The sequence below is a fragment of the Mucilaginibacter sp. GW822-FHT03E02 genome (assembly GCF_058801545.1).
The window spans coordinates 346,029-576,714 of record NZ_JBXANJ010000001.1 but is presented as its reverse complement, the minus strand read 5'-3'; the positions used below and the strand labels follow the sequence as shown (position 1 = coordinate 576,714).

Annotated in this window: 179 protein-coding genes, 3 tRNA genes and 1 pseudogene (1 of these 183 running past the window's edge); 100 read left to right on the top strand and 83 right to left on the bottom strand. The window is 43.3% G+C overall.

The window, feature by feature from the left end:
• Nucleotides 1-457: 457 nt before the first annotated feature.
• From AC1RM2_RS02125 to AC1RM2_RS02070, 12 genes are all read right to left on the bottom strand, one after another.
• A complete protein-coding gene (locus AC1RM2_RS02125; RefSeq protein WP_492982914.1) occupies nucleotides 458-1,609 on the bottom strand; it encodes a type II secretion system F family protein in 1,152 nt (383 codons plus the stop codon).
• Nucleotides 1,596-2,099, bottom strand: coding sequence for a PulJ/GspJ family protein (locus tag AC1RM2_RS02120; RefSeq protein ID WP_492982912.1), 504 nt, complete (start codon nucleotides 2,097-2,099; stop codon nucleotides 1,596-1,598). The genes AC1RM2_RS02125 and AC1RM2_RS02120 overlap by 14 nt, the downstream gene beginning before the upstream one ends.
• Entirely contained in the window at nucleotides 2,086-2,463 is a 378-nt protein-coding gene (locus AC1RM2_RS02115; RefSeq protein ID WP_492982910.1) for a hypothetical protein, read from the bottom strand. Before AC1RM2_RS02115 ends, AC1RM2_RS02120 begins: the two co-directional genes overlap by 14 nt.
• Nucleotides 2,445-3,710 (bottom strand): hypothetical protein, encoded by a 1,266-nt coding sequence (locus tag AC1RM2_RS02110; RefSeq protein ID WP_492982908.1) that lies wholly within the window; start codon nucleotides 3,708-3,710, stop codon nucleotides 2,445-2,447. The genes AC1RM2_RS02115 and AC1RM2_RS02110 overlap by 19 nt, the downstream gene beginning before the upstream one ends.
• A complete protein-coding gene (locus AC1RM2_RS02105) occupies nucleotides 3,703-4,299 on the bottom strand; it encodes a toxin-antitoxin system YwqK family antitoxin (RefSeq protein WP_492982906.1) in 597 nt (198 codons plus the stop codon). Before AC1RM2_RS02105 ends, AC1RM2_RS02110 begins: the two co-directional genes overlap by 8 nt.
• Nucleotides 4,299-4,802, bottom strand: coding sequence for a hypothetical protein (locus AC1RM2_RS02100; RefSeq protein ID WP_492982904.1), 504 nt, complete (start codon nucleotides 4,800-4,802; stop codon nucleotides 4,299-4,301). The genes AC1RM2_RS02105 and AC1RM2_RS02100 overlap by 1 nt, the downstream gene beginning before the upstream one ends.
• Nucleotides 4,803-4,813: 11 nt before the next feature.
• Nucleotides 4,814-5,773, bottom strand: coding sequence for a fibronectin type III domain-containing protein (locus tag AC1RM2_RS02095; protein ID WP_492982902.1), 960 nt, complete (start codon nucleotides 5,771-5,773; stop codon nucleotides 4,814-4,816).
• 155 nt (nucleotides 5,774-5,928) lie between these two features.
• Nucleotides 5,929-6,912, bottom strand: a complete 984-nt coding sequence (locus tag AC1RM2_RS02090) for an ISAon1 family transposase (RefSeq protein WP_492982900.1) — start codon at nucleotides 6,910-6,912, stop codon at nucleotides 5,929-5,931.
• Nucleotides 6,905-7,261, bottom strand: coding sequence for an ISAon1 family transposase N-terminal region protein (locus AC1RM2_RS02085; protein ID WP_492982898.1), 357 nt, complete (start codon nucleotides 7,259-7,261; stop codon nucleotides 6,905-6,907). The genes AC1RM2_RS02090 and AC1RM2_RS02085 overlap by 8 nt, the downstream gene beginning before the upstream one ends.
• Before the next feature lie 204 nt (nucleotides 7,262-7,465).
• A tRNA-Leu gene (locus AC1RM2_RS02080) sits at nucleotides 7,466-7,550 on the bottom strand.
• Nucleotides 7,551-7,601: 51 nt separating this feature from the next.
• Nucleotides 7,602-7,674 (bottom strand) — tRNA-Gly (locus AC1RM2_RS02075).
• A gap of 112 nt (nucleotides 7,675-7,786) precedes the next feature.
• Complete coding sequence (locus AC1RM2_RS02070; RefSeq protein WP_492982896.1) at nucleotides 7,787-8,269, bottom strand: regulatory protein RecX; 483 nt, start codon at nucleotides 8,267-8,269, stop codon at nucleotides 7,787-7,789.
• 61 nt (nucleotides 8,270-8,330) lie between these two features.
• Between AC1RM2_RS02070 and AC1RM2_RS02065 the strand changes: the two genes are divergently transcribed.
• Entirely contained in the window at nucleotides 8,331-10,796 is a 2,466-nt protein-coding gene (locus AC1RM2_RS02065; protein ID WP_492982894.1) for a bifunctional UDP-N-acetylmuramoyl-tripeptide:D-alanyl-D-alanine ligase/alanine racemase, read from the top strand.
• Between the two features lie 698 nt (nucleotides 10,797-11,494).
• On the top strand, nucleotides 11,495-12,088 hold the full coding sequence (locus AC1RM2_RS02060; RefSeq protein ID WP_492982892.1) for a DUF502 domain-containing protein: 594 nt from the start codon (nucleotides 11,495-11,497) through the stop codon (nucleotides 12,086-12,088).
• 316 nt (nucleotides 12,089-12,404) lie between these two features.
• On the opposite strand, the gene AC1RM2_RS02055 is transcribed toward AC1RM2_RS02060, so the two are convergent.
• The 3 genes from AC1RM2_RS02055 to AC1RM2_RS02045 form a co-directional block, all read right to left on the bottom strand.
• Nucleotides 12,405-13,652, bottom strand: a complete 1,248-nt coding sequence (locus tag AC1RM2_RS02055; RefSeq protein WP_492982890.1) for a TCR/Tet family MFS transporter — start codon at nucleotides 13,650-13,652, stop codon at nucleotides 12,405-12,407.
• Nucleotides 13,653-13,733: 81 nt separating this feature from the next.
• Nucleotides 13,734-14,252 carry a 3'-5' exoribonuclease domain-containing protein gene (locus AC1RM2_RS02050; RefSeq protein ID WP_477357764.1) on the bottom strand — a complete coding sequence of 173 codons (519 nt, stop codon included), beginning with the start codon at nucleotides 14,250-14,252 and terminating at the stop codon, nucleotides 13,734-13,736.
• A 127-nt stretch (nucleotides 14,253-14,379) separates the two neighbouring features.
• On the bottom strand, nucleotides 14,380-15,600 hold the full coding sequence (locus tag AC1RM2_RS02045; RefSeq protein WP_492982888.1) for a TCR/Tet family MFS transporter: 1,221 nt from the start codon (nucleotides 15,598-15,600) through the stop codon (nucleotides 14,380-14,382).
• A 193-nt stretch (nucleotides 15,601-15,793) separates the two neighbouring features.
• Here AC1RM2_RS02045 and AC1RM2_RS02040 point away from each other — a divergent pair, with 193 nt between their 5' ends.
• On the top strand, nucleotides 15,794-16,978 hold the full coding sequence (locus AC1RM2_RS02040) for an acetyltransferase domain-containing protein (protein WP_492982886.1): 1,185 nt from the start codon (nucleotides 15,794-15,796) through the stop codon (nucleotides 16,976-16,978).
• Nucleotides 16,979-17,095: 117 nt separating this feature from the next.
• Nucleotides 17,096-19,045 (top strand): TlpA family protein disulfide reductase, encoded by a 1,950-nt coding sequence (locus AC1RM2_RS02035; RefSeq protein WP_492982884.1) that lies wholly within the window; start codon nucleotides 17,096-17,098, stop codon nucleotides 19,043-19,045.
• A 235-nt stretch (nucleotides 19,046-19,280) separates the two neighbouring features.
• Here the strand turns inward: AC1RM2_RS02035 and AC1RM2_RS02030 are convergent, their stop codons facing one another.
• Both AC1RM2_RS02030 and AC1RM2_RS02025 read right to left on the bottom strand, forming a co-directional pair.
• Complete coding sequence (locus AC1RM2_RS02030) at nucleotides 19,281-19,988, bottom strand: LOG family protein (RefSeq protein ID WP_090649563.1); 708 nt, start codon at nucleotides 19,986-19,988, stop codon at nucleotides 19,281-19,283.
• 162 nt (nucleotides 19,989-20,150) lie between these two features.
• Nucleotides 20,151-21,653 carry a sodium:solute symporter gene (locus tag AC1RM2_RS02025; protein ID WP_492982882.1) on the bottom strand — a complete coding sequence of 501 codons (1,503 nt, stop codon included), beginning with the start codon at nucleotides 21,651-21,653 and terminating at the stop codon, nucleotides 20,151-20,153.
• 302 nt (nucleotides 21,654-21,955) lie between these two features.
• On the opposite strand from AC1RM2_RS02025, the gene recR reads away from it, so the two are divergent.
• From recR to AC1RM2_RS02010, 3 genes are read left to right on the top strand one after another with little or no spacing between them, the layout of a single operon-like run.
• Nucleotides 21,956-22,573, top strand: a complete 618-nt coding sequence (gene recR / locus AC1RM2_RS02020; RefSeq protein WP_492982880.1) for a recombination mediator RecR — start codon at nucleotides 21,956-21,958, stop codon at nucleotides 22,571-22,573.
• Nucleotides 22,574-22,576: 3 nt separating this feature from the next.
• Nucleotides 22,577-23,410: a glycosyltransferase family 2 protein gene (locus tag AC1RM2_RS02015; protein WP_492982878.1), complete on the top strand. Its 834-nt coding sequence runs from the start codon at nucleotides 22,577-22,579 to the stop codon at nucleotides 23,408-23,410.
• A complete protein-coding gene (locus tag AC1RM2_RS02010; RefSeq protein ID WP_492982876.1) occupies nucleotides 23,397-24,212 on the top strand; it encodes an SDR family oxidoreductase in 816 nt (271 codons plus the stop codon). Before AC1RM2_RS02015 ends, AC1RM2_RS02010 begins: the two co-directional genes overlap by 14 nt.
• Before the next feature lie 152 nt (nucleotides 24,213-24,364).
• Here the strand turns inward: AC1RM2_RS02010 and AC1RM2_RS02005 are convergent, their stop codons facing one another.
• Nucleotides 24,365-25,309 carry an ion channel gene (locus tag AC1RM2_RS02005; protein WP_492982874.1) on the bottom strand — a complete coding sequence of 315 codons (945 nt, stop codon included), beginning with the start codon at nucleotides 25,307-25,309 and terminating at the stop codon, nucleotides 24,365-24,367.
• Nucleotides 25,310-25,739: 430 nt separating this feature from the next.
• Between AC1RM2_RS02005 and trpD the strand changes: the two genes are divergently transcribed.
• The 5 genes from trpD to trpA are packed head-to-tail and all read left to right on the top strand — an operon-like array spanning nucleotide 25,740 to nucleotide 29,805.
• A complete protein-coding gene (gene trpD / locus AC1RM2_RS02000) occupies nucleotides 25,740-26,729 on the top strand; it encodes an anthranilate phosphoribosyltransferase (protein WP_492982872.1) in 990 nt (329 codons plus the stop codon).
• Between the two features lie 2 nt (nucleotides 26,730-26,731).
• The gene (locus AC1RM2_RS01995) at nucleotides 26,732-27,376 is read left to right on the top strand and encodes a phosphoribosylanthranilate isomerase (RefSeq protein WP_492982869.1); all 645 of its coding nucleotides are present in this window, start codon (nucleotides 26,732-26,734) and stop codon (nucleotides 27,374-27,376) included.
• Nucleotides 27,360-28,541 carry a tryptophan synthase subunit beta gene (gene trpB, locus AC1RM2_RS01990; RefSeq protein WP_492982867.1) on the top strand — a complete coding sequence of 394 codons (1,182 nt, stop codon included), beginning with the start codon at nucleotides 27,360-27,362 and terminating at the stop codon, nucleotides 28,539-28,541. Before AC1RM2_RS01995 ends, trpB begins: the two co-directional genes overlap by 17 nt.
• 3 nt (nucleotides 28,542-28,544) lie before the next feature.
• Complete coding sequence (locus AC1RM2_RS01985) at nucleotides 28,545-28,991, top strand: hypothetical protein (protein WP_492982865.1); 447 nt, start codon at nucleotides 28,545-28,547, stop codon at nucleotides 28,989-28,991.
• A 43-nt stretch (nucleotides 28,992-29,034) separates the two neighbouring features.
• Nucleotides 29,035-29,805, top strand: a complete 771-nt coding sequence (gene trpA, locus AC1RM2_RS01980) for a tryptophan synthase subunit alpha (protein ID WP_492982863.1) — start codon at nucleotides 29,035-29,037, stop codon at nucleotides 29,803-29,805.
• Between the two features lie 244 nt (nucleotides 29,806-30,049).
• Here trpA and AC1RM2_RS01975 read toward each other — a convergent pair whose 3' ends face one another.
• From AC1RM2_RS01975 to AC1RM2_RS01950, 6 genes are all read right to left on the bottom strand, one after another.
• Nucleotides 30,050-30,670, bottom strand: a complete 621-nt coding sequence (locus tag AC1RM2_RS01975) for an L-threonylcarbamoyladenylate synthase (RefSeq protein ID WP_492982861.1) — start codon at nucleotides 30,668-30,670, stop codon at nucleotides 30,050-30,052.
• Nucleotides 30,671-30,909: 239 nt separating this feature from the next.
• On the bottom strand, nucleotides 30,910-31,638 hold the full coding sequence (locus tag AC1RM2_RS01970) for a hypothetical protein (protein WP_492982859.1): 729 nt from the start codon (nucleotides 31,636-31,638) through the stop codon (nucleotides 30,910-30,912).
• 96 nt (nucleotides 31,639-31,734) lie between these two features.
• Nucleotides 31,735-33,861, bottom strand: coding sequence for an ATP-binding response regulator (locus AC1RM2_RS01965; protein ID WP_492982857.1), 2,127 nt, complete (start codon nucleotides 33,859-33,861; stop codon nucleotides 31,735-31,737).
• Nucleotides 33,862-34,430: 569 nt separating this feature from the next.
• Entirely contained in the window at nucleotides 34,431-34,784 is a 354-nt protein-coding gene (locus tag AC1RM2_RS01960) for a hypothetical protein (RefSeq protein WP_492982855.1), read from the bottom strand.
• Nucleotides 34,785-35,436: 652 nt separating this feature from the next.
• Nucleotides 35,437-36,705: a group II intron reverse transcriptase/maturase gene (ltrA, locus tag AC1RM2_RS01955; RefSeq protein WP_492982853.1), complete on the bottom strand. Its 1,269-nt coding sequence runs from the start codon at nucleotides 36,703-36,705 to the stop codon at nucleotides 35,437-35,439.
• 170 nt (nucleotides 36,706-36,875) lie between these two features.
• Complete coding sequence (locus AC1RM2_RS01950) at nucleotides 36,876-37,127, bottom strand: hypothetical protein (RefSeq protein ID WP_492982851.1); 252 nt, start codon at nucleotides 37,125-37,127, stop codon at nucleotides 36,876-36,878.
• Nucleotides 37,128-37,500: 373 nt separating this feature from the next.
• On the opposite strand from AC1RM2_RS01950, the gene AC1RM2_RS01945 reads away from it, so the two are divergent.
• Complete coding sequence (locus AC1RM2_RS01945) at nucleotides 37,501-38,121, top strand: hypothetical protein (protein ID WP_492982849.1); 621 nt, start codon at nucleotides 37,501-37,503, stop codon at nucleotides 38,119-38,121.
• Nucleotides 38,122-38,127: 6 nt separating this feature from the next.
• Here the strand turns inward: AC1RM2_RS01945 and AC1RM2_RS01940 are convergent, their stop codons facing one another.
• Nucleotides 38,128-38,562, bottom strand: a complete 435-nt coding sequence (locus AC1RM2_RS01940) for a hypothetical protein (protein WP_492982847.1) — start codon at nucleotides 38,560-38,562, stop codon at nucleotides 38,128-38,130.
• Between the two features lie 280 nt (nucleotides 38,563-38,842).
• Between AC1RM2_RS01940 and AC1RM2_RS01935 the strand changes: the two genes are divergently transcribed.
• Both AC1RM2_RS01935 and AC1RM2_RS01930 read left to right on the top strand, forming a co-directional pair.
• Nucleotides 38,843-40,855: a glycoside hydrolase family 127 protein gene (locus AC1RM2_RS01935; RefSeq protein ID WP_492982845.1), complete on the top strand. Its 2,013-nt coding sequence runs from the start codon at nucleotides 38,843-38,845 to the stop codon at nucleotides 40,853-40,855.
• Nucleotides 40,856-41,242: 387 nt separating this feature from the next.
• Nucleotides 41,243-43,471 carry a putative Ig domain-containing protein gene (locus AC1RM2_RS01930; RefSeq protein ID WP_492982843.1) on the top strand — a complete coding sequence of 743 codons (2,229 nt, stop codon included), beginning with the start codon at nucleotides 41,243-41,245 and terminating at the stop codon, nucleotides 43,469-43,471.
• Between the two features lie 110 nt (nucleotides 43,472-43,581).
• Here AC1RM2_RS01930 and AC1RM2_RS01925 read toward each other — a convergent pair whose 3' ends face one another.
• The 12 genes from AC1RM2_RS01925 to AC1RM2_RS01870 all read right to left on the bottom strand — a co-directional run bounded on the left by AC1RM2_RS01925 (nucleotide 43,582) and on the right by AC1RM2_RS01870 (nucleotide 58,056).
• A complete protein-coding gene (locus AC1RM2_RS01925) occupies nucleotides 43,582-44,859 on the bottom strand; it encodes an MFS transporter (RefSeq protein WP_492982841.1) in 1,278 nt (425 codons plus the stop codon).
• A 10-nt stretch (nucleotides 44,860-44,869) separates the two neighbouring features.
• A complete protein-coding gene (locus AC1RM2_RS01920) occupies nucleotides 44,870-45,103 on the bottom strand; it encodes a hypothetical protein (RefSeq protein ID WP_492982839.1) in 234 nt (77 codons plus the stop codon).
• A 4-nt stretch (nucleotides 45,104-45,107) separates the two neighbouring features.
• On the bottom strand, nucleotides 45,108-45,698 hold the full coding sequence (locus tag AC1RM2_RS01915) for a TetR/AcrR family transcriptional regulator (RefSeq protein ID WP_492982837.1): 591 nt from the start codon (nucleotides 45,696-45,698) through the stop codon (nucleotides 45,108-45,110).
• A 571-nt stretch (nucleotides 45,699-46,269) separates the two neighbouring features.
• Complete coding sequence (locus tag AC1RM2_RS01910; protein ID WP_492982835.1) at nucleotides 46,270-47,175, bottom strand: hypothetical protein; 906 nt, start codon at nucleotides 47,173-47,175, stop codon at nucleotides 46,270-46,272.
• 154 nt (nucleotides 47,176-47,329) lie between these two features.
• Complete coding sequence (locus AC1RM2_RS01905) at nucleotides 47,330-48,163, bottom strand: sterol desaturase family protein (protein WP_492982833.1); 834 nt, start codon at nucleotides 48,161-48,163, stop codon at nucleotides 47,330-47,332.
• A 197-nt stretch (nucleotides 48,164-48,360) separates the two neighbouring features.
• Complete coding sequence (locus tag AC1RM2_RS01900; RefSeq protein WP_492982831.1) at nucleotides 48,361-49,371, bottom strand: fatty acid desaturase; 1,011 nt, start codon at nucleotides 49,369-49,371, stop codon at nucleotides 48,361-48,363.
• A 120-nt stretch (nucleotides 49,372-49,491) separates the two neighbouring features.
• Nucleotides 49,492-50,493, bottom strand: coding sequence for a YncE family protein (locus tag AC1RM2_RS01895; RefSeq protein ID WP_492982829.1), 1,002 nt, complete (start codon nucleotides 50,491-50,493; stop codon nucleotides 49,492-49,494).
• A gap of 119 nt (nucleotides 50,494-50,612) precedes the next feature.
• Nucleotides 50,613-53,711 carry an efflux RND transporter permease subunit gene (locus AC1RM2_RS01890; protein ID WP_492982827.1) on the bottom strand — a complete coding sequence of 1,033 codons (3,099 nt, stop codon included), beginning with the start codon at nucleotides 53,709-53,711 and terminating at the stop codon, nucleotides 50,613-50,615.
• A 178-nt stretch (nucleotides 53,712-53,889) separates the two neighbouring features.
• A complete protein-coding gene (locus tag AC1RM2_RS01885; RefSeq protein WP_492982825.1) occupies nucleotides 53,890-54,816 on the bottom strand; it encodes an efflux RND transporter periplasmic adaptor subunit in 927 nt (308 codons plus the stop codon).
• 1 nt (nucleotide 54,817) lies between these two features.
• Complete coding sequence (locus tag AC1RM2_RS01880) at nucleotides 54,818-56,053, bottom strand: TolC family protein (protein ID WP_492982823.1); 1,236 nt, start codon at nucleotides 56,051-56,053, stop codon at nucleotides 54,818-54,820.
• An 81-nt stretch (nucleotides 56,054-56,134) separates the two neighbouring features.
• Nucleotides 56,135-57,382 carry a sensor histidine kinase gene (locus tag AC1RM2_RS01875; protein ID WP_492982821.1) on the bottom strand — a complete coding sequence of 416 codons (1,248 nt, stop codon included), beginning with the start codon at nucleotides 57,380-57,382 and terminating at the stop codon, nucleotides 56,135-56,137.
• Nucleotides 57,379-58,056, bottom strand: coding sequence for a response regulator transcription factor (locus AC1RM2_RS01870; protein ID WP_090649621.1), 678 nt, complete (start codon nucleotides 58,054-58,056; stop codon nucleotides 57,379-57,381). Before AC1RM2_RS01870 ends, AC1RM2_RS01875 begins: the two co-directional genes overlap by 4 nt.
• Nucleotides 58,057-58,258: 202 nt before the next feature.
• Between AC1RM2_RS01870 and AC1RM2_RS01865 the strand changes: the two genes are divergently transcribed.
• Both AC1RM2_RS01865 and AC1RM2_RS01860 read left to right on the top strand, forming a co-directional pair.
• On the top strand, nucleotides 58,259-58,672 hold the full coding sequence (locus AC1RM2_RS01865) for an EamA family transporter (protein ID WP_477357661.1): 414 nt from the start codon (nucleotides 58,259-58,261) through the stop codon (nucleotides 58,670-58,672).
• A gap of 262 nt (nucleotides 58,673-58,934) precedes the next feature.
• Entirely contained in the window at nucleotides 58,935-61,403 is a 2,469-nt protein-coding gene (locus AC1RM2_RS01860) for a TonB-dependent receptor domain-containing protein (protein WP_492982818.1), read from the top strand.
• A 379-nt stretch (nucleotides 61,404-61,782) separates the two neighbouring features.
• Here the strand turns inward: AC1RM2_RS01860 and AC1RM2_RS01855 are convergent, their stop codons facing one another.
• A complete protein-coding gene (locus tag AC1RM2_RS01855; protein WP_492982816.1) occupies nucleotides 61,783-62,412 on the bottom strand; it encodes a DUF47 domain-containing protein in 630 nt (209 codons plus the stop codon).
• Between the two features lie 289 nt (nucleotides 62,413-62,701).
• On the opposite strand from AC1RM2_RS01855, the gene AC1RM2_RS01850 reads away from it, so the two are divergent.
• The 9 genes from AC1RM2_RS01850 (at nucleotide 62,702) to AC1RM2_RS01810 (ending at nucleotide 74,044) form a co-directional block, all read left to right on the top strand.
• Entirely contained in the window at nucleotides 62,702-62,905 is a 204-nt protein-coding gene (locus AC1RM2_RS01850; protein ID WP_147058944.1) for a hypothetical protein, read from the top strand.
• Nucleotides 62,906-63,115: 210 nt separating this feature from the next.
• Nucleotides 63,116-65,494, top strand: a complete 2,379-nt coding sequence (locus tag AC1RM2_RS01845) for a carboxypeptidase regulatory-like domain-containing protein (protein WP_492982814.1) — start codon at nucleotides 63,116-63,118, stop codon at nucleotides 65,492-65,494.
• 249 nt (nucleotides 65,495-65,743) lie between these two features.
• Nucleotides 65,744-66,259, top strand: coding sequence for a DUF2911 domain-containing protein (locus AC1RM2_RS01840; RefSeq protein WP_492982812.1), 516 nt, complete (start codon nucleotides 65,744-65,746; stop codon nucleotides 66,257-66,259).
• A 592-nt stretch (nucleotides 66,260-66,851) separates the two neighbouring features.
• Entirely contained in the window at nucleotides 66,852-67,934 is a 1,083-nt protein-coding gene (locus tag AC1RM2_RS01835) for a DUF3810 domain-containing protein (RefSeq protein WP_492982810.1), read from the top strand.
• A gap of 804 nt (nucleotides 67,935-68,738) precedes the next feature.
• Nucleotides 68,739-70,838, top strand: a complete 2,100-nt coding sequence (locus AC1RM2_RS01830; protein WP_492982808.1) for a penicillin acylase family protein — start codon at nucleotides 68,739-68,741, stop codon at nucleotides 70,836-70,838.
• A 41-nt stretch (nucleotides 70,839-70,879) separates the two neighbouring features.
• Nucleotides 70,880-71,368, top strand: coding sequence for a hypothetical protein (locus AC1RM2_RS01825; RefSeq protein WP_492982806.1), 489 nt, complete (start codon nucleotides 70,880-70,882; stop codon nucleotides 71,366-71,368).
• 407 nt (nucleotides 71,369-71,775) lie between these two features.
• The gene (locus AC1RM2_RS01820) at nucleotides 71,776-72,759 is read left to right on the top strand and encodes a sugar phosphate isomerase/epimerase family protein (protein WP_492982804.1); all 984 of its coding nucleotides are present in this window, start codon (nucleotides 71,776-71,778) and stop codon (nucleotides 72,757-72,759) included.
• Nucleotides 72,760-72,788: 29 nt separating this feature from the next.
• Nucleotides 72,789-73,238: a hypothetical protein gene (locus AC1RM2_RS01815; RefSeq protein ID WP_492982802.1), complete on the top strand. Its 450-nt coding sequence runs from the start codon at nucleotides 72,789-72,791 to the stop codon at nucleotides 73,236-73,238.
• Nucleotides 73,239-73,375: 137 nt separating this feature from the next.
• Nucleotides 73,376-74,044 (top strand): DUF4291 domain-containing protein, encoded by a 669-nt coding sequence (locus tag AC1RM2_RS01810; protein ID WP_492982800.1) that lies wholly within the window; start codon nucleotides 73,376-73,378, stop codon nucleotides 74,042-74,044.
• A 9-nt stretch (nucleotides 74,045-74,053) separates the two neighbouring features.
• Here the strand turns inward: AC1RM2_RS01810 and AC1RM2_RS01805 are convergent, their stop codons facing one another.
• Complete coding sequence (locus AC1RM2_RS01805) at nucleotides 74,054-74,749, bottom strand: hypothetical protein (RefSeq protein WP_492982798.1); 696 nt, start codon at nucleotides 74,747-74,749, stop codon at nucleotides 74,054-74,056.
• A 206-nt stretch (nucleotides 74,750-74,955) separates the two neighbouring features.
• Between AC1RM2_RS01805 and AC1RM2_RS01800 the strand changes: the two genes are divergently transcribed.
• Complete coding sequence (locus AC1RM2_RS01800; RefSeq protein WP_492982796.1) at nucleotides 74,956-75,387, top strand: DoxX family protein; 432 nt, start codon at nucleotides 74,956-74,958, stop codon at nucleotides 75,385-75,387.
• 214 nt (nucleotides 75,388-75,601) lie between these two features.
• Here the strand turns inward: AC1RM2_RS01800 and AC1RM2_RS01795 are convergent, their stop codons facing one another.
• From AC1RM2_RS01795 to AC1RM2_RS01770, 6 genes are all read right to left on the bottom strand, one after another.
• Nucleotides 75,602-75,877 (bottom strand): UBP-type zinc finger domain-containing protein, encoded by a 276-nt coding sequence (locus AC1RM2_RS01795; RefSeq protein ID WP_477386410.1) that lies wholly within the window; start codon nucleotides 75,875-75,877, stop codon nucleotides 75,602-75,604.
• A gap of 9 nt (nucleotides 75,878-75,886) precedes the next feature.
• Nucleotides 75,887-77,548, bottom strand: a complete 1,662-nt coding sequence (locus AC1RM2_RS01790) for an FAD-dependent oxidoreductase (RefSeq protein WP_492982794.1) — start codon at nucleotides 77,546-77,548, stop codon at nucleotides 75,887-75,889.
• Between the two features lie 196 nt (nucleotides 77,549-77,744).
• Nucleotides 77,745-79,145, bottom strand: coding sequence for an ATP-binding protein (locus tag AC1RM2_RS01785; RefSeq protein ID WP_492982792.1), 1,401 nt, complete (start codon nucleotides 79,143-79,145; stop codon nucleotides 77,745-77,747).
• Nucleotides 79,146-79,309: 164 nt separating this feature from the next.
• Nucleotides 79,310-80,677, bottom strand: a complete 1,368-nt coding sequence (locus AC1RM2_RS01780) for an IS4 family transposase (protein ID WP_492982790.1) — start codon at nucleotides 80,675-80,677, stop codon at nucleotides 79,310-79,312.
• Between the two features lie 86 nt (nucleotides 80,678-80,763).
• Nucleotides 80,764-81,519 (bottom strand): LytR/AlgR family response regulator transcription factor, encoded by a 756-nt coding sequence (locus tag AC1RM2_RS01775; RefSeq protein ID WP_492982788.1) that lies wholly within the window; start codon nucleotides 81,517-81,519, stop codon nucleotides 80,764-80,766.
• Entirely contained in the window at nucleotides 81,516-82,586 is a 1,071-nt protein-coding gene (locus tag AC1RM2_RS01770; RefSeq protein ID WP_492982786.1) for a sensor histidine kinase, read from the bottom strand. Before AC1RM2_RS01770 ends, AC1RM2_RS01775 begins: the two co-directional genes overlap by 4 nt.
• Before the next feature lie 345 nt (nucleotides 82,587-82,931).
• On the opposite strand from AC1RM2_RS01770, the gene AC1RM2_RS01765 reads away from it, so the two are divergent.
• The gene (locus AC1RM2_RS01765; protein WP_492982784.1) at nucleotides 82,932-85,778 is read left to right on the top strand and encodes an outer membrane beta-barrel protein; all 2,847 of its coding nucleotides are present in this window, start codon (nucleotides 82,932-82,934) and stop codon (nucleotides 85,776-85,778) included.
• 158 nt (nucleotides 85,779-85,936) lie between these two features.
• Here AC1RM2_RS01765 and AC1RM2_RS01760 read toward each other — a convergent pair whose 3' ends face one another.
• Both AC1RM2_RS01760 and AC1RM2_RS01755 read right to left on the bottom strand, forming a co-directional pair.
• On the bottom strand, nucleotides 85,937-87,187 hold the full coding sequence (locus AC1RM2_RS01760) for a hypothetical protein (protein ID WP_492982782.1): 1,251 nt from the start codon (nucleotides 87,185-87,187) through the stop codon (nucleotides 85,937-85,939).
• 26 nt (nucleotides 87,188-87,213) lie between these two features.
• Nucleotides 87,214-88,479 carry an outer membrane protein gene (locus AC1RM2_RS01755; protein ID WP_492982780.1) on the bottom strand — a complete coding sequence of 422 codons (1,266 nt, stop codon included), beginning with the start codon at nucleotides 88,477-88,479 and terminating at the stop codon, nucleotides 87,214-87,216.
• Between the two features lie 161 nt (nucleotides 88,480-88,640).
• Between AC1RM2_RS01755 and AC1RM2_RS01750 the strand changes: the two genes are divergently transcribed.
• The 8 genes from AC1RM2_RS01750 (at nucleotide 88,641) to AC1RM2_RS01715 (ending at nucleotide 96,381) form a co-directional block, all read left to right on the top strand.
• Nucleotides 88,641-89,513 carry an AraC family transcriptional regulator gene (locus AC1RM2_RS01750; RefSeq protein WP_492982778.1) on the top strand — a complete coding sequence of 291 codons (873 nt, stop codon included), beginning with the start codon at nucleotides 88,641-88,643 and terminating at the stop codon, nucleotides 89,511-89,513.
• Between the two features lie 235 nt (nucleotides 89,514-89,748).
• On the top strand, nucleotides 89,749-90,081 hold the full coding sequence (locus AC1RM2_RS01745) for an L-rhamnose mutarotase (protein ID WP_492982776.1): 333 nt from the start codon (nucleotides 89,749-89,751) through the stop codon (nucleotides 90,079-90,081).
• A 28-nt stretch (nucleotides 90,082-90,109) separates the two neighbouring features.
• Complete coding sequence (locus tag AC1RM2_RS01740) at nucleotides 90,110-91,459, top strand: alpha-L-fucosidase (protein WP_492982774.1); 1,350 nt, start codon at nucleotides 90,110-90,112, stop codon at nucleotides 91,457-91,459.
• Between the two features lie 210 nt (nucleotides 91,460-91,669).
• Entirely contained in the window at nucleotides 91,670-93,328 is a 1,659-nt protein-coding gene (locus AC1RM2_RS01735) for a UxaA family hydrolase (protein ID WP_492982772.1), read from the top strand.
• Nucleotides 93,329-93,449: 121 nt separating this feature from the next.
• Entirely contained in the window at nucleotides 93,450-94,214 is a 765-nt protein-coding gene (locus AC1RM2_RS01730) for an SDR family NAD(P)-dependent oxidoreductase (protein WP_492982770.1), read from the top strand.
• Between the two features lie 24 nt (nucleotides 94,215-94,238).
• A complete protein-coding gene (locus AC1RM2_RS01725) occupies nucleotides 94,239-95,084 on the top strand; it encodes a fumarylacetoacetate hydrolase family protein (RefSeq protein WP_492982768.1) in 846 nt (281 codons plus the stop codon).
• Nucleotides 95,077-95,907, top strand: a complete 831-nt coding sequence (locus tag AC1RM2_RS01720) for an amidohydrolase family protein (RefSeq protein ID WP_492982766.1) — start codon at nucleotides 95,077-95,079, stop codon at nucleotides 95,905-95,907. The genes AC1RM2_RS01725 and AC1RM2_RS01720 overlap by 8 nt, the downstream gene beginning before the upstream one ends.
• 321 nt (nucleotides 95,908-96,228) lie before the next feature.
• On the top strand, nucleotides 96,229-96,381 hold the full coding sequence (locus AC1RM2_RS01715) for a hypothetical protein (RefSeq protein WP_274208555.1): 153 nt from the start codon (nucleotides 96,229-96,231) through the stop codon (nucleotides 96,379-96,381).
• 151 nt (nucleotides 96,382-96,532) lie between these two features.
• On the opposite strand, the gene AC1RM2_RS01710 is transcribed toward AC1RM2_RS01715, so the two are convergent.
• Nucleotides 96,533-97,060 carry a DinB family protein gene (locus AC1RM2_RS01710; protein WP_274208554.1) on the bottom strand — a complete coding sequence of 176 codons (528 nt, stop codon included), beginning with the start codon at nucleotides 97,058-97,060 and terminating at the stop codon, nucleotides 96,533-96,535.
• Between the two features lie 157 nt (nucleotides 97,061-97,217).
• Here AC1RM2_RS01710 and AC1RM2_RS01705 point away from each other — a divergent pair, with 157 nt between their 5' ends.
• The 3 genes from AC1RM2_RS01705 (at nucleotide 97,218) to AC1RM2_RS01695 (ending at nucleotide 102,140) form a co-directional block, all read left to right on the top strand.
• Nucleotides 97,218-97,985, top strand: coding sequence for a polysaccharide deacetylase family protein (locus AC1RM2_RS01705; RefSeq protein WP_492982763.1), 768 nt, complete (start codon nucleotides 97,218-97,220; stop codon nucleotides 97,983-97,985).
• Nucleotides 97,986-98,078: 93 nt separating this feature from the next.
• On the top strand, nucleotides 98,079-100,811 hold the full coding sequence (locus AC1RM2_RS01700) for a glycoside hydrolase family 78 protein (RefSeq protein ID WP_492982761.1): 2,733 nt from the start codon (nucleotides 98,079-98,081) through the stop codon (nucleotides 100,809-100,811).
• Nucleotides 100,812-100,865: 54 nt separating this feature from the next.
• Entirely contained in the window at nucleotides 100,866-102,140 is a 1,275-nt protein-coding gene (locus AC1RM2_RS01695) for a tetratricopeptide repeat protein (protein ID WP_492982759.1), read from the top strand.
• A gap of 755 nt (nucleotides 102,141-102,895) precedes the next feature.
• Here the strand turns inward: AC1RM2_RS01695 and AC1RM2_RS01690 are convergent.
• Genes AC1RM2_RS01690 through AC1RM2_RS01680 form a run of 3 tightly spaced genes read right to left on the bottom strand, consistent with a single transcriptional unit; the run spans nucleotide 102,896 to nucleotide 104,287 of the window.
• Entirely contained in the window at nucleotides 102,896-103,276 is a 381-nt protein-coding gene (locus tag AC1RM2_RS01690; RefSeq protein ID WP_492982757.1) for a DUF3037 domain-containing protein, read from the bottom strand.
• Complete coding sequence (locus tag AC1RM2_RS01685; protein ID WP_492982755.1) at nucleotides 103,257-104,051, bottom strand: HipA family kinase; 795 nt, start codon at nucleotides 104,049-104,051, stop codon at nucleotides 103,257-103,259. The genes AC1RM2_RS01690 and AC1RM2_RS01685 overlap by 20 nt, the downstream gene beginning before the upstream one ends.
• Nucleotides 104,051-104,287, bottom strand: coding sequence for a hypothetical protein (locus tag AC1RM2_RS01680; RefSeq protein WP_439697685.1), 237 nt, complete (start codon nucleotides 104,285-104,287; stop codon nucleotides 104,051-104,053). The genes AC1RM2_RS01685 and AC1RM2_RS01680 overlap by 1 nt, the downstream gene beginning before the upstream one ends.
• A 169-nt stretch (nucleotides 104,288-104,456) precedes the next feature.
• On the opposite strand from AC1RM2_RS01680, the gene AC1RM2_RS01675 reads away from it, so the two are divergent.
• Nucleotides 104,457-106,004: a gluconokinase gene (locus AC1RM2_RS01675; protein ID WP_492982752.1), complete on the top strand. Its 1,548-nt coding sequence runs from the start codon at nucleotides 104,457-104,459 to the stop codon at nucleotides 106,002-106,004.
• A gap of 70 nt (nucleotides 106,005-106,074) precedes the next feature.
• Here AC1RM2_RS01675 and AC1RM2_RS01670 read toward each other — a convergent pair whose 3' ends face one another.
• Nucleotides 106,075-106,710 carry a phosphatase PAP2-related protein gene (locus tag AC1RM2_RS01670; RefSeq protein ID WP_492982750.1) on the bottom strand — a complete coding sequence of 212 codons (636 nt, stop codon included), beginning with the start codon at nucleotides 106,708-106,710 and terminating at the stop codon, nucleotides 106,075-106,077.
• Between the two features lie 137 nt (nucleotides 106,711-106,847).
• Between AC1RM2_RS01670 and AC1RM2_RS01665 the strand changes: the two genes are divergently transcribed.
• On the top strand, nucleotides 106,848-107,252 hold the full coding sequence (locus tag AC1RM2_RS01665; protein WP_492982748.1) for a MerC domain-containing protein: 405 nt from the start codon (nucleotides 106,848-106,850) through the stop codon (nucleotides 107,250-107,252).
• Between the two features lie 49 nt (nucleotides 107,253-107,301).
• On the opposite strand, the gene AC1RM2_RS01660 is transcribed toward AC1RM2_RS01665, so the two are convergent.
• The 4 genes from AC1RM2_RS01660 to AC1RM2_RS01645 form a co-directional block, all read right to left on the bottom strand.
• A complete protein-coding gene (locus tag AC1RM2_RS01660; RefSeq protein ID WP_090649725.1) occupies nucleotides 107,302-108,171 on the bottom strand; it encodes an HAD-IIA family hydrolase in 870 nt (289 codons plus the stop codon).
• 52 nt (nucleotides 108,172-108,223) lie between these two features.
• Nucleotides 108,224-109,261 (bottom strand): hypothetical protein, encoded by a 1,038-nt coding sequence (locus AC1RM2_RS01655; protein WP_492982746.1) that lies wholly within the window; start codon nucleotides 109,259-109,261, stop codon nucleotides 108,224-108,226.
• Between the two features lie 233 nt (nucleotides 109,262-109,494).
• On the bottom strand, nucleotides 109,495-109,884 hold the full coding sequence (locus AC1RM2_RS01650; RefSeq protein WP_492982744.1) for a GxxExxY protein: 390 nt from the start codon (nucleotides 109,882-109,884) through the stop codon (nucleotides 109,495-109,497).
• 153 nt (nucleotides 109,885-110,037) lie between these two features.
• Nucleotides 110,038-111,396, bottom strand: a complete 1,359-nt coding sequence (locus AC1RM2_RS01645) for a glutamine synthetase family protein (protein ID WP_492982742.1) — start codon at nucleotides 111,394-111,396, stop codon at nucleotides 110,038-110,040.
• A gap of 129 nt (nucleotides 111,397-111,525) precedes the next feature.
• On the opposite strand from AC1RM2_RS01645, the gene AC1RM2_RS01640 reads away from it, so the two are divergent.
• Entirely contained in the window at nucleotides 111,526-111,939 is a 414-nt protein-coding gene (locus tag AC1RM2_RS01640) for a gamma-glutamylcyclotransferase family protein (protein WP_492982740.1), read from the top strand.
• Nucleotides 111,940-112,005: 66 nt separating this feature from the next.
• Here AC1RM2_RS01640 and AC1RM2_RS01635 read toward each other — a convergent pair whose 3' ends face one another.
• A complete protein-coding gene (locus AC1RM2_RS01635; protein ID WP_492982738.1) occupies nucleotides 112,006-113,016 on the bottom strand; it encodes a glutamine synthetase beta-grasp domain-containing protein in 1,011 nt (336 codons plus the stop codon).
• 306 nt (nucleotides 113,017-113,322) lie between these two features.
• Nucleotides 113,323-114,684: a hypothetical protein gene (locus AC1RM2_RS01630; protein WP_492982736.1), complete on the bottom strand. Its 1,362-nt coding sequence runs from the start codon at nucleotides 114,682-114,684 to the stop codon at nucleotides 113,323-113,325.
• A gap of 339 nt (nucleotides 114,685-115,023) precedes the next feature.
• Here AC1RM2_RS01630 and AC1RM2_RS01625 point away from each other — a divergent pair, with 339 nt between their 5' ends.
• Nucleotides 115,024-115,194 carry a hypothetical protein gene (locus tag AC1RM2_RS01625; RefSeq protein WP_492982734.1) on the top strand — a complete coding sequence of 57 codons (171 nt, stop codon included), beginning with the start codon at nucleotides 115,024-115,026 and terminating at the stop codon, nucleotides 115,192-115,194.
• 213 nt (nucleotides 115,195-115,407) lie between these two features.
• On the opposite strand, the gene AC1RM2_RS01620 is transcribed toward AC1RM2_RS01625, so the two are convergent.
• On the bottom strand, nucleotides 115,408-116,127 hold the full coding sequence (locus AC1RM2_RS01620; RefSeq protein WP_477363632.1) for an RluA family pseudouridine synthase: 720 nt from the start codon (nucleotides 116,125-116,127) through the stop codon (nucleotides 115,408-115,410).
• 230 nt (nucleotides 116,128-116,357) lie between these two features.
• On the opposite strand from AC1RM2_RS01620, the gene AC1RM2_RS01615 reads away from it, so the two are divergent.
• The 11 genes from AC1RM2_RS01615 to AC1RM2_RS01565 all read left to right on the top strand — a co-directional run bounded on the left by AC1RM2_RS01615 (nucleotide 116,358) and on the right by AC1RM2_RS01565 (nucleotide 129,386).
• Nucleotides 116,358-116,834: a hypothetical protein gene (locus AC1RM2_RS01615; RefSeq protein ID WP_492982732.1), complete on the top strand. Its 477-nt coding sequence runs from the start codon at nucleotides 116,358-116,360 to the stop codon at nucleotides 116,832-116,834.
• A 222-nt stretch (nucleotides 116,835-117,056) separates the two neighbouring features.
• Nucleotides 117,057-118,112, top strand: coding sequence for a UDP-glucose--hexose-1-phosphate uridylyltransferase (locus AC1RM2_RS01610; RefSeq protein ID WP_492982730.1), 1,056 nt, complete (start codon nucleotides 117,057-117,059; stop codon nucleotides 118,110-118,112).
• A gap of 42 nt (nucleotides 118,113-118,154) precedes the next feature.
• Nucleotides 118,155-119,330, top strand: a complete 1,176-nt coding sequence (locus AC1RM2_RS01605; protein WP_492982728.1) for an aldose epimerase family protein — start codon at nucleotides 118,155-118,157, stop codon at nucleotides 119,328-119,330.
• Nucleotides 119,331-119,600: 270 nt separating this feature from the next.
• A complete protein-coding gene (locus AC1RM2_RS01600) occupies nucleotides 119,601-121,439 on the top strand; it encodes a T9SS type B sorting domain-containing protein (protein WP_492982726.1) in 1,839 nt (612 codons plus the stop codon).
• Between the two features lie 286 nt (nucleotides 121,440-121,725).
• Nucleotides 121,726-122,331 (top strand): GIN domain-containing protein, encoded by a 606-nt coding sequence (locus tag AC1RM2_RS01595; protein WP_492982724.1) that lies wholly within the window; start codon nucleotides 121,726-121,728, stop codon nucleotides 122,329-122,331.
• 131 nt (nucleotides 122,332-122,462) lie between these two features.
• Nucleotides 122,463-123,182, top strand: a complete 720-nt coding sequence (locus tag AC1RM2_RS01590) for a head GIN domain-containing protein (protein ID WP_492982722.1) — start codon at nucleotides 122,463-122,465, stop codon at nucleotides 123,180-123,182.
• Nucleotides 123,183-123,220: 38 nt separating this feature from the next.
• Nucleotides 123,221-124,198: a c-type cytochrome gene (locus AC1RM2_RS01585; protein WP_492982720.1), complete on the top strand. Its 978-nt coding sequence runs from the start codon at nucleotides 123,221-123,223 to the stop codon at nucleotides 124,196-124,198.
• 268 nt (nucleotides 124,199-124,466) lie between these two features.
• Nucleotides 124,467-125,822 (top strand): trigger factor, encoded by a 1,356-nt coding sequence (gene tig, locus AC1RM2_RS01580; protein ID WP_492982718.1) that lies wholly within the window; start codon nucleotides 124,467-124,469, stop codon nucleotides 125,820-125,822.
• A 340-nt stretch (nucleotides 125,823-126,162) separates the two neighbouring features.
• A complete protein-coding gene (locus AC1RM2_RS01575; protein ID WP_090649479.1) occupies nucleotides 126,163-126,891 on the top strand; it encodes an ATP-dependent Clp protease proteolytic subunit in 729 nt (242 codons plus the stop codon).
• A 150-nt stretch (nucleotides 126,892-127,041) separates the two neighbouring features.
• Complete coding sequence (gene clpX, locus AC1RM2_RS01570; protein ID WP_477363605.1) at nucleotides 127,042-128,280, top strand: ATP-dependent Clp protease ATP-binding subunit ClpX; 1,239 nt, start codon at nucleotides 127,042-127,044, stop codon at nucleotides 128,278-128,280.
• A gap of 251 nt (nucleotides 128,281-128,531) precedes the next feature.
• Complete coding sequence (locus AC1RM2_RS01565) at nucleotides 128,532-129,386, top strand: AMP nucleosidase (RefSeq protein ID WP_492982715.1); 855 nt, start codon at nucleotides 128,532-128,534, stop codon at nucleotides 129,384-129,386.
• Between the two features lie 117 nt (nucleotides 129,387-129,503).
• Here AC1RM2_RS01565 and AC1RM2_RS01560 read toward each other — a convergent pair whose 3' ends face one another.
• Complete coding sequence (locus AC1RM2_RS01560) at nucleotides 129,504-135,356, bottom strand: alpha-2-macroglobulin family protein (protein WP_492982713.1); 5,853 nt, start codon at nucleotides 135,354-135,356, stop codon at nucleotides 129,504-129,506.
• 167 nt (nucleotides 135,357-135,523) lie between these two features.
• On the opposite strand from AC1RM2_RS01560, the gene AC1RM2_RS01555 reads away from it, so the two are divergent.
• On the top strand, nucleotides 135,524-136,885 hold the full coding sequence (locus AC1RM2_RS01555) for a pyridoxal-phosphate dependent enzyme (protein ID WP_492982711.1): 1,362 nt from the start codon (nucleotides 135,524-135,526) through the stop codon (nucleotides 136,883-136,885).
• Nucleotides 136,886-136,963: 78 nt separating this feature from the next.
• Entirely contained in the window at nucleotides 136,964-137,335 is a 372-nt protein-coding gene (locus AC1RM2_RS01550) for an NTF2 fold immunity protein (RefSeq protein ID WP_492982709.1), read from the top strand.
• On the opposite strand, the gene AC1RM2_RS01545 is transcribed toward AC1RM2_RS01550, so the two are convergent.
• Together AC1RM2_RS01545 and AC1RM2_RS01540 are read right to left on the bottom strand one after the other, a co-directional pair.
• On the bottom strand, nucleotides 137,332-138,456 hold the full coding sequence (locus AC1RM2_RS01545; protein ID WP_492982707.1) for a DUF6438 domain-containing protein: 1,125 nt from the start codon (nucleotides 138,454-138,456) through the stop codon (nucleotides 137,332-137,334). The two genes, AC1RM2_RS01550 and AC1RM2_RS01545, sit on opposite strands and share 4 nt — an antisense overlap.
• Before the next feature lie 95 nt (nucleotides 138,457-138,551).
• Nucleotides 138,552-139,217, bottom strand: a complete 666-nt coding sequence (locus AC1RM2_RS01540; protein ID WP_492982705.1) for a peptidylprolyl isomerase — start codon at nucleotides 139,215-139,217, stop codon at nucleotides 138,552-138,554.
• 243 nt (nucleotides 139,218-139,460) lie between these two features.
• Between AC1RM2_RS01540 and AC1RM2_RS01535 the strand changes: the two genes are divergently transcribed.
• Both AC1RM2_RS01535 and AC1RM2_RS01530 read left to right on the top strand, forming a co-directional pair.
• Complete coding sequence (locus AC1RM2_RS01535) at nucleotides 139,461-140,330, top strand: alpha/beta hydrolase (RefSeq protein WP_492982703.1); 870 nt, start codon at nucleotides 139,461-139,463, stop codon at nucleotides 140,328-140,330.
• 289 nt (nucleotides 140,331-140,619) lie between these two features.
• Nucleotides 140,620-144,168, top strand: a complete 3,549-nt coding sequence (locus AC1RM2_RS01530) for a chemotaxis protein CheB (RefSeq protein WP_492982701.1) — start codon at nucleotides 140,620-140,622, stop codon at nucleotides 144,166-144,168.
• A gap of 22 nt (nucleotides 144,169-144,190) precedes the next feature.
• Here the strand turns inward: AC1RM2_RS01530 and AC1RM2_RS01525 are convergent, their stop codons facing one another.
• Nucleotides 144,191-144,589 (bottom strand): GNAT family N-acetyltransferase, encoded by a 399-nt coding sequence (locus tag AC1RM2_RS01525; RefSeq protein WP_492982699.1) that lies wholly within the window; start codon nucleotides 144,587-144,589, stop codon nucleotides 144,191-144,193.
• A gap of 589 nt (nucleotides 144,590-145,178) precedes the next feature.
• On the opposite strand from AC1RM2_RS01525, the gene purL reads away from it, so the two are divergent.
• The 6 genes from purL to AC1RM2_RS01495 all read left to right on the top strand — a co-directional run bounded on the left by purL (nucleotide 145,179) and on the right by AC1RM2_RS01495 (nucleotide 152,547).
• Entirely contained in the window at nucleotides 145,179-147,401 is a 2,223-nt protein-coding gene (gene purL / locus AC1RM2_RS01520) for a phosphoribosylformylglycinamidine synthase subunit PurL (protein WP_492982697.1), read from the top strand.
• Between the two features lie 3 nt (nucleotides 147,402-147,404).
• A complete protein-coding gene (gloA2, locus tag AC1RM2_RS01515; protein ID WP_492982695.1) occupies nucleotides 147,405-147,794 on the top strand; it encodes an SMU1112c/YaeR family gloxylase I-like metalloprotein in 390 nt (129 codons plus the stop codon).
• Nucleotides 147,795-148,239: 445 nt separating this feature from the next.
• Nucleotides 148,240-148,926, top strand: a complete 687-nt coding sequence (locus AC1RM2_RS01510; protein ID WP_492982693.1) for an NUDIX hydrolase — start codon at nucleotides 148,240-148,242, stop codon at nucleotides 148,924-148,926.
• A 228-nt stretch (nucleotides 148,927-149,154) separates the two neighbouring features.
• Nucleotides 149,155-150,051, top strand: a complete 897-nt coding sequence (locus AC1RM2_RS01505; RefSeq protein ID WP_492982691.1) for an NUDIX domain-containing protein — start codon at nucleotides 149,155-149,157, stop codon at nucleotides 150,049-150,051.
• 161 nt (nucleotides 150,052-150,212) lie between these two features.
• Entirely contained in the window at nucleotides 150,213-151,631 is a 1,419-nt protein-coding gene (locus AC1RM2_RS01500) for a nicotinate phosphoribosyltransferase (protein WP_492982689.1), read from the top strand.
• Nucleotides 151,632-151,638: 7 nt separating this feature from the next.
• The gene (locus AC1RM2_RS01495) at nucleotides 151,639-152,547 is read left to right on the top strand and encodes a ribose-phosphate diphosphokinase (RefSeq protein ID WP_492982687.1); all 909 of its coding nucleotides are present in this window, start codon (nucleotides 151,639-151,641) and stop codon (nucleotides 152,545-152,547) included.
• Between the two features lie 465 nt (nucleotides 152,548-153,012).
• On the opposite strand, the gene AC1RM2_RS01490 is transcribed toward AC1RM2_RS01495, so the two are convergent.
• Nucleotides 153,013-153,255 (bottom strand): hypothetical protein, encoded by a 243-nt coding sequence (locus tag AC1RM2_RS01490; RefSeq protein WP_492982685.1) that lies wholly within the window; start codon nucleotides 153,253-153,255, stop codon nucleotides 153,013-153,015.
• 171 nt (nucleotides 153,256-153,426) lie between these two features.
• On the opposite strand from AC1RM2_RS01490, the gene AC1RM2_RS01485 reads away from it, so the two are divergent.
• The 3 genes from AC1RM2_RS01485 to AC1RM2_RS01475 all read left to right on the top strand — a co-directional run bounded on the left by AC1RM2_RS01485 (nucleotide 153,427) and on the right by AC1RM2_RS01475 (nucleotide 157,473).
• Nucleotides 153,427-155,682, top strand: coding sequence for a TlpA family protein disulfide reductase (locus AC1RM2_RS01485; protein WP_492982683.1), 2,256 nt, complete (start codon nucleotides 153,427-153,429; stop codon nucleotides 155,680-155,682).
• 69 nt (nucleotides 155,683-155,751) lie between these two features.
• Nucleotides 155,752-156,411, top strand: a complete 660-nt coding sequence (locus tag AC1RM2_RS01480) for a tRNA1(Val) (adenine(37)-N6)-methyltransferase (protein WP_492982681.1) — start codon at nucleotides 155,752-155,754, stop codon at nucleotides 156,409-156,411.
• Between the two features lie 564 nt (nucleotides 156,412-156,975).
• Complete coding sequence (locus tag AC1RM2_RS01475; RefSeq protein ID WP_492982679.1) at nucleotides 156,976-157,473, top strand: metallophosphoesterase family protein; 498 nt, start codon at nucleotides 156,976-156,978, stop codon at nucleotides 157,471-157,473.
• Nucleotides 157,474-157,641: 168 nt separating this feature from the next.
• Here AC1RM2_RS01475 and rnhA read toward each other — a convergent pair whose 3' ends face one another.
• Nucleotides 157,642-158,112: a ribonuclease HI gene (rnhA, locus tag AC1RM2_RS01470; protein WP_492982677.1), complete on the bottom strand. Its 471-nt coding sequence runs from the start codon at nucleotides 158,110-158,112 to the stop codon at nucleotides 157,642-157,644.
• Between the two features lie 119 nt (nucleotides 158,113-158,231).
• A complete protein-coding gene (locus tag AC1RM2_RS01465) occupies nucleotides 158,232-160,343 on the bottom strand; it encodes a heavy metal translocating P-type ATPase (protein ID WP_492982675.1) in 2,112 nt (703 codons plus the stop codon).
• A gap of 99 nt (nucleotides 160,344-160,442) precedes the next feature.
• Between AC1RM2_RS01465 and AC1RM2_RS01460 the strand changes: the two genes are divergently transcribed.
• Nucleotides 160,443-160,516 (top strand) — tRNA-His (locus AC1RM2_RS01460).
• Here the strand turns inward: AC1RM2_RS01460 and AC1RM2_RS01455 are convergent.
• A complete protein-coding gene (locus AC1RM2_RS01455; protein ID WP_492982673.1) occupies nucleotides 160,512-162,038 on the bottom strand; it encodes a recombinase family protein in 1,527 nt (508 codons plus the stop codon). The genes AC1RM2_RS01460 and AC1RM2_RS01455 overlap by 5 nt on opposite strands.
• Nucleotides 162,035-162,196 (bottom strand): hypothetical protein, encoded by a 162-nt coding sequence (locus tag AC1RM2_RS01450; protein ID WP_492982671.1) that lies wholly within the window; start codon nucleotides 162,194-162,196, stop codon nucleotides 162,035-162,037. Before AC1RM2_RS01450 ends, AC1RM2_RS01455 begins: the two co-directional genes overlap by 4 nt.
• A gap of 148 nt (nucleotides 162,197-162,344) precedes the next feature.
• Here AC1RM2_RS01450 and AC1RM2_RS01445 point away from each other — a divergent pair, with 148 nt between their 5' ends.
• The 9 genes and pseudogenes from AC1RM2_RS01445 to AC1RM2_RS01405 all read left to right on the top strand — a co-directional run bounded on the left by AC1RM2_RS01445 (nucleotide 162,345) and on the right by AC1RM2_RS01405 (nucleotide 169,230).
• Nucleotides 162,345-163,214 (top strand): SIR2 family protein, encoded by an 870-nt coding sequence (locus AC1RM2_RS01445; protein WP_492982669.1) that lies wholly within the window; start codon nucleotides 162,345-162,347, stop codon nucleotides 163,212-163,214.
• 334 nt (nucleotides 163,215-163,548) lie between these two features.
• On the top strand, nucleotides 163,549-163,734 hold the full coding sequence (locus AC1RM2_RS01440) for a hypothetical protein (protein WP_492982667.1): 186 nt from the start codon (nucleotides 163,549-163,551) through the stop codon (nucleotides 163,732-163,734).
• A gap of 40 nt (nucleotides 163,735-163,774) precedes the next feature.
• Nucleotides 163,775-164,803 (top strand): hypothetical protein, encoded by a 1,029-nt coding sequence (locus tag AC1RM2_RS01435; RefSeq protein ID WP_492982665.1) that lies wholly within the window; start codon nucleotides 163,775-163,777, stop codon nucleotides 164,801-164,803.
• Between the two features lie 431 nt (nucleotides 164,804-165,234).
• Nucleotides 165,235-166,899, top strand: a complete 1,665-nt coding sequence (gene pafA, locus AC1RM2_RS01430) for an alkaline phosphatase PafA (RefSeq protein ID WP_492982663.1) — start codon at nucleotides 165,235-165,237, stop codon at nucleotides 166,897-166,899.
• A 1-nt stretch (nucleotide 166,900) separates the two neighbouring features.
• Nucleotides 166,901-167,335 carry a hypothetical protein gene (locus AC1RM2_RS01425; protein ID WP_492982661.1) on the top strand — a complete coding sequence of 145 codons (435 nt, stop codon included), beginning with the start codon at nucleotides 166,901-166,903 and terminating at the stop codon, nucleotides 167,333-167,335.
• Between the two features lie 5 nt (nucleotides 167,336-167,340).
• Nucleotides 167,341-167,724, top strand: a complete 384-nt coding sequence (locus AC1RM2_RS01420) for a hypothetical protein (RefSeq protein ID WP_492982659.1) — start codon at nucleotides 167,341-167,343, stop codon at nucleotides 167,722-167,724.
• 706 nt (nucleotides 167,725-168,430) lie between these two features.
• On the top strand, nucleotides 168,431-168,754 hold the full coding sequence (locus AC1RM2_RS01415) for a hypothetical protein (RefSeq protein WP_492982657.1): 324 nt from the start codon (nucleotides 168,431-168,433) through the stop codon (nucleotides 168,752-168,754).
• Nucleotides 168,755-168,948: 194 nt separating this feature from the next.
• Nucleotides 168,949-169,011 (top strand): annotated as a pseudogene (locus AC1RM2_RS01410) (hypothetical protein); the annotation flags it as partial.
• A 12-nt stretch (nucleotides 169,012-169,023) separates the two neighbouring features.
• A complete protein-coding gene (locus AC1RM2_RS01405; protein ID WP_492982655.1) occupies nucleotides 169,024-169,230 on the top strand; it encodes a hypothetical protein in 207 nt (68 codons plus the stop codon).
• A 151-nt stretch (nucleotides 169,231-169,381) separates the two neighbouring features.
• Here AC1RM2_RS01405 and AC1RM2_RS01400 read toward each other — a convergent pair whose 3' ends face one another.
• The 5 genes from AC1RM2_RS01400 to AC1RM2_RS01380 all read right to left on the bottom strand — a co-directional run bounded on the left by AC1RM2_RS01400 (nucleotide 169,382) and on the right by AC1RM2_RS01380 (nucleotide 177,113).
• Complete coding sequence (locus tag AC1RM2_RS01400) at nucleotides 169,382-173,800, bottom strand: hypothetical protein (protein ID WP_492982653.1); 4,419 nt, start codon at nucleotides 173,798-173,800, stop codon at nucleotides 169,382-169,384.
• On the bottom strand, nucleotides 173,793-174,866 hold the full coding sequence (locus AC1RM2_RS01395) for a ComEC/Rec2 family competence protein (protein ID WP_492982651.1): 1,074 nt from the start codon (nucleotides 174,864-174,866) through the stop codon (nucleotides 173,793-173,795). The genes AC1RM2_RS01400 and AC1RM2_RS01395 overlap by 8 nt, the downstream gene beginning before the upstream one ends.
• A gap of 219 nt (nucleotides 174,867-175,085) precedes the next feature.
• Nucleotides 175,086-176,111, bottom strand: coding sequence for a DUF4407 domain-containing protein (locus AC1RM2_RS01390; RefSeq protein ID WP_492982649.1), 1,026 nt, complete (start codon nucleotides 176,109-176,111; stop codon nucleotides 175,086-175,088).
• A gap of 22 nt (nucleotides 176,112-176,133) precedes the next feature.
• Complete coding sequence (locus tag AC1RM2_RS01385; RefSeq protein ID WP_492982647.1) at nucleotides 176,134-176,583, bottom strand: hypothetical protein; 450 nt, start codon at nucleotides 176,581-176,583, stop codon at nucleotides 176,134-176,136.
• Nucleotides 176,584-176,612: 29 nt separating this feature from the next.
• A complete protein-coding gene (locus AC1RM2_RS01380; RefSeq protein ID WP_492982645.1) occupies nucleotides 176,613-177,113 on the bottom strand; it encodes a hypothetical protein in 501 nt (166 codons plus the stop codon).
• Nucleotides 177,114-177,483: 370 nt separating this feature from the next.
• Here AC1RM2_RS01380 and AC1RM2_RS01375 point away from each other — a divergent pair, with 370 nt between their 5' ends.
• The 16 genes from AC1RM2_RS01375 (at nucleotide 177,484) to AC1RM2_RS01300 (ending at nucleotide 196,130) form a co-directional block, all read left to right on the top strand.
• Nucleotides 177,484-178,032, top strand: a complete 549-nt coding sequence (locus tag AC1RM2_RS01375) for a hypothetical protein (RefSeq protein ID WP_492982643.1) — start codon at nucleotides 177,484-177,486, stop codon at nucleotides 178,030-178,032.
• Nucleotides 178,033-178,155: 123 nt separating this feature from the next.
• Nucleotides 178,156-179,091: a substrate-binding periplasmic protein gene (locus AC1RM2_RS01370; RefSeq protein ID WP_492982641.1), complete on the top strand. Its 936-nt coding sequence runs from the start codon at nucleotides 178,156-178,158 to the stop codon at nucleotides 179,089-179,091.
• A gap of 6 nt (nucleotides 179,092-179,097) precedes the next feature.
• Nucleotides 179,098-179,775, top strand: a complete 678-nt coding sequence (locus AC1RM2_RS01365) for an amino acid ABC transporter permease (protein WP_492982639.1) — start codon at nucleotides 179,098-179,100, stop codon at nucleotides 179,773-179,775.
• Nucleotides 179,772-180,527: an amino acid ABC transporter ATP-binding protein gene (locus AC1RM2_RS01360; RefSeq protein ID WP_492982637.1), complete on the top strand. Its 756-nt coding sequence runs from the start codon at nucleotides 179,772-179,774 to the stop codon at nucleotides 180,525-180,527. Before AC1RM2_RS01365 ends, AC1RM2_RS01360 begins: the two co-directional genes overlap by 4 nt.
• Nucleotides 180,528-180,551: 24 nt before the next feature.
• Nucleotides 180,552-183,317 (top strand): hypothetical protein, encoded by a 2,766-nt coding sequence (locus tag AC1RM2_RS01355; protein WP_492982635.1) that lies wholly within the window; start codon nucleotides 180,552-180,554, stop codon nucleotides 183,315-183,317.
• Nucleotides 183,314-184,582, top strand: a complete 1,269-nt coding sequence (locus AC1RM2_RS01350) for a hypothetical protein (RefSeq protein WP_492982633.1) — start codon at nucleotides 183,314-183,316, stop codon at nucleotides 184,580-184,582. The genes AC1RM2_RS01355 and AC1RM2_RS01350 overlap by 4 nt, the downstream gene beginning before the upstream one ends.
• Nucleotides 184,579-186,453, top strand: a complete 1,875-nt coding sequence (locus tag AC1RM2_RS01345) for a sigma 54-interacting transcriptional regulator (protein WP_492982631.1) — start codon at nucleotides 184,579-184,581, stop codon at nucleotides 186,451-186,453. The genes AC1RM2_RS01350 and AC1RM2_RS01345 overlap by 4 nt, the downstream gene beginning before the upstream one ends.
• A complete protein-coding gene (locus tag AC1RM2_RS01340; RefSeq protein ID WP_492982629.1) occupies nucleotides 186,428-187,141 on the top strand; it encodes a class I SAM-dependent methyltransferase in 714 nt (237 codons plus the stop codon). The genes AC1RM2_RS01345 and AC1RM2_RS01340 overlap by 26 nt, the downstream gene beginning before the upstream one ends.
• Nucleotides 187,129-188,511: an aminotransferase class V-fold PLP-dependent enzyme gene (locus AC1RM2_RS01335; protein ID WP_492982627.1), complete on the top strand. Its 1,383-nt coding sequence runs from the start codon at nucleotides 187,129-187,131 to the stop codon at nucleotides 188,509-188,511. Before AC1RM2_RS01340 ends, AC1RM2_RS01335 begins: the two co-directional genes overlap by 13 nt.
• A gap of 422 nt (nucleotides 188,512-188,933) precedes the next feature.
• Nucleotides 188,934-189,890 carry a TauD/TfdA family dioxygenase gene (locus AC1RM2_RS01330; protein WP_492982625.1) on the top strand — a complete coding sequence of 319 codons (957 nt, stop codon included), beginning with the start codon at nucleotides 188,934-188,936 and terminating at the stop codon, nucleotides 189,888-189,890.
• Nucleotides 189,865-191,175 (top strand): M20/M25/M40 family metallo-hydrolase, encoded by a 1,311-nt coding sequence (locus AC1RM2_RS01325; RefSeq protein ID WP_492982623.1) that lies wholly within the window; start codon nucleotides 189,865-189,867, stop codon nucleotides 191,173-191,175. Before AC1RM2_RS01330 ends, AC1RM2_RS01325 begins: the two co-directional genes overlap by 26 nt.
• Before the next feature lie 5 nt (nucleotides 191,176-191,180).
• Nucleotides 191,181-192,326, top strand: a complete 1,146-nt coding sequence (locus AC1RM2_RS01320) for an alanyl-tRNA editing protein (RefSeq protein WP_492982621.1) — start codon at nucleotides 191,181-191,183, stop codon at nucleotides 192,324-192,326.
• Between the two features lie 1,108 nt (nucleotides 192,327-193,434).
• Nucleotides 193,435-194,232, top strand: a complete 798-nt coding sequence (locus AC1RM2_RS01315) for a hypothetical protein (protein ID WP_492982619.1) — start codon at nucleotides 193,435-193,437, stop codon at nucleotides 194,230-194,232.
• A 19-nt stretch (nucleotides 194,233-194,251) separates the two neighbouring features.
• Nucleotides 194,252-194,680, top strand: a complete 429-nt coding sequence (locus tag AC1RM2_RS01310) for a hypothetical protein (protein ID WP_492982617.1) — start codon at nucleotides 194,252-194,254, stop codon at nucleotides 194,678-194,680.
• A gap of 528 nt (nucleotides 194,681-195,208) precedes the next feature.
• Entirely contained in the window at nucleotides 195,209-195,457 is a 249-nt protein-coding gene (locus AC1RM2_RS01305; RefSeq protein WP_492982615.1) for a hypothetical protein, read from the top strand.
• A 121-nt stretch (nucleotides 195,458-195,578) separates the two neighbouring features.
• Nucleotides 195,579-196,130, top strand: coding sequence for a hypothetical protein (locus tag AC1RM2_RS01300; protein ID WP_492982613.1), 552 nt, complete (start codon nucleotides 195,579-195,581; stop codon nucleotides 196,128-196,130).
• A 445-nt stretch (nucleotides 196,131-196,575) separates the two neighbouring features.
• Here AC1RM2_RS01300 and AC1RM2_RS01295 read toward each other — a convergent pair whose 3' ends face one another.
• The 10 genes from AC1RM2_RS01295 to AC1RM2_RS01250 all read right to left on the bottom strand — a co-directional run bounded on the left by AC1RM2_RS01295 (nucleotide 196,576) and on the right by AC1RM2_RS01250 (nucleotide 214,593).
• Entirely contained in the window at nucleotides 196,576-197,274 is a 699-nt protein-coding gene (locus AC1RM2_RS01295; RefSeq protein WP_492982611.1) for a hypothetical protein, read from the bottom strand.
• Nucleotides 197,264-200,761, bottom strand: a complete 3,498-nt coding sequence (locus AC1RM2_RS01290; protein WP_492982609.1) for an RICIN domain-containing protein — start codon at nucleotides 200,759-200,761, stop codon at nucleotides 197,264-197,266. The genes AC1RM2_RS01295 and AC1RM2_RS01290 overlap by 11 nt, the downstream gene beginning before the upstream one ends.
• A gap of 735 nt (nucleotides 200,762-201,496) precedes the next feature.
• Nucleotides 201,497-201,895, bottom strand: a complete 399-nt coding sequence (locus tag AC1RM2_RS01285; RefSeq protein ID WP_492982607.1) for a response regulator — start codon at nucleotides 201,893-201,895, stop codon at nucleotides 201,497-201,499.
• A complete protein-coding gene (locus tag AC1RM2_RS01280; protein WP_492982605.1) occupies nucleotides 201,882-203,330 on the bottom strand; it encodes a sensor histidine kinase in 1,449 nt (482 codons plus the stop codon). The genes AC1RM2_RS01285 and AC1RM2_RS01280 overlap by 14 nt, the downstream gene beginning before the upstream one ends.
• Before the next feature lie 116 nt (nucleotides 203,331-203,446).
• Complete coding sequence (locus AC1RM2_RS01275; RefSeq protein ID WP_492982603.1) at nucleotides 203,447-205,504, bottom strand: hypothetical protein; 2,058 nt, start codon at nucleotides 205,502-205,504, stop codon at nucleotides 203,447-203,449.
• Nucleotides 205,505-205,533: 29 nt separating this feature from the next.
• Nucleotides 205,534-206,979 (bottom strand): hypothetical protein, encoded by a 1,446-nt coding sequence (locus AC1RM2_RS01270; RefSeq protein ID WP_492982601.1) that lies wholly within the window; start codon nucleotides 206,977-206,979, stop codon nucleotides 205,534-205,536.
• 156 nt (nucleotides 206,980-207,135) lie between these two features.
• On the bottom strand, nucleotides 207,136-208,734 hold the full coding sequence (locus tag AC1RM2_RS01265; protein ID WP_492982599.1) for a solute:sodium symporter family transporter: 1,599 nt from the start codon (nucleotides 208,732-208,734) through the stop codon (nucleotides 207,136-207,138).
• A gap of 8 nt (nucleotides 208,735-208,742) precedes the next feature.
• A complete protein-coding gene (locus AC1RM2_RS01260) occupies nucleotides 208,743-209,753 on the bottom strand; it encodes a winged helix-turn-helix domain-containing protein (RefSeq protein WP_492982597.1) in 1,011 nt (336 codons plus the stop codon).
• Nucleotides 209,754-209,829: 76 nt separating this feature from the next.
• Complete coding sequence (locus AC1RM2_RS01255; protein ID WP_492982595.1) at nucleotides 209,830-211,482, bottom strand: RagB/SusD family nutrient uptake outer membrane protein; 1,653 nt, start codon at nucleotides 211,480-211,482, stop codon at nucleotides 209,830-209,832.
• Between the two features lie 12 nt (nucleotides 211,483-211,494).
• Nucleotides 211,495-214,593: a SusC/RagA family TonB-linked outer membrane protein gene (locus AC1RM2_RS01250; RefSeq protein ID WP_492982593.1), complete on the bottom strand. Its 3,099-nt coding sequence runs from the start codon at nucleotides 214,591-214,593 to the stop codon at nucleotides 211,495-211,497.
• Nucleotides 214,594-215,020: 427 nt separating this feature from the next.
• On the opposite strand from AC1RM2_RS01250, the gene AC1RM2_RS01245 reads away from it, so the two are divergent.
• The 7 genes from AC1RM2_RS01245 to AC1RM2_RS01215 all read left to right on the top strand — a co-directional run.
• Nucleotides 215,021-215,398, top strand: a complete 378-nt coding sequence (locus AC1RM2_RS01245) for a hypothetical protein (protein ID WP_492982591.1) — start codon at nucleotides 215,021-215,023, stop codon at nucleotides 215,396-215,398.
• Between the two features lie 188 nt (nucleotides 215,399-215,586).
• Complete coding sequence (locus AC1RM2_RS01240; RefSeq protein ID WP_492982589.1) at nucleotides 215,587-217,044, top strand: TolC family protein; 1,458 nt, start codon at nucleotides 215,587-215,589, stop codon at nucleotides 217,042-217,044.
• An 18-nt stretch (nucleotides 217,045-217,062) separates the two neighbouring features.
• Complete coding sequence (locus AC1RM2_RS01235) at nucleotides 217,063-218,244, top strand: efflux RND transporter periplasmic adaptor subunit (protein WP_492982587.1); 1,182 nt, start codon at nucleotides 217,063-217,065, stop codon at nucleotides 218,242-218,244.
• 45 nt (nucleotides 218,245-218,289) lie between these two features.
• A complete protein-coding gene (locus AC1RM2_RS01230; protein WP_492982585.1) occupies nucleotides 218,290-221,544 on the top strand; it encodes an efflux RND transporter permease subunit in 3,255 nt (1,084 codons plus the stop codon).
• 2 nt (nucleotides 221,545-221,546) lie between these two features.
• Nucleotides 221,547-224,825, top strand: a complete 3,279-nt coding sequence (locus tag AC1RM2_RS01225; protein ID WP_492982583.1) for an efflux RND transporter permease subunit — start codon at nucleotides 221,547-221,549, stop codon at nucleotides 224,823-224,825.
• Between the two features lie 11 nt (nucleotides 224,826-224,836).
• Nucleotides 224,837-225,313 (top strand): MarR family winged helix-turn-helix transcriptional regulator, encoded by a 477-nt coding sequence (locus AC1RM2_RS01220; protein WP_492982581.1) that lies wholly within the window; start codon nucleotides 224,837-224,839, stop codon nucleotides 225,311-225,313.
• Nucleotides 225,314-225,874: 561 nt separating this feature from the next.
• Nucleotides 225,875-230,686, top strand: the 5' portion of a protein-coding gene (locus tag AC1RM2_RS01215; protein WP_492982579.1) for a cellulose binding domain-containing protein. Its footprint extends 2,586 nt past the window's final position; only the first 4,812 of its 7,398 coding nucleotides appear in the window; the start codon lies at nucleotides 225,875-225,877; the stop codon falls past the right edge of the window.

The window sequence follows — 230,686 nt, the reverse complement described above, 5'->3', positions numbered from 1 at the left end:
GCCCTGTTAATTCAAAATTCAAAATGTAAAAGTTGGAAGTATCGCCATGAGGGGGGCTCCTCCCCAAAATATAAGGCTCCAAAGAATATCATCAGGCACAGCAGAAAGTATAACCAACGGTGTCCTGATAAAAAGCCTTGGTAAAAAGTGCTGCATTTTTAAAGTTTTATCAGAGAAGTGTTGTACTTTGCTCAATTTTTGGTGGTTATTTGTAAATTTTTGAATGTTTATTGCCATATAAAGCCGTGGCGGCCGTTTTTTCACGTGTAGTTTAAATTGTATTTGGGCTTTATCAAGTCGTTTGGCAGATTCTTAATAGTAAGTCTTTGATAATGAATGTATTATCATTTGGTTATAAAATCCGAACACTTAAAAGACTCAATATCAACCATTTGAGCAAACTTGCCCGAACACCTGTTATCCCACCCAAAAACCGAACACCCGCTACCTCCGGTTTCTACTGAAACGTATTGCCCATCTGGAACATGGGCAGGTACATGGCAATCATGATCACCCCCACCAGGAAACCCACTACGATGATAAAAAGAGGCTCCATGATACTGCTCAGGGAGGCTGTCTGGTATTCTACCTCCTCGGCGTACTGCTCGGCTATTTTGGCAAAAAAGTAGTCCAGCTTATTTGATTCTTCGCCAATCCTCACCAGTTGTATCATTTTGGAAGGGTAGATCTTGAACTGCTGCAAACTCTGGTGCAGCGATTTACCGTTCAGGATATCATCTTCTACCTTTTGCAGGGACGATTCGATTGGGTACCAGCCCACCATCTGCCTGCTCAAAGCAATAGCCCTTAACAGCGGCACATGCGAGCCCGTAAGTAACCGCATGGAATTGCAAAACCGGCCCAGGTATATCTTTTTCACCAGGTTGCCCGCCACCGGCACCTTCAATACAAAACCGGAAGAGATTTTGCGGTAAGGTATGGTTTTGCGCACCCGGAAGAGGAAAACGACGATAGCGGTAATAAATAGAAAAGCGGGCAGAAAATAGGTTTCCATCCCCTTGGATATCGTGATCACGAGTTCGGTGATCCAGGGCAACTGCCCCCCGAAGCGTTTGAGTACATCGGCAAACATGGGCACCACCACTTTCAGCATAAAATACACCGCACCAAATGATGAGAGCAGTACCATACAAGGATAGGAGAGCGTGGAAACTATTTTGCGCCTTTGTTTTATCCTGCCCTGGTAATATTTGGCCAGGTCTTGCAGCACCATGGCCAGTTGGCCGGTTTCCTCGCCAATCTGGATACTGTATACCTCGTACAGCGAAAACTTACCCGATTTTTCCAGGGCTTTGGAAAGGGCTATACCATTATTCAATACGCTATCCTGTATGGCTGCAAACAGTTTTTTGTCGCTTTCCTTTTCCTGTTCGGCGGTTACCAGCTCCAGGCTGGTTTTTAAATTGATGCCCGCCAACAGGAGCGAGCTCAATTCCAGGTATAGGTATTCCTTTTTTTTATCGTTGAGTTCCTTGCTTCCAAAACTGATGTCTCTGTTTAAAAACGCAATAATGCCGCCCTCGCCTTCCTGCTTTGAAGGTTTGGGGGCTTTCTTCTTTTCGTATTGGCTCAGGTCAATTGCCGGCATGGGTATCTTGTTCAAAAAGGTTGGCAGAACTATACAATTTATAATAATGAAAGGTTATTTTATCGTTGTGTAACAGCAAATCAAGTTCCAGTTCGTCAACCCTGTTATTTAAAGCATCGGGGTTGGTTTCAATAGCGCGTTGCTCAAAAAGCATACTGGTGCGGGTTGTTTTAAACTTAAAGGTGTCTGTTATGCCATTGGTACGCACAATGTAATCACTATTGAGCTCGTATCGTATACCGCCGTTATTATTCTTAAAAAATAAACCGGAATCGGTTTTTTCGATCAGCTCGGCGCGCCGGAAATCGCGACTAAGCAAAAGATCAAGCTGTGCCAAATTTGCCGATTCCTCATTTTTGAATACAAACGCATGGTACGAATTGCCAACAACCGCAAATGCCACGTAAACAATAGCGATCAGTATTCCCGATACCAACAGTGCAATGGTGACTTCCATAATGGTGAAGGCCTTTAATTTATGGTTTAACATTGTCATTATTGATCATTATTTCCGAAACCTTTGCTATCTCCTGTTGGTTTTCATCGTAAGCGGTCAAATAAAACTCGCTGAGGCCTGATCCGCTCTCAAACGGTTTAACCACCGGTATAATGCGGAAGCCACCCTGGTTAAAAGCCTCTTGCGGCAATTGTCGCGATTGTTCTGCTTTAAGCAAGGCATTTCTGAGCACAGCCGTTGCCCGTATTTTTTTTGTTGATATTGCTTGTTGTGTTACATTGGCAAATATCATCATAGCCATACCAAACACAACAACAATAATCACAAGTGCCACCACCACTTCTACAATAGTAGCTGCCTTCAGCATCCCGTTTTTCTTTATTTTACCTCCAGCCATTGCAGTATTTTTTTCTCGGACGAGGCTACAGGAATAAGGTCGCTGGTCAGGTAATATGCTGATAAAGCGGGTGCATCTATTTTTAGGTTTATCAGGTAGTTTTCATACCGGCTAAATGCAGTTTGGTACATAAAACGCGTGGTAAAAACGCTCCCTTTAACCGCAGCGTTGTCTTTGGTCGAAAGAATATGTTGCGCATAAATTTGTCCGTTCACCTGAGCCCCTTTGTCCAAACTGATGGTTGCCGGTAGGGCAGAAGCTTCTTTTTCGTATGTGAATATGGCGCCATTGAGCTGGGAGTTTTGACCAATGTTAATTTGCGGCGGAAAACCAATCGTAGGCGACTTATAACGCAGCAAGCCCAGGCACGAAGGATACTCCAGCCGGCAATTTTTTTCGATACTGATAGAATCAGAAGCAAAGAGCTGGCAACTCCCGTGAAAACCGCTTTTAACAACGATAGCCTTTGCAAATACCAGTACATTATTCAATATCGCGGTACTATCTATAGTAAGCAGCGTATCTGCATACAGGATGATATTACCCGACAATTTGGTGTTTTTTATAGTATAGAAGCTGTTGCCCAGGTTAATAATATTGACGGGGCTCCGAAACGAATTTGCCAGGGTATCTACGCGCCAGTTTTTATTAACCGGGCCTTTTGGATTATTAAACTGCTGTTCTAAACGGTTCAGGCGAATGTCATTCAACGGTGGTAGTTTACGCTGGCTGTCGTGAATGTTGCCAACAACCAGTCTTTTGTCGCCTTCATAGGCTTTATTATCCACATAAGCGGCCTTTACGCCGGCTTTTGGTAGGTATGCGTCACCACGAATCGCAGTCTTTCCGCTTACTGAGACTGATCTGTCTTCGTCGATAAGGTAGATAGCGGCCCATTTAGACGAATCGATCCCAAAAGCGGTCGAAAATACTTTAATTAGCGTGTCTTGCTGCTTGAATGCTTCCACGACGCCGATGTCATAAATACCCCATGGAATATTTTTGATCCGTACAGAATCATCGCCATCATTGAACAAATTCAATGTCTTCCCTTGTAAATAGGCTGGGTCTTTTGTCCGCAGCAGGATATGTATGCCTGACGAAAGGTTGTCCTGTAGGCGGTCAAATCGCGACTTTACCAGGTATTGCCCCCTGAAAAAATAAGCTGCCAACACAAGGGCAGAGCATATTAAGGCAATTACCAGGCTGATAATAATGACAATATAAAGCGCCGAGCCTTTAAGCATGACCCTTACCCGGCTTGGGCTTCTTTTTAAAAATATTGACTTTGTCGAAAAGCGAACGCGGTTTTCCTTCCAAAGCCTTACCATTGTTATAATAAATTATCCGTGTAGAATCGCGGCTTTCGTGAAATACCACGGGGCCATCTAACTCGTTTTTGTGGTATTCCCCGCTTTCTTTCAGGCTGCCATCCGGGTTAAAAAAACTAAAACTGCCCGAACGTATTCCATTGCGCCAGTTGACAACTTGTATCAGGTTGCCATGCTCATCCCAATCCTTCCAGGGTCCGTCCTTTAATCCTTTTTTAAAGGTGCCCTGAGTCCGGTTGTTGTGGTTCAGGTATGTTTCTATGTAGGCGCCGTTTAATAAGCGGCCACTGAAGCCGCCCTGAAGGGTATGCACCTTGTTAGTCGCGTACCAATAATAAGTAAGGGTGCTTTGCACATCCGGATTTGAATTAACAGGTATAATTTCTGCCAGTATTGTCCGGTCGGTATCTGTTATCCTTACTTTGTGCAAACCATAATCAGGCATTTTTTGCCCAAAAGAGCAGTAGTACACAAAAATAAAAAGGGTTGTATAAATGAACTTCATTAAATTGCAGGTTGGATATGAATATATTTGGTTTTGCCTCCGCTCTTAACTAATACAGAATCTCGCATATTCCGAATCAGTTTGAATTGCCCTATCGTTTCTCCCTCGCTCATCATCGCTTCCTGGCCGTTTACTTTCATAAAAGCAATCAGTTTTTTAGACCCCGGATTTTTGATATATCCTGAATACCGTATAATATCCCAGTTGAAAGGCGGCGGCACATTGGGTCTCGCAATTCCGGTGTTCAGGCGGATCCTGGCCGGTGGCTTTGCGGTGTCTTTCCTGGCAGCAATCCCAAATGGATCCCGGTAATTCAGCAGGAGGCGAGCGGTATCTTTCGGCACAGCATAATCATTAAAAACCTCTTTAGGTGCAGGTGGTGGTACATAACTTTCATCATGACCGCTGCTGTATGCAATAACTATGCGGTAAATGATTAGCCCCCATACCAGCAATACTACAGCAATCAGTACATATGTTAATGCTTTGTTTTTTTTGACCATGACCTATTGGCTTAAAACAATACAAAATTTCTGAGCGCACTGGCTTTTCCTTCCTTGCCCGAAGCATTTAGCGCACTCACTTTCCAATATATTTTCTCGCCGGTAACACCAAGAGTAAAGCTATAACCGGTAGAATTGACCGTCATTGGAAAATTGTTACTATACAGCGTGGTCGAATCGCTTTTAAATACATATAATTTATATCCCGACACACCTGTAACCGAACTCCAGCTCAGCTGCACTGGTAAACTAACACTACTTCCGTTAGCCGGCGACACCAGGCCAACCTGCGCGGGCAGCGGCAATTGATAGGTTACATAATTAATAGCCGACCATTTGGATTGCTCAGTCTCATTTTCTGCCCTAACCCGCCAGCCATATACCTGATCCTTTTGAAAGGTAAAATTAACCTGGAGTCCGGGGACAACCTGGTTATAAACCAATGCATCTTCATTTGCAAAGTTATTTGTATCAATCTCCACCTGGTATTTCGTAGCGCCGTATAAGCTGTTCCATTTAAACAGGGCCGCATTTACACTTGTTATCACATTGTTAGCTGGCGACGAAAGAGTGATAGTTTGATTGGTTAGTGACGATTCTTCGAGAACAAAGTTCCTGGCTGGCGAATAATTCGTCTGCGAGCTACCATTTTCGGCCCTTACCCGCCATTGATAACTTCCCGGCTCCAGGGTCGAGGTAAATTTAGTGCCCTTAACAAGTGTATCCAGTATCAGGCTACCAACGGAGTCGAAACCAGGGGTAACCACTTGCAGGCGGTAACCCAGTGCATCCTCCACTTCGTCCCACCAGAAGTTAACCGTGTATTTAGTGCTTAGGTACTGGTCTGCAGGTGCTTCAAGCGTCACCTGCCTTTTGGCAATGGAAGGTTCTATGAACTCTTTACATGACGAGAGTAGTGCATTTAAGGCCAAAAAGACGGGGAAAATGTAAAATAAGTGTTTAAGTTTCATTCCCGACTAATTTAGGAATAAGTCTTTATTATTGAAAATAATATCTTTCATATAGACACTTTCAAATTTAAGTTTTGTGATTTGAAAGTTCACAATGATTAATTTCAATAGCAAAAATGGATCAAGCGGAATTCTTGTGGGGGGGGGATAAAAAGTTAGGCATAGATATTAGCAAGTCTGAATAAGAAGAAAGAAGTATCCCTTACACCTCTTAAAGTAGCTCTGAAAGCCTTGACTTTAGCGTTGAAAGATTCTGCAGATGCGTTGGTACTCTTGTTATCGAAGAAGTTTAAGATAGATTCATAATGCGTTTTTACAGATCTGGCAACAGTTTTAAAAGCATCAATACCTGCGTCTTCTACATCATTATACCAGATTGCCAGTCTTTTAAACGCCTGCTGCTTGTCTTTACAGATAGTGAAAATCTGCCCCAGCCGGATTGACAGGTTGTAGGCTTTGAGCAACAAGGGATACCTTGGAAACAACAAATCAGCTCTTTCTTTCTGTGATACGGTCCATTTAGATGGGTGTTTAAATAGTAGATACCTGCTTCTGGCCAGTAATTGTTTTAAAGTATCCCCGTTGCTAAATACTTCAGGCTGATAGCTTTGCTTGTTCTTTTTAGCGTCCTCTATTGCTTTGTTCTCTTGCTCTAATGCTTCCCAGCGATATTTGATCCTAGCTTCCTGTGCAGCATCATAAGCCAGCTTTTGTACATGGAACCGGTCAACAACCCGCACAGCATTATTGAAACACCTGCGGATAGCTTTGATCATGTTAGCAGCCATATCCATCGTCACTTCCTTAACTTTATTCCTTTTGCGGACAGGTATTCGCTCCAGTACAGCCATGATCTGTTCGGCCTGTGTGCCTTTGATCATCGCTACGATAGCCTTTTTACCCCCTTTGGCTGCTTTATTGGTAACAATGGTATACAGTTCTCCGTTGCTCAAGGCGGTTTCATCTATACTAAGGTAAGGGCCTATATTATCTGCAAACAGCATCCACTCCTCTGCATGCTCTTTCTGGCCCCAGCTCTGAAAATCACTCAGGTGATCTTTATATTGCTGACCGAGCTGCTTGCCGTCCACCTGATATAACTTGCCTAATAAATGGCTGCTAATAGGATGATTATCCAAATATACCTTTTAAAAAAGTGCCGAATTCTGTTGTCATTCGCGCACCTTTTCTTACTAAATCCCAGTCTCTTGTGATGATCTCTCCACTTGTTTTTACTTCCCACCTGCGTCTTTTGATACAAAGAGCTACTTTATGACCGCGGATGGGAAAGTCCTGTATAGCTGTTTCCGGTAAGAAACCTTTTGATTCAAGTTGTGCCTTTTCATACCCCGATGGAGCGAGGTTCTTTTCTTCCAGGTAAATGTTTAGCTGCCCATTTTCTGAAGAATTAACATTTATAAGCTCAAAATATGCTAAGATACCTTCTGGTAAGATTAAACGGACAAGGGTTTCGTATGCTGCTGACAAGGGTATTCGTATTTGTTATTCCTGCCGCAAAACAAATACTTTTTTTATTCGCCCACAACTTTTCGGACTGATCCGCAAAAATCGCTTCCGAATGAATCGTTAACAAAGCAAGTGTGTTCGATATTATATGCTTTTCTGAAATAAATGTTTCACCCAAAAGAAAAAGGCAGTTAGTGTCTTTCACCTAACTGCCTTTTTTTCAAGTACTCAGAGCGGGAATCGAACCCGCACTCCGTTTACGGGAACAGGATTTTAAGTCCTGCGTGTCTACCAGTTCCACCATCTGAGCAGGTGATTAACCTTCAAAAATAAAACCCTTCTTTTTGATGGAAGGGCTTTGAGCGAAAGACGAGATTCGAACTCGCGACCCCGACCTTGGCAAGGTCGTGCTCTACCAACTGAGCTACTTTCGCATTGGTATTCTCCTGCTTTGAGTAAGCTTTGTGCCTATCTCGTTTGCGGGAGTGCAAATATAGACAGAATTGGATGTTCTGCAAGGGAAAATTTCACTTTTTTTAAAATAGTTTATAAGTGGTTGACTTTCAAAACATCTGCAACCAGGTCTGCCTCGTACCCGCGCCCCATAGCGTACTGTTGCAGCTTGTAACGGCGCTTTAGTTCATTTTTCTCGCTTATGGTGCCTGCTTTTTTTTCCAATAGCCTGGTTAAGGCTGTAAAATAATCGTCGGCATCAATGGTTAACAGGGCTTTTTTTATCAGTACATCGGGCACGCGTTTTAGTTTAAGGCCTTGTTTTATTTTCACGCGACCCCATGCTTTCTGGCTAAACTTGCCTTTGGCGTAGGCTTTGGCAAAGCGCTCTTCGTTTAAAAAGTTACCTTGTATCAGTTCGCTTATTACCTGCTCAATGGCATCGGGCCATAAGCCCCATTCGTAAAGCTTATCGCGCACCTCTTGTTGAGCTCGTTCCTGGTAGGCGCAATAACTTTCGGCCTTCGCCAGGGCCACTTTTGGGTCGGTTATCTTAATTTTTTTAGGGCCATCCATTGGCAGTCAAAATTCGTCAAAAAATATGCTATAGTTAAATTAATATGCCCAAATTCGTACCATGCTTAACAACCAGTACCAGATAACCGAAGTTAAACAGATCATTAATGCGGGTGGCAACATTGTAAAAGAATACATTATCAGTGCGCTGTTTACCGATAGCCGCCGTTTAAATAACGCCGCCGAAGGCTTGTTTTTTGCCTTGAGCGGCAGGCGTAACGGCCACGAGTTTGTTGCCGGCGCTTACGCGGCTGGTGTACGTAATTTTGTGGTGGAGCATGGCCCCGAATTTAACTTACCTGAAGCCAATTTTTTAATTGTGGCCGATCCTTTGGCTGCTTTGCAGGCTTTGGCCGCCTACCATCGTGGCCGGTTTAACCTGCAGGTAATAGGCATAACAGGCAGTAACGGTAAAACTATTGTAAAGGAATGGTTATACCAGTTGCTTGCCGCCGATAAAAATATCGTACGTAATCCTAAAAGCTATAACTCGCAAATAGGGGTGCCGCTTTCGGTGTGGCAAATAAATAGCCGCAATGATCTGGGCATTTTTGAGGCCGGGATATCAACCATAAACGAAATGGAAAAGCTGGAGGCTATTATTAAACCCCACGTAGGTGTGCTTACCCACATTGGTACCGCGCATGACGAAGGTTTTGCCAGCAGGCGGGAGAAGGTTTTGGAGAAGCTTGAACTATTTAAAAACAGCCAAAAACTAATTTGTAATTACGACCTGCTGATAGATTTTAAGGCAGATATACAGGCCAAAGAAGCATTTACCTGGAGCCGTAAATTTAACCAGGCCGACTTGTACGTTTTTAGCGGGACGGTGATCTCCAAAAACTATTACCTGCGTGCTTATTACCAAAAACAGGAAATCGAATGCCTGGTGCCCTTTACCGACGAGGCATCTGTAGAAAATGCTATTGTTTGCTGGGCTACTATGCTGGCCCTTGGGTATAGTGCTGTTGAGGCTGATAAACGTATTGAACGCCTGGTGCCGGTGAGCATGCGCCTTGAATTAAAAAATGGCATAAACAATTGTTCGGTGATTGATGACTCGTATAACTCCGATCTGCAATCATTGGAAATTGCGCTTAATTTTTTAGGACAGCAAAATCAACATCAGAAAAAAACACTCATCCTGTCAGATATCTACCAGTCGGGGCTGCCGCAGGATGTGCTTTATCAGCAGGTTGCCGATTTGGTAGCCGGTAAAAAGGTGGATAAATTTATTGGTGTTGGCGAAGCTTTGGTAAGCCATCGGGATTACTTTAATGTAGAGGAACATCATTTTTTTAATGATACTGCGGCAATGCTACAACATCTGAAGCAGCTTGATTTTAAAGATGAAACCATCCTGATCAAAGGCTCGCGTAGTTTTGAATTTGAACGGATAAGCCGTGCATTGGCTCAGAAAGCGCATGAAACCATTTTAGAGATTAATCTGAATACCTTGTTGAGTAATCTTGATTTTTATAAATCTAAATTGAAACCAGGTGTAAAAGTGATGGCGATGGTAAAAGCCTTTAGCTATGGCAGCGGCACCTTTGAGGTAGCCAATATGCTGCAATACAATAAGGTAGATTACCTGGCAGTTGCCTATATTGACGAAGGCGCTGCATTAAGGCAGGCCGGCATCAATCTGCCTATCATGGTATTGAACCCAGAAGCTTCGGCATTTGATAAGCTGACGGAGTACAAACTGGAGCCGGTGATTTATAGCTTTGGTTTGCTGGACGATTTTGTGAGCTATGCAAAGGGGCGCAACATGTCAAGCTATCCTGTAAACATCAAAATAGATACAGGGATGCATAGGCTGGGTTTCGAAAATCACGAAATTGATACGCTTTGCGATATGCTGGAAGCCAACAGGTATGTGCGTGTACAATCTGTTTTTTCGCACCTGGCAGCAAGCGAGGCTGTTAAACATGATGAGTTTACCAAAACACAAATAAAACGTTTTGAAAAAGCATTTAAGGAGATTGAACGCTCATTGGGTTATTCTGTTATTAAACACCTGTGCAATACCGCTGGCATTATCCGGTGGCCATCGGCACAGTACGATATGGTGCGACTGGGGATAGGCTTATATGGCATCGATTCGGCAGTGCCTGCATCAAACAGGGCGTTGCAACCCATTGCCAGCTTAAAAACAAGCGTGGCACAGGTAAAAAAAATAAAAGCAGGAGATACCATCAGTTACAGCCGAAGCGGTAAACTGGCCAAAGACGGCAAAATTGCCACCGTACGTATTGGTTATGCCGATGGTTATTTGCGGGCATTTGGCAACGGTGTAGGTAAAATGCTGGTAAAAGGAACCCTGGTGCCGACGGTAGGTAACATCACTATGGACATGTGTATGCTGGATGTGAGCGGCCTTGACGTAAACGAGGGCGACGAGGTAGTTATATTTGACGAACAGCACCAGCGTATTGAGGAGTTAGCAGCCCAGATAGGCACCATCCCGTATGAAATATTAACTAATGTTTCGCAGCGGGTAAAAAGGGTGTATTTTTACGAGTAGTGTTTTAGATGTTAAACTATAGCTTGTATTAAGTTTCAACGATGGGTACACCAAATAGTACCCTTTTAATTAATACCGCTATCCGACGGATTAAAAACCGGAAGTATACTTTGAATTTTGCTATTCAACCCGCCAATCAGCTTGGAATTTTAGGGGCCGTGAAGATTCTACATTAAACATCTGAAAAGCATTTTAACAGAAGTTGGCTATAATAAACCGGTTTAGCAATTATTAATGGGTAACTTTCCTAAATACCTATGTTAATCGACTTTATTATGTCAAACATCAACAATCCCGATAAAAAAGATATTTATTGCCCAACCTGTAACACTATTTCACATCACAGAACTTCAAGAGGCGAAATTTTTAAGTTATTGTTTTTCTGGTTACCACTTCAAAGGTTTAGTTGTTATCACTGTATGCGGAAATTTTATGTTTGGAGTTAAAATCTCTAAAGTTTTTTATAGCAAGGCTTTGTCGATTTAAAGGCGACCAGTATGTTTAAAGTACCATTAATGCTTTTTTTAAATGGACAAGAAATTCACTTGCGGACCTGTGCAGCCTGAACTTACCGCATCTTGACTACAATAATGTATCCCGTGGGCAGAAGCACTTCGTACTGCTTGAACGCACCTGCTATTTTATTTTTTTGCCAATTTAAAAGGGTGTATTTTTACCGGTAGAAATTTTAGGGGCTTATGAACAATATTGTACGGGGTTTAATCAGGTATTTTGCAAAAGGGCTGTTGGTAGTAGTACCTATAGGCGCGGCAATTTTTTTGATGTACTGGGGCGTATCAACAATTGACAAAGCACTGAATTTGAGTGACCTGCTGGTTGATAAAGCGGGCAAGCATCTTTACATCCCGGGCCTTGGGATATTAAACGTGATTGTGGTGATCATGATAGCGGGCATTTTAGTTACCAATGTAATAACCGACCCGATAAAACGCTGGTTTAAGCGCTGGTTTAACCGTTTACCCATCTTTGCGTTCCTGTATTCATCTATAAAAGACCTTACCGAGGCTTTTGTGGGTGAGGAAAAAAAGTTTAATGAGCCGGTTTTGGTAGAGGTAAATGAGTTTGGGTTAAAAAAAATCGGGTTTCTTGTTCAAAAAGATCTTGCTGTTTTAGGACTGCCCGGCGAAGTTGCCGTATATTTCCCTTATTCATACTCGTTTGCCGGCCAGGTTATTATCATAGATGCCGGTAAAGTAAAACCCATTGATAAAAGCGCTGCCGATATGATGAAATTTGTAATATCGGGCGGCGTAAGTGGCTTAGATCATTAATATGGTGTCAATCCTGAAATGAGGGATATACCATAGCCGAAAGCCGTAAGTTTTAAGTCAAAAGATGATAAATTCAGACTTTGAACTTATATGGTAAACGCATCTAAATATTTAGCATGACCAACAACAGGTGCAAAGATTTGTATGCACTTAAATCGCGTAAAACATCTGTTTAGTGTTAACCCTGTGAGATTAATAAATTATTGACTGTCAGGTATCTATAAAGAATTCTGCCGGAAGTGTGTTAAGTTATGTTAACCCAATTTAGATGTGTTTGCCCTGTTAGAACCTACGACTAAGTACTCATGGCTTAACACTAAACTGCTTTTACTTCTTTTGGAACGGGTACCTTTTTAAAACTCTTTACGGCTAATAAAGCACTGATTAGCATTAATATTGCACCCAATATGTAAGGAGCGCCCGGGAAATACGCTGGGGTATCTTTATGGGTAAACAAGTGAAAAACCGAACTCATTAACAGCGGTCCAATGATAACGGCCACACTGGTTAGGCTGGTTAACGAGCCTTGCAGTTCGCCCTGTTCTTTTGCTGATACAGTACCGGTAATTAACCCTTGTAAGGCTGGACCCGAAATTCCGCCAAGGCAGTAAGGTACCATGTACACATATACCATCCAACCATGGCTGGCAAAGGCAATAAGCACCAGGCCGAGCGCGTAAAACAGCAAGCCTGCTACAATATTTTTTTCCTGGCCAAATTTAGGTAAGGTATACCTGATAAGGCCACCCTGTATGGCAACCAGCACAACGCCAATAAACACCCCAAGGTACCCGATACTAATCTGAGTCCATTGAAATTTTTCAATCAAGAAGAAAGCTAAAACATACTCGATGGCCTTTTGGGCTACATAAACCAGCGCGAAAGCACCAACCAGGCCGCCGAGGGCAGGGTAGCGGTTAAGGCTGCGTAATGAACTTATGGGGTTTGATTTTTTCCATTCAAATTTGCGGCGGTTTTCGGGTGCCAATGATTCGGGCAGTACAAAATAGCCGTATGCTGCATTAACCAGGGCAAAGGCAGCCGCCGCTATAAAGGGCAACCTTACGCTAATCTCGCCCAGGAAACTGCCCATAGCCAGGCCTACAATAAATCCCACACCCGATGCGGCGCCTACCAATCCAAAATTTGCCGCACGGTTTTTTCCGGTACTTATATCGGCAATGTATGCCGTTGCAGTACTGGTGCTGGCGCCAGTGATGCCCGCTATTACCCGGCCAACAAAAAGCCAGGCTATGGTAGGGGCAAAGGCCATAAAAATATAATCTATCCCAAAACCAAGTAATGAACTAAGCAGGATGGGCCGCCGGCCGTACCTATCGCTCAGGTTACCTACAACCGACGAAAAAAGGAACTGCATCGAGGCATACGTAAAAGTTAAATAACCGCTGTATTGCGCGGCAGTACTTACATCAACATGACCCAGGTTTTTAAGAAGCGTGGGCATTACCGGGATAGTAACCGCTAAACCAAGCACATCAATAAACAGCGTAACAAATATAAAGCCGAGCGCTGCCGACTGCTTCTTTTGAGGTTTTTTAGTCATTAATTTGATAAAGGTTTATTGGCCTTAAAAAGTTTTGAAGATATTAATTTTGGCTAATATATAACCTATCCTATTATTTATCTATAATTTAATCTTTAATTCGTGTTCGCGTTTTAGGGTGAGCAAGGCCTCGGCGTTTCCTTTTGCATCGTCAACCGGGTGATGGGTGTGGGCCGTTTTGCGCAGGTGTTTAAAGTTTTTAAACATATCTTTTACCATACCTTTATATAGGCTGCCCAGGTTTTGTGAGCTGAAACCAAATGGGTTTTTACCTGTAAAGTGATGGAAATACCAGCAGATGAACATCCAATCGAACCCGTTATTGTCGCTGATGAAAATAGGCTGATCTTTACAAACAGTTTTTATCCAGGTTGCAAAATTGGCCATAACCGTGGCCGGGTCATCAAATGATAAAACTTCTTCGCGCGTATGGCCCGAAACAGCCAGCGCTTCGGGAATATAATTTTCAGATATCGGTTTTAATTGTCCGTAAAAAGTTTTATCGAGGCCATCCTGTACAAGTACGGCGCCAAAAGAGATCATAGAAAAGTCGCCCGGAATTGGGCCATCACTTTCTATATCTACCATAATATAAGCCATTGTTTTTTATTATTAATGTTATTGTTTGCCTTTTAAGGCTTGTTATGCTTTAATATAACAATAATAAGGGACATGTACAATAACGGGATGAAATTTGTGGCTGTAAAATGATATCGCCAGTTTATGTTTACTTCTTTTTAAAACTCCTGATAGCCAGTAATGCGGCTAACAACATCAGTATAGCGCCCAATATAAACGGAGCTCCAGGTAAATACAGGTGGTTTTTAAAATTGGTAAAATAGTAAAACAAGGTGGTCATTATCCATGGGCCAAATATCGAGCTTAGGCTCATGAGGCTGGTTAGGCCGCCCTGCAGTTCGCCCTGTTCATTGGCAGGTACCTGGTTGCTCATTAAACCTTGTAAGGCTGGTCCGGCAATACCGCCCAGTGCATATGGTATCATAAATACAAACATCATCCAGGTATGGGTGGCAATTGCAAACAATATCAACCCGGTGCTGTACAGCAAAAGGCCCATCCATATACTGCGTTCCAAACCCAGCTTAGGTAATGTTACCCGGATCAATCCACCCTGAACCATAGCTATCATCAAGCCTATAAAACTTAGCGAATAACCAACAATATCTTCGCTCCAACTGAATTTAAGGATGGTATAAAAAGTCCATACGCTTTGAACTGATTGAGCTGCAAAATATACCAGGAATAATGAGGCTGCTAAACCGATTACTGAGGGATATTTTTTGAGTTGTAATAACGATCCCAATGGATTGGCACGTTTCCATTCAAAGGGGCGGCGATGTTCTGCAGATAATGACTCGGGCAGGATGAAAAAGCCATAAACTGCATTCAATAGTGCCAAACCTGCCGCCGCGAAAAACGGGTAGTGAACATTCCATTTTCCTAAAAGACCACCAATGCCCGGCCCGACAATAAAGCCAATACCAAAAGCCACTCCGATTAAACCAAAATTTGCGGCGCGTTTTTCGGGAGTGCTGATATCTGCAATATAAGCCGACGCGGTTGTAAAACTTGCGCCTGTTATGCCAGCTATTGTACGGCCCACAAACAGCCAGCCAATTGATGGTGCAAATGCAAGGAAAAGATAATCGATGCCGAACCCTAACAGGGATGATAATAACACCGGCCGGCGGCCATATTTATCGCTCAGGTTGCCAATTACCGGCGAAAACAGGAATTGCATTACCGAATAGGCCAGCAGCATGAGCCCGGAATATAACGATGCCTGGCTTACGGTGCCATGTATTAATTTCTCTATCAGTTTAGGCATTACGGGTATTATGATACCAAAGCCGATAACATCTATCAGCATGGTAACAAAAATAAAGCCCAATGCGGCCTGTGGCTTAAGTTTGGCAGGTTTATCCATAAACCGCAAAATAATGATAAAATGTTATCGGTGGATATTAACTTTAAAAATCATTTGAATGTCTAAAATCTTCGCCTCATTGTTTTTTATTCCGAAAATTTGAAAAAAATAGGCAATTTGCAGTGTAATATCGATAAAAGGAAACCTAAAGCCCGATAATCCAACAGATCGGCCTGAACACTTAACAATTGAAATGACAACTACAATTAAAAACAGGATAACATCGATTGATTTTCTTCGCGGCACCATCATGATCATTATGGCGCTTGACCATGTGCGCGATTATCTGTATCGGGGTTCGTTTTTATTTGATCCGCTTGATTTGGATAAAACAACCGGCATATTGTTTTTTACCCGGTGGATAACCCATTTTTGCGCACCCATTTTCATGTTGCTGGCAGGTACCTCGGCATTTTTAATGAGCCGCAAGAAAACAAAGAACGAGCTATCTGTTTTCCTGGTAAAACGTGGCCTGTGGCTGGTGTTCCTGGAGTTGGTGGTAGTCAACTTCGGCTGGAACTTTAATATCGCTTTCCCGATGTTGCTATTTATTACCATATGGGCCCTGGGGATAAGTATGATTGTGCTTGCCGCATTAATCCATCTGCCTAAAACCTTTATTCTTGTTCTTAGCCTCGTAGTTATATTCGGCCATAATTTATTGGATGGCGTGCATGTGGCCGGCAATAATATAGCCGGTTTTGGCTGGGCCTTTCTTCATGATCAGCGTCCGTTTTTTTGGGGACATGAAATACTTTTAGTAGGTTATCCTATAATTCCGTTGGTGGCTATTATGCCCTTGGGCTATTGCCTGGGGCAACTATTTGCACCCGAGTATGGCGTGGAAAAGCGCAGGAAAACTTTATTTATCATCGGCGCGGCCTCCCTGGTATTATTTGTAGTAATCAGGTATCTTAACGTATACGGCGATCCCGTTAAATGGGCCGTGCAAAAGGATGCTTTTTTTACCTTCCTGTCGTTTATCAAAGTCAATAAATACCCACCCTCGTTGCTGTATGTTTTATTAACCGTGGGTTCGGCCCTGCTATTCCTGGCCTTTACAGAAAAGCTGCAGAATGCTGTTGTCAGGGTAGTATCGGTATATGGCAGGGTACCTATGTTTTACTATATTATCCATATTTATATTATTCACATCATAGCCCTTGTTGCATCCGCCGTTACGCCGGGTCAGAACTGGAAAATCTGGGTACTTGATCAGCCTATTTGGTTTACTACATCGCTTAAAGGCTACGGGTTTTCGCTGCCGGTTGCGTACCTGGTTTGGATAGTTATTGTTGTAGGCCTTTATCCGTTGTGTAAGCGGTATGATGCCTATAAACAGGCGCATAAAGAAAAATGGTGGCTGAGTTATTTATAGCCAACACGATAGGTTTAAATTTTATAATTATAATGTATGTTATTTATAGTTAATAAATGTTAACCGCTTTCTTTTTGGTGAATAATAGTATTATTTTAGGGGTAAAATAATTTACCTATGAAATATCGCAAATTGCTGCTGTTTGTGCCTGCCGTGCTGGCCATGCAATATACTTACGCACAAAGTAAGCTTACCCTATCCGATAGCTATCCATCAGTTGCCGAAAAGCTAAAACTTACCTATAGCCCCGCAGGGACGGTGATTGATGGTAAAAAGGATATCAGCGCATCTGTTTATTTTATTGATGGTAAGGACAACCCCGTAGCAGATGTTGACCTGAAAGCCAACGGGGAGTTACTTACCGGCGATTTTACAGTGCCTGCCGGTGCAAAGGCCTTTTTTATTAAGGTTGGTAGTGGCGAGGATATAGATAACAACATGGATAAAGGGTACCTGTATCCTGTTTACAAAGATAAAAAGCCTGTAACCGGTGCTTACGAATCGGAAGCGTTTATATTAACCAGCGGGCTTGGCATCAGGTACGGTAAAATAAAAGCCGATAATGATAGAGGTATTGAATTATTTAAAAAAGAAGACGAGGTAAACCCCAAAACCGAAAAGTTGTTCGGTGTACAATATTACTCGGCATTGGCCAAAAAAACCGATGTTGAAACTAAGGCCTTGCTTGCGGCCAAAGTAAAATCACTTGAAAAAAGTGATAAGGAAAAAGATATGGTGCTGGCAGCTTATATACTTAACTGGACCAGGCATCCCGAGTCTGCCGATTCATTAGGTAAGGTTATTAAAGCAAAATTCCCGCAAGGCGAATCGGTTTATAACGAAGCGGTGATGGCCATTTACCAGCAAAATGACCTGAAAAAAAAGGATTCGCTGTACAAGGCCTTTGAGCAAAATTTCCCTTCAAAATTAAAAGAGAAAAATGGCATGCTTGATTATGCCCGCGCTGCAATTGCTACAGGTTTTATGCAAAAAGACGATATGGATAAATTTAACGCGTACGCAGGCAAAGTTCAAAACAAAACCAATCTGGCGGGCGGCTATAATAATGCAGCCTATGAATGGGCTAAAACAGGCGAAAAACTTGATGTAGCGGAAAAAATGTCGAAACAATCTTTAGACATTATGGCCGACCAGATGAAAAACCCTCAGCCTGGTTTGTACACATCGCCTAAAGCTGCCGCTAATAACGCTAAAGAATCATACAATAACTACGCAGATACATACGCATTCATTCTGCTAAAAGAAAAAAAGTATGATGAAGCGTTAAAATATGAAAAGGAAGTATACGCCACCAATACGTATAACGACCCGGAAATTAATGAGCACTATGTATTGATCTTAAACGCCTTGGGTAAATACGCCGAATCGAAATCGGTAATTGAAAGCGCTTTAAAAGATGGCAAGGGTAGCGAAATTTTAAAAGCCGAACTGAAAAAAGCGTATGTGGGCCTGAAGGGCAGCGAAACAGGTTATGATGAGTACCTTACTTCGCTTATCAACTTTGCCAAAAACAAAAAGCGCGAGGAATTAACCAAGAAAATGATCAATCAACCTGCATTACCTTTTGCTTTGAAAGATTTTGAAGGTAACACGGTTTCGTTAGAGAGCTTGAAAGGCAAGGTTGTTATTGTAGATTTTTGGGCAACCTGGTGCGGCCCTTGCAAGGCCTCGTTCCCGGGCATGCAAACTGCCGTAAATAAGTTTAAAGACGATGCCGATGTTAAATTCCTGTTTATTGATACCTGGGAAAAAGGCAGCGACTATACCGATGGTGTAAAGAAATTTATTGCCGATAAAAAATACAGCTTTTATGTATTGCTGGACGAAAAAGGCGCCGATGGTCGCCAATCAAAGGTGGTAACGCAATTTGGGGTTGATGGTATCCCTACCAAATTCGTTATCGATAAAACCGGCAATATCAGGTTTAAGGTAGTTGGTTTTGACGGGTCGACAGATGGTTTGGTTGATGAAGTAAGCGCTATGATCGACTTGGCCAAAGAGCCTGCGCCTGCGGCAAGTGCAGTGCCTAAGGAAAGTATGAAGTAATTCCTTTCCATAGCGTATCCATCAGGTAAAACCTGGAAAAAAACGTTATGACGTTCAACGGATATAGTTAAACCAATGTTCTAAACTACCGTCATTGCGAGAAACGAAGCAATCTCGAACAATGTGGGACTTAGCATGTAGGGGATTGCTTCGTTCCTCGCAATGACGGGGAGGGCAATTGAACAAAAAAATGCCGCCCTGGACCAAGGCGGCATTTTTTGCGAATAATATATCCTTAAAAATTCGGCTTCAACACATATTTATTGTAAAAACGGGTAATATGGTCAACTGCTTCTTCGGCGGTATCAACTACGCGGTAAAGCATCAGGTCATCGGGGTTGATATTATGCTGATCGGCTAACATTTTTTCTTCTATCCAGCTAAATAAGCCTTTCCAGTAATCAACACCCACAAAAATAATAGGGAAGCGCGCAATTTTACCGGTTTGGATCAACGTCATGGCCTCGAAGGACTCATCCATTGTACCAAAGCCACCGGGCAGAATGATGAAGCCTTGCGAGTATTTCATAAACATTACTTTGCGTATAAAAAAGTAATCAAACTCCATGATCTTATCCCTGTCGATATATTTATTGTGGAACTGCTCAAACGGCAGTTCGATATTTAAACCTACCGATTTGCCACCTGCTTCGTAAGCGCCTTTGTTGGCTGCCTCCATGATACCTGGTCCGCCGCCAGATATTACGCCATAACCATGCTCGGTAAGCAGGCGGGCGGCTTCTTCGGCCAATTGGTAATATTTATTATCATTATGGGTACGTGCTGATCCGAAGATGGATACACATGGGCCAATTTTGGCCAGTTTTTCAAAGCCGTCAACAAATTCGGCCATTATTTTAAATATCTGCCAGGAGTCTGTAACTTTTATTTCCTGCCAGTTTTTGTTTTCAAATGCTTGTCTTATTTTATCGTCTCCGGTCATATCCTTTTTTTTAGTAGTCCGGAAGTCCGAAAGTCGGGAAGTCCGGAAGTAGTTAGTTTTTTAGTTCTTTAGTCCGGAAGTCCGAAAGACGGAAAGTCCGGAAGTATTATTTAGTACATCGAATTTATTATTATGTTTTGTTGTTGCTTTCCTTTAACCCCGTTACAACTTTCGGACTTCCGGACTTCCCAACTTCCCGTCTTTCCGACTCGAGCTCAGCAACAAGCCGACAAAGGTAATTAATCCGTTAACAATGATGAGCTCATTGCTAAAAACATATCCGCCCAAAAGTGATTTTGATTCGGCATTTAAAAAGTAGCATATAGCAGGCGATGCCACACAAATAAAGGGAACCAGCTTATCCCTCACCTGCCTGTTACTTACAAATAAACCAAACGAATAAAGCCCCAATAACGGGCCGTACGTGTAAGATGCAACTGCAAATATAGCGCTCACCACCGCATCGTTGTTAATAGCGTTAAATATCACAATGGTTAAAAACATCAGCCCCGAAAATGCAATATGCACGGTATGGCGTGTGCCTACCTTTTTTTTGCTGTTAAGATCGGTGCTTTTGTTGAAGCCTAAAAAGTCTACACAAAAAGAGGTAGTAAGTGCCGTAAGCGCCGAATCGGTAGTGGCAAAGGTAGCCGCTGTGAGCCCCAGCATGAAAACCATGGCCGGTACAATACCCAAATGTTGCAGGGCGATGGTTGGGTACAGGTAGTCTGTTTTATCCACATGGATGCCGTATTTGCTGGCATACATCCAAAGCAAAGCGCCAACACTTAAAAAGAAAATATTGATGACAACAAATACCCCTGTAAAGCTGAACATGTTTTTCTGGGCTTCCTTGATGTTTTTAAGGCTCAGGTTTTTTTGCATTAGGTCCTGGTCAAGCCCCACCATGCCAATGGTTATAAATATGCCACCTAAAAACGCTTTGGTAAAATGGAATTTGCTGCTCAGGAAATCATTAAAGAAAAATATTTTGGCATAACTGCTGTTTTTAATGGCATCGGCAGCCTCAAAAATATTCAGGTGCAGGCTGCTGCAAATAAAGTATATCGACAGAAATACGGATAACACGAGGAAGAAAGTCTGTAAGCTATCGGTAATAATAATGGTTTTTAATCCCCCTTTAAATGTGTACGACCAGATAAGGACTAAACAAATGAGCACCGTAACGGCAAAAGGAATATGATAACTATCAAAAATAAATTTCTGTAATACGATAACCACCAAATACAACCGGAAGGATGAGCCGATAACCCTGCTGATGAGGAATATCCCGGCAGCGGTTTTATAGCTCCAGGTGCCTAAAGCGCCCTCGATATAACTGTATATTGAGGTGAGTTTTAACCGGTAATAAAGCGGTAGCAATACGGTTGCGATAATAAGAAAGCCGGCAGCGTTGCCCAGCACAAATTGAAAGTAGGAAAACTGATCGCCGGAGGGCGCGCCAACTTTGCCTGGTACCGAAATAAAGGTTACACCACTCAGGGCGGTGCCAATCATCCCGAAGGCTACCAGGTACCATTTAGAGTTGCGGTTGGCCACAAAAAATGTATCATTATCTGATGCTTTGCGGGATGTAAGCCAGGATATAACCAGCAACACTAAAAAATAACCGATAATAAATGATAATAGTACCCCTGGCGACATAGATGTTTTATTAGTCCGGAAGTCGGGAAGTCCGAAAGTCCGGAAGTAGCTCCGAAAGCCGGAAATATCCGTAAAATCCGAAAGTGAGTTGCAAAGTACAGAACAAATTAACTATTCACAAACTTTAGTCCGAAAGTCCGGAAGACGGGAAGTCAGAAAGTGGGAAAAAGGCCCAGAAGTCGGAAAGTAAATTGCATAGCGCAGAAGAAATTATCAAAATACAAACTTTAATCTTTCGAACTTCCCGACTTTCGGACTTTCCGACTCTCCCAACTTCCCGACTTATTCCTTAACTTCGCACAATGAATTTTTCGTCCAAATTACTGGAAAATGCTGTAGCCGAATTTGCCAAATTACCCGGGGTAGGTCAAAAAACCGCGCTCAGGCTGGTGCTGCATTTGCTAAACCAGGATAAACAGGATGTGGAACGATTTAGCACCACCGTGAGCAAGCTGCGTAACGAGATTATGTTTTGCTCGGTTTGCCACAACATATCCGATCATGCCGTTTGCGAGATTTGCTCGTCGCACAAGCGCGACCGCAGCCTTATTTGCGTGGTTGAGGATACCCGCGATGTAATGGCTATTGAAAATACCAACCAGTACAATGGCGTATATCATGTACTGGGTGGCTTAATATCGCCAATGGATGGGGTAGGGCCATCGGATTTGCAGGTTGATACCCTGGTTAAACGACTGAAGGAAAACGAAGCCAAAGAGATCATTTTTGCCCTTAGCGCTACCATGGAAGGCGATACCACTTTGTTTTATTTAAACAAGCGCATAAAATCTTTCAACATTACCATATCAACCATTGCCCGTGGCATAGCCTTTGGAGGTGAATTGGAGTACGTAGATGAGATCACCCTCGGGCGGTCTATCGCTACACGTGTTCCGTATGAAAATTCATTGTCAAAGTAAGGTATGAAACTATCTGTCATCGTTGTAAATTACAATACCTGTGATATGCTCAGGATAGCGCTTAATTCGGTAATAAGGGCCGCTGTGGGCATTAATTACGAGGTTTTTGTGGTGGATAACGCCTCGGTAGACAAATCTGTAGAGATGCTAAGCGGTGAGTTTCCTGATGTTAAAGTGATTGCCAACACCAGTAACCAGGGACTGGCAAAAGCTTATAACCAGGGAATTAAAGAAACTACCGGAGAGTATGTTTTAGTAGTCAGTGCGGATACAATTACAGGCAAAAAGACTTTTGAGAAGGCGCTGGAGTTTATGGATACACATTTGGATGCCGGGGGGATGGGTGTACGAATGATAACGCCTGACGGCCGTTTCCTTGCCGAATCAAAACATGGGTTTACCGAGTCTTGGGCAGTGTTTTTTAAACTGACCGGCCTGGCCAAATATTTTTCCAAATCGCGCCTTACCGATGTACAACGTAAGGATTGGGTGGAGGAGTTTCAAACGTCAGAAACTGATGTGCTGAATGGCGCTTTTATGCTGATGCGTAAAGAGGCTATTGATAAAGCCGGGCTATTTGACGAGCGTTTTCATACCTATGGATATGATATCGACCTGAGTTACCGTATCAGGCTTGCCGGGTTTAAAAACTATTACTTTCCTAAAACGTATATCATCAACTTTAACAGCCGTAATAATGTGAAATTTAGCTGGGATTATCTTAAGGAATTTTATGGTGCGATGATTATCTTCGCCGCCAAATATTTATTTAAGGTGCCCGAAATTAAAGTGGAGGGTTTGCCGCAGCTATTCCCTTCAACTTATGAAGTTAAATGATAAAGTTATAGTAATAACCGGGGCGTCATCCGGCATCGGAAAATCGTTAGCTATCGAATGTGCCAGACGTGGCGCAACTGTGGTTTTGGCAGCCCGCCAGTATGTAACCCTTTGCGTAATAACACAGGATATTGAAAGGCGCTACCAAACCAAAGCCCTGGCTGTACAATGCGATGTAACTATCGAGGACGATTGCGCCCAGTTAATTAAACAAGCCCTCATCACCTTTGGTAAAATTGATGTGCTGATAAACAATGCGGGCATCACTATGCGGGCACTGTTTAAAGATGTTGATTTAAAGGTTTTGAAATCCTTAATGGATGTAAACTTTTGGGGCACGGTATATTGTACCAAATACGCGTTGCCCGAAATTACCAAAAACAAAGGCAGCATAGTAGGTGTATCATCTATAGCGGGCTATAAGGGTTTGCCCGGACGTGCCGGATATTCTGCTTCAAAGTTTGCCATGAATGGCTTTTTGGATGCTTTACGGGTAGAAAACCTGAAGACCGGTGTCCATGTGTTAACCGCTTGTCCGGGTTTTACCGCATCAAACATCCGCAACACCGCGCTTAATAAAGAAGGGATAGAGCAGCGCGAAAGCACCCTGGAAGAGGATAAAATGATGACAGCCGACCAGGTAGCCAGGATAATTGTAGATGGCATTGAAAACCGCTCCCGCACATTGGTTTTAACCCTGCAGGGTAAACTCACGGTATTACTTAGCAAGCTACTGCCAGCGTTTTTAGATAAGATGGTTTATAACGTGTTTGCCAGGGAGAAGAATCCGCTTTTGAAGTAGTTCATTGGTTCATTCTGAGGTTCACTGGTTCACTGGTTCATTAGTTCATTGGTGCCTTTCAATCGGTTAACCATGCAACTTTTATAAGTAGCTATTCAAATATGCCCCCATAAAAGACCAATGAAGCATTGAACTAATGAACCAATAAACGATTATTGAACAATTTCATAAGTACTTATCTTACTCATATCCAAAATAGCCTGTCCATCTTCATTACGATGAAATACGGGTACAAATTTGGCTCCCCAAACTATGTCCGAATAGATGTAGGAGGTTCGGGAGTGTATGGTTTGTGAAAAGGTATCATCAAAAGTTTTGAGGATGACGGATAAACTGACCTGTTTGGCTTCCAGTTCCTCCTGGGTCATATCTTTTAACGGGCTGTTTTCATCAAGTGGATGAACCACCGTCCAGTTTACTGTCAGAATGCTCACAAATTTTCGTTCCAGTTCCAGTTGAAAAAACTTGCGGATCACCTTGCCATTCACTTCTTCGTTATAGCCAAATACAACCTCAATCTCGAGGTCTATCAATATGTTACGCCTTAAATTGGCCAGCCTGAACATTAGCCCCCAACCCTTATCGCGATAAGGAGCAACTAACACCTTATCACTATACAATATTTTAGCCGACGGCCTGGAGAAGCGCCCATATAACAAGCCTGTAGCTAAGGCAAAGGCTAATAAGCCCATCATCGATTCTAAAGCGGCCACACTGTTTGCGGCCATTCCCTTCGGACTGATGTGCCCATAACCCACGGTCGAAATAGTTTGAGCCGAAAAAAAGAAGGCATCCATAAACCTGTCAAACCCGGTGTTGCCGCTGCGGCCATCAAGTACATCAGTACCCAATGAAATGTAGATGCATGCAAATATGATGTTGGCTGTAAAGTACCCGCTAAAAACAATGAGCCAAAACTTTCGCCAGCTCATGGTAATAAGCGAGTGGTAATTGTTGGCCGTAGAAAAACGCGGCAGGCCCGTGCGTTTTACGTTGATAGAACCATCCTTGTTAATAACTGGCTGGCTTTTTACCACAGGTTGTGTGCCAAAGCCAAGGTCATCCTCGGGGTTTATTTTTTCTTTATGTATAGCCATGTTTAATTAGTGAATTATTGATTTAGTGAATTATTAATTTGGAACGCAGGTTAATATGTTGATAATCCATTAATCAATTATTAAGCAGCGGAGTGCTTATTGCAAAGTTTCATTAAATTTTCCTAAATCACTAAATCAATAATTCACTAAATCATTAATTAAATTTATCTGTTTGTTTTTATAAAAACTATTTCCATATTTGTGGCATAAATGAAAATGAACGCATTAAACAACAATTGGTGGTGGCTTAACGAGATATCGTAAGGCAATTCCGTGTTTGTTTAAAAAAATATATTCAAAGGAAGGGTTGCCATACGGTAACCCTTTTTTTATTAGCCCCCCGGCCCCCTGAAGGGGGAGTAAGAAAGTCGAGGGGAGGTAATTAACAATTAAAAAATTCCCCCTTTAGGGGGTTAGGGGGCTGGGCTACATGAAACAGATACTTAATCATCTATTCGAACACAAAACCTTTAGCCGGGAGCAATCAAAAGGGATTTTGATAAACATAGCTCAGGGTAAGTACAACAACTCGCAAATGGCCGCGTTTATGACGGCTTATTGCATGCGCAGTATTACCGTTGATGAGTTGGAAGGCTTTCGCGATGCCATGCTGGAACTTTGCCTGCCCATTGATTTGCAAACCGGCGAACTGATAGATTTGTGCGGAACCGGCGGCGATGGTAAGGATACGTTCAATATCTCTACCCTGGCATCCTTTGTGGTAGCCGGAGCGGGTTATAAGGTAGCCAAGCATGGTAACTACGGTGTATCATCGGGTTGTGGCTCGTCAAACGTAATGGAGCATTTGGGCTACCAGTTTACCAACGACGCTGACAAACTGAAACGCGGAATTAATAAAGCCAACATCTGCTTTTTACATGCACCACTGTTTCACCCGGCTATGAAAACTGTGGCACCCATCCGCAGGGAGTTGGGGGTGAAAACGTTTTTTAATATGCTTGGCCCGCTGGTTAATCCGGCGAAGCCTGAAAATCAGCTGGTTGGTGTTTTTAACCTGGAGCTGGCAAGGGTATATGCCTATCTTTACCAAAAATCGACCACTAAATATACCATAGTGAACGCTTTGGAGGGTTATGATGAGGTTTCCCTTACCTGCGATTTCAAAACCTTCTCGGCCGAGGGCGAGAAGATAAATAGCGTTGAAGCGCTGGGTTTCGAAAAGCTTGATCCATCAGAAATTGCCGGTGGTGATAGTGTAAGCGCCTCTGCTGCAATATTTAGCAGCGTACTTAATGGTGAGGGCACCAATGCGCAAAATAACGTAGTGCTATCAAACGCTGCCCTGGCTATCAGGACTATCAACCCCGAAAAAACTTTTGCCGATTGTTTTTACGAGGCCGAAGAAGCCCTGCTGAGCAAAAAAGCACTGAACAGTTTTAACCTGCTATTGCAAAACTAAACATGAAAATAAAAGTTTGCGGTTTAAAAGATCCCGAAAATATTGAAGCGGTTGCTGCCTTAAAACCGGACTACCTGGGTTTTATTTGTTACGGGCTTTCGCCCCGATATATCGGTCAATTATCTGCAGAAAGTTTCAAAAAAATACAAAAAAACATCAAAAAAACCGCAGTTTTTGTGAATGAAAGTGCAGAAATAATCGATTCTTTGATAGATGCCTATAATTTTGATGTAATTCAATTACATGGCGACGAATCGCCGGAATTTTGTAGCAGTTTTCGGGGGAGGGTTACCGTGTTTAAAGCTTTTGGGTTGGACGGAAATTTCGATTTCGGTCAACTCGATAATTACATAAACAAAGTAGACTATTTCCTGTTCGATACAAAAACTGCTGCCTATGGGGGCTCGGGTAAAACTTTTGACTGGGGGATGCTGGATAATTATAAACTGGATGTCCCCTTCTTTTTATCGGGTGGTATAAGCCTGGATAACCTGGAAGAAATTAAAAAGATTAGCCACCCACAATTTTACGGGGTGGATTTGAATAGTCGTTTTGAAACGGTGCCCGGTGTTAAAGATACCGGCAAACTAAAACAAGCATTTGATATCATCAACAAACAACCTATTATAAATGAAATACGGAGTTAACGAGCAAGGTTATTATGGCGATTTTGGCGGCGCCTATATCCCCGAAATGCTTTATCCAAATGTTGAGGAGTTAAGGCTTCAATATATCGACATTATTAATGATCCCGGTTTTAAAGCCGAATTTGACGACTTGCTGAAAAACTATGTAGGCAGGCCTTCCCCGCTATATCATGCCAAAAGATATTCAGAAAAGTATGGCGCCAACATATTTTTTAAACGCGAGGATTTAAACCACACCGGTTCGCATAAAATTAACAATGCTATCGGGCAAATCCTGCTGGCCAAGCGTTTAGGCAAAAAAAGGATCATAGCCGAAACCGGCGCCGGGCAGCACGGTGTTGCCACAGCTACCGTTTGCGCTCTTATGGGTATTGAATGCGTGGTTTACATGGGCGCAGTTGATATGGAACGCCAGGCCCCTAATGTATCGCGTATGAAGATGCTGGGTGCAACGGTAAGGCCAGCTACATCGGGCAGTAAAACCTTGAAGGATGCCACTAACGAGGCCTTGCGCGATTGGATAGGCAATCCGGTTGATACCCACTACATCATCGGATCTGTTGTTGGGCCGTATCCTTTTCCGGATATGGTTGCCCGCTTTCAGTCGGTGATATCCGAAGAAACCAAAAAACAGTTATTGGAACAAACCGGTAACGAACTGCCTCAATACGTAATGGCTTGTGTAGGTGGCGGTAGTAATGCCATGGGCATGTTTTACCATTTTTTGGACGACGAAGACGTGAAACTGGTTGCTGTTGAAGCGGCCGGTAAAGGTGTTAACAGCGGCCACTCTGCGGCTACCACATTTTTGGGCCAGGAAGGCGTACTGCACGGCAGCCGTACCATACTGATGCAAACACCGGATGGGCAGGTGGTGGAGCCATACTCCATATCGGCCGGCCTGGATTACCCTGGTATTGGTCCGCAGCATGCGCACCTGTACAAAATAAACCGCGCCCAATACACCAGCATTACCGACGATGAGGCGTTGCAGGCAGGCTTATTATGCTCGCAAATGGAAGGCATTATCCCCGCTATTGAAACAGCCCACGCACTGGCACAGCTGGAGAAAATGACATTCAAAGCCGATGATAACGTTGTTATCTGTATCTCGGGCAGGGGTGATAAGGACTTGGATACTTATATTAAGCACTTCAACTATTAAGCAGTGACTGTAATTAAATATCACGATTGGCTGATAGAGACCGATAGAGAACAAAACGAGCGGCTATATAAGCAAGTTGAAACAACAGGAACGCAAAGTTGTGGATGCGAAAATTGCAAATATTTTGATACCATAAGCCACCAGGTTTTTCCGGCCGAAATAAGGGGATTATTTGAAGCGCTGGGTGTGGATATTACCAAAAATTGCGATGTATCTGATTTTGGGACAGAAGAAACCGGCCATCTGTTTCTCGGTCGTTTTCAATTTGTTGGAAATTTACTTGAGGGGCGTGATAGCAGCGTTCCGGCTGCAGGTGGTGGCTTTACTGTAGACCTGCTACCGCTGAATAATACATTTAAAATAGGGTTTACAAAATTGATCTCCGATTCAGTTTTTAAAGATGTGCCTAACCTGGTGCAGATTGAATTTATGGCCAGGGAGCTTTACTAATAAATTAAGAGTTGAAAATAATTACTAAACAGGGTTAAGATATATGAACCGCCTAAACAAGCTTTTCGCCACCAAAAAAGATAATTTGTTATCTATATACTTTACCGCGGGTTATCCCGCCTTAAACACCACCGTTGATATTGCCGAAGCCTTGGAAAAAGCCGGCGCCGATTTCCTGGAAATTGGTTTCCCATATTCAGATCCCGTGGCCGATGGGCCCACAATTCAGCACAGCTCCGAACAGGCTTTAGAAAACGGGATGACCCTTAATCAACTGTTTGAAGAATTGGGGCAGCTGCGCAAACGCGTAAGCATTCCTATTTTATTGATGGGCTATTTTAACCCGATAGTACAATACGGTATCGAACGTTTTTGCAAAATGGCAGTTGAATTAGGTGTAGACGGCGTAATAGTGCCCGATTTGCCGATGTACGAGTACGAAGCCAAATACGCCAATTATTTTATAGACAATAACCTGAGCAATATCTTCCTGGTTACCCCGCAAACATCCGAAGACCGCATCCGTAAAATTGATGAACTGAGCAACAGCTTTATTTACCTGCTGTCGTCATCTTCTATCACAGGGGGCAACTTGCAGCTAACCAACAGCATTGAAGATTATTACAAGCGCATTAAAGCGATGGAACTTAAAAACCCAACTATCATAGGTTTCGGTATCTCGGATAATAATACCTTTAAGCAGGCATGTGCCTATGCCAATGGCGCTATTGTAGGCAGTAAGTTTGTGAAGCTGCTGGCTGAGGAGGGGTATATGGAGAAGATTCCGGGGTTTATTAAGGGGATAAGGCCGTAAGGGACAACACACTTTTTAGTCGTCATTGCGAGTGATCACCATGTAAAACCTGAAAAAATCGTTATGACGCGCAACGGATGGGTTAAACGAGTATTCTAAACTACCGTCATTGCGAGGTACGAAGCAATCCCTAACAATCTGGGACTTAGCATGTAGAGGATTGCTTCGTACCTCGCAATGACGGTGGTTTAGGGTATGTTACCGGCAACGACGTAAAATATCTTTATGTCGGGTGACAGCGCACCTACAAATACATTTCCAAATCCCCCTTACCCTCACGAATTACCTCAAACTCGCCATTGGTACAATCGACAACGGTCGAGGCTATGTTATCACCATACCCGCCATCAATCACTATATCAACAAGGTCTTCGTATTTTTCGTGGATCAGTTCCGGGTCGGTGGAGTATTCGATGATATCGTCATCGTCGCGGATAGACGTTGATAGGATGGGGTTGCCCAATACGCGCACAATTTCGCGGGCAATATCGTTGTCCGGAACACGGATACCGACCGTTTTTTTGTTGCTGCTTAATAGCTTGGGTACCTTATGGCTGGCGTTAAATATAAAGGTGAACGGGCCGGGCAGTGCTTTTTTAAGCACACGGAACGTGGCGTTATCTATCGGTTTAATATAATCAGATATGTGGCTCAAATCGTAACAGATAAAAGAAAAATTCGCCTTTTCGGGTTTAATATTCCTGATTTTGCTGATGGCTTCGATAGCTTTATGGTTAGTGATATCGCAACCAAGCCCGTAAATGGTATCTGTAGGATAAATGATCAATCCGCCTTTGCGCAGCACTTCAACAACCTGCTCTATCGCTTTAGGGTTCGGGTTTTCGGGATATATTTTAATGAGCATATTTAATAGACAAATATACGCTGAAGTAGTTTAAAAAAATGTATGGTTATATAAACAACGAACGTAAATGTGTTGCTGTTCGAAGTCTCCGACTTCGAATCACTATGCCTGTAGTCTCCAGACTACAAGAGGACTTTTTTGATATTGATATCTTTTGGGATAAAGATATTACATGGTTACTGTAGTTGCAAACTACAAACATAATCGTCCCGAGACTTCAGACAGCGGGAGTGTTTGCATCAATAATTTGAATATTGAAACGTTCGCGTGCTTTCTAAGTAAAAGTAATCGGTAATTAAACCATCTATTTCTTTTACGGTTTTAAATAACTCTCTTTTTAACGATAGCTTTTCTTTGTCAGATTTTTCAAGATCATTACCGACCTCGTCTGAAATTACCTGTTTTAAAGAGTTTAAGTATAAGGTTTTCTGCTTTGATATATCATACGTTTTGGTGAAAAAGTCTTTGTACATAGCCCGGTATATATCATATTCGGCCTCCCCTAAAATACGTGTATACTGATGGCCAAAGTAAGTGCCGCCACCTGCCAACCGATCAAAAATAAAATTTATATCCCGGTATATTCTTATCAGTTTTTGCCTTTGCACCTTGTGTTTTTTACCGGGATGCTTTAATTTTAAAAAGTAGGCATAAGTTGCGTAATAAATGTCCTGGCCTTGTTCGCTACCATACTCATCCATGTTGCGCTGTCGGAAATAAAAAATGTCCGGCGACATGAAAATCTCACTGGTATCTAATTCAGGGTTCTCTTTTAATATTTTTCTGAGTTCAGTTTTGGTCTTTTTATAATGATGCTCACTATCAATGACTACACTATCCTGATCGCCCGGTAAAATCGCCTTGTTTTGAATAACGGTTGGGTTCCCGGTAATCTTTTTTGATCTTTTTTCCTTTTGGTTGCATGCGATAGTCAATACCAATAGAAGCAGAAAGGATAAGTTTTTCATGTTACTTTGCTATCACTAAAATAGCCATTTATACTGGTAGCCGAATTTGAGGCACAGATTAATCCCCCAGCAATTTTAAATCAAACTGAGATCGCATCAATTCAAATTTACCGCCTTCGGTTTTAATACTTTTACCAATTTATTCACCAATTCCGTATCTACAACAGATTTTTCAATAATATCAACAAAACCCATCTTTAAATACATTTCCGCATCTGCCGTCGATCCGCCTATAGCAATTACAGGTAACTTATTGCTGGAGGTGGTTGATTTTTTTATAGCCGTCAACAATTCGGCAACATCTGTTTCGGGTGCTGGCACGGCTGTAAGCACAACGTTCACATCGTTTTTGCCAATTATCTCTAATGCTTGTTTTGCGTTACCTGCCTGTAAAAAATTAACATTCCACCGGGCCAGTATCATTTTTAACGACATCAAATCAAGTTCGTTGTCGTCAACTGCCAAAATGGTGATACCATTCAATAACAATGCAGGGTCAAGCGTGTCGGGTTTAACAACAGCCTCGGTATTGCTTTTTTGATACGGAATGGTAAAACTAAACGTAGTGCCTGCTCCGGGTTTGCTATCTACCGCAATATGTCCGTCCTGCAGCTTTACCAACTGTTTGCAAATAAACAACCCAAGGCCGGTACCTGCTTTTCCGTTTGACGAACTGGTTTGATAGTATTTTGAAAACAAATTGGACTGCTGCTCCGGACTAATCCCATCCCCGGTGTCCCTGACATCAACAATCAGCTTATTTTCCGGGCCAACCAATTCGGCCATTACCCTGATGCCGCCTTCTTTGGTAAATTTAATGGCGTTGCTTAGCAGGTTAACCATGATTTGTTTAAGCCGAAGGCTATCGCCAAGTAAAATCGCGTTTTTGTCGCCTTTAAAATGGTAATCTAAGGTTAACCCCTTTTTAGTTGCGCCAAACTCCATGCTTTCTACTACTGTCTTTAATGCATCATCGGGATTAAAAGGCTCCGTACTAATTTTAAATTCGCTGTTTTCCATTTTTGCGGCATCCAGCGTATCGTTAAGGGTACGCAGCAGCATATCCGAAGAGTGCTTGATAGAATCGAGCATATCGGCCTGTTTTTTAGCCAGGTTGGTTTTACCAAAAATGTAAAGGAAGCCCCTGATGGCGGTAAGCGGGTTACGTACCTCATGGCTCATATGCAAAAGCAGATCCATTTTTTGTTGGGCAATGGTAACCGATTGTTCAATCTCTTTGTGTAACAACAGTTCGGCCCGGTTAAGCTGTATGATGAATATAATGAGCAGGGTGGCAAACACCAGCACCAGGAATAAAGCAATAAGTGAGAAGTTATTTAACAACCCCGTAGTTTCCTGGTAGTTTTTAAACGACATATCCCTGAATTCGTTGGTCACGTTGTAATTTATCTCCTTCATATCGTTAATAATGCGCTCCAGTTCATTACTGATATGTGAGTTCAGGCCAATCAGCTCGCGCTGCATCGTTATTAACTTTAGGTTTTGTTGCTGCAATTGCTTCAGGCTGTTGGCGTAAGCTTTCTGATCGTTGGTTAACAGCTTTTGTGTGGATGCATTCACCTCCTTTAAATTGTTGCGATGGTTAATCTCTATCGCTGATATCGCCCTGTCGTCTTTATCGTTAATGGCATCTTTAATTCGTTTAAAAAGCCCCCTTTTTACTACCGGTGTAGTGTTTTTAACGGTATCTGTACTGGTTTTAAATGATTTATTTGCATTGCGCGAAAGTTCCTGCGCGTATTTACCAGCTTCGTTATTAAAAGCAGCATAAGCAGTAAGCAGCGAATCAAAATTGTGTTTAAGTCCGAAGAGCTGGTTAGATAGGGTTAGCTTTTTTTGATACCACGACTTTATTTTATTGCTTTGGATAACGTTAAGGTTGCTTGTATCGGCATCTGCTTTAAGCAAAGTATCCAGCTCGTTAAATGCCGAGGTTAGCTTTGTTTTATAATCGTCGCTATTTTTACTGTTAGTATTGAGTAAGGATGCCTGGAAATCGTCTTCGGCCTGGTGCAGTAATAACAGTATATGTTCGGGATGGTGATTGCCCTGGCCCATGTTGTTGGCCAGTTTAGAAATATTCTCTAATTTTTTAGTGATAGACCTGCGAACGATAAGCGCTGCTACTGAAAAAATGATGGCGAAGGCAAGGAACGCAAAAAGAATTTTTCGGGCTAAAGTTTTAGTATACGTTGTCGGCATAAAATTGCGTTTGGCACAACTACACAAAGTACAGTTGGGTGGGCAAAATTATCAAAAATTAAGCGTATTTAATTGGTGATGTTGGTAATGGCCGGGAAGCATTTAATGACGTGTTGAAAAATGATAGTCATCCCAATAGTTTCGGGATCCCATAGGTAGGTGGCCCGCATGATGTATACTTAGCGCGGGGGATGCTGAAACAAGTTACCTATGACATGTTTTCTTTTCGAGGTGCGCAAGCCTGTCACCCTGAGCCTGTCGAAGGGTCGCGCGGAGAGGCGTTTGCCCACTATGCTTCGATAGGCTACCTATGATGTGTTTGGGTTTACAAAAATATTAGGTTTTGAATGCTGGCCACGACTCACCCCGGCTACGCTGCGCTGGCCGACCCTCTCTCCGCTTCGCGCAAAGAGGGTTGAGAAGAAAAAATATTTTTTTTGCCCCTCTATGCGCGAAGCGGAGAGAGGGGTGACGGGCGTAGCCTCGTCGGGGTGAGTCGTAGCCGCCATGCGATATCCGTCAGTCCCGTCCCGGATTTCGCTGGATTTACCTGCAATCTAACCTTAACGCTACTTCCTTTTCAGCGTAGTATGCGCTTTAACCCCATTAGCCGCAATGTCCACGCCGATAGAATCGCCATAAAATTTGCCGCTGTGTGGTATTTCGATATCGCCAAGGGTAACTGTAAACGTGAATTTATCACCATTAATTTTACCATCGTCAACGGGTAGTTCGCCTTTAGGGGTTTGTACGGTGCCGGTTAGTTTATCACCATCAATTTTAAAATTGTAGGTTAAGGGATATTGGTCGCCATTTTCCATGGTTAAAATTCCACCCCAGCTTCCGCTAAAATCGGCAATGGCAGCTAAGCAGGCAAAAAAGCAGCAGCACAGCAATACAGTTGTTAAGGATTTTCTTTTCATAACGTGTTGTTTTTCTGTAGCTAAAAGTACTGTTGCTATTAAAATTTATCATAAACAATAGGTTAAGTTTAATCGTGCGGGGCAATACCATTAAGTTAAGAGTTTTTTCGCGCAAAGACAGCGGAGGCGCGAAGTGATTTGCTTTCATGAAAATTAAAGCACCGTGGTTTATCATAAAGGCGCTTTGACAATAATTTTATTGACAGATATTGTGCAGAGACATGGGCCGTGCCTACAGCACTTTGGCGATTGTTCAAATAACCCCGGGTTGAAACCCGGGGCTACGATATGTTTCGGGCCGATGGCCCTTAGCTGCTCTTTTATTGGTAGGGGGGGATATACCCTGAGTCAAGAAAATAGAGGCAAAGCCCCGGCCTATATTGTTATTGTGGCAATAATATATGATCCTTAACGGGGGGAATTGGCCAGGAACTAAGAAATACGCTAAACAGCTAAATAGAGGCGTAGCCAGGCTATATTGTGGCAATAATATATGACCCTTAACGGGGCTAATTGGTCAGAAACTATGAATACTTTAAATTACTAAAAAAGAGGCGTAGCCTCGGCCAATTTATCGAGTAGGAAGTAAGGGATTATTTCCCTTACTGTCCTCTCACACCACCGTACGTGCCGTTCGGCATACGGCGGTTCATTAAACATTAACAGTTTTCCGCGGGGTTGTTATTTCTTTCAAACTTACAAATCCTGCTTTCTTTAAAAATTCGTTATTAAATGCTCTTTTAAGAATGGGACTGTGCACTATTCTCCAGTCCCCTTTTCGGGTGTTACCCCATTGATGGGCGTCTTTCGGTTTTATCCCCAACTTTACCAGTTCGCGGACACGGGTCTTAGCCTTCTTCCATTGTGACCAGTAGCATAGCCGGATTCGGCTTCGTACCCATTTGTCCAGCTCCTCAAACACCGTCTTTGCCTCGCTTAACTTAAAGTAGTTTCCCCATCCTTGGTTTATTTGCCTGATCTGCATCATGCGGTCTTCCATCGGGTAGGGTTTACTGCTGTTCGTTATCGCCCGGATTTTGTCCTTGTAGGCTACTTTGCTTTTAGGGTGTACAATGATCCCTTTTCCCTCTTTTTTGTGATAGAACGTGAAACCCAGTAGCTTGCTAAGCCATGGGCGGGTTACGGAACTCTTTTCCATGTTAACCTTTAGCTTCAGCTCTTTTTCAATGTAAGCGCTTATGCTGGCCATTACCCGTTCTCCCGCACGTTTGCTTTTGACGTAAATGCTACAATCATCCGCATAGCGCACATAACGATGCCCCCGTTTTTCCAGTTCCTTATCCAGTTTATCAAGGATAATGTTGGAGAGCAACGGACTTAATGGCCCGCCTTGGGGTACGCCTTCCTTGCTGGGCGTTGACTTGCCGTCTTCCTGAATTTCCGCACGGAGTATCTTATGGATAAGCTTTAATACCCCCTTATCTGATATCTTCCTGCTTAATTCATTCATCAGATAGTCGTGGTTTACCCGGTCAAAGAATTTCTCCAGGTCAAGGTCTACTACATGGCTATAGCCTGCATTGATGTACTCCTTTGCCTTTTCCAGGGCTTGGTGTGCATTCTTTGCGGAGCGGAAGCCATAGCTATTTTCCGAGAAGCCTGGGTCGTACATCTTGGTTAGTTCCTGCGAAATGGCCTGCTGTATTAGTCTGTCCATATACGTAGGGATTCCCAGTTTGCGCTCGCCACCGTTAGGCTTGGGTATCTTTACCCGTCGTACTGCTTTTGGTTGGTAATCGCCCGTTTCAAGGCCTGCCCGGATTGTTGCCCATTCGGATTTAAGCTGACTGGCAAAGCTTTCTGCTTCTACGCCATCTACACCGCCCGCACCCTTGTTACCTACAACCCTTGTATAGGCCGCCTGCATGTTTGATTTGCTGATGATCTCTTCAAGTAACATTTCTTTGCATTTTTTTTTTCTGTTTCCTTGTTTCCTTACTTCTTTCAAGTCATCGCTAAACGCTCCCTGTTACCTTTCTGCTTCCAGCATATCATTAACAGGGCAGCCTCCTTGCGGAGTTTTCTGCCTTCACCGCGATGAACCCATTGCCGGTTGTACTTCCTGGACGTTTAATGTTCAGCCCTTCTCCCGCACATGCGGAATACTATGGCCTCGGCTGACTTCTGATAAACAAGCTTGGTATCGCTACCATCTTTTGCTCCTTCGGGCTGCGCTTCTCCCTCCGTCCACCATTTATCAGATCTCCCCGGGTAAGAACGCAAACTTTCTCTCCATATACCTGTCAGATATACATCCACATGTTTCGGATAGTTTAGGGCTTCGTTTTGTACAGCAAACTCGCCCACATGTGACTGCCTCATCTGCTTCCTGTTCGTCAGGCCGGAGATTTACCGTCGGCTTCCTTCAGATTCCCCCTCGCGAGGGACACCCTTGCCTTTGGTTAACGCTTCCCACTATCAAGGCGCGTTCGGGACTTTCACCCTATAGTTTGCGCCCGTGCCGGGCGCACTGTAGCCACGGGTTTCAACCCGTGGAATTAGTGCAATGAAAAACAGAGAGCCGTAGGTTCGGTACATGTAAACTGCGGAATTTGCAATTCCTATAAAGCAGGTTAAATTCATTGTTATAATATGGTTCGCCTATTATATGGGCTAAAATGAATGCTGTATTTATAGGATTTCGTCACCTGCTATTTTACGGCGTTGAAAATAAATCATTTATCTTGCGGTTATAATGGATACACTTCACAAGTTAAACACGGATAAAAGCATTAAATATCCAAGGCTTGTTTACAAATGGAGTTTTAGCTTAATAGCTGATTATATATTTTATTACTGTCATTGCATGGTAGTCTTGGTGATTTTATTTTTTCCTGTTTTGCTTATTCGGCTGATTGGCAATAGTTTTTTGATAGTATCGATCGACGCCATATTTATAGGGTTTATTTTGTGGATGATGGCAAATATGGTGTTGCTAAACAAATTGGTTAAAATAGAAAGTAAAGGAAAGAGCGCGAATAGGAAAGTAATGGAAAATACGCTTTTAAAAAATTACAATCGTATTAGGCGTGTAAGAAAGGAAACCACTATGGTAAGATACGTGAAATCATATAAATACGGCACCTTTGAAAAACTAATAACTTGTCTTTACGATAACGACGTTATATATGTTGGTACAACCAGCAGGGCGAAAACTGAATTTTTACCGGTTTGTGGGTTAGATGACTATTTAAAAAGCAGGCAAATTGCAAAACAGTTTACTTTGGAGAAACAGTATGTAACTGCCGAAAATTTTAATATTCAAACTAATGAAATAGGCGTGAAGCAGATTTCACCCACCTCACGCGAAAAATAATCAAGCCTACTCAAATTTATCTGCTATTACAAAGATCTTCATTCCCGGCTTTTCCTCGGCTTCAAACGTAAGCGTAACTTTGCCTGCTACGCCGGTGATAGTTATGGTTGCGGTTCTGTCATGACCATTGTCATCACTGAGTTTGGCTTTAATAACTGTTTTACCTTCTTTAAAAGGCGTTTTCCAATCGCAGGTTTTTGAGCTGATTGGTCCCGACATCTTGTGATCGTCGCCACCGGGAACAATGGTTACGTCTGTTTTTGTAATGGTTACAACCGTGTTTTCATCCCTGCTGTCGGTGTTGCCCTGGTCATCAACCTTACTTGTTTTTGATGATGTTAAGGTTACGGTTTGGTCGCACTGCGCAAAAACTGTTGTGGTACCGGCTACCAGCAAAAAGATGATAATAACCGCTTTTTTTAAATTGAATGCTGTTTTCATATACTGATGATTAAGTTTAAAATAAAGATAGATATTTTATATAGTATTATGCAATACAAAGTACTGTATAAAATACAAATAACTGATTTTGAATAATATAGATTTATTGTTTGGTTGAATTTCCAGTAAAGGTGATTTTAGAGAGGGCTTATATTATTAATATAACAGCGGGTAATTTCCTGCTATTAACAGTTAAAATTAATTAGTGTGAAAACAACAATTAATGTACATTTGAAATGTAGTATCTTTATATTGTTATCGCCAATTACATTAACCCGTTATGCGTAAAAACATCTGTTTATTATTAGCTGTATGCTGCGGCTTTTCGGCCTTTGCACAAAAACAGCAGGATTATCCTATTCAGCCGGTTCCGTTTACCAGTGTAAAACTGGCCGATCATTTTTGGAATTCGCGGATTGAAACCAACCGCACGGCAACAATCCCGGCATCGTTTACCCGTTGCGAAAGTACCGGCAGGGTAAAAAATTTCCAGATGGCAGCAGCCCGTTCGGGCAAATTTTGCACTACTTACCCCTTTGATGATACCGATATTTATAAAACCATCGAAGGCGCATCGTATTCGTTAGCCGTACATCCTGATAAGCAGCTTGATCATTACCTCGATTCGATGATCACCATAGTTGGCAAGGCGCAGGAACCCGATGGTTACCTGTACACCGCCCGCACTATCGACCCCATCCATCCGCAAGCATGGGCCGGCCCCGAGCGCTGGGTTAACGAGCAGAATATGAGCCATGAGCTTTACAACAGCGGCCATATGTACGAAGCCGCCGCCGCCCACTTTATGGCTACCGGCAAACGCAATTTTTTAAATATCGCCCTTAAAAACGCCGATTTACTGGTACGCACTTTTGGCCCCGGTAAACGCACGGTTGCACCCGGCCATGAAATTGTAGAAATGGGCCTGGTACGCCTGTACCGCATCAGCGGCAAAAAGGAATATCTTGACCTGGCTAAGTTTTTTATTGATGCCCGTGGCCACAAGGAATACAACAAAAAAAGCAAGAATCCATTCGAAAACGGTGTTTACTGGCAGGATGATACCCCTGTTACCAACCAGGAGGAAGCCGAAGGCCATGCTGTACGGGCAATGTACCTGTATTCGGGCATGACAGATGTTGCAGCCCTCACCGGCGATAAAGAGTATATCGCCGCTATTGATAAGATCTGGGATAACATGGTGAGCAAAAAGATTTATGTGCAGGGCAGCATAGGCGCCGTGGGCGATGGGGAACGCTTTGGCGGCAATTACGAACTGCCAAACACTACAGCATACAACGAAACCTGCGCCGCTATAGGCAACGTTTTTTGGAACCAAAGGATGTTTTTATTACACGGCGATTCTAAATATATCGACCTGCTGGAGAAAACCCTGTATAACGGCTTAATTTCGGGTGTCGGGCTCGATGGCAAATCCTTCTTTTACACCAATGCCATGCAAATCCGCGATAGCTTTACACATCCGGATATTGAGCGTGAGCGCTCGGGCTGGTTTACCTGCTCGTGCTGCCCAACCAACATCGTACGGTTAATTCCCTCTATACCCGGTTATATGTACGCCCAAAATGGCAAGGATGTGTATGTAAACCTATTTATCAGCGGATCGGCAAATTTGAAGGTTGCCGACAAGGTGCTTAAGATTACCCAGCAAAATAATTACCCCTGGGATGGCGGTTTGGTATTCAACATCGATCCGGCATCGACGATGGACATGAACCTCAGGATCCGTATTCCAGGCTGGGCACAGGACAAAGCTATCCCATCCGATTTGTACAGCTACGAGAAACCATCGGCACAAAAAATAGAAATTAAGGTAAACAGTAAAGCCGTTGATTACCAAATGGATCATGGCTACGCAGTCATCAGCAAGAAATGGAAAAAGAACGATAAGGTAGAGCTTACCCTGCCCATGGATGTGCAACGCGTAATAGCTAACGAAAAACTGGCCGACGATAATGGCAAAATCGCCATCCAGCGCGGCCCTATCATGTATTGCGCCGAGTGGAAAGATAATGCCGGCAAGCCAAGCAGTTTTATTATCTCTAAAGATGTTGTTTTTACCCCAACCTACAATGCTGATTTGCTAAATGGCGTAATGACGTTAAAGGCCGATGTAAAGAGTGTTAATGTTGATGAAGCAAACCAAAATGTGAGCACCGTTACCAGTACGCTAACCGCTATTCCGTATTATTCATGGGCCAACCGCGGCAAGGGCGAAATGACAGTTTGGTTTCCTGAACAGGTAAAGTATGTGGATTTGTTGAGTAAGTAAAAGCCGGCGAGGTTGTTGTTAAATTGATGTCCTAAACTACCGTCATTGCGAGGTACGAAGATAACCGACCGCAGGGAGCTCATTAATACCTGTAAAAACAAAACACAACATTAATAATCCCGAACTATGTGGGACTTAGCATGTAGGTGATTGCTTCGTACCTCGCAATGACGGATATTCGACATTGACAGTCAATGATTTACAAATACGTCATTATAATGACGATTTACACCTGCTCCATTTTTAATAAATGTTACACATACATTTCTATTTTCTTGAAATGTTTATACCTTTAAAAAGTATAAACAAACCAGTAAACCATTCTGAGCCAATACAAGAAGCCTTAAATTTTAAGGTCGTTTTAAATGCATCATTAACCTATTAATTATGATAAGAAAAATTTTTACTATGTTATGCCTTGCTGCGGGCTGCCTTGCTGCATCCGCTCAGGAAGTATCCATCAGCAAAGGATGGAAATTAGCCATTGGCGATTCTGTTCAATGGGCATCGCCAACGTATAACGATCAGCATTGGCAGGCTGCCAACCTTAACGACAACTGGGAACGCCAGGGCCACCCAAACTACGATGGGTTCGGCTGGTACCGTACCAAGGTTGTTATTCCCTCGTCATTAAAAGATAAATCATACCTGAAAGATAGCCTGCGCTTAAATTTAGGTACTGTTGATGATAATGACGAGGTTTACCTTAACGGTAAACTGGTAGCCAAATATGGCGGTTACGGCGGTACTATAAAGGATGGCCATTACGGCGGCCGCTCATATACCATAGCAGCAAATAACCCCGCTATTTTATGGGATAAAGAAAACGTGCTTGCAGTGCGCATATTTGATACCGGTGGCGATGGCGGTTTGGTAACCAGCGGCTACGGCAGCACATTTAACATCACCATGGCCGATGTAATGGATCATGTGGCTGTAAATACCGAGGCTGATTTTGTATACGGCGATAACAACAGCCTGAGCAAAAGTGTTAAACTACACACTACAAATGCGTACCAGTACAGCGGCACCCTTGCATTTAAAGTAACCGACCCGGAAAACGGTGCCGTGCTTTACGAAAAAACGAACCCGGCCAATTTTACCGGCGGCAAGCCGTTTACCTACTCGTTTTCGATAGCCCGCCTGGCAAAAAGGTCATATACTATCAGTTATATTTTTACCGATACCAAATCGGGCAAATCGATAGTGCAAACAGAAACTACGCCTTATATTTTAACGCCTTATCCAACGGCTAAGGTAAAAATTAACGGTGCCGATGTATTTGGAGCGCGGCCGGGCCACCCATTCCTTTACCTGATACCGGCCACCGGTAAAAGGCCATTATTGTACAAGGTTGCGGGGCTTCCCGAAGGTTTAAAGGTTGATGCCGCAACCGGGGTAATCAGCGGTTCGGTAGCTCAAAAGGGCAATTACCCGGTAACTTTTACGGTAAGCAATAGCCTTGGCGCCAAAACAAAACAATTTACCATTAGCATTGGCGATAATATTGGCTTAACCCCCGCTTTAGGCTGGAACAGCTGGAATGCCTGGGGCCTGAGTGTTAACGACGAAAAGGTACGCATATCTGCCAAAGCCATGATTGATAAACTGAGCGCACACGGCTGGGCTTACATTAATATTGATGATGGATGGGAGGCGGAAAACCGCGCTGCTGATGGCAAAATTGTAGCCAATAGTAAATTCCCCGATATGAAAGGCCTTACCGATTTTGTGCATGGTTTAGGCTTGCGCATGGGTATTTATTCGTCGCCCGGCCCGCGTACCTGCGGTGGGTTTTTAGGCAGCTGGCAGCATGAAGACCAGGATGCCCAAACCTACGCCGACTGGGGTATCGACTATTTAAAATACGATTGGTGCTCATACTCGGATATTGCACCCAAACCGGATCTTGACGGATTGAAGAAGCCTTACCAGGCAATGCAGGCCTCATTAGGTAAAGTAAACCGCGATATTATGTACAGCCTGTGCCAGTATGGCTGGGGCAATGTATGGGAGTGGGGTGCTGACGTAAACGGCAATAGCTGGCGCACAACGGGCGATATCCAGGATACCTGGCAAAGTATGGCCACCATTGGCTTTAACCAGGGCCCGGCAGCGCCGCATGCCCAGCCCGGTCATTTTAACGACCCGGATATGCTGGTTGTTGGCAAAGTAGGATGGGGTCCAAGCCTGCATAACACCAGGCTTACTTTTGATGAGCAGTACACGCACATTAGCTTATGGAGCCTGTTAGCATCGCCTTTGTTAATTGGTTGCGATATGGGGCACCTGGATGCCTTCACGTTAAGCCTGCTTACCAACGATGAAGTGCTGGCCATTGATCAGGATGCATTAGGTAAAGGCGCAAGCCAGCATATCAAAAAAGATGATTACCAGGTTTGGGTAAAGGAGTTGAAAGATGGTGGTAAAGCAATCGGACTGTTCAATACATCCGATAAATACCAAACCATCAGCCTTGATAAAACCGACCCGGCGATAGCTGGCTATACCAAATTCAGGGACGCCTGGCAGCAAAAGTATATTGTGGTTACCGGCAATGCCCTAACTGCTAAAGTTGCGCCGCATGGTGTACTGCTGGTACGGGTGGAGAAGTAAATGCAGAAATGTCATCATATAAAAAAGACTTACATGGGTTAAACCGTGTAAGTCTTTTTTTTTAAGCCTTTGTTCTGTCTTGATTCCTGACGCTAATCTCTTGATTCTTCTTACATAGCCTCGTGAATCACCGCGTCTTCGGGTATCACTATCTTATTGCTATCCGCTTTTTGCTTAATAAGGTTATTTACGCGCCACATTAAAAAGATACCTAAAACCGAGATGCCAACTATCACATAACCTACAGTATTGTAATGCTGCAGGGGGCTGCCTTTGCTTTGCTGCGTAACTATCATACCGGCAACCGCGGCGGCAACACCACCTGCTATTTGTTGCAGCGATGCGTTAATGCTCATGAACGCGCCACGGTCGGCCATTTCGGGAACTGCGCTGGTGAGTGCCGATGACGGTATCATGCGGCTCATGATGCCCATCATCATTAATATATTTAATATCATCACCAATATTAATGGTGTTACCCCCAGGTTGGTATATACCACGCACATCAGCATCATCCATATGGATGCGGTTGCAAATATTTTAAACTTATCTATCTTATCGCTTAGCTTGCCTATCAGTGGCATTATGATCAGTGAACTTACGCCCGATACCATAAACAATAAGGGTAGCTGCTGGTTGGTTAGCCCAAGGTTGTTAACGGCAAAGGCGCTGCCGAAGGGCATCATCATAAAACCACCAATTGATAACAGCGCGGTAGCGGCAAAGCCTACCCGGTAATTGGCTTTGCCCACAGTATGCAGCAGGTGTTTATATGCCGATCTATCTGTTTGTACCGATAGATGTTTTACGATAGGTTGCAGTTTGACGGCTATTAACGTGGCAATACAGATGCTCAATGCGGCTACCATCCAAAACGGTGCTTCCCAACTCCAGGCGTTGGCTAAATACAGGCCTATAGGTACGCCTAAAACCTGGCTGCCGCCAAAGCCCATTTGTATAAACCCCATAACGCGCCCGCGTTGCTGTAATGCAAACAAGTCGGTAACGATGGCCATTGATATGGAGCCGATTACGCCTCCAAACAGCCCGGTAATAATACGCGCGGCTACCAGCACCACGTATGACTGGGCCATGCCGCAAAATATGGTACCGGCAATAAAGCCGATATAGAAAAACAACAGTAACTTTTTACGGTCGAACTTATCGGCGAAGCCGGCGGTTAGTAAACCCGAAATGCCTGCACTAAAGGCATAGGCCGATACAGCGATACCAAAAGCCGAAGGTTTTAGGTTAAGCGATTTCATAAGCATATCGCCAAGCGGCGACATCACCATAAAATCGAGTATCACGGTAAACTGGGTGATAGCCAGTAAAAATATTACCAGTTTTTGGTAGCCTGTAAAGGCTAAAGGTTGTTGATTTTCCATTTTATTTTGGTCAGGTTAATTCGCAGCATTGATAGCCGCGATGATTTATCATTTCAATTATTTGCATGTGCGATAGCGTTGCTGATACTACCCGCAGCACGTGGTCGCTATCATCCATATCAATGTTCCAGCATTTTATATCGGGGTTGCCGTCAAACAAGCCATGTAAAAATTGCTTTTCGGTATCGCTGTTAATGTTAGTTTTAAATAACAGTATGTGTTTAAAATCTTCTGTAGTATCCATACGCTTATTTTTTAAGAGCTTTTATCACCAGGTCGAAGGTTTTCCAGAGTATCTCGTCTGTTAGTTTAAAGGGCATACCGCTCATGCTTTTACCTTCTTTATCAAAACGGATCAGGTTATAAAAAGGTGCAAACGCTATCGACCAGTATATTTCAAAAGGCATCGCATCAATCTCGCCCCGCTCAATAACGTTTTGCATGAAGCTACCCATTATCGCCTTAAAGTCGGCCATATAGCCCGACAGAAATTGTTCCTGGTAGCTGGAACTGCGCAGCTGATCAAAAAATAAATTGATACCTGGCTTTTCTACAGCGTAGCGGTAGCGGTTTTCCCATTGCCTGCGCAGGCCTTGCTCAAAAGTCATCCCTGGATCAAAGTCTTTTACAATTGTCTCTTCCATTAACCGTAATTCTTCCACGGCGATGTTAATGATCAGATCGTCGCGATCTTTATAGTATATGTAAAGCGTGGCTACCGAAATTTGACAGGCCCGGGCCAGCTTATTCATGCTAAATCCTTCCAGCCCATCTTTTATTATTAATTCGATGGCTTTCTGTTTTACTAACTGTACCTTGTCTGTATCTCTCAATCTCATGATGAAACAAAGATAAATAAATATTCATTCATTTATAAAAAATATTTATTTATGAGATTATGATGGCAGTTAGCTTCAGAATTTTGCGAAACTGATGATACGTACTACCTTCGAAGTGCGTAGGCCTGTCACCCTGAGTAATCTTTATTTGCGCACAAATGATCGCATTGCAAATGACACTTTTTCATAATTGATAATCAGATAGTTACAAATGTGTCAATGGCAGACTGTCGAAGGGTCGCGCGTAGAGGCCTTTACCCGCTATGGTTCGACAAGCTCACCATGACAACCCTTTTTACGACGTCATTCCCTCTTCGGAATTTTGCGGAATTTTACAACTCAGCTGACATGTTAGAAGAGCTTACACGAATATTCGATTGAACGCTGGTCACGACTCACCCCGGCTACGCTGCGCTGGCCGACCCTCTCTCCGGCTGCGCCGCGAAGAGGGTTGAGGAAAGAAAAACAACTTTTTCGCCCCTCTATGCGACGCAGTTCGGAGAGAGCAGACGCCCCGATATTTTATCGGGGTCGTCGGGGTGAGTCGATTCGCCGACATACGACGGCAAAATTACTTCTCCGGGCTGTCGTAATAGTAAATAGGCGAGAATACCCCTTCGCTGGTAGTATAGTATCCTTTGCCGTCGGGTGTAAAGCCTATGGCTTCGCCTTGTTTTTCAACGGTGTAAGGCAGCTCCCTTGGTTTCCTGGCCATGGCATCCCATATATGCTCATTGGGCTGGCGTTGCCAGTAGTAAACTTTTTCGTAGCTTTTTAAAAGTATCTGCTGGCCATCTTTAGAGACATCGCCCGCCGTAATCCATTTAAACCCTTTAAAACCGGGGAAGAACAGCTTGGTACGCCTGGTTAGGGTAAGTGTATCATTGGCTTTATAACTTAATGGCGATGTATAAACCGCTACGGTGTCGCTGCGCTTGGTTACAATGTATAAAAGCTTTTCCACCGGGTCAATCATTAAAGTTTCGGCATCTTTCGGGCCATCCGGATACTTTAAATTAACAGCTACGGGTACCGCGTGTGTTGTAGTATCTTGCGCCCATAGTGTGTTTTCCAAAAAACGGTAAATGGTAATTACCTTCCTGTTTTGGGAGTTATCGCCAATATCGCCCAGGTAAACATAACTTTTACCTTTTCGTGGACCGGGGCCAACGGCAATATCCTCGCAATCCTGAACACCTAAATGTATATTTTTGTCGCCTTTAAAATAAATGGTAGCTTTTAACTTGCCCTCGGGGCTTATCGAAAAAAAACGGCTGGTATCGCCGCTATCATTATGTACATAATATACATCGGGGTTGATAGATGAAGCCGCTATTCCGGATGTTTCGTCCATTAGTTTGCTGTTTAGCGTGCCGCTTATTGGTTTTTTATCCAGTAAACGATGCTTGGCATATGCGCCTAAAAACAGCAGCATTACAAAAGGTATCAGGATCTGTAATTTCTTTCTTCGGCTCATGTTAATGTTGCAAATAATAACGCAAATAAATCACATTAGTATGAAGTTCGCATTAATTAAATACAATTGTTAATAATGTGTGCAAAAATGTGGCCAAAAAATATGCTACAGCGTTAACATGCCGTTTAAGGTCACATCAGCACCGTTTCCAAATTTACGCCTGTTTGCGCCTTTGGGGATGATCAAACTTTTGAAACGGAAGTTTTATTACATTTAAAAATTTTCCATTCAGATTTTCATCCATATGGGTGTCAATTCCAAAAACGATATCTTCCCTATCAACATTGGCGTAGGTGCCAAACAGCCTGTCCCAGATGCTTAGTACATCGCCATAGTTACGGTCGGTGTAGGGTAGCTGGTAGTGATGGTGTACGTGGTGCAGGTTGGGGGTAATAAATACCAGGCCAATAATTTTGTTTAGCCTGGAAGGTAGCTGGAACTCGGTATGGGCAACAATATTTGAAAACGACTGAAAGGTTTGCCTTAATATTAAAACGCCAATAGCCGGGCCGCAAATAAATACCCAAAGCATTAAAAAGCAGGTGCGGATACAGGTTTCGCAAGGATGCTCCCTAATGGTGGTAGATACATCTACCTTAAGATCGCTATGATGCACCAGGTGAAATTTCCATAGGGGCTCTATCTTGTGCATGGTAACATGGTACACATATTCGCAAAAATCCATCATCATAAACATCACGATGTAATATACCCAGAGACTGGTGCGAAAAGGGATGAAATTGATAAGCCCCCAATGGTGGGCAGTGGCCCAGCCGGATATTAAAACTACAAAGGTGGTTAATACCAATTGGATAGGCAGGGCAGTAAATATGAATAGGGTATTAACCGAGGTATGTTTCCATTTGATCTTTATTCCGTCAAATGAGGCCAGCATTTCGGCAAACCATAAGCCCGTTATTACACCGGCGTATAAAAGTACTTGCGTGAGATCTTCGTGCTGAGAAAAAAAGGAGATCAGTTTGTGCATAGTCAAATTAAAATAGAGACTTAAAGATAATAACTTTGTTACAATTACCTTAATCCTATGTTAATTCTTCATTAAATATTCATTTTTCTGTCAAAAAAAATGAGCATACTTTTAGTTGTTTTTAAATTGTAAGCCATTAGCGGCCAAGGTAGTGTGTTAAAACAAGGAAGGGCATCTGATCAATGCCCTTTCTTGTTTTAGTGTTCTTTTACCATTTCCATTTCCACATCGGGCTTGGATACATCGGTGAGTGCAACCCGGCCGCGGTCCTTACGCAATATGCGGTTAAAAAGTGAAATTTCGCGATCAAACAGAAACTGGAAAAACAGTTTTGTCCATGAGGTGTGATAGTACAGGGTATCGTAGTATTCAGGGGCGGTTTTCTTGATCTCGGGCAATTTATTCCAGGGGATAGAAGGAAAATCGTGGTGCTCATTATGGAAGCCTACATTAAAGGCCACCGCGTTAAAATTACCATAGTAACTGTAAGTTTCCTGCTCAACACTGTGGGTAAGGTAATGCTCCTGTATCCAACGGGCGCCAAGCGGGTGCAAGCCTACCGAGAAGGAAAAACTAAGCAGTAAAAATGCTACCGAGTGCCAGCCCATAAAATAAGCTATAGCCGTGGTAAAAATAACCTGCAATAAAAAGTTAGTAACTATCCAACCGTCAATAGGGTGTATTTCCCTTAACCTGGATAAGCGGAAAAGCTGGAATACCGGGAAAAACAGCAGCCAGATAGCCTTGCCAAAAAAAGAATTGCTGATGAGTTTTGCTTCCCATTTGTTGGGCAAATCGGCATCCAGTTCATGAACACCCTGAAAAGAGTGGTGCTTGATATGGTACTTTTCGAAGGAGATAGCGCTTGGCAATATTTGCGGCAAATTGGCAAACATAGATGCCCAACGGTTGGCGTTACGGTTTTTAAACAGCAACTGGTGGGTACATTCGTGAATCATCACAAATAATGCATGATCGGCAAAGGCGCCCAACAGGTAGGCCGCGCCAAATACCCACCACCATGATTGGTCGCGCAAAAACCAAGCTAAAACCACCTGGAATGCTACCAAACCGATAATAGCAAATATGGTATTGGGGTTTTTACCTATCAGCTTACGCAATTGCGGAAACTGCTTTAAAATCTTTTTTGTACGGATACGATGTGGTTCAGACTCGGACGAGTAAACAAAATCAGTTCTTTTAATCATATAATGTATAAACGTTAAATATAGGAATAACGTTTTAAAAATATCATTTTGCAGTCAAAATAAAAGTTAGTTATCTAAAATTCACAAACATTTCATGATTTTTTTATATACAAAATAAGCTTACTGTAGCTTGTAAACCAGTACTTTAAATGTGCCGGGCAGGGCTTTGCGTGTGCCAGGCTCAAACTCGGCCACGCTTAAGTAAATTTTGTGGGTTTTGGTATCCAGTGCTAAAGTTTTAGCACGAACAGCCGTTTTCAGGGTTTGAATAACACTGTATTCATCTGCCGATTTTTGTTTGATAATGGTGGTTGTACCATCGCCATTGGAGCAAAAAATTAGTTTTGTTTCGGCGTCATAGGCTACTGCGTCAACACCTGCGCCAATAGGTATGGTAGCAGTTACTTTCCCGGTATTAATATCAACAACGCTCATCCCTTTATTTTCGCGGCAAACAGTAAATACGCGCTGATTGGCAGCATCCAAAGCAAGACCGGTAGGGCCGCCGCATGGTGCAAGCGGGTAATTTTTGATTACTTTAAGTGTTTTGCTGTCAATAATATTCAGGCTGTTTTTATCTTCCAGGTTGTTGTAAATTTTGCCTTTACCATCTGGCACCGCAAATTCGGGGCCGCCACCCAGGGCCACTGTACCAACCTGTTTTAAGGTTTTTGGGTCTATAACCGACGAGTTATTACTTTCACCGTTAAAGCTGAAAATTCGGTCCGAATAAGGATCGTACATAATAGCATCAGGGCCATTGGCATCTGTAAGTGGGATGGTAGCAATGGTTTTTAGCGTTTTAATATCAAATGCCACCACCGCGTTGGCCTTGCCATCGGTAATAAAGCCGCGGTTTAGTTTATTTACTATGGCAATGCCGTGTACGCCTTTCATATTATCGATAGAGCCCACTTCTTTATCGGTAGCCAGGTCGATAACGTTTACCTGGATGCCATGCGATACATATAAACGGTTGTTTACTTTATCAATGGCCAGGTAATCGTACCCGCCATCGCCGGTCAGCGAGATGGTTTTATCGGCCACATAAGTTTGGGCGTTTAGGGTAAAAGGTGCTAAACCAACTATTGCTACTACAAAAGTTAAAATTTGTTTTTTCATTTTGATAGATCTGATTTTGCAATGAAATTAGATATCGAATCTGTAGAAATATTGGTTTATATGAGCTAAAAGCAGAAGGCGCAAAGCCAAAAGCCTATATCAGATTTGTTTGTTTAGCATTATTTATCAGGTTGTGGATTACTTGAATTTACATCATGCTCACCCGCCGGTGGTACAAATCCATTACGGTACAAAATACGCAGCATAGCGGGCAGTACAATTAACAGCAAGGGTAGTGCTGCCAAAAAGCCGCCTATTACGGCAATAGCCAAAGGCTGGTGCAGTTGCGCCCCCGCGCCTATACCCAACGCCAAAGGCATTAAGGCGATAATTGCCCCCAAAGCAGTCATCAGTTTGGGGCGTAACCGGGTACTTATGGCGTAGGTTACAGCATAATCTATCGGGTTATCAAGCGCGCATTGTTTAAACTGAAGGAAGGTAAAAATGGCGTTTTCGCCAATGATGCCCACTATCATAATCAGGCCCGTATAGCTGCCCACGTTTAGCGGGGTGCCTGTTACATATAAGGCTAAAAAGCTGCCGCCTATACCTAAAACGCCTAAAACCAAAATGAGCAGCGCTATCCTGAATTGTTTAAACAAGAACAGGATTACCGCGAAAACCAATAAGCTGGCTACTATTAATATAGTAAGCAACTCTTTAAATGATTGCTGCTGCTCGGCATAAGCACCGCCATATTCAACATGGTAACCTTGCGGCAGGCTTACGTTTTGCGCAATGGCTTTTTTTATGGCTGGTATAGCCGTACCTAAATCGGTGCTATCCAAGCGGGCGGTTACAATATTTAAATTTTGCAGGTTTTCGCGGTTTATTTCGGCATCGCCGGGTTTTAGGTTTACCTGGGCCAGTTCGCTAATGGGTACCAGCCTGCCGTTTGGTAAAAATATGTTCAGGTTGTTTATCCCCGTAACGGTTAAAGCCCGGTTGCCGGGATAAACCATGCGGATAGGGGATAGCTGCTCCCGCTCAAGCAGGGTACCTATTACATTGCCCTCCAACGCTGTTTGCGTTTGCAGCTGCAAACTTGCGGCAGTTATATTATACTGCGCCAGTGTTCCGTAGTGTGGGTCGATACTTACCGAGGGGCCGGCTATAACAATGCCCGGCAATACGTCGGCAGTTCCTTTTACTTTTTCAACCTGGGCGGCTATTTGTTTTGAGAGGATGTTCAGCCTTTTTGGGTCATCGCCAAAAAGTTTAATTTCAATAGGCTCGGCACTGGTGGTCAGGTCGCCCAGCATATCGGTTATCACCTGGCCAAATTCAACTACCAGGGCAGGCTGTGTTTGGGCAATTTTATTACGCAATTCGCCGGTTACCTCTTCGGTTGTTTTGTCCCGTGTTTTTTTCAGTTGTATGAGGTAATCTCCCCGGTTGGGTTCTGTAATGAAAAAACCCATCTGGGTACCCGTTCTGCGCGAATAGGTGGCAACCTCGGGTTGTTTTATAATGATCTTTTCTATCTCGCGCAGCATCCGGTCGGTTTCTTCCAGTGAAGTACCTGGCGGCGACGAGTAATCAAGCACAATACTGCCCTCGTCCATATCGGGTAAAAAACCGGTTGCCAGGCGTGATGGAACTAATACGATAACGCCGATTAAAGCGATCATGATCATGACGGCTACATAAGGGCGAAGGATTAGGAACGCTATCCAGCGCTGTTGTTTAACCGGGTGAGGCTGTTCCTGTTTTGCTTTGGCAATGTCCTTAAATTTAGGCTTAGGTGTAAGCAACAGATATATCACCGGCAAGCCTATCCACGTTACAAAAAACGAGCATACCAGGGTAATGATCATGGTATCGGTAAGTACTTTAAAATATGCGCCCGCCACACCACTCATCAGCACAAACGGAATAAAAATAACAATGGTGCTGATAGATGACCCCAGCATGGCCGGGAACAAATAATCAATTGCCTTTTGTACCAGGTGCCGGCTCAACTCGTGCGGGTACTCTTCATGCGTGCGGTGAATTTGTTCAACCACTACAATGGCATCATCAATAATTAAACCCAACGAGGCTGCAATAGCGCCCAATGTCATGATATTAAAGGTATAGCCCACGCCATAAAGTACTAATAAGGTTAAGCCTAAGGTTACCGGTATGGTAATTAATATAGTAGCGCTCGCTTTAAACGAACGGAGGAAAATGACGGCCACAATAATGGCAAGCAGTAAACCTATCCATAAGCTGTCGCTCACGCTTTTTACCGAATCGTTTACAAAATCGGCCTGTACATAGTAGGGTTTTATGGTGACGCCACCGGGCAATATTTTTTGTAATGCCTGTACTTTATCGGCCATATCGTTTGATACCGATATCAGGTTGGCATTGGGCTGTTTAATAACGGCTATCAGCACACCATCGTGGCCATTGGCATTAATGCGGGTGTATTCAATACCCTCGTTTATATTAATGGTTGAAAAATCCTTTAGCCTGAGCACCCTTTTGCGGTTATTGCTGATCACCAGGTTTTCCAGCTGATCTTTGGTATTAATGGTGGCATCGGTAACGGTGAGGTACAGCATCTTATAATCAGACAGGTAGCCGCCCGATTTAACAAAGTTGGTGGTGGCCAGCGTGCTGCTGATGATATCGGGCGTAATGCCGAGCGAGCTCATTTTGCGCTGATCGAGCGTAAGCCAGTATTCCTTTAATTTACCGCCGATAACCCTGATCTCGGATACGCCATCAACCTGCGATAAAAATGGTTTTACGGTATAGGTGGCTATCTGCCTGAGCTCGATGGGCGATTTGGTATGGCTCTCCAGCGTATACCCGCTCACCGGTAGGATAGAAGGGTTCATCTTCTCCACCGAAATATTAACGTCGGGCGGTAAATCGTTTTTGATCTGGTCGATGCTCGATTGGATGCGCTGCTGGCTCAGGTCGATATCCGCGCTCCAGTTAAACAGGGCCGATATTTCGCAACTGCCCCGGCTGGTTGTACTGCGCACCAATTGCAGATCGGGCACTTGTTTAATGGCATTTTCGAGCGGCCTGGTAACCGTAACCATCATTTTGTTTACCGGTTGCAGGCCCTGGTCGGCAATGATCTTGATTTTGGGGAAAGTAATTTCGGGAAAAAGCGAGGTTTGCAACCTGGAATAGGCAAACAAGCCCCCCATAATAAAGATGAACAGTACCAGGCCCAAAGGCTTGCGGTGCGATATAAAAAAGTTTTTACCGGCGCTCATGAGTGTTTAGTTGGATTAGACATGGCGGTTAGACTCACCCCGGCGACGCTACGCTGGCCGACCCTCTCTCCGGCTGCGCCGCAAAGAGGGTAAGAGAAAATTACCGGTTTAAACCCCTCTATGCGCGAAGCGGAGAGAGGGGTGACGAGCGTAGCGATGTCGGGGTGAGTCGTTTTCATTATTGCACAATTTTAACTTTGGCCGTATCGGTTAACCCGTAGTTACCCGTTACCACAATTTGATCCTTTGCCGAAAATTTTGGGGTTAATATTTCAACCCTGTCGCCGGTTTCAATCCCTTTGGTTATCGGGGTTTTAACTGCAGTTGTTGGGTTAATAAGTTTCATTACCCAAAAATCCGTCTGCGTTTCGTTGGTTAATATGGCCGATTTGGGCAGTGATGAGGTATTTGATCGTAATGACCGAATGATCCTGGCCTTGGCCACTAAATTTTCGGGTATGGGGTTTGCGCTGTTTACTTTGATAACCATACCCTGTGTTTGCGACAGGGTATCGACAGATGGCATTTCAGATGCTACTTGCCCGTCCAGCTTATCGCCGCCTGGCAAAATGAGTTGTATGCCCTGGCCAATTTTAACATAACGACGCATTTCATAAGGCAGCTGCATCACAAAAGCAAAGCTTGATCGGTCGCTGATGATGGCCAGCTGTTCGCCGTCTTGTACATAATCGCCTTTTTGGTGGGCCAATTGGGTAATGTACCCGCTGCCCGGTGCTTTGATGCGGTTAACGCCCGAAAATTTAAATGTAGTATCCAATATATTGATGCTGTTGCCTATGCTTTGGGCTTCTTTGGTTTTAATGGTAAAAACGGTTGATCCTTTATCAACATAATGCCCCAGTTGGGTATTAACGCCTTCAATATATCCGTTGGCATTTGCCTTTACCACATTTTTTTGCAGGAATATAGATGTAGCGCTCACATCAAAATAATCAACCATCGAGCTATCGGTAACGGTGGTTACCGTAACAGGGGTTTGCGATGCCACGGCTGCGTCTTCGCCGTCGGCAGGTTTATCGGCGCCCTTGCATGAAAACAGCAGGAGCGGCAGGCAGGCAAATAGGTATATATGTTTAAATTTCATATTATCGGTTCCAGTAGTTTAGCTGGTTAATAAGCTGCAGATTGGTAATGTTGGTTTGTGTTTTTAAATTTTTGATGCTCAGGTAATTGTCGATGGCCAATATCAGATCGGCAATGCGTAAATCGCCGGTTTGCATAAGCTTGGTATCAACCTTTATCAGGCTTTCAGAGAATTTCATTTGCTCATCAATATCAGCCAGCAATTTTTGGTTGCCATCAATTTGTTGATTTAGCTGCGCAATTTGCTGATGGTATTGTACATCAAAAAAGGCCTTATAAGTACGGCGGGTATCCTCTTCAAGGGATAGTTTACGGTATTGCAGCTTACGCTGGCCACCATCATATATTGGCAGGCTAAAACTAAAGCCAACACTTACCCCCCAGTTTTTATAGGGCTGCGATGCAAAATCGGAGTTGTAGCCACCATCGGCCAGTAAATTGATTTTGGGCTTGTAAGTAAAATCAACCAGCGTTTTGCTGTTTACCAGTTTCAGGCTATCTAATTTATACTGGCTAAAAAATATGCTGTTGCTGATATCGGCCTTTACCATTTTATGCAGGCCGGGTTCCTGCAGTTCGGCATAACTGGTATCGGCCACGCCGGTTAAATAGTTAAGCGTGGCAAAATCGTTTTTATACAGCATGCGCGATTGCTGCAAAGCCAGTTGCTGCTGTTTTAAAGTGACCAAAAAAGTAAGATAATCGCTTTGGTGGTAAACGTTGGTGCGGGTGAGTTTTTTTAGCAGCGTTTCTTCCTGGTTTAGCAGATCAATAACTTCCAGGTTAAATTTTACTTGTTGTAAATCGCCATAAGCGGTAATGTATTGCGCAGTAATGGCCTTTTTTAAGTCCTGCTCAGATATTTTGGCACTGTTGCTTACCGATTGCGAAAGCAAGGTGATGGCCGCAAGCTGAGCTGCTATATTTTTTTTGCTATCTAAGGATTGGTTTACGCCCATTAAGGCATTTAAGGTATGCTCGTTGGTAATGGCACCCGCGTAGCCAAAACCCCCAACCACCGGCGAGTAATTACCGGCGCTGGTGGCATTTACCTGCGGCTTGTACTGCGCCCGGATGCGCAAGCTATCTAACTGGTTGTTGGCAACCTGGTTGCGTAAATCTTTTAACAGCGGACTGTTATTTTGGGCAAGTTCTAAATAATGATCAAGCGTGTACGTTTGAGCGCTTGCAGCAGTGTAGGTAATTGTAAATAATAGAAGGCCGAAAAACCACTTCATTAACTGATGGATAAGTTCAATTTAAACATAGCTAAAGTATAGCATAAATCTGTAAAAATTTAGGATGGCAAAATACCAAATTTAAAAAACGATGATGAAGATATGGTGAGGGTTTTGGTATTGATAATTAAGGTTAAAATCAAGACTTTGGCAAATTTGTTTGCTGATGGTAAGCCCAAGCCCGCTGCCGTCAGAATGGGATGACTTGTGGAAACGGGTAAATATTTTATCCTCGTCCAGCGGCTCATCGGTGCCGGTATTTCTAATGGTTAATGCTTCTGTAGTCAGGTTAATCACAATTTCGCCACCTGCATGATTATGCCGTACGGCATTAACGATCAGGTTATTCAATAAAATTTCAATAAGGTACCTGCTTCCCGAAATTTCTTTATCTTCCAATTGAGCTGTTACAGTGATTTGTTTATCCGCAAAGATATCTTCCAGCTGTATCAGCATTTCATCAATTAATTGTTTAAGGTTGATGGTTTGCTGATCTGTAAGCAAGCGGTTTTCTATTTTCACCAACAGTAATAACGATTGATTAAGCCGGCTTAACCGGGCTACTGCGCTGTATAGGTCGTTGAGCAATTTGCTTTGCCTGTCGTTAAAATTTTCGGATTGTATTAAGGTGTCTAATTTGGAGTTGATGACTGCAATGGGGGTAAGCAATTCATGCGATGCGTTCTCGGTAAATGTCTTGAGTTCTTTATAATCGTGCTTTGCCCTGATGGTCATGGCGGTGGCTGCCTGGTTTAAATCGGCAAACTCGTCAATGCGGGTTTCGGTTTGGGTAATTTCTTTGTTATCGGTAATGTTGAATAGCTTCATCTCCTTTAAAATGGCATGAAACGGCTGCCAAATGCGATTGAGTATCAGCCTGTTGGCAACAAGCAATACCAGTAATAAAAATAAAATTAATCCAAAGGTGATGGTGAAGATGATCCGGATCAAATCTTCAGTTTCTACCTTCGATTCAACGATGAGGATTTTATAGTATTTGCCATTAACAGTAACAGAACTGATAAGCCCACGGCCCGCCTCAACTTCGTCCTTGTCTTTTTTATACAGGGTATCAATAAATTCGCGTGTAACGGAATTGGGTGCTGCCTGGATAAAGCTTATTTGCTGATCTTTGGAGTCGAAAACCTGGGGGAGTTGTTTGTTGAGTTTTACATAATCAAAAACTTCATCTTCCTCTACCTTTAAAGATTTATCGGCCTGGTCAATTAATATCCAGCTGATGGCCTGGTAGTATATAATGCCGGTTATCAGCATTACAACTATGGTGGTAATAATGTTTACCCGGTTATATAAGGTAATGAGTTTCATTGCCCGGCAAATTTATAGCCCATACCATACGCCGCCTGTATATAATCGTTGGCGCCGGCTTCTACCAGCTTTTTGCGGATATTTTTTATGTGCGAGTAAATGAAATCGAAATTATCTGCTAAATCGATACCATCTCCCCAAAGGTGCTCGGCTATGGCATTTTTTGATACTACTTTACCTTTGTTGGCAATAAAATAAATAAGCAGGGCAAACTCTTTACGGGTAAATTTAAGTGGCTTATCATGCACGCTCACGGTTTTTGCCTGCAAATCGATGCTGATTTCGTTAAAAACAAGCAGGTTACTGCCGTTATACATTTTACGCCTGATAATGGCCGATACCCTTGCCTTAAGCTCCGAAAGGTGAAATGGTTTTACCAGGTAATCATCGGCGCCCAAATCCAGGCCTTGCAAGCGGTCGTCAAGAGAGTTTTTGGCCGATATGATGAGCACGCCATCTGTATGGTTATGGTCTTTTAACCGTTTAAGTATATTAATACCATTGCCACCGGGCAGGGTAATATCAAGCAAAATGCAATCGTACGTATACATTTCTATTTTAGAAATGGCCGCAGGGTAGGTAGCGGCGGTTTCGCATATATTACCAGCCTCGGTAAAGTACTCTTCAATACTCTCGCGCAGGCCTTCTTCGTCTTCAATGATTAGTAGCTTCATTAGGTTTTACGTTAGACGTTTTAAGTTGTACGTTTGGTTGTTAGTTATTATTAATCAGGTAAAGGTAGCACCTCAATTTGTATACATTTTGGATTTGACCAGATTTACTACAGCTTTGTCAAGCAAATTAGCCTATTAATTGTTTAGAAATACAAATACGTACAACGTAAAACTTTCAACGTACAACTTAAAACCCAAAACTATGTGGTGGATTTACGCTCTACTATCGGCATTGTTTGCCGCGTTAACTGCAATATTTGCCAAAATAGGCATTAAAGGAGTAGATACCGACCTGGCAACCGCCATTCGTACCGTGGTTATTCTGATACTTGCCTGGGCCATTGTGTTGTTTAAGGGTAGTAACCAGGGAATGAGTGGTTTAACTAAAACCAATTGGACATTCCTCATTTTGTCTGGCTGTGCTACCGGCCTTTCATGGATTTGCTATTTCCGCGCTTTACAGTTGGGCAAGGTATCGCAGGTAGCGCCGGTTGATAAGTTAAGCGTGGCACTGGCCATTGTATTGGCAGTGGTGTTTTTAGGCGAGCCGTTGACGTTAAAGAACGGGATAGGTGCCTTATTAATTATAGCCGGGACTCTGGTGCTGATATTTTAAAAGAGAATCAAGAGTTAAGAGTCAAGAATCAAGATTGAAGCAAGTGACGTAGCTAACATCAACCCGTGCTCAAGACAGGAGCGGAAAACTTAGTCGATATAGCAAATAGTTTTTATCTTAACTCTTGATTCTTGGTTCTTGATTCTCGCGCTTTTGTAACAAGATTGTAAATGAGTTAATGATATTGTAACAATGGCGCAACAATACAGGATTTATCCAATGTTTCTGTTCATTTTCGCGGCAAAATCATCGGTTTAGGATAATGAAGGCGCGATATATATTATTTATTTTTTTACTGTTCAGTATCAGTGTTAAAGCACAGGCACCTGCCCCAAAAGGCAAAATAAGTGGCAAAGTTACCGATGCTGCTACAAAACAGGCGGTTGACTACGCTACCATATCTGTTTATAAACAAGGCGTGGCGGCGCCGTTTAATGGCATCAGCACCGACCCGAAAGGTAATTTTACTGTCGACCAGATTCCGCCGGGCGAATACCGGATTACCGCCGACTTTTTGGGTTACCAGCGTACTACGGTTGACCATGTAGTAGTTAAGGCTGGCGCTACTACTAACCTGGGCGAGGTGTTGTTATCGCCTAATACACACCAGTTAAAAGATGTAACTATTACTGCTACAACCCCAACGGTTCAAAATAAAATTGATAAAATGGTATACAACCCCCAAAACGATCTGAGCGCACAGGGCGGGGTTGCTATAGATATCCTGAAAAAGGTACCACAAATTACCGTTGATATTGATGGTAATGTGGAGTTACAGGGTAATGCCAATATCCGGTTTTTAATAAATGGCAAACCATCCAGCATATTTGGCGCCAGCCTGGCCGATGCGCTGGCCAGCATCCCGGCCAGCCAAATCAAAAGTATTGAGGTAGTTACCAGTCCCGGTGCTAAATACGACGCCGCAGGTACAGGTGGTATCATTAATATTATTTTAAAGGATAGCCGGGTTGAGGGTATTAACGGCAGCGTTAACCTATCGGCAGGTACCCGCCGCGAAAACGGATCATTTAACCTGAACGTGCGGAAAGGTAATTTTGGGGTGAATGCTTTTTTTAGCGGCAACGCGCAGATAAACAGTAATGCCCCAAATACAAATAACCGTACATCTACAGACGGCGTTGGAAACACTACCACTCTTTTTCAGCAGGGCAGTAATAATTTTAAGCGTAATGGTTACCAATCGGGACTAAACTTTACCTGGAACATCAGCAAACACGACGATCTTACTGCATCGGTGGGCTTTAACCATTTTGGTAACCATGGCAATGGCTTAACCAACCAGGACGAAAATAAAGTGGACCCGAACGGAATAGAACTTTCTGATATTAAAACGCTGCGCACATCAAGCAGTAAGTTTAGCGGCACATCAACAGATGTGAGCCTGGCCTACAAAAAAACGTTTGACAAAGAAGGGCAGGAGCTTGATATATTGTATTCATCAAGCTTTGGTAACAATAGTTTTAGCTCGTCGCAACTGTTGCAGAATTTGCAGGCAGGAACCATACCTACCGGTATTACCAATAATAATCCGGGTAAGGATAGGGAAACCAACATCTCTGTTGATTATGCGCACCCGGTAAGCAAAAATTTCACTATTGAAACGGGTGGTAAACTTGATTTTAACCACATTAACAACAATGTAGTTACCGATACTTTGTTAAATGGCGCCAATGTGCCCAACTATAACCAAACCTATGGTTTTACCTATGATCGTAAAATTTATGCTTATTATTTATCGTTAACTACTTCGGTATTCAATAACTTTTTAGATATCAAGGCTGGGTTAAGGGATGAATATACGGTAACTACTGCGGACTTTAAGAACACCAATATCCCCAACTACAACATATTAGTACCTTCATTGGTGTTCTCACACAAAATAAGCGAATCGCAATCGGTTAAATTAAGCTATACCCGCAGGATTGAGCGCCCTGATTACGGTGACCTGAACCCATTCCTTAACATCAGCGATACCCACAACATCAGCACCGGCGATCCAACCCTGAAACCGGAACGTGGCGATAACTTTGAATTGGGTTACAATAAATCGTTTGATGGCGGCGCAAACATCAATATAGCTGCCTTTTACCGTAAAAATACAGATGACCTGCAACGCTACACTACATTTTATGATACTTTAAGAATTGATGGCAGTACCTATACCAATGTATCATTAACAAAGCGGTACAATCTTGGCTCAGAGGAGCGTGAGGGTATTAACATCTACGCGTCGGTACCTATCACCAAAGAATTTAACCTGCGTACCAACATGATATTTTCAAACCGTACAAGCAATAACCCGGGCAGCCCAAGTGTGAGCGGTTTTACTTATCGCCTAAACTTAAATGCGCAATACAGTTTTGGTCATGATTTAAGCGCCGAGTTTTTTGGCAACTATAATTCGTCGCAAAGAAGCATCCAGGGAACACAACCTAAATTTGTGTTTTACAATTTTGCCATGCGTAAAATATTCATGAACAAAAAAGCAAGCATTGGCCTTACCGCATCAAATCCGTTTGCCAAGTATGTAAGCCAAAGCTCAACCACCTACGGTACCGGCTTTAACCAAACCAATATCAGGTATGTGCCGGTACAATCATTTGGCATAAGCCTCAGCTATAAATTTGGCAAGCTTGAATTTAAGAAAGACAGAGAGAAAGATGATAACAGCGGCAAGCAAGATGATATGCCTGCTGATAAAGGGAAGTAAGCTGAAAGCCGAAGGCTTAAAGCTGAAAGCGAAAAGCTTCTTCAAAAAAAACATCCCCGGATTTGAAAAATCCGGGGATGTTTTTTTAGCCTTTAGCCTTTAGCCTTTAGCCTTTAGCCTTTAGCCTTTAGCCTTTAGCCTTTAGCCTTTAGCCTTTAGCCTTTAGCCTTTAGCCTTTAGCCTTTAGCCTTTAGCCTTTAGCCTTTAGCCTTTAGCCTTTAGCCTTTAGCCTTTAGCCTTTAGCCTTTAGCCTTTAGCCTTTAGCCTTTAGCCTTTAGCCTTTAGCCTTTAGCCTTTAGCCTTTAGCCTTTAGCCTTTAGCCTTTAGCCTTTAGCCTTTAGCCTTTAGCCTTTAGCCTTTAGCCTTTAGCCTTTAGCCTTTAGCCGTTCTTTATTAAAATACTTTCAATAATCAGAGTGGCATCTTCGCAGCTATCGGTTGCTGTTTCCATCGCCATAAATACGTCTGTGTATTTTATAAGTTGTATGGCATCGGTTTCGTTGGCAAGTAAATCGGCAAATGCTTCATTGTAAACGGTATCGGCCTGATATTCCAGCCGTTTGATATTGCTGCAAAGCTCAAAAATATGCGCCGAATTGCCCAGGTTATTCATGGCTTTAACAGCGCTTTCAAGCGCCTGGGTGGTTTGCAATATCAAGTTGGCAAGGTCAATGATAGGAGGCGTTATTTTGGGCACATCGTACAGGTTTATCCTGCGCGATGCCATAGCAATGCTATCTGCCACATCATCAATAGCCGCCGCAAGTTCGCACATATCTTTACGCTGAAAAGGAGATATAAGCGTACGCCCCGATTCGGTAAATACCTGGTGTGTAATTTCGTAACTTTTTGTTTTTAGCTTATCAATGTGTGTAAACTGAAATTTTTGCTCGTAGGTATCAGTGGAGTTCACCGCGGTATTAAGCAGGGTTGCCATTTGAGTGGCATTGTCAACCGCCCGGTTAAATAAATCATAAAAAACCTGGTTTGAGTTGGGGAATATCGACATCTATTGAAATTTTTTATGATACTTTTTAAGTAAAAATCAATTTAACAGTGTGTATACTAACTGTTTAGTATATGCTGGCTGTTTTTATTTTCGTGGCTAAATGTAACCATTAATTTGCAGCAATAGGTCACGGAATTGTTAATCCAATGTTAATTAAATGTTATCAAATTATTGGTGATGTATCTTGCCATTAAATAAATTTCACCAATAATAAACCTGCGTAACATTTGCTGCTTTTTTAAAACAATATGCGGGCAATCCATATTATATTAATATTAAGTAAACCGTTATGAAACCCGCTGATAAACATTATAAATTCATAAACAGTAAAACTGGTTATGCAATTTATTATCACTCCTTAAGCAGCGACCTCAACGCCACGGAGATCAAAAATCAACTGCAGGACATTAAAGCCCGTGTGGCCATACAAAATGGTATTTACCTGGAAACTGTATATTGGGAAGAGATAAAGGAAAATGCCGAAATACAGTAGTAGAGTCAAGAAGCAAGAATCAAGAAAAAAATTGGAACGTAGATTATTCGATTTCAATAAAACATTGGCCCACGAAGAAAATATTTAGGTTTGAGCATTTTGCGCTTATCTTGATTCTTGGCTCTTGACTCTTATTTTATTTGTTTTGTGCGGCTAATTGAGGTATATTTAATCACCAATTTAAATCACCTCTTTTTAAACACTTCCCGCATGAAAAAGATAGTACCTGCACTTTTTTGCGCCTTATGTTTTTGTGTACCCGCGTTTTCGCAGGACGCCAAAACACCGCTTTCGTTAGACGGAATAGTATCACGCCTTCAAACCTTATCAACCACAAAAGCTACCGAAAAAGTTTATCTGCACTTTGACAGAACGACATACAGTGCCGGCGACACCGCCTTTTTTAAAGCCTACCTTACACTTGGCGAGCAACATCAGCTATCAAAACTAAGCGGCGTATTGCACGCCGACCTGATGAACCCTAACGACTCTTTGGTGAAATATATAACGTTACAGGTTAACAACGGGCTGGCCTGGGGCGATTTTGCTTTGCCAAACAGCCTGCCAAACGGCCTTTATCATATAAAGGCTTATACCAAATGGATGCTGAACAGCGGCGACCCTAATGTTTTTGACCAGCCTATTATAATTAACAGCCCGGTATTGCCAACGCGCGCACTATCAACTCAGCAAATTAAAATTGCCAATAAATACGATATTCAGTTTTTTCCGGAGGGTGGAACCTTTGTAAATGATATCCCGGCTAAACTGGCTTTTAAGGCTATTGATCATAACGGCATGGGGGCCAGTGTTAAAGGCGTGGTTGTAGATAACCTGAATGCCGAAATAACCAAATTTGAAACCAGGCACCTGGGGATGGGTATTATTAACATAACCCCAGTTGAAGGCCGAACCTATAAAGCCAAACTTACTTACGCAGATGGTACCAACGCCACTGTTGATTTGCCAAAGGCCGACGAAAAGGGTATGGCACTGCTTGTAAATAATACCAACCCCGATAAGCTATTAATTGAAATTAATGCCAATCGGGCCTATTACCTGGCCAATAAGAACAAAGAAATTGGTATCACCATTTATTCGGGTGGTGGGGCTGTACGATCGGTAAAAACAACTTTAGATGGCCAGGTGCTTGATCTTAACCTGGGTAAAAAAGACTTTCAGACGGGCATTGTACGGGTAACACTATTTTCGCAAACCGGCGAGCCGATGAACGAGCGGCTTTCATTTATTCAGAACGATGATCTTATGAATTTGCAAGCGGCGGTAAATAAACAATCGTACACAACCAGGGAAAAGGTACATCTTACGCTGAGTGCCAAAAAGGACGATAAACCGGTTATGGGTTATTTTTCTGCATCGGTAGTTGATGCCACAAAAATACCGGTGGATGAAAATGCAGAAACTACTATTTTAACCAACCTGTTGCTCTCATCTGATTTGAAAGGTTCTGTTGAGCAGCCCAATTATTATTTTAACCGCGTTACTAATGATACCCGCGCCGATTTGGATGTGCTGATGCTTACCCAGGGTTACCGCCGGTTTGAGTGGAAACAATTGCTTGGCAACGATGAGACAACGGCGTCGGCATATCCTGTTGAAAGAGGACTGGATATATCAGGCACCGTTAAAGCTAACAGCGGCACGCCGGTTGCCAATGGGAATGTAACGTTGCTTGCAAAAAATGGAGGCAGCATGTTAACGCAGGTTACCGATGCCAATGGCCGGTTCGTCTTCCCCAACCTGGCCTACTCAGATAACACCCCTTTTGTAATCCAGGCGAAAACCGCTGAAGGAAAAAGTAATACACAGATAATTATGGATCAAACTAAGGAGTTGACGCCGATGGCTGATAATAACAAATTTACGGGTGGCAATGATGTTGAAAAAAGCGATGGCAAAACCGCCCTGGCATCTGTTTACATGGCCGATGCAAGCGGGAAGCTATTAAAGGAAGTAATTGTAAAAGATAAATACTTAGAGTCGCACACCAACACCATTACCGATTTTACAGATCAATCCGGATTGGGGCGTAGCCTGGAGGGGCGCCTGCCCGGAGTTTCATTAACCAACGGCGTGCCTTATTTACGCGAAAGGGTAGGGATTTCAGAAGCAGGCCCCATGCTGGTAATTATAGACGGAATGCAAGGCGGATCCATTACCGATTTAAATGTATCGGATGTGGAGAGCGTTAAAATGTTAAAAAATGTCGACGCCGCACTTTATGGCTTCCAGGGATCAAACGGCATTTTAATAATAACAACAAAAAAGAGTAAAAGCCAGGTTGTAAATAAAAAACTATCGCCCGGGCTTATTACTTACGCGCCCAAAGGTTTTTACAAAGCCCGTATGTTTTACTCGCCTGCTTACGGCGGGTCGGTTAAGCAGGCCAACAAATCAGATGATCGTGTCACCATTTATTGGAATCCCGACGTTGTTACCGATAAAGATGGGAGCGCATCATTTGATTTTTACAATGGCGATGGCAAAGGCAACTATCGCGTAATTATTGAAGGTATAGATGATAACGGCAATGTGGGCCGCAGCGTTTATACTTATAAAGTTGAGTAAATAAAAAACCCCTGCCTTGCGGCAAGGGTCAAAAAACCACAACAATTGTTTAACCTTCTGGCTATTTAAACCTTAAGGTCAATTCCTAACTGCAATGCGATTATTCTACAAGTTTAACAATACTGATTATCAATAGTTTTTAATTGTTTGCATATTTTTATAAGTGCCAAACACGTTTATTTAATTTATCAATTGCTGCCCCACAAAATTTCACCCTATATTTATGCCAAATAAATCATGAGAAATATTATGAACAAACCTTTTCAATTTAAAGCAGCATTTGTTTTTGCATTTGCCTTATTTTTAAGCAGCCTGGCCTTTGCACAGGAAAAACCAGCCAGTCCGCACGATAGTACAAGCGCTACAGTTGCAGGCTCATTAATTAAAATCAAATACGGAAGTCCGTATGTAAAAGGCCGCAAAATATTAGGCGAATTGGTACCGTTTGATAAAGTATGGCGTGCAGGTGCCGATTCGGCAACCAGTTTTACAACCAGCAAAGCAATAAAGGTTCAAGGCAAAGCTCTTCCGGCCGGCAGGTATGCCTTTTTTGTAATTCCATCTGCAAGCGGTACATGGACCATTATTTTTGATAAAAACCCTAAGCAATGGGGTGCTTACACATATAAGCAAGAAAACGACCAGCTGCGGGTAACAGTTAAAGGCAAAACCGCGCCAAAAGCCGAAAGCCTTACCTATACCATTACACCAAAAGGTTTCAACCTGAAATGGGATACCTTTGTGGTGCCCGTGGCCATTAAATAAGCATTTAATTTAGCCCGAATACAAAAAGAGCCCCTTTAAGGGGCTCTTTTTGTATTCGGGAACAAGAAGGAACTACTTAGAAGCTATTAAAAAACAACCGTCATTGCGAGTATCCACCAGCCTATGCTTGAAAAAACAGTAATGACATAATTGCAAACGGCGCTTTTGTAGAGACGCAACATTTTGCGTCTCCCGCATGCAAATCACACATGCAAATTTGAGCCTGTAAATTTTGAATGTCCTGGGGGAGACGCAAAGTATTGCGTCTCTACATTAAAAAAAAACAACCCTGATAATCAACGGCTTACAATCATGTCATTATAAGGTACGAAGCAATCCTCGATATGCTAAGTCCTACATAGTTCGGGATTGCTTCGTGCCTCGCAATGACGGTAGTTTTGGACATTGGTTTAACTATATTTCGTTGCACGTCATCCCCATTTTTTTCAGGATCATCCTGATTGATGGATACTCGCAATGACGCGTGGATATGTGCTTCCTAAGAAATATAAAAACAGTCATAATCAAATTTAGACAGCCTCTTAAAGGTAAAGCTTTGTTATATTGCCTTGGTTAACATCTATAGTATACAATGCGTACCTATCTCAGCAAAAATCCATTCCTTAAAAGAATAATAGCCATATTGTTGTTAGCTATGGCCATTTTTTTGTTGATGCTGTTTGCCGGTTACCCCGCACTGGTGGAGCGTTATTATTCGCAAGGGTTTTATAAACTTATTTGCTGGGTTTTTCATCCGGTTTTTAATTTATTCCCCTTTAGCGCAGGCGATTTGCTTTACGCCGCAATTATTTTGGCTATTGTTTTAGCTATCATCAGAATGGTAAAGCTGCTGGTAAAAAAGCAGTTCAAAAAAATTGGATTGCACTTACTGGGCTGGGTAATAAGCATCCAGGTAGTGGTTGTAGCTTTTTATTTGTTTTGGGGGATGAATTATTTCAGGCCATCGGCCGCCGTACGCCTTAATTTAAGAGATACTACATTTACTACAGCCGATTTAAAAGCCGTAACCAAATTACTGATAGATAGCGCCAACGTCTGCCGAGCCAGGGTAACCGCTGCCGACCTGGCCCAAAGCAACAGTACTATTTACCAAACGGCTGTAAACGCGGTAAAAGCGCTCTCGGCCGATTCGGCCAATTTTCGCGCTTTTCAGCCTACAATAAAGCCATCCATGATCACTTTCCTGCTGAATTATATAGGTACGTCTGGCTATTATAATCCATTTACCTCCGAAGCGCAGATTAATTATGCCATGCCCGTATTTAACAGGCCATTTGTGGCCTGCCATGAAATGTCGCACCAAATAGGTTACGGGGCCGAGGATGAGGCAGATTTTGCCGGGTTTATCATCGCCATAAAATCAAAAGATCGCCTGCTGCGTTACTCCGGCTATCACCTGGCGGTTGACGAGTTTATGCATACCCTGCGCCGCCGCGATACCGTAGCCCATAAGGAATTAAAGGCGATGATATCAAAACAGGTACACCAGGATTTTGTAACCGAACGCGCTTACTGGATGGCCTATGAAAACCAGCTTAGCTGGATAAGCAGTATTTTTTACGATAATTTCCTGAAAGCCAACAACCAACCCCGCGGCCTGGCAACATACAACCGCATGGTGTTACTGGTAATGGCCAAGTATAACGTTCATTAGTTCACTGGTTCATTAGTTCATTGGTCTTTGCAGGTGGTACTATAGCTGGTAATTTCACTTTAGTTCATTAGTTCACTGGTTCATTAGTTCATTGGTCTTTGCATGTTGTATTATAGCTGGTAATTTCACTTTAGTTCATTGGTTCACTGGTTCATTAGTTTATTGGTCTTTGCATGTGGTATTATAGCTGGTAATTATGAGGATAAACTGCATTTATCGGTGAACTGATAAGCTGGAATATGTCATGGGGTTTTGAAGGCGACTGCTTTGAAAGCTAACTATGGGTTTTAATCCGCCATCCACCAGTGAACCATGCACATCACCGCCATCCACCAATGAACTAATGAACCAGTGAACCAATGAACCAAAATAAAAAATGCGTTCCGTATCTCACCCCGGAACGCACTGCAATATCATTTCTCACGTGATATTGTATCAACTAAACCTCAGATCTCATGCAAGATGATTATCTAAGCTCTTATATATTTACCGATGTAATAACCGATAAACAAAATTTTTATTATATTGTGTCAGCAGCTTTTAAACAGCTTTATATTTAACCTTGCGCCAATAAATTGCGAATAATTTAAAGCAAACGAAGATACAATATAAATATTGCGTTTAAACGTTCAAATTTACCGCATATTATTAATAAATGTCTATCTAACGTTACTTTATTTACTTAGATGTTTTGGTAAAATATTTGTTACCATGAAATTGAATTTAATCTTTATTTTATTATTTTCTTCTTTGTTTGTATCTGCTCAAAAAATTAACCTTCGAGAAATTAAACGGGCTGAAAATTTGGCTAAAACCGTAACTATCACCCGCGATAATTACGGGGTGCCGCATATTTACGGAAAAACCGATGCCAGCGTAGTTTTTGGGTTGATGTACGCGCAGTGCGAAGATAATTTTAAAGGAATTGAACGTAATTACCTTTACCAGTTTGGCAAACAAACCGAAGTGGATGGTGAAAACAGCCTGGCTACAGATATTCAGTTACAATTAATTGCCGATAGTGCAGATGCTATCAATGATTATAAAACAAGCACCCCGGCTTTCAGGAAACTATTGGATGCTTTTGCCGATGGTATAAATTATTACCTGTACAAACATCCCGAAGTAAAACCCAAAGTATTTAAGCATTTTGAGCCCTGGTACGCGTTGATGTTTACCGATGGAAGCGTAGCTGCCACCGAAACAGGGGGCATCAAGCTGGATGAAACAAAAGAGTTTTATATAAATGGCGGCGATAAACTGGGCTATGTTCCAAATAGCCCGGCCAAAGCTTATGAATTTGTGAATGAACGCGAAACCGGGTCGAATGGGTTTGCTATCGCTCCATCACGGTCGGCTTCTGGCCATGCTTTGTTGTATATTAATCCGCATGTACCCTTTTATTTCCGCAGCGAGGTAGAGCTGGTAAGCGAAGAAGGTTTGCACGCCTACGGTGCCGTAACCTGGGGACAATTTTTTATATACCAGGGTTTTAACAAACACTGCGGCTGGATGCACACCAGCAGCTACGCCGATGTAGCCGACCTGTATGCCGAAAAAATGGTAAAAAAAGACGGTAAATGGTTTTATGAATACAATGGCGGCCTTAAACCGGTTACCGAACGTAAATTGGTTATCAATATTAAAAAAGGCGATAAGCTTGAACAAAAAACAATAACCGGCTACTATACCCATCATGGCCCGGTAGTGGGTAGCCGCGACGGCAAATGGCTGGCGCTACGGGCCAATAATCGCTCATATAACGCGCTGGTAGAATCATGGCAGATAACTAAGGCTAATAACCTGGCCGAATACAAAAAAGCCATGGACCTGGTATCCAACGCCACCAACGCCACTGTTTATGCCGATGATAAGGGCAACACCATTTTTTGGTATGGCAATTATATCCCCAAACGCGACCCCAAATATGACTGGAGTTTACCCGTTGATGGCAGCACGCCGGCTACCGAATGGCAAGGTGTCCATCGCTTGAACGAAATTGTGACCACCACAAACCCCGCTACCGGCTGGATTCAAAATTGCAATTCCACCCCTTATACTGATGCCGGTGCAAGTAGTCCGGATAAAAGTAAATACCCGGCTTATATGGCGCCCGATGGCGAAAACTACCGTGCTGTTACTGCTATTAACATATTAAAGAATGCTGAGGGCCTTACACTGGATGGCCTGATAGCAAAGGGATATGACCACTACCTGGCTGCCTTTGACGATTTGCTGCCCGCGCTATTTAAAGCTTATGATGAAGCTCCAGACTCATTAAAGTATTCAATATCAGATGCTATATTAATATTGAAGCAGTGGGATAGGCGCACAGCGGCCAATTCGGTAGCAAGCTCACTGGCTATTGAATGGGGTACAGCCATGCTAAAATTACTCCCTCCGCCTAAAACTGAGCAGGAAAGTACTTTTATAACCCGGCGAATTAAAACTCTTGCTGATGCAACCCCGGGCAAGCAGCAGCTGGAGCTTTTAAACGCGGTGATGAAAAATCTGCAAAGCCGTTTTGGCACCTGGCAGATGCAATGGGGCGATATGAACCGCTACCAGCGACCGGCCGATGGCATAACCTTTGATGATAAGTTGCCGAGTATCCCGGTGGGTTTAACCGGCTCGGGGTTTGGGCAATTGCCGTCGTTCCAGAGCCGTACGGTAAATACTTTGAAAAGGTATGGCTACTCGGGCAATAGTTTTGTAGCCGCGGTTGAATTTGGCCCGAAGATAAAGGCTAAAAGTATCATGACCGGCGGGCAATCATTTGATGCCGCATCGAAAAACTTTACCGACCAGGCGCAGGGTATTATTGATGGTAAGTTTAAAGAAGTGTTATTTTACCGCGAAGATGTGTTGAAACACGTAAGTAAAAGCTATCATCCGGGCAGTTAATTTAGTTGCAGAAAAAAGTATATTTGGATATAATAACAAAAATGAAAAAGTTCCTGTTTGTGGCTTTATTATGTTTTTGCGGCGCCAACCTGTTTGGGCAAAGCATAACAGTAAATGACCTTACCAATTTAACCAACCTGTCAAACGCCGATGCGCACAAATACCTGGTTTTAGCAAAAGGCTTTAAAAAGGCCTATACCCAGGAACTTGATGGTAATACTATTGAGCATTTAAGTAAAACAGATGCCGAAAAAAAACAAGAATCGGTAGATATTGGGGTAGCTTTGAAATTAAGCAGCGGGGCCATATTGCGTACCGTAACCTATAAAACCGCCCGCACTGAACAAATTTTCCATTTAATTTCACAGGCAAAAAGCCAGGGCCTGCCCATGAAGTTCCAGGGGGCCGATACGATAAACAACATTTACCAGTTTGATAACGATTTTTTTCACATCGTGATGTACATTAGCAGGGATAATACCGCCGGCTACGTGGAGGTTAAGCAAAAAGAATATGTTGGCTTTGACTGATAAAAGCATTTCGGTTTAAGCTATCTTGAGTTGCAAAATTTGTATATCGCATGTCGGCGAGTCGACTCACCCCGACGAGGCTCCGCCCGTCTGCCCCTCTCTCCGACTGCGTCGCATAGAGGGGCGAAAAAAGGAAAAAGAATAAAAAATGAGCTCAACCCTCTTTGCGGCGCAGCCGGAGAGAGTGTCGGCCAGCGTAGCGTAGCCGGGGTGAGTCTTAGCCGGCGTTCAACCAATGTTTGTGTAAACCCCTTCGAATCATGGGAAGACATCAACGGTAAATTGTAAAATATAAATCGAGTTTTTTTTGACTCCCGGCTTAATACTTCCGGCTTGACACTCCCGCAACTCTTCCTCTGAAATTCCATCCGGCTTTTGGTATATTGCAATACCAATTTATAAAGCTTATGGAAAATATCAGCCGCAAAAAGTTTATTGCTGCAGCCACAATGGCAACCACTGGTATGGCATTGGGTTTAAACGCCAAAGGATTAACCTTACCACAAGGTTCAAATAATAGCGACGCCGGTCAATCATCCCCCGGAAAAATTAAAGTAAGCATTTTCTCCAAGCATTTGCATTGGCTCAATTACGCGGATATGGCCTCATTAGCGGCTGATATGGGCTTTGATGGGGTAGATCTGACGGTAAGGCCCGACGGGCACGTACTGCCGGAGCATGTGGCTACTGAGCTGCCAAAAGCTGTTGCAGCGGTAGAGCAAGCGGGTTTAAAAGTTTATACCATTGTAACCAACATTAAATCGCCCGGTGAAAAATACACCCATGATATTTTAAAGGCTGCATCGGCATTAGGAATTAAGTACTACCGCATGGCCTGGTTAAATTATGATAAAAGCATCAGCATTCCCGAAAACCTGAAAGTGATAAATAAGCAATTTAAGGCGCTTGAGGCCCTTAACAGGCAATATAATATGCATGGCGCTTATCAAAACCATTCGGGCGAGTTATTTGGTGCCTCGGTTTGGGATCTTTGGCTGGGAATGGATGCAACCAGTCGTGATTTTATAGGCTGCCAGTACGACGTAAGGCATGCCACTACCGAAGGAGCCGACACCTGGCCAACATCTATCCAAACACTTATCCCGCGCATTAAAACCACCAATGTAAAAGATTTTTACTGGCACAAAAAAGATGGCAAATGGCAGGTGAAAAGTGTGCCTTTGGGCGAGGGTATGGTGGATTTTCCAAAATATTTTCGTATATTAAAGGAACAGAAAATAAACGGCCCCATGAGCCTGCACTGCGAATACGAGCTTGGCGGTGCGCAGGATGGCGCCAAACAATTAACAATAAGCAAGGACGCGTTTACAAATGCTGTAAAAAAAGACCTGGCTACCTTAAGAGGATGGCTAAAGGAATATGATCTGTGAGGATCAAGTGTCACGAATTAACAGTGAATATGGAAGAGATTTACCTCAATGGACTTGTATTAGATGCCTATAGGTTATCGGTGATAAATCATCATTTACTTGAATGGGATTTAGGTGCAGTAGAAGGGAGTGGAATACATTTGGGTGCCATGCATACCAAATATGGCCACATTCAAATTAAAATGTACCAATCTGCAAACGATGAGAGTAAAATGATATGGAATTTATCCCAAGAGCAGTTACCAGATGAGTGCGAAGCTAAGCCTGCTATTGAAGAATTACTTAAGTTTTTTTTGGATTATTTTGCAGGTATCAAGGGACAATACACTGCGCTGATATTCGAAATAAATGACGGCAGCTACCACCCTGTTGACTCAAGGGCTATCGGATATAAGTTTGCTGCTTTGTATGCAATAATAAACTGTTTTGATAAAGATTATATGAAATTTCAAGAAAGCAAAATAGCAAGAATATCATGATGGACATTCTCTTGCCAGGTAAATCACTAAAGCGAGGACGCGTTTACAACTACAGTAAAAAAAGACCTGGTCACCTTAAGAGGATAGCTAAAGGAATATGATCTGTAAAGATCAACTATGAATATACTAATACATTAATGAATACCAATTTAACAAAAAACAATCCACTACACATTACTACCGAATTATACCAGGATAGTATCCAACGCCTACCCAAAACCGGCCAGCATTTGTTAGGCCACCAAACCGAAGATCTTATTGTTGTTTACCAGGCTTATAATCATAACATTGCCGATTTTGCGGTAGAAAATCAAATCCTCGGCGGCAACCATTATAGTTATAGCCGGATGTCGTGGATAAAGCCCAACTTTTTATGGATGATGTACCGCTGCGGCTGGGCCGAAAAGGAAAACCAGGAAAGGGTACTTGCCCTGTGGATTCAAAAGACAGATTTAGAGAAAATCCTGGGTGAAGCAGCCATATCTTCATTTAATCCTCAATATTACCAAAGCCACGCACAATGGAGGGCCGACCTGGATCAAAAGGAAGTGCGCCTGCAATGGGATCCTGACCATGACCCGTATGGCAATAAACTGCAACGCCGCGCAATTCAATTGGGTTTAAAAGGGAAAATGCTGGAAGATTTTGGCAAACACCAAATCAGGAAAATTGAAGATGTAACAGATTTTGTAAAGCAGCAAAAACAGGTGCTTGGTGGTGGCGGTGTTGATGATTTGCTGGTGCCCTTTGAAAGTAGCTTTAGGGCAAGCGATCCTGCATTAAATGAGAGAGTGGGGATTGAATAAATAGAATACTCATCTGTCGAAAAATGACAATATACGCTTACCAATAGTTCGCTTGGTTTTTACCTCGGTAAGATTTTCTAATGTATAAACAGGCAGCTTTTTAAGCGCTCTGGTTTGCGCAATGATGTCCTGGATTTTGTTAATAAATGGCTCAAGTTCATCCATGCAGGTTAATATGCTTATCACTACTTTTTGTCGTTCGAATTCATATTCATATTGATATTTTTTTTCTCGGATTTCATTTAAAAGTCTTCTTGATTTGGGTAAATTGCCCATTAAGCCATATAATATTGCTAAATTGTATTTATTCCACAGCTCTTTGCTATCCGACTTCTTTACTGTTTCGATGGCGGTTCCAATATCACTGAAATCGGTTTCCAGCTTTTGGGTTTTTTTTATGGCGAAATTGCAAAAGTCAATAACAACGTTAGTGTACTGATCTTCATTTTTGGCTTCGAGAAACTCCTTTTGCCTATAATCATAAGAGAATGATAAATGCTGTTGCGGGTAAAAGTTAAGATCTACCCCAACATTCAAATAAGTGCCCTTTCCGAAGCCCGAAGGCTGAAATTCAATTACGATTGTATACCAGCCATGATCTTTCAGAAAAGTTCTTGACGTTCCTTTTTGAACAATACCGTACGTACTCAATCGTTGTTTTGCTATTTTTTTGAGTAGTTTATTATGATAGAAATTTATATCCATCGAACATTTTTATTGTGATAATACAACAGTTAGTCAATTTAATAAGTTGATTTTAAATGACCTATGATTTTACCTCGATAAAAAACAATTTGTAATTATAACAAGTTTGTTACTATATTTATATAGCGTAACCAAGCTGCATTATTCTCCCTGCACGCCACCTGGTTACCAAAACCAATTATACCTTTAAAAATAAGGAGGCTGTCATGAACGTAGTTCATAAAATTGAACATTGGGGCGATACGCATCACCCTAAATTCCTTGATCTTGTACGTATTGCGCTGGGTGTATTTTTATTGCTGAAAGGCGTAGCCTTTATGGACAATACAGCCTATCTGCGCGATTTGATCGAAAGCCAGGATGTTGTTGATCTTTCGCCCGGCGTATTGATGGTTTTGGTTTATTACGTAACCTTTGCCCATATGATTGGCGGCATCCTGATAACACTTGGGATATTTACCCGGCTGGCATCTATTTTCCAGATCCCTATTGTATTAGGCGCTGTGTTTTTAACCGGTATTTTCAAGGAACCCATAAATACATTGGAATGGCCATCTGTAACCGCATTAATCCTCCTGGTAATGTTCACCATTTTAGGCTCCGGCCCAATTTCGTTGGATAGGTACCTGGAAGGATAAGCTTGTTGATGTGCAGATATGCAGATTTCATATGTGCAAATGAAGGGACTGATGTGCAGATATGCAGATTTCAGATGTGCAAATGAAGGGCTTGATGTGCAGATATGCAGATTTCAGATGTGCAGATGAAGGAATTGATTTGCATATAAGCAAAATTTCAAATGTGCAAATCAAAATCATCTGAAATCTGCACATCTGAAATTTGCACATCTGACTAATACCCTGTCACTGCTTCATCCACATAGCACCATAGCCATCTTTCGCCGGGCTCGGCCGATATTACCACCGGGTGGCCGGTGGCTTCAAAATGTTTGGTCATATGGGTATTGGGCGAGCTATCGCAGCATAGTGTTACACCGCATGTTTGGCAGGTGCGCAGGTGCATCCATGATGAATGGGTTTTAATGCACTCTTCGCACAGGTAATCCTGCGGTTGTTTAATATCGGTAATTGCCGCCAGGTGCTGGCATATTTCGTCGTCGTTTTGCATGTTGTGTTGTTAAACTTCAGCTAAATATTTGTGAACAAAACTAATAGCCATTGAGCCTTCGCCCACGGCAGATGCTACCCTGTTCATGGCCCCGGCGCGTACATCGCCGGCGGCAAAAATGCCCGAGCAGCTGGTTTCCAGTAAAAACGGATCGCGCTTAAGTTTCCAAACTTTATTAAAGCTTTCGTAGCTGCGCAACTCGCGGCCGGTTTCTATAAAATCCTTGTTGTTTTTTATAATGTCAAGCTTAATCCAGTCGGTATAGGGTTTGGCGCCAATAAAAATGTACAAGGCAGCGGCCTTATTGGTAAAAGTTTCTTGCGTTATGCAGTTTTTTAAGGTTAATTTCTCCAGGCAGTTCCCGCCGTGTGCTTCTACAATCTCGGTATTGCCCAGCACTTCGATGTTTGGCGTTTCGCTGATTTGTGTAATCAGGTAGGCCGACATGGTTGCCACCAAATCCTCGCGCCTGATCACGATATGCACCTTGGTGGCATACTTGGAAAGGTGCATGGCCGCCTGCCCGGCAGAGTTGCCGCCGCCAATCACATAAACATCTTTGCCTGTACAAGCCGAGGCCTCGGTAGTGGCAGCGCCATAGTAAATGCCTGCGCCGGTAAAGTTTTCAACGCCTTTAACCTCCAGTTTACGGTAGTCAACGCCGGTAGTTATCACTACTGTGCGGCTTATAATTTCGGGGCCATCATCTAAAATAATGGTTTTGTAACCGTCTTTTTGTTTGATATCACTAACCGATTGCGGCGATAAAAACTCGGCGCCCAAACGCATGGCTTGCGTAATGGCGCGGCGGGTAAGGTCGGCGCCGCTTAAGCCGGCCGGGAAACCCAGGTAATTTTCAATTCTTGAGCTGGTGCCTGCCTGTCCGCCCGGAGCTTTACGCTCAATCAGCAAGGTTTTTAAACCTTCGGATGCGCCATAAACCGCGGCTGCAAGGCCGGCGGGGCCAGCGCCTATGATCACCACATCATAAACATCGGTTAATGTTTGGGTGTTTTTTTCAAGCTTGGCGGCTATGCCTTGTATCGATGGTTTTTGCAGATAGCTGCCGTCCTCAAAAAATACCATAGGCAGGCAATCGGTAGATAGGTTGTTTAAAGCCAGCAACGTTCCTGCATCCACATTTTTTTCGATATCAAGCCAGCGGTAGGGGATAAGGTTGCCGGCCAGGTAATCTTTTATCACATGCGATTGCGGCGAAAACTGGTACCCAACCAGTTTGATGCCTACAAATTCGGGAATGTAGCTGTTATGCCAGTCTTCAAGCAAATCATTTATTACCGGGTAAAGTTTTTCTTCCGGCGGATCCCATGGTTTCATGAGGTAATAATCCAGCTGCACATCGTTAATGGCTTTAATAGCCGCCTCGGTATCGCTGTATGCCGTAAGTAATACCCGTTTGGCGTCAGGAAATACTTTTTTTGCTTTTTCTAAAAATTTAACGCCTTCCATTTCGGGCATGCGCTGGTCACAAAGAAACAAGGCTACCACATCCGAACCATTTTTGAGTTCGGTAAGCGTTTCCAATGCTTCCTGGGCCGATGTTGTACTTAGTATTTTGTACTCTTTACCGTACTGAGATCGCAGGTCGCGGCTAATAGACCGTAGTACCTGCTGATCATCATCAATTGAAAATATAATAGGTCGATTCATAGGGTTTGCTACAGGTAATAATTAAAAAGAATCAAGACGTTAGATTCAAGAATCAAGAGAGAAAACAATGATAACCTAATCTAAACTTTTTTTTAATGAAGAAACGGCCGGCAGAATATTAACTCTTATGTTTTCGCTCATCTTGATTCTTATATCTTAACTTGATGTTTAATGTTTTAAATAAAAAAATGTTTTACTATCCGTCAATCAGGAAGCAAACATTAAATACTGTACAACCGGGCGTCGATTTTACTTTGATCGATCCTCGGTGTTGTTTTACAATCCGTTGTACTACTTCCAGTCCCATCCCGGTGCCTTTGCCCATCTCTTTGGTTGTAAAAAACGGATCGAAGATCTGACTTTGGATATCTTCCGGAATGCCCGGCCCATCGTCGATGATGAAAACTTCCACAAACTCGCGGTCGCGCCGGGTTTTAATGGTCAGGATGCCTTTGCCTGCCGGCGCCATGGCATCAAGCGCGTTATCAATAAGGTTTGTCCAAACCTGGTTAAGTTCGCCAATCAGTGCTTTTACTTCGGGCAAAGTTCGGTCAAAATCTTCAACAACGGTAACATTTCCTTTACGAATTTTGTACCCCAGCATAGTAAGCGTATTGGTAATACCAATATGGATATCGGCATATTGCTTATCCTGCCCGCGGTCCATGTGTGTAAAGGTTTTAACAGAACTTACCAGTTCGGCTATCCGTTTGGATGATTCCTGTATATCCTGGATCATTTTTTCGGCCACCAGCTTATTACTCATCCAGTTAAAAATTGTAGATAAAAACTGCTTCGGGATATAGCTTTTTAAGGCGTCCAGGTTCTCAACCTTGAAGTTAAAGTCAACAAAGCTTTCGGCAATTTCGTAGCTGTTTTCTATTTCGTTCTCGTCCAGCCATTCGCCAATTTCATCTTCCCGGTGCGTACGTTGCTTAAGGCTCAGGCGACCTTCATCTTTGGCCGTAAGCACTTTAAACATCTCATTGGTTACGCCATCAACCTGGTCCGAGTTCATTTTTATGGCAAACATACCTTTTATGGCTTCGGGAACCAGTTGCAGATGTTTGCTTAGGGAAGTAGAATCGCGCACTATGGCCGATGCCGGGTTATTCAACTCGTGAGCCAGGCCGGCCGATAGTTTGCCCAGCGCCATCATTTTTTCGTTTTGCTGCTGCAGGGCTGTAAAATCGCGAACGCGGTTGGTCATGATGTGCACTAACGCCTGGGTAAGCTCAAAATGATTCTTGATCATTTCATTGATCCGTTCGGTAGGGAAGCTCAATACATGCAATTCGCCAATTGCTTCGGCATAGCCTTTTGAAATGAGGCCCCGCGAAAACGGAAGGTACCCTGTTATACTTCCAGGCCCCGCGGCAACAAAATCGCGACGGCCGCGGCTTTGCAGCATATAAAAACGCATGCTGCCTTCAACAATAATATGTGGCCCCGTGGCCGGGGTACCTGGCTCGTTGAGCAGCGTACCATCTTCAATAATTTTGTATTCACTATTATCTATCAGCCATTGCAGCTGATCATCCGGGACGTGCTCTAAAGCTTCGAGCGATTTAAGCCAGGATACTGTTACCTCTTGCATAAAATAAAATTAGGGATTATTATTTAATGCGGGAGAATGAGAGAGAAAAAATTGCAATAAAAGGAGCCTCACCTAAATCCTCTCCAAAGGAGAGGACTTTTGATTAGCATGTAGGAAAGGTTCGATTATATTTAACGTGATTTTTAGAACCCTCTCCTTTGGAGCTACCCCTTACCCAAATTTTGTTGATTCAAGATTTGATAAGTTTTCACAGCGTCGATCAATCGTCGGTAACCGGTCCATATAGCTTTTAAACCGGGAGGTCCATCAGATTTTCTACCCAGATGCCCTCCCAGTTTACCTATCCATGCGGCGGCTTCTGCTAATGTCGGCGGTTGGCTTGTCACATTATTCGATTTGTGTATTAGCATGTACAGAACAACCCATTGGTCTTTAGTCAGTACAAGTTCGCAACTCACATTTGGGCTTTGTCTTGACTGATAAACCAACTGCATCATCCGCATAGCCGATATGCTGTATAAGTGTATCGCTTTTTGCAAAGAAGAGGCTTTCTTTAGCTGTAATTCTTCTACCTGTGTACCACTTTTAAGCACGTAATGAAAACGCTCTATCAGCCACCTGTAACAATACCATTTTACACATTGCAGAGCTTCTGCTACGGTGTTAACCGGTAAAGTAGTCAATAGTTTCCAATACAGCACCTCTTCCTGCCAGTCCTGCTTTGCTGAAATCTGTTTAAGTTCAATGGCTGACATCGACACGCTTTCATATTGATTACTGCTTCCCTGAGGACGAAGTATTTCTATTTGGTGATAACGGATTTCAACTTCAATTGCAGCTGTCTTTTTACCTGTTTTATCCGGGATATTCAATGTTGTTTTTGCTGCTAAGGGCTCCGCTGCAACTGCATCCCAAAGCAGGCTTTTATCATTTAGCTTACGATTATGCTTTGCCCGGATTAGTAAATCGGTATTTTCTTCATAAGCGCAAAAGAACAATTCATAGATATCTGCTTCCCTGTCTGCGATGTGTATTTTGTGTATGGTATTCCCTAAAAGCTCGTTGACTGTAGTTATTCCCTTATACCAATGATAACTCTCTTTATCTTCAAAGGGTGTATATGATCTCTTTTTAGACTTGCCCAATTCTTCTAATGGACGTACGAAATTATGCTGATAAAGTAATGATAGGGGAACTCCTGTGGTGCTGATAGCTATACTGTTGTAAGCGATAATGCCCCTTGCCTCCGTATTAGCCAGATATCCGAGACCCGATGCTGCACTATCATTATAACTAATCTGGCAAAAATCATGAGCAACCAATACTTTATCTGTTCCAGCAACCTGGCTGCTTCCATAACTTGATATAATTTGCTCAAGTGCCTGAAGGCTTACATCTTCATTCTTGTAAAACTCATAGGTAGCCTTCGTAGAATACCAGCCACCATTCTGCCCTGGAATACTGCTGCCAGGGTTACTGCTTAAATTATTAATTATAGATACAAAACGCTCATTCCGACGAATATCGCCAAGATCCAAATCTGGGAAATCCTTTATACTTACCTGATGCATAGAATTATTTTTCCAAATATCAGTTTTAACCCACTTTATTTAAAATTTGGGTAAGGGGTAGCCTTTGGAGAGGGCAGGGTGAGGTTCTACACCCACTTACTCAAAAACACCCCGAAAGCATCTTTGTACTGATCGCCAACGGTGATGTTTATTTTGCCAATTTGCAGGGCGTTGCGTGTAATGGAGTTTATTTTATCTAACGATACAATGAACGAGCGGTGCACCCGCATAAAACGTTTTGATGGCAGCTTTTCTTCCAGCGATTTTAAACTGGTGAGCGATAGCAGGGCTTTCTCGGTGCCTTGCAGGTATATTTTAACGTAATCTTTCAGGCCCTCTATGTACAGGATATCCTTAAGCGCTATGCGTACCAGTTGGTACTCTATCTTTAAAAAAAGGTAGTCGTCCTCAATGCGGTGCTCCTCGGCAATAGTTGCTTTAGTGGGGGCAGGGTTGGCCGAGCGTTGCAACAGCTCGGCATAGCTTAATGCTTTGTTGGCAGCATGCAAAAACTCTTCGTAATTAAAAGGCTTCAGCAGGTAATCCAATGCATCAACTTTATAACCTTCCAGCGCAAACTGGTTGTAAGCTGTGGTAAAAATAATGCGCGGCTTATTGGCGCCCCGGCTATCCAGCACACGGGCCAGTTCGATGCCGTTCAGGTTGGGCATCTGTATATCCAAAAAAATAAGATCAACTTTTTGGTCCTGTAATCCAACCAGCGCTTCAACCGCGCTGCTGTAGCGGCCTGTAAGTTTTAAAAAAGGTGTTTGCTCAATAAATGCGCAAACCAGGCCAAGGGCCAGGGGTTCATCATCAACGGCAATACAGTTTAATATCATGACAGGTTGAGTGTTAAGTGAACTTTATAAGTATTGGCTTCGGGGTCTTCGTTTATATCTAATGTGTATTTTTGGGCATACAGCAAATCTAAACGGCGCAGGGTATTGGTAAGGCCAATGCCTTTGTTTTCTTCCAGGTTGGGGTTGGCGTCTTTATAAATCGAATTTTCTACCCGCAATTCCAGTAGCCCGGCATTTTGTTCAACGCTAATGAGGATGTCGCTGGGCTGCGTCGCACTTATGCCATGTTTAAAAGCATTCTCCACAAAGGGTAAAAATATCATGGGGGCAACGGTCATATCATTAACCGCGGCGGGCGAATTAAACGTAACCTTCACCTTATCGGTAAGCCGCAGTTCCATCAGGCTGATGTAGTCTTTTATAAAGGCTACTTCCTGGCTTAACAATGCTGTACCGTGTTGGGTATCATATAACACATACCGCATCATCCGCGAAAGCTGGTGAATGGCTTTGCGCGATGTTTCGGCATTGATATGCGTAAGCGCGTAAATGTTATTCAGCGTATTGAAAAAGAAATGCGGGTTGATCTGCGCTTTCAGGAAGGATAACTCCGAACTGATCTTGTCCTGCTCTAAAGTTTCGCGCAGCCTGATATCAGCCTGCCACTTTTGGATGGCTGTAATGCTGGTGCTGATGCCCAGCACCAATGCCATAATAAACAAAACTGCAAAATCATAATAATGATTTTTTTCGCCGCGCTTTGGGGGGCCGTGTTTATGAAATGCCGCATCCATTAGCTGGTGCATATGCAGCCAGCGATCAAACAGTATGTTTAAAAAATAAATAGCGATTACCAGGAAAATTACTATCAGAAAATATACACCCGTGCGGTTCTTTAATAAATATTGCGGTACCAATACGGCCGAGTTTAAATAAAAAGAACCTACCAGCATAAAAAAGATGAGGTTTTGCTTTATCCAAAATTGGTAAGGCAACTCAATATTCATAGTAAGGGGCTGGTACCCGAACAGTATAAAACCCAATACCAGCCACGTTAAAACGTGAATGAGGATAGTAATAGTAACACTTTTTGATTTGAGGCTCATTGCTGGTTATAATCAGGAGTCAAGATACGAGAATCAGGACTATTAATGTTTTTTATTTTTTCGACAGAAAATCTTGACCTGAGATTTTCGATTACGGTTTAATAATCATTCAATATTACTAAACCATTTGGTTATCAGTCAACCATAATCGCCTAACAGGCACAACTTGCCGACAAATGGCTAAAATTAACCGTTGAATACTGTCAATTGGAGTTTAATGCTGCAAATACATGGTTCTATAGGGAAAAAACATGTCTTCGTCTACATTTACTATGCCCCGGTCTATTGTGTTTTTTGGGGTGATGCTGATGTTATTGCTTTGTGTTGCAAATAAGCCACAACACAATGAAACTTAAATTTACATACCTGATAATTGCAGCCTTGCTGTGTAACCTTGCAACCTTTGCACAAACGGGCAGACGGGTTAAGGGCACGGTAACAGACTCCACCGGGGTAGCCTTGCCAGGTACTACCATTAAACTGTTAACCGGCACCGATAGCACCAAAGTTATTACCGACAGTAAAGGCGCTTTTACTTTTGATGATGTAAAAGTTAATCAGTTTAGCCTGGTTTTAAACTCGATAGGTTACCAGGGGCTACGCCGGCGTTTTGTGTTGGATAATGCCAATACTCCTGTGTTTTTAAAGCCCATTATTCTTAAAAACGACACCTATATGCTTAACACCGTCACTATATCGGATGTTAACCCGGTGAAACTTAAGGAAGATACAATTGAATTTAACGCAGCGGCCTACCCTGTACGTGATAATGCGCCTGTAGAGGATGTTATCAAAAAACTACCCGGCGTTGATGTTGATAAAGATGGCAATATTACCGCCCAGGGCAAAAGCGTTACCAAAGTAAGGGTAAACGGGAAAGATTTTTTTGGCGGTGATGTAAAATCGGCCACCAAAAACCTGCCGGCAGATATTGTGCAAAACATCCAGATTATTGATGATTATGGCGATCAGGCCAATCTTACAGGCGTAAAAAGCGGCGAGCCCGAGAAAATTCTGAACATTACCATAAAGCAAAGCAAAAACTACGGCTACTTTGGCCAGGCCAGCTTAGGAGGGGGCAGGGATGCCATACCCGGTATAGCAAACAGCCAGGAAAGTAACCGGTATGTAGCATCGGCAAATTTTTTCAAATTCAACGGCGATCAGCAACTGGCTTTTTTAGGTAACCTGAATAATACCAATACCAACTTGTTTACGTTTAACGGCGGCGGCCCAAGGGGTGGTGGTCCGGGCGGCCCTCCGGGGGGCAATAGCAGCAATACCAATGGTATCACCACAGCCCGCTCGTTTGGGCTTAACTACCGCGATAGCTGGGGCAAAAAAGTTACCGCGTATGGCAGCTATAGCTTTGCCGATAACTCGGTGTATACGCTTAACAAAACCATTCAAAACAATATATCTACATTAAACCCAAGCACCAATACCAATAACAATACCCAAAACGACGAGAAGCTGAACCATCGCTTCAACTTCAATATCGAAATTAAGCCAGATACGGTTAACTACATAAAAATTACACCATCATTTGCTTACGCGCGGGTAACTACCACACAGTTAGGCAGCAGTTTGCTGGTTAATAACTCGCAAACCATATCTAACTATAATTTTGATACCTACAGTAACCAAACCGAGCCAAATTATGGTGCCAATGTGTTATTTAACCACCGTTTTGCCCGTAAAGGCCGCAACTTTAGCCTGAACGTGGGGGCCGGGTCATATAAGATCAATAAATATCAAAACCCGGTTTACACTTACCTGGATGGGGCTGCAAACGCACCGCTAAACCAATTTATTAACACCAATAGCCGTACCGATAGCGTGGGTACAAGCGTATCGTTTTTGGAGCCGGTAAGTAAAAAAGGCTATCTTGAACTAACCTACGCCTATCATTACGCCTATACCACAGCCGATAAACTAACTGATACCCTTAACCTTGATGGCGTAACCAAAGATTATTATGGCTTGCTGAGTAACAGTTATAACTCCACGTTTATTACCAACCGTTTTGGGTTAAACTATCGTTTTATCGATAAAAAGTATAACTACACGTTGGGTTTGGTAGCACAGCCAACCATACTGCGCGGGCAATCATTAACCAATGGTGCTTCGCCAACAGATAGCCACACATTTAACTTGGCGCCTAATGCCAGGTTCATTTACAACTTCTCGCGCAATCAGTCGTTGAGCTTAAATTATAACGGTGCCAGCAGTCAGCCAACTTATACCGAGCTGCAGCCTGTTACCGATTTTAGCAACGCATCGTACCCGGTACAAGGTAACCCCGATTTAAAGCCGGAGTTTAATAACAACCTGTCCATCCGGTACAACAAGTTTAATTTCGAGAGCGGTAACGTGTTTTTTAGTAATTTATCTTTCACCACTACCGATAATAAGATTGTAGCCAACACCGTCAATTATCCTAAAACGTACACGCCAAACAGCAAATTGGCCGGGAGCATTTTAACCCAGTATTTAAATGCCGATGGGTATTACTCGGCACAAGGCTTTTATGTATTTGCCAAGCCGTGGGATAAAAGAAAATATAATTTATTCTTTATAGGCAACGTTGCGTACAATAATAACATCTCTTATATAAGTAATGTCGATTCGACAAGTTATGCCATGACAACCGAGAAAAATATAGCTAAAAACCTGGTGCTATCGCAAGGTGTAAAATTCAGGCTGAGTATTACTGATGTTGTAGATGCCGAGGCCAGTACAACCTATGCGGTTAATAAATCGAATAATTCGATCACCACGGCTAATATCAACAATAATTTCAGTTCGCTTAACCTGGGCATCAACGGCAAAAATTATTTATGGAAGGATTGGACCGTGAGTTACGATTACTCCAAGATGTTTTACTATGGTTACAAAGGCGCTACCAACCCCAATATATTAAACACCTATGTTGAGCGCAGGTTTTTAAAAGGAAACGCGGGTACCATCCGCCTATCGGCAATGGATGTGTTTAACCAAAACACGGGTTACACCAGTACGCAAAGCGGCAGCTATGTAACCCAAACCAGCAGCAACAGGCTGGGCCGGTATTATTTGTTAAGCTTTACCCTTAAGCTACAGAAGTTTGCAGGCAAAAAACCAACAATGGGCCCAGGTGGTCCCGGCGGACCTGGCCCTGGTGGTCCCCCTCCTGGCGGTGGCCCGTTTTAATGAGGGATAAAGCCTGAAAAGATATTTAAAGTCTGGCCGTCCCTGAGAAAGATGGCAAGCAATGATCATACGCGAGGTTGATCTGGATTTAGTTGATGTTATTGGTTTAAGCAATAACAGAGCGTCCCGGGGGTGAGATACCGGGACGCTTTTTAATGTTAAAACTCGTAATTGATGCCTGCTTTTATGCTGTTTGCATTTATGGTATAGTCCCTGCTATTGGTAATAGCTGCAGGTGTGGAATAGGAAACGTATATATCAACCTTTTTAGCTACAGTTATGCCCAGCTTAATAGGGAAGCTTATTAATCCCGAACTAAGGGATAGATAATTGTACGTAGTTGTTTGAAGATGACTGTTGTAGATGGAGTTGCCCGTTGTTTTTACAAAAGCGTAAGATATACCCGCATCAATAAAAAATTTAAAAGCATTGGTGTTATAAATGTTGTAAATAACCTGCGGATTAACAATTACCAAAAACTCCTTCACATTGAAATCAGATTTTGGTATGTCGGGCTGGTTAAAATAAAGATCTACAGAATTTTTATACGCTGCTCCGGTAACCATTATTTCGCCACGAACAACGAGTTTACCAACACTTGGGTTTGGATATAAATTTACGCCTGCTGCCACTGCTGGGTACACAGAAGTTGTATTTTTAGCGTCGTAAAATTTTGAGCCGTTGCTGGTGCCCGCACTGGTTGTAAATAGCGTAGCATTAACTCCCACGCCCGCAAAGAACTTCCATGCCGATTTACTACCGTAGTTTTTTTTATCAACCGTAATGTTATTAAGCTTTTGCGAAATGCTTTTCAAATCGGGGAAACTATAGGTGGCGTTTTCTATCTCGCTCTTTAATTTCTCGGATGTTGGGTTGTATTTAATGGCCAGGTCATACAGTTGTGGGATATAAATATTTTCTATTCGGGTTTGTACGCCATGATCTGGCAAATAATAAATCCGGTAAACAAGTTCCTTAACCTGGCCGGTTTTGTTGTCGCCAATAAAAAACCTCGTCTTTTTGGCATCGATGTATGAATACAAGGTTACATTAGGGCCATTTTGCTCTACCCTTAAAAATACCACATCCTGCTTTCTGGTTGAATCAACTCCGGTTTGCAATTTTGAAGTGTTGGTTTCATCCATGCTGATCTCGCCTGAGTATCTTTGATAAATAGATGAATTAAGTAATTCAAAATAGCTTATATCATCTACCGTATAGGTTTTAACACCTGCCGCGTTTTTAAATTCTACGTTTTTGGGATTGCCAAACCATTCTTTCTGGTTTATTTCGCCACGTAAGGTGTCGCCTTTAAGGGTAACAACATAGCCCGGCTTATAATTGCTTTGCGCCATGGCTATGGCAGGAAGCATAAAGGCTGCCAAAATGAGTTTGTTTAGGTGTTTCATGAGATAAGGGTTAGTTAAAATATTGCTTAGTTAAAAGTATAATTTAGTCCTATTTGAACAGCACTTACCTGTATATAGTAGGCATCGGTGTTGGTAAAAGTTGCATTAGGGATATAAGCTACAGATACGTCAAACTTTTTATTGATTATCGCGCCGGCATGAAACGGGAATGAAGTCCATTTGGATAGTAATCCGTAAGGGTTGGCATTTTGTGTAATTGTACCGCTACTGTTATAAACTATTTTGCTTTTATAGCTCGATATATTTAACGATGCACCTACAGCGCCGTAAAATTTAAGATCGTCGGTATTATAAAAGTTGTACAAAATCTGGGGGATTAAGGAAAACGTATTTTGATCAAGCGAGTAGTTTTCAGATGAACCGCTGTTTACCGCACTTCCCGTATATTTATTTGAGGTATAAGCTATTTCTGCCCTGAAAACAAGCTTCCCTGTATTCGGATTGGCTAATACATTTACTCCGGCAGCAATTCTTGGGAAAAAGGAGGTCGGCTTTGCGCTTTTTCCTGTAGTCCCGGCGGTTTTTACAGATGAATCAAAATCAGCAAAAGCTTTATCAGATGATATTTTACTGATATTAGCCCCCGCCGATGCAAAAAAGAAGGTTCCTTTCTTTTTACCTGTTACAACTTCATCATCTTTAGCCGTACTATGATTGATCATTCTTGATACTTCTACCAGGTTGTTATAATTATAATCTGCTTTTTCTATCCTTGTTTTTTGGTTTTGACTACCGTTAAATTTCTCGGCTAACAGATAAAGCTGCTGCATATAACCATTTTCGTTTACGGTTTTGCCATCGTTGTTATAAACCCGGTAAACCAATTCTACAGGCTGGTTGTCTTTGGTTTCGGTCACAAAAAAATGATCTTTTTTGCTATCGGTGTATTCAAACAAGGTGATTTTAGTGCCCTTTTGAATGATTTTAAGGAACACAGTATCGGTAATGGTGCTTGCATCCCGGCCCGTGGGCAGGTTTGAGATATTTGTTGGGTCGTCGTTCAGCAATCCGGCATAACGCTGATAGGCCTCCAGGTTGGTTGCCGAGAAAAATGTAATGTCGTTTACACCAAGTTCGCGGCTGTTTTTATTATCTGAGGTTGTCTTAAAACTAATCTTTCGTGGGTTAACAGCCCATTCTTTAATGTTGATGAAGCCGCGTAAAGTATCGCCTTTAAGGGTAACAACATAACCAGGTTTGTAATTGCTTTGCGCTGCAGAAAATAAAGGCAATAATAATGCCGGAAGCAGTAGTTTGTAATAAGGTTTCATCAGGGAATAATTGGATTTAATCTGGCAGCAAGATATAAAAATATATCACTTAAAAGAAAATGTAGCTTATGGTTTTTTTGGGTGGTGTAAAAAAAACGAGACAATCAGCTATTTTTACAATTATTGGCTATATTTATCGCATCAATTGTAAAATAAGCTGAATGAAACCGCAGTTATTAAAAGTTTCTTCGGGCCCTGCGCACTCATTTAGTGTGCGGCACGATGTACTGCCCGATATTAACAACCGCTGGCATTGCCACCCCGAATTGGAACTCATTTACCTGAAGAAAGGAAGCGGTACCCAGTTTGTTGGCGATAGTATAAAGCAATTCAAATCGGGCGATATGGTATTGGTTGGCCCCAACCTGCCGCATTACTGGCGTTTTGACGATTTGTATTTTAATTCCGGTGAAAATAACGGGGTAGAGGTTTTTGTAGTACACTTTTGTGAAAATTTTTGGGGCGATCAATTTTTACAACTGCCCGAAAATAAATTGATAAAGGTACTGCTCGAGAAATCAAAACGCGGGTTGCAGGTTACCGGTGGCACAAAAGAAAAAGTGGCCGTACAAATGGCCGCGATGTTAAGTACAGACGGTGCCGAGCGCATTATTATGCTGCTGAAGGCATTAAATGCTATAGCCACCAGTGTCCCTTCAAGTTACATGGCCTCCATTGGTTTTAAATACGATCATAATGATTCGGAAAATGACAGGTTGAACGGCATTTATGAGTACTCGATGCAAAATTTCAGGAAAAAGATTTACCTGGACGAGATTGCCGAGATAGCCGGTGTAAGCTCCAACTCCTTTTGCCGGTACTTTAAATCAAAAACCCGCAAAACCTTTTCGCAGTTTATCATCGAAATAAAAGTTGGCCATGCCTGTAAATTACTGATAGAAGATAAGCTTAACATTAAACAGCTATGTTACGATAGCGGGTTTAATAACTTTTCAACCTTTCACAAACATTTTAAGCTGGTAACCGGCAAAAGCCCGCTGATGTACCAGAAAGAGTTTATTAAGAACTCGTAAGCTGCCGCTGAACAACGCAGCTTCATGAGCGCCAACAGCAGCCTAATCGCGAATAATCTCCTGCGGTTGATAATACTTTCATTAGCTATTTTTTAAGTTCTCCTTGCAGGAGAAATATGGCTGGGGCTACTTTCTTATGCCAAAAAAGCTGAATGTTTTAACCATTTTATGCCAACTATTTACCTGTAAACTTTATTTCTTTGTATAACCGATATACCACTTTTTAAATCTATTTATGGCCCACCGATATTGTTTAACGCTTGATTTGGTTGACGATGCCAAACTGATTGCCGAATACGAAAAATACCACCAGGCTATCTGGCCCGAGATTCATAAAAGTATTACCGCTTACGGCATCACCAACATGGAAATTTACCGTTTTGATGTACGCCTGTTTATGATCATGGAAACCGATGATACTTTCAGTTTCGAAAAAAAGTCGGCCGCGGATGCCGCCAATCCAAAAGTGCAGGAATGGGAAAACCTGATGTGGAAATACCAGCAGGCTGTTAAAGGCGCCCAAAAAGGCGAGAAATGGGTTTTAATGGATAAAATATTTCAGCTATAAATAACCTGTCAACTAAATTATAAACCTCATGTTCAAAAAACTTCAATTATCTATGCTGGTGATGCTGGTAGCCGTTTTATCGGCATCGGCACAACAAAAAACAATTGGCACCGAAACCGATGCCCAAAAAGAAAAACGTATGGAGTGGTGGAAAGACAGCCGCTTTGGTATGTTTATTCACTGGGGATTATACTCGGGCGCGGCCAGGCACGAGTGGGTAAAACATAATGAGAAGATTGACAACGCCGGCTATCGGAAATATTTCGACCAGTTTAACCCCGATTATTTTGACCCTCAGAAATGGGCTAAACAGGCCAAAGCCGCAGGTATGAAATACGCGGTGCTTACCACCAAGCACCATGAAGGGTTTTGTCTTTTCGATTCAAAATATACCGATTATAAAGCGCCTAACACCCAGGCCAAACGCGATTTGGTACGCGAGTATGTAAACGCTTTCCGTGGGCAGGGGCTTAAAGTAGGTTTCTATTATTCGCTGTTGGATTGGCACCACCCGGATTACACTATCGATGAAATTCACCCACAATCGCCAAAAGATAAAAGCGACGCCAGCTATGCCAAACTGAATAAAAAACGTGATATGGCCAAATACAGGCAATATATGCGTAACCAGATAACCGAGTTGTTAACCAACTATGGCAAAATTGATATCCTTTGGCTCGATTTTTCTTTCCCGCGTGGTGATGGCCATGGTAAGGGTAAAGACGAGTGGGGATCTGTTGAACTGTTAAAACTGATCAGGAAATTGCAGCCTGGTATTATTGTAGATAACCGCCTTAACCTGGAAGAATATAAAGATGGTGCCGACTTTGAAACGCCGGAACAGGTAGGTACTGCCGAACTGGCCAAATACCGTGGTAAAACCTGGGAAACCTGCCAAACATTTTCAGGTTCATGGGGATACTATCGCGATGAAAATACATGGAAAACTCACCGCCAGTTACTGGATTTGCTGATAACATCGGTAAGTAACGGTGGTAACCTTATCCTTAACGTAGGCCCAACCGCCCGCGGCGAATTTGATTACCGCGCCACAAACGCGCTGGATAGTTTAGCACACTGGATGCATGCTAACGATAAATCAATTTACAACTGTACTTACGCCCCGGATACTTATAAAATACCCGAGGGTTCAAAACTTACTTACAATAAAGCAACAAAAAAACTATACGTGCAATTGTTTGATTACCCCAAGGGTAAGCTGATACTGCCTGGTTACGCCGGGAAGATTAAATATGCGCAGTTTTTAAACGATCATTCGGAGTTGTTATACAAAACATCAGGATCTGACGATCTGGAGGTTACCATGCCGGCCAAACCGCCTTATGAGATACCGGTTATTGAGTTATCGCTTAATTAATATTGGTTCATGGATCATGGTTAATGGTTCATAGTAAGAGCGTACTTTTTAGCTGTGAAATATTACCATGAACTATCAACTATGAACAAAGAAAAAGTTCATGGTTCATGGCCGAAAGTTTAGTTTGTCAAGAATCATGGTACATTGTTTTGGGTAGCTTTTTACTATGAACTATGAACCATCAACCATGAACAAAATATAAAAAATACAATGTCGCAGAAAGAAACATTTTTAAGGATTCACCCGCATGATAATGTGCTGGTTGCACTGCAGGACCTGGAGTTGGGCACCATAATTAATTTTGAGGGTGAAAGCTTTTCGCTGGTTGATCGTGTGGCCGCCAAGCACAAATTTGCTATTAATGAATTGGCACAAGGTGCAGAAATTTATATGTACGGTGTGTTGGTAGGTAAGGCCACGGTAACAATACCTAAAGGTGGTTTACTTACTACAGCCAATGTACACCACGCATCAGAGGGCTTTCACTTAGGCGAGCGTAAGCTGAGCTGGCATCAGCCCGATACCTCAAATTTTGCGGGCAAAACATTTAACGGTTATCACCGTGCCGATGGATCGGTAGGTACAGCAAATTACTGGATAGTAGTACCGCTGGTGTTTTGCGAAAACCGGAACATTCAGGTTTTAAAGGAAGCTTTGGTTGATAAGCTTGGTTATAAAAAAGCCAAAAACTACGAGGGCGATGTGGAGCAGCTAATGGAGCTTTACCAGGCAGGTAAATCGGTTGAAGAGATTTTGAATGCCGATATTCAGCTAAGTGCTGATAAACCAAATTCAAAACGCCTTTTTAAAAATATTGATGGTATCAAATTCCTGAACCATAGTATGGGCTGTGGCGGTACCAAGGATGATTCGGATGCTTTGTGCGGATTGATTGCCGGTTACATCACCCATCCAAACGTTGCAGGGGCAACGGTACTGAGCCTTGGTTGCCAGCACGCGCAGGTTAGTATTTTACAGGCCGAGATTGCCAAACGCGATCCTTCCTTCAGTAAACCAATAGTAGTACTGGAACAGCAAAAAGTAGGTACCGAAAGCGAATTGCTTAAACAAGCCCTTAAACAAACTTTTGCCGGCCTGGTACAGGCTAACCAAACTCAACGCCGGCCTGCGCCGTTATCAAAGCTATGCATCGGTATGGAGTGTGGTGGTTCTGATGGTTTTTCGGGCATTTCGGCAAACCCCGCTTTGGGTTATGTATCAGATTTGCTGGTCACCATGGGCGGCTCGGTAATCCTGGCCGAATTCCCCGAGCTTTGCGGGGTAGAACAGGAACTGAGCGACCGCTGTGCCGACGTGGAAACCGCCAACCGCTTTATGCAGTTAATGACCACCTACAACGCCCGCGCCGAGGCCGATGGCTCGGGCTTTTACGCCAACCCATCCCCGGGTAATATCCGTGACGGTTTAATCACTGATGCCATTAAATCGGCCGGGGCAGCCAAAAAAGGTGGCACATCGCCGGTTGCCGCCGTGTTGGATTATCCCGAAAAGGTAACCAGGCCCGGATTGAACCTGTTGTGCACTCCCGGCAGCGATGTGGAAAGTACTACGGCTGAAGTAGGATCGGGCGCAAATATTGTATTGTTCACCACAGGTTTGGGTACACCTACAGGTAACCCCATTACCCCGGTGATCAAACTATCAACCAATACGGTAATGTTTGAGCGTATGCCGGATATTATCGATATTAACTGCGGTACTATTATCGAAGGCGACGAAACCATACAGCAGGCCGGTGAGCGGATCCTGAACTATGTGATACAGGTTGCCAATGGCGAAATTGAACCAAAATCGGTAAAGCTTGGCCAGGACGATTTTATACCGTGGAAAAGGGGAGTGTCGTTGTAGACGCGAAGCCCAAAGCCTCCCCGGAAGGGAGGGCTTTAAAAGAATTTAAATAATTGTTAATTTAATCAATCAAACAAAAAGTCTCCCCTACCGGGGGAGATTTAGAGGGGGCCATGGGCTTATGTTCAAACTAACCAATAAATCAGCAGTAATAACCGGCGGTGGCAGCGGGATAGGCAGGGCGATGTCGATACTTTTTGCGCAGCAGGGCGCTACTGTGCACATCATCGAATTAAATGATAAAGCGGCGGCCGATACCGTTGCCGAAATAGAGGCCGCCGGTGGCAAGGCCAAAGGCTATGCCTGCGATGTAAGCAACCAGCAACAAGTAGTGGATACTTTTACAAGTATTGGTGTTATTGATATTTTGATAAATAACGCTGGCATTGCCCACATTGGCCGCGCCGATACCACCAGCACTGCCGATTTTGAAAAAGTATTTAACGTAAATGTAAAAGGTGCTTATAATTGCCTGTACGCCGTTATACCTATGCTAAAGGCAAATGGGGGCGGGGTTATCCTCAATACAGCCTCGATAGCGGCCAGCGTTGGTATTACCGATAGGTTTGCCTATTCCATGAGCAAAGGGGCTATACACGCCATGACGCTGTCTGTTGCGCGCGATTTTCTGCACGATAACATCCGCTGTAACTGCATTTCGCCGGCGCGCATCCATACCCCTTTTGTGGATGGCTTTATCGCCAAAAACTATGCGGGTCAGGAAGCCGAGATTTTCGAAAAACTCTCCAAGAGCCAGCCGATTGGCCGGATGGGCAAATCAGAAGAAGTGGCGGCGTTGGCGCTCTATTTATGTTCAGATGAAGCCGGTTTTATCACCGGTACCGATTATCCTATCGATGGCGGCTTTATCACCCTAAATAATTAAACAAAACCATAACAACAAGATACAATGAAGCTTATTAGATTTGGCGAAACCGGCAAAGAAAAAACAGGTGTCATCCTTAACAATAAAAAATACGATACTTCGGCTTTTGGCGAAAATTATACCGAGCAGTTTTTTGAAACCGACGGCCTTGCACGTTTAGCAGCGTTTATAAAAGATACCGAACTGCCCGAAGTTGCCGATGACGTGCGTTTGGGTAGCCCCTTTGCACGCCCGTCGAAAATTATCTGCATCGGTTTAAATTACGCCGATCATGCTAAAGAAACCAATGCCCCGCTGCCTCCCGAGCCGGTAATTTTCATGAAGGCCACCACAGCAATTGTTGGCCCTAATGATAATGTAGTTGTCCCCAAAAATTCGGTAAAAACCGATTGGGAAGTTGAGCTTGCTGTAGTTATCGGCAAAAAGGCCTCGTATGTTGATGAAGCTGATGCCATGAGCTACGTTGCCGGTTACGTATTACATAATGATGTATCTGAACGCGAGTTTCAACTGGAGCGTAACGGTACCTGGGATAAGGGTAAAGGCTGCGATACCTTTGCGCCGCTTGGTCCGTTTTTGGCGACTGCCGATGAAATTGAAGATCCGCACAACCTGCACTTGTGGTTAAAAGTGAACGGCGAAATTATGCAGTACGGTACCACATCAAACTTTATATTTAACCTGCCGCACATTATTTCCTATACAAGTCAGTTCATGACCTTGTTGCCCGGCGATATTATATCAACAGGTACACCGGCGGGTGTTGGCCTGGGTATGAAACCGCCTGTTTACCTTAAACCTGGCGATGTTATTGAATTGGGTATTGATGGCCTTGGCGAACAAAAACAAAACGTGGTAGCATATGCTTAAAATAGATTCGCACCAGCATTTCTGGATCTTCGACCCCGTGAGGGATAGTTGGATTAATGACCAGATGCTGGCTATAAAACGTGATTTCTCGCCGGTTGACCTGTTACCTGTTTTACAGCAACACGGCATAGATGGTTGTGTATCTGTACAGGCCAGCCAAACCGACGATGAGACTATGTTTTTGCTGGATCATGCAACCGCAAACCCTTTTGTTAAGGGTGTAGTAGGCTGGGTAAACCTGCAAGCTGATGACCTTGAAGACCAATTGCTGCAATATAAAAGCTACGATAAGCTCAAAGGTTTCCGGCATGTTTTGCAATCAGAGCCTGATGATGAATACATGTTGCAGCCTGCATTTCAAGAAGGTATAGCCGCACTCGGAAAGTATGGCTATACCTATGACATTCTGATATTTCCCCGGCATCTGCCTTTTGCTAATCAATTGGTTGGCAATTTTCCCAATCAAAAGTTTGTGGTCGATCATTTGGCCAAGCCTCACATCAGGGATAAAAAAATAGGCGACTGGCAAAAGGATATCGAAGCGCTGGCCAAACATGAAAATGTATCCTGCAAAATTTCGGGAATGCTAACCGAAGCCGATTGGGCTAACTGGAAGGTTGAAGATTTTACCCCGTATCTTGATGTAATATTCAATGCATTTGGCCCTGCCCGTGTCATGTTCGGCTCCGATTGGCCGGTTTGCCTGCTGGCAGGCGGTTACGAGGGTACCATGCAGGTAACACAAAACTATATCGCAAAGCTATCTGCTACCGAGCAGGAACAATTTTGGGGAGGCAACGCTATTTCGTTTTATAACTTGTGATTGTCCTTTTTTGATTTGGATTTCCCGTCTTGATTTTATCGAACTTGCGAAGTTTTTAAAACTTCGCAAGTTTTCTGTCTACAAGCTCAATATCCCTCAATTTTTTGCCCTCAAATTGTAACATTCTTCTAAGCATAAACGTTAATAAAATGTTGGCACATATTTAGCTATGTATAGGCAACGATTACAGCTAAAATTATAAACCGTTAAGTTTTTATCACAGTTTTAGATGTGCGTATTAAACAATTTATTTTCAACGTTATGCCTTTTATATTTTTCCAAATCACTGCACTGCTTGCCGTAATCTGTTTCACAGCTGTTATGTTCATTTTGCGCGCTAAAGCCCGCAAAAAATCAAAATCTGTTACCAAATACAAAATTGATACCGATACAACCTATGCCCGGTATGCAATTAACGAGAATGGTTTCCTTGAAGAAATAAACGAAGGGAAATTATCAAAGTATAGAAATTAGTATCCACACAGCAAGACATGTAAAAGACGATTGTTCTAAATAAAGGACAATCGTTTTTGTTTAGTAGTAAGTAGTAAGTATCAAGATTTTTTGACTTTCGGATTAACCAATTTTCGCAGCTGTCTTACTACTTACTACTTACTACTTGATACTAAATGGTACTTGCTACTTCTCGTTGATATTCTCCGCTCAGTTCGTCGGCGCTGGGGCCGTAGCTGCCGGGTATCGGGATGTTTAGCAGGCGCAGGTACACGCCTAACTGGGCGCGATGATGTACAAGCTGGCAAAAGGCAACCCTGATTACTTCGGCCTTGTTATAGTTCTGTAATATCACATCGCCATTGCTTAATGTCCAGGGTTTCAGCAGCTCTTCTTCGTTGATGTTTTGCAGGGCTTCCTTGCCTTTGGCTACAGATTGTTCCAGCAAATCTAATAAGCCCTCGGCATTTTCGGCTGTTGGGGGATTATAAGGTTCGGTGGCAAAATTTAATCCATCGGTGTACACGGCCAGTGCAAGCCAGTTTGGCAAATCAACAATGTGCACGGTAAGGTCTGCAATGGTCATGCTTTTTGGGTGCGGCTGCCATTGAAATTTGTCGGTTGGCACAATCTCGAGCATTTTACGGGTGGTTTGGGCTTCCTGCTCCAACTCCTTTAAAAACATTGGGATAATATTCATAGCGTTTTTGTTTTTGATTTATAATTCAAAGTAACAACCCGCTTGTGACAGCCCTATGTCAGCAGCATTTAATAAAGTTTAATTTATTTTATTCGTTTGTCATCACCAAAAAAATCTCAGGTTAATCTATATTAGTACGGGTTTTAAACCTGCATTTATGAAAAAAATAACCTTATTGTTATTGCTCCTCAATTTTACCGCCTTGGCTCAATCTCATAAAAAGGCCATTATTGTGCTTACTTATGACGATGCTTTACCGTCGCAGCTGGATGTAGCCCTGCCACAACTCGATTCGTTAGGATTTAAGGGCACCTTTTTCCTGACGGGGTATATAACCCAGGCAACTATCCCGCGCTGGCGGCAGGTTGCTTTAAATGGGCACGAATTAGCTAACCACTCCCTATATCATCCTTGTTTAACCACTTCGGTAAAAGCCAATCCTGCAAATAATTCGGCCAACTATTCGGTATTCATGATCAAGCGCGAAGTTGCCGAAATGAATAACCTGCTATATGCCGTTGATGGAAAAACCGGTACGCGCACGTATGCCTACCCCTGTACCGAAATAGCTGTTGGCGGCGTAAAATATGCCGATTCGCTGAGTGCTGCAGGTATTATCAAATACGCACGTATTGGCGGTGGCGCCGATGCAATAATAACCGATTTTAAAAAGATTGACCCCATGCAGGTGCCGGCCTGGGGCATACACGGCGGTGTTACCGGCGATGAATTGATTGCTTTTGTAAAAAAGACGCAACAAAGCGGCGGCTTAGGCGTGTTTATGTTTCATGGCATAGGCGGCGATTATATAACTACACCTGCAGCCGCGCACAAACAATTATTGTTTTACCTAAAGCAACACCAGGACGAAATAGAAGTGCTTACCTTCCAGGACGCGCTTGATGCTGTTAAGCGGATAAATTAACAGGCATGTTAGGTAGTATGGTTTACCGGCAAAAGACAGATAGGGTTGCCGCTGTAGCCAGCAATCAATAACATTGGTATCCAATTGTAAACCATGAAACATATTTTACTTTTTTTATTTGCTGTTTTGCCGGCAATTTGCCTGGCGCAAAAACCTGTTGCCGAAAGCCTGACGGCCGAATATTTAACCAATCCGGTGGGCATTGATATTAGCCATCCCCGCTTGAGCTGGAAAATTAATACCACCCAACGAAATACTTTACAGCAGGCATATACTATTGTTGTTGCCACTGATGCTTCCTTTTCGCCTTCCAAAACGGTTTGGAATACGGGAAAGGTAGCGTCCGATTCATCGGTATTTGTTACTTATAACGGCGCATCGCTAAAATCGGCAACACGCTACTATTGGCGGGTAAAAGTATGGGATAACCACGGTAATACATCTGCCTGGAGCAAACCCGCTTATTTTGAAACAGGATTGTTTAACACCACCGACTGGACGGCCAGCTGGGTGCAACCCAAACAGGACAGCTCGCGCAAAATGCCTGCGGTAATGTTACGTAAACAATTTTCGGCATCTAAAAAAGTGGTATCGGCCCGGGTTTATGCTACCGCCCACGGCGTGTATGAGTTATACCTCAACGGCAGCAAAATAGGTAACCAGGTGCTTACGCCCGGCTGGACGGAGTATAAAAAACGCCTGCAATACCAGGTTTATGATGTTACTGCGATGATGCAGCCCGGCGATAACGTAATTGGCGCCATGATTGGCGACGGCTGGTTTAAAGGCACGATAGCTTACATGAACAACTGGGGTTTCTGGGGTAAAAACCTTGCCCTGTTATGCCAGCTACAAATAACTTATGCCGATGGCACCATCGAAAACGTAAACTCAGATGGCTCATGGAAAGGTACCCAAAACGGGCCGGTAACGCTTAACGGCATTTACGATGGCGAAAATTACGATGCCCGTAAAGAAATAACCGGCTGGAATAAAAAAGGGTTTGATGCTGCAGCATGGTTGCCGGTTGATGTTGCCAACAATATCACAAAAGCCACATTGGTTGGGGTACAAAGTGTGCCGGTGCACCAAATTGCCGAACTGAAGCCCATAGCGATTTTTAAAAGCCCTAAAGGAACCCAAATTATTGATTTTGGACAGGACATGACGGGCTGGATAAGAATGAAAGTGAGTGGGCAGGCCGGAAAGACCGTTACCATAAGGCATGCCGAAGTGTTGGATAAATTTGGTGAGTTTTACACAGCCAACCTGCGCAATGCCACCGCAACCATTAATTATACCCTGAAGGGCGATGGCGTGGAAATATTTGAGCCGCACTTCACTTTTATGGGTTTTAGATATATCGCTGTAGAAGGTTTTCCGGGCGAGATTAAGCCTGAAAATTTTACGGCTGTTGTTATCCACTCAGATATGGCGGTTACCGGGCAGTTTACCTGTTCAGATACCATGATTAACAAGTTGCAACACAATATTCAATGGGGGCAAAAAGGTAATTTTTTAGATATTCCTACAGACTGTCCGCAGCGCGATGAACGATTGGGCTGGACAGGCGACGCGCAGGTTTTTTCGCGCACGGCGGCATTTAACATGAACGTAGGTTCGTTTTTTGCAAAATGGATGAAGGATGTAGCAGCCGACCAGTTTCCGGATGGCGGGGTGCCATTTGTGGTGCCCGATGTTTTACAAACTAACCGTGCCACATCGGCAGGCTGGGGCGATGTGGCCGTTATTGTTCCGTGGACAATGTACCAGGTTTATGCCGATAAGCGCATTTTGCAAACCCAATATCCCAGCATGAAAGCCTATGTTGATAAGATTATCAAAAAGGCAGGGGATAGCTACATTTGGCGCGGGGGTAGTGTTTTTGGCGATTGGTTGTTTTACCGTCCGGGTATCTATGATTTTTCGGAGCCAAATGGTTATACCAACCCCGATATGATTGCTACCGCTTTTTATGCGTATTCGGCAAAACTGCTTAGCCAGGCCGCGGGCGCTATTGGTAACACTGCCGACGAGAAGAAATACAATGATGTGTTTGAAGGTGTGAAAAAGGCTTTCATCCACAATTATATGACCCCCACCGGCCGCATTTTCGCCGACTCGCAAACAGGTTACGTACTGGCATTAAAATTTAACCTGGTGCCCGATAGTTTAAAAAGCAGGGCCGCAGCTTACCTGGTTGAGGATGTACGCAGCCGGAACAACCACCTTTCAACCGGGTTTTTAGGTACGCCCTACCTATGCCAGGTATTATCACAAAATGGTTATACCAATGTGGCTTATGACCTGTTGCTACAAAAAACGTATCCATCGTGGCTATACCCTGTAAAAATGGGCGCAACCACCATTTGGGAGCGTTGGGATGGTATTAAAACCGACAGTACTTTCCAGGATAAAGGGATGAATTCCTTTAATCACTATTCGTACGGTGCCGTGGGCGATTGGATGTACCAGCATGTTACAGGCCTGCAAATTGGTAAACCGGGCTATAAAAATATAGTATTAAAACCCGAACCCGGCCGCCAGTTTACCTTTGCCAAAGCAACTTTTGAAACCATGTATGGCCAGCTGCTTTCTGAGTGGGAAGTTAAAGATGGCATCATGCGCATACACGTTAAAATTCCTGCTAATACTACAGCAGGGCTAACACTGCCGCAGGCACATGCCGAAGATGTAAAACAGGATGGTAAACCGCTAACAGGTGCCAGTGGCGATGCAAACGGCACAACAGTACAGTTAGGATCAGGCGATTACACTTTTAACTATCCGTGGGTTGTGGTAAAAGATAAGGTTGTCGCTAAATAAAGGGTGATAAATTGTTTTCTGAAGGTGTTTGATTATATTTATTGAAGAATGTATATGATCAAACACCTAAACTATAAAGGAGTAATGTTACTCTCGTTGCTGATACTTACCGGTAAGTGTTACGGCAATATCAATTCCATCGATTTTACAAAAATAAGTACAACCGAAAGCCTCACCCCGAAAATTAAATTTTTGCAGGATAACCTTGGCTTGTATGACCACTGGGTGCACGAATGGAAAGCAGCCGTAAAAAAGGAAGTTGTTGTTAAAAGTCTGTCGTCGTTGTATGACGATCTGGATAAGCAAACCGATAAAAATTTAGAAACTATATTGCTTTTGGGCGATGTAGCTCATTACTTGTATAATATGGAATTAGAGCCATATTATAAAAAGTCGCTGGATAATTATCTAAAAGCAACTGAGATAGCGCCTGGCGATTTTCGTACCTGGTGGTTTTTAGGCAATCATTATGCCATGTCGGCACAATCGGTAAAAGGAATAGCCGCCTATCAGTCGGCATTAAAAATTGATCCTCAAATTACCAATGGTTACTTTTGGTTTGATTATGCTTTTGCCACAACCGTTGCAAATATGCCGGCTACATCAAAGTACGCCATTTCGCAGTCAATCAAAATATTGGGTAAGCGCAACAACGTAAGTGAATTGATGTTCCGGAACCTGGAAAAAAATTTAAAGCAACCTCCTGCCGATACCAGCTTAACGGTTAATGATATGTGGGCATTAGCAGGCAAACAGGATAATAAAATTATTATCACCAATAGGGTTGTGAGTACACGCCTTGTAATTGATAGTACCTGGCGAATTACACCAAACGCATATCAAAATGGTGTAACAGCTATTACGTTTATGCCAACCTCAATTATAAGCAAGAAGGACAACCAGAGCATAGATTATAGTATATTACTAATAGCCAGGAAACTTAAGGATGGCCAAACGCTGACTGATTTTATAACTCCATTTTTAAAACCGGAGTATAAAACCAGCCCAATAAAGCTTACTACCAAATATAAAGACTGTATAGCCTACGAAATTACCGACCCTGAGATTTATAAATCTATCGGAGGCGGTCACATGTATATGATAGCCATAGCCAGGGACGAACCTGAGCAACCTGGAATGCTGCTGGAAACCGTAAATGCCTTCCCGGCTGGCAATGGTAAGATAGCGTATTATACGGTTGAGCAGCACTACTCCCGTATAAAAGGCAAACTTTACTACTTGCTATTACTTGATAGTTGTGGTTATATTCATGATGAATCGCTGGCAGTTTTTAAAGATTTTATTGAGAATGGTTTGTTGATAGAATAATTTTTGTTGCCCGATAAACGTCCCGGCGGGGCGGTTTTGTGGTTCTATGACGATTTGCATGGGTAACATCGATGTGGTTGCTGATCAGTTTCTAAAGATATATTTTGTTGACACTCGGGGCTTGTTCAACACGACTTAGAGGCGTAGCCTCGGCCAATCTTGTAGCCACGGGTTTTAACCCGTGGAAAAAAACGAAGAAAACGATGGAGAGCCGTAGGTTCGATCCATATTATCAACAGGTATATATCATCGTTTGAACAAATTGAAAATATCTGGATTTACACCCCAATATGTGCCGATGGCACTCTTGTTGTGCTTTGGCCAATCATCCCCGGGTTAAAACCCGGGGCTACAATATGTGCCGGGCCGATGGCCCTTAGGAAGAGTTATGTAGAAGCTAATTGAAATCGAACAACCCATACAAAGAGTCATAGCTCCGGTTTTATTCAATACACACGCAAAAAGCGGGTAAAGAATAAATTTGGTACACCGGAGGATATCGGAGGTTGCCGTAAGTGTGTTGGTAGGGTGCTCAAAAGGTATTCAAAGGTGCATCAACGGTACACCAAAAGATGTGTAAAATTTACTTAATTATATAATAATCAGTTGTTTTGTTTTTTATTATTACTTAATTCGATATTTAAAACGCTAAAAGCCTGCCTGGTTTTGCCAATTAAATTAGTGACGCTCATCCCTTTTTTGCATGTTTGTTTCAGTAGGGCTTCCCCGCTTTTTTTGACTGTATTTGGGCGATTTTAGCCCACTAACTGGTTAAATAGCCTCAACAAGGTTGCCTCTGCATCCTTGCACAGGCCCGGATGTACCTTTGACGATTGCACCACGGTGCTACGTGTGGCAGTAAGCCATCTAAAGCGCGAAGCTATATCCAGTTTGGCTATGGGGCCGGCATCGGGAGCGCCGTGGGCTATTTTTTCAAACGATTTAACGTTATCTTTAAGGCAATCTAAATCCAGGCCGGGTGCAAAAGCCGCTATCCGGGCTTCATCTATTGATACAATTGCTTTTAAAAATTGCTGTTTGGGGCAATAAAGTATCACGCCAATATTTACAAATTCCTCGCGCTCTACCCTGGGTACAACGCGTACTACGGCGTACTCAAATAGCTGATCGGGCATTTTTAGCTTCGGTTACAAATATTGCTGATGATGCAATACGGGTTAATAAAAATTGCGCGTAAACTTCCCTGCGCTCGGCCGGTGTTCCGTTTCCTGATTCATCGGTAAGCCAGTCGTCGGGGATTAAATTCACAATGTTGTAGATGCGTTCGGATGTTAAAATGGACTTAAATTCGGCATCCACCTCATCCAATTCAGATGCTTGCGGAAGCAGTACATGGTCTTTTACCTGCACAAACGGCCTTTTTGCCGATTCCTGCCAGTTTTGCCACGAGTGATGAAAATACAGCGCTGCGCCATGGTCAATAAGCCAAAGGTCCTTGTGCCACATCAGCATATTGGTGTTACGTGGGGTACGATCAACGTTGGTGAGCAGGCAATCAAGCCAAACTATTTTGGATGCCAGTTTAGCATCCAAAGTATTAACAACCGGGTCGTACGTTATAGCGCCCGACAAATAATGCAAAGCAAGATTAAGCCCTACGCTGAATTTGAGCAGGTCCTGGATCTCCTCGTCGGCCTCAGAGCGGCCGAAGGCTTCATCAAGATTAGCAAACACCAGTTCGGGTACTTTCAGGCCCAACAGGCGGGCCAATTCCCCGCCAATAAGCTCCGCGATAAGTGCCTTTACGCCCTGGCCGGCCCCGCGGAACTTAAGTACATATAAAAACTCGTCGTCGCCTTCGGCGATAGCCGGCAGTGACCCGCCTTCGCGCAGTGGTGTAACATAACGGATCACCTTAATGGTGCGGAGTTGGAGTGGGTTGTAATTCATTAATTTTCTGCGCTATCTGTTTTTATCCGACTGACGTACTCAGTATAGTCGATAGGGTTATATACCGAAACGCGAAGTCTTATGCTATCGCCAACTTTTAAACTGTCATCTATCGAAGATTCGCAAGTGGATGATATTGTTTTTCCATTAAACGGCAATTCAACTTTCAATACCTCGCCACCCTTGGTGTGGTGTAAATCTGTTATTTTTCCATCAACAACAATCGAATTTCTCATTACATAATTATAATGATTGCTTTGATTAACCTTCGTAATTATATATATCAATCCGAGTATGATAAAGAAGCCGAATGTCTTTAAAATTCCGGTCCAATTGTTCACAACAGAAGAATTATATGCCATAAATTGAAAAATCAGGACAAATTTAGGATAATTAAGCAATGCTATGTTTTATTTCCGCCATCCCAAAGATAAATCCTATTTTGGCTGGTACATGATGCAGGAATATATATTAGGTATTGACATTGGTACCGGCAGCACAAAGGCTGTAGCTGTGGCATTAACGGGCCAGGCATTGGGTGTAAGCCAGCAGCATTACGGAATTGATATTCCCGAACCCGGTTATAGCGAACAGAATCCCTTAATTATCTGGGATGCTTTTGTAAAATGCGTGCAGGAGATAGTGGTTAAAATAGGGTATGCGCCGCAGGCGTTTAGCTTTAGCAGCGCGATGCATAGTATTGTCCCCGTTGATAAAACAGGTACGCCGTTGGCACCCATGATTACCTGGGCCGATGCCCGTGCCGAAAATATAGCCCAGGATTTAAGGAACTCGCCAAAAGGGGAGGAGATATACCGCATTACAGGAACGCCAATTCATGCCATGTCGCCCTTATGCAAGCTCATTTGGCTGAAAGCAAATAACTCCGGTCTGTTTGCGCAGGCAGATATGTTTATATCGATAAAAGAGTTTATCTGGTTTAAACTGTTTAATGATTTCCAAATTGATTATTCTATCGCCTCGGCCACAGGACTTTTCGATATTTTAAAATTGCAATGGAGCAATGAAGCCTGCCAGCTTGCCGGTATAACTGCCGATAGATTATCAGAGCCAGTGAATACCACTTATTACAAGGACAATCTTGACGCTGCTACGGCAAACTTGCTGGGCATACCAGCTGATACCAAATTTATTATAGGTGCAAGCGATGGCTGCTGCGCAAACCTGGGCAGCCATACTACAGGGCCAGGGGTAGCGGCCCTCACTATTGGTACAAGCGGGGCGGTGCGTATTACCAGCCCGTTGCCGGTTTATAATTACCAGGGCATGACCTTTAACTACCTGCTTAACCAAAACACCTATGTGTGCGGCGGAGCTGTAAATAACGGTGGGATTGCGATAAACTGGCTGCTGAAAAACTTTTTACAAAAAAATAATCTAACAGGTGCCGATTATGATGCTTTATTTAATACCATTGAAACAGTACCAGCCGGCAGCGACGGCCTTTTATTTTTACCTTATCTATACGGCGAGCGTGCTCCCCTTTGGGACACCAAAACCAGCGGCGCATACTTCAATATTAAGCCAGGCCATACCCAGGCCCATTTTTTAAGGGCTGCGCTTGAAGGGGTTTGTTTCGCTTTATATGATGTGCTTAAAACGGTTGAGGATGCCTCTGTTGCTATTACCCAGGTTAATATAAGCGGTGGTTTTGTAAGTTCCGGCACCTGGACACAGGTACTGGCTGATATTACCGGCAAAAAACTGGTGGTGTTGCAACCCGAGGACGCATCTGCTGTAGGGGCTGTTTATCTTGCCATGCAGGTAGTGCATCCCGAAAGTTATGATGAACTAACTCATGTGAATAGTGAAACCATTATAAGTCCTAAACAGCAGAATCATGAATTGTATAAAAAAAACTTCGTTATTTTTAAAAAGCTTTCCCTCGATTTAAAGGATACCATGCACCTGGTTAATAACCTGGGCATCTGAAAAGGTAAACGTAAAGCATTAAAGTTGCATTAGCGTTTTCAAAAAAAATGAAGTTGAAATGATTGTCCGGTTATTTAAAACCCAGTGCTTTGGTAAAACGATGGCAGCAATAAACAATAACCGGGGCGGCCAGTACATCCATAGTATAGTGAATATGCTGAATGAGCAGCAGGAACATTAAAATGATAGTGGCGGCGAGTGCAATGCGTTTATCGTTTTTACGTTCGAGGTTTAAGTAAATTAAAAAGAGTGTTGATGTGTGGCCCGAGAAGAAAAGGTCTTTAGTGATTGATGCATGCCCATAAAAGTACCCGGTAAGCGGGTCAATCAACGGTACAAGTCCGGCCGGCGGATCGAGCTTAACCAGGGTTAGCGTTATAAAGCGGGCTATGCAAACAAAAATTATGGTCCAAAGGTAGGTTATACCTATATCTGGTTTGTAAAGTGTTCTGATTATCATGAGGATACCCATTCCCCATATTAGCGCGAAAATTGGTATCGATACGTCAAGCGCCGGCAAATTTGCCAGTATCCAATCATGCAACACTACACCATGCCGTAGTTCAATAGCTTTAAAAAAAGAAGGCATCGTATTAATTATCGCCACAATAAGCATAGTGCCAATAATGAGCCTTACCTGTTTTAAGCTTGTATTAAACGCGGTTTGCCAGTTAAGTTTTATTCTATATAGCGTAATCTGGGTCAAAATTTTATCAGGGAAATGATTTGCAAAGGTAATTATTGACGTGGTTATTAATAATATGTTACAGCAATGTTAAAATTATTGCCAAATATAATGTAAATTTAAATGCAATATTGTTGCGTTAATTTTATATTTGCAGCATGAGTCACTATAAAACTACGGCACGGATAGATAGGATTGGTATAACAGCATCTACGTTATGCGCCATTCATTGCGTGGTGGTGCCGCTTATATTTACAAGCCTGCCGCTTATTGGGCTGGGCTTTTTAGCGTTGCCACTGGTGGAGTGGGGGATGATTGTTTTTGCGCTGATGATAGGCTTATACTCGATAGGTTTATCCTACCTGCGCGTTCACAGGCGGCCGCTGCCGGTAATTTTATTGGTAACAGGCTTTGCAATTATTATACTCGGGCACGTTTTTTTGAGCGGACGAATGGAAGGTATTATTGTGCCGGCGGGGGGCCTGTTGATAGCGGTAGCTCATTTTATAAATTACCGGTACGCGGGGCCGCATCCGGGTATCTCCAAAGGCGCGGCTTGCTGATTGAAAGCTCGCATTTTTTTGCTTCCTGCGAAGCAAAAGATAGTAAAGCCTAAAATGCTAATTCACCATGCTCAATAACAGCCGAATCGCAAACGTAGGTGGGGACAATACCTGTTGCGTTTATACGGTTTTCGGCATCAACTGCCTGGGTGTTGCCGGATAGTACCAGTACAGTATCAAGGCCAAACTTATTGCCGCCCAAAATATCGGTTTGCAGCGTATCTCCAACCATCACAATGTCTTTTTTGCTGATTGGCCCCTGATCGCGCAGCAAATCATAAGCAAACATAAACATCTGCGAATCGGGTTTACCAAAGCGGATAAACTCCTTGCCTACAATTTTTTCAATCATGTGGGCAATCCCGCCAATGGCTATTGATACATCGTGTTTACTAAGCGGATAGGCATGATCTGTATTGGCAACTATGGCCGGGATGGTGCGTTTGCGTAGTATGTTTACGGTTTTATTCAAATCTTCAAACCAATCAAAGCCTTCATCATCTAAAAACACCAGCGCATTTACCTTATCAATATTCGAAGCATCAATCTGGCTTACGGGCAGGGTGTGCAGCCCCGAGCTATCAATATAATGCGCAGAATCTGGCGTGCCCAGGTAAGCCACAATGCCATCATTCACTTTCAGGTCGAGGTATTCTTTGGTAAGCATGCCCGATGAGATGATCTTATCCGGAGTTATGGCAAGCAGGCCTTTGTTATTATATGATTCTGCCAGTTGTGCAGGGCTGCGCGATGCATCGTTGGTAACGATGTAGTAATCCTTCTTTTGCTGATCCAGGTAAGCAAACGTATTTTCGATGCCTGGCAGCAGCCCTTTATAGTTTTTTAGCACCCCAAAAGCGTCAAAAAAAACAACTTTGTACCTGTCTATTATAGATTTAAAGTTGTCTATCCTGTTCATACCTGCGTTTGCTTTAATTAAATTGCAATATGCTCAAATATTAACTCAAAGCCTATTTTAATTTAAGTGCCTCTATTATTTTTTCGGCATCAAAATCCCTGTCCACCGATGGTAAATAAACATTGAAGGCCTCTGTTTGCAGTTTTTGAGCGTATTGTTCGCTAAAAAAGTGCTTGCCATCCTTAATTACATAGTTGAGAATAAAAAAGCGGTATGCTTCTTTCATAAACCTTATTTCGTCGGCAGTAAGTGGGTTTACTTTATGATATTCTTTCAGGAATAAGATAAATCTATCTTCCATCATGGTGTTAATCACATAGCTAAATACCGTACGGTCGCCAATATCCGATACCACCCGGCTGAAAAAGTAAAAATCAAGTACCCGGTAACTCATCCTGAACCAATCATAATCCCAGCGGGAATATAATTCAAGGCTTGGGGTTACCGAAAAGTTGCCGATGTTCCAATCGATAAAAACCGGGATGATCTCGAAAGAGCTCATGTTGTATTTCGACCGGTTTTTCATGAATGTTTCGCAATGGTACTTCAAAAAATCGGCCTGCATGGCGGTGCCGAACTGTTTTTCGTTGGTTTCCAGCTGATGCATCAACGAAGAAATATCAGTGCGCAATGTTTTTGACGATTTTGGCAGTACATTTTTAACCCTCGAACAGGCTTTATGAAACTTACCCACTTGTTGCCCAAGCTTTTTAATATGGTTGTCATCCAGGCGGCGGGGCAGTCGGTTTAGGATTCGCGTTGGGTTATAAAATACTACCCATGCATCTGTTTTGCCATGTTTATAATGATAAATATATACCCTGTTATTTTTAAGTAACGATCGGGCAAGCAAATTTTCAAAAGGGTAAAGCAGGTTATTGGCTAAGGTTTGGATGATGCGGTGATCCTCTTTAAAATGCTCAAACTTTCCAAAATAGGATAGCTTGGCTATAATGATATCGTCGTCATCAAAAGTAATACGGTACACATGGTTGGTAGATACCATGGCGCTAATGTCCTCGATAAGTTTAATCGTTTTGGACGCGTCATACCCTTCCCATGCTTTTTTAACAATTAAAGAAAAGTCCATTTACATAATTTAGGCTACAAAGATTAGACAATAAAATGGAATAAGAAATATGATTTGTATAATGTTTTGTCGGTCATGGAATAAACAGGTTCTTTGTCTGAACTCGGATTAAGCAGATTTTTCGGATTATTTGGATTTCGATTGCGTGCGGTATATATCGATTGTTTTGGATTTGACTTGCGTAGGATATATTTTGATTGATTTGGATTTGATTTGCGTGTGATATATTTAGATTAATTTGGTTGGAATTTTTTGTTTAACAAACGTTTAAAGGTCAGGGATTTGCTGCCAAAATTTATGAGTAGGCCAACCTCCATATTATAAGCTTCCAAATAATTGATAGTCTGAGCAAGATGAACGTCTTCCAGTAGGATAATAGCTTTTAACTCAGCCACTACTAAGCCTTTAACGAAGAAATCAACCCGACGTTCTCCAATTTGTTGGTTCATATAATAAATCGGCATGTCCATCTCCCGTTCAAAAACAAGTCCTGCAGATGCCATTTCTAACTCAAGCGCCCGTTGATATATCTTCTCCTGAAATCCGTTGCTTAATGTGGAGTGAACTTTCATTGCGCAGCCAATAATCTGCCGGGTGATTTCGTCATGCTTTAATTGGTGCATTTTTTGTTGTTTATGTTTTGATTTTGTCTGAACCCGGATTAAGCAGATTAATGGATTTGTCAGATTTTTAAATTGTAAAAGACTTGCGATCAGCAAATCAAATCCAAAAAATCCAAAAAATCTGTTTAATCCGAGTTCAGAAAAAGGCTCATACTATATCACCTCAAAATACCTCTTCAATTCCCAATCAGTAACATGTTTAGCATACTGCCGATGCTCCCACAGCCTTGTTTGGGTAAAATGCTCAACAAAGCCTTCGCCAAAAAGCTCTTTGGCTAATGGCGAGTTTTGCATCTCAGTCGCTGCGTCAAACAAGTTTTTGGCCAGTACACCGTTGCGTTTATCTTCGTAACCGTTACCAACTGTGGGTGCTATAGTTAGTGGTAATTTGTGTTTTATACCATATAAACCAGAAGCCAATGCCGCTGCTATGGCCAAATATGGGTTAGTATCTGAACCCGGTATGCGGGTTTCTAACCGGGTGTAGCCCGGTGTGGTATTGATAACGCGCAGAGCCGTGGTTCGGTTATCAAGGCCCCAGGTGATGGTGGTTGGTGCCCAGGCCCCTTCAACAAGGCGTTTATAGCTGTTAATACTGGGGGCATACATTGGTAACAGGTGTGGCATGCAATATAGCTGGCCTGCAAGGTAATGCTTATGCAAATCGCTCATCTTGTTAACATCGTCGCCGTTGTAAAACAGGTTATTACTTTTATCCTTGCTCCATAAGCTTTGGTGGATATGGCCGCTGCAGCCGGGCAGGTCTTCGTTCCATTTGGCCATAAATGATGCCATGATGCCGTGTTTGTAGGCAATTTCTTTAACGGCTGTTTTAAATAGTACGGCTTTATCGGCGGCGGCCAAGACTTCGTCATGAGCTATTGCCGCTTCGTAAACGCCTGGGCCGGTTTCGGTATGCAAGCCTTCTATCGGGATGTTAAATTGGGTTAACAGGTTAAATAAATCGTAATAGAAATCGCTGTTTTGCGAGGTACGGAGGATGGAGTACCCAAACATCCCTGGTGTAAGCGTATTAATATTGGTGAAGCCTTTATCATTAATAGACTGCGGTGTTTCCCTGAAATTGAACCATTCAAATTCCTGGGCAAACTCGGCGTGATAGCCCATGTCCTGGCATTCTTTAACTATTTTTTTTAACAGGCTGCGGGGGCATGCTGGCAGGGTTGTGCCATTTGGGTCGCTATAATCGGCCAAAAAGAAGGGGATGTTATCCTGCCAGGGTACGTTACGCAATGTATTCAAATCAATACGGCAAAGCTTATCGGGATAACCGGTGTGCCAGCCTGTAAGTTTCACATTATCATAACAAACATCATTACTATCCCATCCAAAAACCACATCGCAAAAACCGTAGCCGCTTTGCAAGCCTTCAATGAATTTTTTTGGGTGAATTACCTTCCCGCGCAAAACGCCGTCAATATCAGCAAAGGCGAATTTTATTTTCTGGATGTTATTTTCTTCTATGTAGGTTTTTATCTGTTCGGTATTCATGGTATAAGTATAAGGCTGGTTTCAAATTAAGCAAGATAGCCATTACGATGTAAACATAAAAAATTGCGTTTGGTGTTTACAAGTATTCATACGTTTTTGCTGTTACCTTTGTTTACGGTAGTTTATATAATGATTACAATTAGCCAATACCTTTTTGTTTATGGTACGTTGCTTGAGCAAGGTAATACATACGCGCAATACCTGCAGCGGCATTGCACATTAATAGGAGGGGGCAAATTTGGCGGCAAACTTTACGACGTTGGTAAATATCCGGGTGCTACCATTGATATTGCGGCGGGCCGGTATGTTTACGGTAGTATTTACCTGATGGATGATGGCGAAAAGATACTATCGGTAATTGATGAGTACGAAGGGGTAGGTGCCCATGAGCCAAAACCACATGAATATACCCGCGAGTTGATTGAGATTGATACAGAACAAGGCCAGGTTGTTTGTTGGGTATATATTTATAACTGGCCAACTAATAATTTGCCGGAAGTACCAGGTGGCGACTACATGTACTACATCGGCTCAAAAAGGTAATAAGCAGTCAAAAAAAGTCCCCTGATCTTTTCAAACCAAGGGACTTTTAGTATAATAATGCGGGGATTAAACTTTCGCTGTTTTTACAGTTTTGATAATTACCGCAGCTACTTTGTATGGATCAGCAGCCGAGTTAGGGCGACGATCTTCCAGGTAGCCACTCCAGTTGTGCTCAACTGCATAAAGCGGGATACGGATAGAAGCACCACGATCTGATACACCGTAGCTAAAGTCGGTGATTGAAGCAGTTTCGTGTTTACCGGTTAAGCGCTGATCGTTATCGGCACCGTATACAGCAATACACTCAGTTACAGCCGGACGGAATGATTCGCAGATAGCTTCGAAAGTAGCTTTGCTGTTTGCAGTACGTAAAGTTGTATTTGAGAAGTTAGCGTGCATACCAGAACCGTTCCAGTCTAACTGACCAAGCGGTTTGCAATGCCAATTGATAGATACGCCATAGCTTTCGCCAATTCTTTCTAATAAATAACGTGCAACCCAGATCTGGTCACCAGCTTCTTTAGCGCCTTTAGCGAAGATTTGGAATTCCCACTGACCTGCTGCTACTTCGGCATTGATACCTTCAACATTTAAGCCTGCTTCTAAACATACATCTAAGTGCTCTTCAACAATTTCGCGACCGTAAGCGTTGTTTGCACCTACAGAGCAATAGTATGGGCCTTGTGGGCCTGGGTAACCACCAGCCGGGAAACCAAGTGGTTTGTTGGTTTTAGGATCCCATAAAAAGTATTCCTGCTCAAAACCAAACCAGAAATCATTATCATCATCCTGTATAAGTGCACGGCCGTTTGACTCATGAGGTTTACCAGTTGAATCTAAAACTTCGCACATAACAAGGTAAGCGCTTTTTCTTTGTGGATCCGGGCATACAAAAACTGGTTTTAAGATACAATCTGATGAACCACCTGGTGCTTGTTCAGTTGATGAGCCGTCAAAGCTCCAGTTATCCAGATCTTCTACTTTACCGCTGAAATCTTTAACGATTTTTGTTTTGCTACGCAGGCTTTGTGTTGGTTTGTACCCATCAAGCCAAATGTACTCGAGTTTAGTTGCCATTTTTTAATTAATTTGTAAAGTTGGGGTTCTATTGATAGTTTTTGTATTAATCTCGCCAATTAACAAGGCGAATTTAAATTATTTTTACAAAAATCACCATTATTTTGTGAAATTTTTATAATTTTTTTCAACAAACACCTTGTTTTAACTGTAAATGCATAATAATTAACCCAATCGGTGGTGTTTTTGATAATTTTATATTTTTAAACTCGTGACGGTGATGTATTTTGAAAAAAATGAAAAATAGAGCAGGTTTATAAACGGAAATGGCTAAAAATCTTTAATTGTATTAATCTATTCGGACGATCAATCCATTTCGCTTAGCTTTTCTGAAACGTTTTTTACGTTTTTGTCCAATTCCTCGGCCGAGTACAGTAAATGTTTGCGTATTTTAAGTAGTTCTTCTTTGGTTTCAATGTCTTTAACCAGGTCAAGCAGGCCCAATATGTTTGATAGGTGTTTGCGTACTTCGTGCGAGTTTATTGTGGCCAGCTCTTGTTTTTTAGCTGCGAACAACAACTGCTCGTAATGGCGTTTTTGCCTGCTGCTGCGGTAAAAAATAGCCACCACAACAACCGCTAAAACAGCAATAGCAATGGCAAATATCATCCATAAACGTTCGCGTTCATACCTTAATAAGTTTACATAATATAAGCTTTGAACCTCATTTACTTTTAATTGCGATGACTTATTGCCTGCCTGCGAAAGATTATTGAGGTTTTGCTTTAACTGGCCCAATGCCAGTTTAAAGCTGCGGGCTGCTAATTTGCTGTCATTTTTACGTTCAGCTATTTCCCCAAGCACTTCATATAAATGATATTTTATTTCGGGATGGTTTATTTGAGATGGCTGGGCCAGTTGTTTATCTACCATGTATTTTGCAGAATCAATTTGGCCGTTGCTTAAATAAGCATCGGCCAAAAGTTGTTCCTCCAGGTCGCTTTTAACGTACAGGCTATCTTTTAATAGTGAGTTGATCAGCTTTACCGCACCTTTATAATCATGCTTCAGCAGGCTTAGATAATAACCGGTACGTTTTTGATAGGTGTATAATTTATAACTTTTATACGTTGGATCAAATAGTTTTTCGTGATAGATTTTTAATGAATCGTAATTGTTAGTCCTAAAATAGTTTTCGGCTTTGTTATAAGTGATGATGGTTGAAATAGCCGGACGGTTAATTTTATTTTCTTCTAATATCTTTTGCGCCTGGTTAAGATAGGATAACGATTGGCTGTATAAGCCGCTTTTATAATCTACATCTGATATATTAACGTTAAGTATAAGCTCTAAACTTGGATTATTTAGTTTTTTGATTTCCTGTTTAGCCAAATCGTAACTATTTAAAGCTTCAATAAAATTACCTTCATCGGTTTGCAAAAATGCGAGGTGGATGAAATATTGTTGAAGTAAAAAATGATCGCTGCTTTTGTGCGCTTCATCAATAGCTTTTATCAATGATTTTTGAGATTCCTTTAAATTGTTGAGCCGTCTCTGATAAATGCTTTCCATGAAATACAGCATCGACGATTTATTATCAAAGTTAAACGTGGCAAACGTATTTGTAACATCTTTCTTTTTATCGATGAGCTGGTTTAAAGGAGCATTTTGAAAAAACGACTTTACATATCGGGTGATTTTTGTTTCCCTTTCTGTTTGGTTTTTCATCAAAATATAATCTATCAGGCTGTCTTTTTTAGCATGAGATTGGGCACATGTCGCTTTAGAGAGACAAATAAATAATAATAGTATAGGGATATAGCGCAGTATTTTCAACGTGCCGGCAATTTAGGATAAAAATACACTTGCTAAAGACAAAACCAAACATATAAATTAAATTATCCGTAAACATATAATTACCGGGAATGGCTTATTATTATATTTTGTGTTAAAAAAAGGAGGGGAATGAATTAGATGCCACATTCGTTTTACGGAAATTGTTTTTCTATTTATTTGATATTAACGTATATTTACATTATTTTTGAAAAAAACTAACCCCAGTTTATTATGAAAAAAACCGCACTTTTAATTATGGCAATTATTGTTGCCACGTGCTACTTTTCTTGTAAAAAAGAAACTATAGCGCCTAAGAAAACTATTACTAATGGAGTAGCTAATGGCAAAAAAGACACTATATATATAAGAACTACTCTGTTGAAAGACACAATATATAAATAGTAGTTTTGGCTACTGTGTAAAAAAGACAATCATAAAAAGGTTGTCTTTTTTTATTTGCAGCCTGTGTCATCGCGTAAACTGGATCAGTCCGGAAAGTTTTGCCATGAAAGTATCGGACACGTCTTAATAACGGATTTATCAACTTAATAAAAATGTGTCCTATGTCGAAGAGAAAGCTGTTTATCCCGGAGTAGATCATAAGCAGTTAGAAAACTAACTATCAAATTTCTCTAATAGTTTTAGTAGCGTTTCAAAATCCTTGGGATAGGGGGCATGTATAGTGACTTCTGTCTCAAGGTTTATCTTGAAAGTAACCTCGTAAGCGTGTAAGGCAAAGCGTTTCATAATTGGCAACTCCTCCTGGTCTTTTCCTAAATGATACTTTCTTTTTATTTTAGATAAAAATACCGGCTCGCCTTTGTACATCTCGTCACCAGCTATTGAGGCCCGTTGGGTGGCCAGGTGAATCCTTATCTGGTGCATACGGCCGGTTACAGGCCGGCATTCTACCAAAGTATAATGCTTAAAGTATTTTAACGACTGAAACCAGGTTTCGGCTCGTTTGCCTTCTTGTCTGCTAATGGTTACATTCCCTTTGCCTACATTTAATATCGGCAGGTCAATCAGTAAGTTATCAAAAGTATGGGTTCCGTCAATAATGGCGTGGTACACCTTTTTTACCTGCCGTTTTTCAAACTGCATTGATACCATCCGGTAAGCTTCCGGGTTTTTGGCAATAATAAGTGCCCCCGAAGTTTCTTTATCCAGGCGATGGCAAATTTGTGCATCTTCCCAATATCCTTTGGCCAGTCGTAGTAAATTTACCTCGCCGCCTTCGCGCTCATCAAGGGAGCTCAAAAAAGGAGGTTTGTTAACCACAATCACATCATCGTTCTCAAATAGTATCAGGTCGGCAAATTTCGGAAACTTCATATTTTAAATATAGCCGGCAAAAATACGGTTTATAATAATGATAACACGCCTGTCGTCATTTTTTTAAATAACAACTACATCTGTGTGGTGTTAAACAGATAGTCAAATGATGTTGTAATATGGCCTCAAAAAAGTACAATAAACTTAAGTTAAGGCCGGTTGCTTAGATAGAATAACGATGGAATAGTATTTGTTTTAGCGTTAATTAACAATCTAACTGTAAAAACAACATGAGCACAAACAAAACCGAACCTGAAGAAAAGGGATTTTTTGAGAAGGTTAAAGAAACAATTGAACATTTGTGGGAGGGTACCAAAGATACAGCCGAAGACGTAAAAGAAGCCGCAGCGGATAAACTGGAAGATATTAAAGAAAAGGTAACCACAAAAAAAGCAAACACCACTAAAAAGACTGTCGCAGCAAAAGGTGCTATAACAAAAAAGGCAACTGAAGTCGCCGATAAGGCAAAAACTGCGGTAGCCAAAGTAAAAGCTCAGGCGAGTGAAAAAGCAAAAAACATTACAGCCAAAGCAAAAACCGCTGTTGCCAAAAAAGAAGCTGCCGATGTAAAAGCGAAGGCCGAAACAAAAGCAAAAAACATTTCGGCCAAAGCTAACGATGCCGTTGCCAGCGCTAAAAAAACAGCCGCGACTAAAACTGCAAAGGCAGCAACCACAGTAAAGAAAAAAGCTGTAGCAGCTAAATAATCTTTTTAATATTAGTTTGAAAGCGATGCGCCTTACAGTGCATCGCTTTTTTAGCGCAATTCGTTTTTAATGACGGGTTTAAAGTTTGTAGGTCCCTAAACGGGTAATGGGCTTCAATCTTTTTTATTTTAAATGTAACATTTACATTTATTTTTCTACTTTTGAAAAATCAAAAGCAATTACCAATTGCCATAAGCCAATAAAACCTGTACAAATAACACAATGGAAACTAATAATTTCGATCTTAAAGAGCATCCGCACAGTCGTTTAAATATTTTAACCGGCGATTGGATCCTGGTATCGCCGCACCGTACCAAACGGCCGTGGCAAGGTAAAGTGGAAGCCACTCAAGCAAATGACCGCCCGGCTTACGACCCTCAATGCTACCTTTGTCCAACTAACAAGCGGGCAGACGGCAGCGAAAATCCCGATTACAAGGGCAGTTTTGTTTTTACCAATGATTACTCGTCGTTGCTGTTGAATACACCCGACGGCGGCCTTAATGATGATGAATTGCTGGTAGCTAATAGCCAAAAGGGCATTTGCCGTGTTATTAGCTTTTCGCCTCGGCATGACCTCACGTTGCCACAAATGGAAACTGCTGAAATTCGTAAAGTAGTAGATGTTTGGCAATCTGAATTTGAAAACCTTGCATCATATCCGTGGATAAAACACATACAGATATTTGAAAATAAAGGCGATATTATGGGTTGCAGTAACCCGCATCCACATGGCCAGATATGGGCGCAAAATAGTATCCCTGTTGAGGTAGCCAAAGAAACCCAGCAGCAAAAAGCGCACTTTGAGCAAAAAGGCCGTAGTTTGCTTGGCGATTATCTGGCGCTTGAACTAAAACGCCAGGAACGTGTTATTTTCGAGAACGACCACTTTGCTGTATTGGTGCCGTTTTGGGCGGTTTGGCCGTACGAAACCATGATTATTAGCAAAAGGCACGTTACCAGCATTCTGTATTTTACCGATGATGAAAAAGATGCCCTTGCTGATGCTATTAAAAGGCTTACGGTGAGATACGATAATATGTTCGAAACCTCGTTCCCTTACTCGGCGGGAATGCATCAATCGCCGGTTAACATGGGCGAGCATCCTTACTGGCACTGGCACATGCACTTTTACCCACCGCTGCTGCGCTCGGCAACGGTTAAAAAGTTTATGGTTGGGTACGAGATGCTGGCCAATCCTCAACGCGATATTACCGCCGAATATGCAGCCGAAAAACTGCGCGGATTAAGCGAAATTCACTATAAAGTGAAAGGGTAGGTAAAAAAAGCTATTTTTAAACCAACTAATATAACCCTATCTATGAATCATTTATTTAAAAATCTATCATTAATTATGATACCTGCCTGCCTATCTTTGGCGGCTTGTAATCAACCATCAACCCAACAGAAAACCAGTATGACAGATAGCACCAAAACGGATAGCACCAAATCATTCGCTGCTGCATTTGAATCAACCATCAATGGTAAACAAACTCATCTTTACACCCTTAAAAACAAAAACGGCATTACCGCTACTTTTACCAATTATGGTGGCCGCATAGTAAGCCTGCTGGTGCCCAATAAGGATGGTAAGCTTACCGATGTGGTTTTAGGCTATGAAAGTGTAGAAGGCTTCGAAAAATCAACCGAGCCTTATTATGGCGCAACTATCGGCCGTTTTGGTAACCGTATTGCCAAAGGGCATTTTAAAATTGATGGTAAAGATTACCAATCGTCAATCAACAATCCGCCAAATACGCTGCATGGTGGTAAAAACGGGTACCAAAGCGTAGTTTGGGACGCCAAGCAAATTGATTCGACCACGTTGGAGCTTACCTACCTGTCAAAAGATATGGAAGAAGGTTTCCCCGGCAACCTTACTGTAAAGGTGATTTACAGCCTTACCGACAATAACGAATTTAAATGCGTTTATGAAGCCCACACCGATAAAACAACCGTGGTAAACTTAACCAACCACGCATTTTTTAATCTGAATGGCGAAGGCAGCGGCACCATACTTAATCATTTAGTACAAATTGACGCTGATAATTACACTCCTGTTGATGCCAGTTTAATCCCTACAGGTAAAATTGAGCCGGTAAAAGGTACACCGTTTGATTTCACCAAACCCGAAACCATTGGCAAACGCATTAATGACGATAATTTGCAACTAAAAAATGGTAAGGGTTATGACCATAACTTTGTGCTTAACAAACATGATTTAAGCACCCCGATTGCTACTGTAATTGGTGATAAAAGCGGTATTAAAATGGAAGTTTACACCGAAGAGCCAGCAATGCAATTTTATAGCGGCAACTTTATGCAAGCCAAAAACGCCATGAAACGCGGTATTAAAGATGAATTCCGTACCTCATTTGCTATGGAAACCCAACACTACCCTGATTCGCCAAATCAGCCGCAGTTTCCGTCAACCGAGCTTAAACCGGGCCAAACTTATAAAACCCAATCGCTATATAAGTTTACGGTAGTGAAATAAGCTTGCAACTTTTTAGATATTTTGAAAAGATCCGGTCATTTGGCTGGATCTTTTTTTTGCCCGATTATACGGCCATCCATCGGGTTGCCTGTTTTTCGTACCTTCAAGAAGCATTAAACACCTTCATCTCAAATCTCATATCTCAAATCTCACATCTATGCTGTATCTTTCGGCCAGCCAACAATGAACCCTTTATTGTCAACCCTACTATTAAAGAAACGGTTACGTGCAAAGCATTGCCTTTGGTTGGTGTTATTTTGTATATTCCAATTGGCGTTTGCGCAAAAAAGTAGCGCGCAGCTGGTAACCATCGGCTCGCAGCCAACAAGCGGCTGCGTTGGGCAGCCTATTGCGTTTACGGCAGTTGCCGCTAATCTGGGCGCGGCACCGGCCTACCAATGGCAGGTGAATGGGGTTAACGTGGGTTCCAACCAAAATAAATTTACCAGCAGCGCACTTGCTAACGGCGATGTTGTGCAATGTCGTGTAACTACGCCTGGCCCAAACGGTACAGTTAGTACTACCAATAGTAACGCACTTACCATGACCATTCTGTCGCCGCCCACTATTGTGCAGCGTGATACCGCTATTTGCCCGGGCAGTACTATGGTGCTCCAGGCCGATGTTTCCGGCGCGGCATATGCCAAATTTAAACCGGTGGATTTTTCGAACCAATTCAATTTCAACATCTCAACCAATACTTTCGGGCATCAGTTTGTCAATTGCCCTACCGGCAATGTCACTTTCAACGGAGTTCCGTACATCCTGTACCCCTGGAGTGATATGTTTACCGGCTGGAATGCAAGCAACGCTACCGGCTCCGATCCGCGTAAACTGTTTATCCCGGTCAATGAGGATGGTGCTGTGGCCATCAACCTGCTGGCCAATACCTATTTCGGTGTACCCGGCCCGGCATCGTATGTAAGTGTAAGCTTTTGGGCTAATGGTGCTGAAGTGTACAAAAAAGATTTGATAGGCGATCAGGACATCCGCGACTTTAACGCCGCCCAGTTTACCAACCAAATTAATAACACCACCACAACTAACGCCTGGCTATCGCCCAACGGGCAAAACCGGCTCGATAATGTGCGCATCAAGATGCCAACGCCAACCCGGATAGATAGTATTGTAGTAAATGATCATGGCGGCAACGGCCAGCGCCTGTTCATCATCGGCGCCACCGTTGAGAAAACGCCTGTCGCGCTAAAATGGTCTACAGGCGAAACTGCGCCATCTATTACCATTGCACCATCGCAGCCAGCAACTTACACCGTAATGGCCACTAATGGGGTGGCCAGTTGTAGCGGCGGCAGTATCAACGTAAGCTTTACTACGCCGGTGGTGCCGTCAATAAGTATCAGCCAGTTAACCGGCAACGTTTGCCCGGGCAATCCGGTCACCTTTACTGCAAGCGTGCTTAACGGGGGCAATGGGCCTGCACTCCAATGGCAGGTAAATGGTGCCGATGCAGGTACAAATAGCTTCACATTTACTACCAGCAGCCTTACAACCGGCGATATAGTAACCTGCCGGGTAACCCCACACAACCTGTGCCTTACTATACCCACAGCAACAAGCAATACACTTACAGCAACGCTGTTACCGCAGCCCGTGGTTGATGCAGGCCCCAATGTAACCATTCACCAGGGCGATGCCACCCAGCTAAAAGCCACCGCAAGCGGCGATATATTGAGCACGCAGTGGAGCCCGGCTACCGGGCTTGATAACCCCGGCATACTTGACCCCATAGCTACGCCAACTCAAACCACCAAATACACCTTGCTGGTGCAAAACCAAAGTACCTGCACGGCTACCGATAGCCTGATTATAAAAGTGCTGCCGCTTGATGTGCTGATACCAAATGCTATCAGCCCCAATCATGATGGTGTAAACGACGTATGGAATATTCAGCACCTGGATCAGTTTGCTACCTGCACGGTAAGCATATTTAACCGCTACGGGCAAAAGCTTTTCACATCTACCGGCTACGCCCGCCCATGGGATGGTACCTATAAAAACAAGCCCCTCCCTGCCGGTACCTACTATTACATTATTGATTTGAAGGACGGCAGCGCAGTACGATCGGGGTATGTAGTGTTGGTGTACTGAAGTATAGTATCGAGTAGTAAGTAGTAAGTAGTAAGACAGCTGCAAAGATTGGTTAGTCCGAAAGTCAAAGAATCTTGATACTTGATACTTACGACTTGATACTATCCCTGATACTTTCAAAAAATATTTCCTCCGTTCACCGATGATTTCACAGCGTTCGCCGATAAAAACCGGGTATACATCTAAATCAGCCAAAACCGCTGTAACGTTTTAAAAACGGGGGCGTCTTATTGGTGTATTTAAAAATAACACAATACAATTACTTGACAATCAAAATATTAATATCATGAAAACTACATTATTAACCATCGCCGCTTCATTAGTTTTAGTAGCTGGTTTATCAAACACAACTTTTGCATCTACAAAAAATACTCAAAATGTTGCTACCGTATTAACCGATGTAAGCAACATCAATAAAATTGAAGTTCGCGGTAATGTTGAGCTTTATGTATCTGCCGGTACTGCCGATCAGGTTAAGGTTTACAACAAATACTACGCATCAGGTGCATTGGTACAAAGCTCAAAAGGTGTATTGCGCATTGCATCATACAGCAACGAAAAATTAGTGGTTTGGGTTACTGCAAATGACCTGCGCGCCATCAGTGCTTATGATAACGCCGAAGTAAAATCATTTGGCAAACTATCTGCCATTGATTTGGATGTTAACCTGAGCAACAACGCTACTGCTAAGTTAGATTTGGATACCTATAACACCAATGTAAACGTAAGCAACAATGCTAAAATTGAACTTGCAGGTACTACAGAAGTTTATACCCTGAACCATAACCTGCAATCAAGCGTTAATAACAACAACTTTATCGCCGGTACTTATACCGATAAATTAACCGGTATCACATCTGCCAAAAACGAAAATGAGTTAGCCGGTTTGTAATTATATAAGCATCAGTAACTTTTGCAAAAGTCCATCATATATTCTGAAAAGCTATCATTTAAAATATGGTAGCTTTTTTTAATTTTGATGTAACATCTCAATTCAAACCAACGTCAAAAAAACAAAACACTATGAAAAAATTTAACCTGAATATTGCCGCTTTAGTTGCTATTGTATCTGTAAGTACATTTTCATCATGCCGCTTTCATTGCGTGCGCGGTTCTGGCAACATGACAACCGAGAACCGCCAGGCCGAAGAGTTTACCAAGGTAGATGTTGCAGGCGCTTTTAAAGTAATTTTAAAACAGGATAGTTCGCTAAAAATTAGCATTACCGGCGATGATAACCTGCTTAAATACGTATCAACTTCTGTTGAAAACGGCGAGTTACACATCAAGTCGAGAAAATCTTTTTGCGACGATCATATTGAGATCACCGTTGGTGTGCATAACCTGAAAGAAATAGGCGCATCCGGCGCGGTTGAAGTATCATCAGACGGAAAAATAAATGCCGGCGATTTTAAGTTCGACTTATCGGGTGCCACGAAGGTTAATATTGACCTGAATGCGGCCAACGTAAAAACCGAGGGCAGCGGTATGAGCGAATTAAATTTGAAAGGGCAAGCGGCATCACACAACGTTGAATCAAGCGGCGCCACCAAGATCAATGGATTTGATTTTGTTGTCGGCGATTACGAAATTAATACTTCGGGTGTGAGCAACTGCAAAATCAATGTATTAAAAACGTTGAATGTGCACTCCAGCGGCGCTGCCGAAATTCAATATAAAGGTTCGCCTGCAACCGTAAATAACGATAAATCTGGTGCATCAAGCATTAAAAAAGTTGACTGATGCCAACATCAAATTGAAATACCTACCACTATCTTATCATGAAAAAGTTTTTAAAATACGCAGCTTACGTTGTAATAGCTGTTATCTTAATTATTGTAGCAGGCGTATCATACATTACGCTTGCTTTGCCTAATGTGGGCAAACCCGAAGATATTAAAGTAGAAGCCACGCCACAACGTATTGAACGTGGTAAATACCTGGCAAATCATGTTACCCTGTGTATGGATTGTCACTCTACCCGCGACTGGACAAAATTTGCCGGCCCCATGCTGGAAGGCACCGAAGGCAAGGGTGGCGAAAAGTTCACGGCGGCAGACGGTTTTCCCGGCAATGTAGAAGTGCCCAACATCACCCCTTATAATTTAGGCAGATGGACGGATGGCGAACTGTTTCGGGCTATCACCACCGGCGTAAAAAAAGATGGTTCGGCCATCTTCCCGCTGATGCCCTGGCCATATTACTCCAAAATGGACCGTGAAGATCTTTACAGTATTATAGCCTATATCCGCTCGCTTAAACCAATAAAAGCAGATTACCCCAAAAGTACGCTCGATTTTCCGTTGAATATTTTGGTACATACCATGCCGCAAAAGGCAAGTTTAGGCACACGCCCGGATGAAAAGGATACGCTGAAGTACGGCGAATATCTGATAACCTCGGCTGCCTGTATGGAATGCCACAGCCAGGTAGATAAAGGTAAAATAATACCGGGTTTGGAATATGCCGGCGGGCGCGAATTTGTAATACCAGGTTATGGCGCCGTAAAGTCGTCAAATATTACATCCGATAAAGAAACCGGGCTGGGCAGCTGGACAAAAGCGCAATTTGTAAACCGCTTTAAGGTTTATGCCGATACCACAAAAGGGCCGGCCGGTGTTAAACTACATGAATACCAATCAATTATGCCGTGGTATAAATACGCCGGCTTAAAAACAACCGACCTGGAAGCTATTTACGCTTATGTTAAAACCATTAAACCGGTTAAAAACCAGTTTGTAAAATTTGTAGCGAAGTAATTGTAAATTATGAGAAGTAAAGTTGCCCGGCGGATTCAGGCTGAAACGCCTCGCCACGTACGGGTTTTTGTGCGGTGGTATACTTATATTGTAGTCTGGGAAAATAAAATAGCGCAGATGAAAAATCGTTAGTGACGAACAAAAGCTTTATATATGCAGGAGTTTTAATTAAAAATAAATTCATACTTTTGCGCCTCGAAATTTGTATAGTCCGCAAGTTATTTTCGGTCTACATTTCAATGGATCAATTAAAATACCCGGTAAAAAGATGAATATTACACAGGAAAAAGTAGATGCCCTGAATGCAGTTGTTAAGATCAATATCGATCCTGCCGATTATCAGCCACGTGTTGATAAAGCGATAAAAGAAAACGCGAAAAAAGCAAAGTTACCTGGTTTTCGCCCGGGAATGGTGCCAGCATCACATATAAAAAGAATGTACGGTAAAAGTATTTTGGTTGACGAGATCAATAACCTGTTACAGGACACCTTAACCAAATATATTGAAGAGCAGGACCTGCGCGTATTAGGCCAGCCTTTGCCAAAAACTGATAACGAAAAAGAATATAACTGGGATTTTGCCGATAATTTTGAATTCAATTATGAACTGGGTTTAGCTCCTGAATTCAATATTGACTTTTCATCAAAAGATAAAGTTACCCAATACGTAATTAAAGTTGATGACGAAACATTAGCTTCACGTATCAAAAATATTCGCCGTAGCTATGGCAAAATGACAAATCCTGACGTATCGGCAGACGATGACGTTCTTTACAGCGAATTAGTCCAGCTTTCTCCGGATGGTAGTGTTTTTGAGGGTGGAATAAGCAATACAGCATCTGTACGTTTAGACCAAATTAAAGACGAAGCCATTAAAGCTTCATTAATTGGTTTAAAAAAGGGCGATGTATTGACGTTTGATATTCAAAAAGCTTACGATAACGACGCAGCTAAGGTTGCCGGTTTATTAAAGATAGAAGAAGACGAAGCGGCCGATTTACAATCAAACTTTCAGCTAACTGTTAAAAATGTTAACAGGTTAGAAGAAGGTGATTTAAATCAGGAGTTCTTTGACAAATTATTTGGTGAAGGTGTAGTAACAACCGAAGCGGAATTTACAGCTAAAATAACCGAAGAGCTTGAAACAATGATGGTGCAGGATAGCGAACGCAAATTGCAGGACGATATCTACAAAGCAAGCATTGCTAAAGTTGACTTTAATTTACCTGACGATTTCCTGAAACGCTGGTTAAAAGCTACCAACGAAAAACTAACTGCAGAAGAGCTTGAAGGCGGTTATAATGATTTTGCTCAAAACCTTAAATGGACTTTGATTGAGAACAAAATAATTACCGATAACAAAATCGAAATTAAATACGATGAGGTTTTCGCGCTTGCAAAAGTAAGGTTAGATCAGCAATTTAGGATGTACAGCCCGCAGGCTATCCCTGAAGATCAGTTGGCACAATACACTGTACAATACCTGCAAAATAAAGAGAATGCTAACAAAATATTCGAAGAAGTAAAAGCATTAAAGGTGTTTGATTATATTAAAAGTGTAATCACTTTAGATAAACAAGACATCCTGTTTACTGATTTTAATAAATTGGTTTCTGAGAAATAAGGAAACTCGTTTTAAATATATTTTACCAAAAGCAACTCACAAGGTTGCTTTTGTTGTATAAAAAGGTTTATATAGGATCGTCATTGCGAGGCACGAAGCAATCCCCTACATGCTAATCGACTATGTATATCGGGGATTGCTTCGTGCCTCGCAATGACGGGCGGGGTAGGCGCACCTTCACTAAAAAATAGCTTTTGAAGACACTCCCTTCCGGGGAGGGTTGGTTGGAACTTTTTTTTACTTTATACAAACTATCTTCCTAAAATTGTATTCAACTAAAAACTATATTTATCCGCAGGTAAAATGCCTGCATCCTAAAAATAAAACATACACAAACACCATGAGTAATAATATCGATAAAAACGAATTCAGAAAATACGCTGTTAAACATCACCGTATTAACAGCCTCTTTGTAGATAAATATCTTGGAAATTTTGATAGCCGCCGCATGCCGCAAGGCATTGCTACAACGGTACCAACCGGCATGACGCCGTACATTATTGAAGAGCGCCAGCTTAACGTTGCCCAGATGGACGTTTTTTCGCGTTTGATGATGGACCGCATCATCTTCCTTGGCGATGCGATTTATGAAAATATTGCAAACATTATTCAGGCTCAATTGCTGTTTCTACAATCGGCCGATGCTAAACGCGATATCCAGATTTATATCAATTCACCTGGTGGTTCGGTTTACGCCGGCTTAGGGATTTACGATACCATGCAGTTCATTTCAAATGATGTAGCAACTATTTGTACAGGTATGGCCGCTTCAATGGGCGCTGTGTTATTAGTAGCAGGTACGGAAGGTAAAAGGGCAGCGTTACCACACGCAAGGGTGATGATTCACCAACCATCGGGCGGTGCGCAAGGACAGCAATCAGATATTGAGATCACTTACCATGAGATCACTAAACTGAAAAAAGAATTGTACCAGATAATTGCCGATCATAGCGGCGCCTCATTCGAAAAAGTTTGGGATGCATCAGACCGTGATTACTGGATGATTGCCGAAGAAGCCAAAGAATTTGGTATGGTAGATGAAATTTTAAGAGGAAATAAAGGGAAATAAGTCCGGAAGTATTTAGTTGGGAAGTCCGAAAGTCGGTAAAGCCCGAAAGTGAGTTTTTACTTTCGGACTTCCGGACTTTACCGACTTTCGGACTACTCCACTTTGAAATCTCGCTCTAAATAACTAATTTTGATTAAGTAAACGAATCAGATGAATAAAAACAGTAAGGAAATCAGGTGCTCATTTTGTGGCGCCGGTAAACAGGATTCCCTGATGTTGATTGCGGGGCTCGACGCTCATATCTGCGATAAGTGCGTTAACCAGGCTAATGAAATATTAGCTGAGGAGTTAAAGGTACGTAAAGTAAAGTCGTCGCCGCTGGCGCCTGCCTTGCTTAAACCGTACGAAATCAAAACTCACCTCGATCAATATGTTATTGGTCAGGATGATGCCAAAAAGATATTATCAGTAGCCGTATATAACCATTACAAGCGCCTTAACCAGCGTATTGATAAGGATGAGGTTGAGATTGAAAAATCAAACATCATTATGGTTGGCGAAACAGGTACAGGTAAAACACTGCTTGCCAAAACCATGGCAAAAATATTAAACGTTCCGTTTTGTATTTGCGATGCCACGGTACTTACCGAAGCCGGTTACGTAGGCGAGGATGTGGAAAGCATCCTGACACGTTTATTGCAGGCTGCCGATTATGATGTAACCCTTGCCGAAAAAGGCATTGTATACATTGACGAGGTTGATAAAATTGCCCGTAAAAGCGATAACGCTTCCATAACCCGCGATGTATCCGGAGAAGGTGTGCAACAGGCTTTGTTGAAGATACTGGAAGGTACCATGGTTAACGTACCACCCCAGGGTGGCCGTAAACACCCCGATCAAAAAATGATTACGGTGAATACCAGTAACATCCTGTTTATATGTGGTGGCGCATTTGACGGTATAGACAGGAAGATAGCCAACCGCCTGCGTACCCAAACAGTTGGTTATAAATTAAAGCGCGATGATGGCGAGATAGATATGAAAAATCTGTACAAGTACATCACCCCGCAGGATTTAAAATCATTTGGCCTGATACCCGAGTTAATTGGCCGTTTGCCTATATTAACTTACCTGAACCCGCTTGACAGGGGAGCCTTGCGCAACATACTCACCGAGCCTAAAAACTCGTTATTAAAACAGTACAAAAAACTGTTTGAATACGAAGGAGTAAAGCTGGACTTTGAAGACGAAGTGCTGGAATTTATTGTTGATAAGGCGATGGAATTTAAGTTGGGGGCAAGGGGCTTGCGCTCAATTTGTGAAGCGATTATGATAGATGCGATGTTTGAGTTTCCATCAAAAAAAGATGTGAAACGCCTGCATATCACGCTGGATTACGCCCACGAGAAATTTGAAAAATCGGATCTGAAAAAATTAAAAGTAGCTTAACCTCCCGGTAAAACCCCGAAGCTATCTTTACTAAAATAACACAGACCCTGGTGAAACGCCGGGGTTTGTTGTATCTGACAGTTTGCATTGGGCAGTTTGCAGTAGGCATAGTTATATATGTAACCGCAAACTGATAACTGTAAACTGCGATCTGCAAACTGGCAACTGCCCACCGGCAACTGCAAACTGATAACCGAATAAGGCAGCCCCAACAGGCTGCCATTGCTGGTTAAAACAAAAAATTATTTAATATGAACGAAGAATTAAATGCAAAAAAGAACCCTACCGATGCACCGGTAGTAAAGGAAGTGCAATCGCCCGTAAAATCGGGACTGAAGACAAAAGAGGCCATTGTGGCCAACTGGCTGCCACGCTATACCGGCCGGCCGCTTGAGGCTTTTGGCGATTATATCATCTTGACCAATTTTTCTAAATACATCCAACTATTTAGCCAGTGGAACGATGATGCACCAATAATGGGTCTCGAAAAGCCGATGCAAAGCGTTACTGCTAATGGTATTACCATCATCAATTTTGGTATGGGGAGTTCGGTGGCTGCTACCGTGATGGATTTGCTTACCGCCATACACCCCAAAGCGGTTATATTTTTGGGCAAATGCGGCGGCCTGAAAAAGAAGAATGCCGTAGGCGACCTGATACTGCCCATAGCCGCCATCAGAGGCGAAGGTACATCGAACGATTACTTACCACCGGAAGTGCCTGCATTGCCATCATTTGCCCTGCAAAAAGCCATATCAACCACCATTCGTGATTTTAGCCGCGATTACTGGACAGGTACCTGCTACACCACCAACCGCCGCGTTTGGGAGCACGATAAAGTATTTAAAAAATACCTTAAAGATTTACGTGCCATGGCCGTAGATATGGAAACCGCAACCATCTTCACCACCGGCTTTGCCAACAAGATCCCGACAGGAGCTTTGCTACTGGTATCAGATCAGCCAATGATCCCCGAAGGTGTGAAGACCGCCGAAAGCGATTCTGTTGTAAGCGAGCAATATGTTGAAACGCATTTGAAAATCGGGATCGAATCGTTAAAACAGTTAATCAACAATGGGTTGACGGTGAAGCATTTGAAGTTTTAAGTTGGTTCATTAGAAGATCGTCATTGCGAGGTACGAAGCAATCCTCGATAAGACAAGTTGATTAGCTTGTAGGGGATTGCTTCGTACCTCGCAATGACGGGTGGAAGTCAGGTGTGCTTATTTACCCACAACTACCTGTTTCATCCCTTCCCTGCCATAAAACACAGGGAAATACATCATCTCGGCTTTAGCGGGGTTAAGGGTGTATTTGCCATCATAGCGTGGTATAAGATTGACGGTGAAAGTATATTTTCCCTCTTTTAGTTTGCGGCAAAATATACTTACTTTCTCTTTAAAGTATTCCCTATGAACTTCATTGTTGCTCCAGGGCTGGTCCTTATTTTCATAGGAACAACCTGCCGGGATGGGGATTTCTATCATCACAAAATCGGCATCGCCTTTGGCAGTTACTTCGGCTTGTAATTGTACAACTTCGCCGCCTTTAAGGCTGGTGATTTTATGCTGTTTTTGCTCGAACCAGGTATCTACGGTAAATTCCTTGCTTACCTTTTGGGGCTTGCTGTTCCAGAATTTTTGGGAACCGGTGATGTATACGGGCAAGCTGCCGGTTTTGCTAACGCTGATGTTTTCAGGTTTAAACGTGGCGGAGTAGGGGAAAGTGCTTATTGTTTGGGTAGCTGCTCCCTTTATGGTGATGGCCGATGGTTTAACCTGTTTATCCGCAATCAGCAAATCGGGCAGAATAGTTTCCAGTATCAATGCCGATTCATAGGTGTTGCGCCATTCGCCATGGCTGCGCTGTTCTAAAAAGTAGCCCTGTATTTTGCGCAATAATTCAGGGTGTTTGCCCTCGGCTTTAATAATATGGTAGGCTAATACACTTAGCTGAACAGAATTGTCGAAAAAACGGTAACTGTCGTCGCCCCAGTAGCTGTTGCCAAACAAGGTGTGATGTTCTTTGGCAAATAAACTATCCAGCTTTATAGGTAAGCCTGTTTCCTGCTTTACCAGCATCAGCCTGAATTTGTCATAGGTTGATAGGGAGAAGCCTGTTTGCTGCTTAACTGCTTTGTTTTCCTTTTCAACTACGTCGATATATTTTTGATAGTCAATCTTAGCTTCCAGTTTGTGAAGCAACTCCAGGCAGGTGAGCTTATCAGCGCCACGGTAGCTTTCCAGTTGATAAACCAGGTAGTCGGTCAGTTTTTGTTTATCCAGCTGAACCATGTAACCCTCTTTCTGTGCATCCAGCAATGCCTCTACCGCGTGCAGGCTAATCCAAAGCTCTTCGTCTGTATCTTTCCACCAGCCCCAGGTGCCGTTGGTTTTACGGTTTTCCTGTAATTTTTTAATTACTTCCTGTACGTTTTTGCCATATTTAAATTCTTCCCCGGTGAATTTTTTGATCCGGCGTTCGGCCAACAGGCCTTTTAATTTTGAGGCAAGTTGTTCGTTGCACAGGTATTTGTATTCACGCAGCTTGCGGGTTTCTTCGGCCAGGGTTGGCAGTACCGAAGCCTCGGCCCTGAAAGTTACCGGCCCCATTGCAGGGTTGAATTTTAGATTTACAGTAGTGTCGCCATTTAAGGCATTAAATATCCCTTTGGTTTCTTCAACGCCTTGTTTTATAACAGGCACCTTACGGCGTTCGCCATCAAAATAGCCGTTGTCGCGTTTGATGGTGTATTCAAAATTGAGGCTATCGGTGTTATCGGCGACTATGCCCAGCGTATCTATTTTTGAGTTTTTAACTTCAAGGTCGTTCTGTTGCAGCTGTTTACCATTGTAGGTAAATGTGCGGGTAAGCTTTACAGCAGTTGAATTGTAATTCATCACTTTGCCAATCAGTTTCATCTCGTCGCCGGCTACAGCAAACTGCGGCGCTATAAAATTGGCGCTGACAGGTTTAAAGGATTTGATGCTGTTTTGGGTAAAGCCGGTTTGTTGCTTATCGGATATACCGATAATAAATGTGCGCCAGTTGGTAATATCATCGGGGAAGGTAGCCATAAAGCTTGCCTTGCCCAGAGCATCGGTGGTCAATTTTGGCTGCCAGTAGGCGTAATCGGAAAAGTTATTGCGTAATGTATGTTCAGTTTCGGCCCGGCCGGCATCGGTTGCTTTATCTGCAGGTGCGCCTGGCTTTGGTTTGGTTCTGATAACAATTACCCCGTTGGCGGCACGGGCGCCATATATGCCGGTAGCTGCAGCATCTTTCAATACGCTTATTTCACCAATACTTTCTTTGTCTATACCATCCATACTGTCAACAATTTCACCGTCCACAACAATTAATGGTTTAGCCGATGAAAGGGTTGACACTCCACGTATCTGGATGGAAACGCCTCCACCGGGTGCGCCGTCTGTTACCACCAACCCGGCAACCCGGCCCTGCAAGTCAGATATTGTACTTATTGATCCGGTCAAGTTTTTTCTTAATGCGGCGCCATATCCAATAACCACTACTTCGTTAAGCGCGTTGCTTGACGCTTTGAGGCTTATCTTTACGGTAGCTCCCGGTTGAATGCCGATCTCTTTTTGCTCGTAACCAATAAAACCAACCACTAATTTACCATTCGCGGGTACCCTAAGCTTAAAGTGGCCGCTAATATCAGTTACGGCACCTGTTGCAGTTCCTTTTACCCTTACACTTACGCCTGGTATAGGCAATTTATCTTCAAGGCTGGTAACTATGCCCGTCATTACGTTACTAAAATTATCGGTGTTTAAATATTTTTCATTAAAGGCTTCTTTTATTTTTAAGGCATCATTTTCAATGGCATAGTCTTTATAATTATACCCGGCGGTCCTGTTATTGATAATATTGCCAATTTTGATGCTTACCGAATCTTTAGGATGGGTGGGCAAAATATCAAACTTATAATAGTTGGTGCCATAAGGTCTGATGCTTACTTTTTCTTTCAGGTCATATACATCGCCTTTTAACAGAAACATAATGCGGTAGTCGCCGATTGCCAGGCGGTAAATGTTGGTAGTATTACCCGGATAAATTTGTATGTAATCCGGATCGTTATACTTGTAAATAATCACGTTTTTTACCAATAGGCGATTGTTTTTAGGCTGATTAACTTCAAAATTAAGATTGCCTCCTACGCTGTTTGAAAAATCGTTATTGAAAAGTTGCTGCGTGTTGCTGCGCAGATCGAGGTATTGTTGCCAGATGTCAGTCGCCTCGTTTTTGCCGAGTACATGCTGGGTGTAATCCGGTTCGCCTGAATAAGATGATAAAACCGGGTTAAACGGATAAGTTGTGGGGATGCTTTTTTGCTTGAGCAGGCCCGGCTCAAACAAATAGTTGTAGTTAGGTTCAGTTTCAAACAGTCTGTCTTTTTCACCGGTTACGTTAAGGGTGGCAAAGTTACTGGCTAATGGCCCGGTAAGGATGCTGCTCCTGTATTCGTTTTGCGGGTTCAGCATAAACAGGCGGTCGTTTTGTTGCAGAAGGGCCATTTTAACACCGAAGTTATTGGTAACCGTAATCAGGTATTTATTGATCAGGTCCGACTCGTAGCTGCTCAGGGTGTCGGATACCGCGGTTGAATTTGCATTAGCCGCATTTACACTGATAATGAGTTTTTTTGATCGCTCAACCATCACGCTATCAACCAAAATGTTTTGATGGCTGGTCCTGAAACGTAGCGTATGTTTGCCAGGCGCTACCGCAAAACTATAACGTTTCAACTGCTGGGTTTGATCAAAGTAAACAGGCCTGCCATCTATATAAAGGATATGTACCGGCAAAATATCGCCATCCTTAACCACAAAGGGTGCAACCTGGGTAACCGTATCCGCAATGCTTTCTTCTATCCGGTAAAACTTCCCGGGGTGGGTAAACTGAAAGTAAGCAATGCTATCTAAGCCAATCTCGCGGCCCCAGCGGTTCCAGTTTAGTTTTAATGCGCCTTCGCCATCTATTTTCAGGATATTAAAAGGCTTTTTAGGCTTACGGTAGGGGTAAACCTTACCCATATAAGGTACAAACGGCACTTTATAATCGGTAAATTTACTGGTCATGGACCAAGCCGTTAAATCGGCATTGGCAACGGGTTTTCCTGCATTGTCGGTAACCACAATATCCGTTTTAACCCGCTGGCCCGGATATACCGATACCGGCTGTTTCACGTTAATGGTAAGCAGTTTATCGCGATAAACGATGTCGGCAGCCTGGGTTTTACTTTCGCCGGCCCAAACATAATGAACCAGGAAATTTACATTGTTTTTGCCGCTGTAAGCCTTTGCATAGGTAAGATTATCGGCCTGCCCGCCATCTATCAGTTTTTGCCCCGCGAAAACCGAATACCAGAAATGCAGATGGCGCTCATTTTCAACTTTTACAAACAGCGAATCGGCCGTGCGGTAACTCGATGTGGAAAATCCGCTTTCGCTATTTTTCAAATCAAGATCGCTGTATGCGCTATCGGCCTCAATATTATAACTGTAGGCATTGGGGTTGATGATGGTTTTAGATGGCAGCATTACCTTGACTTTAGATAAGGTATCGTTTTGGGCGTCCACGGCGCTGATGATGGCGGTAGCCTGCGTTTCTTTACCGTTATCAAGATACGTAGCAATTAAAGTATCCCCGTTTAATTTCGACTCTATATGGTACCTGTTATAAGTAAAAGTCATCTGTTGTGCATCCGACTGGCTTTCATTGTTGCTGTTTAAAAATTCCGAACTGATCTCGTAGCTGATATCAGCTTTAGGGAAAATGGAATCCGGGATCATTAATTTGGTTTCGCCGATGGGGTCAAGCGGCATTTTATACGTCCATAGAGTATCGGGTACAAAAAGGTGCTCCGGCTGAAACCGGTTAGTGCCCCGCGAAAGCAATGTTATGGTAACACGCCCGTCGGCAACAGGTAAATTATTTTCGTCAACGGCTTTCAGGTAAAGCGCCGGCGGGTTGCCCGGCGAATGCGCTGTTTTATCAACCCGGGTGCTGAATTTAATTGATTTTAATTCGTATTCCTCGTATTTAAAATCGCCCGTTAAATAAACTTTTCTTTTCGCCAAAAAGGCCCTTTCGTCATCGCCGTCGTATTTGTCCAGATCATATTTAACGCTCGATGGATCTTCCAGCGAAATGGTATAATCCTCATCAAGTGAAAGTTTCAGGCTATCATTTAAAACAAAGCTGTATTCATAGGCTCCATTACGGTAGATGTTAACCTTGCCTATGATTTTACCATCGTCATCGTTGCGTTCTTTTAACCGTACCAGTAGCTGGGGCGCATCTATCGGTTTTTTTGATTTTCGCCCCAAGATAACAGCTTTAAATTTTACGGTGTCGTTGGGTTTGTATATTGCTTTGTTGAAGACCAGGTACCCCATATAGTTATAGAAGGATGGCGACCTCCCATTTCCGTAGTGTTTCCTAAATACTCTTTTTACAGCATACCATTTTCGTTGAAACCAATTGTTTGGTTTGCCATAGCTACGATATTGGTATGGCTTCTCCTGCTTAACCGAAAAAAAGTTGCTCACCCCGGCATAATCAACCTTTAATACGGTGTCTTTTTTTGATTGATTAGCTAAATACAAGCCGTTTTTGGTATCATAGGCTACCATTTTATTATTAAACGTAACAGCGGCGTCATTAATAGGGCTGCCTTGCTTATCGGTTAAAATAAAACGCAGGTCATAATTATTACGCATCAACTTCAAATAAGCCGAGCGGTTTTCAATCAGTTTATACAACAACTTGTTTTTTTGTACATACACCTTTAAATAGTTGCCTGCCGGGAGATTGTTTTTCCATTTGTCGTCCGTTTTAGAGGAATCAACGGGGTGCTGCAATATTTTTTCGTCCGGGGTCTGGCCGGGGTATTTGTAAAACCTCAAAACATCGTCAGGCCCAATTTTATAAATGTAGGTGTAAAAACTGCTTTGCCTGCTTGGGGTAAGCAGTTTTTGCGCGAATGCATTGCCTGTAACAAAGCCCGAAATGATGATAAGCAGTAAGTTTTTTTTATAAAGTGATAACATATATAGGTATGTTTTGAGGCCTGGCCCCAGGTTTAAATATAAACTTTGTGTTGGTACGTTTAAATGATGCACATCTATTTACTTTTCCATAAAGAAAGTTCAGTTTATAAAAACTATTTTTGAGGTGTAATCCCGCTTAGTACACCGGGTTAGTAGATATTAAATTTATGTGGCATAACAACATATTAGATACCATTGGCAACACGCCCCTGGTTAAGTTAAATAAAGTAACAAAGGACATCCCGGCAACGGTTTTGGCCAAAATTGAAACAACCAATCCGGGTAATTCCATTAAGGACCGTATGGCCCTTAAAATGATTGAGGATGCCGAAAAAAGCGGTAAGCTTAAACCGGGCGGTACCATTATTGAAGGTACATCGGGTAATACAGGTATGGGCCTGGCTATTGCTGCGGTGATAAAAGGCTACAAGTGTATTTTTACCAGCACCGATAAACAAAGCAAAGAAAAATTTGATGCCCTGCGTGCCTTTGGTGCCGAGGTTATTGTTTGCCCAACCAACGTAGAGCCGGAAGACCCGCGGTCATATTACTCCGTATCGTCGCGCCTGGAGCGCGAAGTGCCTAATTCATGGAAGCCCAACCAGTACGATAACCTGAGCAATTCGCAGGCGCACTATGAGCAAACCGGCCCCGAAATTTGGGAGCAAACCGAGGGCAAAATCACGCACCTGGTGGCTGGTGTAGGCACCGGCGGTACCATATCCGGCACAGCGCGTTATCTTAAAGAAATGAACCCCAACATCAAAGTGCTGGGTATTGACACCTACGGATCGGTATTTAAAAAATACAAAGAGACCGGCGATTTTGACAAAAACGAAATTTATCCTTACATCACCGAAGGTATTGGCGAAGACTTTTTACCGCAAAACGTTGATTTTAGCCTGATAGACCACTTCGAAAAAGTGACCGATAAAGATGCCGCCCTGATGACCCGCGAGGTTGCCCGCAAAGAAGGCATCTTTGCCGGTAACTCCACCGGATCGGCCGTGGCCGGGGTGATTCAGATGAAGGATATGTTTAAAGAAGGGGACGTAGTCGTGATCATTTTCCCCGACCACGGTACCCGTTACCTGGGCAAAATGTACAATGACGACTGGCTGCGCGACCGCGGTTTCCTGAAAGATGGCAAACTTACCGCCCGCGACATCATCGGCAAAAAAGACGTACAGGAAATTATCACTATCGACTGCGAAAAATCGGTGCTGGAAGCAATTAACACCATTAAATCGCTCAATATCTCGCAAATCCCGGTTACCCAAAAAGGTATGGTGATAGGCAAGATAACCGAAAGCGATATCCTGAATTCGCTGTTAGAGAACCCATCCATCAAATCGCAGCCGGTTAAAAATATTACCACCGCGCCGTTTCCGTTTGTTGATCTGAATACCTCTATCGACCGGATCTCGGGCATGATCAATAAGGATAACATTGCTGTACTGGTTGAAAGCGAAGATGGCAAAATTGAGATTATTACGCAGTATGATATTATAAACGCGATATCAGCTTAGATAGGATAGTATCAAGTAGTAAGATTTTTAGAAGGTGTTATGCTTGGGCATGGCACCTTTTTTAGTTTATATTTGGGTATGAAATATCTGCTTATATGTCTTTTATTCGTTCCCTTCTTTGCTTTTGCTCAACAAAAGGATAAAGAAGTGACTGAGTTTTGGAGATCAGAAATAAAAAAAGCACTTACCGACAAAAAACATCAGCAGGTACCTTACATGGTTATTCCGGATTCTGCCACGGCTGTTGCCGTTGCTGAGCCTATTTTATTTAAAGTTTATGGCAAGGATGAGATATTGGGCGAAAAGCCCTACAAAGTTGATGCTGTTGATGGCTACTGGGCGTTAATAGGAACCTTGCCCGAGGGATATGTCGGCGGCACATTTGTTATAATTTTGTCTGCTAAAGATGGTAGGGTTATCAAATTGACGTATTATAAGTCAGGGTATTAATCATATTCTTCAATCTTTCGCCATTCCCAGTTTTTAATGTTTATATCGTAAAAATTAAAACCTATATCGATGGTTGTTGGCTTACCGTTTGTAATGAAAGTGTAGTAACGGCCATCGGTATTGATGTCATAATAAGGGAAATCACTAAGTTCAACGTGTAATTTAAACCTGCTGTTAAATCGTACATCTACCTGTTTTCCGTTCCTCAAATAATCAAATAATAAGAAAGTTTCCGATTCGGTATGCGGTACTATGCGGCCATCTTTCCTGAAACTTGACCCTCTGACTTCGTTAAAACGTGGAAAAAAAGCAGGTGCGGAGTTTGGCGTTAATTTGATGTGCTGATATAGATATCTAATTGGCTTATAAGCCCACACAAATTGTTGTGGGGCTACTTTTCCGTAATCTGTTATTGACTTATATATTTTGCCATCTTTTACAAATGTAGTTGTTATCGTTTCATCGTCAGTCCAGCCCGCGCTATAATTGTTTTTTAGTGAATCTATCTTAGTTGCAAAGAAATTGCGCTGTAGCATTTGAAATCTTTCTATGGATATTTTACCTGCATAGGTTCCTTTTTTACCGGTATAGCCCAAACCTCTGAATAATACAGTTCCGTCGTTATTCAGTATAATACTCATAATTGGGCATGTGCCATAACAACCCGATGTTGCCAAAATTATTTTATCAAAATCAGGATTTTTATAGTTTACCGGTTTGTAATGCTTAAAGGTTGCGATCCCGCCCAATAAATTAAATTGCAAAGTATCAGATGTTAATTTGATGAGCTTGCAACTATCCCATTTGCTGTCGACCGGATTTAAAAGATATAAACTATCATTTGTAATACGATATTTTGAACGATTTCCCAGATATATGGTAGTGCTATCTGTTCGTTTTAAATAACCAGCTTTGTTGTCAAAAACACCATCAGCGTAAAAACTAAAGGCGGCATTTCCAAAACCAGGCGGCTCTAATACAACATGGTCTTTTCGGGAAGGTGGCGGATTTCGCACTTGTATCCAATCGCCCAAAATGTTTTTCTGACTGAGTAATTGTTTGTTGCCGCAGGCCGATGATATAAGTACGATGAGAAAAATGAAATTGGCAAGGCGGTTCATGATAAGCTATAAATAAGGTATTGTTGAACGCAAGAATGCATACGTTATTATGATATAACCCCTTTTTATTAAGCCGTCTTTGAAGTTCGCTAATCCTATTTTAAAGCCTTAGTAACCTCTTGTGGCGTAAGTACGGTCAGTTTCATCCAAACGGGTGTGGCAGGGTTGCCGTTTTTGTCAACGGTTACCGCTGTTACCTGGTCTATCAGTTCAATGCCTTTTACTATTTCGCCAAAAACGGTGTAGTGCCCATCAAGAAAAGGCGTTCCGCCGGTTGTGCGGTAAGTGTTGCGCTGCGCTTCGGTGAAGTGGGTGTTGTACTTTTTTTCGATGGCATCCAACTCGTCGTTAGTCCAGGTGCGGCCATCTACAATGTAAAACTGGGTGGTGTATGATGATTCTGTTTTGTTGGCATCACGGCCCATGGCCACCACTCCCCGGCGATGGTATAAATCGGTTATAAACTCGGGCGCTATCCATTTCATTTCGGGCTTTAAGGTGCGCCCTTTATCATATAACGAATCCGGGTCGCCACCCTGTATCACAAATCCTTTCTGTATCCGGTTAAAGGTGGTGGCATCAAAATAATGGCTTTTAACCAGTTTAATGAAATTATCGCGGTGCACCGGCGTTTGGTTGTACAGTTTTACAATACACCATCCCTGTGGCGTTTCTATTTTTATATACGTGTTTTTTGGCTGGGCAAATGCACCCAGGGAAAGGCATAATAAAGCTGCAAACAGGAGCAGTGATTTTTTCAAGTTGATAAAGTTTACAAAAGCCAATATGCATGGTTTCCTGCTGACTAATTTACGTATAACTGTGGTTCATCGGGAATATATTTTTGCACTTCATAAAATAACACGGCCTTTAAATTGTGCCTATTATTGGTATTGTGTTAAAAAATAAATTATCATTGTGTTATATTTACGCATTGAGCGTCTTGCTCTGTAAACCAATACAACCAGGAAAATAAGTCGGGATAACCCAATAATAGGTCAGTTATGAAAAATTACAAATTATTTTCATTTACGTGTATTTGCGTAATGTTTTGCCGTTTTAACAGTTTTGCCGCCGGAGTAGATACCCTGGATGTTTATAGCCAGCTAATGCAAAAGACGATTAAAGCCGCTGTGGTGTTACCGCAATCGTACAAAAGCACGCAACAAAACTATCCAGTTATTTACCTGCTGCATGGTGGGCAGGGCAATTACCGCGACTGGCTGTCAAAAACCGACGATAAGCTGCTGCTGCTTAAACTTGCCGACCAGTACAATTTTATCATTGTTACCCCCGATGCCGGGCTGATGAGCTATTACTTTGACAGCCCCCTGGATAAAGGCAGCCAGTACGAAACCTTTATAACCAAAGAACTGGTAGAAAAAATAGACGGCACCTACCGCACTATAAAAGACAGGAAGGGGAGGGTTATAGCCGGCCTATCCATGGGCGGCCACGGCGCTATGTATCTATCGGCGCGCCATCCCGAATTATATTGTGCCGCCGGCAGTATGAGCGGCGTAATGAACATTAATACCGCCACCTGGACGGTGCCTGCCGAATTTGCCCAATTGCGCAATAAAAACTTTGAACATTTGCTTGGCCCGCCAAAAGATACCGCCAACCCATACCGCGAATATTCTGCCGTGGGGCTGGCCGATAAAATGAAAGCCAATGATGTAAAGCTGATTTTTGATTGCGGGTTTGATGATATCATGATTAAACCCAACCGCGAACTGCACCAGCTGTTATTAGCCAACGGAACACCCCACGAATACACCGAACGCCCCGGCAAACACGAATGGCCCTATTGGAGCAACGCCGTATCCTACCAGTTTCTTTTCTTCCAAAAAGTGATGAGTAGCATTAAATAGTATCAAGTAGTAAGTATCAAGTATCAAGATTTTTGACTTTCGGACTTTCGGACAAAAAGCTTTCGGACTTCCTGATACTAATTTGCAGCAGTCTTGATACTTACTACTTGATACTTATATCCGCTACCCGATACTAAAACGCCCACCATATTTCTTATTAAGTAATCTCATTTTCTTATTAAACTTTAAAAGGCTTGCGAATGCTAAATTTAATCGTAACTTTCATCATACTTTCACTTCACTTCACAAAGATTTTTTTATAAATCCTAAAGCTCTTTAATTTCATTTTATGCTCGCAGCGGATCCCCATCATATTATTGCCATTGGCGCATCGGCCGGCGGTATGGATGAAATTAACTCGTTTTTTGACCACACCCCTTTAGATGGGGTTTCATATGTAATTATCCAGCACCTATCGCCCGATTTTAAAAGCAGGATGGTTGAGTTATTGGCCAGGCATAGCAAACTGGTGGTAAAAGAGGCCCAAAATGGCGTTATTGTAAAAAGTAATGAGGTATACCTGATACCACATGATCAATTCATGACCATTCGGGATGGTACATTGATATTAACAGAAAAAGGGAAGCACGCCGGTCCGCACCTCACTATAGATGTTTTTTTTAACTCCCTGGCCGATAATAGCGGTACCAAAGCCATCGGTGTCATCCTTTCGGGCCTGGGCCGCGATGGTACCGAGGGCGTAAAAGCTATAAAAAAAGCCGGCGGAATGGTGATGGCCCGTAATCCCGAAACTACTGCTTTTGGCAGTATGCCGTCGCATGCCATTGCTACGGGTGTGGTTGATTTTATTTTAGAACCCGAACTTATGCCCGCCGCGATTGAAGAATACGTGAAACATGAACAGGAGCTATTGGCGGATGAAGAAGAGGACGAAAAAAACATTACCGAAATTGTAGCCCTGATTAAAGAAAAATCGCCGCTTGATTTTTCGGATTATAAACTGAGCACCATTCTCAGGCGTACCAAAAGGCGCGCATCTAACAATAATTATGCATCACTTGCCAACTACCTTGACTTTTTAAGAACCTCGCCTGATGAAGTAGAGGCCCTGGGTAAGGATTTCCTGATCAGTGTAACTTCTTTTTTCAGGGATAAAGAGGCATTTGAATTTATCAAGAGTGATATCCTGCCCGATTTGTTGGGAAAGCTTACCGCGGGCGAAGAGTTAAAGATGTGGATAGCCGGCTGCGCCACAGGCGAAGAGGTTTACTCCATAGCCATATTAATTGCCGAACACCTGCACGGCAATTTTGCAAACGTAGCTGTAAAACTGTTTGCCACCGATATTGACGGTGTTGCCATGGCACACGCTGCTAAAGGTGTTTACAACCTTTCGATAAAAAAAGATGTATCGGCAGAACGGCTGCAGAAATATTTTATAAAAGAAAAAACAGGTTACCGGGTTACACCGGCTATTCGTAAAATGGTGATTTTTGCCCAGCACGACCTGGTGAAAAACCCGCCGTATTGCAATATGCACCTGATTACCTGCCGCAACCTGCTCATTTACATGACGCCGGTACTGCAAAAGAAAATATATACCATGCTGCTGTTCGGGTTGAAAATTGATGGGTACCTGTTTTTAGGGTCGAGCGAGAGCCCTATGCCTATAATCAAAGACCTGGAAGTGGTAAATAAAAAATGGAAGATATATAAAAACCTGAAGGCCAAACGGGGCGTTAGTTTCGACGCGTTTTCGCTGCCCGAGTTATTGGACATAAAACGCACACCGGCAAAATTTTTGCCCGAAGATACCGGCAATGCCAATAACGCGCTATCCGAGCATATGCACACCCTGCTGGCCAAAGATATGGGCTACCTGGCCGTTTGTATTAATGAGGCCAATAATGTAATAAAATCATACGGCGATACCTCCAGGTTTTTGCTGCAGCAAAACTTTAATTTAAACCTTGCCGAGCTATTGCCCAAACCACTTGCCATTGCATTTAACGCAGTGAAAATTGATGCCTTAAAAACAAACGAGAAGGTTAGTATTAGCGGTGTTAAAATTAAATATGGCAAAAAAATAATTAAAGTAAACCTTTCGGTTATCCCGCTGATACCTAAAAAAGGCGATCAGCCTTTGTTGTTGGTAACGTTTATGCAGGATACTAAAGTAAGTACTGCCACAGCAAACGAAAAAGTATTTGACGAGAAAATTTATCACGACAAATACACCGCCAACCTGGAAGAAGAATTAAAGGAACTTAAGTTTAAGCTAAATTCGGCTTACGAAAGGCTGGATGCCTCAAACGAAAATATGCAATCCTTTAACGAGGAGCTGATATCGGCCAATGAGGAGATGCAAAGCACCAATGAAGAAATGGAATCAGTGAACGAGGAGCTGCATACCATTAATTCAGATTACCAGGCAAAAAATAAAGAACTGCTGGAAACCAACGACGACCTAAACAATTATTTCAGGAGTAATATAAACGGCCAGCTCTTTATCAATAATAACCTGGAGCTGATGAAGTTTTCGCCGGGTACCGTAAAGCAAATTAACCTGCTGGAATCCGACATAGGGCGGCCGCTGAGCAATATATCAACCAATATTAAATTTGAAACTATTATTGATGATGTAAAAAAGGTGCTTCACGATGGCAGCGTAATCACCAAAGAGATTGAAACAAACAATGGCAAATGGTACCAGATTATGACCATGCCCTACGTGCAGCAATCTGATAATAAGCGGAATGGCGCCATCATTACCTTTAACGATATTACCGAATTAAAAGGCATTCAGCAGGAATTAAATATCAGTAACAATATGCTCGGGATGGCTATAGACTCTACCGAGATGGGCACCTGGACTATAGATATTAAAACCAGAAGGTTTACCCCGTCTGCCCGGCTTAAAACGATGTTTGGCTTTCACGCAACCGAGGCGATGAGTTATGAAGACGCCATAGCCCAGGTTGTTGAAAAATACCGGCATGTGGTAACCGAAGCAGTGGAAACCGCTATTACCACTGGCGCGAAATGTGACGTGGAATATCCGCTCCTGGGGTTTCATGACAAAAAACTGCGCTGGGTACGCGGAATTGGAAACCTTGCATTGGATAATGAAGGCAAACCATCCTATTTTACAGGCCTTTTGCTCGATGTAACCGTTTTTAAACTGGATGAGCTCCGGAAAAATGACTTTATTGCCATGGCAAGCCACGAATTGAAAACCCCACTTACCGCAATACAGGGTTATGTGCAGATGTTAAATTTAAGGGCAAAAAAAATCAGTGATGATTTTGCAGTTACTTACCTGGCCAAAGCCAATAACCAGGTAAAAAAGATGACGTCGCTGATTAATGGTTTTTTAAATGCATCGAGTTTTGAGGCAGGTAAAATTTACCTGAACGAAGAAACTTTCGAGATGAACACCTTACTGGACGAAGTTGTTGAAGAACTGCTGCTAACAACCAATACTCACCAGGTGAGCGTAATTCCCGGTACAGTTATCTCAATCAGGGCCGACAGGGACAAGATAGGCCAGGTGATCAGCAATTTTTTAAGTAATGCGATAAAATATTCGCCTAAGGGTGGCAGTATAAAGTTGTACTGCCAGCAAGCCGATAATATGCTGCTGGTTAGCGTTAAAGATGAGGGGATAGGCATTAACCCAGAGGATCAGGAGAAACTTTTCGACCGTTATTACCGGATCGAAAATCCGAATACGGTAAGTATCTCGGGCTTTGGCCTTGGCCTTTACCTATCGGCCGAAATTATACAAACACATAAAGGCAAAGTATGGTCAGAAAGTGTTTTGGGCGAAGGTTCTACGTTTTACTTTAGCCTGCCCTTAGCAACCGTACTAAATTGACATGGAAACCCGGGAAAATACGCTACTTTTTCCTCGCCATTATAAATCCGTTATCCACTGTTTTGAAACCAACTTTAGGGTAATATTCCATAGCATCAGGGACAGATAGCAGGAGTATCATCACCTCGTCGCCCAGGTGTTGTTGGGTTAATTCGATCAGTTTTTTACCGATGCCCGATTTTTTGAGGGTAGTTGTAACGGCCAGGTCGGCAAGGTAGCAACTCCAGGCGCCATCGGTAATGCAGCGGGCAACATCCGCAAGTTCATTGTTGTGCCAGGCTGTAACAATAAGGTTCGATCCCTGGTAAATCCGCATAATCCTATCCGGATCGTCGACAGGGCGGGGGAGGCCGCAGTTCTTGTACAGTTCTATGACCTGTTCGGTAGTTGGCATGATGTCTAACCGGTAGATGATTTCCATAGGGTTTAATTAATTGTTTTTAGAAACTATACAGCAAGATAATTCAAAAAAGCATCATGTAGTAAGTATCAAGTAGTAAGATTTTTTGATGTGCAGGTGTGCAGATTTCAGATGATTTGAGAATTTGAAAATTTAAATCTGAACTGAATTAAACGAATTGAGGTTTTTTTGAATTCTGTCAATTCTTTAATTCTGAAAATTTCGGTTCAGACAAGTGCGTTAGGGACAGAAGTGGATACCGGCCCGCGCCTAATGCCTTGTGTGCGTATGTATGGCCCGGGCCGCAGGCAACGCCCATTTTAGTAGTAAGTATCAAGTAGCAAGATTTTTTAAGTTCCCCTCTTGAGAGGGGGCGCGTTTGGCTGAGCATCGGTAGGGGTGTGTTCTACGCCATGCATCACCCGCTTCAATAATAGCATATTCAATAAACACACCCCTCCGCCCCTCTCAAGAGGGGAATCGCACGGGCCTCCGCTTTTTTGAACCTTGCAACCCGTTCCCCGAACCTCAAAACCTTTCGCCTTTTACCTTTCGCCTTTCCACCTTTTTTCCTAATTTTGCGCATCCTTTCAAATAAAACAATATTACATTGGAGCACCAGGAATTAACCACCGTTGAAACCGCCAAAGATTTAGGCTTACTACCCGAAGAATTTGAACGTATTAAAGAGATATTAGGGCGTGTGCCCAACTTTACCGAGCTATCTATTTTCGCGGTAATGTGGAGCGAACACTGCTCATACAAAAACTCCATCACCTGGCTAAAAACTTTACCTAAAGACAGCGACCGTATGCTGGCCAAAGCAGGTGAAGAAAATGCAGGCCTTGTTGACCTTGGCGATGGCATTGGCTGCGCCTTTAAAATAGAATCACATAACCACCCATCGGCCCTTGAACCTTACCAGGGTGCCGCAACCGGCGTGGGCGGTATCAACCGCGATATATTCACCATGGGTGCAAGGCCCATTGCCCAACTGAACTCCCTGCGCTTTGGCGATCTAAAACTGGAGAAAACCCAGTGGTTGGTTAAGGGTGTGGTAAAAGGCATCAGCCATTACGGCAACGCCTTTGGTATCCCAACCGTGGGCGGCGAATTGTTTTTTGACGATTGCTATAACGTAAACCCATTGGTAAACGCCATGTCTGCAGGTATTGTTAAAGCGGGCGAAACCGTTTCAGCAACTTCATACGGCGTGGGTAACCCTGTTTACATTGTAGGTTCGGCCACCGGTAAAGATGGGATTCATGGGGCGGCTTTCGCGTCAAAGGATATTAGTAAAGATTCGGTGAACGATTTACCTGCCGTACAGGTAGGCGATCCGTTCCAGGAAAAACTGTTGTTAGAGGCTACTTTAGAAGTTATAAAAACCGGTGCCGTGGTAGGTATGCAGGATATGGGCGCTGCCGGTATCATTTGCTCCAACTCGGAAATGAGCGCCAAAGGCGAGCACGGTATGCGTATCGACCTGGATTTGGTACCAACCCGCCAGGCCAACATGAAACCTTACGAGATCTTGTTATCTGAATCGCAGGAGCGCATGCTTATTGTGGTACACAAAGGCCGCGAAAAAGAAGTTGAAGCTGTATTTGATAAATGGGACCTTAACTGCGCCATTATTGGCGAGGTTACCGATACCCAGCGCTTAGAATATTATATGCACGGCGAAAAAGTAGCCGATGTTCCTGCCGACGATTTAGTGTTAGGCGGCGGTGCCCCGGTTTACGAACGCGAATACCGCGAGCCTGCTTACTTTGCCGAAAATAAGAAATTTAACATAGATGATGTTGCCGAGCCCGCCAATTTGGTAGAGGTTGCCGAGCATTTATCTGCCCACCCTAACTTAGCATCAAAACGTTGGGTAACCGACCAGTACGATAGCATGGTGGGTGTACAAACCATGACCGCCAACCTGGCCTGCGATGCAGCTGTTGTTGCCGTTAAGGATACCAACAAAGCAATCGTTTTAACTACCGACTGTAACTCGCGCTACGTATACGCCGATCCTTACACCGGTACTGCCATTGCCGTTGCCGAAGCTGCACGTAACATTACCTGTGCCGGTGGCGAGCCGGTTGCTATTACCAACTGCTTAAACTTTGGTAACCCTTACAACCCCGAAGTTTACTGGCAGTTTGTAAGCGCCATTAAAGGGATGGGCGATGCCTGCCGCAAGTTTGAAACCCCGGTTACCGGTGGTAACGTAAGTTTCTATAACCAGTCGGCCGATGGTGGTTCGGTATTCCCAACGCCAACTATTGGTATGCTGGGCGTAATGGAAGATACCGAAAACATCATGACTGCCGATTTTAAACAACCCGGCGATTTGATTTACCTGATTGGCGAATCGGTTAACGATATCGCGTCGTCGCAATACCTGGCCTCATGGCATAAAATTACCGCCTGCCCTGCGCCATATTTCGATATCGAAAAAGAGTATGCTACGCAGCAAACCATTAAAGAATTGATTAAACACCGCGTGCTGGAAAGCTGCCATGATGTGGCCGATGGTGGCTTGTATACTTGCTTGTTAGAGTCCGCCATGCCAAACGGCCTGGGCTTCGATATTGAAACAGATGCCGCTATCCGCAAAGATGCCTTCCTTTTTGGCGAGGCACAGGGCCGTATTGTGGTAACCGTTGCACCCGAAGAGCAGGAACGCTTTGTAGAGTTTATGGCTACCAGCGAAACTGAGTTTAGCCTGCTGGGTGCTGTAAACAACGGTTTCCTGAATGTAGACGAAGAACTGTTTGGGCACGTTACCGACGTAAAAATGGTACATAGCAATGTTTTACACTCTATTTTAGGTGAATAAATAATGCTGAAACTTAACCAGGTACACCACATAGCCATCATTTGCAGCGACTACGAAAAGTCGAAGCATTTTTACAGCGAGGTACTTGGTTTAAAAATAGTGCGCGAAGTATATCGCGAAGCACGCCAATCATACAAGCTTGATCTGGAAGTGGGTAACCGCTACCAGATCGAGCTTTTTTCATTTCCAAACCCCCCACCACGTCCGTCGCACCCCGAAGCTGCCGGCCTGCGCCACTTAGCCTTCGAGGTAAATAACCTTGACGATGCTGTATCTCACCTGAAAGAGCAAGGGGTAGAGGCAGAGCCTATCCGTGTGGATGAGTTCACCGGCAAACGTTTTACCTTTTTTGCTGATCCGGACGGTCTGCCGTTGGAATTGTATGAGGTGTAGTAGTAAGTATCAAGTAGTAAGTATCAAGATTTTTTCAAAATTCCCCTCTCGAGAGGGGGCGCGCCGGATTGCGCGGTAGCAGGGTGGGGGGTACGCCATGCATTGGGGATATCAAGGTTGACTTTCGGACAAATGACTTTCGGACTTAAAACAAATGTAGCTGTCTTACTACTTGATACTTACTACTTACTACTAATGTGGGCGTTGCCTGCGGCCAGGCTCTGTGCTCATACGCCTGCAGGCTTTACGCGCAGGCCGGTATCCGCGCCGATCCTTAACGCTTTTGTCTGAACTCGGATTCGTCAGATTTATCAGATTTTTTGGATTTTGATTTACAGATGGGTTAAATAATTTGGAAAAAAATCCTGTAACTCCTTTAATCCGCTTAATCCGAGTTCAGAAATTATAATTTGCGTAGATTTTCCGCATATTAATACCTTTGCATATGCCCACTACCCAGGATATTAAAGTAGCTGTAGATGCCGTAGTATTTGGATACACCTCAAAAGAAGGATTATCGGTATTGCTCATCAAACGCAACATTAGCCCCTTTAAAAATACCTGGGCACTACCTGGTGGACTGGTTGGTAATGACGAGTCATTGGAGGATGCCGTACAACGTGAACTGAAGGAAGAAACCGGGGTAAGCATCAACTACCTGGAACAGCTGTACAGTTTTGGCAAACCTGGTCGCGATCCGCGTAACAGGGTAATTTCCATTACCTACTATGGTCTGGTTAAGCCGGATGCGTTCGAGATTGAAGCCGCCACTGATGCCGCCGAAGTAGCCTGGTTCAACGTCAAAAAAATACCGCAACTGGCGTTTGATCACCAGGACATCATCGTGGCAGCGCACGATCGCCTTAAAAACAAGATTCTTTACCAGCCAGTAGGCTTTGAGCTATTGGAAGAGCGCTTTCCCTTCTCCGAACTGGAGAAGCTATACATGGCCGTTTTAGACAGGGCCATAGATCGTCGAAATTTCAAAAAGAAGGTCAGTAAATTTGGTTTTCTCGAAGAAACTGACGAAAAGCAGGCACTTGCAGGCGCCGGCCGGCCGGGAAATCTTTTTCGTTTTAACCAGGAAAAATATTTTCAGCTTCAAAAAGAAGGTATCAATTTCGAGATTTGATTTCTTGTTGAAACGTATCAAATGCGTGTGCCGAAGGCAAACGAACCATTTTGTAGAGACGCATCACATGCGTCTCCCGTAGGACAGGTGACGAATTATATGGCCGATTTGCACCGTTGAATTGCATGTGGGAGACGCATGTGATGCGTCTCTACGGGAAAATATTTTCAAAATAATTTGCGTATTTAAAACGCATATTTATATTTGCGTATAATTAACGCAAATAAGATGAAAATAGCCGTGATTATTGCCCGCTTCCAAACGCCATACCTGCACGACGGGCATAAAAACCTGATTGATACCGTAAGTACCAATCACGCCAAACTGATTATCCTGTTAGGCGTAAGCCCAATAATGGGCAGCCGTAAAAATCCGTATGATTACCACACCCGCGAAAAAATGATCAAACGGGAATACCCGGATGTTATCGTGCTGCCGGTGAGCGATCACCCGAGCGATAGGGTATGGTCTGATAACCTGGATAATTTGCTGAAAAGTGTTTTCCCTAATGGCAGCTTCACGCTATTTGGCAGCAGGGATAGTTTTATCCCGTACTATCTGGGCCATTTTGAAACTGTAGAGTTGCCTGCTCACGGCGATTACAATGCTACCGAATTACGCAGGCAATACGCCGATAAAGTTTTTGATTCCAACGATTTTCGGGCGGGCATCCTGTACGCTTACTATAACCAGTACACCAAAGTATACCCAACGGTTGATGTGGCTATGTTCAGGAACAATAAAACCGAACTGTTGTTGGGCAAAAAAGCCAACAGCCCCAAATGGCGCTTTATAGGCGGCTTTGCCGATCCGGAAGACGAAAGCTACGAAGCCGCCGCCAAACGCGAACTAAGCGAAGAGTGCGGAAACGTAGAGGTAAGCAACATGACCTACGAAACCAGTCACCGCGTAAACGACTGGCGCTACCGCAATGAAGCTGATAAAATTATTACCTTGTTATTCAGTTGCGACCACCTAACTGGCGAACCCGTAGCTAACGACGATATTGTTGATGTGGCCTGGTTTAACTTAACAGACCTTACCCAGATGATAAGCAACGACCTGATAAACGATGAGCATGCCAAAATGTTAAAGCTCATTATCACCAAATACCTTGATAAGTAATGATTACTGATCGTTTGTTTTTTATCCCCTCTCGAGAGGGGGCGGGCAGGATTAGCGTGATGGCAGGGGTGTGTTTATACGCCATGCCCTCTACGCTTTCTTAAAAAGCTCAGGCCAGTTTTTGAACACAATTATATAGATTCACCTTAACAATTAACACCATGAAACGCGAAAACTTAGTACTGCTGGCCGATGCCTACAAGTACGCTCACCATAAATTGTACTATCCAGGTACCACCAAAATTTACAGCTACCTGGAAAGCAGGGGAGGGATGTTTGATGAAACCATCTTTTTCGGTCTGCAATACTTTTTAAAGGAATACCTGCAGGGCCCGGCATTTACCCAACAGGACCTGGACGAGGCAGATGGCTTTTTAAAACAGGTTTTTGGCCGCGATGATGTATTTGATAAAAGCAAATTTCAATACATACTGGATAAATACGATGGCAAACTACCCGTAAGGATAAAAGCCGTAGCCGAGGGCACCGCTGTACCAACAGGCAACGCCTTAATGACCATTGAAAATACCGACCCGGAATGCTACTGGCTCACCAATTTTTTAGAAACCCTGCTGATGCAGGTTTGGTACCCCTGCACCGTTGCAACCCTGAGTAACCAGATAAAAAAGGTAGTGACACAGTATTATAAGGAAACTGCCACACCCGGTGCAGAGGCCGGTATAGACTTTGTGCTGAACGATTTTGGTTTCCGGGGCGTAAGCAGTGTGGAGAGTGCAAAAATCGGCGGGGCGGCCCATTTGCTCAATTTTAACGGCAGCGATAACCTTGCAGGTTCTGTAATGGCCATTAATTACTACAAGGCCCAAAAGGTGTACGGCATGAGCATACCGGCTACGGAGCATAGTATTTGTACTTTGCTGGGTAGGGAAGGAGAGCTGGAAGTTTTCAGGCACGTGCTCAGAACTTTCCCCACCGGTATTATTGCCTGCGTATCTGATAGCTACAATATTTTTAAGGCCTGTAGCGAGTATTGGGGAACGGAGCTGCGCGACGAAATCCTGAACCGCGACGGCACCCTCGTGATCCGCCCCGATAGCGGCGACCCGGTTATGACCTTGTTGGAGATTTTCAATATCCTGTTTGATAAATTTGGTTTTATCACCAATGCCAAAGGTTACAAAGTACTGCCGCCGCAAGTGAGGGTGATACAGGGCGACGGTGTAAACTATACCGAGATTGGCAATATTTACAAAGCCTTAAAAGATAACGGCATAAGTGCCGAAAACCTGGTATTGGGCATGGGCGGCGCTTTGCTGCAAAAGGTTGACCGTGATACACAAAAGTTTGCCCTGAAATGTAGCAGCGCCATTGTAAACGGGCAGGAGGTTAGGGTAGAGAAAAGTCCGACTGAAATGGACGCTGATGGCAACATTACCCCAAGCTTTAAAAAGAGCAAGGGCGGCCGGTTAAAGCTGGTTAAAATTGATGGAAAGTTCAAAACTGTTAACGAGGACGACGAACCCGGAGCAGAAGACCTGCTGCAAACTGTTTTTGAGAACGGGGAATTGATAAATACTATTAGTTTTGAGCAGGTAAAGGCAAATGTAAGCGCCAATTGAAATCAGCATGAAAAAGTTACTGTTCGCGATAAAAGATTATGAATACCTGGCCCAAAAAGTAATGGCCTGCGGAACGTTTGAAAAAGGGCAAATAGAGGTAAGCACCTTTACCGACGGTGAACGCTACCAACGCATCCTGTCCCAAATTGAAAACCGCGACGTCATCCTGATAGGCGGCACCGTAACCGACGAAGCGACACTGGAATTGTATGACCTGGCATCCTCATTAGTGAGCTATGGCGCTAATTCCTTAACGCTCGTGATCCCTTACTTTGGCTACTCTACCATGGAACGTGCAGTGCTGAGCGGCGAAATTGTAACCGCCAAAACCCGTGCAAGGCTCATCTCGGCCATCCCCAAATCAAACCGGGGCAACAAAGTGGTTTTGTTCGATCTGCATTCCGAAGGCATCCAGTACTATTTTGAACACGACCTGTACCCGGTGCATGTGTACTGTAAAGACCTGGTGATAAAAGCCGCCCTCAAATACGGCGGCGATAATTTTGTAATGGCCAGCACCGATGCAGGCAGGGCCAAATGGGTAGAATCATTAGCTAATGACATGGGCGTAAATGCCGCCTTTATCCTGAAGCGCCGGCTAAAAGGCGATCATACGGAAGTAAGCGCCATAAACGCAGACGTTGCCGGCAAAACGGTGATTATTTATGATGACATGATCCGCTCAGGCGGCAGCATCATCAACGCCGCCCAAACCTATAAAAACGCCGGCGCGGGTGATATTTATGTGATAACCACACATGGGCTGTTCATCAATAATGGCATCGACCGGCTAAAAAACAGCGGCCTCATCAAAAAATTGATCAGTTCAGATTCGCATATGAATATGCAGGCCATCGGCGATGATGATTTTGTGGAGGTAAACAGTTTGGCGGAGTTGATTTGTTCGGTGATTTAGGATTTACAATTATTAGCATTACTAAATATGTGGCAAATTCAATCCCATATGTTATTGCGGGGAGCGAAGCAATCTCAATGATACAAGGCGAATACGCACAGGTTCGCGATTGCTTCGTTCTTTATAATGACGTGTTTGTAAGTTGTTGACTATCAATATTAAATATCCGTCATTGCGAGGCACGAAGCAATCCCCGACATACTCAGTCCCACATAGTTTGGGATTGCTTCGTGCCTTATAATGACGTGTTTGTAAGTTACTGACTGTCAATATCAAATATCCGTCATTTCGAGGCACGAAGCAATCCCCGACATGCTAAGTCCCACATAGTTTGGGATTGCTTCGTGCCTCGCAATGACGGTAGTTTTGGACATTGGTTTAACTATATTTCGTTGCACGTCATCCCCATTTTTTTTCAGGATCATCCTGATGGATACTCGCAATGACACGGTGACGGGGTAAATATTAATTCGCCAGGTGATCTTCAACAACTTTAGCTGCTTTTTTTGAAAGTATTGTTTTTTGTTCTACTACATCCGCAGCAGCCTTTTTAAAGCTTTTTTTGATGGTGCGCTCCAGTTTTTTGCGGTTATCGGCGCCGTCATCGGTCAGGAACAAATAAGCTACGGCACCTGCGGCCAGCGCGCCAACAGCTATTGAAGCTATCAAAAATGTATGGTCTTGTTTTTTTACAAATGGATTTTTCATAGTCGTAATTTTTATTTTATAACAACTCCGGGCGGTTTTGGTTCTAATTCATTTTAATTGGTGTTAAATGGGCAATAAATAAATATGGAAAATATAATATTGGGTATCATTAATCCGTAGCCCGTATTATCAGTCAAATATTCGCCTATATTTGATATACCTGCTACCACAATGAAAAAACTAACCTTATTTGCCTGTTTCATTCTTTTTATTTTTAATGCTTCGGCCCAGCGTATCATTAATAACCCTGCCTTTTTTGCCAACAACGCTCAGGGACTAAGCATCAGCAAGGTAACCATTAGCGATACGGCTACGCTGGTTAGTTTTAAAACAGATTATCACTCAGATACCTGGTTTCGGATGCCATCGGGTCTTTACCTGGTTAACGCCGATCAAAAATTAAAGATCAGATCCGTCGATAGCCTTCAGTTAGGTAAAAGTACCCTCATAAAAGGGGGCAAAATTTCATTTACCTGCAATTTTCCGCCTGTAAGTATCCATACGAAAAGGATAGACATTGCCGAACCCGACTGCCAGCAGCAGTGTTTCAACATTTGGGATATTGAACTACCGGATATATCAGTCCCCGAAGCTTTGGCAGGCGATTGGTTTAAAACAAACGGTAGCAAACAATGGGAGTTGGGTGTTTACAACAGTAAGCTTGCTTACAATAGCAGGTTATGGAACTATACTTTTGTGAACCGGCGGGGTGAAAATATATTGATTGGCTTAAAAGACGGCGACCACAAGCTCACTTTAACGCTGAAAACAGGCGGCAATGGCCGGCTATATATTATTGGAAAAAAAACGGCTGTAGTGTTATTTAACAACGCGGCTGCCGGCAAAACCAAAATAGCCGATAACAAAAACGCTTTTACCCTGGCAAACGTTTACAAAACCGGCATGGCCGAATACGCAGGATATATAAAAGGATACTCGCCCCGGATGGGGTTTAACACCGGGCAGGTATTTGTTAATAACGCGGTTACAGGGGGACAGGAAAATTACCTTGTAAAAATTGCGGACGACGGAAGTTTTAAAGTAAGTTTCCCGGTGAATTATACAAAGCAATGTTACGTGCATTTTCCTTTTTCATACGCCGCTATATGCTTTGAAGCCGGTAAAAGGGTATTCCAAAAGTTTGATGTGACGGGCAGTGCGGTAACTACCAGTTTTATGGGCGATAATGCCATCCTAAATAACGATTTATACCATACACAGTTTATTTTATTGGGTATTGACTGGCTTAAAGTTAGAAAAGATGTGCTGGACCTTACTCCCGCACAATACAAAGCCTATTACATCAATCTGCGCCAGGAGCGGCTGGGGATTTTAAATAATTACCGGTTACAAAATGGAATGACTACGCAGGCATATAACCTGGCGCGGCTCGGTATTACCTATACTTTAACCCAGTTTTTATTTAAATATAACGCCGAGAAATGGGAAGCTTACCGGCAAGTAAATAACATCAACCCGCAAAACAAACGCAGCCAATTGCCGCCGGTAAAACTCGAAAAAGCCTATTATTCCTTTTTTAAGGATGTTACTTTTAACGATCCGCTGGCGATAGTTTCTGCCGATTATTCATTTTTTAGCAGCAACTTAAAGAATAATGAAGAAGTTTTAGCAGCTCAACGCCAATACATTTTCGATTATGTAACGCGGTCGAAAAAAACAAAAATGTCGGAGCCCGACGCCGCATTCCTGGATATAATGCTGGCCGATGCAAAACAAGACCGCATCGTACAGCTAAAAGGCGATGAGCAAAAAATGATCCGTACAAATGTGTTAAAGGGAATTATAGACGCCGACATGAGTTTTGATCTTCAACTGATGGACGCGCAGGATACCACAAGTAAAATAGAAGCCAGTTTTGTGCCGCTTTCGCCACTACAGCTTGCAGCTATGCGTACGCACTTTACAAACCCGTATGTTTTTTCATTACTGAAAGGCTACAATACAAATATTGCCAGTAAAATTGAGTCTAATAAAAAACAAACTGGCTATGCAAAGCATGAAATACGTCAATTACCTGCCGATAGCATTTTTTCGTCCATCATCAACAAATACAAAGGCAAAACCGTTTATGTTGATTTTTGGGCAACCTGGTGCAGTCCGTGCTTGCAGGCAATTAAAGAAATTGCCCCCTTAAAAGACGAATTGAAGGATGATAAGAACATCGTTTTTGTTTACATCACCAATCAAACATCGCCGATAGGCGCGTACAACGGAATGATACCAAATATAAAAGGAGAGCATTACCGGGTGAGCGCTGATGAATGGAATCAATTAACAAGCCAGTTCCAGATCAACGGTATTCCGCATTATATATTGGTGAAAAATGGCGAGATCAACAATCTTAAATACCAGCCTTTTGATTATAATACATTAAAGAGCCGGTTGCTTGATACCCCTGGTAATTAACAATTTTGCCTTACTTTCGCATTCATGTTCCATTTTAAACAATTCAGTGTTGACCAAAGTGGCTGTGCCATGAAAATAAACACTGATGGTGTTTTATTGGGTGCCCTGGCAAGTGCTGATAAGCCAAAATTCATATTGGATATTGGTACAGGAACAGGCGTAATTGCCCTAATGCTGGCCCAGCGCTTTGGTGATGCCAGCATCCACGCTGTAGAAATTGATGAAGGCGCGGCAAGCACTGCCGGCAGCAATTTTAAAAGCTCGCCATTCGCGGATAGGCTCATGGTTTATCCTTCAGGGTTTAAAGAATTTTTTGAGGGACATCCCGGTAGCAAATATGACCTGATTGTTTCCAATCCGCCATTTTACATCAATTCCCTGTTATCGCCGGGCGCTAAAAAGAACCAGGCTAAACATGCGGCGGATGGATTTTTTGAGGAGTTGATCCAATCTGTTTCTAACCAGCTTAACAGCAATGGGGTTTGTTGGCTGGTGTTACCACCCGATACGGCTGACATAGTAAAGGCCCTGACCACAAAATCCGGATTGTACTTGCAAAAGGCCATAAAAATCAGGTCCTTTGAAAAAGACGAGCCTCACCGTGAAATTGTGGTGCTGGGCTTTCAGGAAATTTCGGCAGAAATAACTACCTTAACCATCTATAACGGTATAAACGTTTATTCGGAAGCATATAAACTTATACTACAGCCTTATTTTTTAGCCTTTTAGCATGAGAACCTTATCAATAATCTTAACCCTTTTGTTAATTGTACCATTTTTGGGCTGCTTGTTTATAGCTTACCAAAGTTACTCTATGACAATGCGGCTTTCGTTCTCTCATCAAAGCGATAAAAGGCTTTTGATACAGTTGGTCTGGCCTGCGTTTATTTATGTGTTTTTTGGGGTTGTGGCAATTATATTGCACAAAATGGAGAAATATCTTGAGAACAGTGTGATGTGTACCACTTTGATTGCTTCTTTTATTGTATCGTACACAATGAGTATGATTGTTAACTTGCTGTTTTTATGGGTAAAATAAATCTGACATCTTCCGCGGGGTTAGCATAGCATAATTCCTGGGAAATGCTTGCAGAAGCCTTTAACTTCAGTGCCGCTGCCGCGAGTTTAGCGTAGCGCAACTCGTGGTTAACCATTATGTAAGCTTCCAGCTTACATAATTCAGCTGAAAGCTGAAACCATGATACACACGGGCTGAATGCCCGCGTGAGCTATTTGTTTTATGTCTTAACTCTTGATTCTTGACTCTTGGCTCTTTAAAACTATCTTTACCCCATGACCCGCATTGGCCTGATATCCGATACCCACAGCTACCTTGATGAAGCAGTTTTTAAGCATTTTGACAACTGCGACGAGATATGGCATGCCGGCGATTTCGGCACCATCGAACTTGCCGTTCGGCTGGCAGCTTTTAAGCCGCTCAAAGGCGTTTTTGGAAATATAGATGATAAAGATGTTCGTGAGGTATACCCAGAAAACCTGCGCTTTAACTGCGAGGGCGTTGATGTGTGGATGACACATATAGGCGGTTACCCCGGCAGGTACAGCCAGCATATTAAGGCCGAAATTTACAGTAATCCACCCAAGCTATTTATTACCGGTCACTCCCATATTTTAAAAGTGATACCCGACAAAAAGCTACACCTGCTGCACCTCAATCCCGGCGCGGCGGGCAAGCAAGGCTGGCACAAAGTGCGTACCCTGATGCGCTTTAATATCGATGGCGAAAAGATCCAGGATTTGCAGGTGATAGAATTGGCCGTAAGGTATTAAAACCACCGGTTAAACAGGAACTTCTTAAACGACTAAAAATTGAATTTTTTTGTAGATTTTTTGTAGATATTTTGTTGCTTTTTTGGCGTATTTGTACCTGTTTTTTGTGCTTTTTTGTGCCAAATTTGAACAGAAACGCAGTTTTAAGAAGTTTTGGGAGTGCAAAAATTACATCAATCCAGCCTTTGCATTTTCAACCTCAAAAACAGAGTCGATAAGCAGTGGCGCGCGCTTCCCGGCGGCTACGGCCAACTGGTCGCAACGCTCATTTTCGGGGTGGCCGTTGTGGCCGCGTACCCAGGTGAATTTTACCTGGTGCAGTTTGCTAACATTTAAATAACGCATCCAAAGGTCCTTGTTTTTTTTACCGGCAAAGCCTTTGGCAACCCAACCGTTAACCCAGCGTTTTTCGATAGAGTCGATCACGTATTTGGAGTCGGAGAAGATCATAACCTGCTGATTAGGCGCTTTTAATGCTTCCAGTCCTTTAATAACAGCCATCAGTTCCATACGGTTATTGGTTGTTTTGCGGAAACCTTCGGATAGCTCTTTATAATGCTGTCCCGAGCGCAATATCACCCCGTACCCGCCTGGCCCGGGGTTACCGCTTGATGCACCGTCTGTAAATATCTCGATCATTTATTAGTTCATGGTTGATGGTTCATAGATCATGGTGAATCACAAACCGCTGTTCGGGTCAAAAATAATAAACTTTATTAGTTTAACACCAGCTTGAAGCGGCCATGAACCACGAACTATTAACCATCAACTCTCTTCACCTTCAGCCTCAGCGAATTACCAATTACCACCACATCAGAAAAAGCCATGGCAAAGGCACCCACCATAGGGTTTAAAAAGCCGAACGCGGCTACCGGAATAGCTATAATATTGTAGGCAAATGCCCAAAATAGGTTTTGCTTAATGGTAAGCAGCGTATGTTTACTAATCTGCAAAAACTTAATAACCGAATGTAAATCAGTATTTAACAACACCACGCTGGCCGACTGTATAGCCACCTGGCTCGCATCGTTCATGGATACACCTACATCGGCCTTGGTAAGGGCAGGGGCGTCGTTAATGCCGTCGCCTATCATTATGGTTTTGCCTTTTTGTTTGTAAATGTCAATTACTTTAAGTTTTTCATCGGGCAGTTTTTCGGGGTGAACTTCGGTAATACCTATCTGGCTGGCAACTTTAAGGCAACGGTTTTGTTTATCGCCGCTTAAAAGTACAGGAGTGATATTCATCTTTTTAAGTTTCGATATCAATAAAGCAGTTTTGGGCTTAATCTCATCGTCTATAGCAATTTGGGCCAGCAGGCTTTGATTTTTATACAGCGAAAGGTTAAAATGATCTTCCGTGTTTTGTTTTGCAGTACCTAAAAAGTAGTGGTTACCATTTACATCTTCGGCACGCATTCCCAGTCCTTTTTCTTCCTGAACAGATTTTAAGATCACTTTTTGCTGCGGCATCTTTTTTAAGCCCCAAACCAATGATTTGGCAATAGGGTGGTTTGAACGTTCTTCAATGGCCGTGACTATCCCCCGAATTAATTCCAGGTCTGCCCCAGCTTCTGCCTTAATCTCGTTAATGGTGAATTTCCCCGTGGTCAGCGTGCCTGTTTTATCAAAAACTACGTATTTGGTATTTGCGACAGCTTCAATAGTATCCCCTCCTTTAATCAGGATGCCATTTTTAGCGGCGCGACCCAAACCTACCATAACTGCGGTAGGAGTAGCCAATCCCATAGCGCAAGGGCACGATATCACCAGCACGGCTATGGCGTTCATCAATGATTTTTGCATGCCTTCGCCACCTGCAAAAAAGGTAAGCACAAAAGTGATCAACGCTATCAATATCACCGTAGGCACAAATATAGATGCCACCTTATCACCTAATTTTTGCACAGGTGGTTTGACGGCTTGCGCCTTTTTCATTAAATCGATAATTTGCGACAGGATGGTATTGGAGCCAACCTTAGTGGCCAACATATGGAAGTTGCCATTTATTACAATGGTGCCACCAATTACTTTATCGTATTTATCTTTTTCAACGGGAATGCTTTCGCCGGTAAGCAGGGCTTCGTCAACAGAGGCGCTGCCTGAAAGGATCTCGCCATCAACAGGTACTTTGTCCCCTTGGTTTACTATGAGAGTATCGCCCGGACGAACGTCTTTAGCGCTGATTACCTCAATACTTCCGTTAACTATCCTGGTGGCATTTACCTGTTGAAATTTAATCAGATCCTTTACAGCCGATGTAGTTTGTGTAACCGAACGTTTCTCAAAAACATTACCCAATAACACCAATGTTATGATGGTAGCGCAGGTTTCATAAAACTGGTATTGCGCTCCCAAACCCTGTATTGTACCAACAAGGCTGTATACAAATGCCGATGTAGAACCGATAAATATTAGTACATCCATATTCGGTACGCCACCTTTTACTGAGCTCCAGGCGCTTTTACCAAAATGCATGCAGCCCACTATGAAAACCGGGAGGCATAAAAGTAACTGGACAATGGGTTGATGTAAAAAATGCCATGGCAACAGCATATGGAGTAAAAGTGGCGCCGTAAAGATGGCGCAGAAGATAAATTTGTTCTCTACCAGCTCATAAAATGCCGGCGAATGCAGGTTTATATCGTCAATTACCTTAAATCCTAAATTTTGTATCCCTTTTATTACTTCGGGTAGTTTGGATTCGTCGTCGGTCGAGAATTTTACTTCTTCACCTGCAAAATCAACCAGTATATTATGTAACCCTTTTTTTTCGAGGAGTTTATGGATAGACATGGCGCAATTATTACAATGCATCCCGGTCACGTTCAGTTCAATTAATTGCTCGGCCATAGGTACAAATTTAGTCATTAATAATAATCGTTCTAAATAAATGAGGTAAGGCTAATGTAATTTTAAAAAAGAGTTTGCAAATAGGCCGAAGATTTCTATTTTTGCACTCTCCAAACGGTAGATGTAGCTCAGTTGGTTAGAGCATCGGTTTGTGGTACCGAGGGTCGTGGGTTCGAGCCCCATCATTTACCCTTCACGGGGCAAGAGATTTTCAGAAGTCTTTTGCCCCTTTTTTCTTCCTGTTAATTGTCTGTTTGTCAGGTATATAGATCGAAAGCTATCACTCACTTTAGCGGTTCGATGTTTTAGATTTTCAAAAGTGATTTTTTCCGGAAACATCGAACCAATTAGTCTTCTTTTTTCCTCATCGGTTGATTTACAATAAATTACATTTAAATTAGCAAAAGTTGTGATTGCTTTATCTATTATGGGCTCTAATTGGCTTTTGGTATACTTGTTCTTCCCTAATTCAGCAAGTTGAGCTTCTGTAACCAATATTCCCCGCTCACAAGCTGCTTTTATTTCCTTGTATTCTGCACCATCAAGATCACCGGCCAATAATAACTCCCGCGCTTTGGATAGTCGGTTATTTAACTCTGTAAGCTGTTTTGCCAAAGAAATCTTATACTCCTTATATCCAACGGTGTCATTTGCGTACTCGTCAAGAATGACCATTTTAAACAATTCAATAGCACGGGAATTGAGAATATACAAATCAAGAAATTTTAAAAATTCATTGTTAACCTCATCTGCTTTATACCTGCAACCACATTCAGAACAACAGTGGTAATAGTAATAATACATACTTCGTCCTCTTGAACCGCTTGTACATAGTGTGCGGGGGCACCTTGAACAACTGATAAAGCCTTTTAAAGGAAAATTTGTATTGGTAATAATTTTCGTCTTTGTCGTCCGCTTGTTGCCGTCTAATATTTCCTGGACTTCGTAAAACAAGGATTCTGTTATAATTGGTTCATGTAAGCCTATAACTGTAAAAGCATCTTCATCCTTATATTGTGCTATGGGAATCCTACCACAATAGATCGGATTGCGAACGAGCCTTAAAAAATTATTTTTACTGCAATCCAACCCTGATTCAACCGCTTTTTTAAATACCTGTTCGGTGGAAAATTTGCCTTTGGAGATTTCCTTAAAAGCCCATTTCATTAATTCAGCCTGCTCTCCGTCAGGACTGATATACTTTTTGCCGTTTTCTGCGGTACGGTTGATATAACCCACCGGCGCGAGGCCGGGCCAGCGTCCTTCCTTCCTTGCTCTCCGTATACCATAAAACGTATTTAACCCACGACGGTCGTTCTCGATTTCAGGGGCTGTAAGGTAAATGGCCAGCATCATCTTGTTTTCCGGTACAGTCATATCCAAAGGCTGCTCAATGGCCTGTGGTTCTACGCCATACGACTTTAATGTACTGATCATATTGTACGCATCAGGGGCATTGCGGCTAAACCTGTCCCATTTCGTAAATAGTATCAAATTCGACTTATTGCGATGTTGTCGCAAGTACTTTAAAAGCTTATCCCATTCCGGGCGGTTAAATGTTTTCGCCGAATGATCTTCGTAGATAATTTTACGAACAGTAATATTGGTGTCGTTACAATACTTTTGCAATCTTTCTGCCTGGTCGCGTTGTGAATATCCTTTATCGGCCTGTTCATCGGTACTAACCCGAATATATAAGTCAGCTATTTTCATTTTTTAAAGTTCTGATTTACTATCAATTTCGCCAAAAAATACATCAAATCCAAGATTTCTTCCGCTTTTTTTGGAGTGACAATAATGCCATTTCTGGCCAAAACTTCAATCGCTTTCTCCGTTGTGATATTACGTTTTTCAAGTAATTTGTTCCTCATCGACAATTCAATAAGGAGCAATAATGCATGTTATAATAGCAAACCTGCGGGGTTTTCAATGGGGTGACCCCTTCGATAGGTATTATCTTGCAATAGGAATATTACTTATATTCGCTCACCATATAAACCATTCATACACAATTTATTCATGAAAGACTTTGCGCTCCTGATCGGCAACGACATCAACAACATCAAACCAGGCAAGAGCTGGAAAGAATTATTAGATGACATCACCACCTATTGTGGCGTTAGTCATATTAACCGGGATGACAAGCCATTTCCTATGCTTTATGAGGAAATATTTCTAAGTGCAATACGCACCAAGATGATGGATGAAAAAGACCTTAAAACCTATATCGCGGGTATTGTTTCTAAAATAGAACAAAATGAAATCCACGAACAGATCAGAGCGTTAAATGTGCCGCATATCATGACGACAAATTATGAGTTTTCTATTGAAGGGGTGATTCCGAAAAGCAATAGCAGCCTTGTCGTGGAAAGACTTTACAGCGTTTTTAGAAAACATGAACTAAGCGGTACAACCTACTGGCATTTGCATGGTGATTGCAATAATCCGATGTCCATTAATTTAGGGTACGAGCATTATTGCGGCGAACTGCAAAATATGAGGAACTACACGATATCAGGCACTAACTACAAGACCGACGGTATCTTAAAGGAATCGCTGGCCAAGCGTTTAGCCAAAGAAGGACAGGTCAATTACCAATCGTGGATCGATCTGTTCTTCACAAAGAATATCTATATTTTCGGATTAGGTCTGGATTTTGTAGAATCGGATCTTTGGTGGCTGATCACCTACCGGGCGCGAAGCAAGTATTACAAAAACAAATTCCAGGTGAATAATAAAATTTCTTACTTCATCCCTGCTGAATATGAAAAGCGCTCAAAAGCCAAATTAGAGATATTAAGAGCAAATGATGTTGATGTTGTGGTGGTAAATAAACCCAAAGGGGTACCATACTATAGTGACATTTTAGATAGGCTTAACAAATTATAGCCAGCAATTATGAAAATATCAAATACACTGTTTACCTATATCGTTTACATCTTACTATTCACTTCCTCACTCGCGATAGTCGCTATACATTGGGAATTGGTTCATAGGCATTTCCTATTCAGCCCTAAAGGTATATCCAACTATCTTGACCAGTATGCAAACTATAAAGCCTTGTTTACAGGCACGGTAGCTACAACGGCAGCGTTTCTTGGGTTGAAAAGGCTTCAAGTAGCAGCAAGAAGCTAATACAGATAAACTTAGACAAGATCGATTCATTGAGTGGAAAGCCGTACTTGAAGGACGTTTCTTTGAAATTGAAAAAACAGATCCATTAATGAAAAGGCCATTTATTAAAGAAAGATGGAATTTGTTTTGCCTTTTACACACCCATGATTTTAATGTTACCACCAAAGAACAGTTACTGAAAGCTTTTGATATTTTTAGTACGTCCATTCAGTTTTTTGAAACATTCAACCAAAATTACATGAAAAACGGCGAGGCCTACCCGAGTAAAGATTAATGCCCAGGCCAGGGTTTCAGAGCTGGAAGCAGCACTCCAAATGAACCAAAACCTGCCTGTTTATGTAGAAGTGCGGAATTTCATAACCAAAAACAAGATCGTGGAGGCGCATTTTATAACAAACGGCCTTCAGGAAAAACTCCGCGTACAGCAGCAGATGATCCGCGAACTGGAAAAAAACCAGGCAGACACTGGCCGGCAAATCGGTCTTTTGCAGCAAAACCCTATTCCCGCCGATATGATTGGCCTGAAGAGATTACTGGAGGAAACTCAAAAAAACCTGACCCACCTGGAAACATTGACACAGCAATTCGAGGAAAATTTCCAGCTGGCATTAAAAAGTGAAAAGATCGACTTGGCCGCCATTGGCCGTCAGCTCGGAGTTTGTGATAAATCCATCGACGTATTAAATGAGACCTACCTTAAACTAAGGGAGCTGCAGGAAAACATCACTGCGATGCAAAGTAATTTATTGATCAATGAAAAAAATCGGGAATTAAAACGGCTGGAAGCAGCCCATACCCAACTCGAAGGAACTTTGGTCGGTCTTAACACTTTGAAGGATAAAGTTTCAGACTTCCTCTTAGCCAAGATCAACGCGGTCTTTAACCAGAAAACCATTAACGAGATCTATCGCAAGATCGACCCTCACCCGGACTTGAAAGAGATCAAACTTGTTCCTGAATTTAATGATGTCAAACCCCGCTTAAATATTTATGCGGCTGATGCAGATGGGAACAACCAGGTCAATCCCTCGCTGTATTTGAGCTCCGCCCAGATCAATATTTTGTCGTTAAGCATATTTTTAGCCAAAGCGCTCCAGAACAAGGAAACGATTATCAATACCATTTTCATGGATGACCCGATTCAATATCTCGATTCTATCAATGTTCTGTCATTCATCGATCTGATCCGAACCATTACGACAGACAGCGAGATCGACCGCCAAGTGGTTATTTCAACACACGATGAAAATTTTTTTAAGTTGCTTCAGCGAAAGTTCGACACTGCTTATTATCCATCAAAATTTATAAAATTTGACTCTTATGGTAAAGTGGCGGGTAATTGATTAATAAATCGCTATCCAAAAGAATTAAAGAATAAACAGTTCGCGTACCTTTTGTCTTGCGCCGGAATGGAGTGGTCACATACGTCAGAATCACCAATAAAGACTTAAATCGCCTGCAGCGGTATTTCCCCCATAGATAAGCTCGTCGTCTCTGGCAAACTGCATCGGCCCCGTTCATCCAGACGACCGGGAAGCTTTCGCTTCATTCCAAGACGATTAACCGACCGACCCTCACTCCGAAAACAGGCAGTAGGACATCTTTTACCCGCATCCTACCCTTAAAGAAGAAAAAGCCCCAGCAATACCAGGGAAACGCAAAAAAGTGGCGCTGCCTTCAAATTAAGTTTTCCGTGCGCTTTTATCAACGTTAGCGATTTGTAATTGCCAGGTTTTATGCATATAATTAACTCATAATCAACTTTGTCGACTTTATGCGCCTAATCCAAAAGAAATGTACTTCCGAACAATTGTTAAAAAGCGTGGTTATCGCTATATCGCTGTTATCGACAAGTGTTACTGCTACCGCACAAGTAGCTAAAACTAAGTTGATTGTCGGGATTGTTGTGGACCAAATGCGGTACGATTATTTGTCCAGGTATCGGAGTAAATTTTCAGAAAACGGCTTTAATCGTCTGATGCAGAACGGCTATAATTGTATCGATACGCATATTAATTATATTCCCACTTATACCGCGCCGGGTCATGCCTCCATTTATACCGGCGCTGTCCCCGCTATCCACGGAATCATTGGTAATGATTGGTATGATAAGCAAACACTGCACATTACCTATTGCGTGGAGGATTCTAGCGTAACCACTATTGGTTCGGATTCTCGTGCAGGACAAATGTCTCCCCATAACCTACAGGTGACAACCATTGGTGATGAAATGCGCTTGAATTCGCATTTTGAGTCCAAGGTCATCGGTATTGCCCTGAAGGATCGTAGTTCGGTATTGCCCGGTGGACACTTGGGCAATGCTGCTTATTTTTTTGATTATAAGAACAAAGTCTGGATCACGTCTTCTTATTATGAAGCACGGCTGCCAGACTGGGTTGCAGACTTTAACAATGGTATTAAACAACAATTCCTGGAAAACACAACTTGGGAAACGCTATTGCCGATCACGCAATACACAGAAAGTGACCTTGATAACATGTCCTACGAAGGAAAGTTAAAAAGTGAGTATGCTCCTGTATTTCCTCATAAGTACTTAGCCACAGACACCATATCCGCGATTACCAGCAGTCCGATCGGCAATAAACTGGTGCTTGAATTTGCGAAATCTACCATTGTTAATGAAAAGCTTGGAAGTGGAAAATATACAGATCTATTGGCCGTTAGTCTTTCGTCCACCGATTATATCGGACATATGTACGGCCCAAGGAGTATTGAAGTAGAAGATTGTTACCTTCGGCTTGATCTGGAACTGGCCTCCTTTATCATGTTTTTGGATAAAAAGCTCGGAAAGGACGCTTATACCTTGTTTCTTACAGCTGATCACGGCGTCGCTGACAACGTTTCCTTTTCACAGCAGTACAGAATACCCGCAGGACTGGTTTCCCTTCAGGGCAGTATGAAGGACCTGGAAATATCTTTAAAAAAACAGTACGGAGATTTCAACTGGATTAAAAGTTTCCTTGCCCCTATGTTGTTTTTAAATGACACTACGATAAAACACACCAAGATCAACCGTCAGGTAATCAAGGAGTCAATCAATGAGTACCTGTCGAAGATACCTGGCGTTTACAAAGTGGTCGACCTCGCCAATCTGGATAAGGAAATTATCGACGAAAAACTAAAAACTATGATTAAAAACGGGGCGGTTAGCAAGCTAACCGGCGATTTGATCGTTATTCTGAAATCCGGCTGGTTTGAAGGTTACGGAATGTCCGGGTCAACCCATGGGGCCTGGTACAATTACGATACCCATATCCCCCTAATCTGGTACGGTAATCGTATTAGCCCGGGCATTGATGTAAGCCAGGTTGACATAACGGATATATCACCTACAATAGCCGCGATGCTACAGATACAGGAACCCAGCGGCTCCGTTGGTAAAATCATACCGGGTATTTTTAAACCAAACCCCAAATAAAATGGCAGTAAAGAACAACACCAGCTGGGGGACTTATATTCCCTGGTACCTCACCGTAATTTGTACTCTCTCGCTGTGTCTGATCGCATGGTACCTTTACCTGAATATCGAATGGTTTAAGGCTAACGGTACCAGCAATAAAGAGATGATGAAGGACGGCCAATACTTGATCTTTTTCTACACCACTTATATCGGTTTGTTAAAAAGGTCGTTGGGGATTATTACAGGTATTGCCATCACCTTTATTGGCCTTGGCGTTTCATTCTATGAAATGAATAAGGAAACAAAATTAGACCTGAAGGGATTCGCGAAACTGGCCTCGGTGTCTCCAGGACTGATAGCCATCTTGCTGGGATGTTACTTGATTATTAAATCGATTGAAAGTAAGGATACGATGAAATTTGCCGATCCTACAAAAACGGAGAAAAAAAAATAGACAAGATGAAAAAAAAGATCATGCTACTCTTATTACTGGGATTTTCCGTACGGCTGGCCCGTGCACAGCTGGTAAACGCCAAGCCGGAGGAAATCAAGATCACATGTAAGGTATTAAAGTCATTGCTCGACTTTGATTTTAAAAATACGGATTATGAAAAAGTACTGGTCACATATATGACCTATAATCATATGAACGAAATCTGCCAGGTGCCGCCCGATATGAAGTTATACATGTTCAATTTCTTCAGGATCAATCACAAATTCATCGACCAGCTCAATGTTTCGGTAAACTCGACTGCATCTAAACCCCTTTCAACTGCGGGGCCTAAAAAGAAGGAGGCGGAATTCAAAAGCAGCATGCCTTTCGTCGTCGAAACCAGCAATTAACTTAATGTTTTTAGTATAGGTAAATATCCACAGCATGCCATGGTACTCATTGTAATCTCGCATGGCGTACAGCCATTTCGCCGCTGAATAATACAGCATCGATTTTTTTAGCCAGGTGTGGTACCATTTTATCCGCCATTGACACCAAATCGGGATAAGCGATTGCCAAGATCATCATCCGGTGGATTCGAAGAGGGAATACCAGCAGGCACTCTTGTTTTTTCGAAATAGTTAGTTGAAGACATCAACTGACGGGTGTGTATCTTCAGGTCAAGCCGGAAAAGGGAGAATTAATTTAAGATACCCCCCCCCCAAAAAAATGTAAAAAGAGTGTTACCATCTTACGTATCATCAGCCCTTACGGCAAGAAATACAAAAATAAATTTCGCTCATGCATATAGGTAGATAGCTCAATACCACGATTTTTCGTATCGGATAGTTGGAGGAGGTAGTTGCTGGACGCAATCACAGCAAGGCCATTGTTCTTGTTTGTGTCGTGCCAAGCAAATTCATTTGATTGGGTTGCGTCTAACGTCAACATCAAGCGACTTAGATGTTCGCACTTAGGAACAATTACAATATCGAGTTTATGAGCATACAACAAATACGCTTTAGCCCTAGATGCTCCTTTCGAAGTAAAAATACCTTTCGAGTTCAAACGTAAGTTTTCTCCTTTTGTCATTCGCATCAAACTGATTTGCAGGAGATGCGCGAAAAAGTTATACAAGCGTTTTCCGTGGCTCCCGGATTGCCGGAAGACCGCAATGCGCACATGACACTGGTGGAAGAAGTCTATGTTACCGATGCCGATCACTCCTTATCCATAGAACATTATAAAGTATCGCCCGAACTGATCGGACGGGTTAAAATCGGAAAATGGGATAAGGATGGCAGTGATGATAAAGGACACCGAATGCAAATTGCCGCCAGGCGTTGTTATCTCACTTTTCAGGAAGTTAAGACTAGCATTCAAAAGATACTTAAAGGTGCGAATCCGGGAAATGTCGCAGCGCGGGATCACAGTAAATAGGACAGATCACTTTTGAACCAAGTGTTTCAGCTGGGCTTTTAAAGCCGTCGGACCTTGTGGGTTACCGCAGCCATCAGGTTTACATCGGCGGCGCAAAGCATGTGCCGCTTAGCGTCGAAGCTATGCGCGATGTTATGCCGGTTCTATTTGAATTATTGGAAGAAGAACCGTAAGCATCAGTAAGAGCAGTACTCGGCCATTTTACATTTGTATTTAAACACCCATACTGGGATGGGGATGGAAGGATGGGTCGGTTTTTGATGAACAGTATGGAGGCTTCAGAGGGCTATCCCTCGACAGCCATCCCTGTAGAACGGAGACAGGGATATAGGAAAGCATTAAAATCAGCAAGCGTTAGTCGTGATATAACTCCATTTGCCGGATCGACAGCAGGCCTTGTAAGTAAACTTTTAAACGGCAAGCCCGAGGCAAACTGGATCATGCTCATCACGAATGACAATAAACTTATAACATAGCATTGGTGAGTAATTCAAAGTCTTTCCCAACCAAGCTTTTCATTCGTTGATTGTGTTCTTGAAAAACAATATAAAAAGAAAGCACTGCTATTCCTGACAAAATAGTATTTCTTTTCTTACTATTATCTTTTCTTACTATTAAAAGTGTCTTTCAATGAAGGGAAATTATTTTAGGATTGTCAAAGTAGGCCGCCCCGCTGTAAGGTATCCTCGTGTCAGGGACCTGTGTATTGCCATGTTGTACACTGTTCCCGCGTTCGCCAAGCAAGGTCCAGCAAATTCGCAGGCCCCGTTTTTTCAAGGCAGCGAGCAACTCTTTTTTCCGCACTAACAGGCATGATTCCCTATCATAGATAATCGAAGGGTCAATACAGATCACCTCCCCCCGGTGTTTAAGCGCACCATCCTGCTCAGTATATTCCAGCCCCATAAGTTCCATCAGCATGGCCGCAGGCTTCAACATATTCGTATTTTTATCGCGCGAATTATCGTTGGAGGAGTCCCACATGTATTCAACAGCGGTAGTCATTACCTCCCATCTGCTTTGGTGCGTTATCTGATCGAATACAATTTCCCATCCCTCTGCATTTTGCCCATTTGACAATTCATCCCCTGCCGCCGGTGCCCAAAAATACTCCCGGCTAAACAGTTCATAGTTGCTGCGCGCCTCGGGCATCCAGCGGCCCATAAAATCCTGACCAGCAGCCCAACTGGCAAACGCGTGTGCGTCTTTATCAGCAACTAAATAGCTCCTGAGCTGGAGCCATATTTCCTGCGGCTGAACGCTATCGGGAGGCGACAAGTTTTCCCAGACAGTCGAGGCCTGTAACACATACCACTCATCACCGCCTGAATCGGTGGTAGAAATCAGCGGCTCGATCTCGGGCGCTTTTGATTTCGTCCGTAAAAACTCATCGAGTTCGGGAAAGAAAGCGTGCTTTTTAAGATCGCTGAACCAGAAATCAGTGGAAACAGATGGTCGATTTTTTAACAGTGTCGGATCGATATTGCGGACAAATGGTTCCCAGGGCCCATTGTATTTGCCGGGAGGGCCTTCTTTTAATGTGTTAACGGACTTGAACTGTTCGTTGTCTGCCAACCTGGCGAGCAACTCATAAAGTGCTATCCACTGGTATTTTTTTCCGATACGTTCCAGCCGGTGCTCAAAACGACCGGCGTTCCGGTTGACATCGCGACTGTCGAAGCGCCCATGTTTATCGGGCTGATAAGCGTAATCATCCACGATTATTTTTACGGCCAAATTACTCAATCCATTTTCATCGACATTAGGCCAATGCCGAACCGCGCTGCCAAATACATAACGTCCGAAATCACCATAGCGGCTAGTACCGCGACCATATTCGGTTACCATCGACTGTTTGATCAGCTTTAAACCCTGTTCTTCATTCCCCATTCTATCGATTTCGCTATTTGAAGGAAAGGTGGCCGGCAATGGCTCGCTGCGGTAGGGCGGACGAACTGCATCCATTTCGAAATCAAAGCCGACCCCTCTGGTATGTGCCCATTCGATTGCTTCCCTGGCATAATCGCGCAGAAGAATGTCGGGTGCCACCAACGCTTCTGAAAACACCTGCTGGTAAATACACTTTCCAAGCAAATGCAAATCATCCTTGTTTGTGTTCCGGACGGCACACCCATAAGCGACTGCGAATAAGCGCTGACGTATATAGGGGTCATTCACCTTTTCGAAAGATACCAGCAAATCGGCCACAAGTTTTAAATTCGGGTAGAGCATTCGGATCAGGCCCTTAGTTGCGTCATCGCGCAAACCTCGGTTAGTGCTGCACAGAAACCAACCCATGATTTTGGCATAAAGCGGCATGGACCGTTGGTTTTTAAAGTTCATTTGCTGAAAAGCCAAGGAGACCAATGCAGCTACGGGCGTGGTATCATATCCGGCATTGTAGCTAAAATGTAAATAAACCGTCCAAATCGCATCCCTATCCGCCATCGAAAAGCCCATTAGAAACTCATGAAAGTAATCTGCATTAAAGTGTAGACCCGGCAAATAGGAGAACGGTAGGATGGCGTTCCAAAATTCTTCCCTTAATCTTTGGTCGGAAAGGATCTCGTCTTTCAGGTAATTCATCACCCCCTGTGACACTTGTCCTTGTTTGTTTTTTGCCAGTCCGATAATGAAAGACTGTTTGGAGCCCCGGTAACCGTGTATTGTCGGCGCGATATCAAAAAGGTCAAGATTGAATTGCTCCTTCACTTGCTGCGTTATTGCTTCCAATAAACCACTGTTCACATCTACCTTTTGCATATTATCGAATAGCTTGGCAAGGTCACTCCCTGGAAGAAAATGTTCCTGTAAGTCGGTTGCTTTGATGCCTTTTAGCAAGAGTTTAGCTTTCAAGTGGTCACCAAATTTTTCATAAGAAAAGTCAAGGACCGGCTCATCATGAATCGTATCGTCAAAGTTCTCATAAAAAATTTCCTCGTCGATGAGTCCATTAATAAAGCCCTTTTTGTCAAGATAGGGGCTGACAATGGTTTCTGTCAGTTGGAAGGCCTTTGTATAGGCTAAATTTTTAACATTCCTGGCTAACATTACCTCTACGAATGCATCCACAGACCTTTTGACCAGGTTAATCCGGTCTGCTCGGTAGTTGAATTTGCCGGGATCAGCCAGTTGGTCGTTAACATAAGCCATGAACTGGTCAAAGATCCAGCATATCCCTGCAGACGAATTGATTGTGCCTTCGAAACTCGCTCCGGAAAAGGATTGGCAGAAAAGTTTTAAAAAGAGCGGGTTTTTAAAGTTGTCGATAAAGGTATCGTCGACGACTGGGGAAATATGGTAGAGCCCAAAGAAATATATCATCGCCTGCCGCTCAAGGCCCAAAAAGCCGTGGTGCTCCCTTTCTGTGACCGCTATGAAATCAAAGGAGCGGAATAAAGCCCTTTTAAATGAACTTCGGTAGCTGAGAACCAGCCTGATCCATGGATAATTACCAACCGTGTTTATAAAGTCCCTTAAATTGTTTGGCCAGATATTTAATCCCTGGCCTTCATTAAGCGCGTCAATAAACAAAATGGCCCGGTGGCCCCGCAGCTGGCCTTTTTGGTTCAATGCATTCAAAAATTCTTCTTTGGTGCACTGCAAACCTAGGTCGAGCAGTACCTGTGCCCAGGGATCGCCGCTTTTGGTTAGTCGCTGGCCAAGAACAAGAACAGAAGGCAATCCTTCGAACATGCGCTGGTTGGCTGTGTAAGCCAGTAACTGCGATTTACCGTTCCCGGCAGGACCGCTGATCAGCAGACAGCGGCCGTTTAACAGTTCGCGCCAGCGGGTTATATAGGTTCTTAGGTTGTCTGTCTGTGCGGTAATTTGAAGCATGTAACGTGCAAGATCATCGAACGAGCGCCTGTCACCATCCTGTACCGCATATTTCTGCTTTTCTGAAATATCACTGGAAATAGCATTCAATAGCAAAGCGGCGCGGTCAAATTTGCTCAGCGCACTTAACAAAGTTTTGAAGAGCAGTGGTGCTGTCCCCGTCCATTCCAACGCTTTGTAGTTTGTACGGATACTTGCATAACCCTTGTTAACATCGGCTATCGCCTTAGCAACGGTAATATCGTTAGTTAACTTAAAATATTGGGCTTCCGCTAATATGTGCCCGTATGTGCGATAAATAAATGCGCTATTGTTCGGGTTGCCGTTATAGGTTTCTTCGAGTTTCGCGAAAACAAATTGAAAACCTGTAACAGACCTTTCGGTCCTTCCTATCATGTCCAGTTCTTCCTGTAAACTTACCGGATAGTTATCATTAGGTGTAAACCTCGGCCCCAGGTTCCTTGAGGCCCTTTCTAACTGTTTTCGGAACCATTGATGCGGTAATAGACTCTCTACTTCGAAATGGTAGCGGACAAGGTTGGGAAACAAATTCTTCCTGATGGTTTCAGCTGCAATACATAAAAAACGGCCAAAATCACTTTGGTGTTCAATAACGATCCCGTAACAGTAAACCTCCTCCTGAATATTGATACAAACCCCGCTACCGGAGACGCCTTTAACCAGATCTTTCGGTTCATATTGAAGCTGGTGGCTGAAATTATCATCCGAACGAATATGAAACAAACCCGGCTCTTCATCGCGCTGGTCCAGCATACCGCCTAACGTTCTTGCAAAATCATTGTTTACGCTGATAGGATAGCCCCTGAAACTACAGTCCACCCTTTCTTGCTGCACCTCCATAAATTTAAGGGTTGGAAGTTCACCGGTCTTTTCGCCGATCTCATTTTTTTTGATGCGCAATACGGCAACATCCGAGCCATCAGGACAATAAAAAAGTTCAGCCGCTTCCTTCAATTGGTAGGACTCCCAGCGGCGGCCGTCCACATATAACTTGTCGATCAGGATATCGGTTGCCACAGCACCATTGGAGAAATCTTTTCCAAAAATGCAATGTTTAGCAGTAAGTACGTAGCAGTGATCTTCATTCTCCGACGGCCAGTAGATGATTCCGCTGCCCACAATTTTCTGGCAATTGACACGCACTGTCAGCTTTTTTATTTTCACATCAAAGGAAAGGTCATTCATGGGGTATGGCTAAATAAGGTTCAATTCTTTCAGGAAATATACATTTGAAATCCCTGCCCGCCAGCGCCTCAGCATCCACGTCAAACAGATGGTCATAGCGGCTGGATTCGTAATTGAAATAAAAGCGTAAGGGCCTGTCAACCGGTCTCCCTGCAATAATCTTGGCCAGTACTTCCTTATTGGGCAGTTTATGGCCATTTATGCCATTACTGCAAATGATGTAATTTTCACAATCGATCAACTCCATCATCTCACCATTAAAGTTATTGATACTGCCATGGTGGGCGAGTTTCACAAAATCCACCTTCAACTTTTCCACCCTGCGCTGCGCCAATAATTCCCTGAGCGCAGCCATAATGATGGAAGGAAAAGCGTCGCCCAGCATCAGTAGCGAACAGCCGCCGTATTCCAGCAGAAAAGCTATACTGCTCCGGTTAGTCGTATCGCGCATATTTTCCGTTCGGTCGACAATTGCGGCCAGTTCGGCTATCGTTGTTTTATCGTCATCATAAAGTTCAGATCCAGCCTGACCGGACATCATCTTTTGGCGGTAGGCATCCTCTTCTATAACCCAGTCGCGTTCCAACTGCCGATAAGCGGCACGGTCAGGTGAAAGGACTGTAACGATGGCACCATCGAGGTCGTACGGCGCCATCTCATTGGTCACCTCCCGCAAAACACCGGAACAACCGATGCCGGAAAGTGCATCCCGAAGCTTTATTGCATTGGTATAACCAACCTGCTCGGTGTCTGGAGCGAGGTTGAAGTCACCAAAAAAATTGAACCATAAAGTGTGTAACAGTTTTGCCCGCAAGCCTTTGCCTGCCGTGCAGATGTATTTGTAAGCACCGTTTATATGGTCCGCATCCAAATGCGTCAGTACCCAGAGGTCAATTTGTTGCCCTTCAGGAATTTCATCCCGGAATACACGAAAAAGTATCCGCGAATAAGTTGTTACGTAGCCACTGTCTACCCAGACCCTGCGAACAGCCCCTGATTTGCCTATAAATCCGATACTGATGGCATCGCCGCAGCCGGCCTGGTATATTTTTAATTGGAGTTTCAAGACGGTTTAGATAATTAGAAGATAAAACTAACAAATATTATCACATATCAGTGAATTCGCAAAGTAAATAAGGCCTTGAGATAATATACGAACAAGCTGGTTATTGTATCGCACAAGTAATACAAGGCCGTTAAAATATGTTAAGTGAGTTGAACAAACAAAATAAAAAAAGGAAGCACTTTTGGCACTTCCTTTTTCTGGCAGATCGTAGCGTAATATTTATTGAAAACTCAACATTGCTTCCGATGTTCTCTTTTGAATGCCAATTTTTTCGATATCCTTACGGAAATGCTCGTTTAACCTATTTTTATGGCTTTCCTGTTGCAGGATAACCATATGTTCATAGTCGTTGGAGTCCTTTCCCGACTTGCTCAGTAACACGAAAACTTCGACTCCCAAAAAAAAGCATAGAAAAGAAAAATAGACGATCATTGGTATTTTGGAATTAGACTCAACGAATATGAAGGTGAACAGTAAATCCAGTTCGTTAAGAAAACCTTTATTTTCGGGTTTTACCTTTTTGATCATCGCCAGCTGCTGGGCTGTCACGGAATCGTCGATCACGGTTATCGCTGTCGTATTTGCCTTTATAGTTGTCTCGTTCGCACTTTCTTCATCCTTGATCAGCTTAAGTGCTGGATTGGGATTGACTTTGGTTTGGGTGGTCACAATATTATCTGCGCCTTTTGTTGTAGTGATTGAGAACGGTTGGGTGCGGCGCTCTTTTTTGAATTGTTGCTCCAGGTCTGTGTTTTGGCTTTCCAGATACTGGTTATTTTCGATCAACCGTTGTTTTTTTTGCGTGTTGTCGGCCTTGTAATCATCAAAATGCTTTTGCAAGGAAATGTTATAATTCTTATTGTTCGCCTTCAGGTTGTCGATATCTTGCCTGAATACGATCTGGTCAATTATAACTGAACCGATGGCGGCCATCAGCACTGCGATAAATACCCTAAAAAAGGCCAGCTTCCAATTCAGCTTAAATGCGAGGATGATTTGCCTTTCGATCTGAATCACAACGACCACCATGATAATGGCGCCGATCGAACTGCCAACCGGCCCCAGCTCGATGTACCGGCTGCAAAAAGAATAGCCGATAAATGCCCAGACAATAGAAATAATGATGAGCGCGGAAGTGTACCGTGCCACAGCCGCCCGGCTGTTGGCGCTGCATTCGGCGAGCAGCCGCCGCTCATATCCGGTCAGAAAACAGCCGGATATGAGCCAATAGCTAATGATTTCCATAAATTTAAGGTTTTCGAGGGGGTTAAAATTTTTCGTTATAGGCGCGCAGCCCGTTATTGAACCCGATCTGGTAACTCAACAACACATAGTGCAGCTTTCTTTCCAACACTACTTCGTCGTTCAGGAATTCGTTCATGATTTCCCGCATGTGGACGTGCTCATCGCGTTTAGTTTCATATGGTGCGGCTGAATTAACCATTCCATATCTTGTGTAATTAATGATGACTTCGTCAAACTGGCCGATCTTACCTTTCAGATAAGGCAGGCGATGTTCTATTAAGCTTTTAAAGCCGGCAGTGATCTTTTCAATGTTTAAGTTACGATGAAGAAGATCAGGATTGTTTGCCGCATCGATCATACCCAGGCCTTCAAGGGACTGGTTACAATAATCAAAAATTTCCTGCTTGATGGTTTCTAAAGTAACGCTGGAGGAATTTCCAGCATCACTTGCGGTTTTGTAAGTCGTTTCCATTTTTTTTTGTTTTATGTTTAATTTAAAAGTTAAGAAATCAAAGAATCATAAGGGGTAGATATACCCAGGTCTACGCCCATAAATGCGATTATTATTTTAGCTGCTACTTCGGAATCAGTAATGGTGCTTTCCATTAAAAAGTAGCGCGCTGCTGAGCGGCCATATGCTTTTGTTAAGGTATAGTTAAGTGTTGCATTGGTAGCTGCACTAACAGCGACTGATGCTCCGAATGTTGGAATTGCAAGGATCCAGCCGATCACCGTTGAGGCAATTTTAGTACCGGCGAAAAATATCCCAGCCCCAGTTGTTACTGACATTACGATCTTCCGCAACTTCTGCTGCTCTAATTTATGGCCGCTTTGCGCAGCAAGGGTTATAGTCATTGCTATCCACACGGGTGCGATAGCGAATACATCCATCCCCGGTGCAAATATTTCCCCTGGAACACCAATAACGCCAAGGCCGGTCGCACAATTGTTAACGGTATTCTGCATTGGCTGAGGAATTGCTGTGTTTTTATAACTTTTCATCTTTTCAAATTATTTAGTTAATAGCTTGTTAATTAGATAGTGTTAGACAAACACAGTGCCCTGTTAAATTGAACACATTTTGAGGCAGTGACTTTGATGGGAGAAAGGGTCTAAAATTTCGTTTAGGTTTAAAAACACCTCCTCAGAAAGCAATAAAAGGGAGAATACTTAGCTAGAAATAAATAAAACTATTTTTTGTAAAGAACTGTCACATAGAAGTTAAACACCAAAAGTATGCCCGATTTGCAATAACTTTTTTATAACGTTTTTCAAAACGTTTTTTGTTATATTATTTCGCTATTAAATTATATATTGCAGCGGGAGCCTTTTTAGCAGTTTCCCAATCTAAAACTTTTTGCAGCCTAACACCATGTCCAGATCTTACATTATCGTGCCCGCCGTTATATATGGAGTGGGATGGGCCATCTGCGCGAACCATCCTTACTGGGGTTTTATGTGGCTGCTCATTGCCGGCGTTATTGCTGGCATCGCTTTAGGTTTTGAAAGCTTTATAAAAAATATGCTGATCGCTTTCGGGGTTTATGCGGTCATGAACCTGATCGCCCTTATTCCCGGTATCGGGGAGTTGGTTGACGGTATCGTGCTCCTGGTCGTCACGATCCTTAAACTAAGAACGATCTTCCGGAATTTCTGGCTCATCCTGATCGGTTTCGGTTGTTATTTCGTGCTATTTTATTTTCCTCATTCCATCCATCATTCTATTTCCGGCGGCTCGCCTGATTTAGGTTATCGTATTGTCGATGCCACCATCGGTGGCAGCATTATGGCCTTTCTTTTTTACCTACTGGAAAGTATGGGATACGATGGAAAAAGGATATACCTATTTACCATAGGCCTGCCGGGCGTTCTCTTTCTGATCAACTACGGAAAGGGTGTCCTCATGAAATTAGGTGAATAAGAGTGACACTTCAAAAACGTTTTTATAACGTTTTTGACAACATGTACTAAAAAAAGGATATTAATATAATAAACACTTGAAAACTAACTCAATAACGATAAGGCATAAGTCTTGTATTAGCGCATGAAAATCAAAATCACTATTATCATGGAAACGCTTAAAAAAATCCGCAGACTGTCCCGCGGACTCAGACCCTTATTGCTGTTCGCGCAACTCATCCTTTTGATATTCCTGGTCGTCCAGTCCGGTTGCACGGACAAAACAGCTACTGCAACGTCGGAAGGGACACTCGAAAAAGTAGAACGCACCAAGGAATTGAACGTCGGCTATTTTATTCTTGAGCCATCTATTATGGAAGACCCCAACACTGGGGCCAAAACAGGCATCTTCGTTGACCTCATCGAGTCGATGGGCAAATCGCTCGGGATAAAAGTGATCTATCACAAGATCGATCTGGCCAATTTCGCTGCGGGCTTACAATCAAAACAATTCGACTTATGTATAGGGGCCACGTTTGCGACGCCAAAGAGGGCTGCGGCAGTATTATTTACAAGGCCACTATTTTATTCGGGGTATACAGGTGTGGGGAAAAAAGGCACGGCGAAGAAATTCACGAGCTGGTCGCAGATCGATGCGGAAGGTTTGCGTGTTGCAGTAAAACAGGGCAGTGCTATCGACGACTACGTAGCAGCCAATTTCAAGCATGCAAAAGTTATTAGATTGGCGGGTGCCGACCTTACTTTACCGCTTGCGGCTGTATCTTCGGGACAGGCTGATGTAGGCCTGATGAACCAACAAACGGTTTATACCTATTTACGCGCACACCCTGAATTGGAGGAAGTACTTGCCGATCAGCCGGCGGTTCCGACAAATTTTTCCTGGGCAGTGCGCCCGGATGACTTACGTTGGTTGAATTTTATAAATACGTGCCTGGAATACTCGGAAAACACAGGAGAAATGTACAGGTTCGAAAAAAAATATGGTATTCCGTTGTTACACGCTAAAATGCAATTGGGATATCCGCCTGACCAGGTGGCAATTATTGGCAAAGCAAAATAAGGAATTATGTATCAATGGCATTGGGATCTGATTTGGCATTATCGGCAAGCGCTGCTTGAGGCCGCTTGGGTAACTCTGTGGCTGAATGTGCTGATCATAATCATTGGTAGCCTGACGGGCGTCATCTTCGCTGCACTTAGCCTCTCGTCATCTGTCGTGGCACGCTGGGTAGCCAGGGTATATAATGATATCTTTCGTACGCTTCCGGTGCTGGTTATGCTGGTTTGGTTCTTTTTTTGCGTACCAGTGATCACGGGCCTGCAACTTAACCCGGTCACATGCGCGGTGATTGTTTTATCGCTTAACCTTTCGGCATTTATGTCGGAGATCGTCCGCGCTGGCATTGAAAGCATACCCAAACACCAGAGTGAAGCAGCAAGGATAATGGGCTTTTCCGACCGGCAAATATTTACCTATATAACGCTGCCGGTGGCACTGCGTAATATGGTCCCGCCAATTGTTGGGCAATATATTAATACAATCAAGTTATCGGTGTTGGCTTCCGTTATTTCTGTTCCTGAACTTTTATTTAGGACAACGGACCTTATCAGTCAAACCTACAGGCCGCTGGAGTTTTATACGGCATTGGCTGTTATTTATTTGGTACTGTTGCTGCCACTGACCATGTGGTCGCGACGCCTTGAAAATAAACAATTTGTTAAAAGTAAATCATCCTTAGCATGAGCGTAGTGCTTGAACATATTACAGCCATTGATTTGCAGCAGGTGACGCGGAGGTTTGGAACAAGAGGGCTTGGGCCTGTCGACCTGTCGCTCGAAAAAGGAAACTGTTGTGCCGTAATTGGAGCAAACGGCTCCGGCAAAACGACTTTGCTTCGTTGTTTGAGCCTGCTGGAACCACTCGACTCCGGTGCCGTACATATCGGAGATTGTACCTGGTCTGAAAAAACACATGCTTCAATTGAGCTGCGCACCAAATTGGCCAAAACGTTAGGCTTCGTTTTTCAGAACCCCGAGCCATGGCCGCATTTAACGGTAATGGAGAACCTGACGCTGCCATTAGTAAAGATCCTGGGGCTGCACAAGCGGGAGGCGGAGGCAAATGCTGAATTGGTGCTTGAGCGCTTCGGTTTGTCCGGGCGCGCTGACGAAATGCCGAACCATCTTTCCGGAGGCTTGCGGCAGCGTGTTGCCATGGCACGGACCGTGGCAATGCAGCCGGATGTATTGGTGCTGGACGAACCTACATCTGCCCTGGACCCGATGTGGACCGAATGGATGGCCGATTTCGTCAATTCGTATAAGGCAGACAATAAAACGGTATTGGTAGTCAGCCATCAAATGGGTTTTGTGCGCAGGGTGGCCGACAAAGTGATCTACATGGAGGACGGACTGATCAAAGAATGCGGCGGGGTCATGCCAATGCTGGATAGCCCTGTTGATCCGGGCTTGCAAAGATTTCTGATGAATATTTAAAATCTTATATACCTAAACTTATAAATGAAATCAGAAAAAGCAAGAGCCAGGCAAAGACATTGGCGAGCGTTTTACTCCGAAAAAAAGGAAAACAACGAGGGCTATCCGTTACAGGAAATGCTTAATGAACTGCATGACCGTAGTTTGGGTTATGCTTTTGGTGGGCCAACGAAAAGTTGGTGCGATCCAGTGGACCCTTTAAATGGACTTTCACTACCTGTCAATGCCGCTAACCCAGGCAGTGAGGCAAAGCATTTTACCGGTTGTCGAAAATATCAAACATGTAACCTGGTGCCAGTAGATCTGAAATGGAAGCCATGGGAACAAATGACGTTTTTGGAAAAGCAAGAAATGAAAAAGCTTTCCTGCTACCGGGCGACAAGAGGTCATTGGGACAATGATACGAACAGTCTGGTCGAAAATCCAGGAAGCTGGTGGGATGCTAATGCACTTGAATCACGTAACAGCAGCAATACTGATGCTCACTGGTACGCCAATCCGTTTGGTGTTAGAACAAAAAAAATCGGTGACATTCTTAATTTAGATAGTGGAAAATCTGACGAACACGATGATTTTTCAACGCATCGTGATGCAGCCCCCTGCAAGATAGGGGGCTGTCTTACGCCTGAAATGCAACGTGATATCTATTTTGAGCGGCTTTCAAAAGAGGACGAACTTTCGGGTACTGGCGAGCAAGAAAACCAGGCGGAGACAAGGCGGTTGAGCTTGCAGGAATCAATGGCATGCCCTTATTATTTTCGTCATACTGACGAGAGCCTGCGTTATGTTCGGCCAAACCCCCAGCGGTTTACCCAATGTTTTATCACTTTACCTGAAAACATTGAAATGTTAAGGGAAAAGCGCCTCATCGCCGCCGCCCCTATATTCCGAACCCTTGGTGATAACTTTTTAGATCATTCATCCTACTGGTATTCCTTTTACTCAGGTTTCTCGTTTTTACAATTCCCGCCAATTGAACCTACACAGGAAGGCTGGGATCAAATACCTTTTGCTTTGCGCTGGCAAGCAACAACAATATCGAGGCAAAATATCAATGTGACAACCAAGGAACCGCCCATAACCCATTTGTTCAGCTCTGTTAAAACCGGCGAGAATCTGAGTACTTATGAAAAACAATACCGCATGTTTTGTTATTCCGATGGATATACGAGCGTTATGCTGTTGCAATGGATAATTTGCAGGCGGCTAAAGGCGGCTTTAAAGAGAAGACAAAAAACATCTGATATAACAGGCCAGTTGGAATGGCTATTTGAGGCGGCTAGTAAAGATAATGGGCTACTTTCAAAACTTGAGGAACTAGGTTATGATCTAAAAAAAATGTTTTCATTGAAAGCAGATCAAAATAGCAATTATTACCGGACATCTACACTTGCAGAAGATCTTTATTTGCTCGGCTTGACTTATGAAGGGGGGAAACTTACCCGCAGGTTTAATTTTTGCATAAGTTGGCTTGCCTGCAGGTTTTCTACCGAACCCGCTATAAAATCAAGACTGGCCGAGGACTTAGGCAGAGAAAATTTTAAAGCTTTTTTTGATCCCCTTAGTCCTGGTATAAAGAATCTCTTAACTCGCAACAGGATGCAACAATTGCCTGCATTTTGCCAGTTATTAATTGATGCGCCTTTCTTGGATACGCACAATCAGTTTGTGTTTGATAACAATACCGGGCTTATCTCTTTCAAAGACCCGGACGCGGCGCATGAAGCGGTAATAAGGTACGAAACAAATATATTAATGAAGGTTTGTCAGCTTTTGCCTAAAGTCCATATTATTGTGCGCGCGTACGGTTCATCGCCCGTACGCTGGATTTTTATCCCTACCAGTTATGAGGCGGATACCGTCAGTGCTGTCACCGAAACACCAAAACCCGAAATATTTAGTGGTGCGATTCTGCTCGTCGAAGATGTTAACGGAAGTGCACTTTATGACTATGAGGTGCTAGAACGAAACGAAGATGTGGTTTTTGAGCGGCTAAAAAAGATAATGCCGTTATTGGTTAATGTTGTAGGGATAGAAGAAGAGAATATCCGTGAAAACCTTATCAAATCGCGCGCATTACTCGATTTTCATAAAAGAGAAGCCGGGCCAATGGGGCACTATCTAAAAAGCCTCAGAAGTGAGTTGGAAAAGCATGATGAAGAGGCGCTGGCTGTTGTTTACCATATGTTAAATTATCTTGAGAGGCGTTATCGGCTAATGGCCGAGATCAACAGTCATTTTCAGGAAACAAAAAAAGTTACATTTGATTGTGCAAAAGCAGCAACCGAGGCTAGAAAAAACGTATTGGATTTTTATAAGGCTATGCGTTTTAAAACTGAAAAGGATGTGACCATTCGTTTCGAAGTTTCCCGGCCTACTATAATGGCCCAGATCACTACAATCACGGGATATTACGACAAAGACGATGATGAATACGATGTAGATGTTTTTGATGATGTGAAAACTGCGGCAAATGATTTCAAGATTTTACTGGCCGACCTGTTATTTCAGCGAATCTCTATCGGTGAAACTTCTCTTGAGGTAACGCTGTCGGAACGCTTCGGTGATTACGGTGGCCCGCTCATTGATCTCACCGTTTTTATCGACGACGTTTTTCATAAACGAAATTTCTGGTCTTATCCTGCAGAGCCACTGGAATTCTGGCCATTTGGACGCGGGTTCCATTCTACTTTTTTAAGGGCAAAAAATCTTGGTGCGCCTTTCATGCAAGTAGGGAACGAGGGAAAACGAGGTTTTATTAAAATTTCATTTGAAGGAGGCGAATCATGAAAATATTCTATTTAGATGATTCTTCCAAATACAAAATCGTTTTGACAGAAGCGATTAAGCGGCTCGCCCAAAGAACTTCTTTCAACCTGGTTTTAGAACATTTAAAACCCGATGGGCACCCGGATGATTTTATGTTTTTTAGCGAACGTACCGGAGAGGCGGTATGTAAGTTGGAATATATGGATCACACTCAGGCAGGACCACGTATTTGTTATCGTAAAACAACGCTGGAAAGGTTAGCAAAAGAAAAAGAAGCCTTCTTTATTGTCGATGTTAATTTTGCATTCGACCCTTCGCCGAGTGGTATGGAATATTATGGACTATGGCTTTGTAAATTTCTTTTCGAAAATGGAATTTCTAAAAATCAAATGATCCTGCTAACGATATGGCCAGAACTTGGCCGCAAAGAATTTCTGAAGGACCAGGGTTTCTATTGGTGGGATCAATTCGATAAAAGAGATTTCAAGGTCGAAGATCCAAATACGGTGGACCGTTTCGTTTTTCGTCTCGGTTGGCCTGTAATTGAAAACTATTTGCGTTGGCAGAATATCGGTGACCAACTGATCGTAATAGGAGGGAATCGCTTTCATCTTGGTGAGCTTTTTCAACTATATAAAACAGGGGATGAAAGTGGTAAACAAAATGCATTAAGTGATGCACTTAAAGAACGGCTCAGGCACCTTGATAATGAATCGGCGGCCACCATTTACCGGATATTATACTATATGGAGCGGCGGCACTCACTCAATTCCATAAAAACTTTGGATTGCTATAGGGATAATAAAATCACTTTGGATTGCGTTTCTGCGGTTAAACAGGCGATCGAGGATGCCCACCTTTTTTACAAAGCAATTTATTTCGGTCATGTGCCTTCGTTTTCAATCCAGTTTTCGCCTGCCAAGCCACGCATTCCGATTCAAATATGGGGCAATATTGATGATGATAACAGGGATCTTAGCTTGTTGCTGACCGACCTTTTATTTCATTGTTTGTCGAATGATATAACATCGATTGAACTGATCATTACCATGAATACAGACCAGTCTACTCCTGCCCTGGTAGACATAATTGTGCGATTTCAATTTCCATTCGCAAAAGTCAAAGACGAATGCGGTGCGCCGGATACACAAACGGCACTAACTGCTAACCACTATTTTAGTTTTACTTTCCAAACTGCGTTGAGATTAGGTGCGAAAAATATGACAATAGCAGATCAGGACGGAATGGCTTGTTTGACCTTAACATTTGAAGGAGGGGCAACATGAAGATATATTATCTAGATGATTCGCCGGAATACAGAGAGGTGTTAAGGGGGGCGGTAAACAAAGTCTCACAGCAAACCTCATTGGTGCTTACTTTCGAATATTTACAACCGGAAGGGAAAAATGCTGACTTTATTTATTTTAATGAAAACAATGGGGAGCCTATAGTTGACTGGGATGTAATAGACCGGCTAGAGATTGGCTCGAGGCTTTGCTTTAAAAAATCGACGCTGGAGAACCTTGCAAAGGAGCCCGAAAATTTTTTTATTGTAGATATCAATTTCGCTCCAATGGATAGCCCCTTGCTCCAGCTGGATAAATATGGTCTGTGGATTTGTAAATTTTTGTGTGTGAACGGGTTGCCGAGTAGCCGGATCATGCTTATGACACGTTATGCCGACGAAGCCAGGAGAATGATAGGCTCAAATAAAGAACGATATTGGTGTGACCAGTTTGATAAAAAAGATTTTCCTACTGACGATCCCGAGACAATCGACAGGCTTTACCACAGGCTTGCGTGGCCGCTTCGTGAGAAGTACACATATGCTGCTTCTGTTTCTGCCGATGACTTACTTTCGAAAATAAATACCAGGGAACTTCGGGAACTTATGGAGACCGCAAAGCGCATGAAACTGGTGGGAGAAAGCCCCGAATTTTTAAGCAGCCTTATTTCGGCATACCGGTTTTCCAAGTCTTCAGCAAATGTTTTTATTTCGGGGGAAAGTGGTACGGGTAAGGAAAATATGGCAAAATTGATACACGCATTAAGCAACCGTTATAATAAGCCGTTTGAAACTGTTAATTGTCCGGCAGTTGCGGCTAACTTGATTGAATCAGAATTGTTTGGGCACGTCAAGGGGGCTTTTACCAATGCGATCAAGGACAAAGAGGGAAAATTCGAGCTAGCTGATGGCGGTACAATTTTTCTTGACGAAATTGCTGAAACCAGTCACGAAATGCAAGCCAAACTTCTTAGGACAACTCAACACCATGTAATCACAAGAGTGGGGGATGAAAAAGATATAAAGATCGATGTAAGGATCATTTCGGCTACGCATCAAAATCTCAGGCAACGCAATGAGGCGGGCCTGTTCCGGGAGGATCTGTTCCATCGGCTCACGGTATTGCTATTGCATCTTCCGACATTAAATGAAAGAGTAAGTGATATTCCTGTCTTGGTTGAATTTTTGGTTCCGGATATATGCAAAGAAGACAAAAATATAAAGGAGAAACATATTCCAAAAGATGTGGTTTTAGAACTAATGACATTAAACTACACAGGCGCAAATATCAGGGTTTTACGCAACCTGCTAACCAATTTACTCGTACACGGTGGTGATCCAGTGACTGTTCAGGACCTGCGCAATATACCACAGTTTAAGGAGCTGCAATTTCCTGCCCAGGTGGCTTTACAGCAGTCGGCGGGGGAAAGTCTTGACAAGCTGAATGAAGAGATTTGCAAGCGGCAACGGTTGAAATCGTTCATGTCAGCGTTTAAAAGCCTGATTAAAGAATATGATTCAAAGACAGATAATATCGAAGAACTACTTTTAATTGTTAATTTTGTATTTAAGTTGCTTGAAGACGCGATCTACCATCCATTTTCCTTCAACGGCACGGGTGACCAATATAAACGAGTTACGCTGGCGCTGATCAAAGAGCTAAAGCTCGAAAATGACTTGGAGATAACACGGAATTTCCGAAACTTGAGTCCAAGTATCGACCTCTCTAATTTAAACTACCATGAGCTCCTGAAAAAGGGTATCGGCAGCGCGAACCTGCAGGGTTCGGTTGATTTGATCGGGGGGTTGTTAAGAAAAGCAATTATTAACGGTTTAAGTATCAGACATGGCAATCGAAATAAAACAATATAATAGCATCACCAAAAAAGATTTCTTTTTTGTTGAGGAAGATAACTACGACGATCACGTCGAGTTGGCTATACCATTCTACCCGCAGATGCACGAAGAAATGGTAAAGTTTTTACCTTGCGGGAATCATTTACATGTGCTTGATTTGGGTACAGGTACAGGTAAAACAGCGTCATACGTATTAAACCATGCACCGGCATCGACACTTGTTGGCATAGACCTTTTCGAAGAAATGCTCGACAGAGCGCACGAACGTTTGCATGTTTACAGTAATCAGGTGCAGTTGATAAAGGGTGATTTCAGGACGGAAATTCTTGGTTATAACTATGATGCATGCGTAACAGCGCTATCTCTCCATCATTTGCTTCCTGCCGAAAAACGTACACTTTTCAGGCATATTTATGCGGCATTGAAGCCGGGAGGGATTTTCATTATGATAGACTGGACTAAGTTTTCCGGCAAAAGAGCACAGCAACTCGCCGAAGAAACTGCGTTATATCATGCCCGTCAGTCGGTTGATGAAGAAAGTATAGTCTTTAAATGGGCGCACCACTGGAAATATAAAAACATTCCGAATACGGTTGAGGAAATGCAGACCTGGCTGACCAATGCAGGATTTATCGATGTTGAATGTGTGTTCAGGTATTATGGTATAGGTATGATCGTAGCTGCACGGCCATGGAAAATGTGATCACAAAAAATGGTATTAACCTGTTAGGCGATGATTTGAATGTCCCTGTATGGGGTGGAGGCGACCGGAGATATATCAATTTGGATAATGCAGCAACGACACCGCCCTTTAGCGCGGTTTGGGACTTGTTGGGAAAGGTTATGCCTTTATATGGCAGTATCCATCGCGGCGCTGGCTACAAATCAGCTGTGTCAACACAAATATACGAAGACGCGGTGCGGCAGCTCTACCAGTTTACCGACAGCAACGACCACGACGATGTGTTGATATTCAGCTATAATACAACAGCTTGTATCAATCATCTTGAACGCAGGCTCGGGTTAACAGAAAATGATCTGGTCATTGTTGGGGAGAACGAGCATAGCAGCAATTTACTGCCTTGGCGCAAGAACGCCCGGAATATCACCTGTCGGTCTCTTCCGGAAGGTGTTATCGACTATGGGCATTTAGAGACCTTATTAAGACAGCATAAGCCGCGCCTTGTCGCGATATCCGGCGCATCAAATGTAACCGGTGTGCTGACTGATATTCACTTGGTGGCCAGACTGGCGCATTGCTATGGGGCCGAGATATTTGTGGATGCTTCACAACTGGTCGCCCACAGGCGCATTGTCAGAAAACCAAAAGACGATCCAGAACATATTGACTACCTGGCATTCTCGGGCCATAAAATGTACGCGCCATTTGGTTTGGGTGTCCTTGTCGCAAACAAACAACAGTTTGAAAAGGGCTGGCCGGATGTGGCCGGTGGCGGTACGATCAGCATAATCGATGACACCGATGTTATTTGGTCTGCGTTGCCTGCCCGGGAGTCGGGCGGCACACCGAATTTTCCCGGGGTAGTCGCGCTTGCAGAAGCCAGCCGACAACTCCAGGCTTTCGGTTATGACCAGATAAAGACACACGAACGCCTGCTTACAGTAGCCTTTCAAAAAAACGTTGCTGCACTACCGGGTATCAATGTCTTTCGGGGACTAAACAGTATGGACCACGAGCATCTGGCCATTTTTCCTTTTAGCGTCAATGGTTACCACCATTCCCTGATAGGCGCTTTTCTCGGTGTTGAGAAAGGTATTGGCGTGCGCACGGGGCACCTATGCCAATTCGCCCTTGTTAGCAAATTTCTTCATATTGGAACAGATGATAAAGCCCATATCAAGGAACAGCTTATAGTCGGCGACAAAAAAGGTATGTATGGCATTGTTAGGGCAAGCTGTGGCCTTGGAAATTCTGTGGAAGATATTAAAAAATTAGGGGAAGCCCTGGAAGCCCTGCTGGCACATGGCCCAAAGGCAAGTTACCGGCAACAAAATGATGGCGAATATTTAGCGGATGGTTGGCACCCAACAATCAGCACCATACACTCCTGAACGTTTCCAAAAACGTTTTAAAAAAGTAATTGCACTTTGCCTGATTTTTTTAACTGGCCAGAAAATACAATAAAAATTTAATTTTTTTTCTTTAATTATTGCGCATTATTGGTGCAATAATTTATCTATTCGGCTTATTATTTAATTAAAGGTTCATTATTCTTTAAAAATAAACTTAACGTCCCCTCCACGTTCTCTCCCTATTTAATTCGGGTTCGGTTTTTGAATTATCGAAGACAACTAACAATTAAACTGAACGGATATGAACGCTATAAACGCACCACCGCATTTGAATTTAAAAAAAGCTCCCGGCGTTAACTTTTTTGCACAAGGCGCCAGGAGCGGGTGAACCAGGGACAAAGTCCCGGGATCACTTGTAAAATTACATTTTAAACTTAAATAAGCTAAAAATTTTACAAGTAATGTTAAGTGATATTAAAAAGCAACAGGTCGCCTACCAGGTAGGCGACCTGATCAAGACAAAAAAGGTTAATGACAAATTAACGGTATTTGAAGTATTGCCTGCACTGTTGCAATTATTAAGAATTGCAACAATAACGGCTGCTGATATATCTGCGCCCTACCTGGTACGCGAGGTTTTTACCCGGATAATTCCGTACTCAATCATTGATAAATTGAAACAGGAATTGTTTTATGAATCGATGCCGGGTTTTATGATCCTTGAAGGCCTTACGGACGACCTTACCCAAACAAAGGAATTTCTCATCGGGCTAACATCGTTGGTTTCATTGCCAGTAGCTTATCCCGGTGAAGGCGAAATTGTCATCAAGATCAAGCCTTCAAAGACAGCTGCAAAAAACCCCTCATTTGCCAATGCATCCGAATTTTTTCTTCATACCGATTTAAGCTATTGTAAACTGCCGCCTGATGTCCTGACGATGATTTGTCGCCGGCCCGCCACAACCGGCGGCGGTGAGTCGCTGTTTGGGCGCTTGGAAGATATAATTACCGTGCTGCCCGATGCAATAATCAGGCAATTGATGGTTCCCGAGTACCGCTTTGCAGCTCCTGATCATTACCGCTCTGAAGACGATGGTAAAATGGGGTTAATGCCGGTAATCGTGTTATCTGATGCAGGTCCGAGGGTGAGGTTTCGCATGGATAAGATCACGGCGAAAACTGAAAAGGGCCGTGAGGCAGTGGAAATGTTTAATAAAGCAGCCCAGGATACTGTGATCCGCTACACCATGCCTAAAAACTCGGCCGTTTTAGTTAACCAGCAGTTTGTTATGCATGGCCGTACTGATTTTACACCAACCTTTGATGCCTTTGACCGCGAATTCCTGCGTTGCTACGGCACGCTTAATCCCTTGGCCTTTAATTCGATCAATCATGAAAACGGTGAAGTTTCCTTCTGAACTGCCACGACAGTATTTTAATTACCTAAAAAAGCTGGTCGGTTATCCGACCTGCTTTTGGCGGGATAACGTAATCGCTGACGCTATTGCTTTTTGCAGTGACGTAATGGAATTGCTTCCGGACCATTGGACAAACTATACCGACGAGGCGGGGAACCTGATCGTCTATAATCAGTTGGCCGATATCAGCAAGCCTATGTGTTTTTTATGCAGTCACGTAGATGTAGTCGGTGCCGAGGCATCCGCCTGGCAGACACCGCCTTTTACGGCGATTGAAACCTGCGAATATATCATTGGACGGGGGGCAAACGATTGTAAAGCAGGTACGGCGCTACAACTAACACTTGCCTGGCTACTTGCCGGAGAGGATAGCAGACATTATAACCTCGGCTTTGTTTTTATGTTCAGGGAGGAAGGGAACCGCGGAAAAACTTCATCGCTACTCAGGTTGGATGATTTGCCTTTAAGTGCGGCCGGTACCTATTTTATCACCCTTGAAAACACGGTCAGTCTGGCTGGCGAAAACGAATTTGAGCTTGGCGTCTATGACCGGGAACCCCACAACCTGTTTATTACCTGCTCAGGACTGCTTGAGGAGTTAGTGCATCCACTGAACAGTTTGGAGCGACTCGGCTGGAAACCAGTGCAGCTTTACCCCGAAATCGCCCCCCCAGAGGCGTGCCTGCGTACGACATTGCATAATAAACATCATGGCCATTCGGCGACATTAGTAGCCGCGTCAAACCCGTTAAAATCGATTATTGAAGAGCACTTTGCCAGTTGTGGTTCTATCAGCACCGGGCAAAAGGGAGAGGCCTCGGTTGTTAGTCCTTCGGTCCAAATATATAATGGCGATCCGGGGAGGCATGACCTGATTTATAACTACCGTGGTTTTGAACCTTTGAAACGGGTCAGACAAAAGCTTTCCTGGCTAAACCATAGAGAAACCTATGGATTTGAAAACGGTTTGGGTTCGAATCAAAGGGAGGCATTCAGAAGCTCATCAATTGCAGTGCGCCTGGCCCAATTTGCATCTAACAATACTGCTGTTTCTGTCCAAAGCAATCCGGGCCGCAGCGATGCGTCAGCAATTTGGAACAGCTGTACGACAAAACAAAAGGAGTTCGTCGTTCCGTTTGCGATGGGGCCAGGTTGCCGGACCCATACAGACATCCAAGGTATTCGACGGGCAACGCATGGGAACGACGAAGGTTTTTTTAAGCCGCTCGCCTTACCAATGCTTGAATTTTTCTTTAAATTAATAACCGACTTTAAAACATTGTAGAAGATATGACAACACTTGATTATTTGATAGACAACTATCAGAAAACTTCCTATAGCCGGGTGATCGATACAGATATAGCATCGGGCGCTATTTTACTCGACCACACACCGGTACATCCGCAGGGCGGCCACCAGGCAAGCGATAAAGCCGTTATTTACTTTGATGGCGAACAATATGAAGTTAAGGAAGCGAAAAATAAGGAAGGATCGGTCTGGCATTATCTAAATGAACCTAAAGCAGCATCGCTCATTTTGCCGGGTATGGATGTACAGATTTCAGTTGACTGGAAACGCCGACTTGAACTGATGCGCTTACATACCTGCCAACATCTGGTATCGGCTCTTGCTTTTCAGTTGTTCGGGTTCGAAACTATTGATCTGGCAATAGAAGAACAGGGGTGTTCCTTGAAATTTCAACGCGCAATTACGCCAACGGAGGTAATCGCTATCGAAAAAACAATGTTAGCTGTAATTGCTGACGATTTGGTGGTTCAGCGGATCAACGAGAATGGAAGATACCTGGTAAAAATAGGAGAGGTAGATCAGCGTTATTGCGGCTGTACGCATGTTCGCTCATTGAGCGAGATCCGACATTTCCGGGTAATATGGCTGAAAGGCGAACGTGTTTTTTTCGTAGCTGGAACTACTGCTGCTGACGCGATGACGGAAAGGCAGGCCGCCTGGCTAGCCGTTCAACACGAGTTTCCTGATAAGATCAACGACTTGCGGGGGTATGTTGATATTGTGAGGGCGAATATAGCTAAACTCGATGAATACAAAAAAATGGTCGCCACGCAAGGGCTTGCCTTATTGAATTTCGAATTGCTTCAACGACCAGTTTACAAGGGTATACGTGTTGTCGACCGCCCGGAATTGACTATTCACCAGGTACGCGCAGTAATATCCCCTTATCTTAGAAATAAGAAGCAGTTGGTTGTAGTACGTTGTATGAATAGTACCATTGTGGTATTCAGTTCACTGATCTGCCGTCCAGCTGGGAATGTTATCGGTATTCTGAAAGTTAGAGACGAGCATTTCAAAGGCGGCGGCGGTGATCAATTTGCGCAGGGGGGTCCTTGGACAGCGTCGCTTGAAGGTTTAGAGCGCGTTATTCAAAGTGCTTTCTTGGAAGTGTCAGCCTATTGTGACTAAGCAAAAAGAAGATTTAAATTGTAGTTTACCCCCTTTCCTGCCCGATGGGGAAACCGAAAGATCTCCTAACCGATGCTGAAGCGCTGCGCATTCGTCACGCAGGTTTGGCGCGGCGCGCGCGCCCGGGCTGGACAGCTGCTTATGATTTGATTATTTAATAATTTAAGTGCTGGCAGTTCATTTGAATAGAATATGCTATGGTCTCTTTCAAGATGCTTGGCTAAAACCATCTATGGATCAAATATTTCCAAAAAACCGCCCTATTTCAATCAATTCGTCCACAAAACGGTGCGGATTCTACGCCGTTATCGAACCATAGCCACAGTTATCCATCTAACTTATTCTTTCTCTCTTTGTAGACTGCTCGAATGATACTCAAAATACCCTCTGAATGTTCAAATGGAGTACCTTGATCCCCGCAAGAATTACAAGACAATTGTTCGTCGAATGCTTTTTTCGTTTTTTTTGTATTATGCTGATCATTAATGATTTGAATAGGAGTAAATAAACAATCATTTATGTGCAATAATGATTTAAACCGAAAATTAGAGCTATATTTCTTTTAATCGATCATAAAATCAAACGGGGTTTAGGGGATTCGAACACGTTTTAATTTACAAGCGGTTCTTGCCCTGACAGACATGCGGAGCCCTTAACACGCCATACCGTGTAGCACGAACAAATCCATTTTTAATTAGTTTCTAATACTCTTGATTTTTAACAATTTCCGATAAATGGCCTATTGGATAAACCAATTTCGTTGACCCATATTTGCCAATTCACTTTATTTCACTAAAAGCTACAGGATAAGCACTAAAGGTGGTCAGTATAAAAACGGTCAACTGGGGTCAGTTATCTGTGGTTTATCCACCCTTTACACCAAATCGAAAAACATTCAATTTCGTTCACAACCTACCTACTTAGTCATCGCTGTTTTTTTCCCAATATGAGCCGATGTCTTTACGATTCGGAAATTGGCAATAAATAAGGGTTTACTGATCTTTAATATTTATTCCTTTTTAGTAGTTTATCAATCTTAAAAAACGTTAAAAAAAAGTATTTTTGATTTGTATTTTATTGTGTTATTGATATTTAACCTTTACTGATCATGCAAGCAAAAATTTTAAAATGGGCTGCGCAATATTCAAAATTGATTGCAGTTCTTTCTGCAGTAGTATTATTAGCCTCGTGGTTAGTCGAGAAGTTCATTGTTGAAAAGTTACACGAAACACAAGAACAACTAGTGGCACTAAAGTCTGCGAAAATTAATGCACAACGACAGTTTCACGTCGAGAGTAAATTGCTGGAGGTTTATCAAATTTCCAACTCTGCAAGCTCCTACGCACTACTTGCATTAGGAAAGGACAAGATTAACAAGCAAGATGAAGTTGTACGAATTGCAGATAGACTTACGCGCATAGACGTGACAAAGGAATTTCTTACTTCTTTCTTGATGTATATCGGAGTAAACAATTCTGACATTGCGAAAATTGATCCACCGGATGCTATTCGTGAAAAAGTAAAAAACAATTATAATAAGGTCCAACAATTGCAAAACCGATTTTCAGAATTGGAAAGTGCTTACAAGACTTCCCAAAAGAATATTATCGGATCATCCGACAATATAAATCCTAATACTATCACGGCGGACCAAATACAGTCTTTAGATAGAGCTGTAGAAGATTTTAGAAAGCAAGTGGACAATGAGGTCGCAGCCCGAATGCCCGATGCATTGAACGATTCATTTAGGACATTCGATGAATTGTTTAGTTTCGCCGAATCAAAGATCAAACGTTTTGAAACTTATAACTCCCTCGCTAAAATTACCCAGCTAATTTTATTTGTCATCGGCTCGATTCTAGCGATTTATGGTAGTTATGCAGAGGCTGTTTATGGCAAAAAATAGGTAACCTTACTCCGAGCACATGTTTGCCGCCATTCAACAGCAGGAAATGAACGCATTGGATTTTTTAGCGGCGTTCATAAATGATATACGACGGTTCAACGAGCGGGCGGTGGCACCAGATCCAGAAACAGGCCGCATCGTCAAAACGGGCGATGCCAGTCAGGCTCATTTAAATTATTTTAATCAGATACAAATTGTGCAGGACGACACCGCAACCAATTATTGCATGTTTTGCCGCCGTAACACACATGCTGATTTCGCTATGTACCGTGAAATCGAACTGATCGTGAACAAGCTGGTACATATGTTTGGTCCGGATTCCAATGGAAATGGAAACTACGACCTAAAAACAGAGCGTGATATCATTGTCCTGAGGGAGTGGAATCTGTCTAAAGTAAATCTCTTGCTACAGACTCATAACGGTCTGTTGGCGCTGTTTTTATTCTGAGTGAGATTTGATCTATTAAACACATAAATAAGAAGTTTGAAGCCATTATTCTTGGCCATCGTTGCCGTTGGCTGTACTGCTCATATACACGATTGTGCTCAAATAAGGAAATATCCGGTACGATGGTCAATATGAAATTAAATTATTAATCATATGTTCCCTATCTACGCAAATAGGCTGCGCAATGGCATTTTATTTTTGTGCTGTTAAGTCAAAGCATCCAAAAATTAAAGTGATATACTTAAGTTTAAATTAGGAACTTGACCTTACAAGCTCGAAGAAATGGTACTTTAAAATAAAAAGCTCAAAATGAAAATGCACACATTTCGTTGGTTTTTGCCAACATCAATCAGAAGCAGAACAAACTATTTTGAATTTGACATAACAAAAGACTGCGAGGTTTTTCTAACCCAGCCGTTATACTATAACAGAGCAGTAAAATTCGATAGTCAGTATAGCCTTGACTAGGCTTTTACTGAACAAATAAAACAGGTCTCCATAAGGATCCATCCCTTTACAAGTGCACCAATGAGTAATACGCATGAAGCAAATGCGATTATGTCGAAAGAAATTGGAAGCTTTCCTGATTTCGACCATATTATTCATAGAGGGAATTTGAGGCGTGCAAAGGGTTTAGTCATTGTTGAAATAATGTTTGAAGGGGAATATACTTATACACAAAATTTAAAGACTGACGAGGAAACTGATATTGAAAAGATGTTGAACTGGAACATGGATTTTGAAGATATGAAGCGTAAAATGATCTCTTGCCAGTGATATTTGTTCATTCTTTCTTTTAGGGCTTCATATCACGTACCCGACCCATTCCAATTCACATGAATCTCATAAACCCCAATCAAGCGGGTTATTATCCTTTGCCAGGGATGGAGAGTATATCATGGACGAGCATTCTGATATTTTTTCTTATCCATTATTGTTGGAGGAAAAAAGGGTAGAGGCTTTGAAAACTGTTTTGCCGCAAATTGCCCAAGTCTGGCACAAAAATATTTGGTCGTTTTACCGTTTTTTAAAGGGTGTTCGCTCGGACTATATAAAAATTGATAATTTCTTAGATTTAGTCTTCACCCTGGAGAGTTTTTACGATAACAACACTTCCACAGAGATTATGAAATTGGTGTCATCCGTTATTGTTGCGGAAAATAAAGCAGACGCAAAAAGAATACAGGAATTGCTCACCTATTGTTTTAGGATACGGAACGAAGTAGCGCACGGCGGTACAAACTATAGGCTATATGATTACGTACCCAAAAAGCCAAGCGAACCGCAAGATGAACTATTGGTTGTTCAATTGTATTGGGATCTTAAAAACCTCAATCTTCAATTGCTTTACCACGGAATCCTCAAAATATTAAATAATAAGCATTCAATGCCACCCACGGCGATTCGATTTGGTATCTCTGATATAAGCGACAAATGTATTCTATTATAAGTTTCAAGATTTTTGGTTCGGAGCATCATCTCGATCAAGAATTTTTGAAAAACGGCCTATTTCAATTAATTCTTCCACAAAAAGGTGCGGATTCTGCACCGTCATCCACCCGAAATTTTAAAGGTCGTCTGAAAAGATGACCTTTTTTTGTTATCGCCATGGTAACCACATAGAAGGCTATCCGAAAAGATGAGGCAGTAGCTTGAAAGTGTCTTATTTTCTGTGTATTATGATTTAAAGAGTGCTGAAATATACACGCACGCTGTTAAATGTAGATCACGTAAGCATAACCCGAAATAGAGTTACAAAAACGTGATCAGCCCTTATTTCAGACTTTATTACATTTGATGCCGGCGCAGGTGAAGTTTCAGATATCGCGACAATATTGCATCTTGAGCCTGTTTTTTGAAATATTAAATTTTGCCCGATTATTAGAAATTAACACTCAGTTCACTTTAAATTGGAATATGCCGGAATCGGAGGTGTTGCCGTTGGTATCTTTGGTTACAATTTTCCAATAATATAGAGATCCTGATATTACGCTAACATTATTATAGAAACTATTGGTAACGTTGCTTTTTAACACCGCCGGCGATGTACTGGTGCCAAAATATACATCATAGCCTGTAATATTACCACCTACCGAACTGCCTTTCCAGCTCAGGTTAACAGTACCCGCCGAGGCCGTAACATTTTGCCCAAAAGCAGGGGCAACAACATCTGCCGGGTAAGGCGCATAGGTTACTGTACCCGCACCAGCGTTATAAAATTTCCAGGTATCGCTTTGTGCCGTAGCAGCCGACTTGCTTGATTTGGATACGATATACCACGAATAAGGCGTGTTTCTGGATAGGGTTATTTGCAGTTGTGTGGTACTGGTTGTTTGTGAGGTGGTAGCCCCGGTTAAAAGATTTTTGAGGTTTAAATCATAACTATCGGCATTGTTTGAAGCCGCCCAGGTAAACAAAACAGAACTTTGGGTAGCCGAAATAATTGTTCCGCTTGTGCAGGCCTCATTTTGGTTAGGAAACGTCAACACTGCCTTACCTGGCGTTAAATCCGGGGGAGGAGGCGTGGGAGAATTCTTTTTCCCGCAGCCTGTCGCCACTAAAAACAACACCGCTATTAATAATCTATTTTTCATTTTTTATTATTTTATAAAGCGTTTCTGAATTATCTAATGAAACCTTAAGGATATATACACCCTTTGCAAGACCGGACAAATCTAAAGAAATGATGCCCGATTGATTTAAATATTGCTTAGCATAAAGCATCTGCCCGGTTTTTACATTACTGATTTGAACAACGGCCTTGTTAACAACATCATTACCAATACTCAGGTTTAACGTGCTTTCAAAAGGGTTGGGATATACCAACACCTTGTTTGAAACGACGATGTCCTTTTGTATAATGCCCTGGCAATCCTTATCGGTAGTAACGGTAAGCTTATTCATTCCTTTTGAAAGGGGCAGGGTTAGCTGATTATCTGTTGTAGGGTATAACACACCGTTTAAATTTACCATGTAGGTGGTGCCGCCCTGCAAATTTAAACTTACACTATTGGCGCCTGTGTTTACCGTTGAATAAACCGATAGGTCTTTCGGCTCGGCAACTACCACGTTGTCACATTGCAGATTGTCTGTTTTTCCTGCTATCGTTATGCAAACAGCATAACTGCCGGCCGATAAATTTTGCACCTGCAGCGAATCTGTAAATGGATAGGGTGTGGTTACATTATGCGCGGTAATATTGGCGGTATAATTTAAAGATCTGGCCGCTTTGATGTTGATTTGCCCGTTATTTTTCCCTTTACAGCTTGCGCTGGTTACCGATATACTAAAGTTTGTTACCGGCAGCGTTACTGTTAATGTTTGGGTAACAGGGGTTGCCGCGGTATAGATGTTGTTACCCTGCTGCGATGCGGTAATTGTACTTGTGCCCGGGCCGGCTACATGTATTTTCCCGTTAACTATAGTCGCAACGGTGGTATCGCTGCTTGTGTAATTTACCGGTAAGCCCGAACTTGCCGTAGCGCCGGCATCAAAATCTGCGTCGCCCGTTTTTTTCCGGGGAATGGCGTTAAACGTAATGGTTTGTAGCCCTCCTGTCAGCTGGGTAATTTCGCCGGCAGACAAGGCGTAGTTGTACACCCTGAAATCGTCGATAGTACCATTGAACAATGGATCGGCGTATTGACTGCGGCCAATGTAGTTCAATATTGGTTTAAAATCCAACGGACGAATGGTGATAGCAGTAGAAGTAGCCACCTGTACGCCATCTACATATATAATTACGCCCGCCGTATCTAAGGTTACCGCCACATGGCTCCATTTGCCCGAAGGCAATGCCGGTGCTTCCAGGCTTTGCTCTGCCCCGCCATTTTTAATGCCAAAATGTAGTCCTGCCCCTGAATTCGGCGTTAAAAACAGGGATTGATCCTCACCATTCCCAAAATCAAAGATGCGTTGCCAGGCGGCACCGCCGTTCCAATATACCCACGCGGCAACAGTGATACTTTTCTGATTTGCCAAAGTTGCAGGTAGCTGTACAAAAGTATTTGTACCATTGAGCGCAATTGCCTGTTTGCCAACCTTTCCCGCAGCAAATGAAACGTCGCCAAACGATGCTCCGTGGTTTAAATTAATTGAGCTATCGCGGGTATTTCCTTCGAATTGGAGTTGAGTCACCAGGCTTTTAGCACCTGTAGTAGTAGCTGAAACTTCATTTGAATAAGCCGAAAAATTCAGGGATTTATCCCCCGCCTTGATCTTGTAAAAATACGTTCCGTTTATGGTGGTGGTATTATCCACAAAGGATGTTGAGGTTATGTTACGGGCAATGGTAGTATAAGTACCTCCTGCGGTTTCTGAACGATAGATGTTATATCCTGCTACATCTTGCTCGGGGCTGGCAGTCCAATTCAACAGCACAGATTCGGCGTTTGGTTTGGCAGCAAAATTAGTTGGGGTAGTTGGTGCAACAAATTCAACCGCAGCACCAACCGGCAGAAAACGCCATTGTTGGTTGGTGCCCCCATTTTTATCCCATTGGCAAATGTTTGCCCCATCTGCAGTGCTGCCATTAAATACATCAATACATTTTGCACTCTGGCGGCTACGGATATAAAACCAGCCATCCTGGGCATATTCCAGGTACCATTGCTGGGCACCGTTTTTATTATCATCCCATGCGTCGATGGTGGCACCATTTTCAAGTGAAAAGTTTAAAAGGTCGGCCGCTTTCCTGCTGTTTACATTAATAAAGCTAAAGTAACTGAAATCGCCCCCTATTCTTGAATCAACCGGGGTTACATCCCATTGCTGATAAGCCGCCCCGGAGGTAGTGCCCTGTACCAGGTTTGTACCTGCTGCTGTAGCACCACCTGCAACTTGAAGTACTTTACCGCTATTGCGGTTCACCAACACGTAACGCCCGCTAATAACAGGTTGAATATCTTCGCCCCATGTTATATTTACCACTCTTTCGGCATTGGTTTGTCCATTCTGGTAACTGCCGGCAGCGCCGCCGGGCATTACCATGGTGTATTCCCGTTGCGGACCGACGCCATTGTAGTACACATCTTTATCCTTAGAAACAAAACGATAGGTGGTGGTAACCCCTTGCCGTTCAGACATCCCGGCGAAGGCTTGTACCTTGCCATCAAGGCCCCGGTAAACCGATGCTGCAGTCCAGTTTGGGCGGTGTTCGGCATATCCAAGCCGCACGCCATCGCTGGCTTTTACAAACTCGCCACGGGCCAGTTCTGCGGTGCCCCACCAAATACCGGCTTGCATACCATATTCAACACCAACCATCGCTTCCATTACATTGTGCAATTCATCGTTAGTGGCATAATGGGAGTTTGCCCTTACGGTTTGCTGAAAAGAGGCATAGTTATCAAAACTCCCGGCAAGCTGGTGGGTATTTCCTTCGTCTAATCTATCCTTTAAAGGGATGTACCAGGTTAAGGCCTGGTCGTCATTAAGCGTGTTGCCCCCGCTGATACGAATGTTGGCAAAGCGCGAATTGCCCTTCAACAAGCCTGCAATATTATAAAAATCGGTAACCGTACCTTGTGTACTCGATGGGTTATCGGGCTCGTTAAATGGCGAAACGGTAACTACGGTGCGTCCTGCTTCCTGGTGCCGCCGGGTAGTTACGTCTATCAGTTGCGCCCAATTTGTGGCATTGCCTGCAAACGAGGGGGCAACGGTGGGGTTATCGTCATTTAACACCACTTTGGTATTGGGCCCCAACCAGGTATTAATGATACTTATTCGTTTATTCAGCGTGGCGAGCTCTGCGGGCGCAAGGTCGCCATTTATTAATGCGGATGTTGGCGTGAACGAAGACCGCACCAGGCCTACCCGGTCGGCACCCATGAAGGCAACTCCACGTCTCACGTTTTCTTCGCTCAGCCAGGCCAAATCTAATCCAAACGTAATCGGTTTGGAAACACCTGCGGCTGCTACGCCAAATGATACTGTCCTATCCGGAACAGGCTGGGCAACAAAGTAGTTACTTGCACTTGTGGTTTGTGCAGAAGCGGACGAGGAAGCCATCATGACCAAAGCCGACAGCCCTAACTTGCACAAGCTATTCAACTTAAAAACAGCAGTTTTAATTTTCACAGTATTTTTTATTTAGATGTTTATCAGTGAATAGAAACAGGAAATCCAAATCAACAATGGTGCTTCAGTACATGACAAAGGCAACAGACCGTTGGTTTTTTAACCCCAGCGATGGTTTGGCGGTTCTGAATATCTGTTTTATTATATGATTGCATATAAGACCAGATTATGAATAAAAGGGTGAACGGCCTTATGAGCTTTGTGCTCATGTTGGTGTTTTTAACTATAAGTGCCCGGATGGCTTTTTACTTCTCATTTCATTGAAGGGGTGCAGCTGGCATTGAGCACAAAGGCTGAGAGGGGTTTCAGCGCGCGATTATCAAACGTGCGCCTGAACATTTGATTTAACCATGCCTCCTCCTTCCGCCGGCTACCGTGTGTACACAGTTTTTTAACAAACGAAAATGTCATACAATAACGTTTTGGACGGAAGGAGTGGGGTGCGAAAGAGACGTTCTGTCTTGTTTCGATACAGGATACTGAAAACATAGATTAAGAGGGGTTAATAATCGTCCTGCTATCATCCGTTGATACAAGGCCCGCATGGCAACTAAACGCAATTTTTGCGGTGTGGTCATAAAAGTCCGGTTGATAAGATGCGAGTTCGATGTATCATCGGTAATATTCTTGCCTATTTAATAGAATGTAAATAGGGGAGGGCAATATCATAAAATGCAGCACTTTTTTCTGCTGTCCGCTTACCTCATTCAAAACGTCGTTTCACGCAACAGTTGATCACCTCCCGGCGCCGTTGCGCATCTCAATCAGGTTGTCATTGGTGATCGGTTTGATATAAAAGTTGGCAACCTCCTGGTAACTCGCGGCTTTCAGCCGGTCTGTCTGGTCGATAGAAGAACTGATGATGTAAATCGTTATTTTTTCGGGCAAATCGAATTTGATAAACTCGTCAAGGAACTGCCATCCGTCAAGCACGGGCATGTTGATATCCAGCAGGATTACTGAAGGCATGTTCTCCATGGTTTTTATCGCCGATTTTAAATAATCCAGCGCCTGATCGCCGGCATTAAAAACGAGCAGGCGCTCACAAAAATTTACCAGGCGCATTTGTTTGGAAATCAAAAAAGTGAATATGTTATCGTCATCGATCAGACAGGCGATATCAATTTTTTTCATGCATAAGGAGGGTAAACTGAATAAAAAAGGAAGTGCCAACGCCGGGCTGGCTCTCTGCCCAAATCCTACCGCCCATCGCTTCCACCTGGTTTTTTACCAGGAAAAGCCCCATACCCCTGGCATCGGGATGGCGGTGAAAGGTTTTATACATACCAAAAAGCTTGTGACCATGCAGGGCAAGATCGATTCCTAAACCGTTATCCGCGATGATAAGCAATGGCACTCCATCACTCAGGGTGGCGCTTATCCTTATTTCGGGCCGGCGCTCCGGATGCTGATATTTAAGGCTATTGCCTATCAGGTTAACCAGTACACTCTCCAGGTAAGCTGGATTAAACACAACCGTGATTCCGTCATCCAGATCTTTAATTATGTTCGCATCACTTGCGCGGATAGAGGCAGACAGGATATTTAGCCCTCTTTCTATTTCATGTGCCAGATCGATTCTTACCCTTGTGTCTGCACTGCTCTCCTGAACCTTCACCACCTCGTTCAAATGCGCCAGGGTCTCCAGCAGGTTGGCAGCATTCCCGTCAAGCATTTGCACCAGAGTCTCCTTTTCTGTCGGGTCTGTTTCTTCCAGGATCATGCTTGTCAGCATCCGGATATTGCCGGAATGCGAACGGAGGTTATGCGATACGATATGCGCGAAATTCAGGAGCCGGTCGTTTTGGCGGCGAATGATCTCCATGCTGTTTTTTTGGTCGGTAATATCTTTAATTTGCGAAACGAAGTAAAGGGGTTCACCACTCTCGCTTCTTACCAGCGAAACACTCAACAGAGCCCATATGATACGGCCATCTGCATGGTAATACCTTTTTTCCATAGTATAGGAGCCGATGTCACCTGCAACAAGTAAATTGAGGTGCTCGAGGTCGCTTTCCAGGTCTGCCGGATAAGTGAAATCCTGAAAAGTGTGACCGAGGAATTCCGGTTCTGTATAACCAAAAAGTTGGCACAGGCTGGTGTTCACCTTTATCCAGCCCCCGGTGAGCGATACCAGCGCCATCCCGATGGGCGCATGATCAAACGCTTTGGAGAAGCGTTGTTCCCTTTCTTCCAGGGCCATAGCCTGCAGGCGCCTGTCTGTAATGTCCGTCAGTGTGCCATAAAGGTGCGTGCAGTGGCCATCGGCCGATTCTGCCTGTACGCGCACTTCCACCCATTTTTGCGTGTTTTTCGCGGTGAGTACTTCCAGTTCGCCCTTTTCCGGCAGCCCCGAAACAGTCGCTTTATCTATTAAGGCCCTCACCTTCGCTGGTTCCCGGTAAAAAAGCATGACATCCTCAATCGAGCCATCATAATCATCGTCGACCTCCATAATCTGGAAGATGATCTTATTCCAGTAAAATGTACCCTCCAGGAAATTGCGCTCCCAGATTCCCAGCCCCGCTAACGAGGCCGCATTTTGATAAAGTTCTGATTTTGTCTGCATCCGAATACTTTCCTGTCGCTATTCCATCACAAGATAAGCATACAAAGCATAGTACGAAATTATATTGTGAGCCGACCCTGTAAACCGCTTTAAAATATTTGTGCAAAATCAGCAAACTATATTTGGACATGCGCAGTTTCTCCGTTTCGAATAACATAAGCATGGCTGCTCTTTCCTTGAAGGATAGATATTTCTATTTTTCCATATCTTTTTTTTGCAACCTTTAAATCAAATTCTGTCCCAAAGGCATGAATATTATTTAACGCCATCTTTTTCCAGTTTTTGGGCAACCTGGGGGTACAGTTGAATTTATTTAGCCCGCTGGGTCTGATTCCAAATAAGCCTTCAATAAAAATCCGGCAGTATAAGCCGCTTTCTGCCGATAAGTGCCTTTGATTGCCTTCGGGGTAGGCTTCAACAGGGTAGGGAACGTGCTCGCCTAAAAGCCTTCTGCGTGAATAATAATGTAAAAATGTAAGTGCTTTACTGGTTTCACCAGCCTGCAAAACTCCCCGTAATGCATATAGGGTAGAGCGATCCCAGAAAGTATCTTTTCCCTGTTCGGTAGCTAAACCATCGGCTGTCCATAGCTGTGGGGAAAATAGTGCATTGATGGTGCCTTTACTCCGGTCAAAAATTCCCATGGCCAGGGGCATGCAGATCCAGGCGCGTAAAGTATTGTTAGTTTCATAATACCTGTATGTTTTGTAATTATCAACCGTTGCCCCAAAGTATTGCTCAATATTTGTTTTTAACCGGGCAGCCTCCTGGTTATAGCCGGCAGCTATTTTGTTTGGCAGATGAAGTTGCTCACTTAGAAAAGCAGCGGAGATCAATGCATCATAATATAAACAGTTGGTAGATAAATTGGCTTTACCGGCAGGAAACCGCCCTTCCAGTTCATCTGCATCGGATGTTACTACACCTTGCTGGTTGATGTGCCTGCGGCTGTATTCCAGGCACCAGGTTATTAAGGGCCTCAGTTTTTTGGCCGAATCAATGTTTCCATAAGTAAGCGCGTATCTTGATGCGCCATAGGCAATCATGGCCTGGTCGCCGCGGTCGCCAGCACCATTCCACGTAGTATCGCCTTCGGCAACTATGGAGCTTGGTATCGGTTTATACTGCGGATTCATATAACGGGCAAATAACCGGTAACAATTCATGGCCGATAAGTTTCCTATTCTATCGCCCGAAAAAGCAAAATAGGGACTAACGTACTCTGCCTGGTCATTGGCCCAGATAGCAGCATAGTAGGATAGGCCACCCGGTCCGTGCATATAGCCGCTTTTGGTTTTAAAAATGCTTTCTGTAGCGCGTATTTTGGCAAAGGCAAATTCGGTATTTAGTATGCTATCCGGTGTTTGCAATTGCAGGGGCTTCATGATTTCCGCTATCCGTTTTTCTCTGGCCTTTTCTTCCAGATCAGGATTCACCGGCGCTAAGGTATCAGGATGGTCGGTGGCAAGAAAGCAAATCGAAAAGGTGAAAGATTTACCAGGCTGCAATACATGGTTACCGTCATTAACCGATTTAATGATGACGGTATGCGGCGATGATTTGCTGGTAAGTGGATCTGTTGTTATCTCCCGTTTTAACTTTTCCATCGAAACTGTTACCGGTTTAGTGCTAACGTTGGTCAGCTTAAATCTTTCTATGGCTAATGGTTTATCTACAGAAGGAAACAGGCTCCGCTCAATATTTACCAGTCTACCCCCGGCTTGGGCGGATATGCGCATGATGCCGCGCTGGCTGATACTTTTCACCTTCAGGTGTATATCATCGGCCGCTACACCCTGGGTGGCATTATTAATTGTCAGCAGTTTATTATCGATATAGATATGGGGCAGTTCATTATCCTGAAAGGTGTGTGCTATATGGCTTCGGGTATCATCGGGCAGCATCCTGAAGGTAGGGAAAACCACCGTGCGGGTAACATTAGCTAAACCAGGCGTATCTACGCGGTAGCCAACCCAAAGGGAAACCTTTTCGCCCGACATTTCGATATGGTCTGCATGCGGAAGCCTGCTATCTATTTTCCAGGATATGCCGCCGTTTTTTTGGATGGTCCACCTGTCATTTTGTACTGGTAAATTTTGTTGCTGTGCATAGATTGTTAAATGAGCAAACAGGATAACTAAAATTGAAAAAAACAATTTTTTTGAAAATTTCATAAACGTGGACGATGGAAATTGCGATAAGATTAATATACTTTAATGTTTACTTTTTTACCTGGTGTTACGGTTGTTTCTACAAAAGATATCATCCTGTTTTGGTCATCAGTTCCTTTTTTTGAGGTAACAACATTTCCATTGATATTAGCCCGTTTAAATGAACCATAAAACATCGCTTTCCATTTAAATGGTTGTTTCCCTGTATTAGTAATCGTTGATTGTTGCCTGTTTATATGTGCCAAACTGATACTGGTGTTTAAAAGAGATAAGTGATCAACGGAAGCGTTGCCTGTACCGTTAGTTTTGTAAATGGTGCCCAGCGTTTTGGTTCGCGCATCGGGAGCAATGCCCATTAAGCCCTGCATAACTCCTTCAATTACACCATAGGATACTTCGGGATATTCACGCCTTGCTGTTGATGGGTTAGATAGGAATACGATATATTCCCTTGCCTTTTCCCACTCACCAAATTTATAAAGCAGGTAAGGATAGTAGGACATGTTTTCAACGTTCCACCGTGAAGCAGCTACACGTTTAATGGTTTTATTTGCTCTCACAGTATCTTTCAAAGCATCAAACCAAAGCAGGAAAGTTTCTCCTTCCTGCATACCAAATTGGTTGCTGTTGCTGTAGTAGGTATAATACTGGTTATCTTTTTCGTTCCACCAGTCGGCCTCCAGGTGTTTCCTGTATTGTTGAGCTTTTTGCGCATAAAGTGCCGCTTCTTTAAGCTTTCCTCTTGTTGCCAAAATTTCCGAATAGGTAAGCATGCCCCGGTAGAGGGCTGCAACGAGGTCGGCGCCGGTTTTTAAATTAGGTACACCTTCGGAGTAAGAAGGTAATCCGCGGCACCTGTGAAAATTATCGTTTTCGTTATAAGGCGCCGGCGCATTAGGATGGGCGGGCCTTTTGAGCAAAGAATCGGGATAAAGTACCCAGGCGTCTATATATTCCTTTACCGTTTTTTGCTGAAAATTAACAAAAGCGGGAGCGTTAATATAATGGCTGTCCCCGGTCCAAAGGTACATCCGCCAGCTTGCATATAAAATGTCGAAATTGGCAGGCAGGTTATACCAAAATTCCTTATCGTTCCGGTAGTCATCGGGTGCCGGCTTTGCCCATTTGTTAATTTCCCAATAGGTACACCAGTCTTTTGACTGGGATATATTAGCCGCAAACAGGTTAAACATATTGGTATTTTGGCGGCTCAATCCTAATATCTCGGCGCCGATGCATTGGTGCGATACATCGCGCATACAAAATGCTGATCTGGGCGGAAGGGCGGATTCATACCAGGGGCCAACGGGATCGGTATCAGCACCTTTATAATGTAGTGCTGTTTCTTTGGCCCAGTTGAATGACTGTACAAGTTCTTTATCAGATGAGTTAAAAGTGACCTCCTTTTCCTGGGCGATAGTTTTATAGCCTGTAAAAAGGAATAGGATTAAAGCTGCTTTGTATTTAAGCAAAACCATGTTGTGTAAGTTATAATTATCAAGTTAAATGAATTGGTAAACTAAATTTGAACTTGTATGATCGCCATTTGATCATCGAATAAAACTCCGTCTGTTTGGAAAAATTCTATTCTGTTCTATTCTATAAAATTATTAAATATTTTTATCGTGCCAAAATTATTTTGCAAGAATAAGCGGTGAAAAAAGAACAAATAATGCAATCATAAGTACAAGCAATATCACGGTATAATAATGCCGGTTTTTCCAGGGCTTTATATCTACCGCATTATTAAGCTTTAGTGTATACGGAACGGGCATGGGGTATAATTTGCCTATAACCAGCATAATACCACAGGTAACCACAAATAAAATAGCCAGGATGTGGAGAAAGTGGATATGCGTATCAAAAACTAACTGCGAAAGGGCATAGCATACAATAAAAAAGATCAGCCCTGTTTTAGCCGCAATCGCCGGGACCTTGGTTGTAACAAAGCCCATAAACATAATGGTAAATATGGGCACGTTAAAAAATCCGTTAACTATTTGCACGTAAGTATAAAAGCCATTTTTTACAAACATGATGAGCGGGGCAATAAACATGGCAGCCAGGCAAACCACAATTTCAAATTGCTTGGCTGTTCTTAGTAGCTTTTTTTCGGGTACCTGTTTTGAATGCTTTTGTAGCCAGGGCTTATAAATATTCAGCATAAACAATGTGCTGGAACTGTTAAGGCCCGCATTAAAAGTGGTAAGGGCGGCAACAAATATCACCGCGGCAATAAAGCCAGCAATAAAAGGAGGGGATACCAGGCTGTCCAACCTCGGGAACACCTCGGCGGTATTATGCATTTTTGAAAAAACATGCACTGCTATAATGCCAGGTATATTTAAAAGCAGGGGCGAGATCAGTTTTCCTAATGAGGCTACGGCTAAACCTTTTTGCGAAGTTTTAAGATCTTTTGATGCAAGCACCTGCTGGATAATATATTGCTCGGTACCCCAGTAATAAAGATTGACCAATAACATGCCGGTGAATAAGGTGCCAAAGGGGATAGCGTCTGACGATGAGCCGATACTATTCAAATGCTCTTTATGCACGCTAAGCAGCTGGTATAAACCTGCCCGGATATCGCCATGTCCTATATATTTTAACCCGAAGAACGGCAACAGGATTCCGCAGGTAAAAAAGCCAATCCCAAGCAGGATATCCAGTTTGGTAATCGCCCTTAACCCACCCAGCATAGAAAAAAGGCAGCCGATTGTTCCCATTATCCAAACCAGGATCAGGATAACCGTTGAGTACTCTATCTTCCAAACGTCCGAAAAGTGAAACAATCCGTTAAAGGCCACGGCCCCCGCGTAAAGCACCGATGGGAGCAGGTTGAATACGTAGCTGACCAAAAATATAACCGAAACCAATTTGCCAACGCCACCCCCATACCTTGCCGTCAAAAAATCGGGTGTGGTTGCTATACCCATTTTAATGTACAGCGGCATAATAAATTCCGATACCAGCAGCATAGCCAATACCGAACTTACGCCCCATGCCATAACGGTCATGTTGTTGGTATAAGTCAGTTCGTTTTCGCCAATAATAGAAGCTGTATTGATATTGGTGAACAGCAGGCCGCCGCCAACAAGTAAAAACCCCAGGCTCCTGTTGGCAAAGAATAGACCATTTAATGTACTGACCTTGGATTTGCCAGATTTGTACCAGAAAGCAAAAGCCACTATCACGGTAAAAAATAGAAAGCCGATGATCATGCTGGCGTTCATAACAAAGCCTAAAGCGTATGCCTCTCAAACAGGTTCATAGGAACGGTAAGCTGTATTTTTTCTTTTGATAAAACAGCATGGCCGGCCATTTTTCCCATGTTCGAGAAATCTGCAGAAAAGGTGGTAATCCCGATGATTTCTTTAGCCGGTTCGTCATTGTGAGATAACACGCCCAGGTCTTTACCGGGCTTAAGTTTTTGGGTTTTGCAATCACGCATAATCTGCCATAAGGCAAAGTTATCCAGCGTAAAATATACTTTACCTTTTTCAACCGAACCCGGAAGATATTCTTCCTCTATCCGGCCTTTGATGCTAAATTCTTCCAGAAACTTTTTAAATGAATCTACAATCTCTTTCGGATCTAATGAATTTGCCGAATGATAAAATATAAATTCATCAAACTGTTTTATTTTAGAAGCCAATTTTGAAAAAACAGCATAGGATGCATCGCCAAACTCCTGGGTAATGTGGTTAAACTCTCCATCCAATTGTTCAAAGCGGTCAAACATCAGGAATTTATTACGGGGGATACTTTCCAGTAATTCCTTTGTTTTGGGATGCGGAATAGGGGCTACTACATACATGCCGTATTTGCCTTTTATTTGCAGCAGGATAGTTTCAAATATTTCGATATTACCGTGATGGAAATACGGGGTTAGCTGTACATTTTCGCCCAGTTCGTGCCTGAAATTACGGTAAAATTGCTCTTCAAAAGTATCCAGGTTATACATCAGCAAGGCTACGTTTAAAGTTTGCCCTGTATTGCCGTTGCCTACAAAATACCCTAAACGGTTCTTCGCTTCTACAATTCCGCGGCTAATTAAATCTTTATAGCCTTTCACAATGGTTTCCCTCGAAAAACCAAGCTCTTTAATCAGCCGGTTTACGGATGGCAGCATTTCGTCCTGGCCAATTATTTTTTCATCTATAGAATTAATAATCCCCTGTACAAAGCGGTCATGCTTTGAGTAAGACGGGATTTCTGCCAGCTTCCTTATTTCTTCGAAAATTCTATCCATTGAGTACGTGTAGTTTTAGGCAAAGTAAGCAAAAAAAGGCAGCTGCTTTGCTGCCTTTTTTTAAGGGTAGTATGTTTTAGTTGTAATTGGGGTTTTGTTTTAGGTTAGGATTAATCTGTATCTCCTTGCGGGGGATAGGATAATAATAAAAACTGGGAACCCATGTTCTTTTTTGCATGGTAACTACCTTATAAGTAAAGGAAGTATTGGCAGGCGAGGTTGGTGTAATGATAATACCCAAGCCATCTTTTGAACCGATTTCGGCCATGCCCCAGCGGCGCAGGTCAAAGTATCGGTGCCCTTCAAAACACAGTTCTATTCGTCTTTCATGGCGAATGGCGTCTGTTAAGGCGGCTCCGGTTGCTGTAATTGCCGGCATCCCGGCCCTGTTCCTTATCTTATTCAGGTAAAGTAATGCCTGCCCGCTGTTGCCAAGCGCGGCTTGTGCCTCTGCATAATTTAAATAAATTTCGGCCAAACGGAACGATACCCACTGGCAGGCGCTATAGGGCTGAATATTAAAATTATAGCTTTCATCAACCATTTTCCGCATGGTATACCCTGTTTTCGAAGCATTCCAAGGAGATAAAGAGCTTTCTTTTGAATCGAGGCCGCCTTCATAAAACTGTGCGCCACGCCCCTGAAAAGGTGAGCCGTTAAACAGGATGTCTGCATAAAACCGTGGATCCCTGTTCTGGTAGGGGTTCGCACCGCTGGTAGCCCAGTTAAACGGCGTTCCATCGGCCATATCAAAGTCTTCCACCATCTGCTCCAGTACATTGTAAGCGCTGTAGCCATTGTATCCGTTCGGGCTAAGATCGCGGTAAAGCGTGTTATATCTATCTTCCTGAACGGTTGCGTTGAATACCCTTGAAAATATTACTTCGCTGTTGAAAAAGTCGGTAAAAATGGTGTTATAGGTTGAGGAATTACCATGCAACGAATATTGGCCCAGATCGATAACTGCCTTTGCCGCATCGGAAGCTGCCTGCCACCTGCCTGCATCATTTCCTGTGTTATAAGTAGGGCTTGCCGCATACAGCAACAGGCGCGATTTGAGTGCGAGCGCAGCACCCAGAGTGGCCTTGCCATAATTATCAGTACTGCTATAGCTTTTTGGAAGTATGGCAGCTGCGGCGGCAATATCGGTCAGGATAAAATCTCTTGTCTGGTCCCAGGTGGCCCTTGATTCAGTGAAGGTATTATCATTAGCCGTATAAACTTTGGTGATCAACGGCACCCCGCCGAAACGCTTTAACAACTCAAAATAACATAGCGCTCTTAAAAAGTGAACTTCACCTTTCATATTATTGAGCTGTGCACCATGGCCTACTGTATCCGCCTGTACCACATTTTGAAAAAACTGGTTTGTTTTTTGGATGGTGCTGTACAAGGTTGTCCAATAGTTAAGGGTAGAACTGTAATTTAAAGGGAAAGAACTACCCTGGTTATCTGGAGTAGCCTGCCCCAGCACATAGGTATTTTCATGGCACCAGTTAAAGTTACTGTATAACTCATCTGTTTGAGAGCCCCATCCAAAGCCGCCATCTTTAAATGCAAATACCGATTCTTTATATATCTGGTTAACAAATACCTGGATAAGCGCGGGGTCCGTCCAAACCGTATTGGTCGAGAAGGAGCTGGTTGGCTGCAAGTCGAGTACTTTTTTACAGGAGATGCCTGTACACAGCAGCAGTACTAAACTGAATATATTGACTGTTTTTTTCATTGCGTAAATCATTTAAAATGTAACATTTACCCCAAGATTGATGACCCGTTGCTGCGGATAGATCCTGCCGTTATTAACGGTACCGGTAGCGCTTTCAGGGTCGAACGAAGGGCCAAAGCTGTCAATGGAGAACAGGTTATTTCCGCTTACGAATATCCTCGCCGCCTTTACTTTTATCCGGGCTAACAGGTCTTTAGAAAAGCTATAGCCAAGCTCTACGTTTTTAAGGCGCAGGAAAGCATCATTGCGAAGCCAGAAAGTTGATGGATAAGCGTTTGAGCCAAAAGTGCGGCTTGTTGGGCCATTGAATGTGCGGGGGTAGGTATCATCCCCTTCTTTTTGCCAGCGGCCTGTGAAAAATTCTTCGGCCATATTTAGTCCACTTGGTAACAAAATGGCTTTTGATTTAGCCTGTCCCTGGAAAAATATAGTAAGATCGAAGTTTTTATACAGCCCGCCAAGGGTGAGGCCGTAAAGGATCTGCGGGGTGTTTGAAAGCGTAGTTCTTACCTTGTCCAGGTCGTTTATCACACCATCTCCGTTTATATCCTTATACCTGATATCGCCAACACCTGTACCCGTTGGATGGGGCGAGGCATTCAATTCAGTGGTATTCCGAAAAATACCATCGGCCTGGTATAGCAACCATGAATCAATGGGATAGCCTGTTACGCGCTGGTAAGCCGGTACATTTGCCGGCTCGGCACCGTATATCACCTTATTAACCGCATAGGTCATATTGCCGTTAACATTGAAAGAGAAATCTTCGTTTAGTTTTTTATTGTATCCCAGGTCAAGCTCCATACCCTTGTTATTTACTTTACCCAGGTTTACATCGGGTAATGTAAGTCCTGTATAATCGGGTACTGCCGCGCTTGGCGCAACCAGTATATTATTCCTTGACGACCGAAAAACATCTACGCTGATGGATAGCGCGTGAAATAACTGTGCATCAATACCAAGGTTGGTGGTTGTAGCCACTTCCCAGGTGATATTGGTGTTTGGTGTTGGGCCTAACGAGAAACCAGGCACCTGGGTAGCGTTGGGCCCGAAATAATAGCCTGCTCCCAGGTATTGTGATATCTGGCCTGCCTGAAGCCCATAGGTTTGAATATACTGGAAGGCGTTAACCGCATCATTACCGGTTTTACCCCATGATCCTCTCAGTTTCAGGTCATCAATTGCAGACGAGTGAAAGAAGCTTTCCTGTGATATACGCCAGGCGGCTGATAAGGAAGGGAAGAAACCAAAGCGTTTGCCTGCCGGAAAGTTAGGAGAGCCGTCATAACGCATATTGTAATCCAGCAGGTACCTGTCGTCATAATTGTAAGATAACCGGCTAATGAAGTTTTGACGGGCAAATTGTGTAGTTATAGAATTGTTGGTTTGGCCTACAGTGCTGCCGGCAAATAATTCGGTAACGTTATTACTTAAAAATCCGGTACGGTAAGCATCCAGCTCTGTATAGGTTTGTTGTTGCTGCTCATAGGCTACAAACGCTTCTATACCATGTTTTTTAAATTTGTGCTCGTAGCCCAGTTTAATATTAGCCAGCCTGCTTACAGTTTGACTATTGGTGATAGATAAATTAGGAGGAACGGTAGAAGTAAACTCATCATAATTGCCTGTTGTTTTATTATAGCTATAAGCAGGAGGGGGCAGCGCGTTGAACCCTTTATACTGGTTTGAGTTTACATCGTATGCAAAATAGCCGTCAAGGTGCAGGCCTGGCGTTACCTTTGGCAATGCCCAACTGAACGATGTTTTCGTTTGCAAAAAGTTATAATTGTTATGGGTATAGCCCAGGTCGCCATTCAATATATATACCATACTGGTGGCAGGACCGCCACCAATACCTACGCCGACTTTACCATTTGGATATACTGGTATCAGGTAAGGATACGCATTCCACAACTGGCTGAATATGGCATTGGCGTCGTATCCTGGCGCTTCGCCGTTTTTGTATTCAGCGCGGTACATCACGTCCACACCAATCTTGAAATTATCGGTAGCCGAGATGTCGATATTGGCGCGGCCATTGTCATTTTTGTAATAATCGGTACCGCTATTATATATACTGTTCTGGAACAGGTGCTGGCCCGAGATGTAATACTTTACCTTATCCGAACCGCCTCTTAACGTTAACACGTTATTGGTTTGCGTTGCCCAGTTTCTCATTACTGCTTTCCACCAATTGGTGTTGGGGTGGCCAAGCGGGTCGGTGCCATCTTTGTACTTTTGAATATCATCAGCAGTGTATTCATGCTGCTGGCCAACCAGGTCGTCATATTCATTGGCCGATTGCGCAAACTCCCAGGAGTTTAGCATTTTGGGGACCCTGGTAGGCTGAGTCATAGAAAAATTCGACGTGAATGATAAGGTGGTTTTTCCCGCTGTACCTCTTTTTGTGGTAATCAATATAACACCGTTTGCCGCCCTGGCGCCATAAATAGCGCCAGCAGCGTCTTTTAAAACAGTGAAGGATTCGATATCGGCAGGATCTAAGCGGTTAAAACCACGATCGGGGATACCATCGATCACAACCAGTGGACTGGTATTACCCAGGGTGCCTTTCCCCCTCACCAGGATACTGGCATCATCAGCGCCGGGTTCGCCGCTCCGGGTGTTAACAATTAGTCCCGGTACAGCGCCTGCAAGCGTATTGGATACATTGGCAACCGGCGATTTCTCCAGTTCTGTCCCTTTAATGGTACTTACGGCTCCGGTAAGGTTTGCTTTTTTCCTGGTACCGTAGCCAATCACCACTACTTCTCCAAGGTTTCCCGAGGTTTTGTCTGGTGCCATGGCTACATCTCCATTCCAGTCTTTGGTAACTGCGACTGTTTTTTTCAAATAACCGATAAAGGAGAACGAGAGCTTTGCATTGGTTTCGGGAACGCTGATCTTGTAAAATCCGTTCACATCGGTACTTGTGCCTTCAGCAGTTCCGTCAAGCAAAATACTTACTCCGGGAAGGGGCTGGCCGTGTTCGTCGGTTACATGGCCTGATACACTTCTTTTTTGCTGGGCAAAACCCTGCTGGTAACAAAGTAGCAAAATAAGGCATAATACATACATGCCCAGTTTTTTAGGTGGTACTTTTTTTTTCATAATAATTGGTTTGGTTGTTGAATAATTGGTTATTCTGTTCTGTTCTATTCTTTAATAAAAGTAAGAGGCTTTTTTGATACAACCAAATGTTTTTTTTATTTTTTTTGATGTAACGGCAGATGGCTGTTTTGAAGCTTAGTAAAAATGCGGAGGGCTGTATAGGAATAGGGGAAAAGTAACACTGAAAGTGCCGGCCGACAGGCTGGCCAAAGCTATAGCTCACATTATCATAGAAGGAAAGGGTATACAACCGCTATAAATAATTATAAAGCGATAAATCAATTGGGTAACTGCTGGTGGCACTTGGCAGCCATTTTAGTTTTGAGCCAGCCGGAAAGCTGCGGATATCGCCTTCAAAAGTCATGTATCCAAATCATTACAAAACATTTTAGCCCGATGACTTATTTTTGCATTAATAAATCACGCTGTGAAGAGGTATAAACAAGCCATACAACAATATATAGTACTATCGCTTTTAGTGATATACCAGGTTATTGGTTTGGTACATATCGCTTATCTGCCCCGGCAAAATGATGCTTTTAATTTGCATCCATCGTCATCTATAGATTTTCTTCACAAGAATGCCAATAGCAACTTACCAAGGGTTCCGTTTCAAAGAAGCTTTCATTCGTTTGAAAGCAGGAAAGATTTAACAGCTCCTAGAAAGATGCTGATTCTGTTTTTCGCGTTCCTGCTTGTTGGCGGCGCAGCTTTCACTATTGCTAACAAACCAAACGGCACTTTGGCTGCTGTATATTCCCATTCGTCCCCTTCTTACCTCAGCCTGCGCACGCTCCGAATTTGAGTTTATCTATTTTTTGAATTTACTGATCAGGTGCTAATCCGCACCCCGCATCGGTAAATGTTGTGTCAATCTCATGCCTTTTGCCGGCATTGCAGATTTGACGCTTTCAAACCTTGTTTTCCTTTTTTCTAAAATTTAATCAGAATGGCGGTTAAACGTCATTCGCTATAACATCAACCTGTTTTGCCATGACGCGCATACCAATAAATATTTATGGTTTAAGGCCGTTTTTATTTGCAGGCCTACTCTTACTATCATTATCCGCAGCCGCGCAAAGTAATAAGAAGAAGCAATTTCCTGTACCTGAAAATGTGCCCGATACCAGTACGGTCGGTTTCCCGATAATGCCCAATGCTACCGATGCCGGTAAACACGGCGGGGAGTATTTAACCCTTAAACAATGTATTGATTACGCATTGATACATCAGCCGGCTTTAAACAAATCATTAATCAGTACAGATATTGCCCGAACAACCAATGCCATCAACTTAGCAGCCTGGTTACCGCAGGTGAACGCCAATGGTAACGTGGTGCATTATATTCAGCAATCGAACGCTAATATCTCTACAAGCACGGGCACCACAACCGGCACCGGCTCTACCGGTACAGTACGCAGCAGTTACACTAATACCTTTATTCCGGAGTTGGCGGTATCGCAGGCCATTTTAAGCCCCAGCCTTTTGTATGCGGCTAAAAGCGCGCCCTTATTAGTAAAACAGGCTCAACAGGTTACCGATAGTACCAAAATATATCTTGTTTCCGCAGTGAGCAAATCTTTTTACAATGTGCTGCTCACCCTGCAGCAGATCAATGTTTTAAAGGAAGATACCACCCGGCTTGGTAAAAACCTGCGTGATACCTATCACCAATATAAAGGGGGGATTGTAGATGAAACCGATTACTTACAAGCCACCATCACCCTTAATAATTCGATAGCCCAGTTAAAGCAGGCCAATGAAAATATTATCCCGCAATACGCAGCCCTGAAGCAACTGATGGGTTACGAGCCGCAAAAGGATTTTAATGTAAGTATTGATACGGCCCAGATGATGGCCGATATCCAGATTGATACCACCCGGCAATTACAATATGAAAAGCGGATTGAATACCGCCAGGTTGAAACCCGAAAGGATTTGCAGCAGCAGCTTACCAATTATTACAAATACGCTTATCTGCCAACCATCTCGGGGTTTTTCAACTACAGCCTGCAATATGCCAACAACAATTTTTCAAACCTGTTGTCAAAATCGTACCCCAGCTCAATTGTAGGTGTATCGTTAAGCATCCCCATATTTACGGGTTTTGCACGGGTGCATAATGTGCACAAATCCCAATTACAGGAGCAACTGATCCATTGGGATGAGGTGGATCTTAAATCGCAGCTATTTAAGGAATACACTACTGGATTGGCGGGTTACAAAAGTAACCTGTTCAGCTTTAATGTGCAGCGCAAAAACGTGGCTATGGCCCGGCGGGTTTATTTTGTGGTAAACCTGCAATACAAACAGGGCATTGTAGCCTATCTAAACGTGATCACCGCGGAATCGAACCTGATCACAGCCGAAATCAATTACACTAATTCGCTTTTCCAGCTACTATCAAGCAAAATTGACCTGGAAAAAGCGATGGGAGATATCACTTATTAATACTAAAAAACCATTCCGATGAAGCGCGTATTTTTAAATGCCATTGTTATAAGTATTTTACTTTTTGCGGCCTGCCAAAAAAAGCAGCCGCCCGAAAATACCGAAGTGCCCGTAAACCTGTACAAGGTGAAGGCAAAGCGGGTTTTGTATTATGATAAGTACCCGTCAACCACGGCCGCCCTTAGCCAGGTAACCTTGTTGCCACAGGTGCAAGGTGCCATAACCGGTATATTTTTTACCGAAGGAACCGAGGTGAAAAAGGGACAAAAGCTATACGAAATTGACAGGCGGATTTACCAGGACAGCTATGATGCAGCCGTTGCCAACCGTAAAGTTACCGAGGGTACATTGCTGCAGGCCCAACAGGATGCCGACCGCTACGAGTACCTTAATAAATACAATGCAGTAGCCAGGCAGTTGTACGACCATGCTGTAATTACGCTGGAAAATGCCAAGAGCCAGGTAAAATCGGCAGACCAGGCTGTTAGGACGGCTAAAACCAATTTAGGCTATGCTGATGTATATGCACCTTTTGATGGTACCATTGGCCTAAGCCAGGTAAAATTGGGTAACGTGGTAACCGCAGGTACTACCGTGCTAAATACTATATCAACTAATGATCCTATGGCTGTCGATTTTGTGATCAACGAAAAGCAGCTGCCCAAGTTTGAGCACCTGCAGCAAAGCAAACACGAGCCAACCGATTCGCTGTTCACTATTTTATTAGCAGATAATTCGCTTTACCCGGTAAATGGTAAAATAGCGGTGATAGATAGAGCTGTTAACTCGCAAACCGGGGCCATCACCATCAGGCTGGTATTCCCCAATCCCAAAGGAATGTTAAGAGTAGGCATGAGCTGCGTGGTACGCGTGCACAACCAGGAGCCGGGGCCGCAAATTGTAGTGCCGGGCAAAGCCGTTGTTGAGCAAATGGGCGAATACTTTGTGTACACCGCCAAAGATACCATGATGAACAATCCTAAAGCGGGCGCCGATTCGGCAAAAAACAAGATCAAAAAACTGGTGGCATTTCAAAAAAAGGTACAGGTTGGTGAAACTATTGGCCCCAACATGATCATCAAAAGTGGCATCGATGAAGGCGAACGGGTTATTGTTGATGGGGTGCAATTACTGCACGATGGCTCAAAAATAACTACAGCCAACAAGGTAGGCCCATCGGCAGGCGGTAAAGCCCGTTAGTGGTAACGTTAAACACAAACAAAAAATTTTAGACGAAGACATCCTATGATCGCTAACACTTTTATAAAAAGACCTGTAACGGCCATCGTGATATCTATTGTGCTGATTATTACCGGTACCGTGAGTATCCTCATGCTGCCAATAGATCAGTACCCCGATATAACGCCGCCCATTGTACAGGTTAACGGCCAGTTTACCGGTGCCGATGAGCAAACGGTTGAACAAACCGTTGCCACGCCCATTGAAGAGCAGGTGAACGGAACGCCGGGCATGGAATACATGCAGAGTAATAATACCAATAACGGGCAAATGAGCATGAACGTAACCTTTAAAATGGGTACGGATATAGATGTTGCCGCGCTTGATGTGCAAAACAGGGTGAGTATTGCTACCCCGCTGTTGCCTGCCGTAGTAAGCAGGCTCGGGTTGACTGTACGCGCGGTAAACCCAAGCATGCTGATGATGGTGGCTATTTACGCGCCCAAAGGCACGCACAACATCACTTTCTTAGATAACTATACCAACATATTTATACAGGATGCGCTGTTGCGTGTTCCCGGTGTGGGCAGCATTAACCGCTTTACGGATGATTTCAGTATGCGCATCTGGATGAACCCTGATAAAATGGCCGCTTACAGCTTAACCCCATCTGATGTAATAGCGGCACTTAATGCGCAAAACGTGCAGGTAGCTGCGGGTACGGCAGGTGTGCCGCCGCAGGCTTCCAGTCAAACTTACGAGTTGGGTATCCTGGTGAATGGTAGATTAAGTAAAGTATCGGAATTTGAAAAGGTGATTGTAAAAACCATCCCGGCTACCGGGCAACTGGTTTATTTGAAAGATGTTGCCCGGGTTGAGCTGGGTAAGTTTACCTTCTCCAGTAACTCTTTTGTTGATGGGCATAAGGCATCCTACCTGCAAATTTACCAGGCGCCCGGCAGTAACGCGCTTGAAACTGCCAATGGCGTGTACGCGGCTCTGGCTAAATTGAAAACCAACTTTCCATCTGATGTGCAATACCGGGTTCCGTTTGAATCGGTTACTGTAGTAAAGGTTTCTATGGAAGATGTGGTTGGGACTTTATTGAAAACCCTGGGCCTTGTGGCTGTGGTGGTATTCCTGTTCCTGCAAAACTGGCGGTCTACGCTGATCCCTGTACTGGCTATCCCGGTATCTATTTTTGGTACGTTCTGCTTTTTCATACCACTTGGCTTTACCATTAATACCCTAACCATGTTCGGCTTTGTGCTGGCTATAGGCATTGTGGTTGATGATGCCATTATTGTGGTAGAGGCGGTACAGCATTATATCGATCACGAAGGCATGTCGGCCAAGGAGGCTACTTACCAGGCCATGAAGGATATTTCGGCACCTGTAATCGCTATTGCGCTCATATTGGCGGCGGTATTTGTGCCGGTAGGCTTTATCCCCGGCATAGTCGGGCGTTTGTACCAGCAGTTTGCTATCACCATAGCTATCTCGGTAATTATATCGGCATTTATCGCCCTGTCATTAACGCCGGCTTTGTGTACGTTGTTGTTAAAGCCATCGCATATTGACGCCGATGCAAAAGGCATCAACAAAATGTTTTTTAAATTCAACAGCTGGTTTCAAAGGGTAACAGACCGGTATACTGAGGGTGTTAAAAAAAGCATCAAGGCGTCCCGCTTTATTGTGATCCTGCTGCTGTGTATTTGTGTAGGCACGTTTTTCCTGTTCCAGCATAAACCATCGGGATTTATCCCTTCAGAGGATGACGGCAATTTATATGTAACGTTTCAATTGCCGCCTGCATCATCTACCGCCAGATCGGTTGAGGTAATGTCGAAACTGATGAAGGTTATCGGCTCAACACCGGGCGTGGCACACTATGCGGCGTTATCGGGCTTAAACGTGGTAACCAATGCCAGTAACTCCAATAACGGCACCATTTATTGCCAGCTTGCACCCTGGGATGAGCGCAGTAAAACAACCGAACAGGTACCGGGTATTATAGGCGAACTGCAAAAACGAATTGCCGATGCCGGGATACGGGACGCTAACGTAGAAGTGATCCAACCGTCGCCTTTGCCGGGTATTGGCACAACCGTTGGTTTCAGCTTACAGATAGAACAGCGAAGCACAACAGATAACCTGCAGGACTTTCAACGGGTGGTAGATAAATTTGTAACCGAGGCCAATAAAAATCCGGTGATCTCCAAAGCTTTCACCTTTTACACCTCGCATACCCCCAATTATAGTCTAACAGTTGATCGCGAAAAATGCGAAAAGCTGGGTGTAAACGTAGCAGATGTGTTTACCACCATCCAGGCCTACATGGGCAGCTTATACATCAATGATTTTACTACCTATAACCGCACCTTCCACGTAGTGGTACAGGCCGATACGGCTTTCCGTAAAGTGGTGGCCAACATGGATAAATACTATGTACGCAACCAGGCCGGCGATATGGTGCCCTTAGGTACGTTGATGAGCTATAAACCGGTTGACGCGCCGCCGCTAATTTCCCACTTTAATATCTTCCGCACGGCCGAGGTTGACGGATCGGCGGCTGAAGGTCATAGCAGCGGCGAGGCCATTGCTGCCATGCAGGAACTGGCTAAACGGACGTTGCCTGAGGGTTATGATTTTGAGTTTTCGGGCCTGAGCTATGAAGAGATCAAGGCGGGGTCGACGACCATTTACATTTTCCTATTCTCTATCACCTTTGTATTCCTGTTCCTGGCGGCCTTGTATGAAAGCTGGTCGGTACCATTCTCAGTGCTTTTAGCTGTGCCGATAGGTGCCATGGGGGCTATCCTGGCATTGGTACTGGTGCCAAGCTTAACCAATAACGTGTATGCGCAAATAGGGTTAATTACGCTCATCGGGCTTGCGGCCAAAAATGCCATCCTGATAGTGGAGTTTGCCAAGGTGAGGGTTGATATGGGGGAGGAGCTCATCAAATCAACCTTAGAAGCAGTAAGTCTGCGGTTGCGGCCAATTATCATGACCTCCCTTGCATTTGTTTTGGGTGTACTGCCGCTGGTATTGGCAACAGGTGCAGGTGCCGTAGCGCGCAGAACCATAGGATTTACGGTTTTAGGGGGGATGATAGCAGCATCTACACTGGCTATTTTCATTGTACCGGTGTTGTTTGTAATCATTACCCGCCTATCATACGGTAAAGGAAAATTGGAATACCTGCAGGCCCATAAAGCAGATTTGGCAGAGAAAGCTAAAAAAGTGGAGGCCCAAAACATCGATCCCGAACTGGAATATGAGATTGAAAAATCCCGTGCATTACATAAAGCTAATTAAGGATGATTTCAAATACATTTATAAAGCGGCCCGTAACCGCCATCGTGATATCGCTGGTATTGATGATTGCCGGGGTAATATGCTTGGTTAACCTCGCGGTTGATCAGTACCCCAATATCTCGCCGCCCAGTGTATCGGTTAACGGGTCATACACGGGTGCCGATGCGCAAACCGTGGAACAAAATATAGCCACCCCAATTGAAGAGCAGGTGAACGGAACGCCGGGCATGGAGTACATGACCAGCACCAGTACCAATAGCGGTAGTATGGGCATCAGGATAACTTTTAAAATAGGTACCAATGTGCATATCGCCGCCCTCAACGTGCAAAACCGTGTGGGGATAGCTGCGCCCTTACTACCATCTGTAGTAAGTAAACTGGGGCTAACGGTACGTGCCAGTAACCCCGATCAATTGATGCTGGTGGCTATTTACTCGCCAAAGCATAGCCATAATATTACCTTTTTGGATAACTACACCAGTACCTTTATCCAGGATGCCATATTGCGTGTTCCGGGCGTTGGCGATGTAAGCGCCCGTACTGATAACTTCAGTATGCGGATATGGATGAACCCCGATAAAATGGCATCCTATGGCTTAACCCCAGCCGATGTAACTGCCGCCCTAAACGCGCAAAACGTGTATGTTGCCGCGGGCTCAGTTGGTGCCCCTCCGCAGGATGCTTCCCAAACCTATGAAACCGGGATTTTGGTTAACGGGATGATCAGCAAGGTAAAGGATTATGAAAACATCGTGGTAAAAAGCATCCCCGGCACCAGTCAACTGGTGCACCTTAAGGATGTGGCGAGGGTTGAACTGGGCAAATTTACATTTTCAAGTAATGCTTTTGTTGATGGTAACCGGGCTTCTACTATCCAGATCTATCAATCGCCGGGAAGTAATGCCCTGCAAACTGCCGAAAACGTATACGCGGCCCTGGCCAAATTGAAAAAGTCGTTCCCTAAAGATGTTGATTACGTGGTGCCCTTTGAATCGGTAACCATTATCAAAGTATCGATGCAGGAAGTGATCGGTACACTAATAAAAGCACTTATTTTAGTGGCTATTGTGGTGTTCCTGTTCCTTCAAAACTGGCGCTCAACATTGATTCCTATTTTGGCCATCCCGGTATCCATATTGGCTACATTCATCTTTTTTATACCCTTAGGCTTTACTGTTAATACATTAACCATGTTTGGGTTTGTACTGGCGATAGGTATAGTGGTTGATGATGCTATTATTGTGGTAGAGGCAGTGCAGCACTACATTGATGAACAGCACATGTCGCCCAAAGAGGCTACCTACCATGCCATGAAAGAGATCTCGGCACCGGTAATCGCTATAGCGCTCATCCTGGCTTCAGTATTTGTGCCGGTTGGTTTTATACCGGGGATAGTCGGGCGTTTGTACCAGCAGTTTGCCATTACCATCGCCATTTCAGTGATCCTTTCGGCATTTATCGCCCTGTCGTTAACACCTGCGCTTTGCACGTTGTTGCTAAAGCCAACCAAGCCGGTAACCGACAAATCGAACTGGCTCGATAGGTTTTTCAGGGGCTTTAACCGGATGTTTGAAAATCTAACCTTTAAATACACCAAAGGTGTGCACCGCAGCATTAAAGGCGCACGGTACATCATTGTGCTGTTGGTGTGTATTTGCGTGGGCACCTATATGCTGTTTATGCTGAAACCATCAGGTTTTGTGCCGGCAGAAGACGGTGGGCGTTTGTATGTAACCTACCAGCTGCCCGAAGCTTCGTCAACCATTCAATCGGTCAACGTGATGAACAAGCTCATGGAAATTGTGGCATCAACACCGGGCATCCTGCATTATACCGCTATATCGGGTTTCAATATCCTGAATGGTGGTGCCAACTCCAACAACGGCTCCATGTTTTGCATGCTCACTCCCTGGGATGATCGTACCACGCCCGATACAAGAGTGCCGGGACTGATGAACGTGATTAAGAAAAAAATTGCCAAAGCCGGTATCAAAAATGCCAACGTGGTGGTTGCTCAACCGCCACCCATCAGGGGGATTGGCCAGGCCGCCGGGTTCAGCATGCAAATTGAGCAGGGTAACTCTACAGATGATATTTACACCTTTGAAAAAGTGGTTAAAAAGTTTGTGGCAGCAGCAAAAGCCAATCCCGCTACAGCAGGCGCTTACAGTTATTTCTCGGCACATACACCAAGCTATCAGCTTAATGTGGACAGGGAAAAATGCGAGAAGCTGGGCATCAATATCTCGGATGTTTTCTCAACCATGCAGGCTTATATGGGCAGTTTGTTTGTCAGTAATTTCACTTTATACAACAGAACTTATCATGTGGTAGTACAGGCCGATACGGCTTACCGGGCACTCATTTCCAACATGAACAAATATTATGTGCGCAACTCGGCAGGCCAAATGCTTCCTTTAAGCACGGTAATCAGTTACAAGCCGATAGTGGCTGCTCCGCTCATCACCCACTTCAATATCTTCCGCTCTGCCGAAGTTGATGGTTCCATTCCACAGGGATACAGCAGCGGGCAGGCAATTGAGGCATTAAAGGCTTTAGCTGCCAAATCGTTACCTCGCGGGTACACCTATGAATTTTCGGGATTGAGTTATGAGGAATTAAAAGCAGGGTCGACTACGGTTTACATTTTCATGTTCTCTATTATGTTTGTATTCCTGTTCCTTGCTGCTTTGTATGAAAGCTGGTCGGTACCATTTTCGGTGATGCTGGCTGTGCCGATAAGCGCGTTTGGGGCTATCCTTGCGCTTACCGTAGTGCCAACCATTACCAATAATGTTTACGCGCAGATAGGGCTCATTACTTTAATCGGCCTATCCGCCAAAAATGCCATCCTGATTGTTGAATTTGCCAAAATAAGGGTTGATAGGGGAGAAGAGCTGGTGAAATCCACCCTGGAAGCTGTTCGCCTGAGGCTAAGGCCTATCATCATGACCTCGCTTGCTTTCATCTTGGGTGTATTGCCGCTGGTATTGGCCACCGGTGCCGGTGCCGAATCACGGAATACCATAGGTGTAACTGTTTTAGGGGGAATGATAGCCTCATCAACCATATCCATATTTATTGTGCCGGTGCTTTTTGTTTTGTTTACCCGTTTCTCCTACGGAAAAAAACAGCTGGCCTATTTGCAGGAACACCACGAAGAACTGATGGAGAAAGCCAGGAAAGTAGAAGCACAAAATATCGACCCGGAGCTGGAATATGATATTGCCGAAGCACATGCCCAGCACAATGAATACATAGCATCGGGTAAAACAAAATAGCACAGTAGCAAATGAAAAACACAGAACTGCTATCGCAAAATTTACGATTGATCAATTATTTTTATACCAGGAGCCTCGCCAGGGAATTATCTTCAGTCCGGTTAAACCATCATTTTGAGGTACTGCTGATACTGGCCAAACAACCAGCGCCGATCACCCAAAATCAATTAGCCGAATTGTTGCACATCGATAAATCCAGAGTGGCCCATATCATTTTTTCGATGGAAGAAAGCGAGATCGTCATCGTAAAAACCAATCCCGCCGATAAGCGTCAGCACCTGATTTCGTTATCCCCGCATGCTTTAAAATCTGTTCCATATGTGGAAATGAAAGTAAGAGAGGTAAACGAAATGGCCAAAACCGGCATAAGCGAAGAAAAGCTGATGGTTTTTATAGAAGTAGCCGAAACGATGGTGCAAAATTTGACAAAAAAGGAAAAGAAAAATCAGCAGGATACCGATCTGTCAACTGATTTAAATAATAGCTAACACTAAACACAAAGCCACCTTAATACAGATCGTTTTTTGGGAGCAGGCAGCTTAACGGCTGCTTGCTCCCTTCAATCCCCTCAAAGAATCGTATAATTCAGGCTGTGGCCTGCCTCACCGAAATATGCTAAAATTCGGAATCTGCCGGTAATATCACTTTTAGCAGAAATTCAGTACTCCCTCACACCACGCTGAAAAATAGGGCGCAAAGCATTACGAATGTTGCTTTGTCCCCTATAATTGGTCGCTGGTTCACCCTTGTATCTCCATTTTAGGGCCGACATTTGATTTTAAATCAATAAGCAAATAAACCTTACAGTTCATGCATGCCGGTGAATGGTGTTTAATCAAGAGTTAAGCAAAAACTGTAGTTTCTAAAACAAAACGGGAGAATCCTGTAAAGTTATTGTACTAACATTTTAGTGAATTATCCCTGTATAGCAAGGCTAACTATAATGTGAAAACAGATAACGGCTAAAATTTTGAGTGTCTAAATCATCAAAACATCTATATAACCCAAGCTAAACAACCTATCCGGAAACCGGTGTAATATTAAATTATATGAGAAAAAAAGTTACTTATTTTTTAGTAATGGTGGTAATGTTGCTTTTGTCGTCGGCGATGGCCAACAAAGTAAATGCCCAAACCTTTGCAAGTCCTGGCGTCCCCTTTACCCAGGCAGATCTGGCCCAGCTAAAAGCCAACATGAATACCGAGCCCTGGCTTACGGGATATAATTCCCTCAAAGGCGATTCGCATTCGCAATTGAGCTATGGAATGAGAGGACCTTTTGCTACGGTAACACGAGCTCCCAATTTAAACAATCCGGCCTGGCTGGAAGATATGATCGCTATTCATAACCTGGCGTTCATGTATGTTTTTACAGGCGATTCCACATACGCCCGTAAAGCCACCAATATGCTGGATGCCTGGGCGGTTACCAATACTACCTGGGGTGGCGGAGAAAATATGCTGGATATTGGCGACCGGGTAGCTTATTTTGTTGTAGGGGCTGATATCCTGAGAAGTACCTTCCCGGGATGGACAGCGGCTAATGATACCCATGTAAATAATTATTTCCGTAATGTTTTATTTCCAACTTCCTGGTCGCCTTACCCTACAAGAGATGCTAATAAAGGGGCTCTTCAAACTGCAATAGCAATTGGTATATCGGCCTATTTAAAAGATCCTGTTTTATGGCAGCAAGCCGTTGAGGTATACCGTATGGATGCAGGCGGCGGGTTGCGGAATAGCTTACCTAACGGCGAAGTAGGCGACTCCGGTCGTGATGACCACTGGTTTGAGCAGATCCAGGCGCTTGGGTGGAGCGCCGAAGTAGCCTGGAAACAAGGGGTTGACCTGTTTGCAGAATTTGATAATCGTTTGCTTAAAATCGGCGAGTTATATAGCCAGTATAGCCAGTCGCCCGCCGGTACTTTATCTTTTATCCCATACGGGGCCTATGCCAGTTATTGGACTAATTGGGGAATCCCGCCCGGATTTGTTCACAGGCACCCTTTTAATAATATCATCAAGGGAGCATATGCACTCCGTAAAGGCATCCCAACACCATATACCGAGCAAATACGCGCGCTGGCAGGCGAAGATGGTTTTTCGTTTTTGTATTTAAAATCTTCCGATACCTCGCATGCCACACCTTTAACGCCGGTTGTTTACCCTGCCGATAATGTACAGGCGGTGAGTAACCTAACCAATCTGGATATCGGTAATACCGGCCTGGCAGGCAGCGCTTCGTTGAATAACGGGGTCTGGACAGTTAATTCTGCCGGAACTTCTACCAGTAATGCCTTCAGCTTCAATTTTAAAAAGATCAGCGGCAACGCTGGCCTGGTTGTAAAAGTTAACAGCATGTCGCTCAATACCGGCGGCTGCGGCGTCATGTTACGTCAATCGCTGGCTGCTGGTTCCGCATTTTGGGATATTTTTCTCAACGCAACGGGTGGTATCGGTAATCATTATCAGCCCAAAGCTCCCTGGTGGTTAAAAATCGAACGCGTAGGCACGCGTATATTCGCCTACCATTCGCAGGACGGTATTAACTGGACCAATCTTAGTTGCTGGTATTCTGCAACAGGTTTCCCAACCGATCTGTATGCCGGGTTTTATACCATCTCTGGTAATGCTTCGGCACTCAATACTGCCACGTTCAGCAATGTAGCTTATAGTCTAACTGCGCCGGCCGGCTCTCCGGATATCAGCAGTGCTACCACAGCCACGGCTACTATCAGCACACCTTTCAATTATAATATTACTGCTGGTGCTAATCCATCTTCTTATAATGCCAGCGGCTTGCCGGCCGGGCTTAGCCTTGATGCGGCTACCGGTATTATTTCCGGCACACCTACTGCTTTAGGGCAAAGCGAAGTTGCCATAACAGCTACCAATGCCAGCGGCACAGGTACGGCAACCCTCATCCTCAACGTTATCAATAACCAAACGCCCGCAGCGCCCGCTTCGGCCGCGGCATCGGTGGTTAACGCTGCGCAAATTAAATTGACCTGGGCAGCTTCGGCCAGCGCTACCGGTTATTCGGTAAAACGTTCGCTAAACCCCGGAGGTGCATATACAACAATCCAGGCAGGGGTTAGCGGTACCAGCTTTACTGATGCTTCTCCCGTGCCCGAAGTAAATAACTATTATGTTATTACGGCCCTTACCGGGAATCTGGAAAGTGGTAACTCCAACGAGGTCTTTGCTTCAGTTCCGCCTGCGGCCCCTGCACAACCCACTGTGGTTAATAAAAATAAAGAAATTGATTTAAGCTGGACCACCGCCTCGGGGGCAGCAACCTATAATGTAAAAAGAAGCACTGTTAGTGGCGGTCCTTATACAACCGTGGCCAATGTGCCGGGCACCAGTTATGCCGATGTAAATGTAAGTAACGGAAGCCCTTATTATTACGTGGTTTCGTCGGTTGGGCAAACCAAAGAAAGCGCCAATTCAATTGAGGCATTCGGGGTTCCGGGTTCCGGCTCATATACCTGGAAACCCGCTACCGAAACCGATTCATTAAAACTGGCGGCCAACTGGGTAGAAAACGCTATCCCGGCCAGCCCGGCCATTGTCATGTTCAATGCATCGGCCGATACCATTTTGACTAATGATATTAAAGGGCTGGCGGTTTCGCGGATGCAATTTAACGCTGGTGCAAATAGCTACAACATATCCGGCGATACACTTCGTTTAAGGAATGATCTGGTTAACAATGCCACAACCTCGCATACGCTGAGCATGCCCATTGTTTTGGATACTTTACTCAATGTAAACACCGTAACCAATGGCACTATATCGCTCACCGGCGGCATAAGAGGCAACGGAAGTTTGCTTAAAAATGGTATAGGATATCTTTATATATCAGGAAACAATACTTATACCGGTAATACCACGCTAAACGGTAACGGGCAAAGCTGGCCCCCTGTATATGGCATGGAGGTATCGGGCATTGGCACAGGAACGCCTTCTGCCCCAACATCTGGTCCGCTGGGTACCGGTAAAATAATTATGAACGGTGGGGCATTGTTCTCTGTAAATGGCGATGCGACGTTTTATAACGATTTTGAAATAGCTGCGGGCAAAACCAGTTATTTTTATCAAACAAGTAACGCTATAAATCTGTATGGCAAGCTTTTGGGTAGTGGCACTATTATACAGGATGGAAACGTTTACGCAGGCTTACACCTTTTTGGCGATAACAGCAATTTTACCGGTACTTTTGTATCCAAATTACGTAGCGGTAACAATCGGGTGCGCTTTGAAGTTCCCCAATCGGGCAGTGCCAAGGCCTACTGGAACCTGGATGCCAACGGAAATGACTGCCAGGGTATACTATTTTCTACCGGTACCATCAGTTTTGGCGCACTTAGCGGCAGGGGAGCTATCCGTACAGATGCCGGGGGCAGCCCAACCATCAGCATTGGTGCATTAAACCTTAATACAAATTTCGGAGGCGTCATGTCGGGCTCAATGAACGTTGAAAAAGTAGGCTCGGGCGTACTTATTTTTAGCGGCAATAATTCATATGGCGGCACAACAACCGTCAATGGCGGAAAATTCTTGCTGAATAACGATCCGTCATCCGGCGTATTTAACAGTGCGCTTACGGTTACAGCCGGTTCATTCGGCGGAACTGGTAAAGGTTCAGGATCAATTACTATCGGAACCGGAAGCGGAACAGGGGCGATACTTGAGCCTGGAAATCAGGCCATCGGTTCCCTGATAACCGGTGCTTTAACCTTAAAAGCCGATGCCACTTACAATGCCGAAGTTGACCTTGGCAGTGCATCCGGCGATAAAATAACAACTACCGGCGTCACCCTGGCCAACTCTCCCCAATTGTCAGTAACGGGTACTGCCGGAACGCTGCCATCGGGTACGTCATATACTATTATTGATAATACCGGTACCAATGCCATCGCCGGAACCTTTAAAAATTTGCCCGAACTGGCTCTGATTACCGTTGGTGCATACAATTTCCGGATAACCTATAAAGGCGGAACAGGAAATGATGTGGTTTTATTGGATGACCGTACCGTGCCCGTTACCATTACCAGTGCTTTAACTGATACCGTTGTGGTTGGGAAGCCATTTAACTATGCAGTTGGGGCAATTAAATCGCCCAATAGTTTTTCGGCAACAGGGCTCCCTACGGGGCTTAGTATTAATACCAGTACCGGGGTAATTTCCGGTACACCTACGCAAACAGGTGTGTTTACAGTAACACTAACCGCGTCAGACGGGAATACCACCGGCACAGCAACCCTTGTTTTAACCGTTCAAAGTAATGTGGTAAGCGGGTTGTTGGTTGCCTCGGGCGATGCTAAAAACATCATAGAATGGGTGCCGATATCAAACTTTAGCTATAAGGTTAAACGTGCATCGGCTTCGGGCGGGCCTTATACTACTATTGCAAATGTTAGCACCACACAATACACAGATGCCGGTGTAACTAACGGGAGTACCTATTTTTATGTAGTTACATCAATTGACAGCACTGCCGAAAGCCCAAACAGTTTGGAGGTAGTAGCGAAACCCAATACCGGCCAGAACGACTATTATAAATTTGATGAGACTGCCGGAACAAAAGGGATTGATGCCTGGGGCGCAAACCATGCCACGCTGGCGGCTACAGGCGGCCGCGGTACCGGTAAATACGGGCAGGCACTGTTGTTGGATGGTACAGCTAATTCATATGCCACGCTTCCGGCCGGTATAATGAGTACGCTGAATGATTTCACCATTTCGACCTGGGTAAGGATGGATGCTATCAGCACATGGATGCGCGTATTTGATTTTGGATCGAGCACCACACAGTACATGTTTTTAAGCGTTCAGGCCGCAGTGGTTAGCGGAAAA

What these genes read in the sequence shown, in the direction of transcription:
- AC1RM2_RS02125 (WP_492982914.1), bottom strand. Translation starts at nt 1,609, where the DNA reads ATGCCGGCAATTGACCTGAGCCAATACGAAAAGAAGAAAGCCCCCAAA.
- AC1RM2_RS02120 (WP_492982912.1), bottom strand. Translation starts at nt 2,099, where the DNA reads ATGTTAAACCATAAATTAAAGGCCTTCACCATTATGGAAGTCACCATT.
- AC1RM2_RS02115 (WP_492982910.1), bottom strand. Translation starts at nt 2,463, where the DNA reads ATGGCTGGAGGTAAAATAAAGAAAAACGGGATGCTGAAGGCAGCTACT.
- AC1RM2_RS02110 (WP_492982908.1), bottom strand. Translation starts at nt 3,710, where the DNA reads ATGCTTAAAGGCTCGGCGCTTTATATTGTCATTATTATCAGCCTGGTA.
- AC1RM2_RS02105 (WP_492982906.1), bottom strand. Translation starts at nt 4,299, where the DNA reads ATGAAGTTCATTTATACAACCCTTTTTATTTTTGTGTACTACTGCTCT.
- AC1RM2_RS02100 (WP_492982904.1), bottom strand. Translation starts at nt 4,802, where the DNA reads ATGGTCAAAAAAAACAAAGCATTAACATATGTACTGATTGCTGTAGTA.
- AC1RM2_RS02095 (WP_492982902.1), bottom strand. Translation starts at nt 5,773, where the DNA reads ATGAAACTTAAACACTTATTTTACATTTTCCCCGTCTTTTTGGCCTTA.
- AC1RM2_RS02070 (WP_492982896.1), bottom strand. Translation starts at nt 8,269, where the DNA reads ATGGATGGCCCTAAAAAAATTAAGATAACCGACCCAAAAGTGGCCCTG.
- AC1RM2_RS02065 (WP_492982894.1), top strand. Translation starts at nt 8,331, where the DNA reads ATGCTTAACAACCAGTACCAGATAACCGAAGTTAAACAGATCATTAAT.
- AC1RM2_RS02060 (WP_492982892.1), top strand. Translation starts at nt 11,495, where the DNA reads ATGAACAATATTGTACGGGGTTTAATCAGGTATTTTGCAAAAGGGCTG.
- AC1RM2_RS02055 (WP_492982890.1), bottom strand. Translation starts at nt 13,652, where the DNA reads ATGACTAAAAAACCTCAAAAGAAGCAGTCGGCAGCGCTCGGCTTTATA.
- AC1RM2_RS02050 (WP_477357764.1), bottom strand. Translation starts at nt 14,252, where the DNA reads ATGGCTTATATTATGGTAGATATAGAAAGTGATGGCCCAATTCCGGGC.
- AC1RM2_RS02045 (WP_492982888.1), bottom strand. Translation starts at nt 15,600, where the DNA reads ATGGATAAACCTGCCAAACTTAAGCCACAGGCCGCATTGGGCTTTATT.
- AC1RM2_RS02040 (WP_492982886.1), top strand. Translation starts at nt 15,794, where the DNA reads ATGACAACTACAATTAAAAACAGGATAACATCGATTGATTTTCTTCGC.
- AC1RM2_RS02035 (WP_492982884.1), top strand. Translation starts at nt 17,096, where the DNA reads ATGAAATATCGCAAATTGCTGCTGTTTGTGCCTGCCGTGCTGGCCATG.
- AC1RM2_RS02030 (WP_090649563.1), bottom strand. Translation starts at nt 19,988, where the DNA reads ATGACCGGAGACGATAAAATAAGACAAGCATTTGAAAACAAAAACTGG.
- AC1RM2_RS02025 (WP_492982882.1), bottom strand. Translation starts at nt 21,653, where the DNA reads ATGTCGCCAGGGGTACTATTATCATTTATTATCGGTTATTTTTTAGTG.
- recR (WP_492982880.1), top strand. Translation starts at nt 21,956, where the DNA reads ATGAATTTTTCGTCCAAATTACTGGAAAATGCTGTAGCCGAATTTGCC.
- AC1RM2_RS02015 (WP_492982878.1), top strand. Translation starts at nt 22,577, where the DNA reads ATGAAACTATCTGTCATCGTTGTAAATTACAATACCTGTGATATGCTC.
- AC1RM2_RS02010 (WP_492982876.1), top strand. Translation starts at nt 23,397, where the DNA reads ATGAAGTTAAATGATAAAGTTATAGTAATAACCGGGGCGTCATCCGGC.
- AC1RM2_RS02005 (WP_492982874.1), bottom strand. Translation starts at nt 25,309, where the DNA reads ATGGCTATACATAAAGAAAAAATAAACCCCGAGGATGACCTTGGCTTT.
- trpD (WP_492982872.1), top strand. Translation starts at nt 25,740, where the DNA reads ATGAAACAGATACTTAATCATCTATTCGAACACAAAACCTTTAGCCGG.
- AC1RM2_RS01995 (WP_492982869.1), top strand. Translation starts at nt 26,732, where the DNA reads ATGAAAATAAAAGTTTGCGGTTTAAAAGATCCCGAAAATATTGAAGCG.
- trpB (WP_492982867.1), top strand. Translation starts at nt 27,360, where the DNA reads ATGAAATACGGAGTTAACGAGCAAGGTTATTATGGCGATTTTGGCGGC.
- trpA (WP_492982863.1), top strand. Translation starts at nt 29,035, where the DNA reads ATGAACCGCCTAAACAAGCTTTTCGCCACCAAAAAAGATAATTTGTTA.
- AC1RM2_RS01975 (WP_492982861.1), bottom strand. Translation starts at nt 30,670, where the DNA reads ATGCTCATTAAAATATATCCCGAAAACCCGAACCCTAAAGCGATAGAG.
- AC1RM2_RS01970 (WP_492982859.1), bottom strand. Translation starts at nt 31,638, where the DNA reads ATGAAAAACTTATCCTTTCTGCTTCTATTGGTATTGACTATCGCATGC.
- AC1RM2_RS01965 (WP_492982857.1), bottom strand. Translation starts at nt 33,861, where the DNA reads ATGCCGACAACGTATACTAAAACTTTAGCCCGAAAAATTCTTTTTGCG.
- AC1RM2_RS01960 (WP_492982855.1), bottom strand. Translation starts at nt 34,784, where the DNA reads ATGAAAAGAAAATCCTTAACAACTGTATTGCTGTGCTGCTGCTTTTTT.
- ltrA (WP_492982853.1), bottom strand. Translation starts at nt 36,705, where the DNA reads ATGTTACTTGAAGAGATCATCAGCAAATCAAACATGCAGGCGGCCTAT.
- AC1RM2_RS01950 (WP_492982851.1), bottom strand. Translation starts at nt 37,127, where the DNA reads ATGAGGCAGTCACATGTGGGCGAGTTTGCTGTACAAAACGAAGCCCTA.
- AC1RM2_RS01945 (WP_492982849.1), top strand. Translation starts at nt 37,501, where the DNA reads ATGGATACACTTCACAAGTTAAACACGGATAAAAGCATTAAATATCCA.
- AC1RM2_RS01940 (WP_492982847.1), bottom strand. Translation starts at nt 38,562, where the DNA reads ATGAAAACAGCATTCAATTTAAAAAAAGCGGTTATTATCATCTTTTTG.
- AC1RM2_RS01935 (WP_492982845.1), top strand. Translation starts at nt 38,843, where the DNA reads ATGCGTAAAAACATCTGTTTATTATTAGCTGTATGCTGCGGCTTTTCG.
- AC1RM2_RS01930 (WP_492982843.1), top strand. Translation starts at nt 41,243, where the DNA reads ATGATAAGAAAAATTTTTACTATGTTATGCCTTGCTGCGGGCTGCCTT.
- AC1RM2_RS01925 (WP_492982841.1), bottom strand. Translation starts at nt 44,859, where the DNA reads ATGGAAAATCAACAACCTTTAGCCTTTACAGGCTACCAAAAACTGGTA.
- AC1RM2_RS01920 (WP_492982839.1), bottom strand. Translation starts at nt 45,103, where the DNA reads ATGGATACTACAGAAGATTTTAAACACATACTGTTATTTAAAACTAAC.
- AC1RM2_RS01915 (WP_492982837.1), bottom strand. Translation starts at nt 45,698, where the DNA reads ATGAGATTGAGAGATACAGACAAGGTACAGTTAGTAAAACAGAAAGCC.
- AC1RM2_RS01910 (WP_492982835.1), bottom strand. Translation starts at nt 47,175, where the DNA reads ATGAGCCGAAGAAAGAAATTACAGATCCTGATACCTTTTGTAATGCTG.
- AC1RM2_RS01905 (WP_492982833.1), bottom strand. Translation starts at nt 48,163, where the DNA reads ATGCACAAACTGATCTCCTTTTTTTCTCAGCACGAAGATCTCACGCAA.
- AC1RM2_RS01900 (WP_492982831.1), bottom strand. Translation starts at nt 49,371, where the DNA reads ATGATTAAAAGAACTGATTTTGTTTACTCGTCCGAGTCTGAACCACAT.
- AC1RM2_RS01895 (WP_492982829.1), bottom strand. Translation starts at nt 50,493, where the DNA reads ATGAAAAAACAAATTTTAACTTTTGTAGTAGCAATAGTTGGTTTAGCA.
- AC1RM2_RS01890 (WP_492982827.1), bottom strand. Translation starts at nt 53,711, where the DNA reads ATGAGCGCCGGTAAAAACTTTTTTATATCGCACCGCAAGCCTTTGGGC.
- AC1RM2_RS01885 (WP_492982825.1), bottom strand. Translation starts at nt 54,816, where the DNA reads ATGAAATTTAAACATATATACCTATTTGCCTGCCTGCCGCTCCTGCTG.
- AC1RM2_RS01880 (WP_492982823.1), bottom strand. Translation starts at nt 56,053, where the DNA reads ATGAAGTGGTTTTTCGGCCTTCTATTATTTACAATTACCTACACTGCT.
- AC1RM2_RS01875 (WP_492982821.1), bottom strand. Translation starts at nt 57,382, where the DNA reads ATGAAACTCATTACCTTATATAACCGGGTAAACATTATTACCACCATA.
- AC1RM2_RS01870 (WP_090649621.1), bottom strand. Translation starts at nt 58,056, where the DNA reads ATGAAGCTACTAATCATTGAAGACGAAGAAGGCCTGCGCGAGAGTATT.
- AC1RM2_RS01865 (WP_477357661.1), top strand. Translation starts at nt 58,259, where the DNA reads ATGTGGTGGATTTACGCTCTACTATCGGCATTGTTTGCCGCGTTAACT.
- AC1RM2_RS01860 (WP_492982818.1), top strand. Translation starts at nt 58,935, where the DNA reads ATGAAGGCGCGATATATATTATTTATTTTTTTACTGTTCAGTATCAGT.
- AC1RM2_RS01855 (WP_492982816.1), bottom strand. Translation starts at nt 62,412, where the DNA reads ATGTCGATATTCCCCAACTCAAACCAGGTTTTTTATGATTTATTTAAC.
- AC1RM2_RS01850 (WP_147058944.1), top strand. Translation starts at nt 62,702, where the DNA reads ATGAAACCCGCTGATAAACATTATAAATTCATAAACAGTAAAACTGGT.
- AC1RM2_RS01845 (WP_492982814.1), top strand. Translation starts at nt 63,116, where the DNA reads ATGAAAAAGATAGTACCTGCACTTTTTTGCGCCTTATGTTTTTGTGTA.
- AC1RM2_RS01840 (WP_492982812.1), top strand. Translation starts at nt 65,744, where the DNA reads ATGAACAAACCTTTTCAATTTAAAGCAGCATTTGTTTTTGCATTTGCC.
- AC1RM2_RS01835 (WP_492982810.1), top strand. Translation starts at nt 66,852, where the DNA reads ATGCGTACCTATCTCAGCAAAAATCCATTCCTTAAAAGAATAATAGCC.
- AC1RM2_RS01825 (WP_492982806.1), top strand. Translation starts at nt 70,880, where the DNA reads ATGAAAAAGTTCCTGTTTGTGGCTTTATTATGTTTTTGCGGCGCCAAC.
- AC1RM2_RS01820 (WP_492982804.1), top strand. Translation starts at nt 71,776, where the DNA reads ATGGAAAATATCAGCCGCAAAAAGTTTATTGCTGCAGCCACAATGGCA.
- AC1RM2_RS01815 (WP_492982802.1), top strand. Translation starts at nt 72,789, where the DNA reads ATGGAAGAGATTTACCTCAATGGACTTGTATTAGATGCCTATAGGTTA.
- AC1RM2_RS01810 (WP_492982800.1), top strand. Translation starts at nt 73,376, where the DNA reads ATGAATACCAATTTAACAAAAAACAATCCACTACACATTACTACCGAA.
- AC1RM2_RS01805 (WP_492982798.1), bottom strand. Translation starts at nt 74,749, where the DNA reads ATGGATATAAATTTCTATCATAATAAACTACTCAAAAAAATAGCAAAA.
- AC1RM2_RS01800 (WP_492982796.1), top strand. Translation starts at nt 74,956, where the DNA reads ATGAACGTAGTTCATAAAATTGAACATTGGGGCGATACGCATCACCCT.
- AC1RM2_RS01795 (WP_477386410.1), bottom strand. Translation starts at nt 75,877, where the DNA reads ATGCAAAACGACGACGAAATATGCCAGCACCTGGCGGCAATTACCGAT.
- AC1RM2_RS01790 (WP_492982794.1), bottom strand. Translation starts at nt 77,548, where the DNA reads ATGAATCGACCTATTATATTTTCAATTGATGATGATCAGCAGGTACTA.
- AC1RM2_RS01785 (WP_492982792.1), bottom strand. Translation starts at nt 79,145, where the DNA reads ATGCAAGAGGTAACAGTATCCTGGCTTAAATCGCTCGAAGCTTTAGAG.
- AC1RM2_RS01780 (WP_492982790.1), bottom strand. Translation starts at nt 80,677, where the DNA reads ATGCATCAGGTAAGTATAAAGGATTTCCCAGATTTGGATCTTGGCGAT.
- AC1RM2_RS01775 (WP_492982788.1), bottom strand. Translation starts at nt 81,519, where the DNA reads ATGATATTAAACTGTATTGCCGTTGATGATGAACCCCTGGCCCTTGGC.
- AC1RM2_RS01770 (WP_492982786.1), bottom strand. Translation starts at nt 82,586, where the DNA reads ATGAGCCTCAAATCAAAAAGTGTTACTATTACTATCCTCATTCACGTT.
- AC1RM2_RS01765 (WP_492982784.1), top strand. Translation starts at nt 82,932, where the DNA reads ATGAAACTTAAATTTACATACCTGATAATTGCAGCCTTGCTGTGTAAC.
- AC1RM2_RS01760 (WP_492982782.1), bottom strand. Translation starts at nt 87,187, where the DNA reads ATGAAACACCTAAACAAACTCATTTTGGCAGCCTTTATGCTTCCTGCC.
- AC1RM2_RS01755 (WP_492982780.1), bottom strand. Translation starts at nt 88,479, where the DNA reads ATGAAACCTTATTACAAACTACTGCTTCCGGCATTATTATTGCCTTTA.
- AC1RM2_RS01750 (WP_492982778.1), top strand. Translation starts at nt 88,641, where the DNA reads ATGAAACCGCAGTTATTAAAAGTTTCTTCGGGCCCTGCGCACTCATTT.
- AC1RM2_RS01745 (WP_492982776.1), top strand. Translation starts at nt 89,749, where the DNA reads ATGGCCCACCGATATTGTTTAACGCTTGATTTGGTTGACGATGCCAAA.
- AC1RM2_RS01740 (WP_492982774.1), top strand. Translation starts at nt 90,110, where the DNA reads ATGTTCAAAAAACTTCAATTATCTATGCTGGTGATGCTGGTAGCCGTT.
- AC1RM2_RS01735 (WP_492982772.1), top strand. Translation starts at nt 91,670, where the DNA reads ATGTCGCAGAAAGAAACATTTTTAAGGATTCACCCGCATGATAATGTG.
- AC1RM2_RS01730 (WP_492982770.1), top strand. Translation starts at nt 93,450, where the DNA reads ATGTTCAAACTAACCAATAAATCAGCAGTAATAACCGGCGGTGGCAGC.
- AC1RM2_RS01725 (WP_492982768.1), top strand. Translation starts at nt 94,239, where the DNA reads ATGAAGCTTATTAGATTTGGCGAAACCGGCAAAGAAAAAACAGGTGTC.
- AC1RM2_RS01720 (WP_492982766.1), top strand. Translation starts at nt 95,077, where the DNA reads ATGCTTAAAATAGATTCGCACCAGCATTTCTGGATCTTCGACCCCGTG.
- AC1RM2_RS01715 (WP_274208555.1), top strand. Translation starts at nt 96,229, where the DNA reads ATGTTCATTTTGCGCGCTAAAGCCCGCAAAAAATCAAAATCTGTTACC.
- AC1RM2_RS01710 (WP_274208554.1), bottom strand. Translation starts at nt 97,060, where the DNA reads ATGAATATTATCCCAATGTTTTTAAAGGAGTTGGAGCAGGAAGCCCAA.
- AC1RM2_RS01705 (WP_492982763.1), top strand. Translation starts at nt 97,218, where the DNA reads ATGAAAAAAATAACCTTATTGTTATTGCTCCTCAATTTTACCGCCTTG.
- AC1RM2_RS01700 (WP_492982761.1), top strand. Translation starts at nt 98,079, where the DNA reads ATGAAACATATTTTACTTTTTTTATTTGCTGTTTTGCCGGCAATTTGC.
- AC1RM2_RS01695 (WP_492982759.1), top strand. Translation starts at nt 100,866, where the DNA reads ATGATCAAACACCTAAACTATAAAGGAGTAATGTTACTCTCGTTGCTG.
- AC1RM2_RS01690 (WP_492982757.1), bottom strand. Translation starts at nt 103,276, where the DNA reads ATGCCCGATCAGCTATTTGAGTACGCCGTAGTACGCGTTGTACCCAGG.
- AC1RM2_RS01685 (WP_492982755.1), bottom strand. Translation starts at nt 104,051, where the DNA reads ATGAATTACAACCCACTCCAACTCCGCACCATTAAGGTGATCCGTTAT.
- AC1RM2_RS01680 (WP_439697685.1), bottom strand. Translation starts at nt 104,287, where the DNA reads ATGAGAAATTCGATTGTTGTTGATGGAAAAATAACAGATTTACACCAC.
- AC1RM2_RS01675 (WP_492982752.1), top strand. Translation starts at nt 104,457, where the DNA reads ATGTTTTATTTCCGCCATCCCAAAGATAAATCCTATTTTGGCTGGTAC.
- AC1RM2_RS01665 (WP_492982748.1), top strand. Translation starts at nt 106,848, where the DNA reads ATGAGTCACTATAAAACTACGGCACGGATAGATAGGATTGGTATAACA.
- AC1RM2_RS01660 (WP_090649725.1), bottom strand. Translation starts at nt 108,171, where the DNA reads ATGAACAGGATAGACAACTTTAAATCTATAATAGACAGGTACAAAGTT.
- AC1RM2_RS01655 (WP_492982746.1), bottom strand. Translation starts at nt 109,261, where the DNA reads ATGGACTTTTCTTTAATTGTTAAAAAAGCATGGGAAGGGTATGACGCG.
- AC1RM2_RS01650 (WP_492982744.1), bottom strand. Translation starts at nt 109,884, where the DNA reads ATGCACCAATTAAAGCATGACGAAATCACCCGGCAGATTATTGGCTGC.
- AC1RM2_RS01645 (WP_492982742.1), bottom strand. Translation starts at nt 111,396, where the DNA reads ATGAATACCGAACAGATAAAAACCTACATAGAAGAAAATAACATCCAG.
- AC1RM2_RS01640 (WP_492982740.1), top strand. Translation starts at nt 111,526, where the DNA reads ATGATTACAATTAGCCAATACCTTTTTGTTTATGGTACGTTGCTTGAG.
- AC1RM2_RS01635 (WP_492982738.1), bottom strand. Translation starts at nt 113,016, where the DNA reads ATGGCAACTAAACTCGAGTACATTTGGCTTGATGGGTACAAACCAACA.
- AC1RM2_RS01630 (WP_492982736.1), bottom strand. Translation starts at nt 114,684, where the DNA reads ATGAAAAACCAAACAGAAAGGGAAACAAAAATCACCCGATATGTAAAG.
- AC1RM2_RS01625 (WP_492982734.1), top strand. Translation starts at nt 115,024, where the DNA reads ATGAAAAAAACCGCACTTTTAATTATGGCAATTATTGTTGCCACGTGC.
- AC1RM2_RS01620 (WP_477363632.1), bottom strand. Translation starts at nt 116,127, where the DNA reads ATGAAGTTTCCGAAATTTGCCGACCTGATACTATTTGAGAACGATGAT.
- AC1RM2_RS01615 (WP_492982732.1), top strand. Translation starts at nt 116,358, where the DNA reads ATGAGCACAAACAAAACCGAACCTGAAGAAAAGGGATTTTTTGAGAAG.
- AC1RM2_RS01610 (WP_492982730.1), top strand. Translation starts at nt 117,057, where the DNA reads ATGGAAACTAATAATTTCGATCTTAAAGAGCATCCGCACAGTCGTTTA.
- AC1RM2_RS01605 (WP_492982728.1), top strand. Translation starts at nt 118,155, where the DNA reads ATGAATCATTTATTTAAAAATCTATCATTAATTATGATACCTGCCTGC.
- AC1RM2_RS01595 (WP_492982724.1), top strand. Translation starts at nt 121,726, where the DNA reads ATGAAAACTACATTATTAACCATCGCCGCTTCATTAGTTTTAGTAGCT.
- AC1RM2_RS01590 (WP_492982722.1), top strand. Translation starts at nt 122,463, where the DNA reads ATGAAAAAATTTAACCTGAATATTGCCGCTTTAGTTGCTATTGTATCT.
- AC1RM2_RS01585 (WP_492982720.1), top strand. Translation starts at nt 123,221, where the DNA reads ATGAAAAAGTTTTTAAAATACGCAGCTTACGTTGTAATAGCTGTTATC.
- tig (WP_492982718.1), top strand. Translation starts at nt 124,467, where the DNA reads ATGAATATTACACAGGAAAAAGTAGATGCCCTGAATGCAGTTGTTAAG.
- AC1RM2_RS01575 (WP_090649479.1), top strand. Translation starts at nt 126,163, where the DNA reads ATGAGTAATAATATCGATAAAAACGAATTCAGAAAATACGCTGTTAAA.
- clpX (WP_477363605.1), top strand. Translation starts at nt 127,042, where the DNA reads ATGAATAAAAACAGTAAGGAAATCAGGTGCTCATTTTGTGGCGCCGGT.
- AC1RM2_RS01565 (WP_492982715.1), top strand. Translation starts at nt 128,532, where the DNA reads ATGAACGAAGAATTAAATGCAAAAAAGAACCCTACCGATGCACCGGTA.
- AC1RM2_RS01560 (WP_492982713.1), bottom strand. Translation starts at nt 135,356, where the DNA reads ATGTTATCACTTTATAAAAAAAACTTACTGCTTATCATCATTTCGGGC.
- AC1RM2_RS01555 (WP_492982711.1), top strand. Translation starts at nt 135,524, where the DNA reads ATGTGGCATAACAACATATTAGATACCATTGGCAACACGCCCCTGGTT.
- AC1RM2_RS01550 (WP_492982709.1), top strand. Translation starts at nt 136,964, where the DNA reads ATGAAATATCTGCTTATATGTCTTTTATTCGTTCCCTTCTTTGCTTTT.
- AC1RM2_RS01545 (WP_492982707.1), bottom strand. Translation starts at nt 138,456, where the DNA reads ATGAACCGCCTTGCCAATTTCATTTTTCTCATCGTACTTATATCATCG.
- AC1RM2_RS01535 (WP_492982703.1), top strand. Translation starts at nt 139,461, where the DNA reads ATGAAAAATTACAAATTATTTTCATTTACGTGTATTTGCGTAATGTTT.
- AC1RM2_RS01530 (WP_492982701.1), top strand. Translation starts at nt 140,620, where the DNA reads ATGCTCGCAGCGGATCCCCATCATATTATTGCCATTGGCGCATCGGCC.
- AC1RM2_RS01525 (WP_492982699.1), bottom strand. Translation starts at nt 144,589, where the DNA reads ATGGAAATCATCTACCGGTTAGACATCATGCCAACTACCGAACAGGTC.
- gloA2 (WP_492982695.1), top strand. Translation starts at nt 147,405, where the DNA reads ATGCTGAAACTTAACCAGGTACACCACATAGCCATCATTTGCAGCGAC.
- AC1RM2_RS01510 (WP_492982693.1), top strand. Translation starts at nt 148,240, where the DNA reads ATGCCCACTACCCAGGATATTAAAGTAGCTGTAGATGCCGTAGTATTT.
- AC1RM2_RS01505 (WP_492982691.1), top strand. Translation starts at nt 149,155, where the DNA reads ATGAAAATAGCCGTGATTATTGCCCGCTTCCAAACGCCATACCTGCAC.
- AC1RM2_RS01500 (WP_492982689.1), top strand. Translation starts at nt 150,213, where the DNA reads ATGAAACGCGAAAACTTAGTACTGCTGGCCGATGCCTACAAGTACGCT.
- AC1RM2_RS01495 (WP_492982687.1), top strand. Translation starts at nt 151,639, where the DNA reads ATGAAAAAGTTACTGTTCGCGATAAAAGATTATGAATACCTGGCCCAA.
- AC1RM2_RS01490 (WP_492982685.1), bottom strand. Translation starts at nt 153,255, where the DNA reads ATGAAAAATCCATTTGTAAAAAAACAAGACCATACATTTTTGATAGCT.
- AC1RM2_RS01485 (WP_492982683.1), top strand. Translation starts at nt 153,427, where the DNA reads ATGAAAAAACTAACCTTATTTGCCTGTTTCATTCTTTTTATTTTTAAT.
- AC1RM2_RS01480 (WP_492982681.1), top strand. Translation starts at nt 155,752, where the DNA reads ATGAAAATAAACACTGATGGTGTTTTATTGGGTGCCCTGGCAAGTGCT.
- AC1RM2_RS01475 (WP_492982679.1), top strand. Translation starts at nt 156,976, where the DNA reads ATGACCCGCATTGGCCTGATATCCGATACCCACAGCTACCTTGATGAA.
- rnhA (WP_492982677.1), bottom strand. Translation starts at nt 158,112, where the DNA reads ATGATCGAGATATTTACAGACGGTGCATCAAGCGGTAACCCCGGGCCA.
- AC1RM2_RS01465 (WP_492982675.1), bottom strand. Translation starts at nt 160,343, where the DNA reads ATGACTAAATTTGTACCTATGGCCGAGCAATTAATTGAACTGAACGTG.
- AC1RM2_RS01455 (WP_492982673.1), bottom strand. Translation starts at nt 162,038, where the DNA reads ATGAAAATAGCTGACTTATATATTCGGGTTAGTACCGATGAACAGGCC.
- AC1RM2_RS01450 (WP_492982671.1), bottom strand. Translation starts at nt 162,196, where the DNA reads ATGAGGAACAAATTACTTGAAAAACGTAATATCACAACGGAGAAAGCG.
- AC1RM2_RS01445 (WP_492982669.1), top strand. Translation starts at nt 162,345, where the DNA reads ATGAAAGACTTTGCGCTCCTGATCGGCAACGACATCAACAACATCAAA.
- AC1RM2_RS01440 (WP_492982667.1), top strand. Translation starts at nt 163,549, where the DNA reads ATGAAAAGGCCATTTATTAAAGAAAGATGGAATTTGTTTTGCCTTTTA.
- AC1RM2_RS01435 (WP_492982665.1), top strand. Translation starts at nt 163,775, where the DNA reads ATGAACCAAAACCTGCCTGTTTATGTAGAAGTGCGGAATTTCATAACC.
- pafA (WP_492982663.1), top strand. Translation starts at nt 165,235, where the DNA reads ATGCGCCTAATCCAAAAGAAATGTACTTCCGAACAATTGTTAAAAAGC.
- AC1RM2_RS01425 (WP_492982661.1), top strand. Translation starts at nt 166,901, where the DNA reads ATGGCAGTAAAGAACAACACCAGCTGGGGGACTTATATTCCCTGGTAC.
- AC1RM2_RS01420 (WP_492982659.1), top strand. Translation starts at nt 167,341, where the DNA reads ATGAAAAAAAAGATCATGCTACTCTTATTACTGGGATTTTCCGTACGG.
- AC1RM2_RS01415 (WP_492982657.1), top strand. Translation starts at nt 168,431, where the DNA reads ATGCGCGAAAAAGTTATACAAGCGTTTTCCGTGGCTCCCGGATTGCCG.
- AC1RM2_RS01405 (WP_492982655.1), top strand. Translation starts at nt 169,024, where the DNA reads ATGGAGGCTTCAGAGGGCTATCCCTCGACAGCCATCCCTGTAGAACGG.
- AC1RM2_RS01400 (WP_492982653.1), bottom strand. Translation starts at nt 173,800, where the DNA reads ATGAATGACCTTTCCTTTGATGTGAAAATAAAAAAGCTGACAGTGCGT.
- AC1RM2_RS01390 (WP_492982649.1), bottom strand. Translation starts at nt 176,111, where the DNA reads ATGGAAATCATTAGCTATTGGCTCATATCCGGCTGTTTTCTGACCGGA.
- AC1RM2_RS01385 (WP_492982647.1), bottom strand. Translation starts at nt 176,583, where the DNA reads ATGGAAACGACTTACAAAACCGCAAGTGATGCTGGAAATTCCTCCAGC.
- AC1RM2_RS01380 (WP_492982645.1), bottom strand. Translation starts at nt 177,113, where the DNA reads ATGAAAAGTTATAAAAACACAGCAATTCCTCAGCCAATGCAGAATACC.
- AC1RM2_RS01375 (WP_492982643.1), top strand. Translation starts at nt 177,484, where the DNA reads ATGTCCAGATCTTACATTATCGTGCCCGCCGTTATATATGGAGTGGGA.
- AC1RM2_RS01370 (WP_492982641.1), top strand. Translation starts at nt 178,156, where the DNA reads ATGAAAATCAAAATCACTATTATCATGGAAACGCTTAAAAAAATCCGC.
- AC1RM2_RS01365 (WP_492982639.1), top strand. Translation starts at nt 179,098, where the DNA reads ATGTATCAATGGCATTGGGATCTGATTTGGCATTATCGGCAAGCGCTG.
- AC1RM2_RS01360 (WP_492982637.1), top strand. Translation starts at nt 179,772, where the DNA reads ATGAGCGTAGTGCTTGAACATATTACAGCCATTGATTTGCAGCAGGTG.
- AC1RM2_RS01355 (WP_492982635.1), top strand. Translation starts at nt 180,552, where the DNA reads ATGAAATCAGAAAAAGCAAGAGCCAGGCAAAGACATTGGCGAGCGTTT.
- AC1RM2_RS01350 (WP_492982633.1), top strand. Translation starts at nt 183,314, where the DNA reads ATGAAAATATTCTATTTAGATGATTCTTCCAAATACAAAATCGTTTTG.
- AC1RM2_RS01345 (WP_492982631.1), top strand. Translation starts at nt 184,579, where the DNA reads ATGAAGATATATTATCTAGATGATTCGCCGGAATACAGAGAGGTGTTA.
- AC1RM2_RS01340 (WP_492982629.1), top strand. Translation starts at nt 186,428, where the DNA reads ATGGCAATCGAAATAAAACAATATAATAGCATCACCAAAAAAGATTTC.
- AC1RM2_RS01335 (WP_492982627.1), top strand. Translation starts at nt 187,129, where the DNA reads ATGGAAAATGTGATCACAAAAAATGGTATTAACCTGTTAGGCGATGAT.
- AC1RM2_RS01330 (WP_492982625.1), top strand. Translation starts at nt 188,934, where the DNA reads ATGTTAAGTGATATTAAAAAGCAACAGGTCGCCTACCAGGTAGGCGAC.
- AC1RM2_RS01325 (WP_492982623.1), top strand. Translation starts at nt 189,865, where the DNA reads ATGAAAACGGTGAAGTTTCCTTCTGAACTGCCACGACAGTATTTTAAT.
- AC1RM2_RS01320 (WP_492982621.1), top strand. Translation starts at nt 191,181, where the DNA reads ATGACAACACTTGATTATTTGATAGACAACTATCAGAAAACTTCCTAT.
- AC1RM2_RS01315 (WP_492982619.1), top strand. Translation starts at nt 193,435, where the DNA reads ATGCAAGCAAAAATTTTAAAATGGGCTGCGCAATATTCAAAATTGATT.
- AC1RM2_RS01310 (WP_492982617.1), top strand. Translation starts at nt 194,252, where the DNA reads ATGTTTGCCGCCATTCAACAGCAGGAAATGAACGCATTGGATTTTTTA.
- AC1RM2_RS01305 (WP_492982615.1), top strand. Translation starts at nt 195,209, where the DNA reads ATGAGTAATACGCATGAAGCAAATGCGATTATGTCGAAAGAAATTGGA.
- AC1RM2_RS01300 (WP_492982613.1), top strand. Translation starts at nt 195,579, where the DNA reads ATGGACGAGCATTCTGATATTTTTTCTTATCCATTATTGTTGGAGGAA.
- AC1RM2_RS01295 (WP_492982611.1), bottom strand. Translation starts at nt 197,274, where the DNA reads ATGAAAAATAGATTATTAATAGCGGTGTTGTTTTTAGTGGCGACAGGC.
- AC1RM2_RS01285 (WP_492982607.1), bottom strand. Translation starts at nt 201,895, where the DNA reads ATGAAAAAAATTGATATCGCCTGTCTGATCGATGACGATAACATATTC.
- AC1RM2_RS01280 (WP_492982605.1), bottom strand. Translation starts at nt 203,330, where the DNA reads ATGCAGACAAAATCAGAACTTTATCAAAATGCGGCCTCGTTAGCGGGG.
- AC1RM2_RS01275 (WP_492982603.1), bottom strand. Translation starts at nt 205,504, where the DNA reads ATGAAATTTTCAAAAAAATTGTTTTTTTCAATTTTAGTTATCCTGTTT.
- AC1RM2_RS01270 (WP_492982601.1), bottom strand. Translation starts at nt 206,979, where the DNA reads ATGGTTTTGCTTAAATACAAAGCAGCTTTAATCCTATTCCTTTTTACA.
- AC1RM2_RS01265 (WP_492982599.1), bottom strand. Translation starts at nt 208,734, where the DNA reads ATGAACGCCAGCATGATCATCGGCTTTCTATTTTTTACCGTGATAGTG.
- AC1RM2_RS01260 (WP_492982597.1), bottom strand. Translation starts at nt 209,753, where the DNA reads ATGGATAGAATTTTCGAAGAAATAAGGAAGCTGGCAGAAATCCCGTCT.
- AC1RM2_RS01255 (WP_492982595.1), bottom strand. Translation starts at nt 211,482, where the DNA reads ATGAAAAAAACAGTCAATATATTCAGTTTAGTACTGCTGCTGTGTACA.
- AC1RM2_RS01250 (WP_492982593.1), bottom strand. Translation starts at nt 214,593, where the DNA reads ATGAAAAAAAAAGTACCACCTAAAAAACTGGGCATGTATGTATTATGC.
- AC1RM2_RS01240 (WP_492982589.1), top strand. Translation starts at nt 215,587, where the DNA reads ATGACGCGCATACCAATAAATATTTATGGTTTAAGGCCGTTTTTATTT.
- AC1RM2_RS01235 (WP_492982587.1), top strand. Translation starts at nt 217,063, where the DNA reads ATGAAGCGCGTATTTTTAAATGCCATTGTTATAAGTATTTTACTTTTT.
- AC1RM2_RS01230 (WP_492982585.1), top strand. Translation starts at nt 218,290, where the DNA reads ATGATCGCTAACACTTTTATAAAAAGACCTGTAACGGCCATCGTGATA.
- AC1RM2_RS01225 (WP_492982583.1), top strand. Translation starts at nt 221,547, where the DNA reads ATGATTTCAAATACATTTATAAAGCGGCCCGTAACCGCCATCGTGATA.
- AC1RM2_RS01220 (WP_492982581.1), top strand. Translation starts at nt 224,837, where the DNA reads ATGAAAAACACAGAACTGCTATCGCAAAATTTACGATTGATCAATTAT.